Consider the following 225,981-nt stretch of genomic DNA (forward strand, 5'->3'; position numbering starts at 1 on the left):
CCTGCGGGCAACTGGCATTGGTGCAACCCGGCAACTGGCCGATCGCATTCCAGTCGGAAACGACGAAGCCATCGAAGCCCATCTTGTCCTTCAGCGCACCTGTCAACAGGGCACGCGCACCCGACATCTTTCCGTAGTTGACGCCTTCGGCCACATCATCCCAACTGCTGTAGGACGCCATCACGCTCTGCACGCCGGCTTCGAGCGCGCCGAAGTAACCCGAGCCATGCACGTTGATCATGTCGCCCAAGCTGACCTTGGCGTTGCCCTGGTCGGTTCCGTTCTGGGTCGCGCCGTCGCCGATGAAATGCTTGGCGGTCGCCATCACGTTGTGGTCGCCAAAGCTGCCCTGCAGCCCCGCGACATAGGCGCGCGCATACGCGCGTACCAGCGGACCGTCGGTGGAAAAACTTTCGTAGCTGCGGCCCCAGCGGGCATTCTGTGCCACAGCGAGGGTCGGCGCGAACGCCCATTCGACGCCGGTGGCGCGTACCGCCTTGGCAGTTGCTGCGCCAATCTCCTCGATCAAGGCCGGGTCGTGCGCCGCACCCAGGCCGATGTTGTGCGGGAACAGTGTGGCACCGAAGACGTTGTTGTCCCCATGCACGGCGTCGATGCCCCAGATGATCGGCAGCTTGATCGTCGCGTCGGTCGCCATCGACGCATCGTAGTAACGGTCGGACAGCGCGAGCCAATCCGCGATCCCGGCGTGCTTGTTGCCACCCGGCCAGGAGCCGCCGCCATTGAGTACCGAGCCAATATAGAATTTCGTCACCTCGGCCGGCGTGATCGACTTGATCTCGGCCTGGGTCATCTGACCGATCTTCTGGGCGAGGCTCATGCTCGCCACGATCTTCCGCACGCGGGCTTCCAGCGCAGGATCGGCGGCCAGTCGGCTGCGGATCGCCGGCCAGTCCGTGTAGTGGGTTGGCTCCGGCACGCGCTGACTGAGCGGTTGTGCCACCGACGCATGCGGGTCTTTTGCGGTGGCCGCGTCGGCCGCGTGTACGCTGCCTGCGCAGGCCATCGCCAAAACGAGATGCAACAACCGCCAGCTTCGGGTACGGACCATGGGGAGCCTCGTTTGTCTGGAGCATTCGCCTGACACTTTACAGGCGTCGGGTTTGCGCCGAGGCACGCGGACTGCGCAGACACTCACATTTCTGCAGCGCACTCACGTCTGCAGCGCATTGCTACTGCGGCACAAGCCCGGACGGAGCTGAAGCGCACGCCTGACGCCGTGGTACTGCGCCTCGTTGGCTACACAACCCGGCAGCAGCTCGGTGCGCCCCAGGGATCGTATTCCAGCGTGCGGATGAGCGGCACGTCATCGATGACCATGATTCACACGCGCCGGCCCAGCCAGTCGGCCAGCTGCATCAGCACCTGGCTGCGCCCCGGCTCGGCTTCGTTGAACAGCTCGTGATACAGCGTCGAGAAAAAGCGTGTGGTCAGCTGCCCGCTCGACGCGGCCTTTCTTGCGAACGCACGACTGCCGGACGGATCGACCAGCTCGTCGCTGTCGGCGACCAGCAGCAAGGTCGGCAGCGCCAGGCTGGCGGCATCGGCGATGCACGTCGCGCCATCGCGGAAGATGAAGTCGGCCAACCGCGGCGTGATCCAGCTATGCCGCAACGGATCGCTGCGATAGCCCGCCGCCACTTGCGGATCGTGCGAGAGCTTGTCGGCATCCAGCCCGTTGCGCAGCGGTAGGTTTGGCGCGACACGGCTCAGCACCCGCGCCAGTTTGACCAGCCACGGTGATTCCCAGCTGCGCAGCGCCGGCGACGACAGCAGCAGTGCCGGTGGCGTGATACGGCCGTCCAGCACCGCGCGCGCCGCCACCAGACCGCCCATGCTGTGGCCGAGCAGCAACGGTACGTGCGGCAGTCCGTTGCTATAGTCGTTGTAGACGCTGGCCAGATCCTCCAGCAAATCGTCGCCATGGCGCAGCGCGCCGCGCTGGCCCGGGGTCTGCCCGTGACCGCGCTGGTCGTAACTGCGCACCGCATAGCCGCGCTGGTTGAACCATTGCGCCAGCCGTTGGTAACGTCCGCTGTGTTCACCCAGCCCATGCACGATCAGCACCGCGCCACGCGCCTGCGGCAACGGCCAGTCACGCAGGAACAGGCGCTGGCCATCGGCCAGCGTCAGCCATGCCGCAGCACCGTCTTCCGTCACGCCATGCCGTGCTGCCGGTTGCGCCTGTACTTCCACCCGTATCTCCTCTGCCGCACTTGCCCGTTACCCAACACCATCATCGTGATCCGCGACAGCCTCAGTGCTCGTCGACGCGAACACCCTTCATGAGCAGATCGAGCTTGCTCTTCATGGCCGCCTGGGAATGCGCACCTTCGGCGTAGTGATAGACCGTGTAAAGCGTGGATGGCTGCTTCGCATCTGCCGGCGTGCCGACGACGCTGGTGATCTTCATCACGTCATTTTCGCTGCGCGCCACGCCGTCGAACGGACGCTGGCGATTGACGATCTTGTTCCAGTCGCTCTTGAAGCTGTCGTCGAGATCGTCGGAGGGAGCGGTCGTGCGCGACAGATTGACCCAGTACTGATCATGCGCACTGGCCGCCAGCCACACATCGCCCACATCCCACACCACGTTGCCATGGTCGGTGAAGTAGCTGAAGCCCAGGGTCAGCATGCTGGTCGGCTCGATCTTCTGCAGCTCCGGAGTGAATGCAAGGTGCACCCGCTTCGATGCGTAGCTGAAGCGGTGGCCGTAGTCGATGTCGATCTTGATGTCCTTGAATGCCACCGGCAGCAAGGCGGGGTTCTTCAGGAACTCCTGCCACTGCGCCAGCGTGCCGTCGTAGGTGACAAAGAAGAAATCGGTGAGTGCCTGCAGGTTGATCAGATAGTCGTGCTGCTGGCTTGCCCCGGCAATCCGCATCAGCACCACGTAACCGTCCGGCACCGGCAGCGCGAACGTCATCACCAGCGCATTCTCGGCCGGCAACGGCCATACCCGCACCTGCCAGCGGCGCTGCCAGGCATCCGTGTACAGCGTATCCTGGCTCGGCTTGCCCAGCGAGGTGATCCTGACTTTCTCGGGTCCGATCGTGCGGGTCAGGAAACCGACCTTCGCCAGCATGTCCATCATTCGGGACGGATCGCCATACAGCTGTGCCGATGTGACGTTGTCGGGTTTGCGGATATGGAACAGCAGATTGCGCCCGACCACGCCGGGGGTCACGTAGCCGTTGTTGGGCAGCGTGGTGTTGCCTCCGGCCTTTTTCGCCAGACTCCAGGTGCCATCGTTGTCACGCGTGATCAAGGCCGGAAAATCGTCCATCGACGGCATGCTGTGCAGCAGCTGGTTGGAGCCGGCACCGCGCGGAAACAGCTTGTCCGGCTCCTTCGCCAGCAAGGCCTTGAGCTGCACATCGACATAGGCGTTGAAGCGTTGCTGGAACGCGGCGCTGAAATCGGCAAAGCTCAACGGCAGCGCGAACTGCGTCTTCAGCGTGTTGCTCAGGACCGTGTCGAACACGTCGAACTGATACGGAACACGCTGGTCGATCACGGCCAGATGATCCGGCGCATTCAGGATCATGCCGATCGGCAAGGCGTAATTGAGATTCTCGTTCGCCGATTTCATCAGCACGATGCCGATCAGCTTGCCGTCCTTGTCCAGCAGCGGGCCGCCGCTGTTACCGGGCGACGCGGCAGCCGAGAAGCGCATCCACTTCCAGCGGCCGTCCTGGTCTTCCGGCGTGTCGGAGGTGTACAGGCCGTCGCGAATCACCACGCCGGTGCCCAGCGCATTGCCGACGGCGTACACCACTTCGTTCAAGGCCGGCTTGGTGTTGACCTCCAGCGCGGCCGCCGCGGCGGGTTGCTCGGCCAGCGTGAACACCACGAAATCCTGCTGCAGCGAATACTTCTCGATCTTGCCGATCGCATACACGTGACCGCCGGCATCGCGCAGCGCCGGCTCGCCCCACAGGCTGTCGATGCCGACCTGCAACACATGCGCCGCCGTGACATAGCGATTGTTGCCCAGCGCGAACGCGGTGCCGATCGAGTAGTACTTGTCGTTGCGCTCCTGGTACGGCAGCAGCTCCAGCGGCAGCGGCTTCTCGTAGGTCAGCGGATCGTTGACCGGCTTGGCCGCCACCACCTCGAACGTGGCCGCCTGGATCTTCGGCAGCACCGCTGGATCGAGGCTGGCGGCATGCGCGGTGACGCCGCACAGACCGATAAGGGCAAGCAGGGCCAACCGGCGGAAAGCCGAACGCATGGTGCCGGTCTTGCGCAGAATCACTTCCAGGTCGTGCATGAGAGTCCTTCGCATGAAGGCCGCCGCCGGATTCCCCCACGGGGCCCCTGACCTGCGTCGGCCGAGCGTGAATATTGACATGCCGCAACGGCGCTTGCACCGCCATCTGCGGCGGATTCCATGACTGATTGCAGGATCTGAGAAAAGCCCCATATATGATCCGGAGACCTCTTCCCTGCCGCCGCACGGGCAATCACCGATGCGTCTGGATTCCTGTCCGCTGGACGATTTCCACCCGGCTGTTGCCGCCTGGTTTCGCCACGCCTTCCCCGCGCCCACCGCGGCGCAGGCCGCCGCGTGGCCGTCGATCCGCGCCGGCAATCACACCCTGGTCGCCGCGCCGACCGGCTCGGGCAAGACACTGACTGCCTTTCTCGCCGCGATCGACGCGCTGGTGCGCGAAGGCGTGGCGCACGGCGGCGTGCTGGCCGATGCCACCACGGTGGTCTACGTGTCGCCGCTGAAGGCCTTGTCGAACGACATCCACATCAATCTGGAAGCGCCACTGGAAGGCATCCGCGCGGAGCTCGAGAAACTCGGCCTGCCCGACGTGGCGATCCGTACCGCGGTGCGCACCGGCGACACACCGCAAGTGGAACGCAACCTGCTACGCAGACAGCCACCGCACATCCTGGTGACCACGCCGGAGTCGCTGTACGTGCTGCTCGGCTCGGACTCCGGCCGCGCGATGCTGGCCGGTACGCGCACGGTGATCGTCGACGAAATCCACGCGATCGCCGGCAGCAAGCGCGGCTCGCACCTGGCGCTGTCGCTGGAGCGGCTGGAGTCGCTATGCCAACGGCGATTGCTGCGGATCGGGTTGTCGGCAACGCAGAAGCCCATAGAAACGATCGCCGACTTCCTGGTCGGTGCCGGCACGACCCCCTCTCCCCTTGCGGGAGAGGGCTGGGGAGAGGGGACAGGGTCGCGGCGGAGTTCAAACGAAGCGATGGCCATTGGTGATATTCCCGCTAGCACCCGCCGCTCTCCTCAATCCGCACCCGCAAGGGGAGTGGATGCGAACGCGAGAAGCGACGTCACCATCATAAATACGGGCCACACCCGCCCCCGCGACCTCGCCATTGAAGTACCCCCGGTGCCACTCGAAGCGGTGATGTCGAACGACTGCTGGGAGCTGGTCTACAACCGCCTCGCCCAGCTGGTGCAGACGCATCGCACCACCCTGGTCTTCGTCAACACACGGCGGATGGCCGAACGTGCGGCACGCCATCTGTCCGAGCGGCTCGGCAAGGAGTACGTCGCCGCGCATCACGGCAGTCTGGCCAAAGAGCAGCGGTTGGATGCCGAGCAACGGCTCAAGCGCGGCGAGCTGTCGGTGCTGGTGGCGACCGCGTCGCTGGAGCTGGGCATCGACATCGGCGAAGTCGACCTGGTCTGCCAGCTCGGCTCGCCGCGCTCGATCTCCGCGTTCCTGCAGCGCGCCGGCCGCTCCGGTCACAGCATCGACGGTACGCCAAAAGCGCGGCTGTTCCCGGCCACCCGCGACGACCTGATCGAATGCACCGCCCTGCTCGACTGCGTGCGTCGCGGCGAACTGGATGCATTGATCCTGCCGCCACAACCGCTCGACGTTCTGGCCCAGCAGATCGTCGCCGAAGTCGCCTGCGCGGAATGGAACGAAGATGCGTTGTACGCGCTGGTACGCCGCGCGCATCCGTACCGCGATCTCGCGCGCCGCGAGTTCGACGCGGTGGTGCGCATGCTGGCCGAGGGTTTCACCACCCGCCGCGGTGCGCGCGCGGCGTATATCCATCGCGACGCAGTGCACGGCCAGTTGCGCGCACGCCGTGGTGCGCGGCTCACCGCGCTGACTTCCGGCGGCACCATTCCCGACACCGCCGACTACAAGGTGGTGCTGGAGCCGCAGGCGATCATCGTCGGCACGGTGAACGAGGATTTCGCGGTCGAGAGCATGGTTGGCGACATCTTCCAGCTCGGCAACACCAGTTATCGGATCCAGCGCGTCGAGCGTGACCGTCTGCGCGTGGAGGACGCGCACGGTGCACCGCCGAGCATTCCGTTCTGGCTGGGCGAGGCGCCGGGGCGCAGCAACGAGCTGTCGTTCGGCGTGTCGCGCCTGCGCGACGAAATCTCCGGACAACTGGATGCCGGTGGCGTGCCGGCAGCAATTGCATGGCTGCGTGATCAACTCGGCCTGGACGAAGCCGCCGCGCAACAGCTGGCCGATTATCTGGCCCGCGCGAAGGCCGCGCTCGGCGTGCTGCCGAGCCAGCACACGCTGGTGCTGGAGCGCTTCTTCGACGAATCCGGCGGCACCCAGCTGGTGATCCACACGCCGTGGGGCAGCCGCATCAACCGCGCGTGGGGGCTGGCGCTGCGCAAACGCTTCTGCCGCCAGTTCAACTTCGAGCTGCAGGCGGCGGCGACCGAGGATGCGATCGTGCTGTCGCTGTCGACCAGCCACAGTTTTCCGCTGGAGGAAGTCGCGCACTACCTGCACTCCAACACCGCCGAACACGTGCTTGTGCAGGCCCTGCTCGATGCGCCGCTATTTCCCGCACGCTGGCGCTGGAATGCGGTGACCGCGCTGGCGCTGCCGCGCTTCACCGGCGGCAAGAAGACGCCGCCGCCGCTGCAGCGGATGAAGAGCGAGGACCTGCTCGCCGCGGTGTTCCCCGATCAGGTCGCGTGCCTGGAAAACATCGTGGGCGAGCGCGAGGTGCCGGATCACCCACTGGTCAACCAGACCATGCACGACTGCCTGCGCGAGGCGATGGATGTCGATGGGCTGCTGGCGATCTTGCGCAAACTCGAAAGTGGCGAGATCGCCATCGTGGCGCGCGACCTCACCGCGCCCAGTCCGCTCGCCGCCGAAGTACTGAACGCCGCACCCTATGCATTCCTCGACGATGCGCCGCTGGAGGAACGTCGCACCCAGGCCGTGCAGACGCGCCGCTGGAACGAGGCCGACAATGCCGACGACCTCGGCCGGCTCGACCCCGATGCGATCGCCGCCGTACGCGAGGAAGCCTGGCCGCAAGTGCGCGACGCCGATGAGATGCACGAGGCGCTGACGCTGCTGGGTTTCGTCACCGACGATGAGGTCATCGCCCATCCCGGTTGGAGCGAACGACTGCAGGCGCTGACCAAGGCGAAACGCGCCACTCGTCTGGTTGTCGACACGGCAGTCTGGACATCCGCCGAGAAGTTGCCGCTATGGCAGGCGCTGCATCCCGCCGCACCGATGCAACCACCGATCGCCGCGCCCGCCGAGTACGCCGCGCAAATGTGGACGCGCGAAGATGCACTGCTGGAACTGGTGCGCCATCGCCTCGGTGGCCTTGGTCCGGTCACCGTGGCGTCGTTGGCCCGGTCGATGTCGGTCGGGTCCGGCGAGATCGAAACCGCGCTGACCCGGCTGCAGTCCGAAGGCTATGTGATGCAGGGCCGCTTCACCGCCGATGCGACCGACACCGAATGGTGCGAACGGCATCTGCTGGCGCGCATCCATCGCTACACCATCGGCCGCCTGCGCCGCGAGATCGAACCGGTCAGCCGGCGCGCGCTGATGCGCTTCCTGTTCGACTGGCAGCATGTGTCGGCGGCGACCCGGCTGAGCGGGCCGGATGCGCTGGGCGCCACGTTGGCCCAGCTGGAAGGCTACGAAGCAGCGGCCGGCGCTTGGGAAACCGAATTGCTGCCGGCGCGCATCGACGATTACTCGATCAGCTGGTTGGATGAACTGTGCCGTGCCGGTCGAATCAGCTGGGCGCGCCTGCGCACTAGCAGCGGCGGTGGTAGCGGGCCGGTGCGAAGCACCCCGATCGTGCTGCTGCCGCGGCGCGACATGGCCGTCTGGACGTCTGTTTCTGCAGGCGACGATCCGCAGGAAATTCTGTTGTCATCGCGCGCGCAGGCCGTGGCCGATGCACTGCGCGAGCAAGGCGCACTGTTTTTCGACGAGCTGCTGGATGCTACCCGACTGCTGCGCACCGAACTGGAGGACGCGCTGGGCGAACTGGTCGCCGCCGGCCGGGTCAGCGCCGACAGCTTCGCCGGTCTGCGCGCGCTGCTGCTGCCGGCGGCGAAGCGCGACGGCGGCCGGCATCGGCGCCTGCGTCGGCATCAGTTGAACGGCATCGAGGACGCCGGTCGCTGGTCGCTGGCAAAGAGCACCCCTCCCCAACCCTCCCCTGCAAGCAGGGGAGGGAGTTCAAGCACCGCAGCGGCTGTTGCTCCTCCCCCTGCGCGCAGGGGGAGGTTGGGAGGGGGTGAAGCTCTTGACCCTGATGCGATCGAGCACATCGCCCGCACCCTGCTGCGCCGTTACGGCGTGGTGTTCTGGAAGCTGCTGGAACGCGAGGCGCCATGGCTGCCGTCGTGGCGCGAACTGCTGCGCGTCTATCACCGGCTGGAGGCGCGCGGCGAGATCCGCGGCGGGCGCTTCGTCGAGGGCCTGGTCGGCGAACAATTCGCTCTGCCCGAAGCGATCGCGCCGCTGCGCGCGGTGCGCCAGCGCGCCGACGACGGCGAGCTGGTCTGCCTCAGCGGCTGCGATCCGCTGAACCTGGTCGGCACCGTACTGGTCGGCGACAAGGTGCCGGCACTGGCCGGTTCACGCGTGCTGTATCGCGACGGCGCGGCGATCGCCGCGCTGATCGGCGGCAAGCTCACACCGCTGATCGAGCTGTCCACCGCCGACACCCAGCTGGCGAAGCACGCCTTGTTGCGCTATCCACCCTCGCTGCCGGATGCACTGGCCGCAGCGCGCTGAAGGATCGACGGATGGGATGCTTGCCGCTGTTGCTGTTGTTTCCGCTGGGTTTCGGCGTCGGCTATCTGCTGGCCGGAGCGACCGGCGGACTGTGGGGTGCCGGCATCGGTTTCGTGCTGGGCGTGCTCGCGATGGTGATGTTCATCAAGGCGCTGCGTGGGCGGCGCTGAGCATCAGAGCTTGAGATAGACCTGCCGGCGATCCATCGCCCACACGATCAGCCACCACACCGCCACGAACATCACCGCGAAAGCCAGCGATGGAATGTAGGGACCGAACGACGGTGTCATCCAGCCCACAAACAGATGTTGATACAGCCACTCCTGCCCCAGCCCCGGCAACAGGATCTGCATCAGCTCGGAGCCGGCATAGGCGGCGATCGCATTGACCCCGAAGCGCCGCCCCCATGCCGGCCAGCCGCGTCGATCGATCAGCAGGTGAAAAGCCAGCAGCGCCAGCATGGCCCAGCCCGCCGTCCACATGACGAACGACGGCGTCCACAGGTTCTTGTTGAACGGCAGCCACAGCGACCACAGCACACCCAGCAGCAGCGCCAGCACCGCGCCGATCAGCAGCGCTCGGAGTTTGCCCGCGCGCAACCAGCAACCAGCGCGCAGGCCGAGCAAGGCAGTCGCCAGCGACGGCAGCGTGCTGAGCAGGCCTTCCGGATCGTGGCCGCGCCCGCTCACTGGATCGATCAGGTAGACGAAACGACCGAACACGGCGGTGTCGGTACGGCTGACGATATTCGTCCATGGTTCCAGCGATCCGCCGGAGCACAGCAGCGCCCAGTAGCCGAGCAGCAATGCCGCGATCACGCCCCATTGCATGCGTGGCTTGGTATAGAGCGCGAACAGAGCGACGCCTGCGTAACACACGCCGATTCGCTGCAGCACACCGGGAAAGCGCAGGTGTGTGCCGGGCATCCACCACCACGCCAGCACGTTGATCAGCACACCGAGGCCGACGATGCGCACCGCACGTTTCAACGCAGTGCGCGTCAGTGCGGCGCGATCGGCGCCCTGCTCCAGCCGCGGCAGCATCGCCAACGCCACCGACACGCCGACCACGAACAGGAAGAACGGAAACACCAGGTCGGTCGGCGTGCAATCGTTCCACGTCGCGTGATCGAGCGGCCAGTAGACGTGATCCCAGTCACCCGGATCATTGACCAGCAGCATCGCCGCCACGGTGCAGCCGCGCAACGCGTCGAGCGAGGCGAGCCGGCGCAGTGCATTCATCGCGCAGCTTGGTCCGGGTGCAGCGACAGGCGGTCGATCGCGTACAGCGGTCCATCGATGGGCGCGGTGTAGATCAGGCACAGCGCATGCTCGCCTTGCTGTACAGGGAAGGTCGCGTCCAGCGCGAAACGGCGGGCGGCGCGCGCGGGATCGGGCAGCGGCATGCTGGCCAGCACCGCGCCGTTGCAGTCGTCCTTGTGCACGGTCAGTTCGCCGAACGGCGTGTCGTGCGGGCGCGACACCACCAGCTTCTGTTCGTGCGCCAACGCGAAATTGCGCTCCAGCCGTACCGCCCCGACATGGATCGCGTCGACGCCGTCGAGCAGGGTGGCGGGCATCACCTGGCAGCTGTTGAACACGTTGATGCTGTAGACCGGTGTCAGCGAGGTCGCGTCCGGCAGCGGCTGCACGCGCAGGCGGAAATCGCTGCCGGGGCAGTTGGGCAGCGCGTTGCCGCTGAAGCCGAGCAGCTGCGCACGGTCGAGCACACGTTCACGTGCCGCAGCCAGCACGCTGCCGTCGTCGGCGAAAGTGGCGGCGCGCACGGTCACCGGCAAGGTCACTTCGAACGGTTCCTGATAGGCCGGCGATTGCGCGTCGGGTGCGCTGCCGTCCAGGGTGTAGCGCAGCGTGCCGGCACCGACCTGGTTGGCCAGGGTCACGGTGGCGCGACCGGTGGCCAGCGCCTGGATGCGATCGAGCGTGATGTCCGCCGCGAACGCGCTGTCCGCATAGTTGATGCCCTGTGTGCGGTAGCGCGCGAACTGCGCGGGCAGGCGCGCGGTGAAGCTGGCCCAGTTGCGCGCCGCCGCCGGCGACCAGTCGACTTCGCTGAGCGCATCCAGCCGCGGGAACACCGCGTGCTCGACGTGTTTCATCGTCGGCATGTGCTCAGTCCATGCGTTCGCCTGCGCGCCCAGCACGAACTTCGCCTGGCTCGCGTCAAGCTCCTTCGGTACCGGCTCGAAAGCATAAACACTGGCCAGGTCCTGCACCGGAATGCGGCCGGCGGTCTCGTCGGAACTGTCGCTCTGCAGCTGGTCGAAATACAGCTGAGGCGCGGGCGACAGCACCACGTCGTGGCCGTCCTGCGCCGCAGTGATGGCGCCCTTGGTGCCGCGCCACGACATCACCGTGGCATCGGCCGGCGCATTGCCACCCTCGAGGATCTCGTCCCAGCCGACCAGTCGACGGCCATGCTTTTCCAGATAACTGCCGATGCGGCCGATGAACCAACCCTGCAGTGCGTCCTCGTTCTTCAACCCCAGCGCGTGCATCTTCGCCTGCACCGCGGGTGAGGCCTGCCACTGGTCCTTGACCGCCTCGTCGCCGCCGACGTGGATGTACTTCGACGGGAACAGCGCCATCACCTCGTCGAGCACGTTGGTGATGAACTGGAAGGTGGCGTCGTCGACGTTGTACAGATACGGATTGACACCCCAGTCGACCGACACGGGCGGACGCTGGCCGGTGACGCCGAACTGCGGATACGCCGCCACCACGGCCTGCGCGTGACCGGGCATGTCGATCTCCGGCACCACCATGATGTGCCGCTCGGTGGCGTAAGCGACGATGTGGCGAATCTGATCCTGCGTATAGAAACCGCCGTAACGCTGCGGCTCGCCATCGTGCCCGGCATCCGGCGGCGTGCGCCATGCGCCGATGCGCGTGAGCTCGGGATAGCGCTTGATCTGGATGCGCCAACCCTGGTCATCGGTGAGGTGCCAATGGAACACGTTGAGCTTGTGCTCGGCCATCTGGTTCAGCAGCTGCTCGATCTCGGCGACCGACTGGAAGTGCCGCGCCGAATCGAGCATCAGACCACGCCAGGTGAAACGTGGCTGGTCGCGGATCTGCACCGCCGGTACCTGCACCGCGCCATGTTGCGCATCCGGCGTGAGCAGTTGCCACAGCGTCACCGCGCCGTAGAACAGACCCGCATCATCGCGTGCGGCGATGTGGATGCCATCGGATGTGACGTCCAGCGCATAGCCTTCCGCGTGCGTCACCGGCGCGTCGGCTTCGCGCGACAACACGATAGCGCCATGCGGCGCCGCACCCACTTTCACTTTCAGATGCAGCCCGCGCGTGCGTGCCAGCAGGTCGACGAGGTACTGCGCGGTCTGCCGCGTGGCGGCATCGTGCGCAAGCACCACGATCGGCGTGCCTTCGTTGACCGGCATGCTGCCGCTGGCGACCTGGATGTGCGCCGGCATCGGCAACAACGACGGCGTGGCCGCATGGGCTGCGCCTAGCAGGGCGACGATGCTGAAGGCGAAACCGGCGATTTTCATCAAGACTCCCGGGTTGGAAAGCGTGCGTTGGAAATATAGGTGGTGATCGTGCGCGGTCACTGTCGCCCGGGCATGGCACGCTCAAAGATGGTTGCGTGCACCCTGCTTCAGCAGTTCGATGCATTCGGGCGTCAACGGACCAAGCACGCCACGGCGTTGCTCGGGGATGTGCGCGAGGGATTCCTCATCGCCGAACACGTAGTGGTTCAGCAGGTTGCGCCAGTGGACTCGTTCCGCCGGCGGCAGCGCCCGGAACGCGAGCAGGCAGTGGTACAGCGCGGCCTTGGCGTGACCGGTGTGGTAGCCATCCACATCCACCGGACTCCACCAGTAGTTCACCAGCGCGTTGAGATCTTGCAGCGATTCCACGTTGTGCCACCACAACGGCGGCATGTAGATCGCATCGCCCGGATGCAACTCGGCCACTTGCGCCACTGCGAGCGCCTGTTGCAGGCGCGGGAAACGTGGATCGTGCGGCTGATCCAGCCGGGCCATGCTGATCGCGGCGCCGGTCGGCGCGTAGTCCAGCGGGCCGATGTAGAGGTTCGGCAACTGGTCCGGCGGGAACAGCGTGAAGCGGCGCACACCGCATACCACGCAAGCGATGTTGTGCATGGAATCGAAATGGGTGGGCGTGGTGACCCGGTTGCCGATCCAGATGCGCGGCTCCACACCGGGCAGCAGCGGCAACGCATGGTCTGCCAGAAACCCCGGCAGGCATTCACGGATGCGTGCGCTCTGGATCACCATGCCGGGCGCATCGTCGCGCCGGCTGTACTTGGCCAGCCGTTGCAGACCAAGCGTCACCGGCACCTTGAAATGCTGGTAGCTGAAGCCGTCCAGCTCGGGCGCGTAGCCGATCATGCCGTCGGCTTCCGGCGCCACCATCAAGGTGCTGACGTCGGTGCCGTTGTCCAGTTCCGCCAGGCGCTGCGCGAACGCCGTGTCCGATTGCAGGGCGAGCTTCACGATCGGCCAGTCGCGCACGAGGCCACGAATCACCAGCGGTCGATCGTGTCCGACCACGTCATCCAGACTGAATGGCCGGCCGTCGACAGGACGGTACTCCTCGATCGCGGCAGGCGCGGGTGTCGCGCCGGCAGATTCACTCATGTTTCTCCCTCCGCTTCCGCCCGTGGTTCGGCTTGCTGTTCATGGTGCGCCAATACGCTTCCAGCAGACAGCGCCTGCGGGCATTCAAGCAAAAACTGCGATGCCGGCGGAGCCGACATCGCAGTGGATAGCAAGCCAGGTGGATTTTCCCCGCGCTCTTTCCGCCAGCTTCCACCGGAAAAAAGCGGACCTGGCAAAGGTGCCAGGTCCTTGGGGAGAGTGCGGCTCAGAGCTTGAAGTTCACGTTGAAGTAGTACTGGCGACCGTTCGTGTAGAACGCTTCGGGCACCTTGCCGAAGCCGAGACCGGCCTGGGAACCGACCGCGTAGTAGCGCAGCGTCGGGTTGTTGAGGTTCATCGCGTCGAACGAGAAGCTCACGTTGTCGTTGAGCTTGTAGCCGGCCGAGAACGACAGGTAGCCCGTGCCCGCCTGGTAGTACGGCAGCAGCGGCATGGTGTTGCCGAGCGAACCGGTCGTCACCGGCATCATGCCGTCGTAAAACGAGGAGCGGTACGTGTAGTTGATGCGCGCGTTCCAGTGCTTGTCCTCGAAGAAGGCGGACAGGTTGGCCGTATTCTTCGAGGTACCGAACAGCGGACGGTTGCCCGCGGATACACCGGTACCCTGCGTACCGTCGGCGTTGTAGAGGTAAGTGCCGCCCGCCGAGTGGCCGTTGCTGTAGGTGTAGTTGACCGACGTGCCGAAGTGCTCGCCGATCGGCTGCACCCAGTTAAGCTCCACGCCCTTCAGATTGCCGTTGACGTTGACCGGGATGCTGACCAGGTAATTGCTGTAGACCGGCGTGTGCGAGGGGTTGGGGTAGGTGGTGCTGCCGCCGTAGGTCAGGTAGTTGTTGAGATACGTGCCGGTGGTGGTGCCGTAGTCGTAGTAGTTGTTCAGGTCCATCGCGTACACGCTGGCCGACAACAGGCCACGCTCCGAGTAGTACCACTCCAGCGACGCGTCGAAGTTGGTGGAAAGGATCGGCTTCAGTCGCGGATTCGGGCCGCTGCCGGAACCCTCGCCGGTCGGGCTCTGTGGGTCATTCAAGGACAGGAAGCCCGCCAGCTGGCCATAGTCCTGGCGCGTGAGCGTCTGCGATGCGGCGAAGCGCGCCAGCAGGCTGCCATCGTCGTTCAGATTGAACTTGAGGTTGAAGCTCGGCAGCACCTTGCCGTAGTGATGGTTGTAGTAGTTCCAGTACCAGCCGCTCGGATAGAACGCTGATGGCGGCGTGCCTTGGGCGTAACTGGCTTCCTGGATCGTCGGGCTGGTGTAGCCGATGTTCTCGTTGGTGCCGACGTAACGCAGGCCGGCATTGCCGCTCCAGCGATCGCCGGCGAAATTGACCTGCAGATAAACGGCGCTGTTCTTCTCCGACATGGCGTAAATGTCGTTCGGATAGAAACGCGAGGTTCCGGGGTCGTTGGTTACCTTGCGGTTCGCGTACAGCGCGTTCATTTGCGCCAGCTGGGCGGGCGTCCAGTACCAGATGCCGGACGGCATCTGGCCCACACCAAGATCACCCGCGAAACTGCCGGGATAGTTGCCGCCACTGGCCGGGTAAATGGTGGAACCCGTACCGAACTGCACGTTCGAGGCCCAGTTGGGGCCTTGTGCAACGGCCGTCGGGCTGTCGTGCGTGTGCTTTGCGTAGCGTGCGCCGAACTGCAGCGAGGACAGTGGACCGGCATCGTCGAAGTCGAACTCGCCGTCGGCCTGGAACCAGCGCTCCTTGTCGACCACGTGGACGTCCTGATCGCCGAAGATCCAGTCAAGGCCGGTCGTGGATGGATCGAAGCTGCTGTTGTTACCGCCCAGCGTCCAGTTCAGCGGCTTGCCCAAACCATTCATGGCGTAGCTGGCGCCTTGGCCGAAACCCGTATCCATCTCCATGATGTTCTGGGTCGGCGTGTTGCCGGTGCCGCGGGTGAAGCCGCCCTGGAACTTGAAGTTGAGGTTTTGGGTGACCTTCCAGTCCGCGTCCAGCGTGACGTACGCGCTGGATTCGCTCTCGCCCGGACGCGAGATCATGTCGTAGATGCCTTGCGACACGCCGGACTGCCCTTGCGCCACCGCACCGGTGAGCACGTTGCCGTTGAGGGTGTAGCTGGACAGCGTGTCGCCCGGCAGCTTGTCGCGCAGGCGCAGCATGTAGTTGCGGTTGTAATCGGTGGCGTCCATCTTGGAATAGAAGCCATCGAGGTTGAAGGTCAGGTTGTCGAGCGCCTTCCACTCGAGGTCGATCGAAGCGCCCTTGCGCTTGCGCTCTTGAGTAAACAGCGCGGCGCCGGGCAGGTTGGGATAGAACACGCCGGTGCTGGCGCTGCCGGGCCGGGCCGCACCGAGGCCCAGTTGGGTGGCCAGCGCCGAGCCGGTCGGAATGTACGAATAGCCGAGCATTTCCTGGCCATTGCGCTGCAGCTCGCGGTCTTCATAGAAGCCCTGCAGCATCACGCCGAAGCTGTTGTCGCTGTTCTTCCAGTTGACCAGCCCGCTGAACTGCGGCTTGGTATCGCCCGGCAGGTCGGCGTACACGCCGCCCACACTGGCCTCGGCAGAAAACGGCTTGGCGAATTCCAGCGGCTTGCGGGTGATGATGTCGATCGAACCGGCAGCGCCGCCTTCCAGCAGGCTGGCCTCGGAACCCTTGTGCACCACCACCTGGCTGACCATTTCCGACGGGAACATGGCATAGCTGACGCTGCGGCTGCCGCCGCCGCCGGTGATGAACCAGTCGCCCGAGGCGACCGTGTGACCGTTGAGCGTGGTCAGGGTGAGCGAGGGCGCGCTGCCGCGGATGCTGGCACGATCGGCCTCGTCGAAACCGCCTTCGGCACCGGCCGCGTCGGCGATGTTCACACCTGGCAACTGCGCGATGGTATCGGCCACGTTCTTGGCGGGCAGCTTGCCGATGTCCTCGGCGGACACCACCTCGACGTGCGAGACGGACTCTTTCTTGGTGTCCAGCGACAACTGCTGGCTGGCGCGGATGCCGGTGACCATGACCGTGCCCAGCGTCTTGGCATCCTTGGCTTTTGCCTTGGCTTCATTCTGCTGGGTCTGGCTGGTGCCGTCCTGGGTGTTGTCCTGCGCATAGATCGCGCCGGAGACGCACAGACTGGTGATGATGCTCGCGGCTAGTAGTGTCTTGCGGTAATTCATGATGTCCTCCCCTCAGAGGCTGGCTCGAAATCAGGACCGGCGTGGCGCGGTCATGGACTTGTGTTGTGGCTGGCTTGGCGCCGTGTCACTGGATGGCAGTCATCTCACTCTCCCTGCCGCTCATCCAGAAACCAGCCTGCGGCGCCAATGACACCAAGCTGGCCGTGCTCGATCAGTCGTACCGGAACCTGTTGCAGATAGGCGCGCATCACGCCCTTGTTGAAGTAGCGTTCGCTGAAGCTGCTGGCCAGCAGGAACGGCTGGATCTGCGGCAGGATGCCGCCGGCCAGATAGACGCCGCCGCGGGCGCCGTACAGCAGCACCAGGTCGCCGACGAAGCTGCCGAGCAGGCCGCAGAACACTTCCAGCGATTCCACCGCTGCCGCGTCACTGCCGGCCAGTGCGGCGCCGGTGATCTCGGCCGGCGTCAGCAGTCGTGCCGGGCTGGCGCGCAATTCGCACAGCGCGCGATAGAGCTTGAGCAGGCCGGGACCGGACAGTGCATCCTCGAACGACACGTGCGGTCGATCACGGCGGAACAGGCGCAGGATCTCGATCTCGCGCTCGTTGCCCGGCGCCAGCGAAATCTGCCCGGCCTCGGTGGCCAGTACCTGCGCCCGCGGCTGTCGCGGCAGCAGTACCGCCGAGCCCAGTCCGGTACCCGGGCCCATCACCAGCACCGGACCACTCACGGCTGACTGGGTGGCCTCGATGATCGATCGCGTCTCGGCGACCTCGATGAACTGGGTGGCGTAGGCGACCGCCTCGAAATCGTTGATCATCGCCAGCTGGCTGATGCCGAGACCGTCGCGGATGTCGCGGATCGACACCGGCCACGGCAGGTTCTCGTTGATGATCGCGTCGTCCAGCACGTAACCGGCGCACGCCACCGCGCAATGACGGAGCTGGCCCTGCAACGCCGCGTGCGGCGTGCCGGCCAGTTGTGCGACAAAGTCCTGCAGCATCGCGGTGAGGCTGCTCCAGTCGGCGCAGCTGTAGCGGTGATAGTGCAGCACGCTGACCGGACGCTTGCCGACCGTGTTGCGCACGACCAGGCCGATGCGTGCATGCGTGCCGCCGACATCGGCGGCCAGAAACGCTGCGCTGGAACCCGACGCAGCGGCGAGCGCCGTCGTCGACGGTTCCGCTGCATGACGCTGGTTGGCGACTTCCCCCACTCCACTCTCCCGGTGGCCGGCTTCGCCTGTTCGGTGCGGCAATGACTCGCCGTCGATTCGGTCTTGGCCTGATTCCGGCGGAGTCTGCTGTCGAAATGACAACGTTGTCAACTGGGTTCGCGACAATTTTTCGAACATTCGATATGGCGCCGCAACATAACTGTCGTGACACTCTGAGAGATCACCTTAGCGACGGTCATTATTGGCTATATACGGCGCTATTCAGAAGATTATTGCGATTCATGAGCGGTGTGTCGCAGTGCCGCACAAGCGCCCCGATATGGCCGTATGGATGGCCCAAGCAAGGCGTCAGACAGGTGTCCTCGACCCGCGATGAATTGACAACGTTGCACTTTCCGGCGATTAAAGAGACATTCCCGTCTGTCCCGGTCATTCGACCGGTGCGGTACGGTCGGACTCCGGGGAGAAAAGACCATGGCAACCACGCTGGCGGCGGCACCGTCCGAACGCACCAACCTGGGCCCGATGCTGATCATCGGCCTGCTGTTTTTCATCTTCGGCTTCGTCACCTGGCTCAACGGGCCGCTGATCACCTTCGTCAAGCTGGCCTTCACTCTCGATGACGTGAATGCGTTTCTGGTGCCGATGGCGTTCTACCTGTCGTACTTCTTTCTGGCGCTGCCGTCGTCGGCCGTATTGCGTCGCACCGGCATGAAGAAAGGCATGGCGCTCGGCCTGTTCGTGATGGCGATCGGCGCTGTGCTGTTTGGCCAGTTCACCACCATGCGGATGTATCCGGGCGCGCTGACCGGATTGTTCGTGATCGGTGCTGGACTGTCGCTGCTGCAGACTGCCTCCAATCCGTACATCAGCATTCTCGGCCCGATCGACAGCGCGGCCCAGCGCATCGCCTTCATGGGCATCTGCAACAAACTGGCCGGTGCGATCGCACCATTCGCCTTCGGCGCGCTGGTACTCAGCGGCATCAGCACCTTCGGCCAGCAGGTCGAATCGGCACCGACGCCGGAAGCGCGCGAGGCCCTGCTCAACGCCTTTGCCGGCAAGGTGCATCTTCCGTACATGGTGATGGCCGGGTTGCTGGTGCTGCTGGCGATCTGGATCGCGCGCTCGTCGCTGCCGGAGATCAAGCCCGCCGGCGCGAACAGCGAGCGGGCGATCGGCCACAAGGACGGCAGCATCTTCAGCTTTCCGCATCTGTGGCTGGGCGTGCTGTGCCTGTTCCTGTACGTCGGTGTCGAAGTGATGGCCGGCGACGCGATCGGCACCTACGGCGCCAGCTTCCACCTGCCGCTGGAACAGACGCGCTTCTTCACCTCGTTCACGCTGGGCGCGATGCTGCTCGGCTACGTGGCCGGGCTGCTGCTGATTCCGCGTTTCATCTCGCAGCAGCGCTATCTGGCGGTCTCTGCCGTGCTCGGCGTGTTGTTTACTCTCGGCGCGTTTGCCACCAGCGGATACAGCTCGGTGCTGTTCGTGGCCGCGCTGGGTTTCGCCAACGCGATGATGTGGCCGGCGATTTTTCCGCTGGCAATCAAGGGGCTGGGCAGCCACACCGAACGCGGTTCGGCGCTGCTGATCATGGGCATCGCCGGCGGTGCGGTGGTGCCGCAGTTGTTCGTGCACCTGAAACAGCACATCGACTTCCAGCTCGCCTTCGCGCTGTTGATGGTGCCGTGCTACCTGTACATCCTGTACTACGGACTGGTCGGCCACCGCGCCGGCCAGGCGTCCGGCGCATGAATCGCGCTTCGCGCCGGGCATGGCCATAAGTTAGGATGCATGCGCATGCCGCGCACTCCTGCGCGACGTGGTCGACGCGATGGTGCGACGGCGCCTTACATCACGATGCACGAGGTTCAGCGGGTGCGTAGCGCCACCATCAAGGATGTAGCCGAACGCGCAGGCGTCTCGCTGAAGACCGTCTCGCGCGTGATCAACAACGAGCCTTCGGTGCATGCCCGCACGCGCGAGAAGGTGCAGCGCGAGATCGATGCGCTCGGCTACCACCCCGACCCTTCCGCGCGCAGCCTGCGCAGCACCCGCGCGTATGCGCTGGGGCTGGTCTACGACAACCCGAACGCGCACTACATCATCAACCTGCAGCGCGGCGTGCTGTCGGTGTGCCGCAGCAGCGGCTTCGGCCTGCAGATCCATCCCTGCGATTCGTCTTCGCCGAAACTGGCCGACGAGTTGTGCGAGCTGGTACGTCGCTCGCGCCTGGCCGGACTGGTGCTGGCACCGCCGATGTCCGAACAGCCGGCGCTGATCCATGCGCTGGGTGAGGCGAAAATCCCGTTCATCCGGATCATCTCGGCGCGCCAGGACCCGCAGGACGGTTCGCCGTGTGTGTATGTGGACGATCGCGACGCCGCCTACGCGATCACCGAACACCTGATCCAGCTCGGCCACCAGCGCATCGGCTTCCTGTGGGGCGGCAGCGAACACCGCTCCAGCGTGGAGCGTTACCAAGGCTACGAGGATGCGCTGAAGGACTACGGCATCGCGCTCGACCGCAAGCTGATCGTGCCGGGCGACTTCACCTTCGACGATGGTTTCCGCGGCGCACGCAAATTGCTGGCTTTGAAGGACCGGCCCAGCGCGATCTTCGGCTCGAACGACGAGATCGCCGCCGGCGTGCTGGCGGCAGCACACTCCGATGGCATCAACGTGCCGTACGACTTGTCGATCGCCGGCTTCGAGGACAGTCCGTTCTCCAAACAGTCGTGGCCGGCACTGACCACCGCACGCCAGGCCACCGAGGAAATCGCGCGGCACGCCGCGCAACGGTTGATCGGCGACCTGCAGCGCGAAGCCAACGGCGAGCCCCTCAGCAGCACCAACGAAGGCTTCAGCCCGGAACTGGTGGTGCGCGGTTCGACCGCGCCGCGGCATAGCGCGCCGCCCAAGCGCTGAGCGCCCGGGCGGCAAAGCCCACCTTAGTGTTTGACGTTGTCGGTCTGCCCGATGAAGCGGGCGACGTTGTCGTGCAGCTGCTTCAGCGACGCCTCGTGCGCATACACCATGTGCCCCGACGGATACCACGAGTAGCTGATGTTGCCCTCGAGACTGGCCGGAATCGGCATGTGGTGCATCTCGTAGTCGGCGGCGAAGAACGGCGTGGCCAGGTCGTAATAGCCACCATTCAAATAGACCTTGAGATTCGGATTGGTCTTCATCGCCGTGGCCAGGTCGGGCATCACGTTGGTCGATGACTGCAACGCCTCGCCCTGCACACCCGGCGCCTTGTGCGAGAAATCCCAGTGGTCGATATCGGCGAACTCGCGGTACTGCTGGCCGTCGCCGAACTTCAGGTCGCGCCGCACGTAGTCGTTGAACGCCGCGATATAGGCCGAGCTGATCGCCGACGACTGCGGGTCGTAGTCGGAACCCTTGCTCAACGGATCGATCGACGGTCCCGCAAAGCGACTGTCCAGCCGACCGGTGGTGATGTCATCGGAGGTCTGCAGTTCATGCTCGAACATGCCGCCGCTCACACGCAGGTTCGCCTTCAGCAAATAGGCCACCGACAAGCCGGTGTATTGGTGCAACTTCTCCGCCACGGCCTGCTTCTGCGCATCGCTCAGCCGCGAACCGGCCATCAGCGCCTGCGTGTAATCGCCGGTCGCGTACTGCTCCACTTCCTTGAGGAACGGCTCCAGCTCCGCCGGCTGCTGCGGCAGCTTGTGGTGATAAAACGCGGTGGCGGCGAACGTGGGCAACGCCAGTTCGTACGGCAGGTCAACACCTGGATTGAATTCCGGTCCGTCGATGCTGGTGTCGAAATTGAGGATCTGCGAAAGCAGGATCACGCCGTTCAGATCGACGCTGTTCTCGTTCTCCAGAATGTTCGCCAGCACCGCCGAGCGGGTGGTGCCGTAGCTTTCGCCGAACAGGTACTTCGGCGAATTCCAGCGTCCGTACCTAGACAGGAACTGGGTGATGAACTGGGCAAAGGCGTGACCATCGCCATCGACGCCGTAGATCGCCTTCTTGCGATCCTTCATCTGCTCGTCGCGCTTGCCCTTGTCCGCGTCATCCGCGATCAGGCGGCTGAAGCCGGCGCCGGGTGCATCGATGAATACCACGTCGGAAGCATCGAGCAGGCTGTAATCGTTGTTGACCAGACCATACGGCGCCGCCGGCGTGTGGCTGTCGTCACTGGTCACCACGCGCCTGGGTCCAAACGCGCCCATATGCAGCCACACGGTCGCCGAACCGGGGCCGCCGTTGTAGATGAAGGTGACCGGCCGCCTGGTCGCCTCGGCGCCCTTCTTGAAATAGGCGACATAGAACATGCTCACCTGCGGCTCGTTCTCCTTGTCGCCGCTGCCGTGCAGGACCAGGGTGCCGGCCACCGCCTTGTAGTCGATGCGGTGGCCCTCGACCGACACCGAACCCTCGCTGCTGGAGGTCTGCGGCTGCACCAGCATCGCGTCGGGTTTGCTGTCGGGGCTGGCCTTGTCGTCCTTCTTGTCGGCCGCGACCGCGGCGGTACTGAGCAGCAACGCGGCAAGCATCGCGGCGAGTGGGAGTTTGCGCATGGGATGATCCTTGGTGGCCACGGCGCGGCCGCGCCAGCAGTGCTGCAGCTTAGGCACCGATGCGATGCCGTTTCATCTACCGGAAGTCACTGCCACCGGGATTTAGCCGATTGTTGGAAAAGGGCTGTGCTGCCCTTCTCCAACTCGCCGAGTCCGGTTCATGCCCGGACTCGGCTCCGACGAATCAATCATTTGGATGATTGATTCGCGAGCGATCCATCCGTGGATCGCATTAGCAGGCTGTTTTCAACAACCTGCTAGGCGGTGGCGATCAGCACGATCGCCAGCAGCGCCAGCGCCACGCCAGCCAGGTTCAGCTGGCTGAGTCGCTCGCGAAACACCAGCATGCCGACCAGCGCACCCAGCGCCACCACGCCGATATTCATGCTCGCAAACACCAGCGCAGGATGTTGCGGCAACGCCTGATGGCCACGCAGGTAGAACAGGATGTTGCCGAAGTTGGCCAGCCCCAGCGCGACGCCCGCCAGCGCACTGTGCGCGGTGAAGCGGGTGCGCCCTTGCAGGCGACGCCACAGCTGCAACGCGAACGCGACCAGCAAGGCCAGCGCGAACATCGCCTGCAGCGATGCACCCAGCGGCACCCCGGCCAGCGCCACGCGCTTGAACAGGATGTCGATCACGCCGAAGCCACCGAACACCAGCAGCGGATACAGCCAGCCGGCGACGCCACGTTCCGCCGTGCCCTGGACGCTACGCCAGACCATGCATAGCAGGGCAAGCAGGCCGAGCGCGATACCGAACGCCTTAAGTTCGGTGAGCTGCTCGCCGAACAGCACGAACGCTGCCAGCAACGAGAGCAGCAGCGACAGCCGTTGCGCCGCATCGCTGCGCACGATACCGGCATGCCGCACCGACGCGGCCAGCGCCAGAAAGATCGTCGGCAGCAGCACGCCCAGCCCGATCAGCGCCAACCACGGTGCGCCGGGTTCGCGCAGCGTCGCCAGCGACGGCTGCAGCATCAGCGCAGTGAGCGCACCGGCAACCACGTAATTCCAGGCGATCGCCTGGCCCACGTCGATCTCGAAACGCCGTGCCAGCTTCAGCAGCACCGACACCAGCACGCTGCATGCGACGCTCAACAGCACGTAGATCATCCGCGCAGATTCCTGATCAGCATGTACACCGCGACGGCGATGATCGCCAGCGCAAAGATCCCGTGCAGTGCACCGCGCGTCTTCGCCAGTCGGTGCGCACCCAGCGCGCCGAGCCAGCCACCCAGGATGCCGCCGGCGATGAAGCCGACTGCCGCACGCCAATCGATCAGACCGGACACGGCGTAATTGAGCGCGGTGGTAGTGGCGAACGCGCCCACCGAAAACAGCGAGGTGCCGATCGCCTCGATGATCGCCATGCCGCTGGCGAACATCAGTCCCGGCACGATCAGAAAACCGCCGCCGATGCCGAAGAAACCGGACAGGCTGCCCGCGCCGAAGCCCACCGCGGCCAGCCGTGGAAACATCTGCGGCAACGGATAACGGTCGACGCCACCGCCACGACGGCCGCGCAACATCAGCGCAGCCACCACCAGCATCAGCAACGCGAACAGCACCAGCAGGCGCTGGCCGTCGACCAGCTTGCCGAGGGTCGAGCCGACCAGCGCACCCATCACGCCGGTCGTGGCGAACATGAAGGCCGCTTTCCAGCGCACATGGCCGGCACGCGCGTGCGGGATCAGATTCGCGAACGCGTTGATCGCGACGGCCACTGCACTGGTGCCGATCGCCAGATGCGGATCGCGCACGCCGACCACATACAGCAGCAGCGGAGTCGCCAGGATCGAGCCGCCGCCGCCGATCAACGCCAGCGAGAAACCGACCAGCGAGCCGCAGGCGATCGCCAGCAGGTCGGCCAAGGTAACCAGATCACTCATCGCCCCCGCTCACCCGCACCTGCGGACAGGCGCGAGCGCCACGCCGTAAGATCGTAGCCCGCCGCGCGCGCGGTCTCGAGAATGGCATCGACCGGACCCTCGGCCTGCAATGCCCATAACGTGGTCGAGCGCGTACCGGTACGGCAGAACGCCAGCACCGGCTCGGGCAGTTCTTTCAGTGCCGCGGCAAAGGCCTGCACCTGCGCTTCCTGCAGCTGACCGGAAATGACCGGAACATGCCTATATTCGAGACCCGCCCGCCGCGCCACCGCTTCCAACTCGGCGCCAGTCGGCTGCCCGTCGATCTCGCCATCGGGACGATTGTTGATGATGCTGCGAAAGCCCTGTGCGGCTAGTGCAGCGATGTCGTCGGTATCGATCTGCGTGGCGACACTGAGCTGATCGGTAAGCGGGTGAATCTGCACAATGTGCTCCTTCAGGGGTGACGCGACGTGGGCGTTTTCAGATCGCGTCCAGCGGAATCTTCAGGTAACGCACGCCGTTGTCCTCGGCCGGCGGCAGCTCGCCGGCGCGCATGTTGACCTGCACCGCCGGCAGGATCAGTTTCGGCACCGGCAAGGTGGCGTCGCGCGCCATGCGCAACTGCACGAACGCAGCTTCGTCGACGCCGTCGTGCACATGGATATTGCCGCTGCGCTCGGCCGCCACGCTGGTCTCATGGGCAAACTCTTCCCGGCCGGTGGCCTTGTAGTCGTGGCACACGAAGATGCGGGTGGCGCCCGGCAGCGCAAATATCCTCTGGATCGAGCGGTATAGGGCTCCCGCATCACCGCCGGGAAAGTCGCAGCGGGCAGTGCCGTAGTCGGGCATGAACAGCGTATCGCCGACGAATGCCGCGTCACCGATCAGATGCGTCATGCACGCTGGGGTGTGACCCGGTGTGTGGATGGCCGTCGCCTCGATGCTGCCGACCATGTAGCGCTCGCCGTCGCTGAACAGGTGATCGAACTGGCTGCCGTCCCGATGGAAGTCGTCGCCCGCGTTGAACAGCGTGCCGAAGGTTTGCTGCACTGTGCGGATGTGTTCGCCGATACCCAACCTGCCGCCGAGGCACGCTTTCACGTATGGCGCAGCTGACAGATGATCGGCATGCACATGGGTGTCGATCACCCATTCGACCTCCAGTCTGCCTGCACGCACAAAGGCGATCAGCGCATCGGCGGAAACATGCCGCGTACGCCCGCTGGATGCGTCGTAGTCGAGCAAGGGGTCGAGTACCGCCGCCCTCATGCTGGCCGGATCCCACACGACATAACTGAAGGTGTTGGTGGACTCGTCGAAGAACGCCTTCACCTCGGGATGTTGCATGGTGTTCCCCTTGGCTTCTGCGACCAGACGCCGGTGACTCATGCACACGGACGGGACAGCTCAGCTTATATCCAATATGGGAAAACATGAATGCACGGCGCCCGGTCACCTGTATCTCGCGGGCGAACTCTGGCAGGTCAATGGGACTCAGGCGCGGCGCCCAGAAGATGCCCGTTGACCACGGTGCCGTACAGCGAGTCCGGCGTGTCGTGGTATTTCGCCCGGGTTTCCGCGAGGTCGCCGGTATAGCGCGGATCCTGCGGCCGCTCGTGCGCGTCCATGAACATCGCCACGTCCCAGGCGTCCTGATCGCTCAACGTGCCGCCACGACTGAGCGGCATGTTCGCCTTGATGAAGGCGGCGGCGTTGCCCAGCTCGTGCATGCCGGCGCCCCAGTTGAACGATTGCGCACCCCACAGTGGCGGAAACACATTGCGCCCGGCGACCTGCTGGCCCTGCCCGTCGGCACCGTGGCACAGCGCGCAGTTCGCCGCGTAGACCTTTTCGCCACGCACATAGTCGGCCGGCAGCGGCGGCTTGAAATTCTGCTTGGGATAACCCGCGCCCGGCAGCTTGACACCAACCGGCGCACCCTTCGCCATCCACCAGGCATAGGTTTCCAGCGCGACCATCTCCGCGCTGTCCAGTGGCGGCGCCTTGCCGTTCATGCTGTAGCGGAAGCAGCCCTGCAGGCGCTCGCCGAACGTGTTCACGTGGCCGTTCTTCTTGCGGTACTGCGGATACATGCCGTAGGCGCCCCACAACGGCGCCGAGTTCGCCAGCCGACCGGCATCGAGATGGCAGTTGCTGCAGCTGAGACCGTTGCCGACATAGGCCTTCGCGTGTTCCGGCGTGTCGGTGAAGATGTCGCGCCCCTGGCGGATCACGTCGCCGAGCGGACCGCTTGGAATATCTGCCTCGGCGGGTGCCGTGAAAGCGGCTGATGCAGCGGTTGTCACCGGCGCGGTTCGACTCGCTGACGGGGCCGTCGTCGATGATGGGGCCACTGTCGATGACGATGGCGTCGCGCCGACCGCGGCGGGCGGCGATGACGGCGAGCAGCCAGCCAGTGCATACAGGCTGAAAGAGACGGCCAGCAGGGTGGAAAACCATGTCTTCATGGCGTGGCTCCCTTCGTCGCCAATGGCTGCGCGGCAAACCACGCCGCTACCGCATGGATGTCCTGCGCGCTGAGTGTCGTGGACAGATGTTGCATCAACTGCAATGGATCGTTGTGCCGTGTGCCCTGCTGCCACGCCTTGAGCTGGGCCTCGATATACGCAGCCGGTTGCCCGGCCAGCGGCGGGAAATGTGCACCCACGCCGACGCCGGCGGGACCGTGGCATTGCACGCATGCCGGCACCTGTTTGTCCCAGCGTCCGCGCGTGGCCAGCACGTTGCCGGCACTGTCGTCAGCCGGCGGCACGCTCGCCGGTTTCGCCAAGGCGGCGGGTATCGGTAGCTTGCTGTAATAGCTCGCCAGTGCCTGACGTTCGTCTTCACTGAGCGCCGTCGCAGTCGCCTGCATCACCGGGCTGTTGCGCGAGCCATTGACGAAATCGTCCAGCTGCTTTTGCAGATAGGCCGCATCGAGTCCGGCCAGCCGCGGATTGCCGGCGGCAAGCTGGCCGCCACCATCGACGCCATGGCAGGCCATGCACGGCGCCGCCCCCTTGCCGTTGCCCTGGGTGGTGATCGCTGCCGCATCGGCGGCATGCGCCGCCGTGATCGGCAACGCGATGACCATCGCCATGCCGAGGCCGAACATCTTCCATCGCGGGTCAGGACAGCGCATAGAGAGCCTTCTCAATGAGGTGGCAGGAAGCCGTACTTGCGATACACCGCCTGCGCGGCGGGGCTCTGCATGAAGGCCAGGAAATCCTTCGCCGCCTGCTCATGCGGTGCATCCTTCATGCGCGCGGCGGTATAGGTGGCGGTGACATTCTTCGCCGCCGGAATCTGCACCGTCTCGACCGGGAAATGCATGATCTGCTGCTGGAAATACGCCTCGGTCGACCATACAGGCGCCGCGTCCGACTCGCCCTGCAGCACGCGCAGCGGTGACTGCCGATGATGGATGCGGGTGAGGAAGGTGCTGCCATCCTTCACCTTGCTGTCCATGATGGTGTGGTCGAGCGCATCGCCGCCGGCCTTGCGATAGCTCGCCTCGATCTGCTTGGCGATGCCTTCCCATGCCGGGTTCGGCATGCTCACGCGCACATCGCTACGACCAAGATCAGTCAATCCGGTGATGTGCTTCGGATTGCCCTTCGCCACCAGGATCGCCAGCGGATTGCGCGCGTAGTCATACGTATCGGCGAACCAGCCGTGCTTCTGCTGGTTGTCGGCGATCGCACTCTTGCCGGCCGTATAGATGTCCGGCTTCAGCGTGATGCGCAGGTTGCCCATCACCAGCGTGCCGCTCTCGATCTGCTTGGCCAGGATGCCCGGCGGCAACGTCTCGGCGCAAATCCGCTGGTATTGCGGATGCGCCTGCTTGAACGCCTCCAGCAAGTCATGCACCACCATGAACTGGTTGCCGGCGAAGAACAGCACCAGCTGCGGATCGACGATGTCGCCGTGCAGATCCGCGATCGCATCGACCGGCGGCACGCTGAATTGCAGGCCCGCCGGTGGCGGATTCCACGGCGGCAGGAAGTCGGTCTTGTCGGCGGCGCTGGCGGTACACGCCGTGCTGAACACGACCGCGGCGACAAGCCACCGCACGATGGAATGACGCATGCTGGTTTCCTTCGGCAACATGAAGATCACAACGGCAGCAGCGCGTAACCCTTCTGCTGCAGTTCGCTGATCGTGGTCAGTGCGGACAGCGCCAGGGTCACGTGCGAGTCCACCCAGTCGTATTGGAAGTCATGCTCGGCTACGGCCTGGCCGCACACGGCGACGTCGACTCCGGCCTTGCGCAGCTCCGCGATCACCGGCAGGTTCGGATTGGCGACGCCGTACTTCTTCCGATACTGCTCATCGTTCAGCGCGATCGGCGTGGCCGGGCCGTAGGCGATCGCCACGAATTTCAGATGATCCAGCGGCACCCCGGCGCTGACGTACAGGTTCACCGTGCGCGCCACCCGATCCAGCGCCGGACTCACCTCGCCCGGTTTGTCGCTGGCCTTGGTCAGACCGAACACGACCTTGTAGGTGGCGTTGCGATCGGGCTGGTAGGCCGCCTGCGGCAGCGCGTGCATCTTGCCGGCGGCATGGATGGTCGGCGTCTGCCAGAAGCCATCGGCGGCCGAAGCGGCCGCGGGCAGGAGAACGAGTGCAAGCAGCACCGGCAACAGCGGACGGAACATGGCGACCTCGCAGGATGGCGGCAACGCGGATGGCGTCGACGCATGCTATGCCCGATCGATCCGCCGGACCAAGGCGATTCTAGTGATCGTGCGGATAAAGATCGCTTATGGCCGGGCGGTGCGTCGACAGGCTTCTCCCCGTGGTCACGGCCCTCGGCCGCCCAGCGGCGTCATCTTGCTGAAACAAACATAAACAGGCATATATTTGCCTTGACAAATATAATTCGGGCAATAGAATGCCCGGCATGAAGCAGAACGACCTTACCCCGACCTCCGTCACCAACGAACCCGATGCGCCGAGCCTGGGCATGCTGATCACCATGGTGCGCTCCGAAATCGTGCGTGCGATCGAGGCCGAACTGGCCAGCCAGGGCCTGGATCTCAGCTTCACCCAGTACCTGATACTCAAGAAGTCGCAGCAGCTCGGCGCGGTGTCGGCCACGGAACTGGCCCGCGCGGTGGAGCTGGATGGCGGTGCGATGACCCGTCAGCTGGATCAGCTGGAGCGCAAGGGCTATCTGCGTCGTTCGCCGCATGAACAGGATCGCCGCGCGCTGCGCATCGAACTCACCGAAGCGGGAAGCACGATCTGGCAGAACACCGCCTCCGTCTGCAGCCAGCGCGTGATGAATGCGGCGCAGCGCTCGCTGAATCCCGCCGAGCAAGCACAGTTGCACGACTACCTGGAGCGCATGCTGCAAGCGTTCCGCGACAAGAACTGACTTTACTTCCGGACCACAACCCATGCGCCTGCACCTCCTCGCGGCAGCTACTGCATTGACCCTCGCGCTGGCTGGCTGTGCCAGCAGCGGCGGCCTGCACCCTGACGGCACGCCGACCGATCCCGCTTCCCTGAAAGCCGAGCGCAGCCTGGCCGGCTTCAAGCTTTCGCCGGCGGCCTGGCCGTCGACGGACTGGTGGGCCGGGTTGGGCGATCCACAACTCGATGCGTTGATCTCCGAGGCGCTGCAGGACAATCCTGGCCTCGGCGTAGCCGATGCCCGTGCCCGCGCGGCGCAGGCCGAAGCGGGCATCGCCGATGCTGCGCGCGGCCCAACGGTGAATGCCGGCGCCAGCGTGTCCGGCGCGCGCATCCCCACCACGATCCTGCCGGCCAGCGCCGGCGGCGGTCACTTCATGCTGGCCAAGTACGCCGACGTCAGCTTCAATTGGGGCCTCGATCTGTGGGGCGGCAAACGGGCCGCCTGGCAGGCTGCACTTGGCGCATCGCGCGCTGCCGAAGTGGATGCCCGCGCTGCGCGCATCGAGCTGTCCGGCAACGTCGCCCGCGCCTACGCGCAACTCGGCTACGCGTTCAACGAACAGGATCTGGCTGCGGGCGAACTGCAGCGCGCGAACCAGTCGCGTGAGCTGACCCGCCAGCGCGTCGCCGCCGGCATCGACAATCAGATCCAGCTCAAGCAGAGCGACGCCGAAGTGGCCAGCGCCGAGCAGGACACCGCGCTGGCCAAACGTGCCGTCGATGCCGCGCGCTCGTCGCTGTCGGTGCTGCTCGGCAAGGGCCCGGACCGTGGGCTGGATATCGCCCGGCCACACTTGCTGCAGCCGACCGCACTGGCGGTGCCGACCAACCTGCCCGTCGACCTGCTCGGCCATCGTGCCGACCTGGTCGCTGCACGCTGGCGCGTCGAGGCAGCAAGCAAGGACATCAAGGCGGCGAAAACCGAATTCCTGCCGAACATCAGCATCGGTGCGATGGCCGGCGTGATCACCCTGGGCGGCGGCAACCCGTTTACCCTGCCATCGCGCTTCTATCAGCTCGGACCGTCGATCAGCCTGCCGATCTTCGATGGCGGCAAGCTGCGCGCGAACCTGTCCGGCAAGGATGCGCAGTACGACCTCGCCGTGGCGCAGTACAACCAGACCCTGGTCGGCGCGCTGAATCAGGTCGCCGACGAGCTGTCCGCGCTGCAGTCGGTGCAGGAACAGCTCACCGCGCAGCAACGCGCGCAGGATGCGGCGCAGCAGGCGTGGCAACTCGCGCTGCAGCGTTACCAGGCCGGCATCGGCAGCTATCTGGAAGCGCTTGTCGTGCGCCAGCAGCTGCTCGCCGCCAACCGCGGCATGGCCGCGTTGCAGGCGCAGCAGGTCGATCTGTCGGTGCAATTGATCCAGTCCCTCGGCGGCGGCTTCCAGCCGCAGGCCGAGGCGCCCACGCCTTCCCCGTCTTCCCACTCTTCGCATTCCTGAGGCAGCCCCATGTCCAGCCAGACTTCCCCCGCGGCCGAGAACACGGCCGGCGCATCACCGAACACTGCCGTACCCAAGAAGAACTCGCGCGGGTTGATGCTGCGCGTGCTCGTCATCGTGGTCGTGCTCGCCATCATCGGCTGGGCGCTGTGGTACTTCCTCGATGGTCGTTGGTACGAAGGCACCGACGATGCCTACGTCAACGGCAACGTGGTGCAGATCACCCCGCAGGTACCCGGCACCGTGGTCAGCATCGGTGCCGATGACGGCGACCTGGTGCACGCCGGCGACGTGCTGGTGCAGCTCGACCCCAGCGACGCCGATGTGGCGCTGGCCGAGGCGAAGGCGAATCTCGCCAATACCGTGCGCAAGGTGCGCGGCCTGTATTCCAGCGTCAACGGTGCGCAGGCCGACGTGGCCGCACGCCAGACCGAGGTGGACAAGGCCCGTGCCGATTACAACCGCCGCGTCGCGCTGGCCAAGTCCGGCGCGATCTCGGCCGAGGAGCTGGCGCATGCCAGCGATGCATTGACCAGCGCCGAGAGTGGCCTGATCGCGTCCCAGCAGACGTACCAGACCAGCAAGGTGCTGGTCGACGATACCGTGGTCGCTTCGCATCCCGACGTGCAGGTTGCCGCGGCGCGTCTGCGCGCGGCGTTCCTCGACGATGCACGCGCCACCCTGGTCGCGCCGGTGGACGGCTATGTGGCCAAACGCTCGGTGCAGGTCGGCCAGCGTGTGCAGCCGGGCGCCGCGTTGATGGCAGTGGTGCCGCTGCACGGCGTATGGGTGGATGCGAACTTCAAGGAAACCCAGCTCACCAAGATGCGCCTGGGCCAACCGGTGGAGATCGAGTCCGACGTCTACGGCAGCAAGGTGACCTACAAGGGCAAGGTGCAGAGCCTGGGCGTCGGCACCGGCAGCGCGTTCTCGTTGCTGCCGGCGCAGAACGCCACCGGCAACTGGATCAAGATCGTGCAGCGCATTCCGGTACGCATCGTGTTCGACGATCCGACCCAGCTGGACAAGCATCCGCTGCGCCTGGGCATGTCGCTCAACGTCGACGTCAGCCTGCATGACCAGAGCGGCCAGACGCTGGCGCAGCAGTCGCCGACCCAGCCGGCCTTCAGCACCGACGTATACAAGCAGCAGCTGGCCAAGGCCGATGCGGCGATCATCCAGATCGTCCACGCCAATATGGCTGGCGCGAAATAACGTTGTGTCCCTCCCCTGCTTGCAGGGGAGGGTTGGGGAGGGGTTGCTCTTGATCTTGACTCAAGAGCTTTACCCCCTCTCGGCCTCCCCCTGCTGCGCAGGGGGAGGAGCAAGGCAGATCCCTCATCACTGACCGACGCCGATGACCGCCCAATTCCGTCCACCCAATCTGGCACTCAGCACGATCGGTCTGTCGCTGGCGACCTTCATGCAGGTGCTCGACACCACGATCGCCAACGTGTCGTTGCCGACGATTGCCGGCAACCTCGGCGTCAGCAACAACCAGAGCACCTGGGTAATCACCTCGTTCGCGGTAAGCATGGCGATCTCGTTGCCGCTGACCGGCTTTCTCACCCGCCGCTTCGGCGAGGTGAAGCTGTTCGTCTGGTCCACCCTGCTGTTCGCACTGACTTCGTTTCTGTGCGGCATCTCGCAGAGCATGGGCATGCTGATCGTGTTCCGCGCACTGCAGGGTGCGGTGGCCGGGCCGATGTATCCGATCACGCAAAGCCTGCTCATAAGCATCTATCCACCGGCCAAACGCGGCATGGCGCTGGCGTTGCTGGCGATGGTCACCGTGGTGGCGCCGATTGCCGGCCCGATCCTCGGCGGCCTGATCACCGACAACTATTCGTGGCCCTGGATCTTCTTCATCAATGTGCCGATCGGCATCTTCGCCAGCATGGTGGTGGCGAACCAGCTGCGCGGAAAGGCCGAAAAAACCGAGCGCCCGAAGATCGACTACGTCGGCCTGATCACCCTGATCATCGGCGTTGGCGCACTGCAGATCGTGCTGGACAAGGGCAATGACGAGGACTGGTTCAACTCCACCTTCATCATCGTCACCAGCATCGTCTCGGCAATCGGCATCGCGATCTTCCTGATCTGGGAACTGACCGACAAGGACCCGATCGTCAACCTCAAGCTGTTCCGCCATCGCAACTTCACCGCCGGCACGATCGCACTGATCCTCGCTTACGCGGCGTTCTTCGCGATCGGTCTGCTGGTGCCGCTATGGCTGCAGCGCAACCTCGGCTACACCTCGACCTGGGCCGGCTACGCCACCGCACCGCTCGGCGTGATTCCGGTACTGCTGACCTTCTTCGTGGGCAAGTACGCTGCTCGCGTCGATCTGCGCTTGCTCGCCTCGGTGGCGTTCGTAGTGATGGCGCTGACCTGCTTCATGCGCTCGGACTTCTTCATCGGCATCGACTTCAATCACGTGGCGATGGTGCAGTTGATCCAGGGCTTCGGCGTGGCGCTGTTCTTCATGCCGATCCTGACCATCCTGCTATCCGATCTGCAGCAGAACGAGATCGCGGCCGGTTCCGGTCTGGCTACCTTCCTGCGCACGCTCGGCGGCAGCTTTTCCGCCTCGCTGACCACCTTGCTGTGGGAGCGCCGCGCGGTGAGTCACCATGAACAATTGGCCGAACACATCACCGCCTACAGCCCGACTTCGCAGGCGGCGATCAGCCAGATCGGCCAGGGCAATCCGCAAGTCGGCGCCAGCGTGATCAACGACATGATCACCCAGCAGGGCTACCAGATCTCGTTCAACGAGGTGTTCCACGCGCTGGGCTGGGTCTTCATCGGACTGGTGTTCGTGATCTGGCTGGCCAAACCACCGTTCGGCGCGAAAGCCGGCCCCGCTGCCGGCGGGCATTGAGGCGTTACAGATCGAAAGCCACGCCGAGCAGGGCCATGGTTTCACCACGGTTGGGGCTGTGCAGGTTGCCGTTGGAAATGTGCCGGACCTGCACGCTGAAACGCTGCCCCTGCCAGCCCAGCGTGCTGACGAATTCGTAGGGCGTGCTCAGCGCCTGCGTGCGCCCCGTCTGTACGGCCGGCTGAAAGCTGAGGAACAGCTGCCGATACCAGTCGCTGGCGTCGCCGTAATGCAAGCGCGCGCCGCCCGCCAGCACCCAGACCTGGTCCCGCGTGGTGTAACGACTGCCGTCGTAGCGGGCGATCGCGCGGCCATCGAGCCAGCCCAGCGAAACATCCGGCGACCAGCTGAAGCGGCTGTCACCGATGCGCCGTTCGTCGAACACGCCTTCGACGAATACGGTATTCACCGCATAACTGTCCATGTAACTGCGACCACCCTGGATCTCCAGACGGGCGGCGGTGGCTGGCAGGGCGATCGAGGCAAGCGAAAGCGCCACGGCGAGGCGAAGCGATCGGGCACGCAAGTGCATGGGAGACCTGTGGGGATGGTTTGTTATATGTGTACCGAATAGTGTGTTAATTGGTGTTGCCCAAACGTGAAGCCGGTCGCCACGGATCGAAACACACTGTTGCGCAGCCGCAACAATCACAAAAAAGCCCCGGCACACGGCCGGGGCTTTCGGGTTGGAACGGGTTGCGGCGGATTACTGGGACGCGGCCGGCTGCAGGCTGGGGCTGTCCAGATCGAGCGCGCTCGATTCCAGCAGCACCGCCTTGGGATGCGCCTGGCGGATCGCATCACCGAACTGCGCGGCGTCGCCGACCACCACCACCTTGCTGCCGTCGGCGTCCAGATGCTTCGCCGCATACTTCTCGATCTGCTTCGGCGTGACCGCCTGCACCTGTGCAATGTATTTGCCGATCTGCTCCAGCTTCACGCCGTAGATCGCCAGCTGACCGACCTGCTCGGCGAGGCCGGCGGTGGTTTCCAGACTGTTGCCGTAGCCACCGATCAGGGTCGCCTTGCGCGCGGCCAGTTCGTCGTCGGAAATGCGCGTGCTGCCGAGTCGCTTGAACTCGCCCATTACCAGCTCGACTACCTGCGGTGCCGACGGGTTCTTGGTCTGCGCGGCGGCCAGCCACATGCCGGCATCGCCGAGTGACTGCAACCGGCTGCTGGCGCCATAGGACAGCCCGCGCTTGATGCGGATCTCCTCGTTGAGGCGCGCCGAGTACGAACCGCCGAGCACTGCGTTGGCGACCGTGCCGACGTAGTAATCGGCGTCGTTGCGCGGCGGTGCCGCATGCGCGACGACCACGCCGGCCTGACCCGCGCCGTGCTGATCGATCAGCAGGATCGCCGGCACCTGGCTGGCAGCCATGCCCGCCGGTCGCGGCGGCAGTGGCGTGGCCGGTTTCTGCCAATCGCCGAAACTGCCCTGCGCCAGTTGCTGCGCCTGCGCCGGCGTGATGTCGCCGGTCAGGATCAGGATCGCGTTGTCCGGTCGGTACAGCGTGTCATGCAGATGCTGCACATCGTCGCGGCTGATCCGCGCGATCGACGCCGGCGTGCCGCTGCGTGAATGGCCATAAGCGCCCTCACCGAACACGCCACGACCGACTGCCAGCGAAGCGAGCGCGGTCGGCCGGCTCAGCGACAGGCGCAGATCGTCGATCGCCTGCGCCTGCGCGCGCTTCAGTTCGGCCGCGCTGAAATCCGGCTGGCGAACCACCTCCGCGAGCAGGTTCAGCGCCTGCGGCAGTTTCGGCGTGGTCACGGTGACACCCACCGCGCTCTGATCCCAGCCGGCGGCAGCACTCAGCGAACCACCCAGCGCTTCGACCGCGGCGGCGATCTGCGGCGCGGTCTTGCCAGCGGCGCCCTTGCTCAGCAGATTCGCGGTGAGGTCGGCCAGACCGGCCAGCTGCGGCGGATCCATCTCGCCGCCACGGCGCAGCACCAGCTGGGCGGTGACCAGCGGCAAGCCGGCGCGGCGCACGCTGATCACCTGCAAGCCGTTCGGCAATGTCTGTGCCGATGGCGTCGGCACCGTGAGTTTCGGTGCCGGGCCCGGTGCCGGTGGCGTGGCCGGAAAATCATCGGCCGAAGTCGTCGCGGCCAGCACGCTGCCGGCGGCGAACATCGCGGCCGTAAAGACGGCCAAACGAAATGCTTTCATGGAACGATTCATTTCGCTACTCCCTTGGCGGCAACCGGCGCAGCCTTGGCAGCCTGCGGCAGATAATCGATGGTGACGCTGTGCGCACCGGTGACGTACTTCTGCAGCACCCGATGCACATCGTCTTCGCTGACCTTCTGCAGCGCCGCCAGATCGGTGTTGACGTGTTCCGGATTGCCGTCGATCAGGCTCGCCTGACCCAGCGCGAACGCGACGCCCTGCGCGGTCTGACGCTGTTTCAATTCACTGGTCAGCAGCTGGGTCTTCACCTTGTCGAGCTCGCTGGCCGGAATCGGCTGGGTCGCCAGCCAGATGATCTCCTCGTGCAGCAGCTTCTCCGCGTCGGCCGGCGCGTGACCGCTGGCGAGGATCGCGTAGGCGCTGAACAGACCCGGACCGACCCGGCCATCGGCCTCGGCACCAACTTGCTGGGCGACCTGATGGCGATACACCAGCGACTGGTACAGCCGCGACGAATCGCCTTGCGACAGCAACGCGGCGGCAACCTGCAGCGGGATGCTGTCGGCACTGTCGGCCGCCGGCGGGATCAGCCAGGTAATCGCCACCGCCGGCAACGGCGCGGTCTCGCTGGTGACGGTGTAACGCAGATCCTTCTTGCGTACCGGTTCCTGCGCTGTGACCTGCGGCACCGCCGTGGCCGGTTTCGCAATCCAGCCGAAATACTGGTCGACCCAGGCATCGAGCTGCTTCGGATCGAAGTCGCCGGCGACAATCAGGGTGGCGTTGTCCGGCCGGTAAAACGTGTTGTGGAAATCGATCACGTTCTGCAACGAGGCCGCTTCCAGATCCTCGATGCTGCCGATGGTCGGACGCTTGTACGGATGTACCGTGTACGAAGACGGGTCGATCGCGTTGAACAGCTTGCCGTACGGATTGGCCAGCACGCTCTGGCGGTATTCCTCTTCCACCACCGCGCGCTCGGATTTGAAATTCGCCTCATCCACATTGAGGTTGGACAGCCGCTCGGCCTCAGCCCAGAGCAAGGTCTGCAGGTAGTTGCTCGGCACCACTTCGAAGTAGTTGGTGACGTCATCGCCGGTGGACGCATTGTTGTTGCCGCCGACATCCTCGGTCAGCCGGTCGAACTGCTCGGCGTGCATGTGCTTGGTGCTCTTGAACATCAGATGCTCGAACAGATGCGCGAAACCGGAACGCCCCTGCGGATCGTCCTTGGAGCCGACGTGGTACCACATCTGCACCGACACGGTCGGGCTGGCGTGGTTCTCCACGCTCAACACCTGCAAGCCGTTCGACAACGTGCGCTGGTGGTACTGGATCGGCGGGATGGTCAGTTCGGCCGCGGTTAGCGGCGACGAAGCCGTTGCAGCAACGAGCAAACCCAGTGAGGCCAGCAAACTGGCCGGGCGCAGACGCATGGTCATCCGCTTGGTTCCCTTCAGTGGAAAGCACCAACCATAGCAAGCCGGGGCACGACCGAGGGCATGACTTCCGGACCACACCGGCGATCCCATTCTTATTTTACCCGGATGTTATTGACACACATTTTGATCCGGGTAAAACTTGCCCGACACAATGCATCCGGACGGACCCACGCCCTACCCCGACGACACCACCTGCACCGCATTCGACCATCAGCATCTGCTCGCCAGCGGTGCGTTGACCGACGTGGTGCGCGCCGCAAAGCAGGCACTCGACGCGGGAACCCGCGGGCCGCTGCTGATTTTCGATGACCACGGCAGCCGCCAGATCGAGATCGACTTTCGCGGCACGGTCCATGAGGTGCTGGCACGTCTGCACCAAGGCGCGGTTGCGGAAACCGTCGGCCGCAGCCCCGGCCGGCCGAAGCTGGGTGTGGTGCCGCGCGAAGTCACTCTGTTGCCGCGGCATTGGGACTGGCTGGGTCAGCAGCCGGGTGGCGCTTCGGCGATCCTGCGGCGACTGGTCGAACAGGCCTTGCGCGACAACGGCGCGAAGGAGCGTGCACGGCAGGCGGTCGAGTCGGTCGATCGCTTCATGCGGGTGATGGCCGGCGATCTGGCCGGCTACGAAGAAGCCTCGCGGGCGTTCTATCGCGGCGAACAGAAGCGCTTCGCCACCTTGACCGCCGCGTGGCCGATCGATGTGCGTACCCATCTGCAACGTCTGGCCGCGATTGCCTGGGACGAGCGGAAAGATGCCTGCTGAGCCGATCGCGCCGCAATGTCGGCACGGCAACGTATCCTGCTGCCGATGCAGTCGTCAGACGACGCGTCGCTTTGTCGACGACCTCCGCCAGATCAGGACAGGCACCCATGGCACCTTCCGCTGATCGCCGACTTCGCTGACCGCAGGCCCGATCGCCCGCACCCTGCTGCAGTTTTCGCTACCGATCTTCGGCACGAACCGTCTGCAGCCGCTGAACGCGTCGGTCAACGAGATCTGGATCCGGCCACTTCCTTGGCGAAGCGGCACTGTCTGCGCCCACCCCAAAGCCTTAGAGCCGCCTCCTCTCCGTCCGGCGTTCCTGGCGTGAAACGAAAACCAGGATCAGTGTGGACTTTTAAAATCGGCACGCTGAGAAAGCGTATGCTGACCTTGGTTTTGCTGAAGGTTTATTGCAATACCGCGATGGCCATTGAAGCCACGAAGAGAGGGGGCTCTCTTTCACTTATTCAAAGTCGAACGGCGATGTCGCCGCTTGACTCAAGCGTGCGGCGCGGAAGATACGGCAGCCGGCCTGAATGGCGGCGCATGTGTTTCGGATCCCATCAACCGACAGGAAACGCCATGCTATTCAATCAACCAAAGTCGTACCGAGGCACGATTCCGCTTGAGTTGTACGTCGAATTGCTGAACAAATTTCCTCAGAATGACGGAGAGCCCGATCTGGCGTGGATTCAACGTATCAAGAAGGATCCCGCGCTGTACCAGAAGATGTTCGGGACGTCGCAGTTCAAGGTGGAACTGGTTCAGGCCGTGCAGCGTCGTGCGGCGATTGCAAAGATGGCCGCCGCCGGAGCAACCCGACAGGGGAAGGACTGGAAATCGTGGTCTCCAGCCGCGCGCTATCAAGAGGATCTGGCGCGCGAGGTTCAGAAGACCGGCAAGCAGCCGTCCGAATACGCGAAGGAAGCCTACCAGCAGCTGTTGGAGCAGTTCGACGCCACGACTCCGGCCAATGGGAGTGTGTTCTGGAACGGCATCAACGAACTTGCCCTCCTGAAAAAGATCGATGAATGGAACAGCGATAAGGAAATCTTCGGCCAGTTGGAGGCCACCACCGCTGCCCGCTACGTGAACAAACAATTCGTGTGGGAGCCGAACGGCGCCTTCGCGAACTACTTCACGGCGGTGTCCGGCAAGCTCGGGCACGCGGCACGTGGACATGTCACTGCAGTTTGCCGGTGCGGCCTTCGCAACGATTCCATCCTGACCACGACGGAACTCCCGGCGATGTTCAAGTTGATGACCGACCAGATCAAGGCGAACAAAGAGCCCCCCATCACCGATTTCACGATGGTCGTCATCGAGCCCAAGCTGCTGCCAAACGATGGGTACGCGATATATACCAACAACGATCTGCTGAACGTCTCGATCGTTAGCCCGAAGCCCGGCAAGCGCATCAGTGGCCGAGACGATTGCAACGTGGACAGTCAGCTTGTCGTCCCGAATTTCTTGCAGCACTACTGGGGTCGGCGGGGTCGCCGACCCGAAAGTGCCGCCGCGACAAAGATCAAGGCAGATCTCTCATCCCTGACCAGATGGCCGTGACTGGCCACAAGAATTCCACTGTGGTCGAGAAGACCTTGGGTCGACTCGCAGCGTGTCAATTCAAGGGATCGAGGTAATTAACTCACGCCGGCTCAGCTCGACCCAGCGCCTTGAGCCGCTTCTTCTCCGCCCGGCGTTCCTTGCGTGCGGCCTTGCGGATCTTGCGGTCGTAATTCCACAGATAGATCGCCGGCGTACTCAGCAAAGTCAGCAACTGCGACACCAGCAAGCCACCGACGATGGCGATGCCGAGTGGCTGGCGCATTTCCGAGCCGATGCCGAAGCCGATCGCCAGCGGCAGCGCCGCACCCATCGCGACCAGGGTAGTCATGGTGATCGGGCGGAAGCGCACCAGCGCGGCTTCACGGATCGCTTCGGGCGCGGGCAAACCGCGCTCACGCTCGGCGACGAGTGCGAAGTCGACCATCAGGATCGCGTTTTTCTTGACGATGCCTATGAGCATCAGGATCGCGATGATCGCCATCAGCGAAAGCTGCGTCTGTGTCACCAACATGGCGAGGAAGGCACCGGCGCCGGCAGCCGGCAGGGTGGAAAGAATCGTCAGCGGATGGCCGAGACTCTCATAGAGGATGCCGAGCACGATGTACATCGCGATGATCGAGCCTATCAGCAGCACCATGCCATTGGACTGGGCCTGCTGCAGGCGCTGGTTCTGGCCGGTGTAATCGACCCGGATACCTGCCGGCAGCCCGGCTGCGAAGGCCGCCTGATCGACCAGCTTGATGCCGCGATCCTGCGTCACGTCCTTGTCGAGGTTGTAGGTGATCGTCGCCACTTGCATCTGGTTGTGATGGCGGATGCGCAACGGCGTGTTGTTGGGTTCGATGTGCGCCAGCGCGGACAGCGGAATCATCTGCCCCAGGTTGTTGCGCACGCGCAGGTTGAGCAGACCTTGCGGGCTGATGCTGTCCGCCGTGCCGCTGGTGAGCACCACGAAGTACTGGTTGATGTCGGAATAGATCGTCGAGACCTGGCGCTGGCCGAACGAGTTGTACAGCGCCGTGTCCACGTCACCCATGCTGACCTGCAGGCGACTGGCCGATTCGCGGTCCACTTTCAGCAACTGTTGCTTGCCGACCTGGTCGAAATTGCTGCTGACGTCGCGGAATTCCTTGATGGTGCGCATCTGGCGCACCATCTTCAGCGCTGCCGGTTGCAGGTCGCCGCCATTGCTGTTGACCAGCTGGAATTCGTACTGGCCACCCTTGTCGCCGCTGCCACCACCGCCGAGGAACTGCGAGGCGCTGACCGACACTTTCACGTCGGGCAGCGTGTCGTATTGTTTGGACAGCCGCTCGATGACCTTCTTGATATTCTCCGGCCGCTCGCCCGGACCGCTGCCACGCGGCTTCAGGTCGACGAACATCTGCGCGCTGTTGCCTACCGCACCGCCAGCATCGTTGCCGCCGAGCATGACCAGCTGGTCGAGCACGGCAGGATCGGCCTGCATGATCTTCATGACCGCCTGCGTGCGTTCGGTCAACTGTGCCGGCGAGATATTCGCATCGGCACTGACGTCGACCTGAAGCTGCCCGGTGTCCTCGTCCGGCATGAAGGTACCGCCAGCGGTCTTTACCACCGCAAAGCCGAGTGCGAAGGTGAGGAACAGCAGAATCAACGGCTGCCAGCGCATGATCCGCCGGTGACGCATCGCCCAGTCCAGTGCGCGCTCGTAACGGCGCAGCATGCCGCGGTCGAAGCGCTCCACCGCACGTTCGATCCGGCCCGGCGGCTTCCGCTCAACCGGTTCGTGCTTGAGAAAATGGGCGCACAGCGCCGGTGTCAGCGTCAGCGAGACCAGCGCGGAGATCACCACCGCCGCGGTCAGCGTCACCGAGAACTCGCGTAGCAGCATGATCAGCACGTTGTTGCCGAACAGCAGCGGCGCGAATACGGCCACCAGCGACAGGGTGATCGAGATTACCGTGAAGCCGATCTCGCCGACGCCGGTCAGCGACGCCTGCATCGGCGACATGCCCTGTTCCATGTGGCGCACGATGTTCTCGATCACCACGATCGCATCGTCCACCACGAAGCCGATGCACAGCACCAGCGCGACCAGCGACAAGGTGTTGAGCGTGTAGCCGAGGGTCCACATCACCACGAACGCGCCGGCCAGCGACAGCGGCACGCTCAGCGTGGCAATCAACGTCGGCCGCAGCCGGCGCAGGAATACCAGCATCACCAGTACCACCATCGCGATCGAGATCAGCAGCGCCACTTTCACTTCGTGCAGCGCCGACTTGGTGGTCTGGGTGAGGTCGAACACCGGCGTGATGGTGATGTTGGAGGGTAGCGACGCGCGCAGCTGCGGCAGCCTGGCGCGAATCTCCTCGACCGTGGCCACCGCATTGGCTTCCGGCCGCTTGGTGATCTGCAGGCCGACGGTGTGCTGATTGTTGAACCATGCCGCCTGGTATTCGTCCTGCTCGCCGCTGTAGACCCTGGCCACATCGGACAGGCGCACTGGCGTGCCGTTCTTCACCGAGATCAGCACACGGGCGAATTCGGCCGGCTGTTGCAGGCCGTCACTGGCGGTCACCGTCATCTGCGTGCGGCCGTCGCTCAGGGTGCCTTGCGGCGAGGTGACGTTGGCCGCGCGCAACGCATTGGCCACATCGTTCGCGGTGAGCCCCTTTGCCGCCAGCGCGTTGTTGTCCAGCTCGATGCGTACCGCATGCGGGGTGCCGCCGAACACCTGCACCTGGGCCACGCCGTTGATCTGCGCCAGCGCCGGCTTGAGCAGGGTATCGGCGAGGTCGTACAGCTTGTCCTGCGGCAGCCCGTTCGAGGTCATCGTGAGAAACACGATCGGGATCTGAGAGGTGTCGAACTTGAAGAACTGCGGCGGCGACGGCATCCCCGACGGCAGGTCGACCGCGGCGGCATTGATCGCCGCCTGCACGTCGCGCGCCGCGCTGTCCGCGGTGCGCGAAAAGTTGAAACGCACGCTTACCGAGGCGGCGCCTTCGGTGGCATTGCCGTACATCTCGTCGATGCCGGGAATCTGCCCCAGGTGGCGCTCCAGCGGCGCCAATACGGTATTGGCCATGGTCTGCGCACTGGCGCCCGGCTGGTTGGCCACCACGTAGACACCCGGGAAATCCAGCGACGGCAACGCGGCCACACCAAGCAGCAAGTAGGCGCAGATGCCGGCCAGGGTCAGGCCCAGGGCGAGCAGCGAGGTACCCGCCGGGCGGCGGATCAGGGGTGCGAAAATATTCATGGCGATTCCGTGGCCGACAAGTATGACCGCAGACACGGCATGCGCGGCGCGCGTACGTTCGACGCGCGCGAAATCGGCAGGGACAAGGCGAGAGTTCCGTTCATGCCGGCTTTATGCCAGTCGCCGCGCTCCGGCGTATGTGCCTGAAGTCCACACCGTGTCGGAAGACAGGGGTGGCATGCCCGTCCCGCCAGCGAAGTTATTTCGGCAGCGCGGGCATCTGCTGCTGCAACGCCTGCTGGCGCCTGATCTCGGCGCGCAACTGCCGCCGGGCGGCCTTGCGCTGCTGACGATCGTATTGCCACAGATAGATCGCCGGTGTGCTCAGCAGGGTCAGCATTTGGGATACCAGCAGGCCGCCGAAGATCGCGATGCCGAGCGGCTGACGCATTTCCGACCCGACCCCGAAGCCGACCGCCAGCGGCAGCGCCGCGCCCATCGCGACCAGGGTGGTCATGGTGATCGGGCGGAAGCGCACCAGCGCGGCCTCGCGGATCGCCGTGGGTGCGGACATGCCGCGCTCGCGCTGCGCAACCAGCGCGAAGTCGACCATCAGGATCGCGTTCTTCTTGACGATGCCGATCAGCATCAGGATCGCGATGATCGACATCAGGGTGAGCTGGGTATGCGTGACCAGCATCGCCAGATACGCGCCCATGCCGGCAGCAGGCAAGGTGGAGAGGATGGTCAGCGGGTGGATCAGGCTCTCGTAGAGAATGCCCAGCACGATGTACATGACCAGGATCACCGCGATCAGCATCAGCACCGCGCCGGTCAACGCCTCCATCAGCTGCTGGTTGTTGCCCGCATATTTTTTCTGCACGCCTTGCGGCAGTTGCGCGGCGTCAATCACCTGATCGACCAGCTTGATGCCTTGCAACTGGGTCACGCCCTTGGCCAGGTTGTAGCTGACCGAGGCCGACTCGAGCTGGTCGAAATGGCTGATGCTGACTGGCGCGATGTTCGGCGCGATATGCGCCACCGCGGACAGCGGAATCATCGTGCCCAGACTGTTGCGCACGTAAGTGTTCAGCAGCGCGGCCGGACTCAGCGACTTCGCCCCGGACGAGGTCAGCACGACACGGTACTGGTTGATGTCCGAATAGATGGTGGACACCGGCTGCTGGCCGAAGGCGTCGCTCAGCGCGGTATCGACCAGTGCCATGCTGACGTGCAGGTGCGCGGCCGCCTCGCGATCCACCGTCAGCAGCTGCTGCTTGCCGATGCTGTCGAAGCTGGTGCTGACATCGCGGAACTCCTTCATGCCACGCATACGTTGCGCCAGCTTGAGGGTCGGTCCCTGCAGGCCGGCACCGGAGGTGCTGGTGAGCTGGAACTGGTACTGGCCCTGCCCGCTGCCACCACCGCCACCGCCGTTGCCGAAGAACTGCACCGGCGTCAGCGACACATCGAGATCGGCCAGCGGTTTGTATTGCTGGTCGAGCCGCTCGATCACCTGCTTGACGGTCTTGTGGCGATCGCCCGGCGCACTGCCATACGGCTTGAGGTCGACAAACATCTGCGCCTGGTTGCCGACTGCACCACCGTTGCCGCCCAGCACCGCGGTGACATCCTGCACCGCCGGGTCGGCCTGCATCACCGCGGCGACCTGCTGCACCCGTTCTGCCAACAGGGTCGGCGAGATGTTCGCGTCGGCCGTGATATTTGCCTGCAGCATGCCGATGTCCTCGTCCGGCATGATGCCGCCGCCGGCGGTCAGCGCCACCGCGACCGCCAGCAGCGCGGTCATTACCAGCAGGATCGCCGGTTGCCAGCGCATGATGCGGCGATGGTGCATGGCCCAGTCCAGCGCGCGCTCGTAAGTGCCATGCAGGCCGCGGTCGAAACGCACCAGCGCTCGCTGCAACCGGTTCGGCTTGCGCTGTTCTTCGCTGTGTTCCAGCTTGAGGTAACGCCCGCACAGTGCCGGGGTCAGGGTCAGCGACACTACCGCGGAGATCACCACCGCCGCGGTCAAGGTGATCGAGAACTCGCGCATCAACATGGTGAACATGTTGTTGCCGAACAGCATCGGCGCGAATACCGCGACCAGCGACAGCGTGATCGAGATCACTGTGAAGCCGATCTCGCTGACACCGGTCAGCGCCGCTTCCAGCGGCGGCGTGCCCTGTTCCATGTGCCGCACGATGTTCTCGATCACCACGATCGCGTCGTCGACCACGAAACCGATGCACAGCACCAGCGCGATCAGCGACAAGGTGTTGAGCGAGAAGCCGAGCGTCCACATCACCACGAAGGCGCCGGCCAGCGACAGCGGCACGCTGAGCATCGCGATCAGAGTCGGCCGCAACCGGCGCAGGAACACCAGCATCACGATCGCGACCATCACGATGCTGAGCAGCAGCGCGACCTCCACCTCGTGCAGGGCTGACTGGGTGGTCTGGGTCAGGTCGAAGATCGGGGTGATCTGCACGTCTGCCGGCAACAGGCCGTGGAACGCCGGCAGCTTCGCGCGGATCGCGTTGGCAGTGGCGACCGCGTTCGCTTCCGGCCGCTTGCTGATCTGCATGGTCACCGAGTGCTGACCATTGAACCAGGCCGCCTGGTATTGATCCTCCGGCCCGCTGCTGACCGTGGCCACATCGGACAGCCGTACCGGCGTGCCGTTCTTCATCGCGATCAGCAGCCGGCCGAACTCGGCCGGCTCGTACAGGCTGTCGCTGGCGGTCACCGTCATCTGCGTGTGGCCGTTGCTCAGTGTGCCCTGCGGCGAGGTGACGTTGGCCGCACGCAAGGCATTGCTGACGTCATTCGCGGTAATGCCCTTGGCCGCCAGCGCCACGGTATCCAGCTCGATCCGCACCGCGTGCGGTGCGCCACCGAAGATCTGCACCCGTGCCACCCCGGGGATCTGCGCCACCGCCGGACTCAGCAAGGTATCGGTGAGGTCATACAGCCGGTCCGGCGGCAGGCTGGTCGAGGTGAGCGCCACCAACAGCACCGGAATCTGCGAGGTGTCGAATTTGAAGTACTGCGGCGGATTCGGCATCCCCGGCGGCAGGTCGGGCGCTGCGGCGTTGATCGCCGCCTGCACCTCTCGCGCCGCCGCGTCGGTGTTGACGCCGAAATTGAACATCACCATGACCTGCGCATTGCCCTCGTTGGCCGTGCCCATCATCTGGCGCACGCCGGGGATACGGCCGAGGTGACGCTCCAGCGGTGCCATCACCGTGCTGGCCATGGTCTGCGCACTCGCACCAGGTACCTGTGCGGCCACGAACACGCCGGGAAATTCCAGCGTGGGCAGCGCAGCCACCCCGAGCAGCAGGTACGCCCACAGTCCGGCCAGCATCAGGCCGATGGCAAGCAGCGAGGTGCCGGCGGGGCGACGGATCAGTGGCGCGAAAATATTCAAGTGATCTCCCTGACGCGCAAGCATAGCGGGAGAGCTTCCGCGGCAGACAGCCGCAATGGCCCCGGCGTGCGGGGTCGCAGCGTGGATTTGGCAGGAACACAGCCCCAAGTCATGTCGACTTTATGCCAGCCGCCGCGACTCGAGGTATGCGTCTGGAGTCCACCTCGTATCGGAAAACCTGGGTAACTATCCCCACGCACCAGACGCCAGCTTCCCTGCCGGCGGTGCGTAGGCAAATTCAGTGCGTGGTGGGGCTGTAACGCAAGGTCAGGAACACGCTGCGGCCGGGCTGGTTGAAGTAGTACACAGTCTCGTAGTGACGGCCGAACACGTTCGCCAGCCGCGTTTCGACCTGCCAGTCCGGCGCGAAGTGGTAACTGGCGCGCAGGTCGGTGGTCGAATAGCCAGCCAGCGGGTGCCGGTTGGCCACATCGTCGTAGCTGCGACCGGCCGCGTAGACCGTGGCGCCGACGCCGAACTCGCCGAAGCGGCGATCCAGATCCACCCGCGCCGTGTGCTCGGGCCGGCGCGGCAGCACGTTGCCGTCGTTCGGGCCACCGTCCTGGTTCAGCGGCTGCAGCCAGGTCAGGTAACCCTGCAACTGCCAGCCGTCGAGATTCACACCGAGCTGGCCTTCCACGCCGCGGATGCGCGCCTTGCTGACGTTCATCGGGAAGTAGTTGCTGTCCAGCGCGATCAGCTGGTCGATGCGGGTCTGGTAGGTGTTCACCGCCCAGTTCCACGCGGTCAGCTGCTGGCTCAGGCCCAGCTCGGCGCTGCGCGATTTCTCCGGCTTCAAATTCGGGTTGCCGCTGCCGTACGGGTAATACAGGTCGTTGAAGGTCGGTGCATGGAACGCACTGCCGTAACTGGCCGAGAGCTTCAACCCGTCATCAAAGTGGTAGCCCCATGCCGCGGCGCCGGTGTTGTGGTCGCCGAACTGGCTGTTGTGGTCGCGCCGCGCCGACAGCTGCACCTCGTTGCGGCCAAACGTGGCTTGGTACTGCACGTAGGTGCCGGTGTCATTGCGGCGGCTGGCGAGGTAACCGGTGTCGCTGTCGATGTGCTCACCCTGCCAGTCGACACCCAGTGTCAGCAACTGGTTGTCAGCCACGCTGAGGTCGTTCTGCCACGACGCCTGGTTGCGCCGTGAATAGATGTAGCCGACGAAATTCTCATTCTCGTAATTGTCGTAGCGATCGAGGTTCTGACCCACGCTCAACGTGGTCTTCCACGCTTCCAGCGGGTTGAAGCTGAAACTGCTGCCGGCCACCTGTTGCACGGTGCGGCTGCGGTTCTGGTAGCTGCCGTCGAAGTGGATCTCGCCGAGACTGCGCAGCCAGCTGCCGCTCAGCTCCGCGCCGTTGTCCCAGCGGTAGCCGCCGTTCGCGCTGAGATTCTTGTTGCTGTAGGCGTCCTGGTCGGGTTCGTCGGTAAAGCAGCCGGCAAAAGCTTCGGCCGCACCGATGCGGCAGGCGTTGATGCCGCGGGTGTGCTGCGCGCCGACGCTGAGGTTGTACCAGGCGTGATCGCTGCCGCCGGACAGGCCGGCTTGTCCGCGCAACAGGTGGTCGCTGCCGGTGGTCACGCTGAAGGATGGCATCAGACCACCATCGCGTGAGCCATGCCGGGTGAAGATCTGGATCACTCCACCGATCGCGTCGGCACCGTAAAGACTCGAACGCGGGCCGCGCACGATCTCGATACGATCAATCTGCTCCACCGGCAGTTGCTCGAATGCGGGCAGGCCGTTGCCGACCGAGCCGATCCGCACGCCGTCGATCAGCACCAGCGTGTGCGACGAGTTGGTGCCGCGCAGGAACAGCGAGGTCTGCTGCCCGATGCCGCCAGAGTTGGCGAAACTCACCCCAGGCAAGCCGGTCAGCAGATCCTGCACCGACAGCGGCTGCAGCCGCTCGATATCGGCACGGGTAATTACGGTGACCGACGACAGCGCCTCATCGGCAGTGATTGCGGTGCGCGTGGCGGTGACGATCACCGGACTCAGCGTGTTGGCATCGCCCTGATCGGCGGCTTGCGCGGCCATGGTGCAACTGAGCAGCGCCGCTGCCAGCAAAGACTTCTTCATGTTCGTTCCTCGGCCGCGCACCCGCGCACGGCGCATCGTTCAATGAGCTGGCAGCAGGCAGAGGGAAGGACGGAACGACGGGCAGGCGGGATCGCCCAACACGTGGTTCGGCCTCGCCCACCGCGAGCCACCAGGAATCGTTCGGGCCGGTCTCCGGGCTCACGAGTGGCACGCGGTACTCCGCATGCCCCGAACGACGCCTTCCCGTGCTCAAGCACAGTGGCATTCGCCGTTCGTGGATCTCGCTTACCGTTGCGGGGGCAGCGCCGGCCTTGCAGTGCGATTGCGCACCACGCACCGGCTTCCCGTTTCATCCCTCGGGCGCGAAGCCGTAGGGACACCTGAACCGCTCAAGTCTAGCTTTGGACGGCCATTTCAGCAAACGCAGTCTCAGCTGGCCACGCCGCCTATCCAGCTCTGCTGCACGCGGTACTCGTCGTCCAGCACCACCAGATCGGCCAGATAGCCGGCGGCGATGCGGCCGTGGCTGGCGCCGAGGCCGAGAAAATCGGCCGGATAGGTGCTGGCCATGCGCACCGCCTCGTCCAGCGGCAGGCCGAGCAGTTGCACGGCATTGCGCACCGCGCCGGCCATGTCCAGCGCGGAGCCGGCCAGCACGCCTTGCGCGGTCTGGCAGATGCCGTCCTTCGCGGTGATGATTTCGCCGTTGAGTACGAAATCGGGATGATCCGCACCGACCGGCGGCATCGCGTCGGTGACCAGCAGCATCTTGCCGCGTGCTTTCGCGGCGATCGCCACACGCAGGCTGGCCGGATGCACGTGATGGCCGTCGACGATCAGTCCGCACCAGCTGTTCGCATCCTCCAGCGCCGCACCGACTACGCCCGGTTCGCGGCTGCCGAACGGCGTCATCGCGTTGAACAGGTGGGTGAAGCCGCGCAGACCGGCGGCCAGTGCAGCGTGCGTGGTCGCGTAGTCGGCGGCGGTGTGGCCGGCGCAGACGATCACGCCGGCGGCGGCCAGTGCACCGATGCTGGCCAGCGGCACCTGGTCGGGCGCCAGCGTGAGCAGGCGCACGCCGCGATGCGGCGCGCACAGCAGCGCCAGTTCCTCGCTGCCGGGCGCGTGGAAAAATTTCGGATCGTGCACACCCTTGCGTGCCGGTGCCAGGTATGGCCCTTCCAGATGGATGCCGAGCACGCCCGGCACGCCTTCGGCCAGCGCCTGCTCCACCGCGGCAAGTGCGGCGCGCATGACGTCCACGCTGTCGCTGACCAGGGTCGGCAGGAAGCCGGTAGTGCCGTAGCGCCGGTGCGCCGCACCGATGCGGCGGATCGTCTCCACCGTTGGCGCGTCGTTGAACAGCACGCCGCCACCGCCATTCACCTGCGTATCGATGAAGCCCGGCAGCAGCATCGCGCCGCGCAGATCGCGCTGTTTCGCATTGCGCACGCGCGGATCGGACGGTGGCAGCAAGTCGACGATGCGCTCGCCATCGAGCAGCACCGCGAGGTCGTTGCGCCAGCCGTCAGGGGTCAGTACACGGCCGTTGATAAGGGCGAGAATCATGGCGTTGCTCAGACCGTTTCGGTCACCTTGTTGAGATGCGGCGGCACGTCGGGATTGAAGCCGCGACGCAGCGCCAGCTCGCTCGCCGCGCGATAGAAGCTCTGGATGATCAGCAGCGGCGTGCACAGCGCCGGCAACCCGGCCAGCACCGGAAGCATGCCCGCGCCCTGCATGCCGGGCGCGGCCACGAAAACCTGCGCGCCGCGCTTGCGGAACTCGTCGGCAATCGCCAGCGTGCTGGCCAAAGTGTCGTCGTCCTGGGCGAAACACAGCACCGGAAAATCCGGACCGACCAGCGCCATCGGTCCGTGCTTCACTTCGGCCGCACTGAACGCTTCGGCATGCAGGCCACAGGTTTCCTTGAACTTCAGCGCCGCTTCCAGCGCGATACCAAAGCCGAAGCCGCGGCCGACCACGAACAGGTTGTGCGCATCGACCAGGCCATCGCTCAACGCCGACCAGTCCGCGTCCCAACCGGCGCGCAATGCATCCGGGAGCGCATGCAGCGAATCCACCAGCGCACGATCGCCGTGCCAGCGCGCGCACAGGTGCAGGACGGCCGCCAGCGCGGCGATATAACTCTTGGTCGCCGCCACGCTGCGTTCGGGGCCGGCATGCAGCGGGATCACCGTGTCGGCAATCGCCGCCAGCGGCGAATCCTCGACATTCACCATCGCCACCACGTGCGCGCCGGCAATCTTTGCGGCCTGCGCGTTGCGTACCAGATCCGGGCTCTTGCCGGACTGCGAGATCGCGATGAACAGCGCGCCCTCCCATTGCTGCGGGGCTGCGTAGACCGAGGTGACCGATGGCGATACCGAGGCGGTGACGATGCCCAGCTGGGTCTCGAACACGTACTTCGCATACGCGGCGGCATGATCGGAACTGCCGCGTGCGCAGGTCACGATGAAACGCGGCGGCTTTACGCGCAGCGATTGCGCCAGCGCCGTCACCACGCTGTCGTTGGCGGCGAACTGGCGCGCGACCACCTCGGCCGCTTCGTGCGCTTCGCGGTACATCAGGGTGTCGCGGGCATCCATAGATAGACGGCCTCAGTCGGTTTGCAGTTCGGCGACGAAGTCGTAGATGTCGCCGCGATACCAGGAACAGGTGAACTCGACCACGCGGCCGTCGTCCAGAAAACTGCGCCGCTCGATGCTCAGACCGGCGCTACCCACCGCCACATGCAGCAGCCGCGCCTGTTGCGCATTCAGAGACACCGCGCGCAGCCGCTGCAAGGCGCGGCGCGGGCGGCAGTTGAGCTTTTCCAATGCCTCGTACAACGAGTCGTGCACCAGCAGCGGATCGGGCAGCACGCTGGCCGGCACCACGCTGCGTTCGATCGCCAGCGGTTCATCCTGGCCGTAACGCACACGGTTCAACCGCACCACCAGCGAGCCGGGCGACAGGTTCAACGCCATCGACTCCTCCGGCGTCACTTCGCCGATGCCGCGCTCGAAGAATTCCGAACGTGGCGACAGGCCGCGTTCGCGCAGGTCCTCGGTGAAGCTGGTCAGCCGCGACATCGGCTTGACGATGCGTTCGGCGATGAAGGTGCCGGCGCCATGGCGCTGGGTCAGCAGACCTTCCTCGACCAGGCCGGCGATCGCCTTGCGCACGGTCACCCGCGACAGCTTCAGCGCCTGCGACAGGTCGCGCTCGCTCGGGAGCGCCTGACCCGGTTCGATGTCGCGATGCTCGACCACGTTGCGGATCGCCCGGCGCAGCCGCAGGTATGCCAGCGGCTGATGCGTGGCCGGGTCGTGACAGATCCGGCGGTATTCGTTGGCCAGGGCAGTTTCCATACCAGCAAAGATACCAATAGCAAACCACTAACCGCAAGCCTGCCTTCGCAAACAGGTACATCACGGAGTCATTTGTTGTTGCAGCCCGTTCTTATGAATTCGTATGCATAGCGGTAGCTGATCTGGTATTTCACTGGTACGATCATTCACACCCCGGGCAAGACGCGCCGACAGGCCTCTGCCCGCCATCCGGCATCGAGTCGAGGTGATTGCGTGACTGCTTCCTCCCAATTGGTCGAACCGTTCGACCTGGTGATCTTCGGCGGCACCGGCGATCTCGCCGTGCGCAAACTGCTGCCGGCCCTGTTCCATCGCTTCCTCGACGGCCAGATCCCGGCCAGCAGCCGGATCATCGGCATCGCCCGCGAGGCGCTGGACGATGCCGGTTACCGCGCGCTGCTGCGCGAGGCACTCGTCAGCATCTGCGACGCGGCAAAGCTCGATGTGTTCCTGCAGCAGGTGTTCTATCGCCCGCTGGACGCACGCAAGGACGACGGCTGGGACGATTTCGCCGGTTTCATCGGCGCGCAGCCGGACCACATCCGCGTGTTCTATCTGTCGACCTCGCCCGAGCTGTTCGTCGACATCTGTGCGCGACTCGGTCATTACGGACTCAACCAGGGCAAGTCGCGCGTCGTGCTGGAAAAGCCGATCGGCCGCGACCTCGACAGCGCAAACCAGATCAACGATGCGGTCGGCAAGGTCTTCAGCGAATCGCAGACCTTCCGCATCGACCACTACCTCGGCAAGGAGACGGTGCAGAACCTCTTGGTGCTGCGCTTCGGCAATGCGCTGTTCGAGCCGCTGTGGAACGCCGGGCACATCGACCACGTGCAGATCACCGTCGGCGAAACGCTCGGCGTCGGCCATCGCGGCGCCTACTACGACCGTGCCGGCGCGCTACGCGACATGGTGCAGAACCACATGCTGCAGCTGCTGTGCATGGTGGCGATGGAGCCGCCGTCGTCGCTGGCGCCGGATGCGGTGCGCGACGAGAAGCTGAAGGTGCTGCACTCGCTCAAGCCGATCGACGACAGCAACGCCAGCCAGCTCACCGTGCGCGGCCAGTACCGCGTCGGCGTGGCCGAAGGCGCCAGCGTGCCCGGCTATCCGGACGAGCTGGGCAACACCAAATCCAATACCGAAACCTTTGTCGCATTGAAAGCGGAAATCGCCAACTGGCGCTGGGCCGGCGTGCCGTTCTACCTGCGCACCGGCAAGCGGCTGCCGAGCCGGGTGTCGGAGATCGTGGTCACCTTCAAGCCGGTGCCGCACTCGATCTTCCATGCCGATGCCGGCACGCTGAAGCAGAACCGGCTGGTGCTGCGACTGCAGCCGGATGAAGGCGTGAAGCTGTGGCTGACCATCAAGCATCCCGGCCCCGGTGGCCTGCGCCTGCGTCACGTACCACTGGACATGAGCTTCGCCGAGGCCTTCGGCGTGCAGCAGCCGGATGCGTACGAGCGTCTGCTGCTGGACGTGGTGCGCGGCAATCCCACCCTGTTCATGCGCCGCGATGAAGTGGAAGCGGCATGGCGCTGGGCCGGTCCGATCCTCGCCGCGTGGACTGCCGGCGGCGAAGCGCCGCGGCCGTACGCCGCCGGCAGCTGGGGTCCGAGCGCGGCGGTGGCGCTGATCGAGCGCGATGGCCGCACCTGGAATGAAGACAGTGAATAACCCGGTGTTCACCCGCGCGTTTCACTCCGTCATGCCGACGCATTCGGCAGACTTTGCCTCCCTTCCCCACGAGACGCGCAGCGGCATCCACTGAGCACGCGGCGCGCCATCATCAGCCATGACCACCCACCTCAACGTCACCACGCACAGCTTCACCGATGGCCACGCGCAAGCCGTGGCACTGGCCGAACGGGTTGCCGCCCGCCTGCGCGCGGCGCTGATCGAACGCGGTCGTGCCGTGCTCGCGGTTTCCGGCGGCAGCACGCCGAAGGAATTTTTCGCCTGCCTCGCACGCGAGGCACTCGACTGGGCGAACGTGCAGATCACCCTGGTCGACGAACGCTGGGTGCCGGACAACGACGAGCGTTCCAATGCGAAGCTGGTGAAATCGTTATTGCTGCAACACGCCGCCAGCGCCGCGCAGTTCGTGCCGTTGTACACCGGCGCGCCGACACCGGAAGACGGACTGGCCATCGCCAACACTCGCATCGACGCGCTGCCGCTGCCATTCGACGCGGTGATTCTGGGCATGGGCGACGACGGCCACACCGCCTCGTTCTTTCCCGGCGGCGATCATCTGGCCGAGGCACTGGATCTGGATGGTCATGCCCGCGTGCTGTCGATGCGCGCGCCTGGCGCCGGCGAGCCGCGTATCACGCTCAGCTTGCCCACCCTGCTGGAAACCCGCGCGCTGTATCTGCTGGTCTCCGGCGAAAAGAAGCGTGACCTGCTCGCTGACGTGCGGCTCGGCCTCGATGTCGCGCAGAACTATCCGGTGCGTGCGGTGCTGACCCAGCAGCGCGTGCCGGTGGCGGTGTACTGGTGCCCGTGATCTCGCATCGCCCGTCGTCCATCTGATATCCACACCGCGTCACGCGACGTGGCCGCTGTCCCGGAGTTTTCCATGAACACGCTGCATCCTGTTGTCGCCGAAGTCACCGAACGCCTGCGCGAACGCAGCCGCGAGACGCGCGCAGCCTATCTCCAGCGGATCGACTCGATCGATCGTCGCGGCCCGCAACGCGAACATTTGTCCTGCGGCAACCTCGCACACGGCTTCGCCGCCTGCGGCAGCACGGACAAGGAGGCGCTGCGCAGCGGCCGCCGCGGCAACATCGCCATCATCACCGCCTACAACGACATGCTGTCGGCGCATCAGCCATATGAGCGGTACCCCGCGCTGATCCGCCAGATCGCTCGCGACGCCGGCTTCACCGCGCAGGTTGCCGGCGGCGTGCCGGCGATGTGCGACGGCGTCACCCAGGGCCAGCCCGGTATGCAGCTGTCGCTGTTCTCGCGCGACCTGATCGCGATGGCCACCGCGGTTTCGTTGTCGCACGACATGTTCGACGGCGCGCTGTACCTCGGTATCTGCGACAAGATCGTGCCGGGCCTGCTGATCGGCGCCTTGAGCTTTGGTCATCTGCCCGGTGCCTTCGTGCCCAGCGGTCCCATGCCCAGCGGCATTCCCAACGAAGAAAAATCGAAAGTGCGCCAGGCCTGGGCCGACGGCAAGGCGAGCAAGGCCGAATTGCTGGAAGTCGAGGCCGCGTCGTATCACGCCCCGGGCACCTGCACGTTCTACGGCACCGCGAACTCCAACCAGATGCTGATGGAGATCATGGGCCTGCACCTGCCTGGCGCCAGCTTCACCGCGCCGGACACACCGCTGCGCGATGCGCTCACCGCCGACGTGGTGCGCCGGGTCAACGCGCTCAGTGCGCTGGGCGAGCATTTCCTACCGATCGGCCACATCATCGACGAGCGCGCGATCATCAACGGCGTGATCGGCCTGCACGCCACCGGCGGCTCCACCAATCACCTGCTGCATCTGGTAGCGATCGCGCATGCTGCCGGCATCCAGCTGCGCTGGGACGACTTCGACGCACTGTCCGGCGTGATCCCGCTGCTGGCCCGCGTATATCCGAACGGCTACGCCGACGTGAACCAGTTCCACGAGGCCGGCGGCATGGCGTTCCTGATCGACCAGCTGCTCCGCGCCGGCCTGCTGCATGGCGATGTGAGCACGATCTTCGGCAGCGGCATGGACGGCTATGCGCAAGTCCCCTATCTCGACGACAGCGGCGCGCTGCACTGGAAGCCCGTCGACAAGCAGAGCGGCAACCGCGGCGTGCTGCGCGGCACCGACGAACCGTTCCGCGCCGACGGTGGCCTGCGCATGCTGCAGGGCAATCTCGGCCGCGCGGTGATCAAGGTCTCGTCGGTGCCGGACGACCGCTTGGTGATCGAGGCGCCGGCGATCGTGTTCCAGGACCAGGATGAGGTCCCCGCCGCGTTCAAGCGCGGCGAGCTCAATCGCGACTTCGTCGCGGTAGTGCGCTTCCAGGGTCCGCAGGCGAACGGCATGCCCGAGCTGCACAAGCTGACCCCCACGCTGGCACTGCTGCAGGATCGTGGCCACCGTATCGCCCTGCTCACCGACGGGCGCATGTCCGGCGCCTCTGGCCGTGTGCCGGCAGCGATCCACGTGACGCCGGAAGCCGTGGCCGGCGGCAATATCGCGAAGATCCGTAACGGCGACATGATCAGGCTGGATGCCGTAAATGGCCGTCTGGACGTCCTGATGGAAGCACACGAACTGGATGCGCGCCTGCCGCACACCGCCGACCTGTCCGCCCAGCACAGCGGCATGGGCCGCGAACTGTTCGGCCTGTTCCGGCAAGCCGCGGCCACCGCCGATCTCGGTGCAGGCGTGCTCTAGCCTTGCTCCCTCCCCTGCTCGCAGGGGAGGGTTGGGGAGGGGTTCGCTCTTGATCCTCCTCGCCAGCCCAAGCAACCCCCTCTCAACCTCCCCCTGAATACAGGGGGAGGGGCCAAAATACCTGGAGCCTCACGTGACCAGCAGCATCGAACTCAAACAGCAACAGATCGAAACCACGATGCGGCTGGCGCCGGTGATCCCGGTGGTGGTGATCGACGACGCGCGACACGCGGTACCGATGGCGCGCGCGCTGGTCGCCGGTGGCACGCCGGCGATCGAAGTCACCTTGCGCACCAGCGCCGCGCTGGAAGCGATCCGCGCAATTGCCGCCGAAGTGGAAGGCGCGATGATCGGCGTCGGCACCGTGCTCAGTGCACGCGATCTGCACGCCGCACAACAGGCCGGCGCGCGCTTCGCGGTATCACCCGGCGTTTCGCCATACCTGCTCGACGCCGCCGACGACAGCGAGCTGCCGTTGCTGCCCGGCGCCGTCACCGCCAGCGAAGTAATGGCCATGCTGGAGCGCGGCTATCGGCATCTGAAATTCTTCCCGGCAGTGCCAGCCGGCGGCTACAAGCTGCTCGGCGCCTGGGCCAGCCCGCTGCCGCAGGTGCGCTTCTGCCCCACCGGCGGCATCAGCCTCGCCAGCGCACCGGATTTCCTCGCCCTGCCCAACGTGATCTGCGTGGGTGGCTCATGGCTGACTCCGAAAAACCTACTCGCCAGCGGCGACTGGTCCGCCATCGAGCTGCTGGCACGCGAAGCCGCCGGCTTGCATCGACCAGCCTGAGTTCGGACTTCCGCGACGCGGGCTTACGGCGATTCGGCTTCCAGCCGTGCCATCACCGCTTCGGTGACGCGCGCGCAACGCCGCCCCATGAACGGGAACGCCTCGCTCATGGTGGTGGCCAGCGTGTCCTGCAACGACGCGCGCAGCAGCCGGCGTGCGCGATGCAGCCGCGTCTTCACTGTCTCCGGCTTGATCGCCAGCAGACTGGCGGTTTCCTCGACCGAGCACTCCTCGACTTCGCGCATCATGTAGACGGTGCGGAACGCCTCGGGCAATTCGTCGATGGCGTGTTCGAGCAAGTGGCGAATCTGTGCGCGGGCAGCGGACACGGCCGGATCCTCGTTGCCGAATTTCGAAGGAAACTGGATGACCTGATGCGTGTCGTCCGACGCTGCGTCGATCTGTTCCAGCCCGACCATGGTGTGGCGCTTGCGCAACCGGCCGCGCGCCTCGTTCAGCACGATACTGGTGAGCCAGGTCAGCAGGGTCGAGTCGCCACGGAACGTATCCAGCTTGTTGTAGGCACGCATATACGATTCCTGCAGTACATCCTCCGCCTCCGAATCTTCGCCAACCACGCTGCGCGCGATGCGGAACAGCCGCTGGTTGCAGCGCTGCATGATGTGCCGGAACGCCTCGCGCCGGCCGCCGCGGACCAGCGCCACCAGCGCGTTGTCGTCCAGCGCGGCGTAGTCGACGGATGCAATCTTGACGGGTGATGTCATGGCTCTCTCCTTTTACACCTGATCGGATGCAGCAGCCTCGCTTGAGGTTCCCGGCTTAGCCCGCCAGCAAGGCCAGGATTTCCCGCCGCTGCGGCTCCTGTGCGAACTGACCAAGCAGACGCCGGGTCAGCATCGAGACCCCGTGCAGGCGCACACCGCGCGAGGACAGGCATTCGTGGCTGGCCTGCACGATTACCGCCACGCCGTGCGGCTGCAGCACATGCGCCAAGGTATCGGCGATCTCGGCGGTGAGCCGCTCCTGGATCTGCAGGCGCCGACCCAGCGCCTCGACCAGTCGCGCCAACTTCGAGATGCCCACCACACGGCGATTGGGCAGATAGGCGATATGCACGGCGCCGCGGATCGCCGCCATGTGATGTTCGCAGGTCGACTGCAGCGGGATATCGCGCAGAATCACCAGGTCGTCGTAGCCACCTACTTCCTCGAAGGTGCGGCTGAGCAGGCTGGCCGGGTCCTGCCGATAACCGGAGAACCATTCCTCGTAGGCACGCACCACCCGCGCCGGCGTGGCCAACAAACCTTCGCGTGACGGCTCGTCGCCGGCCCAGCAGATCAGCGTGCGCACCGCCGCTTCCGCCTCGGCACGCGACGGGCGCACAGCTTCGACGGTGACGGAAGCTGCCGTGGCAACAACGGAAGACATGACCTGGTCGGATTCGAGCATGGTGGCGGATTCGGTAGTGGGCGACACCGATCCGATGCGGCGGCCAGCGGCGAGGTTCCCGGCAGCGGCACCCGGAAAGCCGGAACCTGCGCGCGGCTTGCTGCATCCCATGCACGCAGACGGGAACGCCGGTCCGTTCGACCGCGATTTCGCCGCATCCGTTCGTCCACTCCATTCCATCCACCCCAGGAGACACCCATGAACAAGCCGCTACTCGCCCTCGCTCTCGCTTTCGGCATCGCTTCCGTTGCCAACGTACAGGCCAAGACCCCGGCCGTCGCCAGCCCGGCACCGGCCATCAACGACGCGCAGATCGCGCACATCGCCTATACCGCCGGCGTGATCGACGTCACCGCGGCCAAGCAGGCGCTGCAGAAGTCGCACAACAAGGCGGTGCGCGCGTTCGCCGAGGAGATGCAGCGCGACCACACGGCGGTCAACGACCAAGCGCTGGCTCTGGTCAAGAAGCTGGGCGTGACCCCGCAGGACAATCCGACCAGCCAGTCGCTCGCCAGCGGTGCTGCCGACGAACAGAAGAAGCTCGCCGCGCTCAGCGGCAGCGCCTACGACAAGGCCTACGTCGCCAACGAAATCGCGTATCACAAGACCGTCAACGGCGCGCTCAGCGGTACGCTGATCCCGTCGGCACAGAACGCGGAACTGAAGTCGTTGCTGGAAACCGGCTTGAAGCTGTTCCAGTCACACCAGGCACACGCCGAGCATCTCGCGCTGAGCCTGAAGTAAGGAACATCGCATGCTCCGCACGACGATACTTCTCGCCGGCCTGCTAGCGCTGACCGGCGGGTTCGCGCCGGCCAGTGCTGCCAGCAAGGCGAAACCGCCGGCGACAGCGCCGGCCCATCATGTGCATGTGATCGTGATCGACCAGATGCAGTACGGCCCGATGCCGACCGACGTACGCGCCGGCGACATCATCGAATGGACCAACAAGGACATCCTCGAACACAGCGCCACCGCACGCGACGGCCACTTCGACGTCGACCTGAAACCAGGCACCAGCGGACGCATCACCGCCACCGCCGGCACACTCGTGTTTTTCTGCAAGTTCCACCCCACCATGACTGGCACGCTGGTGGTCAAGTAACCTGGCAAGGATTCCAGAGTTTGCTTCGGAGGTTGCGGCGCCGTACCCACACACGGCAGCGCAACGCTGCCGATGTGCGGTGAGTCAGTCGTCCGGCGGTGCCTTGGTGAGTTCGACGCCGTCGACCACCATCGCCCACCTGCCCTGATCCTCATGCGGCGGTGTGGACACCACGAAGGTGGTCTTGACCGGACCCACGCCCACGACAAAATTGTCGCCGTCGAACGCTTGCAACGGGCCATTGACGGACTTGCTCATGCCGCCATTCATCCGCTTGTACATCACGTTGCCGTCCTGGGTGATTAGCAAAGTCATGCTCGACGATCGCCACTTGCCCGCGTAAGTCGTCTTTTCCGGCGGCAAGGGCTTGGCGCAGCCTGCCAGCAACAGGCAGCACACCGCGAAAATCCACCGCAGCTTGTGCACGTTTCCCTCCGCGATTGACTAGGCAAGTCTTCTGCCGCAGAACCTGCCGACCGTCATGTTATCGGCGTGCCGACCTGAACGCCCAGATGCAAAGACCACTCGCGACCAGCAGGGCAATCCATGAAAACCATACCGGTACGGCAAACGGCCCCACCTGTACCGGCCACTGATTGAAGAGTCGCAATACCTGGATGACCGCCACTACGCCGAAAACAACACCCGAGACCTGCACGTATTTGCCTTGCATGATCGCACCCTCCTCTTCAGCAGCATCCGGGATTGGGATGCCAGAATGAATGGTGAAACAGTGGCGACACGGTGGACCCGCTTGGCTATCAGTCCGAACGGTGCCAGACGTGAAACAACCGATGCCGACAAAGTAGCAGCTCTACAAGGCCGCAGACTTGCTGGTCAACGTGGTATCTGTGCAATAGCGGCATGACTGGCATCACTTCACATTTACCACCGGATCCACCTGGCTGCCGATGATGAAGGTGCACTTCGCGTCCTTCACGGCGCATACCGCGGATTGCATCTTGATGCGCTCCATCTCGACGAACTGCGCGGGGTTGAGGTTCATCGCCACGCGATAGGCGTTATCCGCCTCGGCGCGGCTCTGTTCCGCCGCCTTGCGCGCCTGCTCGGCCAGATCGCGCTTGTGCTCGGTGAGCACGCGCTGCTCCTGCTGCGCGGTTTCCACTCGCTGGTTGCGCACCGCGTCCGGGGGATTGGCCTTGCCGACGGTGATCTTGACCAGGCGGATCGGCAACTTGTTCTCGTTGAGATACTCGGTCATCTCGCGACTGACCTCGCTGTCGATCTCGTCGATGGCGGTGGTCTGGATCGCCGTCTCGTTCATGCCGTGTTTCTTGACCGCGGAACGCACCCGGTTGAAGAACTCCTGCTCCACGTTGTTCTTGTACCAGTCCTGGCCGAAGTTCTTCACCAGCGCCACCGGGTCAACCACCTGCAGGCGGATGATGGCGTGGAAGTCCAGCGGCACGCCGTCGCTCGACATCAGATCGTTGAAGTTGCCGTCGTACTGCTGCGGAAACATGTTGACGTAGATCTTATGCGTGGAAAACCACGTATAGGTCAGGCCCGGGAGCACTGGCTCCGCCCGCACACCGCCATGGCCAAAGATCACCGGCTTGTCGATCAGCACCGCCTGCTGACCCGCATCCGGAGAAACCACCGTACAACCGGTACAAGCCAACAGCAGCGACGCCGCAAGCGCGACGCAACCCAACTTTTTCATAAATTCCCTCGGTTTGGTTCGATATTCCAGTCAGCGCCGTCTTGCCGGACGATTTCCGCGTCGCGATCACTCCCAGAGACTGCACGCTGGCCCTTGAGCTGTCTCAATATCTCCTCAGGCGACGCAGCGATCAAATCGGAACGAAGCCCGCTGGCCATCTGAAATAAGGGCCGAACCGTGACTTGGCGATGTACTCACCACCAGCTTTCTCGCCCTTAACTGTCAAAAGATGTTTGCCATCGCGAAACTCAAGGTGACCTGCGGCAACGGCCTTGTCTAGAAACTCGTTCGTCTTGTATCCAAGCTTCACAGCAAGCTTGGACGATGAGAGTTTCCCGCTGGCCTCGTCAGGCTCTCCGCCATGACTTTGGACTCCCTCGGATTCCGAAGCGACCCGCTCAAGCGATATCCGGACTTCTTCGCTAATGCGGATGATTCGTTGGGCCTCTTCGTAAGCTTCTTTGTAAAGGCTCGCGTCATCAGCGCGGCTCAGCAAGATGCCCATCTCGTTGTTGTTTACCTGACTGAACTCATACAGATTGAGACTGGTAATGATGCACAGCTCTTCATTCATGTAGCACTTGGCATGCAGGTTCTTGCAGAAGCTCGTCCTGACATAGGTAAGCTCCCTCAGCCAGCTTATTTCGTCAGGATGAAGCTCACTCTTCCCGTAGACAATCCGCACGTCGATCTTGAGGCGGTTCTTGTCCGACAACAGCTCCTTCATCCTGTCGTTGAGCTTGAGGTAAGGGCTGATGAGGATCAGTCGATCTTTTGCTTCCTTGATCATTTCCTCAAGGAAATAATTGGTCGCGCTGGTATTGAGGAACTTCGCCATATCTTCTTCCCTGTTCCGTCGTCATGAGTGCTTGTTGCGGCTTCACGCATGAAGCCGCAACAAACCGGTGTGGTCAAGAAAAACCACGCCCCAATCGAACTGCATGCTAAAGCGAAATCTGGCTTCAATGCGCAGAATTGTCCTTCACCGGCTTCACATACGTCTCGAACAACTCATCAATCCGCCGATATTCGTCGTGCCACGAATCGGCATGCACGAAGCCGTGCCGCTCCATCGGATACAGCGACATCCAGAAGTTCTTCTTGTGCAGTTCGATGAAGCGCTGGTACAGGCGGATCGAGTCTTCGGCGAGCACGTTATCGTCGATCAGGCCGTGTTCGATCAGCAGCGGGTCCTGCAACTGGTCGGCGTACTCGATCGGCGAGCTGGTCTTGAACGCTTCCGGGTCGAGCTGCGGATCGTTGAGGATGTTGGCGGTGTATTCGTGGTTGTACAACGTCCAGTCGCTGACCGGGCGCAAGGCGGCACCGGCGGCGAATTCGCCCGGCGCGCGCAGCAGCGCCATCTCGGTCATGAAGCCGCCGTAGCTGCCACCATAGATGCCGACACGCTTCGGATCGACGCCGTGGTTCTGCACCAGCCATGCCTTGCCGTCGAGCAGGTCTTCCAGTTCCGGGTGGCCCATCTGGCGGTAGATCGCGGTGCGCCAGGCGCGACCGTAGCCTTCCGAGGCGCGGTAGTCCATGTCGAGCACCACGTAGCCTTGCTGCACCAGCAGGTTGTGGAACATTTGCTCGCGGAAGTAGTTCGACCACGACAGGGTGACGTTCTGCAGGTAGCCGGCACCGTGCACGAAGATCACCGCCGGTTTCGATGCACCGGTCTCGTTGGCCGGGCCGTAGTACTTCGCGTAGATGCTGCCGGCGCCGTGGCTGGATTTCACCTCGACGATCTTCGGCGCAATCCAGTCGCGCGCGGTAAACGCCGGTTTCATCGTGCTGGTCAGCTCGCGCGGCGTGCCGCCGGCGGACGGCTGGACGGCCAATTGCGCGAGCACGTAGGGTGCGGAATGCAGCACGGCGAGCTGGCTGCCGTCGGGTGACAGCTTGAAGTCGTCCATGCCCTGATAGTTGGTGATGCGGCTCAACGCGCCACCGGTGGCCGGCAAACGGTAGACGTCGTAGCTGTACGGCGCCACTTGGTTGCTGCGCACGTAGAACCACTTGCCGTCGTCGCTGAGCAACGGGTGGCTGACTTCAAACTTGCCGGAGGTCAGTGCCTTCGCCTTGCCATCCAGCGTCTTGGTATAGAGCTGCGAGTAGCCGGTTTCCTCGCTCATGTACCACAGCGTGCTGTTGTCCTTGAGCCAGCCGAAATCGTTGAAGTTCCAGTTGATCCACGCGTTGTCGGTGAGCCGATGCTGATTGACCAGGGCGTGACGGCTGAAATCGACGCTGGCGATCCAGCGGTCCTTGTTGTCGATCGCGCGCAGCTGGATCGCGAGATGGCTGCCATCGTCGCTCCACACGATGCCGCCACCGCCGCCGTCATCGGAGCTGGCTATGATGCGCACCGCGCGCACGTCGGGCGCCTTGAGTGCCTTCGCCTCGTCCTGCTTGCCGGCTTTCTCCAGCGCGTCGACGGTCTGCGCGCGGATCGTCTTGAGCGGATCGTCCTTGATACCCGGCAGGGTGTCCGTCTTCAGCGGGTATTGCTGGTGATTCTGCAGGTCGAGCAGCAGCAGTGACTGCGGCGCCGGATCGTTGTGGCCGACATACACGCGTGCCTCTTCCTGCTCGGGATAGCCGGAGTCGGTGACGTAATGGGTGAGCTCGGGCGCCTTGCCCGGCGCGGCGTCCTTCGCGGTGGTGACCAGCAGCAGCCAGCGGCCGTCCGGCGACAGCTCGGTATCGACCGGGGTGAGCTTGTTGCCGAGCCAGAACGGTTGCGGCGCGCGCCCCGGATCGGCGGCTGCCAGCGTCTTGTCCTGATCGCGCTGCGCCTGCTTGTCGGCCTTGATCTGGCGCAGCGTCTTGAACAGTTCCAATTGTCGCGCGCCCAGTTCGTCGGGCTGCTTCGCCTGCGGATCGTCGGCAAACTTCAGCACCGCGGCCGGCGCGGTGACCCCGGCGGTGAGGTCGTAGCTGTACCAGTCGTTGCCGTCGCGGAATTGCAGCGCACGACCGTCGGCGGAAAACTGCGGCGCAGATTCGTCCTGCGGCGTGCGCGTGACCTGCGTGCGGCGACCGCTGGCCAGGTCGACCACGAACACGTCGCCATGCAGGATGAACGCCGCGTGCCGGTGCGTGCGATCGAATACGGCCGGGCCGTCCGCCTGCGCCATCGCGGCCGGATCGAGCTTCATGCTCTGCCCACTGATCGGATCGAGCTTGTACAGATCGCGCACCTTGCTGCCATCGCGCTTCAGCGCGTAGTACAGGCTGCGCCCGTCCACGCTCCAGTACGGTTGCTCCACCGCCTGCCCGATCCAGTCCGGATTGGCCATGACAGTCTCCAGATCGAGCGGACTCGACGCAGGCACGGTGGCCGCCGCCAGCGGCAACACGGTAAAGGCCACGAGGGCGGCAGGCAGTAGGCGACGCATGGATATTCCCCAGGCAAAAAAACCAGCATAACCGAGCACGGCGGCACGGCGCGGCCCACCCTGCCAGAAGTCAGGCACGCGCCTGCGCGTACGATCGGCTGCAGTCGCTGCGCCGGCGCGCTACCCTGCGGAATCCGATCCGTTGTGGAGCATCCCCATGCGTCTCGCCTTCGCTGTTGCTGCCACGTTGTTCGCCGCCGGCACCGCCCGTGCCGCCCACCGAACCGCAAGGGCCGCCGCGCAGGCCTTGTTCGACACGCACTGAACCAACCGCGCGCACCTCGGCCTTCTCGGCGGCAGCAACGGCGGCCCGCTGATGGGCACACAGATCGTGCAGAACCCGGCCGACTACCGTGCGGTGATGGCGAAGGTCGGCATCCACGACATGCTCGCTACGAAACCGCGTTCGCGAACGGCCCTACAGCGTCAGCGAATACGGCACCATCAGCGACCCGGCGCAGTTCAAGGCGACCCTGGCATATTCGCCGCTGCAGAACATGCAACCGCGCACCGCGTATCAGCCGTGCTGATGACCAACGGCGCAAACGGTCCGCGCGTGGCGTCGTGGCAGTCGTGCAAATTCACCGCCGCGCTGGAGAACGCCACCGCGTCGACGCAACCGATCATACTGCTGACCCGCATGAACGCCGGCCACGGCATCGGCGCACCATTCAGTCAGCGCGTCGGCGACACCGCGATCGGGCTGACGTTCTTCGCGCATGAGTTGGGGTTGAGCGTCATGCCGTAAATGCCGTGACGGCGCGCGGGCTACCCAGTGCGCCACCACTGCGGCATGATGTTCGCTCGCGCGGCGCGGGGGCACCGGCGTTCACTAGGGAGGGTGTTGCGATGAAAAACGTCATGCTTTGTGCAGGCATGCTTCTGTTGGCCGGTTCCTTGACGGCGCGGGCCGACGAGCCGCGTGAACAGACTTACAGGATCGGCGCCGACGTGGATGTCACGGGGCACGTCACCGCTACCCAGGTCGAGCAGGACGTACCCGCATCGGTCGCCGCGATGCTGACTTCCGCGGTGAAGCAATGGCAATTCACATCGGCCACACGCAATGGTCAACCGGTGCCTGCACACACGTTCATCTACGCAAAGTTGCAGGCGTTGCCGAACGCGGGCGGCCAATACGAATTGCACATCAGCTTCGCGGGCAACGGCCCCAAATTCGACCGGGCCGTCAGGCAACCACAACAATATCCCCGGGAGGCTGTGCACCGGCGCCAGACTGCGTTCGTTTTCATTAACGCTACCGTGCAACCGGACGGCCGCCTGGCCGACATGACGGTGAACAGCCAGTTTGCAGAATGGCCAGTGCCAGCGTCATTCAAGGATGCCTCACTGAAAATCGCCAGGACCTGGCATTTCATTCCGGAACAGGTCGATGGTCAGCCGGTAGCGACGCAAGTGCGCATACCGATTAACTTCACTATGAGCGGTCAGATACTCACTCCGGAACAAGTCAAAATCCTGCGCGAAGCCGCACGCAAGAAAGATGCGGTGGCGAACGCCGAGGCTGATCAACCCGGCATCCCGCTGCCATCGGAGCAGGAGGTTGCGCTGGACAGTCCGCTGCAACCGAGTGCTGTCGCCACTATCATCAGCGCCCCCTGAGTTCACCGAGTACCGCATGACCCTCCCCGCCTTCGAACACGAAACCGCCGCCAACCCGCGTTACAGCATCATCTGGCTGCACGGTCTGGGTGCTGACGGCAACGACTTCGCGCCGATAGTGCCGGCGCTGGTCGATCCGGCATGGCCGCCGCTGCGCTTCGTGTTTCCGCATGCGCCGGTGCGGCCGGTGACGATCAACAACGGGCTGTCGATGCGTGCGTGGTACGACATCGCCGCATTCGATCTCAATGCGCGGCAGGACGAGGCCGGCATGCGCGCCTCGATCGGCGAGGTGGAAACCCTGATCGCCCGCGAGCGCAGCCGTGGCGTGCCGAGCGAGCACATCGTGCTGGCCGGCTTCTCGCAAGGTGGTGCGATCGCACTGGCTGCCGGCCTGCGTCATTCGGAAAAACTGGCCGGCATCATCGCGCTGTCGACCTACCTGCCGCTGCATACGGCGCTCGCTGGCGAACGCAGCGCGGCGAACGCGACCGTGCCGATTTTTTGGGGCCACGGCACGCTCGATCCGGTGGTGATCCTGCAGCGCGGCATCGATTCACGCGACCTGCTGCAGTCGCTGGGTTACACGGTGGACTGGCATACCTATCTGATGGCCCACGCGGTCTGCCCCGAAGAGATCGGCGACCTGCGTCACTGGCTCGGCCAGCGACTGGCGTAAGCCGTGCCCGCGTGCGGCATACTTGCCCGCATGCGCGAACTGACGCCCAGCCGCGGCCCGCGTGGCCGCATCGAACACAGCCCGCTACCGGACTTCTGCCGGCTGCCGGCGCTGTTCGCGCTGCTCGTGGTCGGTGCGCTGACGATGACCGTGATGTGGCTCGCACACGACGACCCGCGCGACTGGTCTGCCTACAGCGTCGGCATGCTGTTCGTGACCTGGCTGGGAATGGTGGTGGCGGTGACGTTGTGCATGCTGCGGCCGTGGCTGCAGCGTCTGCCCGGGCACCTGTCGTATGTCGGCGTGTGGCTGCTGATTCTGCTGATTGTTTTGGTCGCCAGCATTGTGGCGCACTGGTTCGACAGCGTGCTGCAGATGCATCTGGTGCGCAGCAGCCTGTCCGTGTTCGTGCGCGACAACGTGCTGATTGCCGCCCTGCTCGGCGCCGCGATGCTTCGCTACTTCTACGTGCTGGCGCAGTGGCAGGCGCGCCTCGCCGCAGTGACGCGCGCGCAGGTCGAGGCGCTGCAGGCACGCATCCGCCCGCACTTCCTGTTCAACAGCATGAATACCGTGGCCGCGCTGATCCGGGTCGACCCGGCCTCCGCCGAGCGCACGGTGGAGGATCTGTCCGAACTGTTCCGCGCCGCACTCGGCCAGCACGACACCGACGACGGCACGCTGGGCGACGAGTTGGCGCTGATCGAGCGTTACCTCGCGATCGAACAACTACGCCTCGGTTCGCGCCTGCACGTGCAACGCGAGCTGGATGACCTGCCCGCCGACTTTCCGCTGCCACGCCTGCTGTTGCAGCCGCTGGTGGAGAACGCGGTACGCCACGGCATCCAGCCACTGCGTGAAGGCGGCGAAGTGAGCTTGCGCGGCCAACGTGACGGCAACGGCATCCGCATCGAGATCAGCAACCCGCTGCCGAACACACCGCCCGCCCCCGGCAACGGTCACGGCCTCGACAGCGTGCGTCGACGCATCGCCTATCGTTATGGACCCTTGGCAAAAGTGCAGGCCGGGCCGCAAGGCGATCGCTTCGTCGTGCTGCTGCAATTGCCGGGAGCCTCCACGTGATGCGCGTGCTGATCATCGACGACGAACCGCTGGCACGCGCGCGACTGGCCGCGCTGCTCGGTGAATGCGAAGGCACGGAAGTCATCGGCAGCGTCGGTGACGGCGAAGCTGCGCTCGGCTCACTCGGCGAACTGCAGCCGGACGTATTGCTGCTCGACATCAACATGCCCGGCCTCAGTGGCACCGCTGTCGCACAAAGGCTGGCCGGACGCACGCGGCCGCAGGTGATCTTCTGCACCGCCTACGAAGCGCATGCGCTGAAAGCATTCGAACTTGGCGCCGTCGACTACCTGCTCAAGCCGGTGCGACTCGAACGCCTGCGCGATGCCCTGCAGCGCGCGCAACGCCGCCTCGCCGACGCTCCGCGCGAGCCGACTGCCTATCTGCACGGCCGGATGCGCGGCGAACAGGTGCGCATCGCGCTCGCCGAAGTGATCTGCCTGCTCGCCGACGAAAAATACGTCGTCGTACAACACCGCCGCGGCGAACTGCTGATCGAGGAATCCCTGCGCCAGCTGGAAGAAGCCTATCCCGAGCAGCTGATCCGCCTGCACCGCAACTGCCTAGTGCCACCGGCACGCCTGCTTGGCGTGAAAACCCTCGCCGACGGCCGCGTACTGGCACGCCTCGACGGCACCGAACTCAGCCCGGAAATCAGCCGGCGCAATCTGCCGGCGGTGAGGAAGCTGTTGCGGCTGGGGTGAGCGCGTGCAATCACCACACCAGTGAACAGCTCAATACGGCAATGTTTATTAGCCCAAATTGCAGGTAATAAGACTTATCACCTCGATTCGCGTGATATGCAACTGTGCCACAGGGCCGATGTGCGATATCCCCATCATCAGCCGATGCATTGACCCGACGCAAGTTTCAATCGCTTGACGGCATACCTTCGAATCCTGAGCATCCGGTGCATATGCCCTGATGTGGGTCCTAATAAGCATTAGGCAATTGTGGAGATTTTCGCTTGACCAAAGCCAAGAAGACTACGGAAAAGGAGTCCCTCGACTGGGGAGCCGTAAAGGTTATTTCCGGCAAACACAAGGGACGAATTGGGTATCTGGATGACGAGGAAGGTGGCGGGATCGTCTACTTCGGCGACTTCTTCTATGCACCCAGATACCGCGTTATCCCCATGCGTTACCTTGCTCCGATTACTACTGACGATCTAATGAAGCGTCGTGAGGAGCTCTTCAGATTGATCGGCATGCCAGACGCTCGCAAACCGTATGGGCAACTTGAAGATGCTGAGGAACATATAGAGCATTTGACAGAGTACGCATACGTCCAAGCTCAACTCATGGATAGGATGTTTGTAGCAAGATTGACTGCTAGCGAAGGCAGGAGAGTTTTCATTTCTCACTCGTCGAAAGACAAGCAACTTGCCACATGGTTATCCGTTGACTTGGCCAATCGTGGCCATGATCCTTGGTTGGATACATGGAAGATCCGAGCTGGTGAATCTATTCCGGCAAAGATTGGGGACGGGATCAAAAATTGTGATTTTATGATTGTTGTGCTGTCCAAAGACTCGGTCGCATCGAACTGGGTTGAGCGGGAATGGCAAGCAAAGTACTGGAACGAAGTTTCTAACGGCGTAGTACAAGTCATCCCGGTTTTAATAAATGATTGCGATATCCCACTTCTTCTTCAAACAAAGAAATATGCAGACTTCAGGCGCAGCTACAATGACGGTCTTGAAGATGTTCTCGTTGCCATGGCCGGCTAGTGCGTGCTGGGCGCCTAAAAATTTGTTCAAGGCGGACGGTTTCGGCGCCGCTTAACTCCAGCGTTAGAGCGCTCGTGATCGATGATCCAGACGGAAACCGGTTGTGGATCGGTGGTGTCTTGCTTGCGGCAGCCTTGGTGCTTGAGGTGTCTTTCTGGCGGCGGGTTCTTCGCAGGCATCCTTCCTCTGCACGGCTATCCGGGCCAGGCTGAATTCCCGAGCTGCTGGCACCCAAGCCTGTCCGATTATGGCGCCATTCGACCAGTTCGACTCCACCTGAGCTAAACAGACAATCTGCTTCAATGGCCTCTGTATCTGCGATTACGGGAGCCACAATGAGCCATCCCTTCAAAGTCGGCGATCACGTGCGCTGGAATTCCGAAGCCGGTCATGTGAGCGGAACGATCATCAAGGTGCACACGCGCGACACCGATTACAAGGGCCACACGCATCGTTGCAGCGACGCCGATCCGCAGTACGAGATCAAGAGCGACAAGACCAATCACGTCGCCATGCACAAAGGCGCGGCGCTGCACAAGATCGATTGAGCGATGCCATCCGCAAACACTGCCGCCGACGTGCAGACAATCTGGACGATCGGCCACTCGACCCGCACGCTGGAGGCGCTCCTCGGCCTGCTGGCCGCGTATCGGATCGAGGCAATCGCCGACGTGCGCAGCTTTCCCGGTTCGCGCCGCTATCCCTATTTCGCTCGCGATGCGCTGGCCGAAACCTTGCCGGCACATGGCATCGCCTACCAGTGGCTGCCGAAGCTCGGCGGTCGGCGCAAGGTGCAGCCCGGCTCACTCAACAACGCGTGGCGCAATGCCTCGTTCCAGGCGTATGCCGATCATCTTTCCAGTAGCGAATTTACCGAAGGGCTGCACGAGCTGCTGACACTGGCGGCAGACAAGCGCACCGCGCTGATGTGCGCTGAAGCCGTGTGGTGGCGCTGCCATCGTTCGCTGATTGCCGACGTGCTGAAGCTGCGCGGGATCGAGGTGATCCATATCATCGACGCCACGCACAACACGCTGCATCCATACACATCACAAGCGCACATCGTGGACGGTCAACTGAGTTACGCGTTGCCGCAGGGCGACTTGCTGTAGGCGTGTCTACGCACAAGCTCTTGATCCGGTTTTTCCAAAAGTGCGCGCAGGAGCGCGCTGCTCTACCGGGGCCTCTGTGCGGCGGTGAGGTGGGGACGACAGGCCCGCAGGGGGCGGCACGATGCCAATCCCTTTTCGCCAGCACAGGGATGTGCTGTCGAAAAGCCCGGCCCCGCCTCAAGAACTTGCCGCCATGGATGGGCGGCAAGCGCCAAGCGGGGTGGTCTTTCTCTTTGGTTACTTTCTCTTTGACCACGCAAAGAGAAAGTAACTCGGGCTCCGCAGGAGCACGAAAGCTCCTCTGCTCGTCAATTGCGGAAGGTATGGATGACCAGCTTCGCAGTTGCAATGCGATTCCGGCCTTCGCCGGAATGACGACGCGGTGTGTTTCCAGGCTTTCGGAAATCACTCCCGCAAAAGCCAGAGCGCAGTGCGCGCCCTACTCCTTCTTGATCGCATGTCCCCCGAACTCGTTGCGCATCGACGACAGCAACTTGTCGGCGAACGAATCGTCGTCGCGCGAGCGGAAGCGCTCCATCAGCGACAAGGTGATCACCGGCGCGGACACGTTGAGTTCGAGCGCGGCGTCGACGGTCCAGCGGCCTTCGCCGGAGTCGACCACGTACGGCGCGATGCCGTCCATGTTCGGGTTCTTGCTGAGTGCGTCGGTGGTGAGGTCGAGCAGCCAGGAGCGCACCACGCTGCCGTAGCGCCAGATCTCGCCGATCTGGTGCAGGTCGAGGCCGAAATCCACTTTGTGCTTGAGGATCGAGAAGCCCTCGGCATAGGCCTGCATCATGCCGTACTCGATGCCGTTGTGGATCATCTTGGTGTAGTGGCCGGAACCGGCCGGACCGACACGGCCCCAACCCTGGTCCTTGCCCGGCGCCAGCGTCGCGAAGATCGGCCGCAATGCCTCGACGGCTTGCTCGTCGCCGCCGATCATCATGCTGTAACCCTCCTTCAGGCCCCACACGCCGCCGCTGGTACCGCAGTCGATGTAGTTGATGCCCTTGCCCGCACAAGCCGCCGCGTGACCCAGCGAATCCTTGTAGTTGGAGTTGCCGCCGTCGACCATGGTGTCGCCCTTGTCGAGCAACGCCAGCAATCCGCTGACGGTGTCATCGGTGATCTTGCCTGACGGCACCATCAGCCACAGCACGCGTGGCGTGGGCAGCGCCTTGACCAGCGCCTGCAGCGAATCGGCCGATGCTCCGCCCTGCGCCTCCAGCGCCTTGCGTGCGTCCGCACTCGGATCGAAGCCGGTGACCTTCTGGCCACCTTGCAGCAGACGTTCCGCCATGTTGGCGCCCATCTTGCCGAGACCGATCATGCCAAGTTCCATAACGTGTCCTTAGGTTGGGGTGACGAGATCACAACTTGTCCATCTTACGCAGGCCGCCGATAAATCGGCGTGAGCGCAAGCGCCGGCATGGGCATGCCGGTCAGCGGCGTGCCAGCCAGCGCTGCAACCTTGCGCGCAGCCGCTGAGTCACGCGGGTACGCACATAAGCCTTGGCAGCTTCGCGGATCGCCTCGGCCTGGGTGGGATAGGCGTGGATGACTTTCGCCAGTGTGCGCAGGCCGATGCCGGCGACCATGGCCAGGGTGATCTCGTTGATCATCTCGCCGGCATGGCGGGCCACGATGGTGGCGCCGAGGATGGTGTCGGTGCCGTCGCGGATATGGATCTTCACGAAGCCGATCTCCTCGCTGTCGGTCACCGCGCGATCGACCTGGTGCATCGGCACGGTAAACGTCTTGATCGGGATGCCTTGGCGGTTGGCCTCGCGCACGTACATGCCGACATGCGAGATTTCCGGGTCGGTATAGGTACACCACGGGATGACCAGCTTGCTGAGGCGCTTGCGACCGCGCATCAAGGCGTTGTGCACCACGATGCGCGCCGAAGCGGCCGCGGTGTCGGTGTACTGCTCTTCCAGACAGACATCGCCGGCGGCATAGATGCGCGGGTTGCTGGTGCACAGAAAATCGTCGACCTTGATGCCATTGACGGCATCGTAGTCGACGCCCGCCACTTCCAGATCCAGTCCCTGCACGTTCGGCACGCGACCGACACCGGTGAGGATCGCGTCGACTTCGATGGTGCTGCGGTAATCCGCACTGATCAGATCGACCAGTTTGCGGCCGTTTTCCACACGCACGGCGGTGACCTCTGTATTGAGCCGCACCTCGAGGCCGTCGCGTGCGAACGCATCGGAAAGAATCTGCGCGGCGTCGCGTTCCTCCCGCTCGAGGAACAGCGGCTTGTCCTGCACGATGGTGACGTTCGCACCGAGATGACGAAACGCCTGGGCCAGTTCGCAGCCGACCGGACCGCCGCCGATCACCAGCAGGCGCGGCGGCAGTTCGGTGAGATTGAAGACGTTGGCATTGGTCAGGAAGCCGGCTTCGCGCAGCCCCGGGATGCTCGGTACGTGCGGGCGCGTGCCGGTGGCGATCATCGCCTTGGCGAAACACAGCTTCTGCTCGTTCACCATCAGCGTGTCCGGCCCGGCAAAGCGCACGTTGCCGAAGAACATGTCGACGCCGAGCGCGGCCAGCCGGCGTACCGACGAGCGGCCGCTGAGGTGGCTGCGGATGCGTCGCACGCGCTCCATCACCGCCGCGAAGTCGACTTCGATATGGTCGGGAACCTTTGCGCCGTAGCGGGCCGCATCGCGCATCTCGGCATACAGCCGCGCGGTGCGGATCAGCGCCTTGGAAGGCACGCAACCGGTGTTGAGGCAGGTGCCGCCGATCAGGTGGCGCTCGATCATCGCCACCTTGACGCCCATCGCGATGGCCAGTTCCGCGGCAGCGATGCCAGCGGAGCCGGCGCCGACGATGATCAGCGCGTAGCGATCCGCCGGCTCCGGATTGACCCATGCCTGCGGATGCACGTCGGCGAGCCGCTTGTCTTCGTAGGTATCCTTCGGCGTGGTGACGGTGGCATCGAACGGTGACATCAGCGCGTTCCCTCCGCATGGCCTTGGCGCAACCAGCCGCCCTCGAATCCGGCGCGCTGCAGGCCGTCGCTGAGGTAGCGGCAGCCGCGCGTCAATTGCCAGATGGACTCGCTGCGATGGTTCTCGATCATCATCAACACGATGCCCTGGTCGAGCCCGTAATGACCCGCCGACACCCACGGCTGCCCGTCGCTGGCACCCACGCCGGGGTTGAAGCCGCTGCACAGCCGATCGTCGGTCAGGATCTGCGGATAGCGCATCAGCAGGTTGCGCATCGCTTCAAGCACCGGTGCCGGTGCGAAGGGCAGCGAGGCCAGCACGGCCGGTGGCGACAGCGTGCCGTCGTCCGGACCGTACGGCACGCCACGTGCCGCGTAGCCGAACAGACGCCGCTCCTCGTTGAACACGTCGAGCTGCTCGTCGTTGGGACCATCGCCGGCGGAAAGCCCCCAGCCGTTTTCGTCGTAGCCCGCGAATTCATGCGGATTGAGCTGGGTATAGCGGCGCTGGATGGCAACGGCGCTGCGGCTGTTCTCGAAATAATCGAAGCCCTTCTCGCGCATGAAGCTGTCGCGGATGCCGCGCAGGTCGATCCATGCATGCGAGAACTGATGAACGAACAGCGGGCCGGCATACAGGTAATCGTGGTCGTACAGATTTTCCCACTGATAGGTGGCAGTCCACGCGGTGTAGCAATCGCCCGTGATCGGGTGGGTCGGCGAGCCCAGCGCCAGCACGTAGAGCACGATCGCCTCGCTATAGCCTTCCCAGCCGTAATGCAGGAAGCCGCTCTCGGGCTTCCAGCCCTGCTTGATGGTGCCGCCGTCACCTTGCGCCCAGCACCAGTCGATGCGCCGATACAGGAAGTCGGCCAGCTCGCGCAGCTCGGCCTCATCGGGCGTGTCGGCGGTGAAATACAGGCTGGCGGTGAGCACGCCGGCAATCAGCAGCGCGGTGTCGATCATCGACAGCTCGGACATCCACACCCGTGCACCGGTATGGATGTCGAGGAAGTGGTAGTAGAAGCCCTTGTAGCCGGTCGCCGTGGGGCTACCGCTCTGGTCGCTGTCGCGGAAGAAACGCAGTGCCGCCAGGCTGCGCTGGACGGCCTCGGCACGCTCCATCCAGCCACGCTCCACCGCCACTGGATAAGACGACAGCGCAAAGCCGACCACCGCGATGCTGACCGGCGAATTGTCGCGCGAGGTATCGGCCACCAGGCCATTGCGCGGATTCATGTTCTGCACAAAGTAATCGAAGGCGGCGCGCTGCAGCCGATCGAGCAGGGCCTCGTCCGTGAGCGCGCTAAGCTGGGCGATCTGGGACTCCATGCCTGCTCAGTCTGCGGCAGTCAATGGCAGTTCGCCGCACAGCACGGCATGCCGATGGGCGGGATTGATGCTGGCGCACGGCTTGCTTCGCTCATTCATCGCCTCATCCTACTCTGCCGCCGGGTGAAGCCCAGGTCGAAGCCTTGACGTGACGGATGCTGTTGCAGGCGCATGCTGCCGGTTTAACGCAACCGACGGGACGCCCATGCCATCCGCCTCTTCCCGCACCATCAATGCACGCCAGCATGGCCTGCTCTCGAACGGTAGCTACAGCGTGATGCTGGGCAGCAGCGGCTCCGGCTACAGCCAATGGCACGATCTTGCGATCACGCGCTGGCGCGAGGATCCGACCGGCAACGGCTGGGGCAGTTACCTGCTGCTGCGCGACGAGGATAGCGGCGCAGTGTGGTCCGCTTCGCTGCAGCCCTATGGTGACCGCACCCCGGATGACACGGTGATGTTCAACGCCGGTCGCGCCAGCTTCGGTCGTCGGCACCACAGCCTGCACAGCGTGCTGGATGTGGCGGTGGCCAGCGACGCCGACATCGAACTGCGCCGGCTCACCCTGAGCAATCACGGCGATCGCACGCGCACGGTCACGCTGACCTCGTATGCCGAGCTGGTGCTCGGTCCGATCGGTGCCGACAACGCGCATCCGGCGTTCTCCAAGATGTTCGTGCAGACCGAATGGGATGCCGCGCATGGCATGTTGCTGGCCACCCGGCGCCGGCGCGCCAGCGGCGAGGCGCAAGTGTGGGCGGCGCACGCGCTGCAGGTTGTGGGACAACCGGCTGATGTCGTGCCCGAATACGAAACCGACCGCGCACGCTTTCTCGGTCGCGGCAACGCGCTGCGTCAGGCGCAGGCGATGCAGCCGGGTGCCGTCTTGTCGAACACCACCGGCTGCGTGCTCGACCCGGTCTTCAGCCTGCGTCGACGCATCACGCTCGGACCCAACAGCAGCGTGACCCTGCTGCTGTGGACGCAACTGGCCGATTCGCGCGAAGGCGCGCTGGCGCTGAGCGCACAGCTGGACAGCCCGGACGCGGCCGAACGGCTGTTCGCCGGTGCGGCAGACCGCGCCGAAGCCGAACAGCAACGGCTCGGCATCGATGCCGCACAGCTGGCATGTTTTGCGCACTGGATGAGCGCGCTGCTGAACAGCGATCCGACCCAGCGCGCGGCAGCGGAAGTGCTGGTGCGCGGTCGTGGTGGCCCGCCCACGCTGTGGAGCGCCGGCATTTCCGGCGATCGCCCGATCGTGCTGTTCCTTCTCGGCGACAGCACCGCGCTGCCGCGCGTGCAGGAGCTGCTGCTGGCGCAGAACTTCTGGCGCGGCCAGCGGCTGGCTGTCGACGTGGTGCTGTTGAATACCGCCGACGGTGCCGACGGCGATGCACTGCACAGCGTGCTGGTGGCGCTGGCGAGTACGCAGAAGGCGCAGCTGAAATCCGACGATCAGTTACCCAAGGCCGAGCTGTTTGCGCTGCGCGACAACGCGATCAATGACGACTTGCGCAACGGCCTGCTGACCGTCGCGCGGGTGGTGCTGGACGATGCCGAGGCTGCGCCAGTTGTCGCAGAGCCAGCGAACACCATCGTCACACCGGCGGTCATCCGGGCGAGCACGCCCGCTTCCGCGGCGGCTGCGTCGATCACCGACCAGCTGGAATTCGCCAACGGCATCGGCGGATTCACCGAGGCCGGCCGCGCCTACGAAATCACCCTCGACGACGAACACGGCACGCCGGCGCCATGGGTGAACGTGATCGCGAACCCCGCGTTCGGCTTCCTGGTCTCGGCCGAGGGCGGCGGCTACACGTGGTCGCTGAACAGCCAGCAGAATCCGCTGACACCGTGGCCGAACGACCCGGTCAGCGACAGTCCGCATGAGGTGCTGTACCTGCGCGATGAGGACACTGGTGTGCTGTGGAGCGCCACTGCGCTGCCGATCCGCGTGGCCGGTGCGGCTTATAAGACCACGCACGGCAAGGGCTGGACGCGTTTCGACAACGAGGCCAACGGCATCGCGCTGGAGTTGCTCCAGTGCGTGCCGACCACCGATTCGATCAAGCTGTCGCGGTTGCGCCTGTGCAACCGCTCGACGCGTGCGCGCCGATTGTCGATCACCAGCTACGTCGAATGGGCGCTGGGCGCGAACGGCACCACGCCGGCGCCGTACGTGATCACCACGCGCGACGAAACCACCGGCGCGCTGTTCGCGCGCAATCCGTGGCGGCCCGATTTCGGCGATCGCGTGGCGTTCGTCGATCTGGCCGGAGCGCAGCATTCGATGAGTGGCGATCGGCGCGATTTCCTCGGTCCGCTCGGCAGCGTCACGCAACCCGCCGCGTTGCGTGACAACACGCCGCTGTCGGGCCGGCTCGGCGCCGCACTGGATCCCTGTGGTGCACTGCAGACGCACATCGAGTTGCCGCCGAACACGCAGATCGACATCGTCTTCATGCTCGGCGACGCGGCGAATGAAGCCGCGGCGCAAGCCCTGATCGAAAAATATCGCGCGGCCAATATCGACCACGTGCTCGCCGACATCGCCACGCAATGGAACGACGTGCTCGACACCGTGCAGGTACGCACGCCGGATCGCGCAATGGACATCCTGCTCAACGACTGGCTGCAGTATCAGGTGCTGGGTTGTCGGCTGTGGGCGCGCACCGCGTACTACCAGGCCAGCGGCGCGTACGGTTTTCGCGATCAGCTGCAGGACGTGATGGCGCTATGCGTGAGCCGCCCTGATCTCGCCCGCGAACACTTGCTGCGCGCGGCCGGCCGACAATTCGTGGAAGGCGACGTACAGCACTGGTGGCTGCCGCCGGGCGGTCAGGGCATCCGCACCCGGATCAGCGACGACCGCAACTGGCTGGTCTACGTCGCCATGCACTATGTCGGCGCAACCGGCGACGTCGCGGTGCTGGACGAGGTGCTGCCCTTCCTTGCCGGCCAGCCGATTCCGGAAGGTGCCACCGACGCGTTCTTCCAACCGTCCGTTTCGGATCAGCGCGTCTCCGTGTACGAACACTGCGCCCGTGCGCTGGATGCCAGCCTCACCCGCGGCGCGCACGGTCTGCCGCTGATCGGCACCGGCGACTGGAACGACGGCATGAACGCGGTCGGCGAACTGGGTCGTGGCGAAAGCAGCTGGCTCGGCTGGTTCCTGTTGAGCGCGATCGCGGCGTTCGCACCCGTCGCCGAACGGCGCGGCGACACCGAACGCGCGCAGCGATGGCGCAACTACGCTGACGACCTGCGCGCAGCACTGGAACGGGCCTGGGACGGCCAGTGGTATCGCCGCGGCTACTACGACGACGGCACGCCGCTTGGTTCGCATGAAAGCGACGAATGCCGGATCGACACCATCGCACAGTCGTGGAGCGTGATGGCCGACGCGAGCGATCAGCAACACGCCGCGCAGGCGATGGCCTCGGTCGACCAGTTGCTGGTGGATCACGCCAACCAGATCGCGCGCCTGTTCACTCCGCCGTTCGACCACAGCCAGCAGAACCCCGGCTACATCAAGGGCTATCCACCCGGCGTGCGCGAGAACGGTGGCCAGTACACGCACGGCGCGACATGGTCGATCTTCGCCTGGGCCAAGCTCGGCGACGGCGACCGTGCCGCCGGACTGTTCGACATGCTCAACCCGATCAACCACAGCGACAGCGCCGACGCAGTGGCGCGCTACAAGGTCGAGCCCTATGTCGTCAGCGCGGACGTCTATTCGGTCGCGCCGCACGTCGGTCGCGGCGGCTGGACCTGGTACACCGGCTCGGCGGCGTGGCTGTATCGCGCCGGGCTGGAAGCAGTGCTCGGCTTCCAGCTGCAAGGCGACAAGCTGCGCATCGATCCGTGCATTCCGAAGGACTGGCCCGGCTTTCAGCTCACCTATCAGCATCGCGGCGAGCAGCATGTGAGTCGTTACGAAATTACCGTGGAGAATCCGGGCAAGGTTTGTCGTGGCGTGACCCGCGTTGAATTGGACGGCCAAGCGTTAGCTATCGACGATGCCATCGCACTGGTTGACGACGGCAAGACGCACCAGTTGCGCATCACGCTCGGCTGACGCCGCGCCTTGTGGGCGATGCTTTTGCTGCCGATGGAAATGGCATCGCCCACAAACGGACTCCTACAAAACGCGCTTCGACTGGACGTAGGGCTAGCTGCGTCGAGTCCGCGACGCACCCAGTTTTCGGGTAAGCGTGTTGCGTCCCACGCCCAGCGCACTGGCCGCGTTCTGCCGATGCCCTTCGCTGGCCAACATGGCTGCCTGCAGCAGCGTCTGATCGAGCGCCTCGCGGGCGCGCGCATGGATATCCGCCTCGCCGGCGGCCAGCGCTTCGACCGCCCACTCGCGCAAGGCATCGGTCCACTCGCCACCGCTTGGTGCGCTGGTGCCGCCACTCAGGTCGGCCGGCAGGATTTCGCTGCCCGGCGCGATCACCGCCAGCCGGCGGCACAGGTTTTCCAGCTCGCGCACATTGCCGGGGTAGTCGCGCTGCGCGACCAGTTTCAGCGCGGCCTTCGAGAAGCGCTTCGGCGGCAGCTTCAGTTCCTGCGCGGTGGCGGCGAGGAAGTGTTGCGCCAACAGCGGGATGTCGCTGCGTCGCGTGCGCAGCGGCGGCAGCTCGATGCGCACCACGTCGAGCCGGTGCATCAGGTCGGCGCGGAACTGTCCGGCAGCGACGCGCAGCGCGAGGTCCTGATGGGTGGCGGCGACGATGCGCACGTTGCCGCGGATCAGCTCGCGTCCGCCGACGCGGTAGAACTCGCCGCCGGCCAGCACGCGCAGCAGACGGGTCTGCAGCGCCAGCGGCATGTCGCCGATCTCGTCGAGAAACAGCGTGCCGCCTTCGGCCTGTTCGAAGCGGCCAGCGACACGCCGCGTCGCGCCGGTGAACGCGCCGGCCTCGTGACCGAACAGCTCGCTCTCCAGCAGCTCGCTGGGGATCGCCGCGGTGTTCAACGCGATGAACGACTTGCCGCGCCGCGCGCTTTCCTCATGCAGCGCGCGTGCGACCAGCTCCTTGCCGGTGCCGGTTTCGCCGGTGATCAACACGTTCAGATCGCTGGCCGCGACGCGGCCGATCAGGCGGAATACTTCGCGCATCGGCGCACTGTCGCCGAGCAGCGCATGCTCATGTGCAATCACATGGCTGCCTGTCACGGTCGGCGCCGCGACACTGGCCAGCGCACGTTGCACGCTCGCCACCGCGTGATCGAGATCGAACGGCTTGGCCAGGTAGTCCACCGCGCCGGCACGATAGGCCGCGGCGGTGGTGGCGACGTCGGTGTAGGCACTCATCACGATCACCGGGCCGATCGCCTGCGCCTGCAGTTCGGTCAGCAGACTCAAACCATCCTCACCCGGCATGCGCACGTCGGTGAGCAACAACGCTGGCCGCGTTTCGTGCAGCGCCGCGCGCACGCTCGCCACCTCGCCGAACTCGCGCACCGTCAGGCCGGCATCGCGTAGCGCTTCGGCCAGCACGAAGCGCACGCCGCGGTCGTCGTCGACGATCCAGATTTCTTCAGTCATGTGCATGTCTCGCTTGACTCCTCCCCCTGCTTGTCCCAAAGGGACTTCCTTCGGTCGCAGGGGGAGGCCGGGAGGGGGTGGCTCGGGCGGCGAGGAAGGTCAAGAGCTGACCCCTCCCCAACCCTCCCCTGCTTGCAGGGGAGGGGCAAAGAAGTGCTGGTTGCGAAAATCAGTCATGCGCTCGCTCCAGCGGCAGATACAGGGAAAACACCGTCTCGTCCGGCCGGCTCGTGCAGCGCAGCTCGCCGCCATGCTCGTGCGCGATCTCGCGCGACAAAGCCAACCCGAGACCGGTGCCGTCGGCGCGGCCGGACACCAGCGGCTGGAACAGCGTGTCGCGCAAGGCCACCGGCACACCGGCGCCGTCGTCGATCACGTCCACCCGCAGCGCCATGCGCAGCACCCGCTCGCCCAGGCGCAGGCCGTGTTCGACCCGTGTGCGCAAGGTCAGCGTATGCGCGCCGGCTTCCAGTGCATTGCGCGCGAGATTGAGCAATATCTGCTGCAGCCGATCCGCATCGCCGAGCAGATCCGGCACGCTGGGGTCGTAGTCATGTCGCAGTTGCGGCGGCGACGGCTCGGCCTGCAACAAGTCGCTGAGCCGCTCCAGCAGTTGATGGATATTCACCGGACCAAGCTGCGCTGCGCCATCGTGATGCAGCAACCGGTTCGCCAAGGCGCCGAGTCGATCCGCCTCGTCGATGATCAGGCCCGCCAGCGAGCGCAAGTCCTCAGTGTCGACTCGCCGCTGCAGCAGCTGCGCCGCCCCGCGCAGACCGGCCAGCGGGTTCTTCACCTCGTGCGCGAAGCCACGCAAAGTGGCCGACAACGGCGAGCTGGTCACCAGCGACGCAGCCAGCGCATGCACTTCCAGCAGCAGGCCATCCTCGAACGGCTGCAATACGATATCCGCCGTGATTTCGCGACCGCTGGCCGCTACCAGCGATATGCCACGCCACTGCAATGGGCGTTGCTCGGCCAGTGCACGTGAGGCTTGTGCCAGGGCCGCCTCATCCAGCCACAGCCCCAGCGATTGCCCGATCGCACTGCGCGGCCCCAGCTCCAGCCACTCGGCCAGCGCCGGATTGATCCACTGCAGGCGCAGCTCCGCATCGACCCGGGCCAGCCCGGTCGCCATCTGTTCCGCCCATGTACGCCAGTCGGCCTCGTTCATTGCACCATGATGGGCAATGATTCGAATTGGTGCAAATACGGCAGTTCCGTATAAAAAAACCCGCAGAGGGGAGTCTGCGGGTTGGGGGGATCCATCTAATTGCAGGGTGCGGAGGGGAACCACGCCGTGCGGTGGGAACGGTGTCTCACGACATGTATTTAATGTACTTGATGGTTCGTTAATGAAATGTGACTGGGCCTTTCCGCGCTCGGTGCCGGAATTCGCTCCGAAAGGTCAGGACCGCAGCAGACGGGCATAAAAAAGCCCTGCTGGTAAGGCACCAGCAGGGCTTTGAAGTTACCTCAGTGGCAACCCTGGAGACTCAGAGCGAGTAGTACATCTGGAATTCCAGCGGATGCGTGCTGGCGCGGTACCTAGTGACTTCCTTCATCTTCACTTCGATATAGGCGTCGATGAAGTCGTCGGTGAACACACCGCCGGCTTTCAGGAACTCGCGATCCTTGTCCAGCGCTTCCAGCGCGGCGTCGAGGCTGGAGCAGACCTGCGGGATGTTCTTCTCTTCTTCCGGCGGCAGGTCGTACAGATCCTTGTCGGCCGGCGCACCCGGGTCGATCTTGTTGATGATGCCATCGAGGCCGGCCATCATCAGCGCGGTGAACACCAGGTAGCCGGAGTTCATCGGATCGGGGAAGCGCACCTCGATGCGGCGGCCTTTCGGGCTGGCCACGTACGGGATGCGGCAGCTCGCCGAACGATTACGCGCCGAGTAGGCCAGCATCACCGGCGCTTCGAAGCCCGGCACCAGACGCTTGTAGCTGTTGGTGGTGGAGTTGGCGAACGCGTTGATCGCGCGGGCATGCTTGAAGATGCCGCCGATGTACCACAGCGCGGTCTGCGACAGGCCACCGTACAGATCGCCCGCAAACAGGTTCTCGCCGTTCTTGGCCAGCGACTGGTGCACGTGCATGCCACTGCCGTTGTCGCCGACCAGCGGCTTGGGCATGAAGGTGACGGTCTTGCCGTTCTGGTGCGCCACGTTCTTGATGACGTACTTCATCGTCATCAATTCGTCGGCCTTCTTCACCAGCGTGTTGAAGCGCACGCCGATCTCGCACTGGCCGGCATTCGCCACTTCGTGATGGTGCACTTCGACGGTCTGGCCGAGCGACTCCAGCACCTTGCACATGTCCGCGCGCAGGTCGCCCAGCGAATCGACCGGGCTGACCGGGAAGTAGCCGCCCTTCACGCCCGGACGATGGCCGGAGTTGTTGCCTTCGTACTTGTAGCGCGACGACCACGCCGCTTCTTCCGAACCGATCTCGTAGAACACGCGGCCCGGATCGTTCTGCCAGCGCACCGAGTCAAAAATGAAGAACTCGGGCTCGGGACCGAAGAACGCGGTGTCGGCGATGCCGGTGGATTTCAGGAATGCCTCGCCGCGCTTGGCGATCGAGCGCGGGTCGCGGCCATAGGCCTGCATGGTCGACGGCTCCAGCACGTCGCAATGCAGGATCAGCTGCACGTGCGAGCTGAACGGATCGAGATGGGCGGTGTCCGGATCGGGCAGCAGGATCATGTCCGACTCGTTGATGCCCTTCCAGCCGGTGATCGAGGAGCCATCGAACATCTTGCCGTCCTCGAACGTCGACTCGTCGATCGCATGGGCCGGGAAGCTGACATGGTGATGCACGCCGAGCATGTCGGCGAAGCGGAAGTCGACGAACTCGACCTCGTGTTCCACGATCAGATCGAGCACTTTTTGAGCAGACATGGCAGAGCCTCACAGGGAAAGGGATATCGCTTCAGAGCAATCCTCGTGCCATGACGTGAAACCGTTGTGGCACAAGCATTGGCGGAGTAACCGGGTATGGCGAACGCTTAGGCTAGCACCAACGCAACACGGAGCGACGACAGATTTTGCACCGTTATGGTGCACCTGTTGCGGTGATCCCGGTCCAGTTCCGTGCTGCCGGTTTCGACGTCTGCTCCGGTCAGCAGCATGAGGGTTCAGGGCCCGATCCCAATGAAAAGCCCCGGCTCACACCGAGGCTTTTCATCCCGTGTGACAGTGGTCGACCGCTAGAAGTCCTGCTTGAAGCGGATGCCGATCGTGCGCGGCTGGCTGAAGCCGGTGTAGACCTGCCCATTCGGATACTGCGGCACCACATCGTGGGCGCCGCATTTCGTCACGCCGCACTCGGTGAACTTGTACTGCGCCGCGCGCTTGTCGAACACGTTGTCGACGTAGACGTTCACCGACCAGCCGTTCTTCTGGACACCTGCGGAAAGGTCGACGGAGTTGTAGGCAGGAAGATTGCCGAGCAGGCTGCGCTCGACCAGCCGCAAGTCGGTCGTGCGCTCACCCACATGCACGACCGCGGCCTGGACGAAGGCGTCAGCGCTGCCCAGGTCGAAGGTATAACGCGCGATCAGGTTGCCCTTGAATCGCGGCGTGATCGGCAACTGGGTGCCGGTGGGGGCTTGGGGTCCGCTCACGGCGTGGCCCGTCTGCGGGTTGATCGTGCCGGCCGGGCAATAGGTGACCGGATTGTTGGCCGCATCCGTGAATCCGCAATAGGGCGCGGTCAGCTTGGCGTCGTAGAACGCGACGCCGGCACTGAGATTCAGGTTGTAGCTGGCTTGCCAGTTCAGCTGCGACTCGAATCCGTTGATGCGGGCCGAATTGGCGTTCTCGATGATGGTCAGGCCATTCGGGCCCAGCACGTTGAACTGGAAGTGATTCCAGGTCTCGCGGAACACTGCGCCGTTGAACGACAGCCGGTTGTCCAGCCAGGTGGTTTTCCAGCCCAGCTCGAGGTTGGTCAGGAAGTCCGCCTGATAGGGCGGTATCTGGCCCGCGCGGTTGATGCCGCCCGGGCGAAAGCCCTCGGAACGGGTGAGATAGACCATCTTGGTGGGCGTGATATTCCAGGTCAGATTGACCTTGCCGAGCGAGCCGCTTTCATTCACGCGTCGGTTGAAGTCCAGACACGGCGAACCACCGAACTGCTCAGGCGAAACGCAGCCGGCTTCGCCGTAGCTCGAATTGGGCGAAAAGCCCTTGCTGAAGCCGTAGTAGCCATACAGATGGTTGCTGGTGCGGAAATAACGCCCGCCGATCGTGCCGGTGAGTACGTCAGGAATGAAGTCATAAGACAGTTCGCCGAACACCGACTTGTCATAGTCGTAGCGCATCTGTCGGGTCAGCCAGATGGTGTTTGGCCAGCCCGGGACGGACAGCGAGTCAGCCAGGCCGTTGATCTGGTAGTCCTGCATGATGTCGTGCTTCTGTTTCTGCCAGAACGCACCGGCGACCAGACGCAGGCGATCGTCGCTGGGTGAGGCAAGGCGTAGTTCGTGGCTGCTGTTGGTGTAGTGATCGCGGTCGGTGATGTATTCGGACGGATTGATCAGGGCGCCGCTGTTGTCGTTGATATAGGCGCCGTACTGCAGCAGGGTGTCGTACCAGAACGAGTAGTCGTTGTAGTCGGTCTGCTCTTCCTGGTTGCGCTTGAGATGCGCATAGGCATAGGTCAGATCGAAGTTGCCGATCTTGCCCTGCACGGTCAGCGCGCCCTGCCACCAGCGGTCATCGACGCGCTCTGGGTAGAAGTGGGTCACCGCCAGACTGCCGACGACGGGGTCGCTGGCAAAGCTGCCATGCGAGATCGTCTGTTGCCCCATCAAGGTCGGGGTGATCGACCAGTCGTCGTTGAGATCGACCTTCAGCGCCGCACGGGCGCCATTGGTGTTGACGTCGTTGTAGTCCTTCCTGGCGTGCCCGAAGCACTGCAACGTCGCGCTCGGTGTGCAGTTGTCCGCATTGCTGACGCTGATGCCGGAAACCGGGAACGTGCGCGTGCCGGCCACGTTGTCGATGTAACCGGCATCGTGCTCGTGCCAGCCGACGAGCCGGACGGCCGCGTTGCTGCTGATCGGGATATTCAACATGCCTTCGAAGGTATCGCCGATACCACCGTGGTCGACCTGGTCGATGCCGACGGTGTAATTCGCTGCAAAACCTTTGGGATCGGGTTTGTTGGTGATGATGCGCAAGGCGCCGGCCTCGGCGCTCGCGCCATACAAGGTGCCCTGCGGCCCGGCCAGTACCTCGATGCGGGCAATGTCGTACATGTGGATATCGAGCGGGCCCTGGATCGTGGTGACCGGCTGGTCATCGAGATACACGCCCACGCTCGGCTGCGAGCCGGAATGGTTGGTGTTGCCACCGCTGGCCACGCCGCGCATGTAGATGGTGGCGAAACCGGGACCGGTGGCGATGCCGCCGCCGCCCTGCTGGAAGGTGACGCTGGGCAGGTACTTCACGTAATCGTTGAAGTTCTGCACCTGCAGCGCCTCAAGCTGATCCGCCGCCAGCACGTTGATGCTGATCGGCACCTTCTGCAGATTCTCGGTGCGCTTCTGCGCGGTCACCGTCACCTCGCTCAATGTCGTGGTTTTCGGCTTTATGGCCGGCTTTGCGGCCGTCGTCGTGGTCGACGACGCGGGCGCCACCGTGTCCTGCGCGAAGGCAGGCGCGGCCATGGCCAGACAGATCGCCGCCGCAAGCGGCAAGCGGACCAACCGCACTCGTTGTGCTCTCGTGATTTTTTTTGACTTGCTCGCGTGCATAAAGCTCCCCTCTCTAATCCACGACAATCCAGCGGAAGTAGCTACTTTGAAAAAGGGCAGGACAGCCCTTTTTAGAACAATTTGTTACTCCTCCAACTCCGGCACGCCGGGATAACTCTCCAGTACCGGCCCCAACGCCGATGCCAGCGTCCCCAACCATGCTGCGTAATGCCGCCAGTGATCCACCCCTTCCCGGTAGATCGGCTGGCGTACCTGTTCCGAACTGGCGGTACGGACCGGCCGCGCGTTCTGGAAGAAGCGCAGGCACGATTCCTCGAACGGCAGGCCGCAATACTCGAGCAGGCGGCGTACCTCTCCCTCGGTGTCCTCGACCATGCGCTCATACACGACGCGGTGGATGCGCCCGGGCAGCACGGCATCGAAATGTGCCATCAGCGCGACGTAGTCACGGTAGTAACGGCCCAGATCGCCGAGGTCGTAGCTGAAATTCTGCCCGCGCGCGAAATGCTGCTTGAAGCCGGAAAAACAGCAGCCCAGCGGATGCCGGCGCGCATCGATGATCTTCGCGTTCGGCAGCATCAAATGGATCAGGCCGATATGCATGAAGTTGTTCGGCATCTTGTCGATGAACAGCGGTGCCGAGGTCTTGCGCTGGATCCGCGTGTGCGCAAGGTAACGTTCACCGAGCGCACGCAAGGCATCGACATCGAGTGCGGCCAGCGCGCCGTGGTATGGCATTGCGCTGTCGGCATCGCCCTGCCCGCGCAGCATGCGCGTGATCGAGGTGACCTCGGGCAGCTCCATCGTGCCTTCGACCTGGCTGTGGCTGGACAGGATCTGCTCGATCAGGGTGGAGCCGGCACGCGGCAGGCCGACGATGAAGATCGGATCGCGCGCTGCGCTGCCGGCACCGGCGCGCGCGGCAAAGAAGTCGCGCGTGTAGTGCTCGCGGATGTGCTGCACCCGCGCATGGGTGTCGTCGGCGCTGTAGTGCACCTGCGCGCGGCGGATCGCGTTGCCCTGCGCGTAATGCCGGAACGAAGCTTCGTACTCGCCAACGTCCTCCAGTGCCTTGCCGACGGCGAACTCCAGATGCAGGCGGTCGTCCTCGGTGAGATCCTCGCGCGCCAGTTGCCGGCGCATGGCAGCCAGATCGTCGGCGCTGAAGCGGAAGGTCTTCAGATTGGCCAGACTCCACCAGACTTCGCCAAAGGTCGGTTCAAGCTGCAAGCTCTGGCGATAAGCGTCGATGGCGCGGTCGCCATGCCCGGCGGTTTTCAGCGCATGGCCATAACTCACCCACACCTTTGCATTGCGCGGGTAGTGTTCCAGCAAGTCGGTGTAGATGCGGATGGCGGGCTCGTAGTCACCGGTCCGGCACAGCACCGCCGCCTTGAGATTGCGGCAACCGAGATGACCGGGTTCCGCCGCCAGCAAACGCTCGATCTCGACCAGCGCCTGTTCCGGCTGGTTGTTGCGATGCAGGACCAGCGCATAGTTCTGGCGTGCGGCATGGAAGCTGGGTGCCAGCTCCATACAGCGCGCGAGCAGGTTCAGCGCGTCCTCGTTGCGACCCAGACGCGCCGCGACTTCGGCGAACATGCGGATCGCAGCCACGTCGGTCGGCGCGTGCTTTAGATGCTCGCGCAGCACGGCTTCAGCCGTTGGGATGCGATTTTCGGCGAGTGCAACGGCGGCATCCAGCAGGCGTGGATCGTGGGTGGAATAACGTACGTGGTTGGCGTACGCCGCATCGGCGGCCTCCTGTTCGCCGGCCGCCATCAGATGATCGCCCAGCACGCGCCAGGCTTGCGGCAGTTCCGGCTTCAGCACCACCGCCCGGCGCAGCGCATCGATCGCTTCCTGCCCGCGCCCGTCGCGGCCCAGCGCCAGGCCTAGGTCGAGATGGACCATCGCCCAGTTCGGCTGGGTTCGCGCCAAGGGCTCTAGGATGGCGAGCGAAGCTTGTGTATCACCCTGCAGCGAGCGCGCCACCGCCACCAACCTAAGCGCCGCGGGGTGGCCTTCGGCCACTTTCAATATCTCGGTGAGCTGCTCGACGGCCAGCGCCGGATCCGTGTCCAGCAGGCGTGCGGCGTGGGCCAGTGCCTGTTCCAGCGTGCCAGTGACAGACACCTCCGTCACGGCTCACTTCGCTGTGACGACGTGACCTGCCGATCTGGGTCGGCGCTCAGGTAGTGCTGCAGAGGCGTGGCGCGTTGCATGGACGGCAGCAGCTCCTCACAGGTGTTTCGGCAATCTACAGCTGAATGCAACGGGCAGATAGTAGGCGCCGACCAAATACGTTCGCGCGGCCTGCGGGCGATCACTTCGGGCATCAGCGGCAGCCGATCGAAGCCATCGCACGCGCTTCGGCCCGGTCATCTTTCGCGCCGGCAAAACCCGTAAGCTATGCCGCTTCCTGCCGGCGCGCCAGAACCTGTCGGCGCACTTCCACATTATCTGGAACTGTCCCGTGACCGATCTGATCCACGTCATCCTGCTCGGCATCATCGAAGGCATCACCGAATTCCTGCCGATCTCCAGCACCGGCCATCTGCTGATCGCCGAGAAATTCGGGCTGGGTGCGCGCTCGGATCTGTTCAATGTCGGCATCCAGGCGGGTGCGATTCTCGCCATCACGATGATCTACTGGTCGCGCATCTGGCAGCTGTTCACGCAATGGCGCGACCCGGCCAACCGCGCTTACCTGCTCAAGTTGTTCGTGGCGTTCATGATCACCGCGGTGCTGGGCCTGGTAGTGACCCACTACGGCTTCAAGCTGCCGGAGACGGTGACGCCGATTGCGTGGGCGCTGGTGATCGGCGGCTTCTGGATGCTCGGTGCGGAAGCGCTGGCCGCAAAGCAAGTCGATCGCACCCAGGTGACCTGGCGTGTGGCGATCCTGGTCGGCATCGCGCAGATGGTGGCCGGCATCTTTCCGGGCACCTCGCGTTCGGGCGCGACGATCTTCACCGCGATGCTGGCGGGCACCAGCAATCGTGCGGCGGCCACCGAGTTCTCGTTCCTGGTCGGCATCCCGACCATGTATGCCGCCACCGGCTACGAGCTGCTGAAGGTACTCAAGAGCGGCGGCGCCGCGCACGAGGACTGGAGCGCGCTGATCGTGGGTTTCATCGTATCGCTGATCGTGGCCTTCATCGCGGTGAAGTGGCTGCTCGGCTATATCCGCACGCACCGTTTCACCTGGTTCGCGGTTTACCGCATCGTGCTCGGCGTGGCGCTGCTGTTGCTGGTGCCGGCCGGCGCATGAATTCGTCGCGGCCGAACGCCCGGCCGCGGCTGACGAGTGTCTACGCCACTTCGACCAGCGCCTCTTCGCGCACCGGTTTCGGTATCGCTTTCTGTGCACCGACCGCGCACTGGCCCGGCTGGTTGGTGCGGTCGAACAGCTCGCGCACCCATTCGATGAACGCCTGCACGCGGGCCGACAGGTGCTTCTTCTGCGGGTAGACGATCCACACCGGCTTGCCGGTCGAGGTGGTGTCGGTCATCACCAGTTCGAGCATGCCTTTCTCCAGCATGCACGCGGCCAACATGTGCGGCACCTGGGTGATGCCGAGGCCCGCCACCACCGCCTGGATCACTGATTCGCCGTCGTTGATCAGCATGTGCGCGTCGATGTCCACGCTCACCTGCCCGCCCGGCGTGTCGAACTGCCACTGGCGCGGGCGTCCGTTCGGATAGACGTAGTTGATGCAGCGGTGGTCCTTCAGGTCCTCGATGCTGCGCGGCGCGCCGTACTTGCGCAGGTATTCCGGCGCGGCGCAGACCACGTTGCTGAGGTAGCCGATCTTGCGCGCGATCAGGCTGGAATCCTCCAGCTGGCCGACGCGGATGGCGCAATCCAGTCCTTCGCCGTTGAGGTCCATCGGCATGTCGCTCATCGACAGCTCCAGCCGGATGTCCGGGTAGCGCTGCTCGAATTCGGTCAGCCGCGGGATCACCGCGGCGCGGCCGACCGACAGCGAAATACCCACACGCAGCTTGCCGGTGGGTTTGCGGTTCGAGTAGTTGAGCGCTTCGGTGGCCTCGGCCAGATCGGCAAGTATCTCCTTGCAACGTGCGTGGAACGCGGCCCCATCGTCGGTCAATCGCAACGAACGTGTGGAACGGAACAGCAGGCGTGCGCCGAGCTGGGCTTCCAGTCGCGCCACCGCCCGGCTGACGCCGGACGGGGTCATGCCCAGCTGGGCGGCGGCGGCGGCGAAACTCTTGGCCTCGACCACGCGGACGAAGGTCGAAATTGCGGAAAAGTCTTCCATTGTTTCAATTCCTCGTCGATTCGTGACTGCGGCTCACGAGTGTAATGCGCAAGAAACGGATTTTCTATACCACGAAGTACACCTATTCTCTCGACCCTTCGCCGGACGACCTGCGCCCGGCTACCAAGGTTCTGGGAGCGCGAGATGAAAAAACAATGGATGCTGGCCCCTCTGATTGCTGCCGGTGCGCTGGGCAGCTGGGTGCTGCTGCACGGTAACAACAGCCAGGCGCAAACCCCCGCCGGTGGTGCGCCGCCCGAAGTCACCGTAGCCCAGGCGCTGACCCGCCAGGTCAGCGACAGCGCCGAATTCACCGGCCGGCTGCAGGCGGTCAACACGGTGCAGGTGCAGCCGCGGGTCGGCGGCTTCGTCGATTCGGTGCATTTCCAGGAAGGCGCCTTGGTACACAAGGGCGACGTGCTGTTCCAGCTCGATCCGCGCCCATACCAGGCCGAGGTCGACCGGCTCAGCGCGAATCAGGCGCAGGCCAGAGCCGCCTTGAGTCTGGCCGAGACGAACCAGCGTCGCGCCGCGATGCTGCTGGCCCAGCATGCCGTGGCGCAGCAGGAAGCCGACAGCCAGGACACGGCCGAGCAGAGCGCACGCGCCCAACTCGCCGCCAGCACCGCCGCACTGGCCGCCGCACGACTGAATCTGGATTTCACCCAGGTGCGCTCGCCGATCGACGGCCGCGTCAGCAATGCCCGCGTCACGCCCGGCAACCTGGTCACCAGCAGCGACGTGCTGACCAGCGTGGTCTCGGTCAATCCGGTCTACGTCTATTTCGACGTCGACGAACAGACCTGGCTCAAGCTCGATCATCTGCGCACCGGTGCGGCCAAGGCCGGCAGCAGCGCCCGCATCGAGGCGGCGATGGGACTGGCCGACGAATCCGGCCATCCGCATGAGGGCCGCCTCGACTTCGTGGACAACCAGCTGCACACCGGCTCCGGCACGATGCGCCTGCGCGCGGTGTTCGACAACGCCGATGGTCTGTACACACCGGGCCTGTATGCGCGCGTGCAATTGCAGAGCGGTCAGGCGCGTTCTCGCGTGCTGGTGGACGACCGCGCGATCGGCACCGACCTCGGCAACCAGTTCGTCTACGTGGTCGGCAAGGACCGCAAGGTGGAATACCGCAAGGTCGACACCGGCGCGCTGTTCCATGGCCTGCGCGTGATCGAAAGCGGCTTGGGCGCCAACGACGTGGTGATCGTCAACGGCCTGCAGCGCGTGCGTCCCGGTGCCGAAGTGAATCCGCAGAAGGTGGCCATGCAGTACCGGCTCGATGCCGGCGACAAGGCACTGGTCGAGCGCGGCGATGCACCGAATGCCGATTCGCGCACGGCGCAGACCAACACGACAGCCCAGAGAACCCCGCGGGGTTGAACACGCGCCCCCTCCCCTGCGTGCAGCAGGGGAGGGTTGGGGAGGGGTGAAGCCCTCCAGCGAAATGCGAAACCAAGAGCAAGAGCGTTGCCCCCTCCCAACCTCCCCCTGCTGAGCAGGGGGAGGAGCAAAGAAAGACCGAAGCCGCGAAGCGTGCTTCGTCGAGGATTCATTGCATGAAAAACATTGCCCAGTTCTTCGTCAACCGGCCGATCATGGCCGCTGTGCTGTCGCTGCTGTTCGTGATCACCGGTTCCATCGCGGTGTTCAAGCTGCCGATCAGCGAATACCCGGAAGTGGTGCCGCCCACCGTGGTGGTGCGCGCCGCCTATCCCGGCGCCAATCCCAAGGTCATCGGCGAAACTGTCGCCACGCCGCTGGAGGAACAGATCAACGGCGTCGAGGGCATGCTGTACACCTCCTCGCAGGCGACCAGCGACGGCGCGCTCACGCTCACCGTCACGTTCGCGCTGGGCACCGATCTCAACACCGCTCAGGTCGACGTGCAGAACCGCGTGGCGCAGGCCTTGCCCAAGCTGCCGGAAGAAGTGCAGCGGCTCGGCGTGACCACGCAGAAGAGTTCGCCTGACCTCACGATGGTGGTGCATCTCACCTCTCCGGATCAGCGCTACGACATGCTGTACCTGTCGAACTACGCACGCCTGCACGTGAAGGACGTGCTGGGCCGGCTCGATGGCGTCGGCGACGTGCAGATCTTCGGCGCCGGCGAATACTCGATGCGCGTGTGGCTGGACCCGCAAAAACTGGCCCAGCGCGGACTCACCACCGGCGACGTGATCAACGCGATCCGCGAGCAGAACGTGCAGGTCGCTGCCGGTGCGCTGAACGCACCGCCCGGCCCGAGCAACTCGGCGTTCCAGCTCAACATCAACACGCGTGGGCGACTGATCAGTGAGGACGACTTCCGCAACATCATCGTGCGCACCGACGCCAGCGGCGGCGTCACCCATCTGAACGACGTCGCCAAGGTCGACCTCGGCTCGAACAACTACGCGCTGCGCAGCCTGCTCGACAACAAGCCGGCGGTGGCGCTGCCGATCTTCGCGCGACCAGGCTCCAACGCGATCCAGATCTCCGACGAAGTGCGCAGCACCATGGCGCAGCTGAAGAAGGAGTTCCCGCAGGGCGTCGATTATTCGATCGTGTACGACCCGACCGTATTCGTGCGCGGCTCGATCGAGGCGGTGGCGCATACGCTGCTGGAAGCGATCCTGCTGGTGGTGCTGGTGGTGATCCTGTTCCTGCAGACCTGGCGTGCCTCGATCATTCCGCTGGTGGCGGTGCCGGTGTCGCTGATCGGCACGTTCGCGGTGATGTACCTGGCCGGCTTCTCGCTCAATGCGCTGTCGCTGTTCGGACTGGTGCTGGCGATCGGCATCGTGGTCGATGATGCGATCGTGGTGGTGGAGAACGTCGAGCGACATATCGAACTCGGCCAATCGCCGAAGGAAGCCACACGCAAGGCAATGCACGAAGTCACCGGCCCGATCGTCGCCACCGCGCTGGTGCTGTGCGCGGTGTTCATCCCGACCGCCTTCGTCAGCGGCCTCACCGGCCAGTTCTATCGCCAGTTCGCGCTGACCATCGCGATCTCCACGGTGATCTCGGCGTTCAACTCGCTGACCTTGAGCCCGGCGCTGGCCGCGGTGCTGCTGAAGAGTCACAACACGCCGAAGGATCGCCTAACTCGCGGCATCGATCGTGCGTTCGGCTGGCTGTTCCGTCCGTTCAACCGCCTGTTCCATCGCGGCTCGGAGCGTTACGTCGGCGGCGTGAAGCGCATCGTCGGCAAGGGCAAGCTGGCACTGGTGGTATACGCCGGCCTGATTGCGCTGACCTGGTTCGGCTTCTCGCACGTACCGACCGGTTTCGTGCCGGGCCAGGACAAGCAATACCTGGTGGCGTTCGCGCAGTTGCCCGATGCCGCTTCGCTCGACCGCTCCGAGGACGTGATCCAGCGCATGGGCGAAATCGCGCTGAAGCAGCCGGGCGTGGAGCACGCGGTGTCCTTTCCCGGCCTGTCGATCAATGGCTTCACCAACTCGACCAACTCGGGCATCGTGTTCGTTACCCTGAAACCGTTCGAGGAACGCCGCAGCGCGGATCTGTCGGCCGGCGCGATCGCCGGTGCGCTGAACCAGAAATTCGCGGCGATCCAGGATGCGTACATCGCCGTGTTCCCGCCACCGCCGGTGATGGGCCTGGGCACGATCGGCGGCTTCCGCCTGCAGCTGGAGGATCGCAGCGACCGTGGTTTCGACGAACTGTACAAGCAGACCCAGAACCTGATCGCCGCCAGCCGGAAGGATCCGGCACTGGCCGGACTGTTCTCCAGCTTCCAGGTCAGCGTGCCGCAGGTGGACGCGGATGTGGATCGCGAGAAAGCCAAGGCCGAAGGCGTGAACCTGGGCGACGTGTACCAGACCATGCAGGCGTACATGGGCTCGCTCTACGTCAACGACTTCAACCGTTTCGGCCGTACCTATCAGGTCAATGTCTCGGCCGACCCGGCGTTCCGCCATACGCCGCAGGACATCCTGCAGCTGAAGACGCGCAACGCGCAGGGCCAGATGGTGCCGCTGGGTTCGTTCGTCACCGTGCAGCAGGGTGCGGGTCCGGATCGCGTGCAGCATTACAACGGTTACCCGACTGCCGAGATCAACGGCGGTCCCGCGCCGGGCTTCAGCTCCGGCCAGGCGCAGGCAGCGATGGAAAAGCTGGCGAAGGACAACCTGCCCAACGGCATCAGCTTCGAGTGGACCGAACTGACCTACCAGCAGATTCTCGCCGGCAATACCGCGATCCTGGTGTTCCCGTTGTGCGTGCTGCTGGTGTTCCTGGTGCTGTCGTCGCTGTACGAGAGCTGGTCGCTGCCGCTGGCGGTGATCCTGATCGTGCCGATGGTGCTGCTGTCCGCGATCGCCGGTGTGTGGCTGAGCGGTGGCGACAACAACATCTTCACCCAGATCGGATTGATCGTGCTGGTCGGACTGGCGTGCAAGAACGCGATCCTGATCGTCGAGTTCGCCCGCGAACGCCAGCATGAAGGCATGAGCCGCCACGAAGCGGTGCTGGAAGCAGCGAAGTTGCGGTTGCGCCCGATCCTGATGACCTCGTTCGCCTTCATCATGGGTGTGGTGCCGCTGGTCACTTCGCACGGCGCTGGTGCCGAGATGCGGCATGCGATGGGCGTGGCGGTGTTCTCCGGCATGCTCGGCGTGACCATCTTCGGACTGATCTACACGCCGCTGTTCTACGTATTGATTCGCGCCCTGGTCGAGCGTCGCGAGGCGCGCGCGGCCGAACGCGCCGCGGCGCATGCGCTGCCGGCGCTGGAGAACCACTGATGAAAACCTTGCTCAAGATCGCCGCGCTCAGCGCGGCCCTGATCCTCGCCGGCTGCGCCAGCGTGGGTCCGAACTACCACCAGGTGAAACCCCTCGCGCCGCAATTGCAGGGACTGGATGCGACGCAGGAAAACAACGCGCAGTTCCAGGCCGCGTGGTGGAAGCAGTTCAACGACCCCACGCTGGACGCGTTGATCCAGCGTGCGGCGGCGAACAACCTCGACCTGCGCATCGCGGTGGCGCGTCTGCATGAATCGCGGGCGCTGCTCAGCGGCGCCAAAGCCGACCAGCTGCCCACGATCGACACCGACGTGAACTACACGCGCAGTCGCGGCCAGCAACCGGGCTTCGGCACGCAGCGGCAGACGGTGACGACGTATCAGGCCGGTTTCGATGCGTCGTGGGAGCTGGACCTGTTCGGTGGCGTGCGTCGTTCAGTGGAAGCCTCCGGTGCCGATCTCGGCGTCAGCGAGGCGGCGCTGCACAACGCGCAGGTCAGCCTGCTCGCCGAAGTCGCACGCAATTACTTCGAATTGCGCGGCAGCCAGCTGCGGCTGGATATCGCCCGGCGCGACATCGAAAGCCAGCAGCAGACCGTGCACCTCACCGACGTGCGCCAGCAGCTCGGCTCCGGTTCCGAGCAGGACGTGGCCAGCGCCAAGGCACGCCTGAGCGCAGTACAGGCGCAATTGCCGCTACTGCAGACCCAGGCCAGCACCAGTGAGTTCCGGCTCGCAGTATTGCTCGGCGAACGGCCCGGCGAACTCGACATCGATGTGTCACCGAAAAGCTTCACGCCGATCGCGGCGAACCTGCCGATCGGCGATGCCGGCGACGTGCTGTACCGCCGTCCGGACGTCCAGATGGCCGAACGCGAATACGCCGCCGCCACCGCACGCATCGGTGTGGCCAAGGCGGATTTCTTTCCACATATCACGCTGGGCGGCTTCCTCGGTTTCCTGTCCGGGCGCAGCAACGACTTCGGCAGCCCGGCAACCCGCGCGTGGTCGCTGGCGCCGAGCATCAGCTGGGCCGGCCTGAACGTGCAGCGCGTACGCGCCAACCTGCATGCCAGCGAGGCGCGCGCCGATGCGGCGCAGGCGAACTATCAGCAGTCCGTGCTGCTGGCGATCGAGGACATCGACAACGCCGTCACCGGTTTCAACCAGCAGCGCGTGCGTGTCGATCATCTGATCGAGCAGGGCGTGCAGAGCAAGCGCGCTGCCGATCTGGCCCGCGTGCGTTACCAGGAAGGCGCCACCAGCTTCCTTGAACTGCTCGACGCCGAACGCACCCAACTCGCCGCCGAAGACGATCTGGCGCAGGCCGAAGCGGCGATCAACACCCGCGCCGTGGCACTGTACAAGGCGCTCGGCGGCGGCTGGCAGGCCTGCGGCGACGAGCATTGCAGCGCCGTCGCCAAGGCTGACCCCAGCGTTGCGCCATGAACAGTCGGACGGCCAAACGCAAGCCGGTGGCGACACCGGTCTATCGCGTGGCGCTGGTCAGCGGCGCCAATCGCGGCCTCGGTTTCGAGGTGGCGCGTCAGCTGAGCGAGCGCGGCATGACCGTGCTGCTCGGCGCGCGCGATCTGGACAAGGGACTGCACGCGGCGCGCAAGCTGGCCGGTGCGCCGGGTGAGGTGATCGCGGTGCAGCTCGACGTGACTCGTCAGGACGAAGTCGACACGCTAGTGCGCTGGATCGACGTCACCTACGGCCGGCTCGACGTGCTGGTCAACAATGCGGGCGGTCACTACGACCACGACGCCGCTGCCAGCACCAGCGACGTCACCTCGGCACACGCTGCGCTGGAGACCCATCTGTTTGGCAGCTGGCGTCTGTCGAGCGCGTTGCTGCCGCTGATGCGGCGACACGGCTACGGCCGCATCGTGAACGTGTCGAGCGGATGTGCTGCCAGCGACTCGAGCAGCGCCGGCTGCGTGGCTTATCGCACGTCCAAAGCCGCGCTCAACGCCTATACCCGAACACTGGCCACGGAACTCGAGGGCAGCGGCATCGTGGTCAATGCCGTGTGTCCGGGCTGGGTTGCCACCGAACTCGGCGGCCCCGGCGGTCGGCCGGTGGAACGCGGCGCAACAGGCATCGTATGGGCAGCCAACCTGCCCGCGCCGGCACCGACCGGACGCTTCTTCCGCGATGGCCAAATGATCCCGTGGTGAACGGTTAGCTTTTGCCGGGCCCGCTGTGCTGCGAGTACAGCGCGTGCCAGCGGCCATGCACGTAGACGAAGATGTCGGACGAACGAACGTCGTTAGCCGCGCCCTTGGTCGGGTCGTAGAACGACAGGATCGCGGTGTCGCCCTGGATCACCACGGCTTTGCCCGATGGATGCGTCTTGAGCCAGTCCTCGACCTTGCGTCGTTCGATGTCCGAACCGCGATTCTTCGCCGCGTGCGCCATGAGCGCGGCCTTCGCATGCACCACGCCGTCGGCACCGACCGAGCGGTACTCGGGCAGCAACATGTCGTCGAGCCACGTCGTATCGCCGCTCAGCTCGGCCTCCAGCCAGTGCTGGTCGACCGCGATTACCGCCGCCTCGCTGCGGGCGGATTCATCGATGCCGGCCACGCTCGCGGCCGAAGTCGCCGCGAGCACCGCCTCGGCGCCAAGCACCAGTGCGGCGGCGCACGCCATGCCCCATGGAAGAAAACGTTGCCTGCGCATGTTGCTGCCCTCGTTCGCGGCGGGAGTGCCGCCGGTGCAGACTGCATCGAGGCTCCCCGGGCCGCCTCGCTTCCGTGACAAGCGCCAACAGCAAGGTGACCAGCGGCCGGATCGTGCCGTCGAGCGGCAAGCTGGGCGCCATTGGAAAAATCCGGCAGCGATTCCGTGATGCGTTAACCGTCTGCCTCTGTCGGCATGCCGCTCGTCATCGCCACCGCGCCGATCGTCACAGGAGCGGCGACACGCATGCCGGGTGATGCCAGCCTGCGGAATCGCCACGCCACAGGAAGAGACCACATGAGATTGTCGACAATATTGAGTGCCCTGCTGGCCTTCGCATCGACGGCCCACGCGGCCACGCCCGGCACGGCGATGCCGACGATCTTCGCGCCGGGCGCGATCGCCGGAACCGACGACGATGGCGCGGCGGCGTTCACTCCGGATGGCGCGACGGTGTATTTCATGCGCGGCACCGACAGCTTCACTCTTATGGAGTCGCACCGCGACGGCGATCACTGGTCGAAGCCAAAGGCTGCACCGTTCTCCGGGCACTGGCGCGATCTCGATCCGTCGATGGCGCCAAACGGCTCGTTCCTGTTGTTCGTCTCCAATCGTCCGGCCGCGTCGGGCAGCTCGCCCATCGATGCAGTCAGCGCGGGCAAGCATTACGCGGGCCGCGGCATGCACCTGTGGCGGGTGGATCGGCAGGGCGACCATTGGGGCGTGCCGGTGCGCCTGCCCGACGCCGTGAATAGTTGTTCGATGACGTTTGCCCCCAGCATTGCCGTCGACGGCAGCATCTATTTCATCGGCTGCGCCGCGCCGGCCGGCAACCTTCAACTGTTGCGCTCCGTGTACCGCGATGGGCATTACCTGGCGCCCTACGCGGTGAAGCTCGGCGATGCAGGCATGCAGATCCGCGATCCGGCGATCGCTCCCGATCGCTCGTTCATCGTCATCAGCACGAAACCCACGGGCAGCCAGCAACCCTATCGGCTGGCCATCGCGTTCCACACGCCCACCGGCTGGAGTGCGCCGCGCGATCTCGGCGATACGGTCAACGGCGGCAAGCACAGCATGGGCGCACAGCTCGGCGCCGATCACCGCACGCTCTATTTCTACAGCGATCGTCGCCTGCCGCCGTCGGACCCGGATGCCACGGCGACGTGGAACAACGGTGCCGACCACATCTGGCAGGTGTCGCTGGCACCATGGCTGGATGCGCATCGCGCTGAGCACTGAGCAACGTGTTCCTGCGATCCAGCGCCGGGTTTCCCGTGCCGGCGTATCTTCCGGCACATCCATGGAAGTGCCGCTACGGGCACACTGCGCGGATGAAAGCGATGGACATCGCCCGTGCCGATCATGTGCCTGAGCGCGCCGAACCCTCGCGCCGCCAGGTCTGGCTGCTGGCCTTCGGCTTCTGGACCCTGCTGGCGCTGTCGTACGCGCTGAGCTCGGGACTGTCCTCGCTCAGCGAAGGGCGCGACGCCAACTGGCTGCGCGGGCTGATCTGGAATCTCGCCGACTTCTGGTTGTGGATGCTGCTGGCAGCGGGCATCGGCTGGCTGGGACGGCGCAGCACCGGCCGCAGCTGGCCGCGCTTCCTGCTCATGCACGTACCCGCCAGCCTCGGCGTGGCGCTGGCGCAGACGCTGCTGCAGCTGCTGATCTTCTGGACCGTAAGCGGTCCGGGCAAGATGCCGGTGACGTCGTTCGATGGCTTCGTCCATATGGAGTTCGCCTACAAGTTCCAGCAAGGACTGGTGACCTACTGGGTGATCCTGGCGGTGCTGCGCGGCATCGAGTCACGCCGGCACCTGCGCGACGAGCGCCTGCGCCGCACGCAACTGGAAACGCAGCTGGCGCAGTCGCAACTGCAGGCGCTGCGCATGCAGCTGCAGCCGCACTTCCTGTTCAACACGCTCAACGCGATCTCGGCGCTGGCGCTGGCCGATCCGCTGCAGGCGCGGCTGATGATCGCGCGGCTCAGCGACTTCCTGCGTCTCACGCTGGAGGAGCGCCACGCGCCACAGGTGCCGCTGTCGCGTGAGCTGGAATTTCTCAGCTGCTATCTCGACATCCAGCAGGTGCGTTTCCAGGACCGGCTCAGCACCCAGCTCGACGTGGCCGACGACACCCTCGGTGCAGCCGTGCCCAACCTGATCCTGCAGCCGCTGGTGGAGAACGCACTGCGCCACGGCCTGCAGGACAAGGTCGGCGCCGGCATCCTGCGCATCTCCACGCGGCTCGACGGCGACCAGCTGCAACTGCGCGTGGACGATGACGGCCTCGGCCTGCCTCCGCTGGGCTCGCCCGAAGGCATCGGCCTGGGCAATACGCGCTCGCGCCTGCACATGCTGTTCGGCGACTCGGCGCGATTTGAGCTCAGCCCGTTGGCCGGCGGTGGCACACGTGCCGAAGTGCGTCTGCCCTTCATCAGGCATATCGCATGAACACGCCACGTCTGCGCACCGTGCTGGTCGATGACGAGGTGCTGGCGCGGCTGGCGCTGCGTCAGGCGCTGGCCTCGCACGACGAGGTGGAGATCGTCGGCGAATGCGGCAATGCCGACGAAGCGATGCAGGCCGTGCGTGCGTTGCAACCGGACCTGCTGTTCCTCGACATCCAGATGCCCGGCATGGACGGCTTCGGCCTGCTGCACGAGCTGGCACCCGACCGCCTGCCGCTGGTGGTGTTCGCCACCGCGTTCGCCGAACACGCGCTGCGCGCGTTCGACGCCAATGCGCTGGACTATGTGCTCAAGCCGATCGATCAGAGCCGCTTCGACCAGGCGATGGTGCGGGTGAACCAGCACTGGCAGGGACTGCATGCGGCGCAGGGAAACCTTGAGTTGATGACACCTGTGACGAACAGCACCGGCTACGCGCAACGCATCAGCGTGCGCAGCGGCGAGCACATCCGCGTGATCGCCGCGACAGACATCGACTGGATTCGTGCCGATGGCAACTACCTGCACATCCATGTCGGTGGCGGCCGCTACCTGCATCGCGAGACACTGCGCCACCTGCTGGCCGTACTCGATCCCGCCCGCTTCCTGCGCATCCACCGCGGTATCGTGGTGAATGTGGAGCGCGTGGCCGAGGTGCATCCGCTGTTCCAGGGCAATGCAGAAGTAGTTCTGCGCGACGGCACCCGGCTGGGCCTGAGCCGCCGTTTTCGCGTCGCCGCGCAGGCGGCCTTGGGGCTGCGCTGATTTTCGTTGCAGCGTGACGACCACTCGTCACGCCACCGCGCCCGCACGTCACAAAACGCCGGCGACAACGCTGCATCGCCGGCAGGCTGCACGGCAGGCCATCTCGCCTGCCTGCGGATACTCGCCCATGCCGTCAAGAAAATTCCTGCTGACCATCTGCTGCGCCTTGGCGCTGATCCCGGCGATCGCCAGCGCCGGCGAGCTGCTCGGTGCTGGCGTCATCTCCACCGGGCTGCAGGAGACCTCGGCCGCACTGACAGCGGACGGCCAGACTTTATATTTCATGCGCTCGGATTTCGCCGAGGCCGACGACACCATCATGGTCTCGCAGCGCCACGGCAACCGCTGGTCGACACCGCAGGTGGCAACGTTCTCCGGCGAATGGCATGACTCCGAACCCACCCTGTCGCCCGACGGCAACCGCCTGTACTTCGTCTCCAACCGTCCGCTGCATCCGGGAGACGCGCCTGTAATGGCCGAAATGAATGGACAGCAATTCCCCGGCAGCAACCTCTGGTATGTCGAGCGACAGGCGCGCGGCGGCTGGGGCACGCCGGTGCATGTCGACGGCGCACTCAACGACGGCGCGATGATCTACAACCCGTCGGTGACTGCCAGCGGCGACATCTATTTCTCGGCGCATCGCGCCGATTCCGGCAAGGCCTACCAGATCTACGTGGCACATCCGCAAAGTCGCGGCTACGCGGCGCCGGTCCGGGTCGAGCTGGGCGACCTCGAGCACAGCCGCATGGATCCGGCGGTGGATCCGCAAGGACGCTTCCTGATCTACGCCGGCAACGAAGGTGACTCGCTGGGCAGCGCCGACATCTACATCGCCTTCCGTCAGGCCGATGGCAGCTGGGGCAAGCCGCTGCATCTGGGCAACGACGTCAACAGCCGCACGCTGGAGAACGCGCCATCACTGGGACCCGGGTTCGGCGAACTGTATGTGTCCAGTGCACGCCGCGATGACGTGCACTTCCCGAAGCCGCGCGACAACGGGGCCACGCTGCAACAGCGCCTGCAGTCGCCACTCAACGGTTCGCGCAATTTGTGGCGCTTCGACATCGCCGACGTGCTGCGCGCGCACGGCATCACACGCTGAATATCCAGCGCGGCCGATTCGATGAACCGCTGTCGACCATGAACATTCCGCAGAGACCAAGATGAATCCCCACTTCCGCGCTGTCGGTCATCTCGCTTTTTTCGCTTCGATTTTTTGCCTGGGCATCTCATTGGCCCGCGCTGAGCCAGTCGAAGCATTTCTGCACCCCGATCTCAAGGTGGGGGAACGCTTGTCCGACGTGTTCTCCAAGACCGTCTCGATAAAGGGGGCGGGGTTCAAGGAAAAGGTCGATCTCATCAGCGGCACCGCCGACTACATGGTGACCGGCATGACGCCGAAGGCGATCGTCTTCGACGAAGAAGATCGTTACGACGGGCATCCGGCAAGCGGGCCGGTGCACGACAGCGAGATCCTTCGCGATGGCATCACCAACTGCTATGCGGGCAAGTGCCGCATCAACGACCAGACCAGCGGAGTGGTCTTCAATCCCTTGCTGTGGGGCAAGGCGCCGGACCAGCTTCGCGCTGGAATGACCTGGGAGGTCGCCATCCCCGAGCCCTGGGAAATCGGCCCGGCCGGAACCGAACAGGTACGCGTGCTGCGGGTCGATCCGCGCAACGGGATCGTCACGCTGTCCCGTAGCGGCAACGGCGCCGGCCTGTCGTCCGACGACCAGTCCCGCGAGAAAAGTGGAAAGCCGATGCAGATCACCACCACCGCCGGACAGACGATCGAGGTGTCGGTGGTTCCAGGCAAGGCCAGCTGGAATGGCTGCACGACAATTCGCAGGGGCGTCATTGTCAGCGACACGATCCTGGTGCGACGGCACGTGACGCTGGTATCCAAAAGCGGCGACAAATTCGAAGGCGAGCAGCGTTCCTATACCTTGCTCAACCTGTTGCCGGATGCAATCTGACGGACGTGACGCCGATCATCCTCAGCGCTGCACGATCACCGCGAACCAGTGCCAGCTGCGCACACGTTCGGCGATCAGCTTGGTGCAGGTCAGCATTGGCACCGCCAGCAGCGCGCCGGGAATGCCCCACAGCCAGCCCCAGACCAGCAGCCACAGCAGGATCGCGATCGGGCTCAGCCGCATGCTGTGGCCCTGGATCATCGGCGTGATCAGGTTGCCTTCCAGCGCGGTGATGCCGGCAAAGGTCAGCACCGGCAGGAATACATGCAGGCTCATCTCGTTCGCATAGAGCATGCACACCACCGCCAGCACGGACGTGGTGACGATCGCACCGACGTAGGGAATGAAGTTGGCGAACATCGCCACCGCACCCCACAGCAGCGGATCGGGCACCTTGTACAGCCACAGCATGCCCGCGGTGACCGCGCCCAGACCCGCATTGATCAGCAACGCGGTGAGCAGGTAGCGCGATACCTCGGTCTGGATGCCGCGCACGATCACCACCGCGTGCCGCTTGTAGCCAAAGCCCGGTGTGATCTCCACCAGCCGGCGCAACATGGTGTCGCCATAGACTAGGAAGAAAAACACTAGCAACACCACGCTGAGTACCGCGGCCAGCACCTTGGGCGTGGTGGAGACCACGTCCCAGGCACTGATCGACATCGGCGTAGAGGGCGTGGCGGCCGTGTGAATGGTGCTGGTGCTGCCGCTGACCAGGGTCTGGGTGGCACGGTTCGCCGCCTCCAGCGGCTGGGTGAGGTTCCGCAGTTTCGGCACGAAGCTCTTGATCGCTTGCGGCGCGCCATGAAACCAGCCGATCGCCGGTTGCGCCAGCTGACCGACCCCGCTGCCGATGCCGACGATCAGACCGATCATCAGCACGCTCGCGGTCAGCCAGCGTGGCAGGTGGATACGTGCGCCGAAGGCAACCAGCGGATTCAACGCCAGCCCGAGGAAAGCGGCCAGCACCAGCGGAATCAGCAGCGCCTTGGCCAGCGTGATGGTGTACATCAATGCGAGGAACAGCAGTACGTTCAACAGCCCACGGATCGAGCGCAGATGGCGACGTACGCCGCGCGCTGTCTGCAGCCCGCGCGCCAGCTGCCGCGGCGGATAACCCGGCGCGACTTCCTCGATCGGGATCAGCGACTCGCCGCTGTCGTCGCCAGCAACATCATCCTGTGGCGGGAACGGTTCGGGCTCGCTCATGAGCGCTCGCCATCTTCCACGTCATGCACGCCGGACTCGTCGCGAGCATGCCCGGCGCCCGCCAGGCCCGATGCACCCAGCTCGGCGATCATCCGCGTGCCGAACGCGACCGCATCGGCCAAACCGCCACTGAGCAGCGGACCCAGCCCCGGCACCCGCAGCGGATGCAAGTTGAGACTGCCCAGCACGAAACCGGCACCGGCCGCCACGCCCATCGTGGTCAACGGATGTGCATGCCCGCGCGCCAGCAGGGCCGCCGCCGGCGTGCTCAACTCCTGCCGCGCCGCACTCATGCGCAATTGCGCCGCCTGCACTTTGGCGAACTGATCGAAAACGCTCACGACCGACCCTCCTCCCGGTTGCCCTGCCTGCGCTCCGCCGCGACCTCGGCCTCGGCCTTGTGCAAGGTGTCGCGCATCATCGCATTCCATTCGCTGCGCGTGACCGGCAGGCTCATCCAGTGCATGCAGCGGCGGAACAGCAGGATCGAACCGAACAGGAACAGCACCTGCAGCAGCGCCAGCACCAGCAAGGCCCAGATCCACGAGCCGAACCACGCCGCCAACACCACGCCGAGCAGGCCCAGCACAGTCAGCCCGAAACCGACGCCGGCCACCGTGGCAGCCAGACCCGCCAGCAGCATCCATGACACCGCACTGCGCGCCAGCCCGAGTTCCGCTGCCAGCAGATGCAGCTGTGCGCCGAACAGGCGCTTGACCGCGCGGCCGAGCTGACCGATCTCGGCCAGCAGCCCAGACGACAACGGCGCCGGATCCGGCGCCGCCGCTTCGCGGGGTGATTCACCCTCGTCGTGCATTCCCTGCTCCGCCGTCGTGGGGCTCAACGCCGCAGGATGCGGCCGAGCAGCCAGCCGGCGCCGAGCGCGATGGCGACCGACTGCACCGGTTTCTCGCGCACGTAATCGCGCGCCTGTTCCAGCCATACATCGGCGCGGTCCATGGTTTCGTCATAGACCTCGCGGCCACGCTCGCTGACGTGGGCGGCCTTGTCGCTGGCTTTGTGAACGGCGTCGGCCGCCTTGTCGGTGGCGCGATGCAGGCCTTCCTCGACGTGGTCGGCGGCGCGCTCCACCGTTTCCTTGGTGCTGGCCACGGCATTCGAGGTGGCCTGCTTGATCCGCTCGGCACGCTCATCGATACGGCTGGCGGCGATCGATTCGGAATTCTCTACCTGCTTGTTCATTGCATACTCCGGAAAGGAATCACTATGACGTAGTCGGCTTCAGCATACGACCATCAACTGGCGCGACGGAAAAACGCGATGACCGCCAGGATCAGAAAGATGATGAACAGGATCTTCGCGATGCCCGCAGCGGCACCGGCAATGCCGCCAAAACCCAGCACGGCGGCAATGATGGCGATGACCAGAAAAACCAGGGCGTAATGCAGCATGGGGGCATCCTCTTTGTAATGAAGGGCGGTCGCGGTCGGGGATCCGCGTACCGCCATTCACCCATAGCCCGTGCCATGCGAGCGTGAAGAGAGTCGGCGCCGCCATGCACGCGAAGCCGACGTTTGCTCAGCCCGATACTGCCGGATTGAGGCTGTACGTGCCGATCAGCTCCGCCTCGTCCAGCACGTGACCGACCATCGCCGCACGCAATTCGGCCAGTGAAAAGCCCTTGAGCAACGGCAGCGACGCCACGTCGAGCGCATACAGCTTGAAGTGGTAGTGATGCAGCAGCGCGTCGTTCCACGGCGGGCACGGACCGTCATAGCCGAGATACTCGCCACCCATCTCGGCGTCGCCGGCAAACCAGCCTGTGTAATCGTTCACACCCTGCACGCTGCCCGGCGGCCCGAACGGTTCGCGCTTGCCGCGCGGCGTGATCTCGTCGCTGCAGGCACCGGCGGCCAGCTCGCCACATTCGACCGGGATGTTCGCCATCAGCCAGTGCACGAACTCCACCCGCGGCAGATCCGCCGGCACCGTGCGGCCGGCCTGGTTCACGTCGTCGCCGCGGCTCGGCACGTCAGGGTCGATGCAGGTGATGACGAACGAGCGCGTGGCCGAAGGGGCGTCCTTCCACGCCAGCTGCGGACTGCAGTTGTCCGACAGCGCGAACGGCTGCGCCTGCTTGCCGAACGCGAACTCGGCGGGGATACGCTGACCGTTTTCAAAATTGTCGCTGCGTAGTTGCATGGATAGTCCTCAGATTCAAAACGCGTTTACCCTTTCAGCTCCTCATTCCTGCGCAGGCAGGAATCGCACTTCGCAGCAAAGCAGGAATGACATGGCCGGATTCAGGGCTTGTAAGTCACCCGATACACCGCTCCCGCCAAATCATCACTCACCAGCACACTCCCATCCGGCAGCGGCTGCACGTCGACCGGGCGGCCCCAGGCGCTTTCGTTCTGTTCGAAGCCGCTGATCAACGGTTCGTACGACAGCACCTTGCTGCCGTTCAGGCGCACCGTCATCACCCGGTAGCCGGATTTCTTGCTGCGGTTCCACGAGCCGTGCTCGGCGACGATGATCGCGCCCTTGTAGCTGGCCGGAAACTGCTTGCCCTCGTAGAAGCGCATGCCGAGCGAGGCCACGTGTGCGCCCAGCTTCAACACCGGCGGCACGTAATCCTTGCAGCTCTTGCCCTTGCCGAATTCGGGATCGAGCGTGTCGCCCTGATGGCAATACGGATAGCCGAAGTGTTCGCCGACGCGGGTGATCTCGTTCAACTCGTCGCTGGGCATGTCGTCGCCCATCAGGTCGCGGCCGTTGTCGGTGAACCACAAGTGTTTCGTGCCGGGCTGCCAGTCAAAACCGACCGTGTTGCGGATGCCGCGCGCCACATCTTCCATGCCGGAGCCGTCCGCATTCATCCGGGTCAGCTTGCCGTGCGCCGGAGCCGGATCGCAGATATTGCACGGTGCGCCGATCGGCACGTACAGCTTGCCGTCCGGGCCGAACGCGATGAACTTCCAGCCGTGGTGGGTTTCGGTGGGCAGCTTGTCGGTGACCACGACGGGTTTCGGCGGATCGTCCAGATGGTTCTCGATATCGCGCAGCACATAGATCCGGCTCACGGCAGACACGTACAGATCGCCACTCTTGAACGCCACGCCCACCGGCAACTGCAGACCGCTGGCAATCACGCGCACCTTGTCGGCGACGCCGTCACCGTTCGTGTCGGTGAGTGCGTAGACCTTGCCGGCGTCATTGGAACCGACGAACACGGTGCCCTTGGTGCCCAGCGCGATCTCGCGCGCATTCGGTACCTGTTCCGAATACACCGCGATATGGAAACCCGTCGGCAGGCTCAGCTTGTCCAGCTGCGGTGCGGCCAGCACCGGCAGCGACGAAACAGCCAGCAACAACGACAACAGCAGGCGCATGGCGGCACTCCTCGAGGTGGGGAAGCCCCAGCGTATCTCCGCGCACGTGAAGCGGAAAGCATGGCCGCTCTGCTAACGTGACCTCCTTCGCAAGGGGACGATATGAGCGAGTTGGACGACCTCACCACGCTGGTGCGCGCCGCAACGCCGCTGCTGGTGATCGAGACGGTGGACGAGCAGCGCGTGATCGAATGCTTCCGCCACGTGATCGCGCAGGCGCTGCATCCGCTATGGCGCTGGACGCTGACTGACGGCCTGAGCCGGCTCGACTTCGCCCAGCTCGACGGCGAGATCGCGCCGGACGCCACCGCCACGCTCGACGCGATTCGCGCACAGGGCGAGCGCGGCATCTACCTGATGTTCGATTTCCACGGCCTGCTGCGTTACGCGATGAGCCTGCGCCAGATGCGCGAGATCGTGCAGCGGCAGCGTTCCGCCGCGCACACCATCGTGCTGGTTGGCGCCAAGGTCGAATTGCCGGAAGAACTCGAAGCGCTGGCCTTGCGCGTGCCGCTGTCGCTGCCCGACATCAAGGAACTGGCCGGCATCATGCGCGGCGAAGCGGTGGCCTGGCAGCGCGAGCAGGGCCGCAAGATCGAAGTGGACAACGACGCCGCGCGCACCATCGTGCGCAACCTGCTCGGCCTGTCCGCGCCGGATGCGCGACGCATCGTGCGCAAGCTGATCTACAACGACGGCGCGCTCGGCCCGCAGGACCTGCCCGAGCTGATGCAGTCGAAGTTCGACCTGCTCAACCGCTCCGGCCTGCTGCACTACGAATACGCCACCGCCAGCTTCGCCGATATCGCCGGGGTCGGCCGCGTGCGCGATTGGGTACAGCGCCGGCGCGCGGTCTTCCTCGATCCGTCCGCCACACCGACGCTCGATCCGCCCAAGGGCGTGCTGCTGCTCGGTGTGCAGGGTTGCGGCAAGAGTCTCGCCGCCAAGGCGATCGCTGGCGGCTTCGGCGTACCGCTGGTGCGGCTGGACTTCGGCACGCTGTACAACAAGTACCAGGGCGAGACCGAGAAGAACCTGCGTGACGCGCTGAGCAGCACCGAGCTGCTGGCGCCATGCGTGCTGTGGATCGACGAGATCGAGAAAGGCCTCGCCGGTGGCGGCGATGACGGCGGCGTGTCCCGCCGCGTGCTCGGTTACCTGCTGACCTGGATGGCCGAACGCAAGGCCAAGGTATTCGTGGTCGCCACCGCGAATGCGGTCAACGAGCTGCCCGCCGAGCTGCTGCGCAAGGGCCGCTTCGACGAAATCTTCTTCGTCGACCTGCCGCAGGCATCCGTGCGCAGCGAGATCTTCGCGATGCACCTCACCCGCCGCAAACTCGACCCCGCCAGCTTCGACCTGCCCGCACTCGCCAGCGCCAGCGACGGTTTCTCCGGCGCCGAAATCGAACAGACCATCGTCAGCTCCCTCTACGATGCCGCCGGCAACGGCACGCCACCGGATCCGGCGACCCTTCTCAATGCGTTGAAGCAGACACGGCCGCTGTCGGTGCTGATGCGCGAGCAGGTGGAGACGCTGCGGGCGTGGGCACAAGGACGCTGTGTGGCGGCGGATTGAGCAAGCTCAACCCCACGCTGCGCAACCTCACCGCGGCTCTGACCCGACGCCCAGTTTCGGCGTAGTCTTGAACGCCCATCGTCAGGAGGGTCGAACCATGTTTCGTCGCACCTGCAAGTTGCTTATTCCACTGCTCGTGACGTTGCTGCTCCCTGCCGTCACCAGCGCCGCTACTGCCACCGCACCCGACACCGCCGCGGCGTTGCAGCAGGCGGTGAACGGTCACTGGCGCTCACCCGCCAACCAGGCGCGCGATCAATATCGCCACCCGGTCGAGACCCTGCAGTTCTTCGGCATCAAACCGGACATGACGGTGATCGAACTGTCGCCCGGCGGCGGCTGGTACACCGAAATCCTTGCGCCCTTCCTCTACGCGCACGGCCACCTGATCGAAGCCGCGCCGGCGACGGCCGCGAAATTCACCGCCATGCTCAAGGCCGATCCGACGGTGTACGGACACATCGCGAACGTCATCCCGTTCGCGCCGCCGTATCAGGTGAACCTCGGCGCCGACAACTCGGCCGACATGGTGCTCACCTTCCGCAACACGCACGACTGGCTCAACCACAGCCCGGCCACCCTCGATGCCGTGTTCCAGGCCGCGTTTCACGTGCTCAAACCCGGCGGCGTATTCGGCATCACCGAACACCGCGCCAAACCGTTCGCCGATGCCGTGGACAGTGCGAAAACACTGCATCGCCTCCCCGAGGATTACCTGATCGCGCTCGCGCTCAAAACCGGCTTCCGCGTGGCCGGCGTATCGGAAATCAATGCCAACCCGACGGATCCCGAAGACATCAACGTGCACCGCCTACCACCGGATCTGGCCGGGCCTGACAGCGAGCACGCGAAGATGAAGGCGATTGGTGAGTCCGACCGGATGACATTGCGGTTTGTGAAGCCGTGAAAGGTTTGGTCCTGATACCGACTTCAATCGACGCGTATCCTGGCAGCAGGGCAAGGATGCCACTCGCTACAGTGATTCTTTCTCCATTCGTGGCACAGTCACCGGCCGAATAACACCATCTGATTCAAATATTCATGGAAGCAGAAGACCTGCCGAAGCTGGTAAGTGTGCGCATGCCGTATGGCAAGTACCAGGGCCGGTTGATCGCCGATCTGCCCGGCGCATATCTGGCGTGGTTCGCGCGCACGGGCTTTCCGAAGGGCGAGCTGGGTCGGTTGCTGGCGTTGATGCTGGAGCTGGACCATAACGGGCTATCGTCGTTGCTCGATCCGCTGCGCAAGCGCTGATGACGGTCACGCGTCGCTACACTGAAGCTCGATGAATACCCAGCCGCCCCAGTTTCAAGACATCGCAACCGCACTGGCCGACGAGGGCTGGTGTGTCGTGCCGGATTTTCTTTCGCCCGCACAGACGCAGGCACTGGCCGAAGAGTGCCGCACCCTGCGCGATGCAAAACGGCTGACGCCGGCACGAGTCGGTGCCTTGCGCACGGCCACGCCATTGCGCGGCGACAGTACGCACTGGTTCCAGGTCGACGCGTTGAGTGCGCCGCAGCAGGTGTTCACCGATCGCCTCGACGCGCTGCGGGTGACGCTCAACCGCGAGCTGATGCTGGGGCTGGTCGAATGCGAATCGCATTACGCGGCGTATCCGCCGGGTGCCGGCTACACGCGTCATCTGGATCGCCTGCGCGACAGCGACGCGCGGGTGGTGTCGGCGGTGTTTTATCTCAACCAGACGTGGCGGGTGGCCGATGGTGGCGCGTTGCGGCTTTACCTGGCCGATGGCTCATCGCGCGACATCTTTCCGCACGCTGGCACTTTGCTGCTGTTTCTCTCAGCGCAGTTCGAACACGAGGTGCTGCCGGCGACGCGCGAGCGCATGAGCATCGCGTGCTGGATGCGACAGCACGCACCTGGCACGATATTCTGACCGTACTCAGGCTGCGGGCGTAACCCTGTCCGCCACGGCATTGAAGCGTGCGGCGATGTAGTCGTCGGTGAAACTGGTCATGCCGTAGCCGCGGATGAAGCCGCAGTGGCCGCCGAAGTCCGCGATGTCGAGCTCCACGTTCGGCGGTAGCTGGAGTTTCTCGAAGGCGTCGACCGGGATCACCGGGTCGTCGCGCGCGGTGAGGATGGTGGCGGGAATCTGCATCGCCAGCAGCGCATCGCCGGCCACCGAATAGCCGTCCAGATACTGTTGCAGCGACGGGAAGTCGGTATGCCGCAGCACCATCGCCTCGGTCAGCCCGCGCAGGTTCTGGTTCAGCTCGGACATCTCGAAATACTGGTGCTGCGGAAACGCCTTCTGCTTGGCCTGCAGCGAGTGCCGCCACTTGCGCATGAAGTAGGCCTGGTAGAACCACGGCGCGGATTCTTCCAGCGAGAACAGGCCTTCGCCGGGATCGATGATCGGGCACACCGCCAGCACGTAATCCAGCGGAATGCCGACGCGCGAGGTCTGCAGCGCGGCGCGCAAGGCGAAGTTGCCGCCCAGCGAAAACCCGGCCAACGCGATCGGTCGTGCCGGCCAGCGTTGTGCGATGTCACCCAGCGCATGCACGACTTCATCGATGCGGCAGGAGTGGAACAGCGCCTCGTTGAGGTTGTAGCTGTCGCCGTGGTCGCGGAAGTTCAGCCGGAAGATGTCCCAGCCGTCGGCGAGCAGGCGGCTGCCGGTCTGCAGCACGTAGGTGGAATCGACGCTGCCTTCCCAGCCATGAAACAGCACAGCGAGCCCGCGCGACTGCGACTGGGTCTTCTGCGCGGTGTAGGCACCGGTCAGGCGCACGCCGCCGCCGCCATCGACCACCACCGGCTCGGCGCCTTCCAGCACCGATTGCGCGGCACGTGGCAGCAGCATGCGGCGCACGCCGCTGGACGACAGCATGGTCTGGATGTGGCCGCTGCGCAGCGGCCAGGGTGGACGGAAATCCTTTCCGTACGGGAGGTTCATGCCGGCCGGTCTTCCAACGCCGCGCCGATGCGCTCGCGCGACAGCTCGGCCATGCGCCGTCGCGCATCCGGACTGGCCGGTACCGGCGCGAGGAAATGTACTTCGGCATCCACCGGCGCCTCACCGAGCAGTCGCACGATGTTGTGCACGAAGCTCTCGTTCTCGCGGAAACCGGCATCGAGGACGCGGCGACCGTCACGCGCGAAGCGCAACGCCACCGGCTGCACCGCCACCTCGGCATCCAGCGCGGCCTGGAAAATGCGCGCGTGGAACGTCTTGAGCACGCCGTTGTAGCCGGTGCCGCCTTCCGGGAACACCGCCACCGAGCGGCCGCCGCGCAGCCGCTCGACCATCACCTGCATCACCGTGGACAGCGAATGGTTGCTGCCGCGGCGATGAAAGATGGTGCCACCGTTCGCCGCCAGCCAGCCGACCAGCGGCCACTGCGCGATCTCGGCCTTGGCTACGAAGCAGGCGGCACGCTGGCTGTGCAGCAGCTCGATGTCGAGCCACGAGGTGTGGTTGGCGACGAACAGCACCGGATCGGCCAGCGGCTCACCGAAACGCACCGAGCGCATGCCGAACACGCGCAGCAAGCTGGTCGACCACCAGCGGATCATCCGGTGCGCGAACGGCTCCTTGCCGTTCTGCATCACCACATGCTGGTTCCAGCTGAGAATCAGCGAACACAGCAGGATACCCAGCACGATGTGCAGCAGGACCAGCGGCACGCGCCACAGATAACGCAGCGGGCGCAGCAGGTCACGCTCGGAAACAGTGGCAGTGTCGATGCTCATCAGTCGATTAGTTTAGCGTTAGTTGATGCAGGCGCGCCGCTCAACGCTCGAGTTGGCTCAGCGGCAACGAGGGTGAGCGTTTCACCGTGCGCAGCACGAAGCTTGAATTGACATCGGCGACCCCGGCCGCGTTCAACAGATGATCGAGCAGGAAGCGCGAGAAATCCTTGAGGTCGGCCACATAGACATGCAGCAGGTAATCCATGTCGCCGGTGAGTGCATGGCAAGCGACTACTTCGTCCCAGCCATTGACGTGTTCGACGAAGCGCTCGATCGCTTCCGCTTCGTGCTTGCTCAACTGCACCCGCACGAACGCCTGCAGGCCCAGGCCGACCGCTTGCGGATCGATCTGCGCGGCGTAGCCGGTGATGATCTTGTCCGCTTCCAGCCGCTGCAGCCGGCGCAGGCACGCCGACGGCGACAGGCTGACCCGTTCGGCCAGCTCGGCGTTGGTGATGCGGCCCTCGCTCTGCAAGACGGCAAGCAGACGCAGGTCGGTGCGGTCGAGTGTCATCATACGCAATAAACCTATGTCATTTGATCTATTGACGCAATGATAGTGCATTCATGGTGAATCCCTTGGCAATAAAACAAGCTTCGTGCGGGCAAACCGCCGTAAGCTTGCGGTCTGATCAGCCACGCCCGCTTCGGAGCTCGCCATGGATACGCCGCGCAAAGTCGAACACCAGCAAACCGATCGCGGTTACGTGCCGGTGTATGCCACCGGCGTGGTCGAGCAGCCGTGGGCGAGCTACAGCAAGACCGATCACGAGGTGTGGGACACCTTGTTCAAGCGCCAGCGCGAAATGCTGCCCGGCCGCGCGTGCAAGGAGTTCATGGCCGGCGTCGAACGCTTCGGTCTCGGCGATGGCGGCATCCCGAAATTCGCCGAGCTCAACAAGGTGCTCGGCGCCGCCACCGGCTGGGAAGTGGTCGCGGTGGAAGGCCTGCTGCCGGACGAGGTGTTCTTCGATCACCTGGCCAACCGCCGCTTCCCGGTGAGCTGGTGGATCCGCAAACCCGACCAGCTCGACTACCTCAGCGAGCCGGATCTGTTCCACGACCTGTTCGGTCACGTGCCGCTGCTGCTCAATCCGGTGTTCGCCGACTACATGCAGGCGTATGGCCGCGGCGGCATGAAGGCGTTCGCGATCGGCCCCGAAGCGCTGATGAACCTCACTCGCCTGTACTGGTACACGGTGGAATTCGGCCTGATCAACACCGACGAAGGTATGCGCATTTACGGCGCCGGCATCGTCAGCTCCAAGGGCGAGTCGATCTACTCGCTGGACTCGCCGTCACCGAACCGTATCGGCTTCGACCTCGAGCGCGTGATGAGCACGCGCTACCGCATCGACACCTACCAGCAGACCTACTTCGTGATCGACAGCTTCGAGCAGCTGTTCGAGGCGACGCATCCGGACTTCACGCCGATCTACGCGAAGCTACACGAGCTGCCGGCGCATGCGGCCGGTGACGTGCTCGACGATGACCGCGTGTTCACCCGCGGCAATCGCGAGGGTTGGGCGACCAACGCGGATACCTGAGCCGCCGGATCAACGCAGCGTCGCCTCCAGCCAGGGTTTCACCGTGTCGATCCACAGCGCATAGCCTTTGCGGTTCATGTGCAGACCGTCGGCGATGAACCACTGCGGCTGCGGCTGACCGTCCTGGCCAAGCATGGGCGTAAAGACGTCCAGATAGGCAACCCCCTGCTGGGTCGCCGCGTACTCGCGCACCAGCGCATTCGCCTCGCGGATCTTTGGCAGCAACGCCTTGCGCGCTACGCTGGGCTTGATCGCGATGAAGGCGATCGGCACATGGGAATCGAACGAACGCACCTTGCGCACGAAGGCGGCGAAGTCGTCGCGCACATGCGCCGGGCTGTCGCCGTCCTGCAGGTCGTTGTCGCCCGCATACATCACGATCGCGCGAGGGCGGTACGGCGCCACGATGCGGTCGGCGAAGAAGGTGGCGTCGTCGATCTCCGAACCGCCGAAGCCACGGTTGATCGTGTACACGCCGGGGAAATCCGTCGCCAGCGTCTTCCAGAAACGGATCGACGAGCTGCCGATGAACAGCACCGCGCCCGGCACCGGCGGATGCGCACGATCCTCGGCCTGGAACGCGGCGATATCCGCATTCCACTGTGCATGGTCGTTCTCGCGGTTATCGCGCGCCGTCGCCAGCAGCGGCCACAGCAGCAGGATAAGCAGCAGGTAGCGCGTGCCTTTCGTCATTTGCCTCGCCTTGGTTTTGCCTGTCTACAGGCTAGCGCGGACGGGTCAGTTCCGACACCTCGAGTACCTGCGCAATGCGTTGACCGTCCCAGCGGTAAACCAGGTGCTGTGCCTGTACGCACGGCGCCACCACGTCGGGATGGAACGCGGCGAGACATTCGCCACCGCGATGGCGCGCACTGTCGTAGACGATGCCGTTGGAGTCGGCGGCGCGCAGTTCACGGGCCAGCGTGACGCTGGTGACGTAACTGTCCGGATCGTGCACCGTGGGCCAGCCGCCGCGGATGTCGTGCAGCTTGCTGTCGACGCTGGTTCGATAGCAGCGCATCTCGATATCGCAGGCCGGCTCGCTGGTAGCGGCGAGAAAACGCTCGCGGTGATAGACGGTTTCCTCCACTGCGGTGGCGACGCTGTGCGCGGCGTAGAACACGCCCCAGCTTCCATCGGAGAAACGGCTGCCTTCCGGGTTGAGATGAGTGAATGCAGCCATCACCGGTGTCGAACCCGGCCCGCTGAGGCGGTGTTCCTTCGATACCAGTTTCAACGCGCCCGCTTCTTCGCGCAGGCGCGGATTAGTCAACGCCTCGATCGCGAACACCGCCTCGAGATCGGCCGGATCGGCGATGCGGTCGTACACACCGACCGGCGGAAACCGGCTGGGCACGATGCGATACGCGTGAGTCCAGCGAATGCGCTTGATCGATGGTGATTCGATTGGCATCAAGGCTCCATGTTGTGCTCCCTCCCCTGCCTGCAGGGGGAGGAGCAAAGCATGTCGCGCGCCCGTCTCGCCGGCCGCGACCCTGCGCACACTTCACTCAGCCGCGTTGCGCGTCCAGATACTGGCGAACCACATACAGATCGGCGACGTTGCCCGACAGCATGCGCTCGAGCGCGGAATGGCCGCCGAACAGCGACGCCTGGTTCGGCTTGTTCAACCACACGTCGGCCTGTGCCGGATCGGGAAACAGGATCTGCAGCGACTTCCAGATGCCAAGCAGGTAGCTGATCCGCTCGATCGTGTCACGGCTTGGCGCGCCATCCTGCTGGCGCTTCCACTTGTAGAACGTCGATTCCGGCGGGTCACCGAGCAGCTTGCGCTGATCGGCAATACGCAGCTTCCAATGCTCGGCAAGACGGAAGAAGGCGCGCAACGCCGGACCACCGAGCTCGCCGGCGGGAGCGGTTTCGGGCAGTGGCTGGGCCAGCATGCGAAACTCTCCTTGTGAAGTTGAACTTCAATTTACTCCACAAGAGAAGTGTGGTCAATTATTGATCAAGCCGACTTCAAGGTGTCGCAGGCTTGGCCTTGCCATCTTTCGCGCAATCGCAACCGAAATCCGGTTCCGGGCCACCGTCGACGATGAAACGGTCGATACGCTGTTGCAGCACCGGTAACGGCACCGAGCCGGTCGACAGCACGGTGTCGTGGAAGTGGCGCAGGTCGAACTTCGCGCCCAGCGCCTTTTCTGCCTTGGCACGCAGCTCCAGGATTTTCAGGTAGCCGAGTTCGTACGACAGCGCCTGACCGGGCCAGCTGATATAGCGATCGACTTCGTTGGCGATCTCGCGCGCGGACAACGCGGTATTGACGGTGAGGTAATCGATGCCCTGCTGGCGCGTCCAGCCGAGATGGTGGATACCGGTGTCGACCACCAGCCGGCAGGCGCGCCACATCTGGTAGGTGAGGTAGCCGAAGTGCTGGTACGGCGTCTGGTAGATGCCCATCTCGTTGCCGAGGTATTCCGAGTACAGACCCCAGCCTTCGCCGTAGGCGGAGATGTAGCTGTTGCGGCGGAATTCCGGCTGGCCATGCTGCTCGTCGGCCAGCTCCAGCTGCAGCGCATGTCCCGGATAGGATTCGTGCAGGGTCAGTGCCGGCATGTTGTACAGCGGCCGCGACGGCAGGTCATAGGTGTTGACCAGATAGACGTCCGGACCGCCGCGACCGGAGGTGTAGTACGGCGCGATATCCGCCGGCACCGGCTGGATGCTGAAACGCTCGCGCGGCAGGTGGCCGAAGTATCTGGCCATCTGGCCGTCCACTTGCTTGGCCACCCAGGCACTGCGCATCAGCAGCTCGTCCGGCGTCTTCGCGTAGAACTGCGGGTCGCTGCGCAGGAACTGCAGGAACTCCGCAAAGCTGCCCTTGAAGCCGCTGTCCTTCATCACCTCGAGCATCTGTGCGTGGATCTTCGCCACCTCGTCGAGACCGATCTGGTGGATTGCATCGGGGCTCAGGTCCAGCGTGGTGTATTCGTGGATCTGCTGGCGATAGAACGCCTTGCCGTCCGGCAACGCCTCGGCGGCCAGCGTGGTGCGTGCCTGCGGCACGTAGTCGTTGCGGAAAAAGGCCAGCAGTTTCGCGTAGGCCGGGATCACCTCGTCGCGAACACGCTGCAAGGCGCGACCCTGCAGCGCCTGCGCCTGATCGGCCGGGATCGACGCCGGCAGCCGCTTGAACGGCGCGTAGAAACTGCTCAGGGTCGGATCCTTCAGCTCGGCCACCGCGGCAATCGACACGTCGCGGCCCTTGAGCACCTCGCGCGGCACGCTGAAACCGCGCTGCAGGCCGAGCTGCATGTTGGCGATCTGCTGATCGATATAGGCCGGAATCTGGCCGAGTCGATCGAGGTAACTTTTATAGTCATCGGCGGTGCGCAAACGGTCGCCGCCGAGCTCGTAGCCGATGTCCGACCAGAACGCCGAGTCGCTGTTGAACGGCATCTGCCAATTCTTGAATGTCTGGTCGGCGACGAAGTTGCCGATCTGTTCGCGATAGATCGCATAGTTGATCTGGTTCTCGGGCGACAATTTCGTCGCGTCGATGCCGTCTAGCTGCTTGAGCACGCCTTGCCAGTAGTCCAGCCGCTGCTGCTGGCTGGCCGCGCCGACCTGGTCGAGACGGCCGTTGTTCGGCTGCGATTCGCCCGATGCGCTGACCCCGGCCTGGCCGGTGCGCCAGGCCCACTCGCTGCTGTAGATCTGCTTGAAACGCGCATTGCTGTCCGGCGCGGCCCATGCCGGCGTGGTCAGGAGTGCGGCGCCCAGCAGCAGCCATGGCATGCCCGTGATGATCTTCACTGCGGAAGTTTCCCTGTTGGTTGCGGCGCGGGTACAGCCGCCAAGGCCGCATCTTCCACGCTCCAGAAGTCGAGCGCCTGTGGCGGAAGCTGGGGCAGTGCAGCCCGCAGCAACAGCCCGCGCACGGCATCCTTCAGGCGCGCCACGCGCAGCATGATGTCACGCGCGCTCAGCCACGTCGCGAAATCCGCGAGCGCCTCCAGTGCGGTGCTGTCCAGGTCGGAAGACTCCTCCAGACTCAGCACCACCACGCGGGCTCCCGCATGTTCGTCGACCCGTTGACGTGCCAGCGCCAACATCGATTCCGCGTTGGCGAAAAACAGCGGCTCCTCCGGTCGCAGAATCAGCATGCCGGCCTGCTCATGCGCACTCGGATGTTCCGCGATGTCGACGAAATCATGACTGCCGGGAAGCTGGCCGAGTACGCTGAGGCGTGGCGTGGCGAGCTGACGCAGCAACATCACCAGGCTGAACGCGATCGCCACCAGCAGGCCGTTGAGGATGCCCAGCGCAAGCACCGCGAGTACTGCGGCCAGCGCCACCAGCCGGTCACGCTTCCATTGCAGGTAGGGCTTGAATACCGCCAGCCGCCACGACTTGCTTACCGCGTGGATCACGATCGCCGCCAGCACCGGCTCGGGAATGCGCTCGATCCAGCGCAACAGCAGCAACACCATCAGCAACACGCTGCCGGCAGCGACCAGCCCGGCCAGCCGCGAACGTGCACCGGCCGCTTCGTTCGCCGAGGTACCGGAATAGCCCGCGCCGAGCGGCATGCCGTGCAACAGGCCTGACAATGCGTTCGCCACGCCGAGCACCAGCAGGTCGCGGTTCGGATTGACCGAATCGCCATGCTTCAGCGCAAATGCGCGGATCGCACCGTATGACTCCGCGTACAGCACCAGCAGCAGGGCCGCCGCCAGTTCGATGCTGGGCAGCCACTGATTGCTGGTGGGCCACACCGGCAATGACCAGTCCGGGACCAGATTGATCGCACCGGTCAGGGTCACGCCGTGCTGCGCCAGCCAGCCGGAGGCGGCCACGCCCAGCACGATCACCAGCAGGCTGCCGGGCAGGCGACGCACCCGTTCGCACAGGAACAGCAGCAACAAGGCGATGACACCGGCGCCCATCGTGGCCGGCTGGATCTGGCCGATGGATTTGAGCAGGGTCATCAGCAACAGCGGCACGAAATCGCCGTGCAGGCCCGGCAAGCCGAACAGGTTCGGCAACTGCTTCAACGCGATCACGCAGGCCAGGCCGAAGGTGAAGCCGCGCAGCACCGGCCGCGCGATCAGATGCGACAAACCGCCCAGACGCGCGAACCCGGCGATCAGGAAACAGCCACCGGTGAGCAGCACCAGGGTCGCCGCCACCAGCGCACGTGCCGCCCCCGCTGGACCGGCCAGAGCGAGTGTTCCGGCCGCCAGCACCGCCGCCGAGGACGACGTGGCCGAGACGATTGCGTAACGGCTGCGACCGAGCAGGCCGTAGCAGACCAGCCCGACCAGCAGTGCGATCACACCGGCCTGCGGCGGCAGCCCGGCAATGCCCGAGTACGCCACCGCCTCGGGCAGCAGCAGGCCGGCAATCGACAACCCGGCCAGCACATCGGCGCCAGGCGTGAAATCCGGCGTGACGGCAGCGGCCGGGCGTGCGCTCATTCGATCGTCCCGCTCCAGCCCGGCAGATATGCCGTCTCATGGCTGTGCGCCAGCAACACGGCTTCCTGCAATACCTTCGCACTGATCTTGCCATTCGGCAGTTTCAGCCGGCGGCGGTAGAAATCCGCCCACAGGAATTCCGCGTACGGCGTGGCGTCCTTGGCGCAGCCACCGGCCACACGCATGCGCGCGGCCAGCGTGCGGTAGGGGTCATCGGCCAAGTCACCGAGGCTGGCCGGGATCGCCGCGTAGTCGGTGCGGGTGCCATGCTGGTCATACGGATGCGCCCAGCGGCTGAATTCCATGGTGCGCCAGAACACCTCCGGCTCCAGCCAGGAGAAGTCGCGCTGGATCATCACCGGCACGCTCTTCACACCTTCCTCCAACAGTGCGAGGCCAAGGTGATGATGGTCGACGATATAGACGCGCTGCTTCGGTCCCAGCACGCCGGGAAACCAGTGCGACTCGAGGAGTTCCTTGCGCTTCTTGCGGCCGAGTATTTCCCACTCCGCGCGCTTGGCCGCCACCTCGGCCTTGCCCACGGTCAGCTGGGTCGGCCGCAGCTTGGCCGGAGCAATCGACAACAACGGGTGATGCAGGCCTGACGACATTGCACGACTCCTTCGGACCGACGCGGTGCTGCCGAGCGTACCCGAGCCGAAGCATCGGTGGGGCCATCTGTTGCGCGCAATTTCCTGCGGCGCCCGACTACTCCATGCCGGCGTAGTAGCCGCGCATCGCCAGCAGATAGGCGTCCAGATTGCGGCCGTCCGCTTCGTCGAATAGCTCGCCGGTCTCGGCGAATTCATCGATGCGATCAGGACGGAAGTTGCGGAAATCCAGGCGCAGCCGACACCACGTGCCGAGCGTCCACTTGCCACCCCAGAACGCCAGGCACAACGGCTCGACTTCGCGCGTGCTGACGCTGCCCGCCTCGTCGCGATAGGCCAGCTGCAATACCTGGCGCGCCTCGATCGCCGCGTGCAGCCGGTCGATCCGTGCCGCGAATGCCAGCTTGTGCTCGTCGCGCCAGATCGGTGCGTAGATGCGCGTGCGCGCCGAGCGCTCGCGCAGCTCCGGTGGCAGCACGGCCTCGATCTTCATCAGCGCGGTCTGCGCGCCCTCGGCCAGTTTGGCGCCGGCGAAGGCGCGCACGAAGCGGGTGCCGACCACCAGCGATTCGAGCTCGTCAGCGGTGAACATCAGCGGCGGGATGTCCGAACCCTTGCGCAACACATAACCGACGCCCGCCTCGCCCTCGATCGGTACGCCGGAGAGTTGCAGATCAGCGACGTCGCGATAGACCGTGCGCAGCGAGACGCCAAGCGTCTCGGCGAGCTGACGCGCGCGCAAGGCTGTGCGGCGCCCACGCAGGGCGTTGATGATGAGGAACAGGCGATCGGCACGACGCATCCGCGCATCATCGCCGAGGCGCGTGACGACGAACAGCGCCGAACGTCACGCCTCATCGCATCACACTGCCTGCGCAGCGGCCAGCGCGGCATCCGCAGCAGCAGCGCGCTGCATCGCCGGCCGCGCGAGCACGCGATCGATATAGACACGGATTACCGGCAACTCCGGCACCAGCTTGAACATCGTGGTCCAGTTCAGCGCGGTGCCCCACAGCACATCGGCGGCGCTGAAGGTATCGCCTAGCATGTAAGGCCCCTGCTCCAGTTGATCGGTGAGCGTCTTCAACATCGTGTCGAAATCGCCGTACGGACAGGTCGAGGGCGCCGCCGGCGTGCGCTGCATCGACTTGTCGACCAGGGCCGGCTCGAAGCACGAGCCGTAGTACACCATCCAGCGCAGATACGGACCACGCAACGGGTCGCCGATCGGCGGCGCCAGCTTCGCCTCGGGGTAGAGATCGGCCAGATACAGGAACACCGCCGGCTGCTCGGTGATCAGCGCATCGCCATGACGGATCGCCGGCACTTTGCCCATCGGATTGATCGCGAGGTATTCCGGCTGGCGTTGTTCGCCCTGCTTGAAGTTCAGCACATGCATGTCGAACGGCACGCCGAGTTCTTCAAGCAGCGCGCGGGTGCCGCCGGAACGACTGTTTGGGGCATGGAAGAACGTGACTTTCGGACTCATGGCGATTCCTCGCGATTGCGACCAGGGAGATGACGATCAAAGATGCCGCGTCTCGGCTGGCGGCGATTGCCAGTTGTTGGCGCGACCGTCAGCGTAGTGCAGCGGCGCATCGATCAGTTCCTGCGGCTCGATGTCATCGAGGCAGGCGAGGTTCACGCTGTAGAAGTCGCCGCCGAGCACATCCAGATGGCCGCGGCCGAACGGACGCACGCCGCAATGGCGGCAGAACAGGTGATGCATGCTGTTCGAGCCGAACTGGTAATCGGACAGCGCCTCTTCTCCCATCAGCAGGCGGAACGCCTCCGGTTTCACGATCACGCCCCATGACCGCGTCTTGGTACAGATCGAGCAATTGCAGCGGCCGGTGCCGGCCGCGAGGTCGATCCCGGCTTCGAGCTGTACGGCGCCGCAATGGCAGCTGCCGTGATAGGTCTTGTTCATGACTTGCTCCGGTGGTGAAAGATGCCGCGGTGATAAAGGCCTGTCAGTGCGGCGAGCAGCAAGCGCCGGCGGGGTTGGGTGGCGGCAGGTGCGGCAGCTGCCGCTTCCTGCCGATCATTCGAAACATCCACGGCCGGCCACCGGTACTGTCCATCCATCAGCAGACCACGCTGGTACAGCGGTCGATAGGCCATCAGGATGTGGCGCAGGAGCGGGTTCATGTCGGTGCCCTCATGCCGCCACCACGGTTTCACCGACGCACCACGGTGGCAGCTGGGCGTGCTTGAACAACCGGTACCAATGCTCGCGGTCACTGGGGCTGTACAGATCCAGCGTGTGGATCACCTCGCGGGCGAACTCCACGCTGCCGAGGTGGCTGGCGGTGATCGTGCCGCCGTCGCTGACGGCGAGCAGCTCGCTGTCGTACTGCTCGGTGCCGGCATAGCCAGGCACCTGACTGGCGATCTGGCCGGGCCAGTTGCCGGTGTGTCGGCAATCATCGAGCAGACCGGCGCGAGCCAGCGCCAGTACACCGCTGTCGATGGCGTCCACCGGTGCACCAGTGGCATGCAACTGGCGGATCGCTGCCACCGTCGGCTCGCCCTCGCCGCGCTGCCACAAGTGGCCGCCGGGCACGATCAGCAATGCCGCACGCTGCGCATCGAGTTGAAGCTGCGCCAGTGACAGTTCCGGCTGCACGGTGAGGCCGCCCATCGACACCACCGGCGCCTTCGAGAAACCCACCGTCTGCACCCGCCAGTCGCCAGGGCGACGGATCTCGCACAACGCCAGCGCGGCCTGCCAGTCGGCAAAACCGTCGAACACCAGGAAATAAACCGTATCGCGCATGTCGTATCCCTCCGCTGTGGAGGGTCAGCATGCGCATCCCCTGCTGCCAACGTAGTGTCAGCAACCGGTCGGCTCGATGACAATCCGGGCCACTGGTCGGCGCCGTGCTGGCGCTGTTCAGCCGGAGCCGGGACAATGCGCCATTCTTCTGCCACGGACCCGACATGAAGCCCATCTCGCTGATCCAGTTCCTGATCGAGGAACGCCGCGCCGGCCACATCAACGCCGAACTCTCCCTGCTGATCGAAGTGGTCGCGCGCGCGTGCAAGCGCATCGCGGTCGCCACCAACAAGGGCGCGCTCGGCGGCGTGCTGGGCATGGCCGGCAGCGACGACGCGCTGAGCATGAACATCCAGGGCGAGGCGCAGAAGAAGCTGGACGTGATCTCCAACGAGATCCTGCTGGAGGCAAATGCCTGGGGCGGTCATCTCGCCGCCTGCGCCTCGGAGGAGATGGAAGATCCGCAGCAGATTCCGGACGGCTATCCGAAAGGCAACCACCTGCTGTTGTTCGATCCGCTGGACGGCAGCTCGAACATCGACGTGAACATCTCGGTCGGCACGATCTTCTCGGTGCTGCGTTGCCCGGACGACGTCACTGAGCCGAAGGCCGAGCACTTCATGCAGCCGGGCACCACCCAGCTCGCCGCAGGTTATGTGGTGTACGGCCCAGCCACCGTGCTGGTACTCACATTCGGCCACGGTACGCATGAGTTCACGCTGGAACGCGAGGTCGGCAGCTTCATGCTGAGCCGGCGCGGCATCCGCATCCCCGAGACCGCCACCGAGTTCGCCATCAACATGTCGAACCAGCGCCACTGGCAGGCGCCGATGCAGCGTTATATCGGCGAGCTGCTGGCCGGCAAGGACGGTCCACGCGGCAAGGACTTCAACATGCGCTGGGTCGCCTCAATGGTGGCCGACGTGCACCGCATCGTGACCCGCGGCGGCGTGTTCTATTACCCGCTGGACGCGAAGATCCTCAAGCAGGGCGGCAAGCTGCGCCTGATGTACGAGGCGAACCCGATGGCCTTCATCATCGAACAGGCCGGCGGCGCCGCGACCACCGGGCGTGAGCGCATCATGGAACTGCAGCCGACCGGACTGCACCAGCGCGTGCCGGTGTTCCTCGGTTCGAAGCAGGAAGTCGAGCTGGCCACGCATTACCACGTGGAAGCCGACGGCGCACTCGGCTGATTGGCTCCCTCCCCTGCTTGCAGGGGGAGGAGCAAAGCAAAAGCACGCATGCTGCCCATCCATCGCCCTGCTAGCGCCATGAGTCGGCCATAGACTCGCACCCATCCATCACTCTTCAACGCGACCCATCAATGCCATTCCGCCGCCACCTCCTGCTGTCACTCGCCACGCTCGCGCTGAGTGCCTGCTTCGGCGGCAGCAAGCCCACTGTGCCGCCGCCGGTGATCGTGGCCCCGCCGGCACCGGTGAAGCTGAAGATCGGTCTCGCGCTCGGCGGTGGTGCGGCGAAAGGTTTCGCACATATCGGCGTGATCAAGATGCTGGAAGCCAGCGGCATCCATCCGGACGTGGTTTCCGGCACCAGCGCGGGCAGCGTGGTCGGTGCGCTGTATGCCAGCGGCATGGATGCATTCCAGTTGCAGGAAACCGCCTTCGGTCTGGACGAGACGAAGATCCGCGACGTGCGGCTGTTCTCCGGCGGTCTGGTGCAGGGTCGCGCGCTGCAGGATTACGTCAACCAGCTGCTGCACCACCAGTCGATCGAGCAGTTGAAGATTCCGTTCGCTGCCGTCGCCACGCAGCTGGAAACCGGCCAGCGCACCGTGTTCGTGCGCGGCAACACCGGTCAGGCGGTGCGCGCGTCCTCCAGCATCCCCGGCGTGTTCGAGCCGGTGGAGATCAACGGCAAGCATTACGTCGACGGCGGCGTGGTCAGTCCGATACCGGTGGATGCAGCGCGCCAGCTCGGCGCCGATTTCGTGATCGCGGTGGACATCTCGACCAAGCCCAGCGGCAGCAATCCGCAAGGCATGATGAACATCGTTGGCCAGACCATCGCGATCATGGGCCAGCAACTGGGCACCCAGGAAACCGCGCGCGCCGACGTGGTGATCCGACCCAACATCAGCGGCATCGGCCCGACCGATTTCGAGCAGAAGAACCAGGCGATCCTCGAAGGCGAGCGAGCCGCGCTGGCGGCGATTCCCGCGATCCGCGCAAAGCTCGCGGCGATGACCGCGGCACGTCAGGCCGCAGCGACGACGCCCGCGCACTAAAGCGCACACCGGCACCGCGCGACTGACGTGCATGCCGTCCTGCACTTGGCGTGTGCAAACTTCTGGATGTAGCGTGCGGATTCCTTGCGCCGGAGTCCCTCCATGTTGAAACGCTCGCACCTGCCTGCCCCGTTGCTGTTGCTGGCCATCGCGCTGGCACCCAGCGCGTTCGCCGCCTCACCCGGCGTCGACCCGCGCATCGAACAGCTGCTGACCGAGCTGGGCAAGGTGCAGGAGATCGGCGCCGTGGCGATATCGCCGGATGGCAAGCAGCTGGCCTGGGTGATCGAACGCGAGGGCAAGCCGTCGATCGAAGTGGCAGCCGCTGACGGCAGCCACGCGCGACGCATCAGTGCCGCCGCCAAGCCTGGCCTGTGCGCCGAATCTGGCATCGCATGGGCGCCCGATTCGCAGCACCTCGCCTTCATCTCCAACTGCAGTGTCGACCTGACCAGCACCAAGGCGATGCAGAACACCATCTTTGTCGCCGATACCGCAGGTCACGGAGACATGGCCGGCAACGGTTCGCCCGCGCAGGTGGTCAAGCTCGCAGGCTATGCGCGCGCCCTGCAGTGGACGGCCGATGGCAAATCGCTCGGCTTTCTCTACGTGCCTGGCGCCACCCGCCGTGCCAGCGCGGTGGTAGCCGCCAAGCCTGCCGCCGGCGAAATCGGCGTCACTGGAGTGGAAGTGCAGCGCGTGGCCAGCGTCGACGTCGCCAGCGGCACACTGCATGAGCTGACTCCAGCCGGCATGTACGCGTACGAATTCGACTGGTCGCCGGACGGCACGCGGATCGCCTACACCGCCGCGCAACCACCGGGCGACAACAACTGGTGGATCGCCAAGCTCTACGTGCAGCCGGCGCAACCCGATGCTACCGCCACGCTGCTGGTCGATCCGACCAACCGCAGCAGCGGTTCGCTGCACAGCCTGCAGATCGCGTTGCCGCGCTGGTCGCCGGATGGTTCGCGGATCGCCTTCATCGGGGGCCTGATGAGCGATCAGGGTGCCACCGGCGGTGATATCTATGCGGTGCCAGCCAGCGGCGGCACGCTGGCCAATCTCACGCCGGACATCCACGTCACGCCGTCGTGGCTGAGCTGGACCGGCCCGCAATCTATGCTGGTCAGCCAGGTCAGCAACGGCCAGAGCCAGTTGGCGGATTACGCGGTCTCGGCCACCCATGCGCAGCAGCAGAACGTGCACTTCACCGTGCCGGCCAGCTTCGATGACGGCAGCGCCTCGATGGCAGTGTCGTTGTCCGGCGACCACCAGCACATCGCGTTCGTGCAGAGTTCCTACGCCAGCGCTGCCGAAGTGCACGCCAGCGCGCTGGGCCATGCCGCGCCGGCCGCAGTGACTTCGTTCAATGCCGCGCTCAAGCCGGCCTGGGGCAAGGCCGAATCGGTGGAATGGAACAACGAAGGCTTCCACGTGCAGGGTTGGTTGCTATACCCGGCCCACTACGACCCGAAGAAGACCTACCCGATGGTCGTGGTTGTACACGGCGGTCCGTCGAGCGCGGTGATTCCGCGCTGGCCGGGGGTGGGTTATGGCGCCGCGCCGCTGTCCGCGTTGGATTATTTCGTGTTCGAGCCGAACCCGCGTGGCAGCTTCGGCCAGGGCGAGAAATACGTGCAGGCCAACCGCAAGGACTTCGGCTACGGCGACCTGCGCGACATCCTCGCCGGCGTCGACGCGGTGGAGAAGAAGGTGCCGGTGGATGACAAACGGCTCGGCCTCACTGGCTGGAGCTACGGTGGCTTCATGAGCATGTTCGCGCCGACCCAGACCCAGCGCTTCCGCGCCGTGGTCGCCGGCGCCGGCATCTCGAACTGGCAGAGCTATTACGGCCAGAACCTGATCGACCAGTGGATGCCGCCGTTCTTCGGCGCCAGCGTGTACGACGACCCGTCGGTGTATGCAAAGAGCTCGGCGATCAACTTCATCAAGCAGGTGAAGACGCCGATGCTGATCGTGGTCGGCGACCGCGATGCCGAATGCCCGGCACCACAATCGTTCGAGATGTGGCACGCGTTGCGCGCGCAAGGCGCGACCACATCACTGGTGGTGTACCCGAACGAGGGCCACCATTTCGTCGATCCCGCGCATCAGCGCGACGTGCTGCAGAGGGCGCTGGGCTGGTTCGCGAAATATCTGCCGGCGACGGAATAGACCACCACCAGCACCAACCCTTCGCATCTTAACCACCGACCTTCGCGTCGACGGTTTTTATGGCCGTCACAGGTCATGCTTGACATGCATCTATGTGTATTGCTGTACTGATACACATGGATGCATCATTGCTCAGCATACAACCCGCCGCCAGCGAGCCGATCTATCGGCAGATCGTCGAACAACTGCGCCGACTGATCGCCGGCGGGCAGCTCACGCCTGGCGAATCGCTGCCGTCGGTGCGCGACGTCGCCGGCTTCCACGCGATCAATCCGATGACGGTGTCGCGCGCCTACGGCATCGCCGAGAGCGAAGGCCTGCTGGAACGTCAGCGCGGCAAGGGTATGGTGGTGTCCACCACGCGCCAGGCCACGCAAACCGAGAGCCATCGGCTCGCCCTGCTGGAACCGCAACTGCAGGCGCTGGCACGCCACGCCAACGAACTCGAACTGCCCGCCGAACGGATACTGCGGCGGCTGACCAAACTGCTGGGGGAAGAGAGATGAACGCGATGCTTCGTGAAACGGAATCCACCACCGCACCGCTGGTCGCCAGCGGGCTTGTCCACTGCTATGAAGGCAGCAACGCGTTGAACGGCATCGATCTGGTCCTGCAACCGGGCAGCGTGCTCGGCCTGATCGGTCGCAACGGCGCCGGCAAGTCCACCTTGATCCGCGCAATGCTCGGGCTGCTGCAGCCGTTGGCCGGTTCGGCGTATGTGTTCGGCGAACCGGCGCTCAAGCTCGGCGATGCGACCAAGGCACGCATCGCTTACGTGCCGCAGCAACCGGAAGCGCTGAGCTGGCTGACCGCGCAGCAGATGCTCGATTTCGTCGGCCGCTTCTATCCGCGCTGGGACAGCAGCTTTGCGAAGCACACGCTGGAGCGCTGGCAGATTCAACCGAACCGGGCGCTGGCGAAACTGTCGCCGGGCGAACGCCAGCGCGTCGAACTGATCCGCGCGCTCGCCGCGCAACCAGAACTGCTGGTGCTGGATGAACCAGCCGCCGCGCTCGACCCGGTCGCGCGTCGCGAACTGTTGCGCGAGATCGCGCTGCGCGCGGGAGAGTCAGGTACCACGGTATTGTTCTCCACCCATATCGTGTCGGATCTGGAACGGGTCGCTTCGGACGTCGCGTTCCTGCATCAGGGCAAGCTGCTGATGCGCTGCACTGTCGACGAAACCAAGGAGCGTTACGCGCGGCTATGGCTGCCGCCGCAGGCGAGTTTCGCCGCGCCCGCGCAGGCGCTGAGCCGGCGTCGCCACGACGACGGCAGCCTCAGCTTGGTGGTGGCGCGCGACGCCCACGATCAGTGGCCCGAAGCCGCCGGCCTGCCCAGCGCGCGCCTCGACGCGCTGGGGTTGGAGGATCTGTTCGTGGAGATCGCGGAATGAATCCGCGCACGGCGGTGCTGACGCTGTGGTTCGCCACAGCGAGGCTGACCCGCTGGATGATCGGGATGTTCTACGTGCTGATGATCGGGCTGGCGATCATCGTGAGTCACGACCTGCCTGCTGCCGAGCAAGTGTTCCCGATCGCGCTGATGCTCGGCCTCGCCACTGGCTTCTGGTGGGTACTGTTCGCATCGAAAGCACTGTCGCTGGCGATTGACGCACGACAATTGCGGCTGCCCGGCATCCAGCGTGGAATCGTCGCTGGCTTGCTGCTGCTGGCATTGATGACCATCGCGCTGCCAGCCATCGTCTTGGGTCTGTGTGGCGGCGATGCCGGCATTCTGATGGTTCTGCTTGCACTGGCCGCCTCGGCAGGCTCCGCGTACATGCTGCTGCCGCGCTCGCTCGCCATCGTGGCTTGCATTTCACCAACCTTGCTTCATTCGTTCTGGCGTCAACTGCACTTGCCTGGATTGCACGACCCCCATTTCACCAGCGCGGCGTGGTTGGTCGTGTTGGTGTTGCTGGTGGTCTTGAGTCGCTGCTGGCGCGAGCAGTTGCGCCTGGAGAATCCATACCGTCGCGGTTTCAACATGCCGTTGGCACTGCATGTCCAATATGGCCGCATGAGCGCTCAGCGGAACCTCCATGCTGGCGTTGCTGATCATGCCGCGCAAGGGCGACCGTGGCCTATCCCGTGGCGCCCGGACTGGCTATGGCTGCAGCCGCAACCTGGCATGCGCCGACTCGGCCCCGATCATCCGGTCAACAGTCTGCGGATGATGCTCGGCGGCTTGTTTACACCGCTTTCCGCGATCGGCTGGCTGCAGGCGCTGTCCCGCTTGCTGATCATAAGCGCGTGCGTGGTACTCGGAGCCCTCGTGCTGCATTACGACGGCCACCGCCGTTATCCGACTCATCCGTCGCACGATGCCGCGACGATGTACGTCGATTGGTTCGGCGCAATCGGTGGCATGATGATTACGTTGGTGGCAACTACCCTGCTGCGCCAGCGATGGATGCGCATGAATGCGGAGTTGCCGCTGCTGGCCTTGCTGCCGAACCTCAACGGCAGCCGCAATTTGCGCCATAGCTTGCTGCTGGCTACCTTGCTGCCGCCGTTGTTTTGCCAGGCCGTATTGCTGCTGTTGATGCTGGTCGCGGCGCTCGCCCTGCACTACAGCGGCACCAGCATGCTGTTGATCGTGATGGCGCAGTGCCTCGTTTCCGGTGTACTCATCGCCTCTACCTTGTGCCTCCTCAGCGGCCACCCGCAGGCGGTGCGGGGTGTGCAGGTGCTGCTGGTACTGCTCGTGTTGGCCCTCAGCGTCCCTCCCCTTTTGCCGCCAGTACTGCTCGGCATGGACAAACATCCATGGGGTGCCGACGCGCTAGCGCTGCTTCCGCTCGGCCTGCTTTGGCTGTTGCTCGCCAGCATGTTGTGCTGGCTGGGTTATCGCGGTTGGCGTGGATTGTTGCAGCGACCGCATCCGTTTCTGCCAACGTGATCGTGCGGCAATGCTGCGCCCGCGAACTCATGGAAAGGTTACGCGCTTTCTCCGCGCGCTATTCGGAAAAGCCGAAGCAAGAGCTTCCCCCTCACCCTAACCCTCTCCCCGGTAAAACCGGGGAGAGGGAATAGAAGCGGCGGCAACGCCGGACTTCAGAACAGCTCGCCTTGCGGCGTCAGCTTGCGTGGCGGCACGAAACGCGAGGTATCGAGCGTGAGTTCGCGCGCGCGACCGAAGCCGTGTTTGCGGCAGGCGATTTCGAAGCGGCGACGCAGCAGCTCGGCGAAGACACCCTGCCCGCGCATGCGGGTCGCGAAGTTGCTGTCGTAGTCGCGGCCGCCGTTCATCTGCTGCACCAGGCTCATCACGTGTTCGGCGCGCTGCGGTGCGTGTAGGGCGAGCCATTCGCGGAACAGCTGCTTCAGTTCGTACGGCAGGCGCAGCGTGGTGTATCCGGCGCAGCGCGCGCCGGCGTCGGCGGCTTGCGCCATGACCGCCTCCATGTACCTGTCGTTGAGTGCCGGAATGATCGGCGCCACCAGCACGCCGACCGGCACGCCGGCCTCGGCCAGCGCGCGGATCGCCTTGATCCGCCGGTGCGGCGCGCTGGCGCGCGGTTCGAGTTTCGCGGCCAGATGGTTGTCTAGCGAGTTGACCGAGACGAACACCTGCACTAATTGCTCGCGCGCCATCGGCACCAGGATATCGAGATCGCGTTCGACCAGCGCGTTCTTGGTGACGATCGTGCATGGGTGATGGCATTCGGCGAGCAGTTCCAATGCGGCACGGGTCAGTCGCCACTGCTTCTCGATCGGCTGATACGGATCGGTATTGCTGCCGATATTGATCGGACTGATCACGTAACCTGGCTTGGCCAGCTCGGCGCGCAGCACCTCGGCGAAATTGCCCTTGGCGCGCAGCTTGGTTTCGAAATCGAGGCCGGGCGACAGGTTGAGATAGCTGTGCGATGGCCGCGCGAAACAATAGATGCAGCCGTGCTCACAGCCGCGGTATGGGTTGATCGCCTGGCTGAAGGCGATATCCGGCGAGTCGTTGCGGCTGATCACGCTGCGTGCGCGCTCCTCGGTGACCTCGGTGCGCGGACGTGGTGCATCCTCGTCCAGCAATGCACTCTGCCAGCCGTCGTCCTCGACCTGATGGCGGATGCTTTCGAAACGACCCTCGGGGTTGGAGGCGGCACCACGGCCCTTGATCATCCGGCCCGGCGCGGGCTGATCATTCGAGGGTGGCGGTGACAGCGAATCGTCCATCGGTACAGTTTGCCGCGGCGATGTCTCAGCCCTCGCGACATCCGTTCAGCGGCGTGATCCGGCTCGTGTCAGGCAGATTCCGGCGGCGTTATGATGCGTGCATCCGGCCGCCGCAGGCGGCGTGTTTCCGTGCATTCGAGGGCCGCCATGCGCTGGTTGCTGTTCGTTCTCACCGTGTTTGCCTTCGTGCTGTGCTTCACCCGCCACAGTGCCGGCGCCTGGGGTTTCTGGCTGCTGGTAGGGGTGATTGGCATCATCGCCACCACGCTGGCGTTTGCGCAGGCGCGCATCGCCGGCAATTCGCGCGGCGACAGCCTGTCTGCGTACGACCTGAAGCGGCTGCGCGAGGGCAACGACCCGCTCAATCACGACCGCTCCACATTCGAACACTGACTCTTGGCAGGAAGCGACTACGGCATTCGGGGTCGCTGCAAACCACCCGCCTACCCAGGAGTTCACAATGACTGCATCCGGCCTGATCGTCTTTCTGCTCATCGGCGCGATCGCCGGCTGGCTCGCTGGCCTGATCGTGCGCGGTTTCGGCTTCGGCCTGCTTGGCAATATCGTGGTCGGCATCGTCGGTGCGTTTCTCGCCGGCTGGTTGCTGCCGATGCTCGGCATCGGCTTCAGCCTGGGCAGCCCGATCGTCACCAGCATCGTCTACGCGATGATCGGCGCGATCGTTCTGCTGGTACTCATCGGTCTGATCAAGCGCGCCTGATCGAATCGCCAGACAGAAAAACGCAGCGGCTCGCACCGCTGCGTTTTTTGTGGCCATCGGAAAACGGTCACGCGGTGATGTCGACGTCCTTGGTCTCATGCACGAACAGCAGGCCAATCACGAACGTCATCAGCGCGATCACCACCGGATACCACAGGCCGGAATAGATGTTGCCGGTGAGCGCCACGATGCCGAATGACACCGAGGGCAGGAAGCCGCCGAACCAGCCGTTGCCGATGTGGTACGGCAGGCTCATCGAGGTGTAACGGATCTTGGTCGGGAACATCTCGACCAACCACGCCGCGATCGGGCCGTAGACCATCGTCACGTACAGCACCAGCAGGAACAGCAGGAAGATCAGCATCGGATAGTTGCTACGCGCGGGATCGGCCTTGGCTGGATAGCCGGCCTGATCCAGCGCATTGTTCAGGCTTGCGCCGAAGGTTTTGCTCTGCGCGGCGAAATCTGGCTTCGCCAAAGCCGCACCCTCAAACGCATCGACACTGGTGTTGCCCACCATCACCCTGGCCACCGAGCCGGCAGCGACCGCCTGGTTGTCATACGGCACACCACGCTTGGCCAGCGTGCTCTTGGCGATGTCGCACGAACTGGTGAAGGTCGACGTGCCAGTGAGGTTGATCTGCAGATGGCAGTTGGCCGGATCGGCCAGCACGGTGACCGGCGCGCCGCTGCGTGCCGCCTCGATGCCCGGATTGCCGTAGTGGGTGATGCCCTTGAAGATCGGGAAGTAGGTCAGCGCGGCGAGCAAGCAACCGGCCAGCACCACCGGCTTGCGGCCGATCTTGTCCGACAACCAACCGAACACCACGAAGAACGGCGTGCCGATCAACAGCGCCGCAGCGATCAGCAGCTGGGTGGTGGTGGCGTCGATCTTCAACGTACTGCCGAGGAAGTACATCGCGTAGAACTGGCCGCAGTACCACACCACGGCCTGGCCGGCGGTGGCGCCGAACAGCGCCAGCAGCACCAGCTTGAGATTGCCCCAGCGTGCGAACGATTCGGTCAGCGGTGCCTTGGAGGTCTTGCCCTCGTCCTTCATCTGCTGGAACACCGGCGACTCGGCCAACTGCAGGCGGATATACACCGACACCGCCAGCAACAGCGACGACAGCAGGAACGGCAGCCGCCAACCCCAGTCGTCGAACTTGTCGCCGAGCAGCAACTTGCAACCGAGGATCACCAGTAGCGACAGGAACAGGCCGAACGTGGCGGTGATCTGGATGAAGCTGGTGTACAGGCCGCGCTTGCCCTTGGGCGCATGCTCGGCCACGTAGGTGGCTGCGCCGCCGTATTCACCGCCCAGTGCCAGACCCTGCAGCATGCGCAACGCGATCAGGATCACCGGTGCAGCCACGCCGATCGAACCGTAGCTGGGCAGCAGGCCGACGAAGAAGGTCGACAGGCCCATGATCACGATGGTGATCAGGAAGGTGTACTTGCGTCCAACCAGATCGCCGACCCGACCGAACACCAACGCACCGAACGGACGCACCGCGAAGCCGGCGGCGAACGCCAGCAGCGCGAACACCAGCTGGCTGGCCTCGTTCAATCCCGAGAAGAACTGCTTGCCGATGATCACGGCCAGCGAGCCGTACAGGTAGAAGTCGTACCACTCGAATACGGTGCCGAGGCTGGACGCCAGGATTACGCGTTTGTGGCTCACGTCGAGCGCTGGGCGCCCGTCGATCGCGGTGGTGGCCATGTTGTTTCCCCTCCCAAGAGTGTGAGATGCCCTCTCCACGATCGCGAAGAGAAGTTGGAAGCTGCGGCCCGCCCCTCACACCGGACCGCAACTCGTCATCGGTTGCGTGATGCCGCCGCGTCAGAAGTGATACAGCGCGTTGAGGCTGATCTGGTTGCCCGTGGTGGTCTTGCGATTCACGCCGTTACTGGTGGAGTCGAGCTTGTCGTGCATCCATTCGGCGCTGAGGTCGTAGGAGCCGGCGGTGTACTGCAGGCTCAACGCGGCTTGGCGATTGCGCAGCAGCCCGGTCGCGCCATTGCCCATCCAGCGGATGACGTCATCCGCATTCGGCTTGCTGTACGCGTAGAACGCGTAGAGGCTCCAGTTCGGCGTGAAGCTGTAGCCGGCCTGCACGAAGCCGCCGGTTTCCTTGATGTCGCCGAACTGCGACATCGCGCCAAAGATTTCGCCGAGGCCGTTACCGGTATAGGCCAGTCCCTTGAACGTCCACGGACCGGGTTTCCACTGGCCGCCAACTTCGTAGCCGGTGCTCTTCACGCTGGACTGGATCGGCGTCGGCGCGGTGCCGCCCACGCCGCGCAGGTCGACCTTGCTGTAATGCGCCGCGAAGTACGCCAGCCAGTTCTTGTCCTGCACATGCAGACGCGCCTCGATCTGCGGGCGGAACCCGGCGTTGCCGGCGGTCTTGTAGTTGGTGTTGTTCACCGCGCCGTCCGGGCCGTTCCACGAGCCCTCGAACGCACCCACATCCAGCCGCCACTGGACGCCGGTGCTGCCGTGATTGAGATCCTGCATCACCACCACGCCAGGGAAGCGCCAGCCGATCATGCCGGATCCGAAGCCCAGCGGAAACGCGATGTGCGCCAGCGAGGCGGGCGTGTTGTCGATCGGGAACATGAAGTCCCACTGCTGGCCGATGCGCACGGTGGTGCCGGATTCGGCATTGGTCAGATCCATATAAGCCTGGCGCAGTCGCGGTGTCGGCTGCTGCTGGCTGTACGCGCCGACGCCATTGAAGCCGCCGAAGAAGTCCATCTCGATGCGACCGCCGCCGCTCCAGTTGCCGGCAAACTGGGCGCCCTTGAAGTCGAGCCAGAAGCGCGTGTTGCGCACATCGACACCGCTGAGCGAGCCGGTCGAGCCGGGCACCGGGAACAGCGCGTTCTGGCCGTTGCCATAGGTGAAGCTCTTGTTCTGGCTGAACGCGCTGGCGCTGATGAAGCCATGCAAGGCCACCGACACACCGGGCGCGCTGCTGAATACCGGTGTCGCCGGCGCAGGTGCGGCAGCCACGTTCTGCGTGGTTGCCGGCGGCGGTGCGGGCGCCGTCTTCTGCGCCTGGATCATCGCCTTCAGTTCGTTCAATTGCTGCTCCAGCTGCGCCACGCGTTGCTCGAGTTGCTGCTCGCGTGTGTCGCTCTGTGCATGCGCCGCCAGTGGCAGCATCAGCGCGCAGGCCATGCTGAGGGCGAGCGCCTTGTAACGGTTTGAATATCGCGTCGTCATGCGTGCGTCTCCCCAGGGTCAATGACGGGCCGAGCATGGCCATGCTGCGGCGCGCGCGACTATTCGTCTTTGGTCGAAGTTCGACCAAAGTCGATGCCGACCTGCACCGCTACCGTCGTGGCGATCGGGCTAAACTCGAAACCCGCGTACCGCCGGGCGCTGCCCGCCGCGGTTGCCCTGTCGCCACCTTCGATGCCGAGTCCAGCAGGAGCCCATCCATGTCCAAGCTCTATCCGGTCAACCCCGCCTTTGCCGCTGCAGCACGCCTGCGTCACGACGACTACACGCGCCTGTATGCCGAGTCGGTCAGCGATCCGGATGGCTTCTGGGCTCGCGTCGGCCAGCGGCTGGACTGGATCAAGCCACCGACGAAGATCAAGGACGTTTCGTTCGACCCGAAGGATCTGCACATCCGCTGGTACACGGACGGCCAGCTCAACGTGTCGGCGAACTGTCTCGACCGCCAGCTCGCCACGCGCGGCGACAAGGTGGCGATCATCTTCGAGGGCGACGACCCGAACGACTCGCGCAAGATCACCTACCGTGAGCTGCACACCGAAGTGTGCAAGTTCGCCAACACGCTGAAGAACCTCGGCGTGGTCAAGGGCGATCGCATCGCGATCTATCTGCCGATGATTCCGGAAGCGGCGGTGGCGATGCTTGCCTGCGCCCGGCTCGGTGCGATCCACTCGGTGGTGTTCGGCGGTTTCTCGCCCGACTCGCTGGCCGGACGCATCGCCGACTCCACCGCCAAGGTGGTGATCACCGCCGACGAGGGTCTGCGTGCCGGCAAGCGCATCCCGCTCAAGGTGAACGTGGACGCCGCGCTGGAACGCCCCGGCACCAACAGCGTGGAAACCGTGATCGTGGTGCGCCGCACCGGCGGCGCGGTGGCGATGCAGTCGCCGCGCGACCGCTACTACCACACGCTGATGGAAGGCCAGTCGGCCGACTGCGCGCCCACGCCGGTCGAGGCCGAGCATCCGCTGTTCATCCTGTACACCTCCGGCTCCACCGGCAAGCCGAAGGGCGTGCAGCACAGCACTGGCGGCTATCTGGTGTTCACCAGCTACACGCATGAGCTGGTGTTCGACCTGCGCGAGGACGACATCTACTGGTGCACCGCCGACGTCGGCTGGGTAACCGGGCACAGCTACGTGGTGTACGGCCCGCTGGCCAATGGTGCGACCACGGTGATGTTCGAAGGCGTGCCGAATTATCCAGACGTAAGCCGCTTCTGGCAGGTGATCGACAAGCACAAGATCACGCTGTTCTACACCGCCCCAACCGCGATCCGCGCGCTGATGCGCGATGGCGAGGCACCGGTGAAAAAGACCTCGCGCGCGTCGCTGCGCCTGCTCGGCTCGGTCGGCGAACCGATCAATCCGGAAGCGTGGGAGTGGTATCACCGCGTGGTCGGCGACGAGCGCTGCCCGATCGTCGACACCTGGTGGCAGACCGAGACCGGCGGCATCATGATCTCGCCGCTGGCCGGCGCGATCGCCACCAAGCCCGGTTCCGCCACCTTGCCGTTCTTCGGCATCAAGCCGGCGATTGTTGACGCCGAAGGCACCGTGCAGGAGGGCGTGGCTGAGGGCAACCTGCTGATCACCGATTCGTGGCCCGGTCAGGCGCGCACGATCTACGGCGACCACCAGCGTTTCATCGAAACCTATTTCAGCGCCTACCCCGGCAACTACTTCACTGGCGACGGTGCACGCCGCGACGAAGACGGCTACTACTGGATCACCGGCCGCGTCGACGACGTGATCAATGTCAGCGGCCATCGCCTGGGCACCGCCGAGGTGGAGAGCGCGCTGGTCTCGCATCCGAAAGTCGCCGAGGCCGCCGTGGTCGGCTGCCCGCACGACATCAAGGGCCAAGGCATCTATGCGTATGTCACCTTGATTGCCGGCGAGACCGGCAGTGACGAGTTGCGCAAGGAACTGATCGCCTGGGTGCGCAAGGAAATCGGTCCGATCGCCACGCCGGATTACCTGCAGTGGGCGCCCGGCCTGCCGAAGACCCGCTCCGGCAAGATCATGCGCCGCATCCTGCGCAAGATCGGCGAGAACCTGCCCGACCAGCTTGGCGACATCACCACGCTGGCCGATCCCAGTGTGGTGAAGAGTCTGGTGGACGAGCGCCTGATCAAATGAGGAAACCTGCAGGAGCGCACTCGTGCGCGATGCTCTCTGTCCGCACCCGTGTGGAAGCATCGCGCACAAGTGCGTTCCCGCGTTTCTGGTGAGCCCCATGCCCGACATCCTGATCGCCGATGACCATCCGCTGTTCCGCGACGCCCTGCAGCGCGCGGTGCTGGTCGCGGTGCCGCAGGCACGAGTGCACAACGCCGACAGCGTGCACGCACTGCTCGGCCTGATCGAGCAGTTCCCCGATGCCGAGCTGCTGTTGCTCGACCTGCACATGCCGGGTGCACGTGGCTATTCCGCGCTGGCGCATATCCGCGGCCAGTATCCAGGGCTGCCAACCATCGTGGTGTCCGGTCACGAGGAAGCGCAGGTGGCGCGCCGCGCACTGGCGCATGGCGCGTCGGCGTACATCCCGAAATCCACCGCGAGCGAGGACATCGTGGCGGCAATCCGCGCCGTGCTCGATGGCGATGTCTGGCTGCCGCATCCGCAGCTTGGCGGCGCCAGCGAACTGAGGCCCGACGAAGCCGCCGCCGCCGCGCAGATCGCCATGCTGACACCGCAGCAGTTCCGCGTAATGACGATGATCGCCGAAGGCCTGCTCAACAAGCAGATCGCGTGGGAACTCAGCGTCTCCGAGGCCACCGTGAAAGCGCACATGACCGCGATCATGCGCAAGCTCGGCGTCAACAACCGCACCCAGGTCGCCCTGATCGCCAGCCAGCTGGCGGTGGATCAGGAAAGCATGCCGACACTGCCCGACAGCGACGAGTGATACCGTGGATCGCGCGTTGCGCTAGCGACGCAACAAGGCGGTGAGCAAGGCGCGCAGCGCGGCCGGCCGCACCGGCTTGTGCAGCACTGGATAGCCCAGCGCACGCGCACGCTGCTTCAGCTCGCTGCTGCCGTCGGCAGTGATCATCGCCACCGGCGGCAACTCGTCCAGCACCCCGCGCAATTGCTGCAAGGCCTGCAAGCCATCGACGCCGTCGGCCAGATGGTAGTCGGCGAGGATCAGGTCGATCGGGCCGCGCGCCAGTTCCCGACTGGCCTGCTCCACGTCCAGCGCGATGCGGCAATCGACGCCCCAGCGGCCAAGCAGCGCACGCATGCCGTCGAGGATCGTGGCGTCGTTGTCCAGGCACAACACGGTCAACGGCAGTTGCTTGTCCGGGCCGCTGCGTTGCACTTCGTGACGACGCGCCGGCACCGCTTCATTGCGCGGCACGCTTACCGCGAAGCAGCTGCCGTGGTCGACCTTCGAATGCAGGTCGAGTCGATGACCGAGGATGCCGGCCAGGCGATCGCAGATCGACAAACCCAGCCCAAGGCCTTTCTCGCCCCACGGCGACGGCTGCTCCAGCCGCTGGAATTCGTCGAAGATGCGCGCGCGTTGTTCCGCCGCGATGCCGGGACCGGAATCCCATACCTCGATGCGCACCTCGTCACCGACCCGCCGCGCGCCCAGCAGCACGCCGCCCTTGCTGGTGTAGCGCAAGGCGTTGGAGAGGAAGTTTTGCAGGATCCGGCGCAGCAATTGCGGATCGCTGCGCACCGCCAGCGTGGTCGACGCCACGCGCAAACGCAGTCCGCGCTGCTCGGCGAGCACCGCAAACTGCGCCTGCAGCGAATCGAACAATTCGGCCAGCGCGAAGCCGCCCACATCCGGTCGGTAACTACCAGCATCCAGTCGCGAGGTGTCGAGAAGAGCATCGAGCAAGTCCTCGGCCGCGCGGAACGACGCATCGATGCGCTCGGCCAGCCCGCTGGCCTCCGCATCCAGCCCCAGATGCTGGCGCAGTGCCGAGGTGAACAGCCGCGCCGCATTCAGCGGCTGCAGCAGGTCGTGGCTGGCGGCGGCAAGGAAGCGCGTCTTGGAGATGTTCGCCGTCTCCGCCGCGCGCCGCGCGTGTGCGGTAGCGACCAGCGCCTCGGACAGCTCGGCGGTACGCTGCTCGACACGCAGCTCCAGCGTTTCGTTCACTTCGATCAAGGCCTGTTCGGCACGCTTGTAGGCGGTCACGTCGGTATAGGTGGTGACATAGCCGCCGCCGGGAAGCGCCTGCCCGCGCATCTCGATCACCGTGCCGTCGGTGCGAATGCGCTGGAACAGATGCGAGGAACCGGCCCGCATGTAGTCGATGCGTTTGGCCACATGGCCGTCCACTTCACCGGGCCCGCATTCGCCCAGTTCGGCATTGCGGCGGATCAGCTCGGCTACCGGCACGCCGACGTGCACCATGCCGTCGGGATAGTCGAACAATTCCAGGTAACGCCGGTTCCATGCCACCAGCCGCATCTGCGCGTCGACCACGCTGATCCCCTGCGACACGTTTTCCAGCGTGGTGGATAGCAGAGCGCGGTTGAAGCGCAGCTCCTGCGAGGCTTCGTCCATCAGCGCCATGGATTCGGCGACATCCAGTCCGCTGCCGGACAACGCGCCGATCAGGATGCGTCGCGCGTTGGCGGCGCCCACCGCCGAGGCGAGCAGACGCTCGGTGTACTGGATCAGCGCGCGATCGGCGGCCTCGCTGGCCAGCAATGGCCGGCCGCGACGCAGGGCGTAGTCGTCGAACGCGCGCGTGCTGCTGCGTTCGCCGACGATGCGTTCGGCGATGGTGCGCAGATCGGCCACCGCCACCCGGCCACGCCAGTCGCCGGCACCACCACGACTGGCCGGATCGGCTTCCATGAACATCGCCGCGTGCAGGCGTTCCTCCAGACTCGGCCGGAAGCGCAGCGAGATGAAAACCAGGCAACCCACGTTGACCAGCAGCGACCAGAACGTGCCATGCATCACCGGGTCCCAGCCGCTGAGATGAAACAGCGCCTGCGGACGCAGCCAGTCCCAGCCGAACGGACCTTGCTGCAGCCATGCCGACGAACGGCTTACCGCCGGCAGCAGCAAGGTGTACAGCCACACCGAAAAACCACCCACCAGACCCACCGCGACGCCGCGACGACTGGCACCACGCCAGTACAGCGCGGCGATCAGCGCCGGTGCAAATTGCGCGACCGCGGCAAACGCCAGCAGCCCGGTGGCAGCCAGATTTTCCGCGTCGGCGGCAACCCGGTAATACGCGTACGCCAACAGCGCCAGCCCCACGATCGCCACCCGCCGCACACGCAGTACCAACTGCGACAGATCGCTGCGCCGCTCCAGATTCAGCCGCGGAATGCGCAATAGCGCCGGCATCACCAGGTCGTTGCTGATCATCGTCGACAGCGCCACTGACGCCACGATTACCATGCCGGTCGCGGCCGAAAAACCGCCGATGAAGGCGAGCAAGGCCATGCCGCGATCGCCATGGGCCATCGGCAAAGTCAGCACCCACGCATCGGCGGCGCCATCGCGTACCTGCGGCAAATGCAGGCCAGCGGCCACGATCGGCAGCACCGCCACACTGATCACGACCAGGTACAGCGGCAGCATCCAGCGCGCACGCTTGAGATCACTGGCGTCCTCGCATTCGACCATGCCGATCTGGAATTGCCGCGGCAGACAGAACATCGCGCAGAACGCCAGCATGGTCTGCGCAAGGAATCCCGGCGACAGGCCGTGGCTCAATTGCGTCAACGGAAGCTCGACCGTGCTGACCAACCCCGGTCCGCGCCACAGCGCATAGCCCGCCAGCGCCACGAAGGTGAGCAGCTTGATCAGCGATTCCAACGCGATCGCCAGCATCATGCCGTGGTGATGCTCGGTCGCATCAATGCTGCGCGTGCCGAACAGGATCGCAAACACGGCCAGCAACATCGCGCACCACAAGGCGCTGTCGATGCCGCCCGTGGTCACCGCACCATGGCCAACACCGCCGAGCACGCCGTACGACATGGCCACCGCCTTGAACTGCAGCGCGATATACGGCACCACCGCGATCACCGCAATCACCGCCACCAGCGCCGCCAATCCGTGCGACTTGCCGAATCGTGCACCGATGAAATCGGCGATCGAGGTGATGTTGCGCTGTCTCACCACCAGCAGCAGCCGACGCAGCAGGCCGAAACCGAACACGAACAGCAGAATCGGACCGAGATAGATCGGCAGATACGCCAGACCGTCGCGTGCCGCAGTGCCGACCGCGCCATAGAACGTCCAAGACGAGCAATACACCGCCAGTGCCAGGCTGTAGACGATCGGCCGCAGGCGTGGCTGGCGTGGATACAGCGGCCGACGATCGCCCGCAAAAGCCACCACGAACAGCAGCCCGACATACAGCAGCGACACCAGCAGCAGCAGCCAACCCTGGATCAAGCAATCTCTCCCCGGCCGAACGGATGAACCCGGCACCGTCCATGCCGACGGCAGATCACACGAACGTGCAGCAAGCGCGCTTGTGCATGGAGACGACGATCGGCACCATGCACGGATGATTGCAACGCACGCACAGACGCTTGCCAACGTAGCAGAGCACCTGCGCGATGACGAGATTCATGTGTGGCAGCTCGACTACCGGCCGCAGCACGGGCGCGAACCGTTGCGTTCCGTGCTCGGTGTCTACCTCGGCATCGCGGCGGAGCACGTCACGCTGGTCGATGGCGAACATGGCCGACCGGCGCTCGCCGACGTGCATGACCCATCGCTCGGTTTCAACTGGTCGCACAGCGGCAACCATGCGCTGATCGCCGTCGGCCGCGGGGTTACGCCGGGGATCGATCTGGAACAACTGCGCGTACGGCCGCGGGCGCTGGAAATCGCCCGGCGTTATTTCTGCAACGACGAAACGACCGCTTTGACAGCGCTGCCGGCTGCCACGCGCGATGCCGTTTTTCTTGAACTGTGGACGGCCAAGGAAGCCGTACTGAAAGCGCTGGGACGCGGCATCGCGTTCGGCCTCGATCGTCTGAGCATTGTGAGTACGACCGACGGACTGACCCTGCAGCGACTCGAAGGCGATGATGCCACTGCTTGGCAACTACAACGGCTGGCCGTGGATACCACGCTGGTGGCGGCGCTGGCATGGCGTGGTGACGTGCGCCGGATCCGGCTGGGCAGGCTTGCCAGCGGCGACTGATCGGCGCACTGTTTCCGGCCCATCGTTGCAGTGGCCTTGCTGACCGCTGTCTACATGCCGATGGCCTTCACCGTCAGAGAATGTTTCCCGCCATGACCTTGCTCAGCGTCAACCTCAACAAGATCGCCGTGCTGCGCAATTCGCGTGGCGGCGACGAACCGGACATCAGCGTTGCGGCGCAGACCTGCATCGAATCCGGCTGCGGTGGCATCACCGTGCATCCGCGACCGGATCAGCGCCATGTGCGCCCGGACGACGTGCGCGCACTCGCCGCGATGCTGCGTGGCCGGGTGGAATACAACATCGAAGGCAATCCGTTTGCCGACGCCCGCGGCGACTATCCCGGTCTGATCGCGCTGGCGCGCGAAGTGCGCCCGACCCAGGTGACTCTGGTGCCGGATGGCGATGGTCAGATCACCTCCGATCACGGCTTCGACCTGCGCCGTGACATCGCACGACTGCGACCGCTGGTGGGCGAGTTGTGCGACCTCGGCTGCCGGGTGAGTCTGTTTGTCGATGCTGGCAGCCAGGACTTCGATCTCGCGGCGGTGATCGGGGTGCAACGCATCGAGATCTATACCGGGCCCTATGCTCAGGCGTTCGCCGATGGCCAGCCTGCGGCAGCTCTCGCCGCATGTGCCGATACCGCGCGGCGCGCGCAACAGGCCGGCTTGGCGGTGAATGCGGGACATGACCTCAGCCAGGCCAACCTGGGAACGTTCAAGGCGGCCATTCCCGGTCTGGCCGAGGTATCGATTGGTCACGCCTTGATCGGTGAGGCCCTGTATGAGGGGCTGGCCACCACCGTGCGCAACTACCTGCAGATTCTGCGTTGATCGTCACCTCGGATTGCAACCGCGCAAACAAAAACCCCCGCGCGAGGCGGGGGTTTTTGCTTGTCTTGCAGAACCGGATCAGTTGGCTTCGTTGAAGCCGATCTTGGTCAGGTTGTAGCTCTTCGCATCGGCCAGCACGATCGCCACATACTGATAGGCCACCGCGTCGGCGGCCGCGATCTGGATTTCCGGCTGGTTGCTCTGCTGGGCGATCACCGCGAGCTGCGCCTTCAGGCCCAGTTCGTCGACCGGCGTGTCGTTCCAGTAGAACGCCCCGCTCTGGTCGATCTTCAAATTGATCGGATCCAGCGGCGTGCTCGGCGGCGGATTCGGATTCGGCTGCGGAAGATCAACCTGGATCTTGTGCGCCAGCACCGGTGCCGTGATCATGAAAATGATCAGCAGCACCAGCATCACGTCGACCAGCGGCGTGACGTTGATCTCCGACATCGGTCCACTGGTTTTGGTAGTGAATGCCATCTCTCATCACCCCTTTGGCGCGTCAGTGGTCATGAAGCCGACATGCACCATGCCCGAGTCCTTGGCGTCGCCAATGATCTTCTTCACGATCTTGAACTCGGTGGTCTTGTCCGCACGAATCTGCAGCTCGGGTTGCGGTGTCTTCTGTGCATCCACCGCAAACTGTGCCCGCAATTCCGCATCGGTAACCGGATGGTCATTGAGGTACAAGCTGCCGTCCGGCTTGACTGCCAGATCCAGCGGCGGCACCACCACTTCCGCATCCTTGGTCTTGGGATTCGCGGTAGGCAGGTCAATCGTGATGGAGTGCGACATCAGCGGAGCCGTGATCATGAAGATGATCAGCAGTACCAGCATCACGTCGACCAGCGGCGTGACGTTGATTTCCGACATCGGACCGCCGGAATTGCCTCCTGTACTCATCGCCATGGGTCAATTCCTCACTTCTGGCTTTCGACGCGCGAGCCGGTGGCGAAGAAGTCGTGCAGGTCATGTGCGAATTCGTCGAAGCGGGCGTACGTCAGACGGTTTGAACGGCTGAAGAAGTTGTACGCGAACAGGGCCGGGATCGCGGCGAACAGACCGAACGCAGTCATGATCAGCGCCTCACCGACGGGACCTGCCACTGCATTCATCGACGCATTGCCGCTGGCCGCGATACGGATCAGGGCGTGGTAGATGCCCCAGACGGTACCGAGCAGACCGACGAACGGTGCGGCCGAGCCAACCGTGGCGAGCAGAGTCATGCCGCCTTCCAGACGCAGGCTCTCGCGAGCGACGGCCTGACGCAGGGCGCGATCGATGAACTCCGAGCGACCCAGCGATTCAGCCAGACGGCCGGTCGTGCCGGTGGTGGTCTGCTGATGATGGGCAACCGCCGAAGCGGCATCGAGTGCGATCTTGGAGAACGGCTCGCTCTTGGGCTGGGCTTCCAGTTCGCGAATCGCGTCCTGGGTGGAGCCGTTGCCCCAGAAACCGTCGATGACCTTGTCGGCACGGGCCTTCACGGTGGCGTTGCGGATGCCGTTGGCAATGATGAAGTACCACGACAGGAACGACATCGCGACCAGCGTCACGAAGACGACCCAGCCGAGCCAGTCGAAGTTCTGGAGGAGGTTGTCGAAGCCCATCTGCTTCATGGCTTCAGCGTTGGTATTGCCACCCATGGCCTGGGCGGCATCGGTCGTTGCAGGAGTCTGTAGGAACATAACGCTACCCTAGGGAAGTCAAGCGTGAACTGTAAATGTAATCCACTGAAGCCGGATTACAACGAATTAAGATTGAAGTTGACGGGAACGCGTGCGTACCCCTCGACTTTTTGTCCATTTCGGATGGTTGGATTGAAGCGCCAGTGCTGTGCCGCTTCTATCGCTGCACGATCAAGTTCATGAAAACCGCTGGATTGGTCGACCTTGATGTCTTTCGGCGATCCATCCACACCTACCAGGATCATCAGCACCACCGTACCCTCATGCCGTTGGCGGACAGCCTGCGGCGGATACTTCGGCTGAAGACGACTGTTGTAGCTGAGGTCCGAACTGGCCGTGATATCCGCTGGCGGCGCCGGTGGTGCTGGCGGCGCCGGCGGCGGTGCCTGGGTCGCCATGGCCGATTTCTCTTCCACCGGTGGTGGCGGAGTCGGCGGCGGCGGGGTCGGCGGCGGCTTGAGCTGCTGAATGATCTTCGGCGGCGGCTGCTTCGGCGGCTCCGGCGGCGGCGGCGGCGGCGGTGGCGGCGGCGGCGGCGGCTCGATGAAGTTCACCTGGACGATGTGTTCTTTCTCTTTGTGATTCTGATTCGGTGGGGCCATCGGCGCCACGATCAACAGAAACGCAAATGCATGCAGCCCGATGGCAACTGCTAATGCCCAGGTGCGCTTCCAGCTAAACGGCTCGCGCCCATTTTCTTCGTTACTTGAGGCCATCTGTCACTTGTCTGAAGCTGATCAATGGGAAGAGAACGTTACCGCAGGGCGTAACCCGAAACCGTCTGAATGTCTGGACGGAACTCGCCGCTGGGGAGACGCAGGGAAAGGTTTTCAACGGTACAACAGCACATGACATTTGTATAGCTCTGCGGGGGTAGATGGATGGACGTCCATCCGCCCCGCAGGGTGCCTGACGCCGAATCTCGTCAATTCGCGCCGGTCTTTTTGAGCCATGCCTTGGCCTTCTCGGCGGTCTCCGGTTGCTGCGCCGCCAGTTTCATGGCGGCGATCGCAGCGGGCTTGTTCTTCAGGCCACGCTCGGATTCGGCCAGCAACATGTAGGCAACGCCTTTTTGCTTGACGCCCTTGTCGAGGCCTTGCTGGACCATGCTCTTGGCCTGGCTGTACTTGTTCTCGCTCAACAGCAGACGGCCGGCACGCAGTGCCGGCTCACCATCGGTGGCCAGCGGTACCGCCTTGTTGTAATCGTCGATCGCCTTGCTGGTGTTGTTGGACAACTCGGCTGCCTGGCCGAGCAGCACGTAGGTATCGGCACTGGGCTTGACCACACCCTTACTCATGCCATCTTCGATTACCTGACCGGCCTTGATCGCATTGGGGGCAGGATCGGAACTGTCCTGTCCGGTGATTAGATACAGCTTGGCCAGACTCACATACTCAGCATCGCTCTTGAATGCACCGCTGGCGCGGCCCTTTTCCATCAACTGGATCGCTTCCGGGTACTTATGCGCCTGTATAAGGATCGAGGCAGCGTTGTGGAGTGCGTTCGGATCGTCCGGGTTGGAGCTGAGCTGCTGCTGCGCCAACGCGGCAGCCTTGTCGTCCTGCCCGGATTCGGAGTAGCTGGCCATCAGAATCTGGTTCCAACTGGCCTGCGGCTTGTCGGTCAGCGACTTGGCCTTGTTGATCGCGGCAATTGCTTCGGGATACTTGCCGAGCCGATAGTCGGCGTTGCCTTCGAGTGCATAGGACTCGGCGGTTTCCTTCTTACCTTCGGCACGCCACTTGGTGACCGTTTCCAACGCCGGCTGATACTCCTCATCGGCCATCTGGAACTGCGCCAGCATGAACTCGAGCTGGAAGTAGGTATCGTTCGGCATCACCCCGAGCGCCAGCGAGCGCTGTAGCAGGCTGATCGCGCCTTTGTAATCGTTGTCGTTGTATTTGAGGCTGGCCAGACCCTGCAGGGCGAGCGCCTGGGCATATTTGCTTTTGCTTCCATCGACGATGCCCTGCAGCAGGGGCTCGGCTTTCGCCTTGTCACCCGCGTTAAGCGCATCCAGACCGTCATTGAGGTTTTTCTGATCCTTTTCGCTGGTCAGGTCGAGCTTCGGTTCGACGCGGGTCGCGTTCGGATACAGCACTTCCTTCTTGGCCTTGTCAGCGGCGTGGCTGTCGCTCGCAAGTACCGGGCTGCTGGCCACGGTGAACAGCAAGGCGACGCTCGCCAGCACGATTAACCCTCGGGCATGCTTCATGGTGATCCTCTGTTCTGTCTGCGCGTGTTGAATGACGCGGGGGATTACGGAGCGTAACCCGAGCCGGCAAGGGATAACAAGTCGCACCGCCGCATAAAAGATTGTTAAAAATCAATTACTTGGCGGCTTATCTAACAAGAACGCGTAATTATTCGCATACCTGCTGGCGATTCATGCGGCATCCGGCCGTCGGTCCCATTCCCTGGATTTTGCAGCCAACGAGGAACCCTGCAAATCACAGCCAAGGCACCCCGCCGGCTCAAATGTCCAGATTGGCCACCTTCAGCGCATTTGCCTCGATGAAGTCGCGGCGTGGCTCGACCGCCTCACCCATCAGCATGGAGAACATCTGGTCGGCCGCGATCGCATCTTCGATACCCACTTGCAGCATGCGGCGGGTTTCCGGATTCACCGTGGTATCCCACAGCTGTTCCGGATTCATTTCGCCCAGGCCCTTGAAGCGCTGGATGCTGCGACCCTTCTTGGCTTCCTCCAGCAACCAGTTGCGTGCCTCGACAAAACTGAGGACACCGCGCGAGGCATTGCCCCGACGCGCCACTGCATCTGGCTGGATCATGCCGGCAATCTGCTGGCTGATCGCCAGGATCGGACGGAACTCGTTGCTGCTGAAGAACGGTTGCGGCAGGAACCAGGTGTGGCTGAGTCCGTGTTGCTCACGCACGACTTCGATCGCGGCCGGCTGTTCGCCGTGCGCCTGGCGCAGCGACATCTTGTAGTGCGGCTTGCCCAGACCGCTGGCAGCGAGCCGCAGGGTGGCTGCCTTCAGCCATGCCTGCATGGCCACCGGATCGGCCCACAGCGCCGGTTCCAACGGTGTGTGCTCGAGCAGCGAATTCAGCACCGCCGCATCGAATCGATGGGACAACTTGGCGATCTGGTCCAGCGCGTGCTGATAGCTGCGCAGCAGCTTTTCCAGCGCCTCGCCGGTGATCGGCGGTGCGTCCGGGCTGTAGGTCAACGTCGCGTTGTCGACCGCGCTGGAGATCAGGTAGTCGTTCAGCGCGGTGTCGTCCTTGATGTACAGCTCCTGCTTGCCCTGCTTCACCTTGTACAGAGGCGGCAGGCCGATGTAGATGTGGCCGCGCTCGATCAGCTCGGGCATCTGGCGGTAGAAGAACGTCAGCAGCAAGGTGCGGATATGCGAGCCGTCGACGTCCGCATCGGTCATCAGGATGATGCGGTGGTAGCGCAGCTTGTCCGGGTTGTACTCGTCCTTGCCGATGCCGGTGCCGAGCGCGGTGATCAGGGTGCCGACCTCGGCCGAGGCCAGCATGCGATCGAAACGTGCCTTCTCGACGTTGAGGATCTTGCCCTTCAGCGGCAGCACGGCCTGGGTCTTGCGGTTGCGGCCCTGCTTGGCCGAACCGCCGGCGGAGTCACCCTCGACCAGGAACAGTTCGCACAGCGCCGGATCCTTCTCCTGGCAATCGGCGAGCTTGCCGGGCAGACCGGCGATGTCCAGCGCACCTTTGCGGCGGGTCATCTCGCGGGCCTTGCGGGCAGCCTCGCGGGCACGCGCGGCATCGACCACCTTGGAGGCGATTGCCTTGGCTTCGTTCGGATGCTCCAGCAGGAACTCGCCAAGCTTCTCGTAGACGACCTGCTCGACCACCGTCTTCACCTCGGACGAGACCAGCTTGTCCTTGGTCTGCGAGGAGAACTTCGGGTCGGGCACCTTGACCGACAGCACGGCGATCATGCCTTCGCGCATGTCATCGCCGGACGGGGTGACCTTGGCGTTCTTGGCCAGCCCGGACTTCTCGATGTAGCTCTGCAGCGAACGGGTCAGCGCCGCGCGGAAACCGGTGAGGTGGGTGCCGCCGTCGCGCTGCGGGATATTGTTGGTGAAGCAGTACATCGACTCCTGGTAGGAGTCGGTCCACTGCATCGCCACTTCCACGGTGATCCCGTCCTGCTCCGCGGTCAGGCTGATCACGTTCGGGTGCAGCGCGGTCTTCAGCTGCGCCAGATGCTGCACGAACGAGCGGATGCCGCCCTCGTAGGCGAACGTGTCGTGGCGGCCCTCGCCCCGCTCGTCATACAGGTCGATGGTGACGCCGGAATTGAGGAAGGCCAGCTCGCGCAGGCGCTTGGCCAGGATGTCGTAGTGGAATTCGATGTTGCTGGTAAACGTGGCCGGGCTCGGCAGGAAGCGCACCAGGGTTCCGCGCTTGCTCGAAGGACCGACCACTTTCAGCGGATACAGCGGCTCACCGAGCGAGTATTCCTGCAGATGCTCGAAACCGTCGCGATAAATCGTCAACCACAAGTGATCGCTCAACGCGTTCACCACCGACACGCCCACGCCATGCAGGCCGCCAGAAACCTTGTACGAATTCGCGTCGAACTTGCCGCCGGCATGCAACACCGTCATCACCACTTCGGCGGTGGAACGGCCCTCTTCCGGATGCGTGTCGACCGGGATGCCGCGCCCATTGTCACTGACGCTGACCGAACCATCCTCGAGAATGGTAACCACCACAGTGTCGCAATAACCCGCCAGCGCCTCGTCGATCGCATTGTCGACAACCTCAAACACCATGTGGTGCAAGCCAGTACCGTCATCGGTATCGCCGATGTACATGCCGGGGCGCTTGCGCACCGCTTCCAGACCCTTCAGGACCTTGATGTTGCTTGAGTCGTAGTGGGATTCGTCGAGGGAGTCGTTCATGCGTTGACCGTTTCCTGGCGCCAGCGACCCGCCCGACACGGCGCCGTGAATGGCCGGGCTAAGGGTTATGCAATCTTTGAATGATGCAACCTTCCGATTATAGCAGGCGCGTCAGCTCGCCCTGTTCCACGTGGAACACGCGGGAAGGAAGCGTCTGCAAGGCCTGTGGCAGCTCGGTACCGGTCAGCAGGATCTGGGCGTTCGCGGCGGTCAGCTGCGCCACCACGGCCGCTTGATGGGCCTGATCCAGCTCGGAGGCGAGGTCGTCGAGGCAGACGATCGGCCATTCGCCATGATGCTCGGCGTACAACTCGGCTTGAGCCAGCATGCATGCCAGCGCGGTGAGTTTTTCCTGGCCGCGAGAGAGATGTTCGCGCAGAGGCGCCTGTTCAAACGCGATCGACCAGTCGGCCCGATGTGCGCCAAGCGTGGTATGTCCCCGCGCCAGATCCCTGCCCCGTTGCTCGCGCAGCTGATCGGCCAAGTCCAGTTCCTCGGACCAGCCTCGGCGATAGCGCAGTTCCAGCTGGCCCAGTTCCGGCAACAAACCGGCGATGCTGGCGAGCAGCTTCGGGCGCAGCAGGTCAAGATAGGCACGGCGCTGCCGATCGATCTGATGCGCCGACTGCGCCAGTTCGGCCTCCCATGGCGCAAACAAGGCCTCTGTCGCAGCCGACGCCGAGCGCAGCAAACTGTTGCGTTGCTTCAGTGCTCGTTGATAGCGGCGCCAACTCGTCAGGAAATCGTGTTCCACGTGAAACACACCCCAATCGAGATAACGCCGACGTTCTTCGGCCGCGCCGGCGATCAGGGCATGCGAACCCGGCTCGAAGCAAACCACGGCGCATTCGCGTACCAGTTGCCCGATCGCGGCGTTCGCGCCATCCACTTTCGCTTCCCAGCGAGCACCTTCCCGACCCAGGCCCAACCGGCATACGCGCTCATCGACATGGCGCAATTCGGCGAATATCGACAGTTGTGGTGTACCCCGTTGCAAAAGCGCCTCTTTCGCCCCGCTACGAAACGAGCGCGCATGCGACAGCAGGAAGACGGCTTCCAGCACGCTCGTCTTGCCGGCGCCATTGGCCCCCACAAAGACATTGATGCCAGTATCCAGCGCGATGCCTACATCCGTGAGGCAGCGCAGACCGCGCATACGCAGCTGCTCAAGCTTCATCCGGCGTCCGCCCACAAACAGCAACGCCGGAGTCCCTGATGGGAACCCCGGCGTTGCCAGTTGTCACAAGACATGGGCAAGGCCATGCGGTGAGCGTCAGAGCCGCAGCGGCATGATCACGTGGCGCGCATGCTCGTTGTCGTGCTCCTGCACCAGACAGCTGGACTGGGCATCGCGCAGGCTGAGTCGTGCCTTGTCGCCACGCAGTGCGGCCAACGCGTCGAGCAGGTAGCCCACGTTGAAGCCCACCGCCAGATCCGACACGTGCGTCTCGGCCTCGACTTCCTCGACCGCCTCTTCCTGTTCCGGGTTGTGCGCCACGATGCGCAACTTGCCCGGCGACAGTTCGAGCCGCACGCCGCGGTATTTCTCGTTCGACAGGATCGCGGCGCGTTGCAGCGCCCCGCGCAGCACTTCGCGGTCCAACGTGGCGGTCTTATCGGCACCGAGTGGAATGACCGCTTCGTAGTCCGGGAAACGCCCGTCGATCAGTTTGGAGGTAAACACCACATCACCGCGGCGCACGCGCAGGTGGTTGCGACCGAATTCCAGTTCGACCTGGCCATCGCCGGTTTCCAGCAAACCGACCAGTTCGTTGACACCCTTGCGCGGAATGATGATCTGCCGGCGGGTGCTCACCGAACTCTGCAGCTCGGTTTCCTTCATCGCCAGACGATGGCCGTCGGTGGCCACGCAGCGCAGCGTGTGTTCCTGCAGGTCCAGCAGCATGCCGTTCAAGTAGTAGCGCACGTCCTGGTTCGCCATTGCGAACGACGTGCGCTCCATCAGGTCGCGCAGGGCTTCTTCGGGCAGGCTGACCTTTTCCACCAGTTCGATCTCGTCGACGGTGGGAAATTCACTGGCCGGCAGTGTGGTCAGCGTAAAGCGGCTGCGTCCCGCGTTGAGTGCCACGCGGTCGCCGTTGAGCTTGAGATCAATCCGCGCGCCATCCGGCAACGCTCGCACGATGTCGAACAGTTTGCGCGCCGGAATGGTGATTTCACCGTCAGCCAGCTTTTCCGCCGCGGTCGTGGCAACCATCTCCACTTCCAGGTCGGTACCGGTCAGAGAGAGTTTGCCGTCAGCCACCTTGACCAGCAGGTTGGCCAGGACAGGCAGCGTCTGGCGACGTTCGACCACGCCAACCACCTGCTGTAACGGTTTGAGCAGAGCTTCTCGTTGGATGCTGAATTGCATGGCTTTGCTTCCCCTATACCTGCTGTTCTGTCTTTAAAAGAAGTTTAGTGGTTGTTGTAGGCGTTGTGGACAACTTTTATTTCTTGATTATTGCTTCAAAATCAAAAACTTGAAACTTTTCTTGGCTGTGCTTGCAGAGGCTGCCTGACTGTGGGCCATTTGTGGATAACTTCAGATGTCGATCCATCCACCCATTATCCACAGCTTGACCCAGTGCTTATCCATAATCTTTGCGCACGACCCACGTTCTGACCCTTCAGCCGGTCAGTGTGCGTATCAATTGTTCCCAGTCCTGGCGCATCCGCGCGTCGGTTTCGACAAATTTCCGGATCGTCTTGCAGGCGTGCATCACCGTGGTGTGGTCGCGCCCGCCAAACGCCTCGCCGATCTCCGGCAGACTGTGCTCGGTGAGCTCCTTCGACAGCGTCATCGCAATCTGACGTGGCCGGGCCAGCGAACGTACGCGTCGCTTGGACAGCAGATCCTGCAGCCGCACATTGAAATACTCGGCGGTGATTTTCTGGATGTTCGGAATGGTGATCGCTTGGGCATGCGTGGCGAGCAGATCGCGCAGGGTTTCCTCGGCGAAATCGGTGGTGATCGGCTTGCCGTAGAAGTTCGCGCGCGCCGCTAGCGTGTTCAAGGCACCCTCGAGGTCACGCACGTTGGAACGGATGCGCTTGGCCAGCAGCATCGCCACATTCTCGTCGACCGCCACGCCCTTCTCGTGCGCCTTGGCTAGCAGAATCGCTGCCCGAGTCTCGAAATCCGGCGGCTCGATCGCCACCGAGAGACCCCAGCCCAGGCGTGACTTCAGCCGCGGCTCGAGCTTGTCCACTTCCTTCGGGTAGCGGTCGCAGGTCAGGATGATCTGCTGCTTGGATTCAAACAACGCATTGAAAGTATGGAAGAATTCTTCCTGCGTCGTGTCCTTGCCGGCGAAGAACTGGATGTCGTCGATCAGCAGCGCATCGACCGAGCGGAAGCGCTGCTTGAACTGGTCCATGCTCTTGGCACGCAACGCCTCGATCATCGAGCCGACGAACTGCTCCGAGCGCAGATACATCACCTTGAAATCCGGATTGCGCTCGCGCATCAGGTTGCCGGCGGCGTGCATCAGATGGGTCTTGCCCAGTCCGGTGCCGCCGTACAACAGCAACGGGTTGTAGGCGCGGCCCGGGTTCGTCGCCACCTGCATCGCGGCGGCCTTGCCGAGCTGGTTCGACTTGCCCTCGACGAAGGTTTCGAAGGTGTAGTGCGGATCCAGATTGTGGTGAAAAGCCGCCGCGGCCGGGGCGGCGACCGTGGCTTTCGGGGCTGCTGCCGGCTTCTTGGTCACAGCTGTTGGCCGGGTCGAATTGGAGCCGACCTCCAGCCGCACCGGCCAGGCTTTTCCGTTCAACAGCAGCAATACCGCCTCGATCCGCGGCAGATAACGCTCGCGCACGGTATCCAGGGTGTAGGAATTGGGTGCGAACAGCTGCAGGCCGTCGGCATCGTCGCGCGCCTGCAACGGCATCAGCCAGGTATGCAGGTCTTCGGCGCTCAAATCGCCTTCGAGACGCTCAAGGCAGCGCCGCCACAGATCACTCATGAATAACTCAGCCACAGCTTTGGAGCGCTTGCGCGCGTCGGAATGGACTAGTCTAGCAGCAGCCTCCACGCCATCGCCGCCCACATATCCACATGTGTATCCACAGGTTGCTGTCTGGCGACATTTGACAGCAGTGGCAAATACCCGACATACTTTCCAACCTTTTTATCCACATTCCCTTCGGAGTAAGCCATGAAGCGGACCTTCCAGCCCAGCAAGCTCAAGCGCGCTCGCACGCACGGTTTCCGTGCCCGTATGGCCACCGCCGACGGTCGCAAGATCCTCAATGCCCGTCGCGCCAAGGGCCGCAAGCGCCTGATCCCGTAATCGGCACGAGCGTCATGTCTACCGCCGGGCTGCCGCGCGATGCGCGGCTACGTCGGCCAGGTGACTTTGCCGCCTTGCGGACAAGCAGCGGACGCGCAGGCGGCCGCTGTTTTCATATGCGTTATCGCGACAACGAACTGGGTCATGCCCGGCTCGGCCTGGCGATTTCCAAGCGCGTCTCGAAGCGTGCGGTCGAGCGCAACCGGATCAAGCGGTTGCTGCGCGAATCGTTCCGCCGCGTTCGTCACCAGTTGCCTGCCGTGGACCTGATGGTGATGGCGCGCGAACAGGCGGCCGGCGTGCCTGGTTCGCAATTGCTGGTCGAGATCGATGGGTTGTGGAAAAAGCTGCTGGCAAACCGGCCCGGGACGTCCGAACCATTGAAGCGGGCAGACGACACCACCACAATCGTGCGTTGACCCTTTCTTTTCTCAGTCTCCGCGGCGTTCAAAGTGTCGTGGCGTTACCTGGATTTGCTACGCGATGAATCAAACGCGCACCTTCCTCATGTTCGCCCTGATGGCCGTGGCCTACCTGCTGTTCATCGCCTGGGAGAAGGACTACGCGCCACCGCCGCCGGTTGCGGCAGCCAGCGCCTCCAGCGCAGCGACCCCGTCAGCCGATGGCAGCGTGCCGGGGGCGATCCCGACCACGGCGACGTCGACCGCAGCCTCCGGTACGGCCGCGGCGATCGCTACCGACGCCGCGCATGCCGGGCAGGCGCCATCGCAGCTGATCACCATCAACACCGACGTGCTGCAGCTGACCGTGGACACGCGCGGCGGCAGTGTGGTGCATGCGGATCTGCTGGCTTATCCCGACGCGCCGCGCACGCACAAGGCGCCGAATCCGCCGCCGACCGTATTGCTGGCCAATGACGACGCGCATTTCTTCGTGGCCCAGAGCGGCCTGGTCAGCAGCAGCGATACCGCGCCGCAGGATCAGCCGAATCATCAGGCGGTGTTCCAGAGTGCGCAGACCGCCTACACGCTGGCCGATGGCCAGAATGATCTGAATGTCGACCTGACCTGGCAGGATGCCGCCGGCCTCAAGGTCACCAAGACCTACAGCTTCAAGCGCGGCAGCTATGTGATCGGCATGAGCCAGCGCATCGACAACGGCGCGGCGCAGGCGTGGCAGGGCAATGCCTACCAGCAGCTGCTGCGGGTCGAGCCGCCGCATACCGGCAACTGGCTGACCAATATGTCCAACCCGGAGTCGCGCAGCTTCCATGGTGCTGCCTGGTACACCGGTGAGAAATTCGAGAAGCTGCCGTTCGCGGATTTCAAGAAAGAGAAGGATCAGCTCAACAGCCAGTTCAAGGGCGGCTGGGCGGCGATGCTGCGACTGTATTTCGTCACCGCGTGGATTCCGCCGGCCGGCGAGACCGATCAGTACACCACCCAGACGATCAATCCCGACAGCGCGCAGCCCCGCTACCTGATCCGTGCGTTCGGCCCCGCCTTGAGTGTGGCGCCGGGCCAGAGCCTCACCAGCCAGTCGCGCCTGTACCTCGGGCCGAACGTGCAGGGCACGCTGGACGCGGTCGCGCCCGGACTGGACCTGACCATCGACTACGGCATGTTCAAGGTCATCGCCGTGCCGATGCACTGGGTGCTGTCGCAGTTCCACGCGATCAGCAAGAACTGGGGCCTGGCGATCATCCTGCTGGTGCTGCTGATCAAGGGTCTGACCTGGAAGCTGACCGCGGTGCAATACAAGTCCAGCGCGAAAATGCGCAAGCTGGCACCGCGGATCCAGGCGCTGAAGGAGCGCTATGGCGACGACAAGGTCAAGATGCAGCAGGCCACCATGGAGCTGTACAAGAAGGAGAAGGTCAACCCGATGGGCGGCTGCCTGCCGGTGCTGATCACCATGCCGGTGTTCTACGGCCTGTTCTACGTGCTGCAGTACAGCCTGGAGCTGCGCCACGCCGCGTTCATGTGGATTCCCGATCTGAGCGCGCCCGATCCGTTCTACATCCTGCCGATCATCTATGCGGCGGTGATGCTGGGCACGCAGTGGCTCAACCCGGTTGCCGCGGGCATGGATCCGGCCCAGGCCAAGATGATGAAGGTGATGCCGTTGCTGTTCACGGTGATGTTCGCGTTCTTCCCCGCCGGCCTGTGTCTGTACTACGCGGTCAACGGTCTGGTCGGTCTGGGCCAGCAGTGGTGGGTCACCCATCACGTCGATCGCGAGGAAGTGGTCAAGACCGCCTGAGCCCGATCCACGCCGGATGCACCTCAGTCAGTCGCGATCGGACAACGGTCGCGGCTGACTTCGCACGAGTCAGCGCATTATGTCCGAGCACACCACCGACACCATCGCCGCCATCGCCAGTGCGCCCGGTGCAGCGGGCGTCGGTGTGGTGCGTGTGTCCGGGCCGGCGGTGCCGGTGATTGCGCAAATCCTGCTGGGGCGTGCCGCACAGCCGCGGCACGCGCACTTCGCCGCGTTTCGCGATGCCGCCGGCGAGCTGATCGATCGCGGCCTGTTGCTGCATTTTCCGGCGCCCGCTTCGTATACCGGCGAACACGTGCTGGAACTGCAAGGCCACGGCAGCGCGGTGTTGCTCGATCTATTGCTGCGCCGCGTATGCGAACTCGGCGCGCGACTGGCGCGGCCGGGTGAATTCACCGAACGCGCCTTCCTCAACGGCAAGCTCGACCTGGCCCAGGCCGAAGCCGTCGCCGATCTGATTGCCGCGCGCTCGCAGGCCGGTGCACGTGCCGCCCTGCAGTCGATGGAAGGCGTGTTCTCACGCAAGGTCGAGGCTTTGCTGCAATTGCTGATCACGCTGCGCGTGCACATCGAGGCGGCGATCGATTTTCCCGAGGAAGAAATCGACTTCCTGGCCGATCCCGCGATCGGCCAGCAGTTGCACGTCGTGCGCAACGAACTGACCGAGTTGCTGCGCGAAGCGCAACGCGGCCTGCGCCTCAACGACGGCCTGCGCGTGGCGATCATCGGCCGCCCCAATGCGGGCAAGTCCAGCCTGCTGAACGCGCTGGCCGGCAGCGACCGCGCCATCGTCAACGCAGCTGCCGGCACCACGCGCGATGTGTTGCGCGAAAGCCTCAGCTTCGACGGCATCGCACTGGAACTGGCCGACACCGCCGGCCTGCGCGAAACCGACGACGAAGTCGAACGCGAAGGCGTGCGCCGCGCCCATGGCGAACTGCAGCGCGCCGATGTGGCCCTGCTGGTCACTGACAGCGAGCACGCGCAAGCCGATCTCGCCCTGTTCGACAACCTGCCGAAACACGTTGAGCGATTACTGCTGATCAACAAGATCGATCTCGACGACATCGCTGCGCACAGCGAACGCCGCGATGGCAGTCACTGGCTGTGGGCGTCCGCCAAAACCGGCAACGGCCTCGACGCGTTGCGCCATGAACTCAAGCAACTGGCTGGCGCCGGTAGTGGTGAAGGCGTGTTCAGTGCGCGCCGCCGGCATGTGCTGGCGTTGCAGCAAGTCATTGTGCATCTTGATCAAGCTGCCGATGTGCTGGCCGGCAGCCGCGCCGGCGAACTCGCCGCGGAGGAACTGCGCCAGGCCCAGCACGTGCTCGGTGAAATTACCGGCAGCTATAGCAGCGACGACCTGCTGGGAGCGATCTTCGGCTCGTTCTGTATCGGCAAGTGATCAGCCGGGTTGCTGTGCCAGCAGTGCCTCGACCTCGTGCAAGGTCGGCATACCGGCTTGCGCACCGAGCTTGCCCACCGACAACGCGGCAGCCGCGCAAGCTTTGCGCACGGCAATAGACAGACCTTCGCGCAGGAATACCGCCAACGCGGCGTTGAAGGTATCGCCAGCGCCGGTGCTGTCGACTACCGCGACGTTGAAGCCATGCTGGTGAATCGGTTCGCCCTGCTCGCGATACCACGCGCCTTCGGCGCCACGAGTGAGCACGACCGGACCGGGCGAGCGCTGCATCAGCGCGTGGAAATCTTCATCCGGATCGGCGCCCAGCAGGATCGCCAGTTCGTGCTGGTTCGGCGTGACGTAGCGGGCGAGCTGCAACCACTCGATGGGCAACTTCTGCGCCGGTGCAGGGTTGAGGATCACCGGCACGCCGAGTCGATGGCCAAGGCGCAGAGTGGCCTCCACGGTTTCCAGCGGGATCTCCATCTGCACCAGCACGGCGTCGGCGCGGGTGATCAGTGCCTGCGCCTGTTCGACTTGCGCTGGCGTGACCCGCGCATTGGCGGCGGGTACCACGATGATCTGGTTCTCGCCGCCCGCGACAGTGATCGAGGCGGTGCCGCTGGCGCAATCGTCGAGCTGGATCGTGTGAGTGAGGTCGATATTTTCCGCGGCCAAACCCTGGCGCAGTTGCTGGCCGAATGCGTCATCGCCGGTGGCGCCAACCAGCGCCACCTCGGCGCCAAGCCGTGCCGCAGCCACTGCCTGATTCGCGCCCTTGCCGCCCGGCACGGTGAGAAAACGTTCGCCGAGGATGGTCTCGCCGGGGCCGACGAAACGCGGCGCCTGCGTGACCAGATCCATGTTGATGCTGCCGACGACGACGATGCGTGTCATGTATTGCTCCCGGGTGCCTTGCCGCTGGTGTCGCGGCTATCGGGGGAGCTTAACGGTTGCGGTGACGCGGCTGAAACCACGCGCCCCGCTCTACCTCTACGCGATCAGTGCGCGCGGCCGATCCCGGAGTCGTCGCCCTGCTCCAGCAGCGCCGGTGCGGCACCAGCCACGGCCAGCAACGATTGCGCGTAGCTGTCCTCGATGCTGACGGTGGACACTTCATCCCACGAGAAGAACGAGGCTTCGCGCATCCACTCCGCGTCGGGGCTGAGTTCCTGCATGTGGAAGCCGTCTTCCTCGACGCTGACCAGCCGGCCGATGTAGCAGACTTCGGCTTCGTCCTCGCTGTCCACATGCACGCCGATCACCGGTGCCTGCGCGCCGGCGGCCTGGATCACTTCGCGGATGTTGTCCAGCGGAAACCCGCGCGGTGGCCGCGGCAGGATGTGCTTCAACGCCAGCGCCTTCTCGAAAAACACATGGTGCTTGTCCGGCGACTCCAGCTCGGAAATGTCGCGATGGCGCATCACGTACATGCCGTCGTAGGTGATGCCGTCGCCGACCACCCAGAGCAGGAAGAATTCGCGCCCGACGCCGCCCACGTAACCGCAGAAGCTGCCGTGCTCGAGGTCCTCGCGCCACAGCCGCACCAGCGTCTGCTTCTGCTGCGCTTCGCGCAGCTGGGCGCGCTGGCCGGTGTTTTTCAGTTCGATGATGTTGCTCACGGCATCCATTTTAGCAGGTTGAGGTGACCGGCTTGTTAGCGCCCCGCAGGTCAGAGGATGTAGCGGCTGAGATCTTCGTTCTGAACCAGGCTTCCAAGCGTTTTATCTACATGTTCGGCGTCGATCTTGTAGTTTTCGCCGGATTTGTCCGCGGCCTCATAGGAGATTTTCTCCAGCAGTCGCTCCATCACGGTATGCAGCCGGCGGGCGCCGATGTTCTCGGTGCGTTCGTTGACTTGGAACGCCACCTCGGCCAGCCGGTCGATGCCGCTATCGACGAATTCGAGGCCGACACCTTCGGTGGCGAGCAGCGCGGTGTACTGCTTGGTCAGCGCGTTGTGCGGCTCGCGCAGGATGCGCTTGAAGTCGTCCACGCTGAGCGCGGACAACTCGACGCGGATCGGCAGACGACCCTGCAGTTCCGGGATCAGGTCGGACGGCTTGGCCAGCGAGAACGCGCCGGAGGCGATGAACAGCATGTGGTCGGTCTTGATCGGGCCGTATTTGGTCGACACGGTGGAACCTTCCACCAGCGGCAGCAGGTCGCGCTGCACGCCCTCGCGGCTGACCCCGGCGTGGCCGTGGTCACCGCGCTGGGCCACCTTGTCGATCTCGTCGATGAACACGATGCCGTTCTGTTCGGCCGCTTCCATCGCCTGCGCGCGGATCTCGTCGTCGTTGAGCAGCTTGCCGGCCTCCTCGTCGATCAACAGCGGCCGTGCCAGCTTGATCGCCAATTTCCGTTGTTGTGTCTTGGCGCCGCCGATGTTCTGGAACATCTGGCGCAACTGCGCGCCCATTTCCTCCATGCCTGGCGGCGACATGATTTCCACGCCCACGTTCATGGCGAAGTCCAGCTCGATCTCGCGCTCATCCAGCGCACCTTCGCGCAGCTGCTTGCGCAGTTTCTGGCGAGTGTCGCTGTCGATCGCCGGCGCCGCCGGTGCATCGTGGCTCCAGTCGGTCGGTGTGCTCAGCCGGCGTGGCAGCAAGGCGTCGAGGATGCGATCCTCGGCGCGATCCTCGGCCAGTGTGCGCACGCGCTTGACCGCGTGCTCGCGGGTCAGCTTGTAGGCCACGTCGGCGAGGTCGCGGATGATCGACTCGACATCCTTGCCCACGTAGCCGACCTCGGTGAACTTGGTCGCTTCCACCTTCACGAACGGCGCGTTCGCCAGCGTGGCCAGGCGCCGCGCGATCTCGGTCTTGCCGACGCCGGTGGGGCCGATCATCAGGATGTTCTTCGGCGTCACTTCCTCGCGCATGCCCGGCTCCAGCTGCATGCGCCGCCAGCGGCTGCGCAGTGCCACCGCCACGGCGCGCTTGGCGTCGTGCTGGCCGATGATGTAGCGGTCGAGTTCGTTGACGATTTCGCGAGGAGTGAGTTCGGACATGGAGTCACCGGGGATGTTCGTGCGTGGGGAAGCGCAGCGGAGTGTGCGAACCGTGTGCGATCAAGCTATGGCGCGTCGCGCCTACAGCTCTTCGATCGACACGTTGTGATTGGTGTAGATGCAGATGTCGCCGGCGATCTTCAGTGCCTTCTCGACGATCGTTCGCGCATCCAGCTCGGTGTTTTCGAGCAGTGCCATTGCGGCCGACTGCGCAAACGGGCCGCCGGAACCGATCGCGATCAGGCCGTGTTCGGGCTCCACCACGTCGCCGTTGCCGGAGATCAGCAGTGACGTCTCTTTGTCGGCCACCGCCAGCATCGCCTCGAGCCGGCCGAAGCGGCGGTCGGTGCGCCATTCCTTGGCCATCTCCACCGCGGCGCGGGTGAGGTTGTTGTTGTGCTTTTCGAGCTTCTGCTCGAAAAGCTCGAACAGGGTGAATGCATCGGCGGTGGCGCCGGCGAAACCGGCCACGACGTCACCGCTCTTGCCGAGCCGTCGCACCTTGCGCGCATTGCCCTTCATCACCGTGTTGCCGAGCGTGACCTGACCGTCGCTGCCGATCACGACGTGGCCCTCGCGGCGCACGCAGACGATGGTGGTGGCGTGGAAGGATTCCATGATGCTGTCTTGCTCCGGGAAGGAGCTGACTAGATAGGGATCGGCCGCGCCGATTGCAAGCGAGGCCGGCTGACCTCAGCGCGGCAAGGCGTGCAGGAACGGTGCTGCCGCCGCGGCCACTTCGACCGGCGTGCGGTCGGCCACGCACAAGGCTTCATCATGCGGACCACGCGGACGATAGCGGGTCAGGTTGTCCCGCGTGAACAGCCCCAGCGTGGGTACGCCAGCGGCGCAGGCCAGGTGCATCACGCCGCAGTCGGCGCTGATGTAGCCGTTGCATTGCGCAAGCAGGGCCGCCATCCGGCGCACGTTGCTGGAATAGAAGGCGGGAAAGCGCAGCTGCAGTTGCGACTGACCATGCGCGGGGAGCATCTCGATAAAGCGCAACTGCGGATGGGCCGCCTGCAGCGCATCGACTAGGGTCAGCCACCATTCGCCGCCAAGGCGCTTGTTGCCGGTGGCATTCGGGAACAGCGCGATGACCTGATGATCACCATCGGGTGCATGTCCGAGCAGGTCGGTCAGCAAAGTGCGGCCGCACGCCTGTTCTTCCGCGCGCAGGTGGATGCGCATCGGCGGCCAGGTGTTGTCCTGATCCAGGAAAGGCAGCCCCATCGCGCAACGCAGCGCGTATACGCCATCCAACGAAAAGTGGCTGGGCGCGTGGGTCAGTGCGGCTTGCCAGGCCGAGCCGCCATCGCGCAGTTCGCGCTTGCTGGAAGGCAGGCCGAGCAGATGGCGGGCACCGCTGAGGAAAAGCAGCAGGCGGCCGGAGCGCGAACCGCGGGTGCTGTCGATGGCTAGGTCGTAGCGGTTCCGTCGCAACCGCAGCAAGGTGCGCAGCAGGTGCACGGGATGATGACCGGGGCGCCGGGTCAGCTGATGGATGTGGCGAACCTGGCGAAATCCGGCGAACACGTCATCGGCCGCCTCGCAACCGGTGACCAGGTCGATCTCGGCACCGGGATAGCGTCGCTCCAGCTCGGTCAGCAGCGGGGTGAGCAGCAGCGTGTTGCCCAGCCGATGGTTGGGACGCAGCAGCAGGATGCGGAAAATGTCGCGTGGTGGCAGCTCACCAATGCCCAGCAGGTGTCGATGCGTTGGCCGCACGCCATGACTGATCACAGCGGGTGCTGTGACGGAAAGTGGTATTTCCGAAAGAGTCACGGGAACGGATGCCTGGAGGGTTGTAGTACCGCATTTTCGCGGGGGAATCTTTCCGCAGGCTTATTGCAACGTGCCCGAGGTTTCTCCGTTCAGCGGAGGATGGCAGTTTCGCACTTACTTGCGCCGCGCGCGCGGATGCGCGGCATCGTAGACCTTGGCCAGGTGCTGGAAATCCAGGTGCGTGTAGATCTGCGTGGTGGCGATGTCGGCGTGGCCGAGCAGCTCCTGCACCGCGCGCAGGTCGCCGGAGGATTCCAGCATGTGGCTGGCGAAGGTATGTCGCAGCAGATGTGGATGGATGTGTTTCGGGATTCCCTGCTGCAGCGCCAGCGCCTTCATGCGCAGTTGAATCGTGCGCGGGTTGATCGGCGCGCCGCCGCGGCCACGGAAGATCGGCGTGTCGGCCTGCATGCCCGCTTCCGCGCCGAGCGCGCGCAGCGCGGCAATCGCGTGACGTCCGACCGGCACGATGCGGGTCTTGCTGCCCTTGCCGAGTACGCGTACTTCGCCACCATCGAGATCCAGATCGAGCCAGCGCAGGCCGATCAGTTCGGACAGGCGCAGGCCGCTGGAATAGAACAGCTCCAGCATCGCGCGGTCACGCACGGCCAGCTTGCCGCCGCTGTCGGTCTCGACCAGTGCACTCGCTTCGTCGACATCGAGAACCTGCGGCAGCTTGCGACGCACCTTGGGCCCGCGCACGCCGAGCAGCGGATCGCCGGCCAGCAGGCCTTCGCGGTTGAGCTGGCGGAACAGGCTGCGGCAGGAGGACAGCAGGCGCTGGAGGCTTTTCGGCGCCAGGCCGGCACGATGCTCGGCGGCGACAAATGTGCGCATCCGGTTCGCATCCAATGCATCGAACGAGATCAGTTGCTGCGCTTCCATGAAGCGCAACAGCTTGGCCAGGTCGCGGCGATAGCCGGCCACCGTATGCGGCGAAGCGTGCCGCTCGTCGGCGAGACGGGCGAGCCAGATATCGACCTGTTGCTCAGGCGTCATTGCCGGCTCAGGAGATATCCCGCGAACGCGCCAACGCGGCGGTGATGGTGGCCGAGATCATCTTCAGGAACAGCGTACCCATGCCCGGCTGGAAACGATCCGGGTCGTGGCTGCCGATCGCCAGGATGCCGGAATCGCCGAGCCGCATCATCGCCACCGAACGGATCTGCCCGGCATCGGGACCGAACAGCCGGGTGAGCTTTTCGCTGGACAGGCGCCCGGAGACCGGTTCGTTGTGCTGCAGGAATTCGGCAAACTCCGGCAGCGCGGCAGCACCTCCCGGAATCTGTTGCAGCCATTCGGCACGCGGCAGTTGCGGCTCATCGCCAAACAGCAGCAGGCGCACCTGCTCGGTGTGGAAATCCGCGCTGAGCTTGGCGACCACGCTGCGCGCGGTCACTTCCATCGTGTTCGCGCGCAGCAGCGCCACGGTGAGCGAATGCACGCGCTCCATCAGTTTCTCGTTCTCGGCGGCGATCTCGATCAGCTCGGCCAGCCGGCGTTCAAGCTCGGCATTCTTGTCGCGCAGGCTCTGCAGCTGATACACCGCCAGCGACGACACCGCGCCCTGTTCGCGCGGCATCGTCAGCTTCGCGGCGAGATCGGGATATTCGCTGAGGAATTCCGGATGGCGCTTCAGATAGGCGGCGACCACGCGGGCCTGGGTGGCGTCGTCGAGCAGGGTTGCGGTCATGCGGAGCTGTCCTCGAACCGTTACGGGGCGTGCGGAAAGAGCGCGCCGTCTGGCTGGAGTGTGCGATGGACGCGGGCGCGCTTCAACCGCCGCGTCAGGCTTTAGGCGCCGGAACCGTCCATTCGCCCTCGAACGCGAAGGCGGCCGGGCCGGTCATCCATAGCGGGTGACCGGGGCCGGTCCAGTCGATCCGCAGCGTGCCGCCGGGCAGTTCCACCTGGACGCGGTCATCGACTTCGCCGCGTTGATGCAGTACCGCCATCGCGGCGCAGGCACCGGTGCCGCAAGCGCGCGTCCAGCCAGCGCCACGTTCGTACACACGCAGGCGCAGATGGCCGCGATCGAGTTGTTGCACGAAGCCGGTGTTGGCGCCTTGTGCAAAGCGTTCGTGCGTGGACAGCAGCGGGCCTAGCTGCATTTGTGCCGGGTCGTCCGGATCGTTCAGCACCACCACGGCATGCGGATTGCCCATCGACACCGCGCCGATCTGCAGCATGTCGTCACCCGCGCGGATCTCGTAGCGGTCCGCCGCGGCTTCGGCCACGAACGGAATCCGCGCCGGTTCGAACACTGGCTCGCCCATGTCCACCGCGACCTCATTGGTGGCGAGCAGGCACACCGTCACCGGTCCGGAGGGACTCTCGAGCAGGACTTGGTCGCCGAGTGCCAGTGCACCGGCACGATGCAGCCATGCGGCCACGCAGCGCACGCCATTGCCGCATTGGCCAGACAGTGAGCCGTCGCGGTTCCAGATGCCGTAGTAGAAAGCGCAGGACGGATCGCGAGCCGGCTCCACGCTCAGCAGCTGGTCGAAGCCCACGCCAGTACGCCGGTCGCCCAGCGCACGGATCTGCGTTGCGTCCAGCGCAAAGCCGTCGCGTCGGCAATCCAGCACGACGAAGTCATTGCCGATACCGTGCATTTTCGAGAAGCGCAGCTGCATGGCGAGATCGCGTTCAGTTCTGGCCGTTGGTCGGCGTATCGACCGTGGCCGCAGTGGCCGGCACGGCCGGTTTCGCCGGAGCCGATGTCGCAGCGGGCTTGGTCGGCGGCATCGTCAACGGACCCTTGTTGCCGCAACCGGCAAGCAGGGCGACAACGAGACAGAGCGGTAGCAGCAGGAGGGATCGGCGCATGGCGAGGGTTCCTTGGGACGACCGCAGTATAGCGATGCCCGCTGCATCGGCCGCAGCATCCGGGTATCGCCCGTTATGATGCGTGCACAAATCGCACGCCGATGCGATGAGGAATTCGTGATGGACTGGAGCACGCTGTTGCGCATGCCGATGACCGTGCTGCTGGTGCTGGCGCTGATCTTTGCGCTGATCACGCTGGTGCAGCTGGTGGTGCTGCGCCGCCACCTGCACGATCGCCGTCACCTGGCGGCCAGCTGGCGAGCGCTGCTGTGCGTGGCCTTCTTCGCACTGACCTTGCTGCTGGCCGGTACCGGCGCCGCACTGCGCGGCTATCGGCTGCTCGGCGAGGAAGCGCCGGTGGTCGACATCGACGCACGCATCCTGTCGCCGCAGCGTTGGGCGCTCACCCTCAGCTGGCCCGACGGCAGCACGCGACAAGTGCAGTTGTCCGGCGACGACTGGCGCATCGAGGCGGTGGTGCTGAAGTGGAAACTGCCTGCGTTGCTGGCCGGCGTGCCGCCGCTGTACCGGCTCGATCGTCTGTCCGGCCGCTACGATGATGCGGCCGAGGAAGCCAGCGCACCGCGCACCGTGATCAGCTTCGGCGAAGCCGGCGCCTTCGATCTGCTCGCTCTCAGCAAGCAATATCCGCGATGGCTACCCGAGGTCGACACCGTCTACGGCAGCGGCGCCTTCCTGCCGCTGGTCGACCAGGGCCATTACAGCGTCAGCCTGATGCGCACCGGTGCGTTGGTGGCGCGACCGGACGAAGCCACCGCGCGGCGGATCGGTTCACCACTCGGCGGTTAAGCAGACAAACCGCAAGTCTTGCACTGGCTGCCGCCGCGCCGCGGCGGATCGACCAGGCGCTCAAGTGCATCAACTTTGGTCCACCAGCGCGACAGCGGTCGTTCAACGATCTGACGGGCTCTGGACCGAACTCGTTTTGACAGCGTTGGTATCAGCGGCTGGCAGCGCTGCCGGAGTTCCTGCGTCGTAACCACCGCCGAGCGCCTGGATCAGTTGGACCGAAAGATCCATTTGCTGGCTGTTCAAGGCAGCCATGCGTTGCTCGGCGGCCAACAGTTGCTGGCGGGCGACCAGCGTTTCCAGCGAGCTGCCCAGGCCACCCTTGTAGAGTTTCATTGCGTCGTTCCAGGCCTGCTGCGCGTCCTGTTGCGCTCGCCGTTCGGCGGTGAGCTGGGTGCGCATCGACTTGAGCGCGGAGTATTCGTCGGCGACTTCATTGACGGCGCGGATCAGGGTCGCGTTGTATTGCGACACCGAGAGGTCATAGCCGGCGTCGGTCGCCGCCAGATTCGCCCGGCGTCGACCGCCGTCGAAGATCGGCAGGCTCAGCGCGGGGGTGATGCCGTAGGTGCGCGAGGACAGCTCGAACAGCTTGCTACTGTCGCCCACCGCTACCAGGCCGGCCATCGCGCTGATGCTGATGTTCGGCAGGAATTCGGTCTTGGCCGCCTTGATCTCCTTGCCAGCCGCCTCGACGCGCCAGCGTGCGGCGACCAGATCGGCGCGACGGCCGAGCAGCTCCACCGGCAGGTTGTCCGGCAGCGCGAGATCGGCCGGCTTCAATACGCGCGGCCGTGCAATCTGCAAGCCGCGGTCGGGACCCTGGCCGAGCAGCACGGACAGGCTGCTGCGCACGGCATCGATGGCGCGTTCGACCTGGGCCTTCTGCTGCTGCGCGCTGGCCACCGCGAAATCGGCCTGATGCAGTTGTTGTGGCGTGCCCAGTCCGGCGGCCAGGTAGCGATGCGCCAGTTCGAGCACCTTGCCGGTGCGCTGCAGTTCGGCGTCGGCGACGTCCTGCTGGGCAAACGCATAGCCGAGCTGGATATACGCGCGCGCCACGTTCACCGACAGCTGGATGCGTGCCGCATGCGCATCGATCTCGGCGGCACGGCTGCGACCCAGCGCGGCCTCCCATGCGGCGCGCTTGCCGCCCCACAGATCCAGCCCCCAGGAAAAATCGAGCGTCGCCGACTTGGCCCAGGCGAACGTGCCCAGGTCCTCCACCGGATAGCTGTAATCCTTGCTCGACAACCGGGCGCCGGGTACGGCGGCGTCCAGGTTCAGCTGCGGGCCGCGCGCCGCATTGGCGCCCTGCACTTGCGCCTGTGCCTGTTTCGCCAGTGCATCGGCGGCCGCCAGTCCGGGATTGTTCTGCAGCGCTTCGCTGATCAAGGCCGACAGTTGCGGATCACCGAGCGCGGTCCACCAGTCCTGCGCCGGCCACGCGGCCGGCGTGAGTTGCACATCGGCGAGGCTGTGCTTGGTGGCGAGAGTGTTCGCATCCATCAGCTGGCCGTCGGGATGCAGGCCGCGACTGGTCGCACAAGCGGCCAGTGCCAAGGTCAGTGCGGTTGCAAGAGACAGGGTACGGAAGGACATCGGGAAGCTCACAAGGCAGGACGGTTCGTTCACCGTTTGCGCGGTACCACGACCCCCACGCTCCCCTGAATCGCGGCGACATTATAAGCCCGGTAGCATCCATCGCGCGGCGTGCTGCAGCACGCGGGCGGCTTCAGTCCAGCGATTTCTCGTAGCGCCAGGCATGGGTGCCGTCCTGGTAGTAATGCGGGTAATGGCCGATATGCCGATAACCATGGCGTTCGTACAGGCGCACCGCGCCGGCGTTGTCATCGCGCACTTCCAGCCGCACCGCATGGCAGCGGCGCTGACGGGCGGCCGCTTCGACGGCGTCCAGCAGCGCGGCACCGACACCCTTGCCGCGCGTCTCCGGCTTGCTGGCGATCGAATACAGTCGCGCCACACGGCTGCCCTTGCGAAAGAACACCACCGCCGTGCCGAGGAAGTTGCGGTGATTGGCGCTGGCCACCAGCACCAGCGCGGAATCGCTGTCCAGATGGCGGCGGTATTGCGCGCGGCTGAGCCGGTCGGTGTCGAAGCTGCTCTCTTCCAGTGTCACCAGATCATCCAGGTCGGACAACTCGGCGCGACGCACGCGCACGCTGGCGCTGGCAGGCAGTGGGTGCATGCTTTCGGGTTCCTTCCGACGAGGGTCGTGCAGCAGATGGGCAGGGGTAATCAGCACGCGCGGACTCTAGCAGCCGGCGCCATGCGACACCCGTGTTTTCTGGCAGGGTTCGATCCGTGTCGATGCTGTTTATTCAGGCTTCAGCGCCTCACCCTTATCTAAGGCAGGCCTTGTGCAGGACAGGCCCTGTGCCAAACTGCGCGACTTGTGTGTCCGGCCGCGCTCGCCGCAGGGCATCCCGCCATAGCCGCATCGTCTGAGTGGTGTCATGACCCGTCTGGTCATCGTTGTCGAAAAAGCCTCCGACTGGAGTTCGTACTACCCGTCCGTCGACGTGATGAGCGCGATGGATTATCTGCGCGAGCCGGTCGGTGGCGACGACGAACGCACCCACGTGATCAACCTGTGCCGCAGCTACAAGTACCTGGGCACTGGTTACTACGTGTCGCTGCTGGCCGAGGCGCGCGGGCACAAGGTGATGCCGTCGGTGCGCACGGTGAACGACCTGCGTCGGCGCTCGCTGTACGGCGTGGACATCGAAGACCTCAACACCAAGCTGACGAATTTTCTTCCTGCCGGCGGCCGCGATACCACCGACTTCGGCATCCTGGTCTACTTCGGCGAGACCGCTTACCCGGCGCTGCAGGACTTGGCGCGGCAGGTGTTCGAATCGTTCCCCTGTCCGCTGCTGCGCATCGAGTTCGAGCGCGACCGCGTGTGGCAGGTCAGCTCGATCAAGCCGGTCGGCCTGCAGACGCTGGACGATGCGCAGGAAGACGCATTCGCCGAAGAGCTCGACCGCTTCTCCAAGAAGCTGTGGCGCAAGCCGCGCGCGCGCAAGCTGTATCGCTACGACATCGCGATGCTGGTCGATCCGGCCGAGCAGATGCCGCCATCGAACAAGAAGGCGCTGAAGGCGTTCATCGCGGCCGGCAAGGAGCTCGGCATCGAGGTCGATCCGATCGGCAAGAACGACTACCAACGCCTCGCCGAATACGACGGCCTGTTCATCCGCGAGACCACCGCCAGCGACAACCACACCTACCGCTTCTCGCATCGCGCGGAGAAGGAAGGCATGGTGGTGATCGACGACCCGACCTCGATCCTGCGCTGCACCAACAAGATCTTCCTCAACGACTTGATGGTGTCGCGCAAGCTGGCGGTGCCGCGTACCGAGATCCTCTATCGGGATGACAGCAAGGGCATGAAGGAAGTCGTCGCCAAGCTCGGCTTTCCGCTGGTGCTGAAGATTCCCGACGGCTCGTTCTCGCGCGGCGTGGTCAAGGTGGAAAGCGAACAGGCACTGGAACAGGCGGCCAGCGGTCTGTTCCAGCACAGCGCCCTGCTGCTGGCGCAGGAGTTCGTCCCCACGGATTTCGACTGGCGCATCGGCGTGCTCAATCGCGAGCCGCTGTACGCGTGCAAGTACTACATGTCGCGCGGCCACTGGCAGATCTACAACCACGGCGCCAAGGGCACCGCGAAATCCGGCGGCTTCGAGACGATCGCGGTGAAGGATGCGCCGGCCGAAGTGGTCAAGCTGGCGCTGAAGGCGACCCAGCCGATCGGCGACGGACTCTATGGTGTCGACCTGAAACAGGTCGGCAACAAGCCGGTGGTGATCGAGGTCAACGACAACCCGTCGATCGACGCCGGCGTCGAAGACGCCCATCTCGGCGATGCCCTGTACCTGCAGATCATGCAGGAGTTCCTGCGTCGGATGGAGCGCAAGCGGCAGGGCATTACCGGCTGACCGTTTTGCTCCCTCTCCTGCTTGCAGGGGAGGGTTGGGGTGGGGTCGCTCTTCGCCCCAAGCTCAATGCCATACCGCCGCGTGAAGGGTGTGCCGGCGCGGCCGACACAACGCCAGAAACTGACGCGGCAGTGCCGGCTCCAGCACCAGCAACACGACCAGTGGTGCGCCGAGCAGCCAGAACGCCGGCGTCCAGCCGAGCAGCTCGGTATGCAGTGGAACCAAGGTAGTCAGCAGCAACGCACCGCCACTCAGCAGCCACAGCATGGCGGCACCGAGCAGGCGTTGATGGTGTGCAGACGGCAAGGATGATGGACGCATGTGCGGTGCCCGTTGGATGGATGACGGGGACAGCCTGCGATGCGTCCATCTCACAACGTGCGACCCGTGCCTGGACCGGTGAAGGTTGCGATGCCGGCGGCTAGTAGAATGTCTGCGAGCACGCCCGTCGCGGCGCCAGTCATCCTGCAGGGAATCCGCATGCAACCCGCCCAGTTCGCCGTGTTTGGCCATCCGATCGGCCACAGCCTGTCGCCGCAGATCCACCGCGCGTTCGCGCAGCAGTTCGGCATCTCGCTCGACTACCGCACGATCGACGCGACGCCGGCCGATTTCGCCGCGGCGGTACGGCGCTTCTTCGCCGAAGATGGTCACGGTGCGAACGTCACCGTGCCGCACAAGGCCGCCGCGTTTGCGCTGGCGGATACGCGCAGCGAAGCGGCCAGCCGCGCCGGCAGCGCGAATGTGCTGACGCGATTGCCCGATGGCCGATTGGCCGCGCACAACACCGACGGCGCCGGCATGGTGCGCGACCTGACCGAGCGTCACGACATGGATCTGCGCGGCCACACCGCGCTGTTGCTCGGCGCCGGCGGTGCCGCACACGGCGTGGCGTGGAACCTGCTGGATGCCGGCGTGGAGACGCTGACCATCGTCAACCGCTCGCCGGAAGCGGCCGACGCGCTGGCCGATGCGATCGGCGAACCGGCACGCGCGCATACGCGTTACTGGGAAGACCTGGCCAGCATCGGCAGCTACGACCTGATCGTCAACGCGACTTCGGCCGGCCTGCTCGGCGTGTCGCTGCAACTGCCGTTCTCGCTGCTCGGCGCGCGCGCGCTGTGCTACGACCTGTCCTACGGCGCGGCGGCCGCCAGTTTCCTGGCCTGGGCGAAAACCGCCGGCGCACGCTATGCGTTCGACGGGCTAGGTATGCTGGTGGAGACGGCTGCCGATGCGTTCGAGCTGTGGCACGGCCAGCGACCGGACACCGAGCCGGTGTACCAGCTGCTGCGGTCGGCGACTTGAGTATGCTGGCCTGCCGCGCCGGTTGCGGCGCCTGCTGCATCGCGCCGTCGATCTCCTCGCCGATCCCCGGCATGCCGGATGGCAAGCCCGCCGGTGTGCGCTGCATCCAGCTGACCGACGACAACCGCTGCGCGATCTTCGGCCGGCCCGAGCGCCCGGCGGTATGCAGCAACCTGCGTGCCGAGCCGGTGATGTGCGGCACCGACCGCGCGCATGCACTGGCGTGGTTGACCCAGCTGGAACAGGCGACGGCATCGCGTTGATGCCGTACAGCCACAAGGCTGCAACACAAGCCGGCTAACGTGGCGGAATCCGCCGGGAGCACGTCGATGACGGACCCTCCTGCGCGCGGCCATCGTTCACGCAGCAGGTGTCATGCCCCGTTTCCATTTCAGCGTATCGCAGCGATACGCACTTGCTCTTATTGCCGTACTGGTACTGACCGCGGCCGGCGGCATCTTCTGGTACAGCCGCGCCATGGCGAATGCCTCCTACGGCCCCGCCGGGTCGCCGACTGCGGCGGCGGCTGATGCGCCAGCGGACGATGCGCAAAGCGGCACCGGCATCCTGCTCGGGCTGGCCCGCGACGCGATGCACGATGGTCGCCTAGTGGCGCCCGCGGGCAGCAACGCCTACGAGTTCTACCTCAGCGTGCTGCAGCTGGAGCCGAAGAATCCGGCTGCGCAGGAGGCGTTGCGCGAATCCTTTCCGCGCGCCGCGGTGGAGATCGAACACACCATCAATCAGTACGATCTGGAAGAGGCACGTCGTGAGATCGATCTGCTGCGCGAGTTCGACAGCAACAACTTCACGCTGGCCCTGCTCGGCGGCAAACTCTCGGCGGCGCGCAATATGGTGACAAAGCAGCACGAGGCGGAAGCGGAACGCAAGCAGGCCAGCGCCGGAAGTGCGACACGGATGTAACGCGGCATCGAGCGTCAACGCAGCAGCGGTCCGGCCTTTTTCAGCAGCAACGCCACCAGTTCCGGCTGCATGAAGTCATAGCGGTCGGGAATGTCCAGGCAGACCACCTGCTTGCCTTTGAGTCGACTGCGGTGGCGCGTCTGCAGGCGTCGCCGGTGGCTGGCCTCCATCACCACGATGAGGTCGGCCCACTCCAGCTGTTCATTCGTTAGCACCACTTCGGCATCGTCAGCCAGTCCGGCGGAGTCCACCTCCAGCTCCGGCCAAGTACCGAACAACTGCTCGGCAGTGGGGCTGCGCAGGCGGTTGCGGCTGCACAGGAACAGGACGCGGCGAGTCATCAGGCGGAGGCCAGGTACTCGTCCTTCAAGCGCACGTAGTGATCGGCGGAGTAATGCAGCTGTTCGATCTGGCGGTCGCTGAGCAGGCGCACGAATTTCGCCGGGTTGCCCAGCCACAGCTCGCGCTCGCCGACCACCTTGCCCGGTGGGATCAGCGCGCCGGCGCCGACGAAACCGTACTTCTGCACCACCGCACCGTCGAGCACGCTGGCGTGCATGCCGATCAGGCAGTAGTCGCCGATGGTGCAGGCGTGCACCACCGCGGCGTGGCCGATGGTGACACCCTCGCCGATCAGGCACGGAAAGCCCGGACCGTACGGGCCGGCGTGGGCGACGTGCACGATGCTGCCGTCCTGGATACTGGTGCGGGCGCCGACGCGGATGTAGTTCACATCGCCGCGCAGCACCGTGCCGGGCCAGATCGAGACATCGTCGCCGAGCACCACGTCGCCGATCACGCTGGCGGCCGGGTCGACGTAGACGCGTTCACCGAGGGTCGGCGTGATGCCCTTGTAGCTGCGCAGAGGATTCATCCGCGCATGGTAACTGCTTGCGCGCGCGGGCTTCGAGCAGTTCGATCGTGTGCCGGTAACCGGCATCGATGGCACGCTGCCAGTCTTTCCAGTCGAGCATGCCGATGTGCTCGAGCGGCGGCGTGATCAGCAAGTCGGCGCGTGCGCGGCGCTGTTCGCTGGCCGCTTCACCGTTGACCATGCCGGCGCGCACCAGGGTCGAGACCAGGCCCGGCCGGCGAATATCCTGCCGGCGCTGCAGCAGCAGGCGCCACAACGGCGGCGTGGCCGATTCCTCGGCGGTGGTAAGCAGCGCGATGTCGGCACGGATATCCAGCGCAGTGATGTGGGCGATACCGTCGGCGGCCATCACGTCGGTCGGCAGGTTGTCGACCAGTGCACCGTCGACATGCACTCGACCCTGGTGCAGCACCGGCGGCAAGACGCCGGGAATCGCGCTGGATGCGCGCAGCCACAGCCACAGCGGACCGCGTCGATGCACCGCCATGCCACCGCCGGACAGCTGGGTGGAGACGCAGAAATACGGCAGCGGCAAATCCTCGATCTCGAGTGCGCCGAAGGTGCGCCGCAGCATCAGCGAAGCGCGCCGGCCGCGCGTCATCGCCACCAGTGGCAGCGTCCAGTCCGATAGCGGGCGGCCCTGCACGAAGGCGCGCCGGAAGGTTTCCGTCATTGCGTCGAGTTCCCAGCCGCAGGCCATGCCGGCGCCGATGATCGCGCCGATGCTGGTACCGCCGACCGCATCGAACACATGGCCCGCTTCGTGGAGTGCCCGCAGCATGCCGAGGTGCGCCAGCCCGCGGGCGCCGCCGCCGGCCAGCACGACACCGCGGCCATGGCCGCTGACCCGTCGCGCCAGCCGCACGATGTCGCTGTCGTTGCAGATGTGATGGTGCCGCAGCTCACCGTTGAACGAGGCACGCCAGCGTTGCGCCGAACCGAGGCTGACCTGGTGGCCGGCATGCAACAGCACCAGGTGGCGCGCGCGATGGCCGGTGCGCTGCGGATCCAGCAGCGCGGCTTCCGGCCACGGCCGTGCCGGTTGTGCGGCCAGCGCCGGCAACAGCAGCACGTCGGCCTGGCGCAGGCAGCGCTGTCGCCACAACGGGTCGCCGCTCGCATCCAGATAGATCACGAAGCGCAGCTGGGCCTCGCGCTCGGCGAACCAATCGCTGCTGCGGCCGGTACCCAGCTCGCCATCGATCACGGCGCAACGGCCATAGGCTTCCAGCGCCTGCCCCAGCTGCATGGCCAGCACGCGGGCCGGCACCGCCTGATCCACCGGCAGGATGGCGAACGTGCGCGGCAAACCGGGCCGGCAGGCATCCGGGTCGCGTTGCTGCAGCCGCTCGATCGTTACCCGTGCCACGCCGAGCATTGCGTGCGGGTAGCGTCCGAGGAGGGTTTCGAAGGCGCCGCGATCGAGTCGCAGCAATTCGGAATCGCGCAATGCGCGCACGGTGCGGGTACGCCGTTCGCCGCCGAGCAGGCTGGTCGCCCCCACGCATTCGCCGGCGGCAATCAGCTGGACCAGTTCGGCCGCATCTTCCGGCAGCCCGTCGTCGAACACGCCGAGGCTGCCGCTTTTCAGCAGATACAGCGCATCGGCCGCTTCGCCGGATTTGAACAATGGCCGCCCGCCGGGCAGCGCCAGCCACACCAGCTCGCGGGCCAGCGCTTCACGCGCGGCTGCATCCAGTTGCGCAAACATGGCGCTGTGCGCAAGCAGTTCGGTGACATCCGGTGGCGACATGGCAGCAAGGTTACGGTGCGATCCATGACAGAACGGCGTGACCATGCGGAATCCGGGGTGCCGGCCGGCTCGCACGGCGTGCTTGATTTCGGCGGTTGCCGTTGCCACGCTGGCGGCCTCAAGGAGCTCTCATGACCTACGACAACCCATTGCTGGCCGACGATAAGCTGCCCGCGTTCACGCAGATCCGCCCCGAGCATATCGAGCCGGCTATCGAGGCGATCCTGGTCGACTACCGCGCCGGCATCGACGCGCTCATCGCGCCCGACGCGCCGCGCGACTTTACGACCGTGATGCTGACCCAGGAACGGCTGGAACAGCGGCTCGCGCGTGCCTGGGCGCCGGTTTCCCATCTGCATTCGGTGGCCGACAGCGAGGCATTGCGCAAGGTCTACGGACCAGCCGAGGAAAAGCTCACCGATCATGCGATCGAGCTGGGTCAGAACCGTGATCTCTATGCCGCGGTGCAGGCGCTGGCCGATGCACCGGATTTCGCCACGCTGCCGCGTGCGGAACGTGCACTGGTCGAACATGCGCTACGTGACTTCAGGCTTTCCGGCGTGGCGCTGGAAGAGCCGGCACGTTCGCGCTTCCGCGAGATCGGGGTGGAGCTGTCGAAACTCTCCACCGAATTCTCCAATGCCGTGCTCGATGCCAGCGAGGCGTGGCACGAGCACATCAGCGACGAGCGCGATCTTGCCGGCATCCCCGAATCCGGCCGCGCGGTGCTGCGCCAGTACGCCGAGGATCAGGATCTGGACGGCTATCTGGTGACCCTGAAACAGCCCAGCGTGCAGGCCGTGCTCAGCTATGCCGACAACCGCGGCCTGCGCGAGCGGGTGTACTGGGCGTACCAGACCCGCGCTTCCGACCAGGGCCCGAACGCCGGCAAGTTCGACAACAGCGCGCGCATCGAGAAGATCATGGCGCTGCGTCACGAGGCTGCGCAGCTGCTCGGCTTCGCCAACGCAGCGGAGGAATCGCTGGCGACCAAGATGGCGTCGTCGCCGACCGAGGTGATGGAATTCCTGCATGACCTGGCCACGCGCGCGAAACCGGTGGCGCAACAGGAGCTGGCCGCACTGCGTGAATTTGCCCACACCGAACTGAAGCTCGACAACCTGGAATCGTGGGACGTTGGTTACGCCTCGGAAAAGCTGCGCCAGCGGCAATACGCGCTGGACGAGGAACAGTTGAAGCCGTACTTCCCGCTGCCGGCGGTGATCGACGGCCTGTTCGGGCTCACCGAAAAGCTGTACGGCATCACGCTGGCCCCACGTGACGGCGTCGACGTATGGCATCCGGACGTGCGCTACTACGATGTGCGTGATGCGGATGGTCGCGTGTTCGCCGGCGCCTATGTCGACCTGTATGCGCGCAACGGCAAGCGCGGCGGCGCGTGGATGGACGTCTGCCGCGCCCGTTTCGACGATGGTGAAAATCTGCAATTGCCGGTGGCCTTCCTCACCTGCAACTTCGCGCCACCGACCGAAGGCAAACCTGCCTTGCTCACCCACGACGATGTGCTGACCCTGTTTCATGAGTTCGGCCACGGTCTGCATCACCTGCTCACCGAAATCGCGCTGCCCTCGATCGGCGGCATCGATGGCGTCGAATGGGACGCGGTGGAACTGCCCAGCCAGTTCATGGAGAACTTCGGCTGGAATCGCCAGGCGCTGGATTTGTTTGCCCGTCACTACGAAACCGGCGAGCGGCTGCCGGACGAGCTGTTCGAGCGCATGCTCGCCGCACGCCACTTCCATGCCGGCCTGTTCCTGGTGCGTCAGCTGGAATTCGCGCTGTTCGATTTCCTGCTGCATCTCGACTACGACCCTGCGCAGGGCGCCCATACGCTGGCTGTGCTTGAGAATGTGCGTAAACAGGTCGCGGTGCTGCATCCGCCGGCGTGGCAGCGGTTTCCGCACGGCTTCAGCCACGTCTTTGCCGGTGGTTATGCGGCCGGTTACTACAGTTACCTGTGGGCCGAGTTGCTTAGCGCCGATGCGTTCGGCGAGTTCGAGGAGCACGCCGGCGAACATGGCAGCGTGATTGATCGCGCTACCGGCGAGCGCTTCCGCCGTGAGTTCCTCGCCGTCGGTGCCAGCCGCCCGGCGCTGGAAAGCTTCATCGCGTTCCGCGGCCGGAAGCCGCAGCCGGAGGCGCTGCTGCGCAGTCACGGCCTGGCTTGAGGCGATATCGGTCGTGTCGCGCCGTTCGATCCGACGGCGCGGTATGACGAGTTTTTCAGGGTCAAGATCGCTCAATTCCCGAGGGAATTAGGCAACCTGGACTTCCTCAGCCTGCAGGCCCTTCTGGCCCTTGGTGACGACGAACGTGACGCGCTGGCCTTCCTGCAGGGACTTGAAGCCCGTGCCCTGGATCGCGCGGAAATGCACGAACAGGTCGTCACCGCTTTCCGGGGTGATGAAGCCAAAACCTTTGGCGTCGTTGAACCACTTGACTGTACCGCTCTGACGATCCGACATGTAACTATACCTTTGAAGCATGGATGGTTTGCGGCTCGGAGCGTAGTGCACTTGACCGCAATAGGAGCAGGAAATCTGAGTTGCCTCTGACTCTTGCTTCCCCAGCATACATCGGAATGCAAGGTTTCGGTGGGTTTTCCGCATAAATTCATGTATATCGGGCCGCCGCTGGCGTCAAAATCCGGTTTTTCGCCAGGGTGAGCCGCGTTGCAGCGCCGTTTCGGCTGGCATCGGAGCTGTCGGTCCGGTTGCTACGAGGCGCGATGATTCCCCGTTTTCGGTAACCCGCTCAGGCGCTTCCCTTACAATGCCGCGATGAAGATTGCCTCGTGGAACGTCAACTCGCTGAACGTGCGCCTGCCGCACCTGACCCAGTGGCTGGCCGACGCGCAGCCGGACATCGTGGCGCTGCAGGAAACCAAGCTGGAAGACGCCAAGTTTCCGGTCGACGAACTGGCCGCGGCCGGCTATCGCGCGGTGTACTCAGGCCAGAAGACCTACAACGGCGTGGCGATCCTGGCTCGCGAGCAGCCCACCGATATCGTCACCGATATCCCCGGACTGGATGACCCACAGCGGCGGATTCTGGCCGCCAGCATCGGCAAGCTGCGTGTGGTGGATCTGTATGTGGTCAACGGCAAGGCCGTCGGCGACGAGAAATACGCCTACAAACTGGACTGGCTGGCCAAGGTGCGCGAGTTTCTGGCGCACGAGCTGGAGCGTCATCCCAACCTGGTGGTGCTGGGCGATTTCAACATCTGCCCGGACGACCGCGACGTCTACGATCCGGTCGCCTGGGGCGAAGACATCCTGTGCTCGCCGCCGGAACGCGCCGGACTCAAGGCGATCACCGACCTCGGCCTGCACGACAGCTTCCGACTGTTCGAAGCGGGCGCTGAACATTACAGCTGGTGGGACTACCGGCAGGCTGCGTTCCGTCGCAACATGGGCCTGCGCATCGATCTGATCCTGATCGGCGAGGCACTGAAATCCGCCGCCACGGCGGCGGCGATCGACCGCGAACCACGGCGCTGGGAGCGTCCCTCCGACCACACGCCGGTGACGCTGGAACTGGATATATGACCGCAAAAACCGAATGGCCCAGCTCGCTGGACGACAACGAACTGGATGAACTGGATCGCTACTTGCGCGCGCATACCGGCGAAGGCGACCTGCTGCTCGACGGCGTGCATGGCCTGCTCAGCGCGCTGGCGGTCGGCCCGCTGCTGGTGCTGCCTGACGAATGGCTGCACGAGGTGCTGCACGAGCCGTTCGCCGATGAGGAGGAAGGCAATCGCGTGCTGGCGCTGCTGGCCAAGCTCAACGATTCGATCAGCGCCGAACTCGATGTCGAGGCCTACGAACCGATCCTCGGCGAAGTCGAACTGGAAACCGGCCCGATGCTGTCGGCTGCTGGCTGGTGCGAAGGTTTCAGCCGCGGCATCGACCTGCGCGCGGCGCTGTGGGAGAACCGCCTGTCCGAGGATCCACAACTGATGGAACTGCTCGGCCCGGTGATGGCCTTGGCGGTGGACGAAGGTATCCTCAGCGCCGATACCGAGTTCGAGAAGCTCAGCGAGGAGGAGTACGACGAATGCCTGGCGCAGGTGCCGGCCGTGCTCGGCGCGGTCAATCAGTACTGGCAGGCCAAGCCCGCCACCGAGGCGGAAGTGGAAACGATGGTGCTGCAGCAGCGCCCGGACAAGGATGACGATGACAACGCGCCGCCGCGCCAGCGCAGCGGCCACTGGGTGCATTGATCGTCGACCCGGCGTTGCCGGAATGAAACGATCCGTTCCTGTGCCGGTGCTTGGATAAGCGCGGCAAGGGGGCCATCTTGGCGGGCATCATCCTTTACCGGAGCAAGCCATGAGCGATCGCCACATCACCCGCCGCATCCGCGGCACCGACACCTCCGACGGCGCTGGCGTGAAATTGAAGCGCGTCATCGGCCAGCCGGCGCTGGACATGCTCGATCCGTTCCTGCTGCTGGACGAATTCCGTTCCGATGATGCTGGCGACTACATCGCCGGTTTCCCCGAGCATCCGCATCGCGGCTTCGAAACGGTCACCTACATGCTGGCCGGGCACATGCAGCACGGCGACAACCACGGCAACCGCGGCGACCTCACCCCCGGCAGCGTGCAGTGGATGACCGCCGGCCGCGGCATCCTGCATTCGGAAATGCCGCAGCAGGAAAACGGCCTGATGTGGGGCTTCCAGCTGTGGGTGAACCTGCCGGCGAAGGACAAGATGACCGCGCCGCGCTACCAGGACATCGGCCCCGAACGGATTCCGGTGGTGCATCCGGCGGAAGGCGTCGAGGTGAAGGTGATTGCCGGCGAGCTGGCCGGTGCCGTCGGCCCAGTCGAGGGCATCGTCACCGCACCGGTGTACTTGGACGTAAGCCTGCAGCCCGGCGCCACGTTGACGCTGGATCTGCCGACGGGACATCACGGCTTCGCCTATGTGTTCGAAGGCGAATCGGCGCTGGTCGGTGGCGAGTCACTGCAACGCAGCGAGCTGGGCGTGTTGTCCGAAGGCGAGCAACTGCAGCTGCGTGGTGGTGACAAGCCATCCCGTCTGCTGGTCGTTGCCGGCAAGCCGTTGAACGAAAGCGTGGCGCGCTACGGGCCGTTCGTGATGAACACGCCCGAGCAGATCCACGAAGCGATCGCCGACTTCCGTGCTGGCAAGTTCTAAATAAAAAAACCGCTTCTTGTCATCGCCCCTCTCCCCTCGGGGGAGAGGGGCGATGACCGAAGGAAATCCCCTTGCGGGAAGGTAAGGGGCAGGTGCTCGTTGGGAAGTTTTAGAGCTGCGGCTCGACCCGCAGCGTAGCCGGCAACGCGTGTATCGCGATCTCCCCATCCCGCCATGCCACCGGCAAGCCGTTGAGTAACGTATAGCTCAATGGCATGCCGGCATACGGCCACGGCAGCACCAGCCCACCGGGTGGCACGTTCAGTCCGGCCGGGATGCGCAGTTCAAGTGAGCCATCCTGTTCGCGCAACGTATAGCTGAGTTCGCCATAAGGCGTGCGCAACCGTTCGATGCCGACACCCTGCCCTTGCAGCCAAGCGGCAGGAATCCCGGCGGCCAGCACCAGCGCATGATCACGCCCGCGCTCGTAGGCGAACATGTCATAGAGCGAGCGCAGGAAATCCGAGGCGATCCACGCATGTGGCATGTCGCCGACGAAACGAGGCTTGCGCGGATCGTGGCCGACTACTTCGGCCCACTGATTCCACGCCGCCGGGCGGCGGTCGGCCATGAAGAAGTTCAGCAGCTGCGGCACGCGCTCGCGCCAGCCCAGTCGCACGAACGCGGCCACGTTGCGCCATTCGTAGGGCGTGTAGTCATCCCACGTCTTGGTGCCGCCGCCGCGCGCCACGAAGCCCTGCCAGTAACGCTCGAAGGTCTGCTGCAGCAGCGCCGGCGGCAGCCAGTCCTGCGCGTCGCCGGGCGATAGCGCGATGGTGGTGGAGGTGGGATCGAAGTCGCCCAGTTCGGCGGCGCCGGGAATGAAGTCGATGCCGTGCTGCCGCACGGTGGCGAGGATCGAGGCGTGCAGGTCGGCGCGAAACTGGTCGCGCGATTCGGCGTAGCGTGTGGCCTCATCCGTATGACCGAGCGCCGTCGCCAGCTGTACCGCATCGTCATAGCCGACCAGCGACCAGAAATCGTCCCAGTACGAATGCATCGGCTTGGCCGAATAACCCTCGTGGCTGATCGAAGCCGGCATCAAGCCATACAGCGCATTCGTCTTCTGCGTCGCCGTGCGTTCACTGGCGCGCAGCTGGTCCATATAGGCCAGCGTGCGCTCGACCTGCGGCCACAGTTGCTGCAGGCCGGCGCGGTCGTGGCTGTAACGCCACCATTCGGCGATCGCAAAGATCAGCTCACCCTGGCTGTCGTTTTCGGGCACCGGATCCGCACCGCGCGCGTCGACGCAGCACGGCACCTTGCCGCTACGGAACTGATGCGGCGCATACCAGTGCACGAACTCACCGACGACATCGGCGTGGCCGCTGCGCAGCAAGGCCTCGGTCATCATCGCGCCGTCGCGGATCCAGGTGCGCGCGTACGAGCGCGTGCCCGGTTGCAGCGCGTGGCCATCGCGCGACAGCAGCATCTGCGCCTGCGCGCTGCGTGCGGTATCGGCGAGTGCCTGCTGCGCCGCGGGTAGTTGCAGGCTCACGTGGTTGAGCTTTTCGCGCCATGCGGCGGCGACCTGCTCGCGCTGTTGTTGCAGCCACGTCGCTGCGTCGTGCGGTGGCTGGAATGCCTGGTCGTCACTGGGCACCACCAATCCCACAGTGACGCTCGCATGTGCCGGGACAGTCAGCCGATACAGCAGTGCGCTCTGTGCATGTCCGATGTCGTCGTGCAGCGAAGTGACGCGTGGTTGCTCGCCGCGGGCCAGCCGTTGTGGCAATGCGCCAGCCGCATCGGTGCCGGCGACGAAGGCGGCAGGTGGTTGTAGCGGCACGACACGCAGCCCGCCGTTGATCTGCAGCGACCGCCCATCCCATGCGAGGTCGTGGATCGGACTGATACCACCGGGTGTGTTGAGAAACTGCGTGGGCGGATTGACCTGGAACGGGCGCACCAGCAGTGCCAACGTGAGCGAACGCGTTTGCGCGCCGTCGTTGCGCAGGCGGTATTGCAGCAGCAGATCGGAGCGCGCCGGTGTGCCGCTGGCGAACACGCTGGTGTCCAGTCCGAGTTCGCCGGACTGCCAGTGCACCGTCGGCATCGGCAGATAGCCGTCGAGCAGACTTTGCGTGGTCTTCACCGTAGCCCAGTCGATCAGCTGATGGCCGTCGATCAACATCGGTTCGATCGACCAGCCGCCCTTGCGCACTTCCACCGCACCGTCCTCGGAGAGCAGGGCCGAATGTTTCGCGTCGCCATCCACACCGACCAGGGTCCAGTAGCTCTGCTCGCCGGAGAAGCCGCGCGGATAGACGCCGCGCGGCGCCTTTTGTGCCTGCTGCAGGAGCAGTGCGTTCGGTGTGACAGCAGCAACCGCCGGCTCGCCCGCGGGTGCCGGTGGCAATGGGGTCAGCCGCAGATGGCTGACGCATAACGTGCCCTTGCCGCCCTGTCCGGCGTAGACCGTGAACTCGATCGCGCTGGTTTTCCGCAGCGTGCGATCCTTGGCCGGCCCCCACGCCGACTCGATATCGCGCCGCTGCGCGGTGATCGTCTGCCAGTCGGCGCCGGGCTGGTAGTTCTCGCGCCGATACCACCACACGTTGTCGCCGCTGGCGTCGAGCAGCTTCAGCTGCAGATCGTTCGGCGGCATCGTGCCGCGCACATCGAACGACAACGCGTAATTGGCGGGAAACGTGAGCGGCAAGGTGCGGCGCAAGGTGGCGCCGCCGGAGACACCGTTGAAATTGAAATCCAGACACAGCGCTTTGCCGTTTTTCCTATCGATCGAGCGCAGCGATGCGCTGATGTCGTCAGTACCCGATGCCTGCCACGCAGTTGGATGGCTGAAGTCGTCGAGAGTTTGCGGTGTGGTGGCGTGTGCTGCTGTTCCAAGCAAAAGCAGCAGTACGAACTGAAGTGCACGACAAGAGCGCACCCCCTCCCAACCTCCCCCTGCAGGCAGGGGGAGGAGCAGGTTGCGGCACCAGTGAAAACTCATGCGCTCAGCCCTTCACGCTGCCCAGCAGCAGCCCTTCTAAGTAATAGCGCTGCATCGCCAGGAACAGCAGCAGCACCGGCAGCACGGTGACCACCGCGCCGGCCATCATCAGTTCGCTGTCTTGCGCGTGCTCGCGTGCCAGCGAGGCCAGCCCGATCGGCAAGGTGTAGTGCTCCTGCCCGGTCAGCACGATCAGCGGCCACATGAAGTCGTTCCACGCGGCGAGAAAGCTGAAGATAGCCAGCGTCACCATGATCGGCTTCAGCAGTGGCATCACGATCTGCATGAAGATGCGCCATTCGCCGGCGCCATCGATGCGCGCGGCTTCCAGCAGTTCGTCGGGAATGCCGCGTGCGTACTGGCGCACCAGGAAGATGCCGAATACGGTCGCCATGCCCGGCACGATCACGCCGGCGTAGCTGTTGACCAGACCGATGTATTTCAGCAGCAGGAACAGCGGCAGCATCGCCACCTGCGCCGGAATCACCAGCGCGCCGATCAGTGCCTGGAACAGCCGCTCACGACCGGCGAAACGCAACTTGGCGAAGGCGTAGCCAGCCATCAGGTTGAAGGCCAGCGACAACACCGTGATCGCGCTCGACACCAGCAGGCTGTTGAGCAGGTAGCGACTCATGCCGGCATGTACGAACAGTTCGCGGTAGTTGCTCATCGTGGCGTGCTTCGGCAGCAACGGCGGCGGCAGCGCGCTGGCACCACCGGGCGGCATGAACGACACCGACAGCATCCACAGCAACGGGAACAGCGCGACCATCGTGGCGCCTATCAGCAGGCCATTGATCAGTGCCTTCGCCAGCCGCGGGTTCATGCCGGTGCTCCATCGGGATGCTCACCGCGGCGCGAGAGTTTCAGCATCAGTACGGTCACCGCGAACATGATGATGAACAGCAGGAACGCCACCGCCGAGGCGGAGCCGAGGTTCCACCACTTGAAGCCCTCGTCGTACATCAGGTACAGCACGCTGGTGGTGCTCTGCAGCGGGCCGCCCTCGGTCATCACGTAGGGCTCGGCGAACAGCTGGAAATAGCCCGACACGGTAAGGATGCCCACCATCAGCAGGGTCGGCCCCAGCATCGGCCAGGTGATGTGGCGGAACTGGCGCCAGCTCGACGCGCCGTCGATGCGCGCGGCCTCGTAAAGATCGAGCGGAATCGCCTGCAGCCCGGCGAGGAAGATGATCATGTTGTAGCCGAAGTTCTTCCACACGGCGAACAGGATGATCGTCGGCATCGCCCAGTGCGGATCGCCGAGCCAGTCGACCGGATGGATGCCGAGTGCATTGAGTGCGTAGTTCATCCAGCCGTATTTGGTGTTGAACAGGTAGCGCCAGATCACCGCGGTGGCCACCACCGTGGTCACCACCGGCGCGAACAGCGCAGTGCGGAAGAACGGCTTGCATTTCGCCAGCGGCGAATTGAGCAGCAGTGCCGCACCCAGCGAAGCGCCCATCGACAGCGGCACGCCGACGGCAACGAAATACACCGTGTGACCGAGCGCCGACCAGAACAGCGGACGCTGCAGCAAGGCCCAGTAGTTCTGCAGCGCCACGAAGCGCAGGTTGTGGATATTCGCCAGCGCGTAGAGGTCGTAGTCGGTGAGGCTGAGCACCAGCGCGGCAATCACCGGCAACAGGAAGAACACGCCCAGCACCAGTAGCGCCGGTGCGAGGAACAGCCAGGCGGCGCGCTGCGGATTCATCGCGCACTCCCGCTGGCGGCTTGTGGATGATCGAGCACCCAGCGACGCTTCTCGAGGATGCGGTCGACCCGATGGTCGATTTCGACGGCGGCCTGGTCGATCGTCAGCTGGCCGGCGATCGCCTGCGCGGCGACCAGTTGCATCTCGGTGGCAATGCGTTCCCATTCCGGCACGGCCGGTGTCGGCCTGGCGTTTTCGAGTTGCTCGCGGAACGCGCGTGCCTTCGGGTCGTCGCGCAGCGCGCCGCCTGCCCACGAACTGCGTCGCGGCGGCATGTCGCCGAGCAGATCGTAGAAGCGTTGCTGCACGTCCGGTTGCGACAGGTATTCGATCAAGGTCCAGGCGGCTTCCTTGTGCCGCGAGCTGCGGAAGATCACCAGGCTGGAGCCACCCGCCGAACCGATGCCGGCAGTGGTCGGGCCGGGCAGCGGTGCGGTCGACCAGTCATCTTGCTGCGCGGCCGGCAGGCGCGAGCGGAACTCGCCGATGTTCCACGGACCGGACAGGTAAAACGCGTAGACGCCGTGGCCGAATTCCGACCACGGGTTGCCGGCTTCGACATTGGTGATCGCCGGCGCCTGGTGCAGCTTGAAGGTATCCACGTAGAACTCCAGCGCGCGCTTGAAGCCGGCGCTCTCGAAGTTGCCGTAGCGACCGCCGTCGCGCAGCAGTGGTTCATCCTGCTGCAGCGCCAGCGACATCAGCTGTTCGTATTCGTTGGTGGGCAGCAGGATGCCCCAGGTATGGCGCTGCGGATTGCTGAGCGTGGCGAGCATGCGTCGCCACTCGGCCCAGTTGCGCGGCGGTGCATCGAAGCCGGCCTGCTTCAGCAGATCCGTGCGGTAGAACAACAGCCGCGTGTCGACGTACCACGGCACGCCGTACAGCGCGCCGTCGATCACGTTGGTGGCCCAGATGCTGGCGAAGTAATCGCCCTGTTTGATTACCGCCGAGTGGTCGACGCGCGGTTGCAGCGGTTCCAGCGCATTGAGCGCCACCATTTCCGGCAGCCAGGTATTGCCGAGCTGGCTGAGGTCCGGCGTGGAGCCTCCGGCGAAAGCGGTGAGCAGTTTCTGGTGCGCCGCACTCAATGGCAGCTGCTGCACCTTGACGTGGATGTCCGGATGCGCGCGCTCGAACGCCGGCAGCAGCTTGAGGATGGCCTCGCCCTCGCGACCCACGGTCCAGAAGGTGAGCGCGTTGTCGTCGCTGCTCGATGAAGTACAGCCGCCGAGCAGGGTCAGGCAGGTCAACAGGCAGGCCATCAGCATGCCGCGCACCGGGCGCCGACGCATGTGGACGGCCGCCGCTGGATTCATGGCTTTCCGGTCGCCTTGTCGAGCCAGCCGCCAGTGAAGCCGGCACGTTCCAGGCCCTTGCGGATGTACGGGTTCTTCTTCATCACGTTCCACACGAAATCGCTGCGCCAGTTCTCGATCATCAACACGATCGGACCCTGGTCGAGGCCCAGTTGTTCGGTGTCGACCCAGCCGATCGGCGTCAGCTTGCCGCTGCGCAGCAAGGTATGGGCGCGGAAACTTGGATTGAACGCGTCGACGAAGCCGTGCTCGTTGTAGATGTATTTGCCGTAGCGGAGCGTCATCTCCTGCAGCGCGGGAATCACCAGCTCGGGCGCAAACGCGATCGAGCTGGCGGCCGCGGTCGGCACCAGGGTGCCGTCGTCGACGATATAACCGAGTCCGGCGCCACGAGCCGTATAGCCGTAGAACTGCTCATGCTGACGGTTGCCTTCCACGATGATGCCGCCGGGGCCGTTGCTGGCCGTCAGGCCCCACACGTTCTTGCCGTAGCCGGTCCAGCCGGCCGGATTGGCGATCGCGTAGTTGCGCTGGGCGATCACCGCACGGCGGCTGTTCTCGAAATAGTCCAGATCGTGCTCGCGATTCCACGCGTCGCGGATGCCGCGAAAGTCGATCCACACATGGCTGAACTGATGTCCGAACAGTGGCCCGAAGTTCAGCAGTTGCTCGCCCTGGAACTCACCCCAGCTGCGCGAATAGGTGCTCGTCCACGCGGTCCATGCGTCGGCGCCAACCGGATGGGTGGGCGAGCCAAGCGCCAGCACATAGACCAGCATGCCTTCGTTATAGCCCTCCCAGTCATGCGGGATGAACTTGCCACCCGGCGTCCAGCCCATGCTGATCAGCGGTTTGCGCACCTGTGCCCAGGTCCAGTTGACCCGGCGGTAGATGCTGTCGGCCAGCGTGCGGATCTCGCGTTCCTGCGGCGTGTCGCGATCGTAGTAGGACTGCGCGAACAGCACGCCACCGAGCAGCAAGGTGGTATCCACGGTGGACACTTCGGTCCAGCGCGCGAAGCGCTTGCCGCTCTGCATGTCGAGGAAGTGGTAGTAGAAACCCTGATAGCCGCTGTCGTCGTCTTCGCTGCCGCCCTGCGGTGCATGTTCGAAGAAGCGCAGCGTGGTCAGGGTGCGTTCGATCGCCTGCTCGCGCGTGATGTAGCCGCGCTCCACGCCCACACCGTAGGCGGTGAGACCGAAGCCGACGGCGGCGATGCTGGAAAAAGAGTCGCCGGGGTAGTGATCGGGGATCAGTCCATTGACGGGATTCGCGCTGTCCCAGAAAAAGCGGAAGGTGCGCTGTTCGAGGTCGTTGACCAGCGCCGGGACTGCGGGAGCCCGGGTTGACGTGGCTGTGGCGACCTCACCGTTTGGTCGGGCCAGGCTGGCGGGTGCGGTGAGAGCCAGCGTTGTGCCGAGCAGGACGGGAAGCCATGCGTGCCGGTTGAAAAACATCATTGATTGTCTGCCGTGCCTTGCGGGTGGTGATCCGTTGAAGCCGTGCTTGCACGCGACTTCAACGGATCGTCCGAATGTCCGCCCGCAGTGTACGGGCGGACCGGTGGAGCGGCAGTACAGCTTGCCGCAGGTGAATCAGAACGTGTAACGCGCACCGATCTGGAAGCGGCGGGTCTGGTTCGGATCGGCGCCGGTGGCTTGCCCGAACGTCGGATCCGGCGTGGCGAAATTGCCGTAGTGATAGAAGTTGGTGTTGTAGCCGTTGATCACATCGCGGTTGAGCGCATTGAAGACATCAAAGCGCAACTGCAATGCCTGGCTCTGGCCCCAGCGCCACTCCTTCGATATCGCCAGATCGAGGTTGATGTATGGACGTCCATACTTGCCGTTGATGTACTGTGCGCAGTTGTAATCGCACCCGACGAGGCCCGGTGCGGGGTTGTAGCCCATCGAGTAGCCGTAGGGCGCGCCCGAGTTGTAGGTGGCGATGGCACTGAAGCGGGTATCCCACGGTCCGTGGACCTGTCCGCTGAGGACCAGGTTGTGTTTCGGACCGACGTAATCCTTCGGGTATCCGCTCGGGTCAGCGTAGTCGAGCGAGTAGTTGTCGTTGCCGCTCTGGTGCGCGCGCTGATAGGTGTAGGCGATATCCACCCCCCATCCCGACGCCGTTGTATACGGCTTGCTGATGCCAATCAGCACGCTGCTCGACTGGGTTTTCTTGTACGCGTTGCTCAACACCACATACGACACCGCGGCACCGGGCGGATTGATCAGCGTGAAGCCATAACCCGGTACGCGGTTGCCCCAGACCCAGGTGAATTGCCGGTAGCCGAGTACACGGGACAGCGTCAGCGAACCGGTCCAGTCACCCATCACCTGCTTGATGCCCACGCTGAACTGGTCGGTGTACGGTGCCTTGGTGTTGTTGTTGATCGTATCGATTTCGGTGCTGAAGCCGGCTTGGCCGGAAGCGAGAATGCTGTTCAGCCCCGCGGGAGTGAGGTATTTCGGATCCCACGCGATCGTTCCGGGCGTGGCGCCGTTCGGGCTGAACAGGAAGGTGTAGTTCGGCACCTGCGAATGGATCGGTTCCTGGCTGAGCCAGTCGTACGGCGTGCGTGAGTAGTAGCGGCCGGCGCCACCGAACACGGTGGTGCTGGCATCGCCGTCCTTGCTGACGTCGAGCGAGAAACCCAGACGCGGCTGGATCTCGTCCTTCTGTGCCTTGCGGTTGTTCCCGGTGCTGATGTTGTCCTGCAGGCCGTTGTACTGGAGTACGTCGTATTGCGACGCCGGCGTGACGTAGTTGTTGTCGAGCGCATTGGTCTCGTAGTCCCAGCGCACACCCAGGTTCAGCTGCAGGCGCGAGGTGACATCCCAGTCATCCTGCGCATAGATACCCAGCTGGTTGTCGTGGATGTGGACCCCCGTACCTTGCGGTGAATACACCGCGCGATAGGGCGTGTTGAATCCGCCTGGCTGATCGAGGCTGTAGCTGTAGGACGGTACCGCATTGTTGTTCTGCAACAGCCGCAGGCTGTAGTCGGCATATTTGACGCCGATCTTCACGGTGTGGTCGCCATGCCACGACAGGCCCGAGAAGGTCAGGTCGTCGCGCAGGGTGATCTGATCCTGGGCCTTGTTCTGCAGGCCGGAGGCACCGCCGAGGGTGGCGGCTCCTTCGTAATTTTGCTGGACCAGATTCGGTTCGGCAGCCACCGGATTCCACGTATAGCGACCCGAGTCGATCAGCAGGTCGTTGGTCCAGATGTCGCCGCGCGCCTCCCACTTCAGCACCAGATCGCCGACATCGTTCTTGCGGCTGGTACGACCCTGGTACGCCTGCGTGCCATTGTTGAAAATGACCTCGTTATCCTTGCGATCGGAATAGCTCAGGTCGACGTTGTTGTCCTGATTTGGCTGCCAGCTCAGCTTGCCGAACCAGGCTTTTTCATTGAACGGTACCGAGAAGGTGCCGTTGTACTGCGCGAACTGCGGGTAATTCGGGCTGATCGCCACGTTCGCATTGTTGACGTCCTTGCGTTCTTCGTAGTTGATGAAGAACTGCAGCTGATCCTTGATGATCGGGCCGCCGATGTTGAAGCCGCGCTGCTGGCGCTTGTAGTCGGGCTTCTTCACGTGATTCTTCTTGTCGAAGGAATCCTGCGCGATCATCGACTGGTTCTGGAAATAGTCGTAGACGGTGCCGTGGAATTCGTTGCTGCCTGACTTGGTGACCGCGGTGATGATGGCGGTGCCGGCCTGCTCGTACTCGGCCTTGTAGTTCTGTGTAAGCACGCGATATTCGGCGATCGCTTCCTGCGAGAACGGATTGCCGCGGCTGGAATCCTGACCGACCAGACCTCCTTTCAGGATGTCATTACGCTGGCTGGCGCCGTCGATAAAAACGTTTACATTTTCGGCCGACTGACCGCCTGACGAGAACGATTTATTGGTTGGGTCATGCGAGATGGTGACGCCCGGCACCAGCTGCGCAAAGTCGAGGAAGTTGCGCTCGTTTTGCGGCAGGTTGGCGATCTGCGCCTGCGAGACGTTTTGTGCCACTTCCGAAGTGCGTGTCTCGAACAGCGACGCTGCGCTTACGGTGACGCCGGTCAGGTTGGTAGCGTTGGCGGTGCTGGGTGCTGCCGCTGCCGCCGCGGTGTTCAGATTCAAGGTGAGCGACTGACCCACATGTACGGCGACGGTCTGGTTCGCACTGCTGCCGTTGCCGCTGGCCACGATGTTGTAGCTGCCTGGCGCCAGACCGACCAGGGTGTAGTTGCCGTCGGCGGTGACCTTCGATTTGTTGACGAAGCCGGTGGTGGTATTGGTGGCGACGACGTCGGTTGGCACCTGCCCTTGCGGTGCCGTGATATGGCCGCGCAGGGTGGCCGTGCTGTTCTGGGCGTAAACGACGCCCGGCAGTGAAAGTGTGCTGGCGAGCAAGCCGGCGAAAGCCAGCGAGATCTGTCTGGATAGCATGCGTTGATTGACCATGACCTGACCCTCTCCCGTAATCGGTGCAAGTAGTTCGGACTGTCTGCTGTCGCGTTGCTTTGTGTTGCCCGTGAGCGGAACGCCCCCACGATCCGTTCAAGCAGAACCGCCTCATGTCGATGCGGTTCCAGCCGGCGCCGCCCTGCGCCAGTCTTGATGTCTGTCCGCTATACGAGCGGTGCGCCGCTGGACACCCGCACCACCAGTTCGGCGTTGACGCGGCGATGCGTGCCGGCCATCACGGTGTCCGGGTTGTCGATCTGTTCGCCCAGCAGCTCCATGGCCTGGCTGCCGAGTTCGGCGATGTGCACCTGGATCGTGGTCAGCGGCGGCGTTACGTAGCGCGCCATCGGCACGTCGTCGAAACCGCTGATGGCGATTTCCTCGGGTACGCAGATACCGGCGTCGCGCAAGGCCGCCATGCATCCGATCGCCATCATGTCGTTGGCAGCAAATACGGCATCCGGGCGTGGCCGCAGTGCCAGCACCTGCTGCCCGGCGCGGTAACCGGATTCCTCGCTGAAGTCACCGTGCAGCACGATCGCCGGACTGTCCGGTGAGTGGCTGGCGAGCGCTTCGCGGTAGCCGAGTTCGCGTTCGGCGGCATCGCGGTTGCCGGATGGCCCCTGGATGAACACGATCCGTCGGTGGCCGAGTGCCAGCAGGTGTTCGACCATAAGACGTGCCCCACCATCGTTGTCCACTGACAGCGCGCAGTAGTCGGCGCCGGCCAGCCGGGTGTTCATCAGCACGGTGGGCAGGTCATGCGGCAGGTTCTGCTGCAGGAAGGCGGCGTCGGCATGCGGCGACATCAGCAGCAAGCCATCGACGCGGCCCTGCATCGCGCGCAAGGCCGCGGCGGCGGCATCGGCGTCGTCATGGGAGCTGGAGACCAGCAGGTGCAGGCCCCGCGCCCGCGCGGCCAGGTCGATGCCGCGGATCAGCTCGGAAAAGAACTCGCCATACAGATCCGGCAACAGCGCGCCGATGGTGTTCGTGCGGCGGGTGATCAGCGTGCGTGCCGCGGCGTGCGGCACATAGCGCAGGCGACTCGCGGCATCACGAATACGCTGGCTGGTCTCGGCAGTCACTCCGCGGCCGTCATTCAGGGCGCGAGAGACGGATGCCACGGAGACCTTGGCTTCACGCGCTACGTCTTTGATGGTTGCCGCTGCCATAAGGAGTTGCCCGGAAGCTCCGAAACCCAGTCATGGCGGCAACGTAAACGTTTTCATGGCGAGTTGTAAAGTGCCTGTAAAGACAAGATTTTTGCTGCGTTGCGGAATGTTTTTTCCAGCTTTGGCCACCTTCCGGTGCCCGGATCGTTAGCGTGGCGATTGATGGTGGCAGTCCGCTATCGGAGAAATCCCGCTGTGGCAGTGCAACAACCGGTCGATAAAGGTTTGAGCGATCGGCGATTTACCAAATCTGTGGATGGCGTCCTACTTTTGCCGGATTCCGACTATTGTTAAAAAATCCATTCCGTCGTTAAATCAAGGTTAATCTTCGCGGACTCAACCGACTGTATCCTCAACTTCCCGCGACATTGAACAAACCACGGCCAAGTTGCTGTTTTTTCATACCATGATGACTCTGTTGACCCTCCTGCTCCTGCTGCCTGTCGTGCTGATTGCCAGCGCGGTCAAGGTTGTGCCGGTCGGCCAGGTCTACAGTCTGTATCGGCGCGGCAAGCCGGTGCGTCTGCTGCAGGCGGGCATGCATCTGGTGCTGCCGTTGCTGGACCGGGTCGCGCACAAGATCAATCTGGCTGGTCAGACGCTGCGTTTCGAGCAGCCGCTGGCCGATGCGCATGATGTGCGTGGCACGGTGTACTGGCAGGTGCTGGAGCCGGAGCGCGCCGACGCGGTGTTCGAACAGGTCGATCAGCTGATTCGCCGCGGCGCGCAGGAAGCCTTGCGTGACGAGCCGGCGACCGACCATGCCGATCGCCGCGACTTGAGTGCACGCGTGAAGCAGTCCTTGAACAGCGCGCTGCGCGAGCGCGGCATGATGGTGACCCGGGTCGAGCTCGACGTGGCCTGAGTCGTGAATCGCGTCAGGGCGACCGAGAGCGCCCACGCCACAGGGGATTTGTGAATCTTGCAACCCGCTTCGGCGGGTTTTTCTTTTGTCGGTTTGCATCCGTGCTGGCATCGTTGCCGTCCGGCCGGGATACTGCCGGCCCCGGATCACAGGAAAGCATCATGGCTGCGCGCGACGCCTTGCAGGCACGACTCGAACAAGGCATTGCCGAACTGGGACTGAGCCTGCCGGTCGACGCCGTGCCGCGCCTGCTCGACTATCAAGCCCTGCTGGAACGCTGGAACGCGGCCTACAACCTCACCGCCGTGCGCGATCCGGCGGAGATGGTCACCCGCCACCTGCTCGATTCGCTGGCGATCCTGCCGTACGTGCAAGGCCAGACCTTGGCCGACCTCGGCACCGGACCGGGTCTGCCGGGCATTCCGCTGGCGATCGCCGCGCCGGGACGCGAGATCCTGCTGGTCGATTCCAATGGCAAGAAGGTGCGCTTTCTGCGCGAAGCGATTCGCGCGCTGAAGCTCGATGGCGTGCGCGCGGTGCAGTCGCGGGTCGAAGACGTCGAAGGCCAGTACGACTGCGTTACCGCGCGCGCGTTTGCCAGCATGGCTGACATGCTCGGCTGGGGCGGCCATCTGCTGGCCCCGGACGGGATCTGGCTGGCGATGAAGGGCAAGCGGCCGGACGACGAGTTGCCGGGGATTCCGTCAGGATTCGAAGTGCGCAGCACGCATGAACTGGCGGTGCCGGGGCTGCCGGCCGAGCGCCATCTGCTGGTGCTCGGCCGCACCTGATCCGGATTATTCGTCCAGCACGCCGCCGTTGCTCTCGATCACCTGCGCGTACAGTTTTGCGGTGGCTTTCGGGGTGCGCTGCTGGGTGGCGAAGTCGACGTGGTACAGCCCGAAGCGCTTGGAGAAACCCAGCGACCACTCCAGGTTGTCCATCAGCGACCACGCGTAATAGCCCTTCAGGTTCACCCCGGCGTCGATTGCCCTGTGCAGCGCCTTGAGGTGTTTGCGCAGATAGTTGGTGCGTAGCGGATCGTCGAGCACGCCGTTCTCGGCCACCGGCGGATCGTAGAACGCCGAACCGTTTTCAGTGATGTACAGCGGGATGTCGCCGTAGCGATCCTTGAACCAGGTCAGCGTGTCGGTCAGGCCTTGCTCGAACACTTCCCAGCCCGTTTCGGTATAGGTCTTGTTCGGCTGACGCACCGGCACCGCCTTCAACGGATACGCGTTCGAATCGTGCTTGACCACCGCGCGGGTGTAGTAGTTGATGCCGACGAAGTCGACCTTCTGGTTCGTCAGTTTGAGATCGTCCTCGGGGAAATCCGGCCACGCGTCGCCGAAGATCTCCTTCAGCTCGGGCGGGTAGCTGCCGAGCAGCGCCGGATCGGCGAACTGCTGGTTCATGTAGGCATGCGCGCGACGCGTGGCGGCCACATCTTCGGCGCTGTCCGAATGCGGGTATTTCGGCTCGATGTTGAACACCACGCCGATCTCGTGCTTCCCATGTGCGCGATACGCCTGGATGCCGGCGCCACTGGCGCGCATCAGGTTGTGCGCGGCGATCGGTGCCTCGTATTTGTTGCGGTGGCCCGGCGCCAGCGCACCGTGCAGATAGCCGCCGTCGGTGACCACCCACGGTTCGTTGAGCGTGGCCCAGCGCGGCACGCGGTCGTCCAGCGCCTTGAACATCACTTCGGCGTACTCGGCGAACCAGTGTGCGATGTCGCGATTGAGCCAGCCGCCGCGGTCGTCCAGCGCGGCCGGCAGGTCCCAGTGGAACAGCGTGGCGTTCGGCGCGATGCCGTTTTCCAGCAATTGATCCACCAGTCGCGAATAGAAATCCAGTCCCTTCGGGTTGATCCGGCCGGTGCCCTCGGGCAGTACGCGCGCCCAGTTGATGCTGAAGCGGTAGCCGTGCAGGCCCAGCGCTTTCATCAACTGCACGTCGTCCTTGTAGCGACGGTAGTGATCGCAGGCGATATCGCCGGTATCGCCGTTGCTCATCATCCCCGGCGTATGCGCGAAGCGCTGCCAGATGCTGGGGCCGGCGCCATCGGCCAGTGGCGAGCCTTCGATCTGGTAGGCCGAGGTGGCGGCACCCCAATGGAAGCCGTCAGGGAAGCGGAAGCTGGGGCGGGTCATGGGGATACCTGCGACTAAAATGCTTGATGTAAACGATTACATGGGCAGAATAGCCCAATGCTCCGCCGATGTGCAGACAAGCGCATGCTTCGGCGGGACGGCCATCGTGGCCTTACGCACCGGAGATGCCGATGGCCGCCGTACGACTGGACCAGCTGCGCAAGACTTACCCCAATGGCAACGTGGGCGTGGCCGGGGCCAGTTTCGAGATCGCCGATGGCGAGTTGCTGGTGCTGGTGGGGCCGTCCGGCTGCGGCAAAACCACCTTGTTGCGGATGATCGCCGGGCTGGAAACGATCAGTGGCGGCACCCTCAGCATCGACGGCAGCGTGGTCAACGAGGTGGCGCCGAAGGATCGCGATATCGCGATGGTGTTCCAGAACTACGCGCTGTACCCGCACATGACCGTGGCCGAGAACCTCGGTTTCGGCCTGAAGCTGCGCGGCCACAAGCAGGCCGACATCGACCAGCGCGTGGCCGCGGCGGCGAAGACGCTGGAGCTGGAAGCGCGGCTGACATCACGCCCGGCGGCGCTGTCCGGCGGCCAGCGCCAGCGCGTGGCACTGGGCCGCGCATTGGTGCGCGATCCCAAGGTCTTCCTGCTGGACGAGCCGCTGTCGAATCTGGACGCCAAACTGCGGTTGTCGATGCGGGTGGAGATCGCGCGGCTGCATCGCCAGCTCAAGGCCACCATGATCTACGTCACCCACGACCAGATCGAGGCGATGACGCTGGGTCAGCGCATCGTGGTGCTAGACGGCGGGGTGATCCAGCAGATCGACACGCCGATGAACCTGTACGAAAAACCCGCCAACCTATTCGTGGCCGGTTTCGTCGGTAGCCCGGCAATGAACCTGCTGCACGGCACGCTGCGCCACGATCGCGGCTGGGTGCTGGCCACCGCGCACGGCGATATCGCGCTGGGCCAGCCGCCGCAGTCGGCGGCTTGGGAATCGTGGCGCGATCGTGAGGTGGTGCTGGGGATTCGCCCGGAGGACCTGCAGCTGCAGGACGCTGGCGATGCCGCACTTATCGCCCAGCTGGAAGTGCTGGAACCGGTCGGCAACGAGATTTTCCTCAACCTGCGCCATGGCGCGCAGGCGCTGGTTTCACGGGTGTCGCCGCGGGCCTTGCCCGAGCCGGGCAGCACGGTATCGCTGGGTTTGGTGGCGCAGCGCCTGCACCTGTTCGATGCCGCCAGCGGCGCGCGGATCGGCGCCTGAGGGCGGGCGGCACTCGGCGGAGTGAGGCATTACACTAAACCCTCTCCTGCGTACGGTAGCTATCCATCCATGGCTCGCATCATCGCTGTCCACCACTGCCGTCAATCTCGCCGCTGCGCTGGCTGCCGCGAAGCGCAAGGTATTGCTGGTCGACTTCGATCCGCAGGGCAACGCGACGATGGCCTCGGGCATCAACAAGCGCGAGATCAAGGCCAGTGGCTGCGAGGTGCTGCTGGAGGAAGTGGAGATCAGCGCGGCGATCGTGCCGACCGATGCGCATTACGACCTGCTGCCGGGCAACGGCGACCTCACCGCCGCCGAGCTGAAGCTGATGGACGCGCTGGCGCGCGAGCATCGGCTGAAGGAGCTGTTGGCGAAGGTCTCGGCGAACTATCACACCATCCTGATCGACTGCCCGCCGTCGCTGAACCTGCTCACCCTGAATGCGCTGACCGCCGCCGATGGCGTGCTGATTCCGGTGCAATGCGAATACTTCGCGCTGGAAGGCCTGTCCAGCCTGCTCGACACGGTCAAGGCGGTACGTCACCGGCTGAATCCGACACTGGAGATCGAGGGCCTGCTGCGCACCATGTACGACGTGCGCAACAACCTCGGCAACGAGGTTTCCGCCCAGCTCACCCAGCATTTCGGCGACAAGGTGCTGCGCTCGATCATCCCGCGCAACGTGCGTCTGGCCGAAGCGCCCAGCCACGGCCAGCCGATCCATCTGTACGACCGCAGTTCGCGCGGCGCGATCGCCTATATCGGCCTGGCCGGCGAAATCATCCGGCGCGAACGCGCGCTGACGCGCACCGACCACGTCGATCCGGTCGACAACATTGAACCGCCGGCGGCCGCATCCGCGCACGGCGACAGCGGCCCGACGCTCAAGGCGCCGGCCGCCAACCATCAGGAATAAAGCATGGCTGCTGCGAAGAAACGTGGATTGGGACGCGGGCTCGATGCCCTGCTTGGCGGCGACGGCGAGGCTGCGCCGTCCGTGCTGGCGCAGGAAGGCGAGTTGCGCATGCTGCCGATCCAGCAGATCCAGCCCGGCAAATACCAGCCGCGCCGGCACTGGAACGATGAGGCGCTGGACGAACTGGCCGCGTCGATCAAGGCGCAAGGTGTGATCCAGCCGGTGGTGGTGCGCGAACTCGGCAAGAACAGCTACGAGCTGATCGCCGGTGAACGTCGCTGGCGCGCCGCGCAGCGTGCCCAGTTGGGCGAGATTCCGGCGCTGATCAAGAAAGTATCCGAAGAAGCCGTGCCGGCGATGGCACTGATCGAGAACATTCAGCGCCAGGACCTCACTCCGCTGGAAGAAGCCGATGCGCTGAAGCGTTTGATCGACGACTTCGACCTCACCCACCAGCAGGCCGCCGACGCGGTCGGCCGCTCGCGTGCATCCGTGTCGAACATGCTGCGGCTGACCGAGATGCCGGAATCGATCAAGCGGCTGCTCGACGACGGCAAGCTGGAAATGGGTCACGCGCGCTGCCTGCTGACCCTGCCCGAGCACGATGCCGAAAGGCTGGCGCTGGAAGCGGCACGCCACGGCTGGAGCGTGCGCGAGCTGGAAGATGCCGCCCGGCGCGCACAGCAGGAGCCGAAGGGCAAGGCGAAGAGCGCGTCACCGCGCGACGCCAACGTCGCCGATCTGGAACGCCAGCTCAGCGAACGCTTCGCCACCCGGGTCGAACTGGCGCAGGGCCGTGGTGGCCGCGGCAAGCTGGTGATCCATTACCACAGCAACGACGAGCTGGACGGGATTCTCGGCAAGATCCGCTGATGCTTATTCTCCCTCCCCTGCAAGGCAGGGGAGGGTTGGGGAGGGGTGCTCTTGATCTGCGCCTTTCAAGTCAAAAGCCTTACCCCCTCCCAACCTCCCCCTGCGTGCAGGGGGAGGAGCAGCATGCGCTTTGGCATTAAACTGCGCACCTGCTGCGTCGAGTGCAGCCGTTGCCCCTGCTGAAAGGCTTCCCCCATGCCGCAACTTTCCGTCGTCGTCCCCGTCTTCAACGAGCGCGACAATATCCCGCCGCTGCTCGCCGAAATCGCCACCGCGCTGCGTGGCAAGGTCGATTACGAAGTCATCTACATCGATGACGATTCCAGCGACGACAGCCGTGCCGTGCTGGCCGCGCAGAAATCCAGTCATCCGGAACTGCGCGTGCTGCATCACGTCACCCGCAGCGGACAGAGCACCGCGGTGTGGAACGGCGTACGCGAAGCGACGTCGCCGTGGATTGCCACGCTCGATGGCGACGGCCAGAACGATCCTGCAGATATTCCGAAGCTGTTGGCTGCGCGCGATGCGGCGGTCGCCGAGACGCGGCTGTTCGCCGGCTGGCGCACCACCCGTCGCGACAGCTTCAACAAGCGGATCTCCTCGAAGATCGCCAACGCGGTGCGTTCGCGCATGCTGCGGGACGCCACGCCGGATACCGGTTGCGGCCTGAAGCTGTTCGATCGCGAAGTGTTCCTGCGCCTGCCCTACTTCGACCACATGCACCGCTACCTGCCGGCACTGGTCAAGCGCGCCGGCTTCCAGAGCCAGAGCGTGCCGGTCGGCCATCGCCCGCGCACCGCCGGCGTGTCCAAGTACGGCATGCTGGACCGGCTGTGGGTCGGTCTGGCCGATCTGCGCGGCGTGGCGTGGCTGATGCGCCGTGGCAAGGTGACCAAGGTCGACGAGCTCTGAATCGAGAGAACGCTGATCTACGTCATGTCGTACTGATCCGGTAGTCGTATGCTGGCGATCTTCCCGTTCGGGAGACCGCTCATGAGCATCGCCGTCAAACGTGTCTACGAGCCGGCCGCGAAAGCCGATGGTTATCGCGTGCTGATCGATCGGCTATGGCCGCGTGGACTGAGGAAGGACGCGGTGTCACTGGATCAGTGGGCGAAGGAACTGGCGCCGTCGACCGCATTGCGTCAGTGGTTTGCGCACGAGCCGGCGCGCTGGGACGGGTTCCGTCATCGTTATGCCACCGAGCTGGATGCCGCCGCGGAGCACTGGCGTCCGCTGGCCGAGCGGGCGGCGCGACATGTGGTCACCCTGCTGTATGGCGCGCGCGACGAAGAGCACAACAACGCGGTAGCGTTGAAGGCGTACCTGGAGAACTGGTTGCATATGCACGGCCCGCGTTGAGGCCGTATCGACTCAGGACGGGCGCAGCGGCGTGGCGGATTTCGACCAGCCGGCCAGCGCTTCGCGAGCCTGTTCACGGCCGTGTTCGATCAGTTCACGGGCGCGATAGAACTCATAGGCGGTCGACATGTTGCGCGGCAACTGAATCAGCAGATCCGGCTCGTACGCCGCCAATCGCAGTCGCGAGAGATTGGCCTGCATCAGATCCATCGACTGGTAGAGCAGGTCCAGCGCGCCGGGCTCGCGCGGTTTGCCTTCGCTGTGTGGCAGGATCCGGCCGAAGAATTCGCCGACGCGGTGACGAAAGCTGCCCTCGTCGGCCGGGTCAATCTCCTCGATCGCGACGGGTGCCATCTGCGCCGGGCCGTCCATGCTGACGGCAAACAGATAATCGGCCGGATCGCGGATCAGCGGCGTCACCGGCACCGGATTCAGCAGCGCGCCGTCGACCAGCCGACGCCCGTCAAGATGATGTGGCCGGAACACGGTGGGGATCGCGATCGAGGCACGGATCGCGTCGAACAACGAGCCGCGGGTCAGCCACACCTCGCGTTCGCGGTCGAGGTCGGTGGCGACCGCGGTGAAAGCGAGCGGCAACTCCTCGATGCAAACGTCGCCGATCAACTCGCGCATGGTGCCGATGATCTTCTCGCCCTTGATCAGGCCGCCGCCGGAAAACGTCCAGTCGAGCAGCTTGAACACGTCGAGCTTGGCCAGCGTGCAGACCCAGTCGCGATACACGTCGAGCTTGCCCATCGCGTACACGCCACCGATCAGCGCGCCCATCGAGGTACCGGCGATGGCGGTGATCTCGAAGCCTTGCGCCACGATCTCCTCGATCGCACCGATATGCGCCAGCCCTTTCGCGCCACCGGCACCGAGCGCCAGCGCCACGGTCGGTTTGCGCGCTCCGGCGGATGGCTCCGGCACGATTGGCGCGGCGGAAGTATCGTGGACTTTCATGGCTGACCTTCAATCACGGATGGCATGCTTTGTCGTGATCATGCGGTCTCCTGCGTCGAGGCGCTGTAGTGCAGAAAGCATGAATCACGTTGAATATCGAGCCAAGTCTGCGCCGGCTGGTTAGGATGAAGCCAAGCCGCAGTGGCAACAAGTCCTGGAATCACGCATGCCATCCGTTGACCGAACCCCGTTCCGATCGCCGTTTCGTCGTGGAGCTGGCGCATGAGCTGGCAGGCGTGGGCCACGGTGGCCGTGATCGTGCTGGCGATGGGCCTGTTCGCCAGCGAGAAGTTGCGCATCGATCTGGTGGCGTTGCTGGTGTTGGCGGCGCTGGTGATCCTGGGCATCGTCAGCCCGGTCGAGGCGCTGAGCGGATTCAGCAATGAAGCCACGGTGACGGTGGCGGCGATGTTTGCGCTGAGCCTGGGCATCGAACGCTCCGGGGCGCTGGAGCCACTGACCCGGCTGCTGATGCGGATCAAGCGGCCGTGGCTGCTGACCCTGGCCCTGATGCTGGCGATCGCGCCGCTGGGCGCCTTCATCAAGAACATCGCGCTGGTCGCCACCTTTCTGCCGCTGGCGTTGCGTGTATGCCAGCGCACGCACACCTCGCCGGCGCGCGTGCTGATGCCGATGGCCTACGCCGCGCAGATGGGTGGCGTGTGCACGCTGATCGGCACGTCCTCGAACCTGCTGGCGGACAGTCTGGCGCAAGAGCACGGCATGGCTGCCTTCGGCGTGTTCGAATTCACCCGCATGGGTGTGGTGCTGGCGGTGGTCGGCATCGTCTACCTGATGCTGGTCGGCCGCTGGCTGCTGCCGCGCCAGGTGAACGCCGAGATGCCCGAGCAGGAGGAGATCGGCAAATACGTGACCGAACTCGAAGTGACCGGGCAGTCGTCGCTGCTGGGCAGCAGCATCACCGATGCCCGGCTTGGCGAGCAGTTCGGTGTCTATCCGCTGGAGCTTCTGCGCGGCGAGAAGCGCATGTGGTCGCCGCGCAGTCAGGAGATCGCCGTCGGCGATGTGTTGCTGGTACGTGGCGACTGGGAAAAGATCGAGGATTTCCGGCGCCGCGCCGGACTGCGCAGTGCGCCGGACAGCCGCTATGTGCAGGACACCAATCACCTGCGCGTGATGGTCGAGCTGATGGTCGCGCCCGCCAGTCCGATTGAAGGTCGCCGGCTGGATGAAACCGGCCTGCGTTGGCGCTACGACGCGGTGGCGCTGGCGATTCACCGCCGCGGCCAGCTACTGCGCGACAAGCTCAGCGACGTCAGCCTCGCGGTAGGCGACGTGTTGCTGGTGCTGGTGGACGAGGAGGCGATGTCCAACCTGCGCAACGACGAGGCATTCATCGTGCTGAGCGAGCGCGAGGAAGCCCATCGCACGCCGCGCAAGGCGTGGTACGCCGTCGCGATCATGGCCGCGGTGGTGATCGGTTCCGGCCTGCACTGGCTGCCGATCCCGATCGCGGCGATCTGTGGCGCCACCGCGATGGCGCTGACCGGATGCTTTGGCCGTAAAGACGTCTACGAAGGCATCGACTGGAAGATCATCATCCTGCTCGGTGCGATTCTGCCGCTGGGTATCGCGATAGAGAAGAGTGGTTTATCGCAGACGCTGGTGCAGATGGGGCTGGGCGTGGTCGGCAACCATGGCCCGCTGGCGGCGTTGCTGATGGTGTATCTGCTGACCGCGCTGCTCACCGAACTGATGGGACACAATCCGTCGGTGGTGCTGATGGTCGGCATCGCCGCCTCGGTCGCGCATGCGATGAACGTGGATCCGCGACCGTTCGTGGTGGCCGTTGCGTTCGCCGCCGCCACCTCGTTCGCCACGCCGGTGGGCTATCCCACCAACACCATGGTCTATTACGCCGGTGGTTACCGTTTCACCGATTTCATGAAGGTGGGCATTCCGCTGATCCTGATCTTCTGCGCGCTGTCGATGTGGCTGATCCCGCTGTTCTGGCCGTTCCACCCGCTTCAATAAAGCAAAGCGCCTTTTGCGTTTGCTCTCTCTCCCCTTGCGGGAGAGGGTTGGGGAGAGGGGGACACGCCGCGCTGGCGGCCGGCTAGGAAGCGCGTTTGCTTGAAAGGACTTCTGCGCGTCTTCGATCACTTATGTCGCGAGCACCGGGCCCTCTCCTTCCCGCAAGGGGATTTCCTTCGGTCACAATCCTCTCCCGCAAGGGGAGAGGAGGCGATCGTGCCGTGCGGGTTCGCATCTTCGTGCATTTGAATACACGAGGATTGCCCGGTATTCCCGCCCATCGGTTTTATTGTCGGGCGTAGCCCGACAGCGCCAGTTGCAGCAGGATCTTCATCTCCTCGCGCAATGGCAGCGGTGCCACCACTTCCGCATCCGGGCCGTACTTGAGCACGTCCATCAGCAGCTCCTTCGAATTGGAGTAGGGCACTTTCAGTTCGTAGCGGCCGTCGGGCAGCCATTCGCCCTTCTGCTGCGAGTGCCAGTGTTCGTCGGCGACCCAGCGTGCGGCGTGCGGCGAGAAGCGGATGGTCGCCCATGCCTTCGGCTTGCCGGCGAAGATGCCGTAGCTGGAGGCGAGCAGGTCGTTGAGATCGGCCTCGCCCACATCGGTGGCGGCCGCATCCAGTGACTGCGCCTCGACGATGCGATCGACCGCAAAGCTGCGCAACGCCTCGCGGTCGTGATCCCAGACGTCGAGGTACCAGTTGTCGCGGTAATGTGTCAGTCGCTGCGGCGACACCGTGCGGCGGCTGTCCGCGTTGGTGGTGCGCGCGCGATAGCGGAAGCGCAACTGTTTCCGCTCCAGCACGGCGCCGGCGACGATGCGGAACACCTGCTGGTCCAGCTTGCGCTCGCCCCAGGGGATCACCCGGATCCGTTCGATCGGCAACGCCTTGCCGCTGCCCTGGTCGGACAACAGGCCTTCGATGCGCGCCTTGAATGGAGCCAGCGCGCCGGCCAGCACGCCGGGGCCGGAACGGCTGATCAGTTCGTTCAGGGCCAGCAGCGCGGCCAGTTCGTCCGAGGTCAACCACAGCCCCGGCAGCTCGAACTTCTCGCCCTCGCCGACCTCGTAGCGGAAGGCGGCCTGATCGACGCCGGCACTCTCGATCGGTGCGCCCAGCGCATCGCGCAGAAAGGCCACGTCGCGATACAGCGTGGCGCGCGAGCACTCCAGTTCACCGAGCAGGCGCGACAACGGAATCGGGTAGTGCGCCGACTTCAGCAATCGGTGCAGGGTCAATATGCGTTCGTAGCGATCCATGGCACTTCATCAGGGCATGCGTGGGTGCAGCGTTGTAGCATGGGTGCGTGCTGCAGTACTCGCAAGCCCGCCCGCCATCCGGATGGCTGTGACGCGATCGCCTGTGCTGAATTCTCTGCCTTCAACCGGTTCATCCATGCAGCCTGTCCGTGATTTGCCGAATACTGCCAAGCCCGCCAATGATGCGGACAAGCCGCCGGCATATTGGCGCGCAGAGTCGGTGGCGCCGTTGTGGCGGATATTGGCGGCCAGTGGCTACGGCTTGTGGACCTGGCTGGGGCTGGCGCTGGTGCTTGGGTTGTACCCGGCTGGCCGCAGCGGCACCTTGCTGCCGCTGTGCGTCGGCACCGTGCTGGTGAGTATCGGCCTGCTGGTGGCTTGCCTGCCATGGCGCGGAGCATCGGGCTGGTATGGCTGGCATCCGCGGCGGGACAGCCGCCCGACCGGGGCGGCGCTGCTGGCGCTGGCGACGTTTCTGCCGATGTTGGCCGTGGCCGGGCTGGCACGCGGCGACAACATCTTTTGGGCAACCCGGTTGGCCGGTGCGGTGTTGGCGTTGTGCAGCCTGGCCAGCTTGGCCTACACCGGGTATCGCTTTCGACGGCAGCTGTCGCCGGCCTCGCAGCGCGCCTCGGCATCGTTACCACTCAGCCGGCTGGTCTTCGCCGGCTACGCCGGAGGACTGTGGCTCTGGCTGTGCACGCTGGCCGAAGGTGAGCTGGTGGCTCCACGCGGCCTGTCCCCGTGGATCCTGCTGCTGCTGACGCTGGCCTTGCTGCTGGGTCTGCTGGAGGGTCAGGCCTGGCAGGCGCTGGCCAAGCTGGGTGCACACGGCAACGCAAGCCTCGAACATGCGTTGCAGCCGGCGCGCTTTGTCGCGGCACTGTTTACCTTTGTATTTCCATGCATCGCCCTGTTGCTGGCAAGGCAGGATGGGGTCGATCTGGCTGCGGCGGCAGTGGCTGTACCCAGTTGCCTGTTGGGCAAGTGGCTGGAGCGTTACTTGTATGAATCGCTGCTGCTGCGTGGCCCGGCGGGTTGACGGTCTCTGTTCATTGCGAGTTCAAGCCGTGCCGTTAAGGTAGCGCATCACTATTACTTAACAAACGGACTGTCCCGATGAAAAAGACCTTGATCGCCGGCCTGCTGCTGGCCGCTTTCGCGAGCTTCGCCGCGCAGGCCCAGGATGCCTCGACCGACCCCAGCGCGGCTGCCAACAATGGTGGCTGGACCGGTTCGGGCGAGTTCGGCTTTGCCTCGGCCACCGGCAACACGCGTTCGCAGAACATCAATGCCAAGCTCGGCCTGAACCAGGAAAACGAGCAGTGGAAGAACAACTTCTACGTCGACATGCTGCGCGCCAAGAGTCAGCAGAAGGTGGTCGATTCGGCCGGCAACACCATCGACGAGTTCAACACCACCGCGAACCGCTATGACGGTGGTGCCTCGGTTGGCTACAAGCTCGATCCGCGCAGTTACATCGTCGGTGCCGCCCGTTACGAGCACGACGACTTCGGCGCCAACCTGTGGCAGGGCGTCGTTTCGCTCGGTTACGGTTACATCGCCCTGAAGGACGATCGCAACGAGCTGTCGTTCGAAATCGGTCCGGGTTACAAGCGCTACCGCCCGGCCGACGTGGATGTGCTGGTCGGCACCGTGATGGTGCCGCAGCGGCAGATGACGCAGGGCGAAGTCGTGGCTCGTGGCTTGGTCGACTACAAGTTCAAGATCAGCGCCAACACCGCGTTCGAGAACACGTTCCTGATGGAAGCGGGCTCGAAGAACACCTATCTGCAGAACGACGCCGGTCTGGCAGTCAGCATGACCAAGAAGCTAGCGCTGAAAGTCGGCTTCCAGGTGCGTCACAACAGCGACGTGCTGGTGGGCGTCAAGAAGACGGATACGCTGACCACGACCAACCTGGTCTACAGCTTCTAAGCAGCGGTTTGCGCAACGTGGCAATGGCGGCCCTTCCGCGCGAGCGGGAGGGCCGCGTTGCGTTAGAGGCCGAGCAGCTCGCTGGCACCCTGTGCGAGCAGGTCCGCTGCGACCTGGTGACCCAGTGCCACCGCCTGATCGCTCGGTCCGCTGGCTTCCGCGTGCAACAGCCGACCGCTGGCCGAATCGCCGACCATGCCGCACAGATGCAGGCCATGTTCGCCCAGCATGCACCAGGCGCCGACCGGCACCGTGCAGCTGCCGCCGAGTGCCTGGTTCATCGCGCGCTCGGCGCTGATGGTGAGCCGCGTATCGGCATCATCGAGTGCGGCCAGCAGGCTCAGCACGCTGGCATGGTCGTCGCGTGCCTCGATCGCGATCGCCGCCTGGCCCGGTGCCGGCAGCCAGTCCGGCGCGGCCAGCCGCGAGCGGATGCGTGAAGCCAGACCGAGCCGTTCCAGTCCGGCACAGGCCAGCACGATCGCTTCGTAATCGCCGGCATCGAGTTTGCCCAGCCGGGTGCCGACATTGCCGCGCAGGTCGAGCAAGACCAGGTCCGGCCGCAACGCGCGCAACTGCGCCTGCCGGCGCAGCGACGAGGTGCCGACCTGTGCGCCGTGCGGCAACGCGGCGAGATCCGCGTAGTCATTGCTGACGAAGGCATCGGCCGCATCGGCGCGCGGCAGGATCGCCGGCAACACGAAACCCGGCTCCAGCTGCGACGGCACATCCTTCAGCGAATGCACGGCCAGATCGGCGCGACCTTCCAGCATCGCCACCTCGAGCTCCTTCAAAAACAGACCCTTGCCGCCGATCGTCGCCAGCGGCTGGTCGAGAATCTCGTCGCCGCGCGTGCTCATCGGTACCAGCTCCACCGTCAGCCCCGGATGCGTCGCGCGCAGCAGCGCGGCGACGTGCTCGGCCTGCCACAGCGCGAGCGCGCTCTTGCGGGTGGCGATACGCAGGGTGGAAGGATTCATCGGAACTCCGCGGCATTCGGCAAGCGCGCATTGTCGCGTAGTTTCCGCGCCGCGGTGCAGTGGCGTATCCGCGCAGGGTTGTGCGTCCAACAAGCAGATGGAGCGGTATGGCGCGTGGTGTATCCGGCAAGGCGGATTTCGCGCGGTCTGGTCGGCGGAAGGCATGCATTCTTGCGACATGAATAGCGAAGTTCCTGCGGCCGCATTCACCTTGCTGTAATGGATTTCCTTGCATGCTGCATTCCTCTCAAGCAGCGAGGTGGCCGTTATGGGAATTCTGGATACTCTGGGTGAAGTGGCAGGTGCGATTGCTGCCGTTGAAGGTGCCGAAAAGCTCGATCCGAATGCGGGCCTGTTGACGAAAGGCCTCGCCGCTGTTGCCGGTTTCAAGGGTACCGGTGCGCTCGAGTCGCTCGTCGAGAAAAAAGAAGGTGAAGGCGAGCCGAGCGACGCTGACGCTACTCCGCAAGCCTGATACCCCAGTTCGAATCGCCGGGCCAGCCTCCGTCAGGGGGCTGGCCCGTTCGTTTTCAGTTCCTGCGCAGAGCTGCTCGCAAGCAAGGCGGCTGCAGACCCCGGCATCCGGCAGCGCCACGCGATTGGAATTCAAAGAAAAAGGCGCGGTTGACCGCGCCTTTTCCCGGGATGCCTGAGTGCTATCGACGCCTGGGCGAGGCTGTCACTTTCAGGCCTGCAAGGTCGGCTCCTCTGCCGCCAGCCGCTGATCGTCCGACGGCTGACCTCCGTGATGATCGGCAGCCAGCAGCAGGTAGAACGCCGGCACCACGAACAGGGTGAACACGGTGCCGATGGCCAAGCCGGTGGAGATCACCAGGCCCATGTTGAAGCGGCCAGCCGCGCCCGCACCGGAAGCGATCACCAGCGGCAGCACGCCCAGCACCATCGCCGCGGTAGTCATCAGGATCGGCCGCAGGCGTACCGCCGCGGCGTGTTCGATCGCCTCGCGTTTGGACATGCCGTCCAGTTGCGACTGATTGGCGAACTGCACGATCAGGATGCCGTGCTTGCTGATCAGGCCCATCAAGGTCACCAGGCCCACCTCGGTGTAGATGTTGAGGCTGGTGAACAGGTTGACGAAGATCAGCGCGCCGAACAGCGCCAGCGGCACCGAGACCAGGATCACGATGGGATCGCGCAGGCTGTTGAACTGCGCGGCCAGGGCCAGGAACACGATGATCACGGCAAACAACAAGGTCGCGCCGAAACCGCCGGACTCCTGGGTGAACTGGCGTGACTGGCCGGCGTAGTCCACGTTGTAACCGGTCGGCGCGACCTCCTTCACCAGATCACGCAGGTAGGTCAGTGCATCGCCTTGCGACAGCCCGCTGACGCCGGAGATCGTGGCCGAGTTCAACTGCTGGAAACGGTTCAGCGACTGCGGCACCACCTGCTTGGTGATCTTCGCCACGGTCGATGCCGGGATCACCGAGCCGTCCGGCACACGGATGTAGTAGTCCAGCACCTGGTTCGGATTGAGCCGGTCGACCTGCAAGACCTGCGGGATCACCTTGTACGAGCGGCCGGAGATCGAGAAGTAATTGACGTAGCCACCGCCCAAGGCCGAGCCGAGTGCGGCACCGACATCCTGCTGGGTCAGCCCCAGCGTGGTGATCATGTCGCGGTCGAGGCTGACCGTACTCTGCGGCTTGTCGACCTTGAGGTCGGAGTCGACGAAGTAGAACTTGCCGCTGGCCTGCGCCTTCTGCAGTACCTGGGTAGCGACATCGTTGAGGTTCTCGAACGGCTCGGTGGTGGTGATCACCACCTGGATCGGCAGGCCCGACGCGCCCGGCAACGGCGGGAACTGGAACGCCGCCACGCGGCCGCCGGCGATGCCGTTCCACTTGTCCTGCAAGACTTGCTGCAGTTCGTGCGCGCTGCGGTGACGCTGGTCCCATGGCTTGAACAGCACGCCGCCGATGCCCTGGTTGATGGTGGGCACGCCGGTCAGCTGGAACATCTGCTCGTATTCCGGCACCTGCTTGGACAGATCGAACATCTGCGTCGCATAGACATTCATCTGCTGCGCCGTCGTGTTCGGCGACCCCACGACCTGACCGACCACGATGCCCTGGTCTTCTTCCGGCGCCAGTTCCGATTTCGAGGTCATGCCCAGCGCGATGGTGGCCAGCAACAGCAACGCACTCATCACCACGATCACCGACCAGGTCGACAAGGTGTTGTGCAGCACGCGCTGATAACCCTGGTGCACGCGTTCGAACTGGCGGTCGATGAACTGCACGAAGCGGCCATTCTCCTGCTCGTTGCGGAAGAACCGGGAGCACATCATCGGCGACAGGGTCAGCGCCACCACCGCCGACACTGTCACCGCACCGGCGAGGGTGAAGGCGAATTCGCTGAACAGCGCACCGGTCAGTCCCTTCTGGAAACCGATCGGCACATACACCGCGATCAGCACCACGGTCATCGCCAGAATCGGTCCACCCAGCTCGCGCGCGGCGAGCAACGCAGCCTGCAATGGCGTCTTGCCCTCCTCCTTCATGTGCCGGTCGACGTTCTCGACCACGATGATCGCGTCGTCCACCACCAGGCCGATCGCCAGCACCAGCGCCAGCAGGGTCAGCAGGTTGATCGAGTAGCCCAGCGCCAGCATCACGAAGAAGGTGCCGATAAGCGACAGCGGCATCGCGATCACCGGGATGATCACCGCACGCAGGCTGCCGAGGAACAGGAAGATCACCAGGGTGACGATCAGCAGCGCCTCGGCCAGCGTCTTGACCACCTCGTTGATCGAGCTGTTCACGAACTTGGTGCCGTCGTAGACGATCTCCCCGGTCAGTCCGCTGGGCAACTGGCTCTGGATGTCCGGGAACGCCTCGCGCACGCGCTTGGCCACGTCCAGCACGTTGGCGTCGGGCGCGACCTTGATGCCGATGAACACCGAGCGCTTGCCGCTGAAGGCCACGTTGAAGTCGTAGCTTTCCGAGCCCAACGAGACCGTGGCCACGTCCTGCAGACGCACGATTGCGCCGTTGACCTGCTTGATCGCCAGCTGCTTGAACTCATCGACCGAGTGCAGCGCGCTGTCGGCGGTCAGATCGACCGTCACCGCCTGGCCCTTGCTGGAGCCGACCGCGGCCAGATAGTTGTTGGAGCCCAGTGCCGTGTTCACATCGCTGGCGGTGATGCCATGTGCCGCCATCTTGGCCGGGTCGAGCCAGGCACGCAGCGCGAACTGGCGTGCGCCGAGCAGCTCGGCGGTCTGCACGCCATCGATCGAATCGAGCTTGGGCTTGACCACGCGCGCGAGGTAGTCGGTGATGTTGTTGGTCGGCAGCACATCGCTGTAGAAGCCCATGTACATCGCGTCGACCGTCTCGCCGGTCTGCACGTTCAGCACCGGCTGCTGCGCCTGCGGCGGCAGCTGGTTCTTCACCGAATTGACCTGGGTGGTGATCTCGGTCAGCGCGCGGTTGGCGTCGTAGTTCAGACGCAAGGTCGCGGTGATGGACGACACACCCTGCACACTGCTGGAGGACAGGTAATCGATGCCCTGCGCCTGCGAGATCGCCTGCTCCAGCGGCTGGGTAACGAAGCCGGCCATGGTTTGCGCATCGGCACCGTAGTACGCGGTGCTGACGGTGACCGTGGCGTTCTCGGTCTTCGGGTACTGGCGCACGGTCAGGCTGCTGACAGCCTTCACGCCCAGCACCAGGATCAGCAGGCTGACGACGATCGCCAGCACCGGCTTGTTGACGAACAGGTCGGTGAATTTCATGGCGTTTGCTCAGTTTTCCTGCGGCGCGGGATGAGCGCTGTCAGCCGGCTGCACGCTGTTGTCGATCGCGATCGGCGCGTCGTTCTTCAGCTTGATCTGGCCACTGGTCACGACCACGGTACCGGCTTCGATACCCTTGACGATCGCCACCTGGTCGCCGCGGGTGTCGCCTACCGTGACAAAGGTCTGTTTCACCGTGGACGGCAGCGGCTGGCCCTTGTCGTCCTTGCCCTTGGACGGCTGCACCACGTACACGGTGTCGCCGTACGGGTTGTAGACGATCGCCGCCTGCGGCAGGGTCAGCTGGCGTTGCTGGCTGCCGGCATCGACGCTGACCTTGGCGAACATGCCGGGGGTGAGCGCCTTGTCGTGGTTGGGCACGGTCGCCTCGACCTGCACGTTGCGCGTGCCGGGATCGACCTTGGGGTTGATCGCGTTGAGCTTGCCGCTGAAACTGCGGCCGGCGTAGGCATCCAGCTTCATGTTCACGACCTGGCCCACCTGCAGGCGACCCAGTTCGCTTTGCGGCACGTAGAAATCGACGAACAGCGGATCGAGCTGCTGCACCGTCACGATCGTGGTGCCGGCGCTGAGGTAGGCGCCGGGGCTGACGGTGATGATGCCGGCGCGGCCGGCAAACGGCGCGCGCAGCTGCTTCTTGGCGACCACCACTTGCTGCTGCGCCACGGCGGCCTGCTTCGCCTTGAGATCGGCGGCGGCGGTGTCGTAATCGGCCTTGCTGATCGCCTGCACCGCGAGCTGCTTGCGCGCTCGCTCGAAGGTGAGCTGGGACAGCTGCGCTGCGGCCTCCAGCTGTTGCAGCTGGGCCACGTCGTCGCCGTCGCGCAGCTGCACCAGCACCTGGCCCTGCTTCACGTCCTGCCCGGAGGTCAGGTTGACTCCGGTGACCAGGCCGGCCACATCCATCGCCAGATCCGCGCCCCTGGCCGCGCGCAGTGTGCCGACGGCACTCAGCGACGGCTGCCACGGTTGTTCGCTGGCGGTGGTGGTGCTCACCGTGAACGGCGCCGGCTTCGGCATGCCGTGGATCATCCGCACTATCAGCAGCGCCTTGATGCCGACGATAAGCGCGATCAGCAGCACCACCCCGAGAATCATCCAGAGCATGCGCTTGGTGGTGCTGGGTTTCTTCTCGACGCGCGTGGTCATGCGCGAACTCCTTGGGTTATTGCGATCATCCACGATCGCGAAAGTCTAAAAGCGGACATCCTGTCCGCGAGGCTGTTTTTGCGATCGTCCATGATCGCGAAGATCAAAAAGCGGGCATCCTGCCCGCATTCCTGATAGGAGCTACGGATTCTGCTTGGCGACGTTCATGTCGGCGTCACTGCGCCAGCCGCCACCGAGTGCGGCGTACAGGGCGGCGGTATCGCCAAGTCGTGCGGCGCGTGCCTGGATCAGAGCGATAAGCGCCTGCTGGTAACTGCGCTGGGCATCGAGCAGGTTGATATAGCCGGTCGCACCCATCTGATATTGCTGGCGGGTCAACTCCAGTTGCTGCGCTGCCGCGCTTTCGGCGATGGCTTGCGCGGCCAGCCCTTGAGCGTCGTATTCGAGCGCCTGCAACGAGTCGGCGACATTCTGGAAGGCCACCAGCACGGTCTGTTGCCAGTCCGCCACGGCCTTGTCCAGGCCGGCCTGGGCGGCACGCTTCTTGTGCAGCAGCTCGCCACCATGGAACAGCGGCTGGGTCAGGCCCAGGCCCAGCGACCAGGCGTCGGTGCCGGCGGAAAACAGATCGCCGGCGCGCAGCGCCTGCGAGCCGGCACTGCCGGACAGGGTGATCTGCGGCAGCATCGCCGCGGTGGCCACGCCCACTCCGGCCGAGGCCGCATGCAGTTGCGCCGAGGCCGCGCGGATATCCGGGCGCTGTTCGACCAGGCCTGAAGGCAGGCTCACCGGAATGTCCTGCGGCAGGCTGATCGCATCCAGCGTCAGCGGCGACAACTCCAGTTGCGCCGGGGTGGTGCCCAGGTAGGTCGCCAGTTGGTTGCGGGTCGCGGCGAGCTGCGCGCGCAGCGGTGGCAAGGTGGCTTCGGTAGCGGCCAACTGCGTGCGCACGGCCAGCGTATCGGACAGCGATTTCGAGCCGATTTGCTGCTGTTGCTGGGCGATCTTCAGACTCTTGCGCTGGGTGTCGAGAATCTGTTCGGTCGCGTGCAACTGCTCGCGCAGCGAGGCCTCCTGCAGTGAGGCGGTGACCACGTTGGCGGCGAGAGTCAGATAAGTCGTGTCGAGCTGGGCGCGCTGATAGTCGGCCTGCGCCAGCTGTGCCTCGATGCCGCGGCGTACACCGCCGAACAGATCCAGCGTATAGCCCACGCTGACTGACGCGTTGTAGACGGTAAACGGGCCGAGCCCGCCGGGAATCCCCGACTGCGCCGCTGATTGCTTCTCGCGGGTGCCGCCGGCTGAGGCGTCCAGCGACGGAAACAGGCCACCACGGGTCGCGTTGGCGCTTTCCTGCGCCTGCCGAAGTGCGGCCTGGGCCGAGGCAATCGACGGGCTGTGGCTGAGTGCCATGTTCACCCGGCGGGTCAGTTCGGCATTGCCGAACGTGGTCCACCAGCGTGTGGGCACGTCACGACCTTGCATGAAGCGCTGTGCATCGCCATCGGCGCCCTTGCTCGACACCGTGGCGGAAGGCAATGGCTGTGCGGTGTAACGATCCACCGGCGGAGCGTCCGGGCGGTGGTAGTCGGGGCCGACGGCACAGCCGGCGAGGGACAGCCCGATGAGCAGGGCAAGCGCGCGGGCGCTGCCGGTCAGCACGATGGGCTTCAGGTCAGACAGGTGACTGGACAAGGGAATGGCCTGGCAGGGTGGAGCCGGTCGGCACAATAGCATACTGATTAGTTCAGATATATGTCATGGACATATATGCTGCCAAAACGCTTTCTGTCGGGAGCAGGCCCTGTCGGCGGCCAGTCCAGTCGCTACGGAGCTCTGCTCAGCCCCCCAGCAAAGCGCTGGCCCGCCGCACCACATTGTCGACACTGAAGCCGTATTCGCGCAGCAACACCTCGGCTGGCGCGGAAGCACCGAAACGGTCGACGCAGAGCATGTCGCCTTTTGCGCCCACGTAGCGCTCCCAGCCTTGTGAGACACCGAGTTCCACCGCGAGGCGCGCCGATACGTTGGGTGGCAGCACCTGGTCGCGATAAGCCTGCGGTTGCGCGTCGAACAGTTCCCAGCTCGGCATCGACACGCAGCGCACCGCGACGCCATCGGCCTGCAACTGGTCGGCGGCGGCGAGGATCAAGGCGACTTCGGAACCGCTGGCGATCAGGATCAGTGACGGCTTGCCGTGCTTTGCATCGCTCAGCACATACGCGCCCTGGCGCACACCGTCGGCGCTGGCATAACGCGTGCGGTCGAGCGTGGGCAGATCCTGCCGGGTCAGCGCCAGCAGCACCGGATGTTTCTCCGATGCCGCCGCGACCTTCCACGCCACCGCCGTCTCGTTCGCATCGGCGGGGCGGATCACGGTGAGGTTGGGGATCGCGCGCAGGCTGGCCAGTTGTTCCACCGGTTGGTGGGTGGGACCGTCTTCGCCCAGCGCGATGCTGTCGTGGGTGAACACGTGCACCACATGCACGCCCATCAGCGCGGCGAGGCGGATCGCCGGGCGCATGTAGTCGGAGAAGATCAGAAAGGTCGAGCCGTACGGCAGGAAGCCGCCGTGCACGGCCAGTCCGTTGCAGATCGCGCCCATGGCGTGCTCGCGCACACCGAAGTGCAGGTTGCGACCGGCGTAGCTCCAGCCGGCGCTGTCGGAACCTTGCGTGTCCTGTCCCGGCGTGGCGGCCGGGTTGAAGTCGCCGAGTCCCTTCAGATTGGTATGCGTCGAGGAATCGAGATCCGCCGAGCCGCCAAACAGCGCGGGCAGTTTCGGCGCGAGCGCATTCATCACCTTGCCGCTGGCGACGCGGGTGGCCATGCCTTTGGCATCGGCAGGGAACACCGGAATGTCCGCGTCCCAGCCGGCCGGCAGTTCGCCGCGAAGGCGACCCTGCAGTTCTTTCGCAAGATCGGGGTACGCCTTGGCATAGGCGTCCAGACGTCCATTCCACTCGGCCTCTGCCTTGGCGCCCTGTTCGAGTGCCTCGCGGAAATGTGCCAGCGCCGGCTCCGGTTCCAGGAAGTCGGGTTCGAGTGGCCAGCCGAGCTTCTGCTTGGTCTTCTTCGTATCCTCGACACCGAGCGGCGAGCCGTGTGCCTTGAAACTGTCCTGCTCGGGCGAACCGAAACCGATATGCGTGCGCACCAGGATCAGCGACGGTCGCGTGGTGTCGGCGCGGGCGGCGTCGAGCGCGGCGCTGATCGCGTCGACGTCGTTGCCATCGGCCACGTGGATGATCTGCCAGCCATAGGCCTCGAAGCGCTTGGCGCGATCCTCGGAGAAGGTGATATCGGTGCCGGCGGCCAAGGTGACGTAGTTGTCGTCGTACAGGCAGACCAGCTTGCCGAGTTTGAGATGTCCTGCGAGCGAAGCCGCTTCGCTGGCGACGCCTTCCATCAGATCGCCGTCGCTGACGATCGCCCAGGTGCGGTGGTCGATCACCTGGTGACCGTCGCGGTTGTAGCGCGCGGCCAGGTGCGCCTCGCCGATCGCCATGCCGACCGCATTCGCCAGACCCTGGCCGAGCGGCCCGGTGGTCACTTCGACGCCGGGCGTGTGGCCGTATTCGGGATGTCCCGGTGCCTTGCTGCCCCACTGGCGGAACTGCTTGAGATCATCCAGCGACAGCGCGTAGCCGGTGACATGCAGCAGGCTGTACAGCAGCGCCGAGCCGTGGCCTGCGGACAGCACGAAGCGGTCACGGTCGGGCCAGTGCGGATTCGCCGGGTGATGCTTCAGCTGTTTCGTCCACAACGTGTACGCCATCGGCGCGGCGCCGAGCGGCAGGCCGGGATGGCCGCTATTGGCCTTCTGCACCATGTCCACCGACAGGAAGCGAAGCGTGTTGATGCATTGCTGGTCGAGATCGGTGGACATGATGATGCCTTTGATGACGTGGAGTGGATGAATGCGCGACTCAGGCGAGTGCGGCGTCGACGATGCTCTGGGCTTCCTTCAATAGACTCTGCAGGTGGTCTTCGCTCTTGAAGCTTTCCGCGTAAACCTTGTAGATCGCCTCGGTGCCGGACGGCCGTGCGGCGAACCAGCCACTGGCCGCGACGACCTTGATGCCGCCGATCGCCGCGCCGTTGCCCGGCGCCTTGTCCAGCACTTGCGTGATCTTCTCGCCGGCGAGCTGGTCGCTCTTCAACTGGTCGGGCGACAGTTTCGCGAGCTTGGCTTTCTGCGCGGGCGTGGCAGCGGCTTCGACGCGATCGGCGAACGGCTTGCCGAGCTCATCGGTCAGCTGCGCGAACAACTCGCCCGGGTCCTTGCCCTGCCGCGCGGTGATCTCGGCCGACAGCAGCGCCGGCACCAGACCGTCCTTGTCGGTGGCCCATACCGAGCCGTCGTGGCGCAGCAACGAAGCGCCGGCACTCTCTTCGCAGCCGAAGCCAAGCGAGCCGTCGAACAGGCCTTCGGAAAACCACTTGAAGCCGACCGGCACTTCGTACAGCTTGCGCCCGAGCCGCTTCACCACGCGGTCGATCAGCGCGGTGGTGACCACGGTCTTGCCGACGGCAGCATTCGCGCTCCACTGCGGCCGGTGCTGGTACAGGTAATCGATCAGCACCGACAGGTAATGGTTCGGCTCCATCAACCCGTTGCTGCGGGTGACAATGCCGTGGCGGTCGTGGTCGGTGTCGCAGGCGAACGCGACGTCGTAGGTGTCCTTCAGCCCGATCAGCCGCTGCATCGCGTACTTCGACGACGGGTCCATGCGGATCTTGCCGTCCCAGTCCACGCTCATGAACGCGAACTGCGGATCGACCACCGCACTGACCACGGTGAGGTCGAGCTTGTAACGCTCCGCGATCGGCGCCCAGTAATGCACGCCGGCGCCACCCAGCGGATCGACGCCCATATGCACGCCGGCACTGCGGATCGCCTCGAAGTCGATGATGTTGGCGAGGTCGACGACATACGTGTTGAGGTAGTCGTGCTCGTGCGTCGTGGCGGCCTGGCGCGCCTGCGCGAACGGCATCCGCTTCACATCTTTCAGGCCACCTTCGAGCAGCGCATTCGCGCGGTTCTGCACCCAGCCGGTGATATCGGTGTCGGCCGGGCCGCCGTTCGACGTGTTGTATTTGAAGCCGCCGTTGTCGGGCGGGTTGTGCGATGGCGTGATCACGATGCCGTCGGCGAGACCGCTGGTGCGCCCTTTGTTGTAGACCAGGATCGCGTGCGAGATCGCCGGTGTGGGAGTGAACTCGCCGCCCGTGGAGATCATCGTCTGCACGCCGTTCGCGGCCAGCACTTCCAGCGCATTCTCGAACGCGGGCTGCGACAGCGCATGCGTATCCGCACCGATGAACAGCGGGCCGTCGATGCCCTTCGACTTGCGGTACTCGCAGATTGCCTGGCTGATCGCCAGGATGTGCCACTCGTTGAAGCTGCGCTCGAACGAGCTGCCGCGATGGCCGGAGGTGCCGAACGCCACGCGCTGCGCGGCCACCGACGGATCGGGCTTGAGGTCGGCATACGCCGCGAGCAGCTTCGGGATGTCGACCAGGATCGATGCCGGTGCCGGCTTGCCGGCGAGTGGACTGATGATCTGACTCATGCTTTTCCTGAAATGGTGCCATCGCGCAGCTGTCGGTAGCGGCGGATCAAGGCATTGGTCGAACTGTCGTGGGCGAGTTTCGGTTCGTCCTTCGCGGTCAGTTCGGCGATGGTGGTCTTGGCCAGCTGCTTGCCCAGCTCCACGCCCCACTGGTCGAACGAGTCGATGTCCCAGATCACGCCCTGTACGAACACGCTGTGTTCGTACAGGGCGATCAGCGTGCCGAGGATGTGCGGAGTCAGCTTCGCCGCGAGGATGGTGTTGCTGGGCCGATTGCCCTCGAACGTACGATGCGGCACCAGCGCCTCGGGCGTGCCTTCGGCGCGCACCTCATCCGCCGTCTTGCCGAATGCCAGCGCCTCGCCCTGCGCGATCAGGTTCGCCATCAACAGGTCGTGCTGATCGCCGCCGCCCTGCGCCGGCAGCGGATTCAGCGTCTGACCGAAACCGATGAAATCGCACGGCACGATGCGCGTGCCTTGGTGGATCAGTTGATAGAACGAATGCTGGCCGTTGGTGCCCGGCTCGCCCCAGTAAATCGGGCCGGTGTTGTAGTTCACCACCTTGCCGTCGAGCGTCACGTGCTTGCCGTTGCTCTCCATTGTCAGCTGCTGCAGATAGGCGGGGAAGCGTTTCAGGTATTGCTCGTAAGGCAGCACGGCGACGGTGGCGGCATCGAGGAAGTTGTTGTTCCAGATCGCCAGCAGGCCCATCAAGACGGGCAGGTTTTTTTCCAGCGGCGTGCGACGGAAATGCTCGTCCATCGCATGGAAGCCGGCCAGCATCTCGCGGAAACCGTCCGCGCCGATCGCCAGCATGGTCGACAGGCCGATCGACGAATCCATCGAGTAACGCCCGCCGACCCAGTCCCAGAAACCGAACATATTGGCGGTGTCGATGCCGAACTTCGCCACGCCTTCGGCGTTGGTGGAAACGGCGACAAAGTGTTTGGCGACGGACTTCTCGTCGCCCAGCGCCGCCACGCTCCACGCGCGCGCGGCGTGCGCGTTGGTCAGCGTTTCCAGCGTGGTGAAGGTTTTCGAGCAGATGATAAACAAGGTCTCGGCGGCGTCGAGGTCGCGCACGGCCTCGGCGAAATCGGTGCCGTCCACGTTCGAGACGAAGCGGAACGTCATGTCGCGGCGGCTGTAGTCACGCAGTGCCTCATACGCCATCACCGGGCCGAGGTCGGAGCCGCCGATGCCGATGCTGATCACGTTGCGGATGCGCTTGCCGGTATGGCCCAGCCACGCGCCGCTGCGCACGCGTTCGGAAAACGCGGCCATCCGATCCAGCACTTCATGTACATCCGGCTCTACGTCGTGGCCATCGACCAGGATTTCCTCGGTGGCCGGCGCGCGCAATGCCACATGCAGCACGGCGCGGTTCTCGGTCGTGTTGATCTTGTCGCCGCGGAACATCGCCTCGATCCGCCGCGGCAGCTCGCAGGCCACGGCCAGTTCGCGCAGCAGGCGCAGCGTGTCGGCGTCGACGCGCTGCTTGGAATAATCCAGGTACAGGCCGACATCCTCGACGGTAAGCTGCTTGCCGCGTTGAGCATCGGCGGCGAACAGCTCGCGCAGATGCTTCGAACCGATCATGGCGAAGTGCTGCTTGAGTGCCTGCCACTGCGGTGTGGTCGTGAGTCGCGATTGGCTCATGGCAGAGCGGGTCCCTTCGACTTGTCTTCCAGTGCGCTCGCCTTGTCGGCGATCCGCTGCAGCAGCTGCTTCCAGGATTTGACGAAGGCCGCGGCACCGTCGATCTGCAGCTTGAGTGCCAGCGCATCGGTGTCGACGCCAGCCTTGCCGATCTGCGCCAGCACGCTATCGGCATCACCGCCGTCGCTGGCCATCACGCCATGCAGCTGACCGTGGTCGGCGAATGCGAGCAGGGTTTTCTCCGGCATCGTGTCGATCGTGTCGGGCGCGGCGAATGCGCTGATGTACATCGTGTCGGGCGCCGACGGATCCTTGACGCCGGTGCTGGCCCACAGCAGGCGCTGCGGATGCGCGCCGGCGGCTTCGAGTTTCTTCCAGCGCTCCGACGCGAGCAGTTCGCGATAGGCGCGATAGGTTTGCTGGCCCACCGCGATGCCGAGCTTGTTGTGCAATTCGACCGGTAGCTGCGGGTTGCTGGCCACGTCCCAGCGGCTGATGAACAGCGAGGCGACCGAACCCACGCGCGAACCGAGCCCGGCGGCGATGCGACGCTCGATGCCGCGCATATACGCCTCGGCGACGGCCACGTACTGCGCGCAGGAAAACAGCAGGGTCACGTTGATCGGAATGCCGAGGAAGATCGCTTCCTCGATCGCCGGGAGGCCTTCCGGCGTGCCGGGAATCTTCACGAACAGGTTGTCGCGCTGCGCCTGGCTGTGGATCTGTTTTGCCGCCTCGATCGAGCCGGCGGTGTCGGCGGCCAGCAAGGGCGAGACTTCCATCGAGACCCAGCCATCGACGCGGTCGGTGGCGTCGAAAATCGGCCGGAACAGGTCGGCCGCGCGACGCAGGTCTTCCAGCGCCAGCTCGGTGAACAGCGTTTCGCCGGACAGACCGGCCAGCGTCTTGGCGTGCACGCCGGCGTCGTAGGCATCGCCGTCGCCGATCGCGGCATCGAAGATGCTCGGGTTCGAGGTCAGCCCGGTGACCGAGTCCTCGGCGATGTAGCGCGCCAGCGTGCCGTCGTCGAGCAGGGTGCGGGTGATGTTGTCCAGCCACAGGCTCTGGCCGAGTTCGTGCAATTGCTGGGTCGCTTTCATGCTTGCTCCATGACTTCAGTTCATTCGAGACGGGTTGTTTCAGTCTGCCGGAAGGTTGATGACGGGCGCGTCGGGCAGGAAATCAGCAAGCTTACGCTCGCGCAGATCGCCGACGCGAGCGATGCGGATATCCGCTGCCGCGCGCACGTCTTCCGGCGCCTGTGCGGCGTAGTGGCCCTGCTCCACGAACACCGTGGTCAGTCGCTGGCCGAGCCGCTGTTTCATGTCGGCCAGGATCTGCGGCTTGTCGTCGACCATCACGTAGTGCGCGGCCGGGTAGCGCTGCTGCATCGCCACCAGCATCTGCTGTTTGTGCACATAGATCAGCACCTCGCCGCGCAGCGCGTCCCACAGCCCGGCGTGCTGGATCTTGCGCGGCTGGAACACCACGTCGCCGTCGGACAGGATCGCCGTCGGGCCCAGCGTGCGCAGGTGGGCGACGGTGTCCAGCGCGTGCGGGTACAGCCGGCTGGCGAACGGATACTCCAGCAGGTATTTCGACATCTGCAGCAGCGCCGGCTCGTTGTCCAGGCCGACGCGGAAGCGCTGCAGCGCGCCGAGGTAATCGGCGTAGCCCAGCTCGTCGCGCAGCTGCGCATAGATCGCCCAGTAGCGCTCGCGCTCGGTCGCGCCGAACGCCTGTTCCAGCGTGTCGCCGAGGTCGGCGGCGAAGCGGTCGTTGTCGAGCAAGGTGTTGTCGACATCGAGCAGGAAGACCACCGACGCGGTGGCGGGAGTGTGGTCGCTCAACATGGCTCGCTCGCCTCGGCTTGCGGATCGTGCCAGCCCTCGGCGCTGCTGACGATCTTGGCGGCCTCGGCCGGTCCCCAGCTGCCCGGTTCGTAGAAGCTCACGCTGCCTGGATGCTGCAGCACGCGGTCGACCACCGCCCATGCGGCTTCGACGCATTCGTCGCTGGTGAACAGCGCGTTGTCGCCGCGGATCGCGTCGGCGAGCAGCCGTTCGTACGGCGGTTTCTCCGGCTCCGCATGATGCCTTGCCACCAGTTCCACCGGATCGCCCTGCATCGTCTCGCCGGGCCGCTTGACCCGCATGCCCTCGGCAATGATCACCTCCGGGCTGAGCCGGAAGCGGAAGTAGTTCGATTGCGGCGGCGTGATCTCGTCGAACACCGACAGCGGCGGTGTCTTCATGTCCACCATCACCTCGGTGGTGGTGATCGGCAGGCTCTTGCCGGCGCGGATGTAGAACGGCACGCCGGCCCAGCGCCAGGTGTCGATATGCAGGCACAGCGCCACGAAGGTCTCCACGTTGGAATCCGGCGCCACGCCCTCGACCTTGCGATAGCCGTCGAACTGGCCGCGCACCACTTCGGCCGGATCGAGCGGGCGCATCGCGCGGAACAGTCGCAGCTTCTCTGCATTCAGCGAGACCGGGTCGTTGCCGATCGGCGCATCCATCGCCAGCAACGAAGTCACTTGCAGCAGATGGTTCTGCAGCACGTCGCGGATCGCGCCGACACCCTCGTAGAAACTGCCGCGGCCGTCCACGCCGAACTGCTCGGCCATGGTGATCTGCACGCTGTCGACGTAGCGGTTGTTCCACACCGGTTCCAGCACGGTGTTGGCAAAGCGGAAGTACAGCAGGTTTTGCACCGGCTCCTTGCCCAGATAATGGTCGATGCGGAAGATCGCCGGTTCCGGGAACACTTCGTGCAAGGTGCGGTTGAGCGCCTGCGCCGAGGCCAGGTCGCGGCCGAACGGTTTTTCCACCACCACCCGCGCGTTGTCGGCGCAACCGGCCTGCTGCAGGTTCTTCACCACCACGCCGAACAGACTCGGCGGTATCGCCAGGTAATGCAGCGGCGCCTTGGCGCTGCCCAGCACCTGCTTCAACTGGGTGAACGTGGCCGGGTCGTTGTAGTCGCCGTCGACGTACTGCAGGCGTGCCGCGAACTTCGCAAACGCGGCCTCATCGACGTCGCCGCCGTGATTTTTCGCCGCCTGCGCCAGGCTGTCGTGTGCGCGTTGGCGCAGCTGCTCCACGCTCCAGCCGGAATGCGCCACGCCGATGATCGGCAGGTCCAGCCCGTCGCGCAGCATCATCGCCTGCAGCGCGGGGAAGATCTGCTTGTAGGCCAAGTCGCCAGTGGCGCCAAAAAAGACCAGGGCATCCGAGGGGAGTGATGTCATGGTGAGTGCTTTCTCCATGGGGCTGGCCGGCGCCGTCATTGGCGCAGCGTATGGTGCAGCCGATGCGGCGGCATGCATGAACCTGCAACATGCCGGAGATCGGGTCTACTTTCCAGCCTGCACGCAGCGAAGTTAAACCGATGCATAAGTCGGTACGTCTACAGGTTGACCCGCCGACCGCAGGAAGCTGCGACGATGGAACGCTCAGCCAGCCAGCTGCTTGAACATGACCAGGGCATCGACAAATCCGAGGCGCTGATGCCGGAACGCCCGCGGCAGCGTGCCGACCACGGTGAAGCCGAGCCGCTTCCACAGGCGCACGGCGCGTTCATTGGTCGATACCACCAGGTTGAACTGCATCGCCAGAAAGCCCATCGACAGCGCCTGCGCTTGCGAGTGCTCGCACATGGCCGCGGCAATGCCCTGGCCTTGCGCGTCAGCGGCGACGACGTAGCCAGCGTTGCAGACGTGCCCGCCCAGGCCCGGCTGGTTCGGTTTGAGGATGTAGCTGCCCACGACACGTCCGTCCGGCGAACAGGCCACGAAGGTCGCGGCTGGCAGCTCGACCCAGGCCTGGTGTGCTTCGGCCTCGGTACTGTGCGGGGAGTTGGCGTAGGTATCGCCGGACTGGAAGGTCGCGTGCAGGATCGACCAGACGGTGGGCCAGTCGGTTTCCTGGAAGGGGCGTATGAGGGTCATGAGTGTGATGGGTGAATCCGCTCGATGGAGAAGTGTGCGCTTGGCCTTCAGTCGACAATGAACAATGTTGCCCCGACTTCGGTGAACGACCGGTGCGGTTCCGCATTGTCGGCGACTTGATAACTCATGCCAGCGGTCAGCGTGAACTTGCGGCCGTCTTCCAGTTCGGTGTGAAGTTCTCCCTCGATACACAAAAGTACGTGCCCCTTAGCGCACCAGTGATCCGCGACGTAGCCAGGCGTGTACTCGACCATCCGAACGCGGACGTCTCCAAGCTGCAGTGTTCGCCAGTAGGCGCTACCGCTTGCGCCCTTGTGTTCCGTCCGTTCGACCTTCGACCAGTCTGTCGTGCCGAACGGGATGCCTGACATCTGCATGTTTAATCCTGAGGTGTTTGGCAACCAATGCTGCTCTAACCGCGCAAGATCGGCTCCCCGGTACGCGGGTTTGTGAGGGTCACATTCTCGAGCGCTCGAATGCGCCAGATCTCGTTCTGTCTCGTCAGTACTGCGAGGATCAGCGTGTCCACCGCATGGGGTCCGGCCGGGTGAGCGGCACCGGCCGACAGACGACTCCAGAAATGTATGACCACCGCTCCATCAGCAATGTGAGCGACATCGATCAGCTCGTTTTCCAGCGTGGAGTCGCGATAGATTGTTTCGTGAATCGGAGCGTGCAGCGCCACGATCTCATCGATGCCTTGGACATAGTGCCCGAAGCGATTTACGAACGTCGCGCCTTCATCGAACAAGTCCGCGAGAGCAGCCATGTCATGTGCATTCCAGGCGGCCTGAAATGCACTGGGCGCATCTTCCGGTCTTTGCATTTTGGCCATGAGGGTTGTGGTCAGATGTCTCTTGGATGACTACGGTGCCTGACGTTCCGGTTTAGCGGCATCCGCTGCAATCGGTGGCTGGGCCGCCCTCACTGACGCACATAGCGCAAGTGCGTGGCGTGTGGACCATCAAGCACCTTGTCGATGCGAAACTGCGGCCCGGGCTCGCGCAGGTTCTCGAAGAGACGCCGCCCGCCGCCGAAAAACACGGGTGCCAAGGCGATTTCCAGCTCATCAACGACACCCAGGTTCAGGTACTGCTGGATCACATCCGCTCCACCCGCGATACGAATATCACGACGGCCTGCTGATTCCCGAACCAGCTCCAGGGCACGCTCCGGCCCGTCATTGATGAAGTAAAAGGTCGTCCCGCCGGGGCGCACCCAGGGTTCGCGTTTCTCATTGGTGAGAACGTATACCGGCGTGTGAAACGGAGCCTCCTCTGGCCACGCGCTCTCGCCCTGGTCGAACATCCGCTTGCCCATGATGTTGGCGCCGATGCGCTCCGTGGTGCTGCGAACCAGGTCATTGACCGGGCCGGTCTCTCCTCCTGATCCGAACATGTGGTTCTCGCGGAAGTACTGTTGATTGATGAGCCAGCCCATCAACGCACCCCACTTGGCGCCCCAGTTCTTGTACCCGGGATTCTCCATGGTCATTCCTTCCGGAGCCATGTAGCCATCGAGGCTAAGTCCAATGTTGACGAATACTTTGCTCATGATTCTTTGCTCGCATGTTCGGATGTCGGTCCAGCGCTTGAGTTAAGCGGCGCCGGCAGATGCTCAACTCGGGGCAACAGATCTAACCATGACGATATCTCGTTGAGGATCGCCGCCAAGAGGAAAGGTATGATCACCCACCTCCACGAACCCCAGTTTCTTGTAGAACGAGATGGCCCTTGGGTTGCGCTCCCAGACACCAAGCCACAATGCATCTGACTCATGTTGCTTGATTTCGTCGATGCAAACCTTCATGAGCTCCTGCGCGATGCCCTTGCCATGCCAGTCTTCGACAACGTAGAGGCGTTGAATCTCCCCCGGACTTTTTGCCGAAACACAGTCAGGTGCCTCCCCCCAGCGCAATTGGGCATAACCAATCAATCTGCCTTCGTCTTCGCTCACCAAGGTAACCATTCCAGGATCAGTGATCTCGACCGCTTGAATCTGCTCGCTGTAGCTATTTCGGCAGTGAAGTTCCATATGTTCGGCCGTATTCATGGCACCAAACGTTGCCCTAAATGTGGCCTCGGCCATCTCAGAGAGTGCCTTGGCGTCATTTAAGTGAGCTTTTCGTATGGTTGGCACCAAGACCTCCAAAGAGCATCTAACGCTTGAGTTAAGCGGCGGCGTAGCCGCCTTGAATGATTGAATGGACTCCTCCCGCGTCGCCACACGGCTTCGATGAGCCAGACAGGAGCG

At 64.6% G+C, this 225,981-nt stretch carries 192 protein-coding genes, 1 pseudogene and 1 riboswitch (1 of these 194 only partly in view); of the genes and pseudogenes, 76 read left to right on the forward strand and 117 right to left on the reverse strand.

Annotated features, from left to right (window positions below; genetic code table 11):
* From IE071_RS12490 to IE071_RS12500, 3 genes are all read right to left on the reverse strand, one after another.
* On the reverse strand, nucleotides 1-1,072 hold the 5' portion of the coding sequence (locus tag IE071_RS12490) for a glycoside hydrolase family 3 protein (RefSeq protein WP_229792887.1). Its footprint begins 1,544 nt before the window's first position; only the first 1,072 of its 2,616 coding nucleotides appear in the window; it begins with the start codon at nucleotides 1,070-1,072; its stop codon lies off the left edge, out of view.
* A gap of 272 nt (nucleotides 1,073-1,344) precedes the next feature.
* Complete coding sequence (locus IE071_RS12495) at nucleotides 1,345-2,217, reverse strand: alpha/beta hydrolase (protein WP_229792888.1); 873 nt, start codon at nucleotides 2,215-2,217, stop codon at nucleotides 1,345-1,347.
* 61 nt (nucleotides 2,218-2,278) lie between these two features.
* Complete coding sequence (locus IE071_RS12500) at nucleotides 2,279-4,294, reverse strand: S1 family peptidase (RefSeq protein WP_229792889.1); 2,016 nt, start codon at nucleotides 4,292-4,294, stop codon at nucleotides 2,279-2,281.
* A 199-nt stretch (nucleotides 4,295-4,493) separates the two neighbouring features.
* Between IE071_RS12500 and IE071_RS12505 the strand changes: the two genes are divergently transcribed.
* Both IE071_RS12505 and IE071_RS12510 read left to right on the forward strand, forming a co-directional pair.
* Nucleotides 4,494-9,050, forward strand: a complete 4,557-nt coding sequence (locus IE071_RS12505) for a DEAD/DEAH box helicase (protein ID WP_189441507.1) — start codon at nucleotides 4,494-4,496, stop codon at nucleotides 9,048-9,050.
* Nucleotides 9,051-9,061: 11 nt separating this feature from the next.
* The gene (locus tag IE071_RS12510; protein ID WP_189441508.1) at nucleotides 9,062-9,220 is read left to right on the forward strand and encodes a hypothetical protein; all 159 of its coding nucleotides are present in this window, start codon (nucleotides 9,062-9,064) and stop codon (nucleotides 9,218-9,220) included.
* 3 nt (nucleotides 9,221-9,223) lie between these two features.
* Here the strand turns inward: IE071_RS12510 and IE071_RS12515 are convergent, their stop codons facing one another.
* The 5 genes from IE071_RS12515 to glk all read right to left on the reverse strand — a co-directional run bounded on the left by IE071_RS12515 (nucleotide 9,224) and on the right by glk (nucleotide 18,042).
* Nucleotides 9,224-10,291, reverse strand: a complete 1,068-nt coding sequence (locus IE071_RS12515) for an acyltransferase family protein (protein ID WP_229792890.1) — start codon at nucleotides 10,289-10,291, stop codon at nucleotides 9,224-9,226.
* Entirely contained in the window at nucleotides 10,288-12,585 is a 2,298-nt protein-coding gene (locus IE071_RS12520; RefSeq protein ID WP_189441509.1) for a beta-N-acetylhexosaminidase, read from the reverse strand. Before IE071_RS12520 ends, IE071_RS12515 begins: the two co-directional genes overlap by 4 nt.
* Before the next feature lie 81 nt (nucleotides 12,586-12,666).
* Entirely contained in the window at nucleotides 12,667-13,698 is a 1,032-nt protein-coding gene (locus tag IE071_RS12525) for a cupin-like domain-containing protein (RefSeq protein WP_189441510.1), read from the reverse strand.
* Nucleotides 13,699-13,924: 226 nt separating this feature from the next.
* On the reverse strand, nucleotides 13,925-16,864 hold the full coding sequence (locus IE071_RS12530) for a TonB-dependent receptor (protein ID WP_189441511.1): 2,940 nt from the start codon (nucleotides 16,862-16,864) through the stop codon (nucleotides 13,925-13,927).
* A gap of 104 nt (nucleotides 16,865-16,968) precedes the next feature.
* Complete coding sequence (glk, locus tag IE071_RS12535) at nucleotides 16,969-18,042, reverse strand: glucokinase (protein WP_189441512.1); 1,074 nt, start codon at nucleotides 18,040-18,042, stop codon at nucleotides 16,969-16,971.
* 435 nt (nucleotides 18,043-18,477) lie between these two features.
* Here glk and IE071_RS12540 point away from each other — a divergent pair, with 435 nt between their 5' ends.
* Both IE071_RS12540 and IE071_RS12545 read left to right on the forward strand, forming a co-directional pair.
* Nucleotides 18,478-19,764, forward strand: a complete 1,287-nt coding sequence (locus IE071_RS12540) for a sugar MFS transporter (protein ID WP_189441513.1) — start codon at nucleotides 18,478-18,480, stop codon at nucleotides 19,762-19,764.
* 123 nt (nucleotides 19,765-19,887) lie between these two features.
* Nucleotides 19,888-20,937: a LacI family DNA-binding transcriptional regulator gene (locus IE071_RS12545; RefSeq protein ID WP_189441841.1), complete on the forward strand. Its 1,050-nt coding sequence runs from the start codon at nucleotides 19,888-19,890 to the stop codon at nucleotides 20,935-20,937.
* A 23-nt stretch (nucleotides 20,938-20,960) separates the two neighbouring features.
* Here the strand turns inward: IE071_RS12545 and IE071_RS12550 are convergent, their stop codons facing one another.
* From IE071_RS12550 to IE071_RS12590, 9 genes are all read right to left on the reverse strand, one after another.
* On the reverse strand, nucleotides 20,961-22,565 hold the full coding sequence (locus IE071_RS12550) for a S10 family peptidase (protein WP_189441514.1): 1,605 nt from the start codon (nucleotides 22,563-22,565) through the stop codon (nucleotides 20,961-20,963).
* A gap of 257 nt (nucleotides 22,566-22,822) precedes the next feature.
* Nucleotides 22,823-23,680: an EamA family transporter gene (locus IE071_RS12555; RefSeq protein WP_189441515.1), complete on the reverse strand. Its 858-nt coding sequence runs from the start codon at nucleotides 23,678-23,680 to the stop codon at nucleotides 22,823-22,825.
* The gene (locus IE071_RS12560; protein ID WP_189441516.1) at nucleotides 23,677-24,456 is read right to left on the reverse strand and encodes a sulfite exporter TauE/SafE family protein; all 780 of its coding nucleotides are present in this window, start codon (nucleotides 24,454-24,456) and stop codon (nucleotides 23,677-23,679) included. Before IE071_RS12560 ends, IE071_RS12555 begins: the two co-directional genes overlap by 4 nt.
* Nucleotides 24,453-24,881 carry a protein tyrosine phosphatase family protein gene (locus IE071_RS12565; protein WP_189441517.1) on the reverse strand — a complete coding sequence of 143 codons (429 nt, stop codon included), beginning with the start codon at nucleotides 24,879-24,881 and terminating at the stop codon, nucleotides 24,453-24,455. Before IE071_RS12565 ends, IE071_RS12560 begins: the two co-directional genes overlap by 4 nt.
* A gap of 37 nt (nucleotides 24,882-24,918) precedes the next feature.
* Entirely contained in the window at nucleotides 24,919-25,785 is an 867-nt protein-coding gene (locus tag IE071_RS12570; protein ID WP_189441518.1) for an MBL fold metallo-hydrolase, read from the reverse strand.
* A 137-nt stretch (nucleotides 25,786-25,922) separates the two neighbouring features.
* A complete protein-coding gene (locus tag IE071_RS12575; protein WP_189441519.1) occupies nucleotides 25,923-26,906 on the reverse strand; it encodes a c-type cytochrome in 984 nt (327 codons plus the stop codon).
* Nucleotides 26,903-27,580, reverse strand: coding sequence for a c-type cytochrome (locus IE071_RS12580; protein WP_229792891.1), 678 nt, complete (start codon nucleotides 27,578-27,580; stop codon nucleotides 26,903-26,905). The genes IE071_RS12575 and IE071_RS12580 overlap by 4 nt, the downstream gene beginning before the upstream one ends.
* A gap of 11 nt (nucleotides 27,581-27,591) precedes the next feature.
* The gene (locus tag IE071_RS12585) at nucleotides 27,592-28,527 is read right to left on the reverse strand and encodes a molybdate ABC transporter substrate-binding protein (RefSeq protein ID WP_189441520.1); all 936 of its coding nucleotides are present in this window, start codon (nucleotides 28,525-28,527) and stop codon (nucleotides 27,592-27,594) included.
* 26 nt (nucleotides 28,528-28,553) lie between these two features.
* Nucleotides 28,554-29,099: a DsrE family protein gene (locus tag IE071_RS12590; protein WP_189441521.1), complete on the reverse strand. Its 546-nt coding sequence runs from the start codon at nucleotides 29,097-29,099 to the stop codon at nucleotides 28,554-28,556.
* 245 nt (nucleotides 29,100-29,344) lie between these two features.
* Here IE071_RS12590 and IE071_RS12595 point away from each other — a divergent pair, with 245 nt between their 5' ends.
* The 4 genes from IE071_RS12595 to IE071_RS12610 all read left to right on the forward strand — a co-directional run bounded on the left by IE071_RS12595 (nucleotide 29,345) and on the right by IE071_RS12610 (nucleotide 34,194).
* Nucleotides 29,345-29,821: a MarR family winged helix-turn-helix transcriptional regulator gene (locus IE071_RS12595; protein WP_308427784.1), complete on the forward strand. Its 477-nt coding sequence runs from the start codon at nucleotides 29,345-29,347 to the stop codon at nucleotides 29,819-29,821.
* Nucleotides 29,822-29,843: 22 nt separating this feature from the next.
* Nucleotides 29,844-31,310, forward strand: coding sequence for an efflux transporter outer membrane subunit (locus IE071_RS12600; protein ID WP_189441522.1), 1,467 nt, complete (start codon nucleotides 29,844-29,846; stop codon nucleotides 31,308-31,310).
* A 9-nt stretch (nucleotides 31,311-31,319) separates the two neighbouring features.
* Nucleotides 31,320-32,525, forward strand: coding sequence for an HlyD/EmrA/EmrK family protein (locus IE071_RS12605; protein ID WP_189441523.1), 1,206 nt, complete (start codon nucleotides 31,320-31,322; stop codon nucleotides 32,523-32,525).
* A gap of 142 nt (nucleotides 32,526-32,667) precedes the next feature.
* Nucleotides 32,668-34,194, forward strand: a complete 1,527-nt coding sequence (locus IE071_RS12610; protein WP_189441524.1) for a DHA2 family efflux MFS transporter permease subunit — start codon at nucleotides 32,668-32,670, stop codon at nucleotides 34,192-34,194.
* Nucleotides 34,195-34,198: 4 nt separating this feature from the next.
* On the opposite strand, the gene IE071_RS12615 is transcribed toward IE071_RS12610, so the two are convergent.
* From IE071_RS12615 to IE071_RS12625, 3 genes are all read right to left on the reverse strand, one after another.
* A complete protein-coding gene (locus tag IE071_RS12615; RefSeq protein WP_189441525.1) occupies nucleotides 34,199-34,726 on the reverse strand; it encodes an acyloxyacyl hydrolase in 528 nt (175 codons plus the stop codon).
* A 174-nt stretch (nucleotides 34,727-34,900) separates the two neighbouring features.
* Complete coding sequence (locus IE071_RS12620) at nucleotides 34,901-36,376, reverse strand: M16 family metallopeptidase (protein ID WP_229792892.1); 1,476 nt, start codon at nucleotides 36,374-36,376, stop codon at nucleotides 34,901-34,903.
* 8 nt (nucleotides 36,377-36,384) lie between these two features.
* On the reverse strand, nucleotides 36,385-37,779 hold the full coding sequence (locus IE071_RS12625) for a M16 family metallopeptidase (protein WP_229792893.1): 1,395 nt from the start codon (nucleotides 37,777-37,779) through the stop codon (nucleotides 36,385-36,387).
* A 139-nt stretch (nucleotides 37,780-37,918) separates the two neighbouring features.
* Here IE071_RS12625 and IE071_RS12630 point away from each other — a divergent pair, with 139 nt between their 5' ends.
* Nucleotides 37,919-38,542, forward strand: coding sequence for a DUF2239 family protein (locus tag IE071_RS12630; protein WP_229792894.1), 624 nt, complete (start codon nucleotides 37,919-37,921; stop codon nucleotides 38,540-38,542).
* Between the two features lie 324 nt (nucleotides 38,543-38,866).
* A complete protein-coding gene (locus IE071_RS12635; RefSeq protein ID WP_189441527.1) occupies nucleotides 38,867-40,108 on the forward strand; it encodes a hypothetical protein in 1,242 nt (413 codons plus the stop codon).
* Between the two features lie 82 nt (nucleotides 40,109-40,190).
* Here the strand turns inward: IE071_RS12635 and IE071_RS12640 are convergent, their stop codons facing one another.
* The 6 genes from IE071_RS12640 to IE071_RS12665 form a co-directional block, all read right to left on the reverse strand.
* Nucleotides 40,191-43,355 (reverse strand): efflux RND transporter permease subunit, encoded by a 3,165-nt coding sequence (locus tag IE071_RS12640; protein ID WP_189441528.1) that lies wholly within the window; start codon nucleotides 43,353-43,355, stop codon nucleotides 40,191-40,193.
* A 199-nt stretch (nucleotides 43,356-43,554) separates the two neighbouring features.
* A complete protein-coding gene (locus IE071_RS12645) occupies nucleotides 43,555-46,731 on the reverse strand; it encodes an efflux RND transporter permease subunit (protein WP_189441529.1) in 3,177 nt (1,058 codons plus the stop codon).
* A gap of 238 nt (nucleotides 46,732-46,969) precedes the next feature.
* Nucleotides 46,970-48,820, reverse strand: a complete 1,851-nt coding sequence (btuB, locus tag IE071_RS12650) for a TonB-dependent vitamin B12 receptor (RefSeq protein ID WP_189441530.1) — start codon at nucleotides 48,818-48,820, stop codon at nucleotides 46,970-46,972.
* Between the two features lie 127 nt (nucleotides 48,821-48,947).
* A riboswitch (cobalamin riboswitch) is annotated at nucleotides 48,948-49,180 on the reverse strand.
* A 30-nt stretch (nucleotides 49,181-49,210) separates the two neighbouring features.
* On the reverse strand, nucleotides 49,211-50,350 hold the full coding sequence (gene nagA / locus IE071_RS12655) for an N-acetylglucosamine-6-phosphate deacetylase (protein WP_189441531.1): 1,140 nt from the start codon (nucleotides 50,348-50,350) through the stop codon (nucleotides 49,211-49,213).
* 8 nt (nucleotides 50,351-50,358) lie between these two features.
* On the reverse strand, nucleotides 50,359-51,390 hold the full coding sequence (locus tag IE071_RS12660; RefSeq protein WP_189441532.1) for an SIS domain-containing protein: 1,032 nt from the start codon (nucleotides 51,388-51,390) through the stop codon (nucleotides 50,359-50,361).
* 12 nt (nucleotides 51,391-51,402) lie between these two features.
* Nucleotides 51,403-52,155: a GntR family transcriptional regulator gene (locus tag IE071_RS12665; protein ID WP_189441533.1), complete on the reverse strand. Its 753-nt coding sequence runs from the start codon at nucleotides 52,153-52,155 to the stop codon at nucleotides 51,403-51,405.
* 213 nt (nucleotides 52,156-52,368) lie between these two features.
* Between IE071_RS12665 and zwf (IE071_RS12670) the strand changes: the two genes are divergently transcribed.
* The 4 genes from zwf (IE071_RS12670) to IE071_RS12685 all read left to right on the forward strand — a co-directional run bounded on the left by zwf (IE071_RS12670) (nucleotide 52,369) and on the right by IE071_RS12685 (nucleotide 57,344).
* The gene (zwf, locus tag IE071_RS12670; protein ID WP_189441534.1) at nucleotides 52,369-53,832 is read left to right on the forward strand and encodes a glucose-6-phosphate dehydrogenase; all 1,464 of its coding nucleotides are present in this window, start codon (nucleotides 52,369-52,371) and stop codon (nucleotides 53,830-53,832) included.
* A gap of 118 nt (nucleotides 53,833-53,950) precedes the next feature.
* Nucleotides 53,951-54,664, forward strand: a complete 714-nt coding sequence (gene pgl / locus IE071_RS12675) for a 6-phosphogluconolactonase (RefSeq protein ID WP_189441535.1) — start codon at nucleotides 53,951-53,953, stop codon at nucleotides 54,662-54,664.
* 72 nt (nucleotides 54,665-54,736) lie between these two features.
* On the forward strand, nucleotides 54,737-56,554 hold the full coding sequence (gene edd / locus IE071_RS12680) for a phosphogluconate dehydratase (protein ID WP_189441536.1): 1,818 nt from the start codon (nucleotides 54,737-54,739) through the stop codon (nucleotides 56,552-56,554).
* A 133-nt stretch (nucleotides 56,555-56,687) separates the two neighbouring features.
* Nucleotides 56,688-57,344, forward strand: coding sequence for a bifunctional 4-hydroxy-2-oxoglutarate aldolase/2-dehydro-3-deoxy-phosphogluconate aldolase (locus IE071_RS12685; protein ID WP_189441537.1), 657 nt, complete (start codon nucleotides 56,688-56,690; stop codon nucleotides 57,342-57,344).
* Nucleotides 57,345-57,367: 23 nt separating this feature from the next.
* Here IE071_RS12685 and IE071_RS12690 read toward each other — a convergent pair whose 3' ends face one another.
* Both IE071_RS12690 and folE read right to left on the reverse strand, forming a co-directional pair.
* Nucleotides 57,368-58,069: an RNA polymerase sigma factor gene (locus tag IE071_RS12690; protein ID WP_189441538.1), complete on the reverse strand. Its 702-nt coding sequence runs from the start codon at nucleotides 58,067-58,069 to the stop codon at nucleotides 57,368-57,370.
* 55 nt (nucleotides 58,070-58,124) lie between these two features.
* On the reverse strand, nucleotides 58,125-58,754 hold the full coding sequence (gene folE / locus IE071_RS12695; RefSeq protein ID WP_189441539.1) for a GTP cyclohydrolase I: 630 nt from the start codon (nucleotides 58,752-58,754) through the stop codon (nucleotides 58,125-58,127).
* A 198-nt stretch (nucleotides 58,755-58,952) separates the two neighbouring features.
* Here folE and IE071_RS12700 point away from each other — a divergent pair, with 198 nt between their 5' ends.
* Nucleotides 58,953-59,498, forward strand: coding sequence for a DUF4142 domain-containing protein (locus tag IE071_RS12700; RefSeq protein ID WP_189441540.1), 546 nt, complete (start codon nucleotides 58,953-58,955; stop codon nucleotides 59,496-59,498).
* A 10-nt stretch (nucleotides 59,499-59,508) separates the two neighbouring features.
* Entirely contained in the window at nucleotides 59,509-59,859 is a 351-nt protein-coding gene (locus IE071_RS12705) for a cupredoxin domain-containing protein (RefSeq protein ID WP_189441541.1), read from the forward strand.
* A gap of 84 nt (nucleotides 59,860-59,943) precedes the next feature.
* Here the strand turns inward: IE071_RS12705 and IE071_RS12710 are convergent, their stop codons facing one another.
* The 4 genes from IE071_RS12710 to IE071_RS12725 form a co-directional block, all read right to left on the reverse strand.
* A complete protein-coding gene (locus tag IE071_RS12710) occupies nucleotides 59,944-60,285 on the reverse strand; it encodes a hypothetical protein (protein WP_189441542.1) in 342 nt (113 codons plus the stop codon).
* A gap of 448 nt (nucleotides 60,286-60,733) precedes the next feature.
* Nucleotides 60,734-61,543 (reverse strand): SPFH domain-containing protein, encoded by an 810-nt coding sequence (locus IE071_RS12715; protein ID WP_189441543.1) that lies wholly within the window; start codon nucleotides 61,541-61,543, stop codon nucleotides 60,734-60,736.
* 130 nt (nucleotides 61,544-61,673) lie between these two features.
* Nucleotides 61,674-62,381: a phospholipase D family protein gene (locus IE071_RS12720; protein WP_189441544.1), complete on the reverse strand. Its 708-nt coding sequence runs from the start codon at nucleotides 62,379-62,381 to the stop codon at nucleotides 61,674-61,676.
* A 124-nt stretch (nucleotides 62,382-62,505) separates the two neighbouring features.
* Nucleotides 62,506-64,947 (reverse strand): S9 family peptidase, encoded by a 2,442-nt coding sequence (locus IE071_RS12725; protein ID WP_189441545.1) that lies wholly within the window; start codon nucleotides 64,945-64,947, stop codon nucleotides 62,506-62,508.
* A 280-nt stretch (nucleotides 64,948-65,227) separates the two neighbouring features.
* Between IE071_RS12725 and IE071_RS12730 the strand changes: the two are divergent.
* The 8 genes and pseudogenes from IE071_RS12730 to IE071_RS12765 all read left to right on the forward strand — a co-directional run.
* Nucleotides 65,228-65,695 (forward strand): annotated as a pseudogene (locus IE071_RS12730) (prolyl oligopeptidase family serine peptidase); the annotation flags it as partial.
* A gap of 101 nt (nucleotides 65,696-65,796) precedes the next feature.
* A complete protein-coding gene (locus IE071_RS12735) occupies nucleotides 65,797-66,570 on the forward strand; it encodes an energy transducer TonB (protein WP_189441547.1) in 774 nt (257 codons plus the stop codon).
* A 16-nt stretch (nucleotides 66,571-66,586) separates the two neighbouring features.
* Nucleotides 66,587-67,249, forward strand: coding sequence for an alpha/beta hydrolase (locus tag IE071_RS12740; RefSeq protein ID WP_189441548.1), 663 nt, complete (start codon nucleotides 66,587-66,589; stop codon nucleotides 67,247-67,249).
* A gap of 30 nt (nucleotides 67,250-67,279) precedes the next feature.
* Complete coding sequence (locus tag IE071_RS12745; protein ID WP_189441549.1) at nucleotides 67,280-68,332, forward strand: sensor histidine kinase; 1,053 nt, start codon at nucleotides 67,280-67,282, stop codon at nucleotides 68,330-68,332.
* Nucleotides 68,332-69,036 carry a LytR/AlgR family response regulator transcription factor gene (locus tag IE071_RS12750; RefSeq protein WP_189441550.1) on the forward strand — a complete coding sequence of 235 codons (705 nt, stop codon included), beginning with the start codon at nucleotides 68,332-68,334 and terminating at the stop codon, nucleotides 69,034-69,036. The genes IE071_RS12745 and IE071_RS12750 overlap by 1 nt, the downstream gene beginning before the upstream one ends.
* Before the next feature lie 263 nt (nucleotides 69,037-69,299).
* Complete coding sequence (locus tag IE071_RS12755; protein ID WP_189441551.1) at nucleotides 69,300-70,061, forward strand: toll/interleukin-1 receptor domain-containing protein; 762 nt, start codon at nucleotides 69,300-69,302, stop codon at nucleotides 70,059-70,061.
* Nucleotides 70,062-70,396: 335 nt separating this feature from the next.
* Nucleotides 70,397-70,609: a hypervirulence associated TUDOR domain-containing protein gene (locus tag IE071_RS12760; protein WP_189441552.1), complete on the forward strand. Its 213-nt coding sequence runs from the start codon at nucleotides 70,397-70,399 to the stop codon at nucleotides 70,607-70,609.
* A 3-nt stretch (nucleotides 70,610-70,612) separates the two neighbouring features.
* Complete coding sequence (locus IE071_RS12765) at nucleotides 70,613-71,173, forward strand: DUF488 domain-containing protein (protein WP_189441553.1); 561 nt, start codon at nucleotides 70,613-70,615, stop codon at nucleotides 71,171-71,173.
* Nucleotides 71,174-71,612: 439 nt separating this feature from the next.
* On the opposite strand, the gene gnd is transcribed toward IE071_RS12765, so the two are convergent.
* The 3 genes from gnd to IE071_RS12780 form a co-directional block, all read right to left on the reverse strand.
* Entirely contained in the window at nucleotides 71,613-72,518 is a 906-nt protein-coding gene (gene gnd, locus IE071_RS12770) for a phosphogluconate dehydrogenase (NAD(+)-dependent, decarboxylating) (RefSeq protein WP_189441554.1), read from the reverse strand.
* Nucleotides 72,519-72,618: 100 nt separating this feature from the next.
* Nucleotides 72,619-74,142, reverse strand: coding sequence for a mercuric reductase (locus IE071_RS12775; protein ID WP_189441555.1), 1,524 nt, complete (start codon nucleotides 74,140-74,142; stop codon nucleotides 72,619-72,621).
* The gene (locus IE071_RS12780; RefSeq protein WP_189441556.1) at nucleotides 74,142-75,473 is read right to left on the reverse strand and encodes a glucoamylase family protein; all 1,332 of its coding nucleotides are present in this window, start codon (nucleotides 75,471-75,473) and stop codon (nucleotides 74,142-74,144) included. Before IE071_RS12780 ends, IE071_RS12775 begins: the two co-directional genes overlap by 1 nt.
* Before the next feature lie 205 nt (nucleotides 75,474-75,678).
* On the opposite strand from IE071_RS12780, the gene IE071_RS12785 reads away from it, so the two are divergent.
* Nucleotides 75,679-79,554: a GH36-type glycosyl hydrolase domain-containing protein gene (locus IE071_RS12785; protein ID WP_189441557.1), complete on the forward strand. Its 3,876-nt coding sequence runs from the start codon at nucleotides 75,679-75,681 to the stop codon at nucleotides 79,552-79,554.
* Nucleotides 79,555-79,647: 93 nt separating this feature from the next.
* On the opposite strand, the gene ntrC is transcribed toward IE071_RS12785, so the two are convergent.
* The 5 genes from ntrC to IE071_RS12810 all read right to left on the reverse strand — a co-directional run bounded on the left by ntrC (nucleotide 79,648) and on the right by IE071_RS12810 (nucleotide 88,669).
* Entirely contained in the window at nucleotides 79,648-81,027 is a 1,380-nt protein-coding gene (ntrC, locus tag IE071_RS12790) for a nitrogen regulation protein NR(I) (RefSeq protein WP_308427785.1), read from the reverse strand.
* Between the two features lie 169 nt (nucleotides 81,028-81,196).
* Complete coding sequence (locus IE071_RS12795; RefSeq protein WP_189441559.1) at nucleotides 81,197-82,201, reverse strand: two-component system sensor histidine kinase NtrB; 1,005 nt, start codon at nucleotides 82,199-82,201, stop codon at nucleotides 81,197-81,199.
* A 322-nt stretch (nucleotides 82,202-82,523) separates the two neighbouring features.
* Nucleotides 82,524-83,933 (reverse strand): type I glutamate--ammonia ligase, encoded by a 1,410-nt coding sequence (glnA, locus tag IE071_RS12800; RefSeq protein WP_189441560.1) that lies wholly within the window; start codon nucleotides 83,931-83,933, stop codon nucleotides 82,524-82,526.
* A gap of 308 nt (nucleotides 83,934-84,241) precedes the next feature.
* Complete coding sequence (locus IE071_RS12805) at nucleotides 84,242-86,794, reverse strand: TonB-dependent receptor (RefSeq protein ID WP_189441561.1); 2,553 nt, start codon at nucleotides 86,792-86,794, stop codon at nucleotides 84,242-84,244.
* Nucleotides 86,795-86,878: 84 nt separating this feature from the next.
* Nucleotides 86,879-88,669, reverse strand: coding sequence for a tetratricopeptide repeat-containing sulfotransferase family protein (locus tag IE071_RS12810; protein ID WP_425503459.1), 1,791 nt, complete (start codon nucleotides 88,667-88,669; stop codon nucleotides 86,879-86,881).
* Between the two features lie 562 nt (nucleotides 88,670-89,231).
* Between IE071_RS12810 and IE071_RS12815 the strand changes: the two genes are divergently transcribed.
* The gene (locus IE071_RS12815) at nucleotides 89,232-90,029 is read left to right on the forward strand and encodes an undecaprenyl-diphosphate phosphatase (RefSeq protein ID WP_189441563.1); all 798 of its coding nucleotides are present in this window, start codon (nucleotides 89,232-89,234) and stop codon (nucleotides 90,027-90,029) included.
* Between the two features lie 40 nt (nucleotides 90,030-90,069).
* Here the strand turns inward: IE071_RS12815 and IE071_RS12820 are convergent, their stop codons facing one another.
* A complete protein-coding gene (locus IE071_RS12820; RefSeq protein ID WP_189441564.1) occupies nucleotides 90,070-91,041 on the reverse strand; it encodes a LysR family transcriptional regulator in 972 nt (323 codons plus the stop codon).
* Between the two features lie 144 nt (nucleotides 91,042-91,185).
* On the opposite strand from IE071_RS12820, the gene IE071_RS12825 reads away from it, so the two are divergent.
* The 4 genes from IE071_RS12825 to IE071_RS12840 all read left to right on the forward strand — a co-directional run bounded on the left by IE071_RS12825 (nucleotide 91,186) and on the right by IE071_RS12840 (nucleotide 97,980).
* Nucleotides 91,186-92,430, forward strand: a complete 1,245-nt coding sequence (locus tag IE071_RS12825; RefSeq protein WP_189441565.1) for an efflux RND transporter periplasmic adaptor subunit — start codon at nucleotides 91,186-91,188, stop codon at nucleotides 92,428-92,430.
* A 176-nt stretch (nucleotides 92,431-92,606) separates the two neighbouring features.
* Entirely contained in the window at nucleotides 92,607-95,798 is a 3,192-nt protein-coding gene (locus tag IE071_RS12830) for an efflux RND transporter permease subunit (protein WP_189441566.1), read from the forward strand.
* Nucleotides 95,798-97,246, forward strand: coding sequence for an efflux transporter outer membrane subunit (locus IE071_RS12835; protein WP_189441567.1), 1,449 nt, complete (start codon nucleotides 95,798-95,800; stop codon nucleotides 97,244-97,246). The genes IE071_RS12830 and IE071_RS12835 overlap by 1 nt, the downstream gene beginning before the upstream one ends.
* Nucleotides 97,243-97,980: an SDR family NAD(P)-dependent oxidoreductase gene (locus tag IE071_RS12840; protein ID WP_189441568.1), complete on the forward strand. Its 738-nt coding sequence runs from the start codon at nucleotides 97,243-97,245 to the stop codon at nucleotides 97,978-97,980. Before IE071_RS12835 ends, IE071_RS12840 begins: the two co-directional genes overlap by 4 nt.
* Nucleotides 97,981-97,984: 4 nt before the next feature.
* Here IE071_RS12840 and IE071_RS12845 read toward each other — a convergent pair whose 3' ends face one another.
* Entirely contained in the window at nucleotides 97,985-98,485 is a 501-nt protein-coding gene (locus tag IE071_RS12845) for a DUF4440 domain-containing protein (protein ID WP_229792895.1), read from the reverse strand.
* 297 nt (nucleotides 98,486-98,782) lie between these two features.
* Here IE071_RS12845 and IE071_RS12850 point away from each other — a divergent pair, with 297 nt between their 5' ends.
* From IE071_RS12850 to IE071_RS12870, 5 genes are all read left to right on the forward strand, one after another.
* Nucleotides 98,783-99,727: a TolB-like translocation protein gene (locus IE071_RS12850; protein ID WP_189441569.1), complete on the forward strand. Its 945-nt coding sequence runs from the start codon at nucleotides 98,783-98,785 to the stop codon at nucleotides 99,725-99,727.
* A 101-nt stretch (nucleotides 99,728-99,828) separates the two neighbouring features.
* Nucleotides 99,829-100,941 carry a sensor histidine kinase gene (locus IE071_RS12855; protein WP_189441570.1) on the forward strand — a complete coding sequence of 371 codons (1,113 nt, stop codon included), beginning with the start codon at nucleotides 99,829-99,831 and terminating at the stop codon, nucleotides 100,939-100,941.
* Nucleotides 100,938-101,702, forward strand: coding sequence for a LytR/AlgR family response regulator transcription factor (locus IE071_RS12860; RefSeq protein WP_189441571.1), 765 nt, complete (start codon nucleotides 100,938-100,940; stop codon nucleotides 101,700-101,702). Before IE071_RS12855 ends, IE071_RS12860 begins: the two co-directional genes overlap by 4 nt.
* 127 nt (nucleotides 101,703-101,829) lie before the next feature.
* Nucleotides 101,830-102,807 carry a TolB family protein gene (locus IE071_RS12865; protein WP_189441572.1) on the forward strand — a complete coding sequence of 326 codons (978 nt, stop codon included), beginning with the start codon at nucleotides 101,830-101,832 and terminating at the stop codon, nucleotides 102,805-102,807.
* 61 nt (nucleotides 102,808-102,868) lie between these two features.
* Nucleotides 102,869-103,684, forward strand: a complete 816-nt coding sequence (locus IE071_RS12870) for a hypothetical protein (protein ID WP_189441573.1) — start codon at nucleotides 102,869-102,871, stop codon at nucleotides 103,682-103,684.
* A gap of 21 nt (nucleotides 103,685-103,705) precedes the next feature.
* On the opposite strand, the gene IE071_RS12875 is transcribed toward IE071_RS12870, so the two are convergent.
* The 7 genes from IE071_RS12875 to IE071_RS12905 form a co-directional block, all read right to left on the reverse strand.
* A complete protein-coding gene (locus tag IE071_RS12875; RefSeq protein ID WP_189441574.1) occupies nucleotides 103,706-104,893 on the reverse strand; it encodes an AI-2E family transporter in 1,188 nt (395 codons plus the stop codon).
* On the reverse strand, nucleotides 104,890-105,234 hold the full coding sequence (locus IE071_RS12880; protein WP_229792896.1) for a glycine zipper domain-containing protein: 345 nt from the start codon (nucleotides 105,232-105,234) through the stop codon (nucleotides 104,890-104,892). The genes IE071_RS12875 and IE071_RS12880 overlap by 4 nt, the downstream gene beginning before the upstream one ends.
* A complete protein-coding gene (locus tag IE071_RS12885) occupies nucleotides 105,231-105,710 on the reverse strand; it encodes an ABC transporter ATP-binding protein (RefSeq protein ID WP_189441575.1) in 480 nt (159 codons plus the stop codon). Before IE071_RS12885 ends, IE071_RS12880 begins: the two co-directional genes overlap by 4 nt.
* A gap of 23 nt (nucleotides 105,711-105,733) precedes the next feature.
* A complete protein-coding gene (locus tag IE071_RS12890; protein WP_189441576.1) occupies nucleotides 105,734-106,096 on the reverse strand; it encodes an ElaB/YgaM/YqjD family protein in 363 nt (120 codons plus the stop codon).
* Nucleotides 106,097-106,149: 53 nt separating this feature from the next.
* Nucleotides 106,150-106,305, reverse strand: a complete 156-nt coding sequence (locus IE071_RS12895; RefSeq protein WP_077440832.1) for a DUF1328 domain-containing protein — start codon at nucleotides 106,303-106,305, stop codon at nucleotides 106,150-106,152.
* Nucleotides 106,306-106,432: 127 nt separating this feature from the next.
* Nucleotides 106,433-107,056: a YbhB/YbcL family Raf kinase inhibitor-like protein gene (locus tag IE071_RS12900; protein ID WP_189441577.1), complete on the reverse strand. Its 624-nt coding sequence runs from the start codon at nucleotides 107,054-107,056 to the stop codon at nucleotides 106,433-106,435.
* Nucleotides 107,057-107,157: 101 nt separating this feature from the next.
* Nucleotides 107,158-108,246: a PQQ-dependent sugar dehydrogenase gene (locus IE071_RS12905; protein ID WP_189441578.1), complete on the reverse strand. Its 1,089-nt coding sequence runs from the start codon at nucleotides 108,244-108,246 to the stop codon at nucleotides 107,158-107,160.
* A 102-nt stretch (nucleotides 108,247-108,348) separates the two neighbouring features.
* Between IE071_RS12905 and IE071_RS12910 the strand changes: the two genes are divergently transcribed.
* The 4 genes from IE071_RS12910 (at nucleotide 108,349) to IE071_RS12925 (ending at nucleotide 111,724) form a co-directional block, all read left to right on the forward strand.
* The gene (locus IE071_RS12910) at nucleotides 108,349-109,824 is read left to right on the forward strand and encodes an AAA family ATPase (protein ID WP_189441579.1); all 1,476 of its coding nucleotides are present in this window, start codon (nucleotides 108,349-108,351) and stop codon (nucleotides 109,822-109,824) included.
* Nucleotides 109,825-109,921: 97 nt separating this feature from the next.
* The gene (locus IE071_RS12915; RefSeq protein ID WP_189441580.1) at nucleotides 109,922-110,731 is read left to right on the forward strand and encodes a class I SAM-dependent methyltransferase; all 810 of its coding nucleotides are present in this window, start codon (nucleotides 109,922-109,924) and stop codon (nucleotides 110,729-110,731) included.
* A 134-nt stretch (nucleotides 110,732-110,865) separates the two neighbouring features.
* Nucleotides 110,866-111,078 (forward strand): DUF3820 family protein, encoded by a 213-nt coding sequence (locus tag IE071_RS12920; RefSeq protein ID WP_189441581.1) that lies wholly within the window; start codon nucleotides 110,866-110,868, stop codon nucleotides 111,076-111,078.
* Nucleotides 111,079-111,109: 31 nt separating this feature from the next.
* The gene (locus IE071_RS12925; RefSeq protein ID WP_189441582.1) at nucleotides 111,110-111,724 is read left to right on the forward strand and encodes a 2OG-Fe(II) oxygenase; all 615 of its coding nucleotides are present in this window, start codon (nucleotides 111,110-111,112) and stop codon (nucleotides 111,722-111,724) included.
* Between the two features lie 6 nt (nucleotides 111,725-111,730).
* Here the strand turns inward: IE071_RS12925 and IE071_RS12930 are convergent, their stop codons facing one another.
* Genes IE071_RS12930 through IE071_RS12940 form a run of 3 tightly spaced genes read right to left on the reverse strand, consistent with a single transcriptional unit; the run spans nucleotide 111,731 to nucleotide 114,064 of the window.
* Nucleotides 111,731-112,750 (reverse strand): YheT family hydrolase, encoded by a 1,020-nt coding sequence (locus tag IE071_RS12930; RefSeq protein ID WP_189441583.1) that lies wholly within the window; start codon nucleotides 112,748-112,750, stop codon nucleotides 111,731-111,733.
* Complete coding sequence (locus IE071_RS12935) at nucleotides 112,747-113,547, reverse strand: lysophospholipid acyltransferase family protein (RefSeq protein WP_189441584.1); 801 nt, start codon at nucleotides 113,545-113,547, stop codon at nucleotides 112,747-112,749. The genes IE071_RS12930 and IE071_RS12935 overlap by 4 nt, the downstream gene beginning before the upstream one ends.
* A 40-nt stretch (nucleotides 113,548-113,587) precedes the next feature.
* Nucleotides 113,588-114,064: an Lrp/AsnC family transcriptional regulator gene (locus IE071_RS12940; protein ID WP_189441585.1), complete on the reverse strand. Its 477-nt coding sequence runs from the start codon at nucleotides 114,062-114,064 to the stop codon at nucleotides 113,588-113,590.
* A gap of 142 nt (nucleotides 114,065-114,206) precedes the next feature.
* On the opposite strand from IE071_RS12940, the gene phhA reads away from it, so the two are divergent.
* Nucleotides 114,207-115,094 carry a phenylalanine 4-monooxygenase gene (gene phhA, locus IE071_RS12945; RefSeq protein WP_189441586.1) on the forward strand — a complete coding sequence of 296 codons (888 nt, stop codon included), beginning with the start codon at nucleotides 114,207-114,209 and terminating at the stop codon, nucleotides 115,092-115,094.
* A 9-nt stretch (nucleotides 115,095-115,103) separates the two neighbouring features.
* On the opposite strand, the gene IE071_RS12950 is transcribed toward phhA, so the two are convergent.
* From IE071_RS12950 to IE071_RS13000, 11 genes are all read right to left on the reverse strand, one after another.
* Entirely contained in the window at nucleotides 115,104-115,787 is a 684-nt protein-coding gene (locus tag IE071_RS12950; RefSeq protein WP_189441587.1) for an SGNH/GDSL hydrolase family protein, read from the reverse strand.
* 31 nt (nucleotides 115,788-115,818) lie between these two features.
* A complete protein-coding gene (locus IE071_RS12955; RefSeq protein ID WP_189441588.1) occupies nucleotides 115,819-116,508 on the reverse strand; it encodes an RES family NAD+ phosphorylase in 690 nt (229 codons plus the stop codon).
* A 97-nt stretch (nucleotides 116,509-116,605) separates the two neighbouring features.
* Nucleotides 116,606-116,998 (reverse strand): MbcA/ParS/Xre antitoxin family protein, encoded by a 393-nt coding sequence (locus tag IE071_RS12960; protein ID WP_189441589.1) that lies wholly within the window; start codon nucleotides 116,996-116,998, stop codon nucleotides 116,606-116,608.
* Nucleotides 116,999-117,074: 76 nt separating this feature from the next.
* On the reverse strand, nucleotides 117,075-118,853 hold the full coding sequence (locus tag IE071_RS12965; protein WP_189441852.1) for a DUF885 domain-containing protein: 1,779 nt from the start codon (nucleotides 118,851-118,853) through the stop codon (nucleotides 117,075-117,077).
* A gap of 14 nt (nucleotides 118,854-118,867) precedes the next feature.
* Nucleotides 118,868-120,535 carry a SulP family inorganic anion transporter gene (locus tag IE071_RS12970; protein ID WP_189441590.1) on the reverse strand — a complete coding sequence of 556 codons (1,668 nt, stop codon included), beginning with the start codon at nucleotides 120,533-120,535 and terminating at the stop codon, nucleotides 118,868-118,870.
* Entirely contained in the window at nucleotides 120,532-121,146 is a 615-nt protein-coding gene (locus tag IE071_RS12975; protein WP_189441592.1) for a ParB-like protein, read from the reverse strand. Before IE071_RS12975 ends, IE071_RS12970 begins: the two co-directional genes overlap by 4 nt.
* 97 nt (nucleotides 121,147-121,243) lie before the next feature.
* Nucleotides 121,244-121,948: a helix-turn-helix transcriptional regulator gene (locus IE071_RS12980; RefSeq protein ID WP_189441593.1), complete on the reverse strand. Its 705-nt coding sequence runs from the start codon at nucleotides 121,946-121,948 to the stop codon at nucleotides 121,244-121,246.
* Nucleotides 121,949-122,008: 60 nt separating this feature from the next.
* Nucleotides 122,009-122,635 (reverse strand): glutathione S-transferase family protein, encoded by a 627-nt coding sequence (locus IE071_RS12985; protein ID WP_189441595.1) that lies wholly within the window; start codon nucleotides 122,633-122,635, stop codon nucleotides 122,009-122,011.
* A gap of 36 nt (nucleotides 122,636-122,671) precedes the next feature.
* The gene (locus IE071_RS12990) at nucleotides 122,672-123,076 is read right to left on the reverse strand and encodes a GFA family protein (protein WP_189441597.1); all 405 of its coding nucleotides are present in this window, start codon (nucleotides 123,074-123,076) and stop codon (nucleotides 122,672-122,674) included.
* A complete protein-coding gene (locus IE071_RS12995; protein ID WP_189441598.1) occupies nucleotides 123,073-123,297 on the reverse strand; it encodes a hypothetical protein in 225 nt (74 codons plus the stop codon). Before IE071_RS12995 ends, IE071_RS12990 begins: the two co-directional genes overlap by 4 nt.
* Before the next feature lie 10 nt (nucleotides 123,298-123,307).
* Entirely contained in the window at nucleotides 123,308-123,925 is a 618-nt protein-coding gene (locus tag IE071_RS13000; RefSeq protein WP_189441601.1) for a DJ-1/PfpI family protein, read from the reverse strand.
* Between the two features lie 164 nt (nucleotides 123,926-124,089).
* Between IE071_RS13000 and IE071_RS13005 the strand changes: the two genes are divergently transcribed.
* From IE071_RS13005 to IE071_RS13030, 6 genes are all read left to right on the forward strand, one after another.
* A complete protein-coding gene (locus IE071_RS13005) occupies nucleotides 124,090-125,121 on the forward strand; it encodes a class 1 fructose-bisphosphatase (protein WP_189441603.1) in 1,032 nt (343 codons plus the stop codon).
* Between the two features lie 131 nt (nucleotides 125,122-125,252).
* Nucleotides 125,253-126,176: a patatin-like phospholipase family protein gene (locus IE071_RS13010; protein ID WP_189441605.1), complete on the forward strand. Its 924-nt coding sequence runs from the start codon at nucleotides 125,253-125,255 to the stop codon at nucleotides 126,174-126,176.
* A gap of 102 nt (nucleotides 126,177-126,278) precedes the next feature.
* Nucleotides 126,279-128,354 carry a S9 family peptidase gene (locus tag IE071_RS13015; RefSeq protein ID WP_189441606.1) on the forward strand — a complete coding sequence of 692 codons (2,076 nt, stop codon included), beginning with the start codon at nucleotides 126,279-126,281 and terminating at the stop codon, nucleotides 128,352-128,354.
* Between the two features lie 116 nt (nucleotides 128,355-128,470).
* On the forward strand, nucleotides 128,471-128,860 hold the full coding sequence (locus IE071_RS13020; protein WP_189441608.1) for a GntR family transcriptional regulator: 390 nt from the start codon (nucleotides 128,471-128,473) through the stop codon (nucleotides 128,858-128,860).
* The gene (locus IE071_RS13025) at nucleotides 128,857-129,750 is read left to right on the forward strand and encodes an ABC transporter ATP-binding protein (protein ID WP_189441610.1); all 894 of its coding nucleotides are present in this window, start codon (nucleotides 128,857-128,859) and stop codon (nucleotides 129,748-129,750) included. Before IE071_RS13020 ends, IE071_RS13025 begins: the two co-directional genes overlap by 4 nt.
* Nucleotides 129,747-131,258 carry a hypothetical protein gene (locus IE071_RS13030; RefSeq protein WP_189441612.1) on the forward strand — a complete coding sequence of 504 codons (1,512 nt, stop codon included), beginning with the start codon at nucleotides 129,747-129,749 and terminating at the stop codon, nucleotides 131,256-131,258. Before IE071_RS13025 ends, IE071_RS13030 begins: the two co-directional genes overlap by 4 nt.
* A 155-nt stretch (nucleotides 131,259-131,413) precedes the next feature.
* Here IE071_RS13030 and IE071_RS13035 read toward each other — a convergent pair whose 3' ends face one another.
* Nucleotides 131,414-132,532, reverse strand: a complete 1,119-nt coding sequence (locus IE071_RS13035; RefSeq protein ID WP_229792897.1) for a PA0069 family radical SAM protein — start codon at nucleotides 132,530-132,532, stop codon at nucleotides 131,414-131,416.
* A 147-nt stretch (nucleotides 132,533-132,679) separates the two neighbouring features.
* Between IE071_RS13035 and IE071_RS13040 the strand changes: the two genes are divergently transcribed.
* Both IE071_RS13040 and IE071_RS13045 read left to right on the forward strand, forming a co-directional pair.
* A complete protein-coding gene (locus IE071_RS13040) occupies nucleotides 132,680-132,925 on the forward strand; it encodes a hypothetical protein (protein WP_189441614.1) in 246 nt (81 codons plus the stop codon).
* 67 nt (nucleotides 132,926-132,992) lie between these two features.
* On the forward strand, nucleotides 132,993-133,253 hold the full coding sequence (locus IE071_RS13045) for a GlsB/YeaQ/YmgE family stress response membrane protein (protein WP_189441616.1): 261 nt from the start codon (nucleotides 132,993-132,995) through the stop codon (nucleotides 133,251-133,253).
* 67 nt (nucleotides 133,254-133,320) lie between these two features.
* Here IE071_RS13045 and IE071_RS13050 read toward each other — a convergent pair whose 3' ends face one another.
* Both IE071_RS13050 and IE071_RS13055 read right to left on the reverse strand, forming a co-directional pair.
* Nucleotides 133,321-134,976, reverse strand: coding sequence for an MFS transporter (locus IE071_RS13050; protein ID WP_189441618.1), 1,656 nt, complete (start codon nucleotides 134,974-134,976; stop codon nucleotides 133,321-133,323).
* A 120-nt stretch (nucleotides 134,977-135,096) separates the two neighbouring features.
* Nucleotides 135,097-136,485 (reverse strand): porin family protein, encoded by a 1,389-nt coding sequence (locus IE071_RS13055; protein WP_189441620.1) that lies wholly within the window; start codon nucleotides 136,483-136,485, stop codon nucleotides 135,097-135,099.
* Between the two features lie 218 nt (nucleotides 136,486-136,703).
* Here IE071_RS13055 and acs point away from each other — a divergent pair, with 218 nt between their 5' ends.
* On the forward strand, nucleotides 136,704-138,644 hold the full coding sequence (gene acs, locus IE071_RS13060; protein ID WP_189441622.1) for an acetate--CoA ligase: 1,941 nt from the start codon (nucleotides 136,704-136,706) through the stop codon (nucleotides 138,642-138,644).
* A gap of 97 nt (nucleotides 138,645-138,741) precedes the next feature.
* Nucleotides 138,742-139,413 carry a response regulator transcription factor gene (locus tag IE071_RS13065; RefSeq protein WP_189441624.1) on the forward strand — a complete coding sequence of 224 codons (672 nt, stop codon included), beginning with the start codon at nucleotides 138,742-138,744 and terminating at the stop codon, nucleotides 139,411-139,413.
* Nucleotides 139,414-139,434: 21 nt separating this feature from the next.
* Here the strand turns inward: IE071_RS13065 and IE071_RS13070 are convergent, their stop codons facing one another.
* The gene (locus IE071_RS13070; RefSeq protein ID WP_189441626.1) at nucleotides 139,435-142,893 is read right to left on the reverse strand and encodes a PAS domain-containing hybrid sensor histidine kinase/response regulator; all 3,459 of its coding nucleotides are present in this window, start codon (nucleotides 142,891-142,893) and stop codon (nucleotides 139,435-139,437) included.
* A gap of 115 nt (nucleotides 142,894-143,008) precedes the next feature.
* Here IE071_RS13070 and IE071_RS13075 point away from each other — a divergent pair, with 115 nt between their 5' ends.
* Together IE071_RS13075 and IE071_RS13080 are read left to right on the forward strand one after the other, a co-directional pair.
* On the forward strand, nucleotides 143,009-143,653 hold the full coding sequence (locus IE071_RS13075) for a 4'-phosphopantetheinyl transferase family protein (protein ID WP_189441628.1): 645 nt from the start codon (nucleotides 143,009-143,011) through the stop codon (nucleotides 143,651-143,653).
* A 92-nt stretch (nucleotides 143,654-143,745) separates the two neighbouring features.
* The gene (locus tag IE071_RS13080) at nucleotides 143,746-144,489 is read left to right on the forward strand and encodes a pyridoxine 5'-phosphate synthase (protein ID WP_189441629.1); all 744 of its coding nucleotides are present in this window, start codon (nucleotides 143,746-143,748) and stop codon (nucleotides 144,487-144,489) included.
* 78 nt (nucleotides 144,490-144,567) lie between these two features.
* On the opposite strand, the gene IE071_RS13085 is transcribed toward IE071_RS13080, so the two are convergent.
* The 9 genes from IE071_RS13085 to dnaA all read right to left on the reverse strand — a co-directional run bounded on the left by IE071_RS13085 (nucleotide 144,568) and on the right by dnaA (nucleotide 155,055).
* On the reverse strand, nucleotides 144,568-144,969 hold the full coding sequence (locus IE071_RS13085) for an ExbD/TolR family protein (RefSeq protein WP_189441630.1): 402 nt from the start codon (nucleotides 144,967-144,969) through the stop codon (nucleotides 144,568-144,570).
* 6 nt (nucleotides 144,970-144,975) lie between these two features.
* Nucleotides 144,976-145,398, reverse strand: a complete 423-nt coding sequence (locus tag IE071_RS13090) for an ExbD/TolR family protein (protein WP_189441632.1) — start codon at nucleotides 145,396-145,398, stop codon at nucleotides 144,976-144,978.
* 11 nt (nucleotides 145,399-145,409) lie between these two features.
* Nucleotides 145,410-146,135 (reverse strand): MotA/TolQ/ExbB proton channel family protein, encoded by a 726-nt coding sequence (locus IE071_RS13095; RefSeq protein ID WP_308427790.1) that lies wholly within the window; start codon nucleotides 146,133-146,135, stop codon nucleotides 145,410-145,412.
* A gap of 98 nt (nucleotides 146,136-146,233) precedes the next feature.
* On the reverse strand, nucleotides 146,234-146,893 hold the full coding sequence (locus tag IE071_RS13100) for an energy transducer TonB (RefSeq protein WP_189441636.1): 660 nt from the start codon (nucleotides 146,891-146,893) through the stop codon (nucleotides 146,234-146,236).
* A gap of 209 nt (nucleotides 146,894-147,102) precedes the next feature.
* Complete coding sequence (locus IE071_RS13105; protein WP_189441638.1) at nucleotides 147,103-148,395, reverse strand: tetratricopeptide repeat protein; 1,293 nt, start codon at nucleotides 148,393-148,395, stop codon at nucleotides 147,103-147,105.
* Nucleotides 148,396-148,654: 259 nt separating this feature from the next.
* Nucleotides 148,655-151,087, reverse strand: coding sequence for a DNA topoisomerase (ATP-hydrolyzing) subunit B (gyrB, locus tag IE071_RS13110; protein WP_189441640.1), 2,433 nt, complete (start codon nucleotides 151,085-151,087; stop codon nucleotides 148,655-148,657).
* Nucleotides 151,088-151,184: 97 nt separating this feature from the next.
* Nucleotides 151,185-152,264 carry a DNA replication/repair protein RecF gene (gene recF / locus IE071_RS13115; protein ID WP_189441642.1) on the reverse strand — a complete coding sequence of 360 codons (1,080 nt, stop codon included), beginning with the start codon at nucleotides 152,262-152,264 and terminating at the stop codon, nucleotides 151,185-151,187.
* Nucleotides 152,265-152,360: 96 nt separating this feature from the next.
* Nucleotides 152,361-153,461: a DNA polymerase III subunit beta gene (gene dnaN, locus IE071_RS13120; RefSeq protein ID WP_189441644.1), complete on the reverse strand. Its 1,101-nt coding sequence runs from the start codon at nucleotides 153,459-153,461 to the stop codon at nucleotides 152,361-152,363.
* A 256-nt stretch (nucleotides 153,462-153,717) separates the two neighbouring features.
* Nucleotides 153,718-155,055, reverse strand: a complete 1,338-nt coding sequence (gene dnaA, locus IE071_RS13125) for a chromosomal replication initiator protein DnaA (protein WP_189441646.1) — start codon at nucleotides 155,053-155,055, stop codon at nucleotides 153,718-153,720.
* A gap of 192 nt (nucleotides 155,056-155,247) precedes the next feature.
* Between dnaA and rpmH the strand changes: the two genes are divergently transcribed.
* The 4 genes from rpmH to mnmE all read left to right on the forward strand — a co-directional run bounded on the left by rpmH (nucleotide 155,248) and on the right by mnmE (nucleotide 159,031).
* On the forward strand, nucleotides 155,248-155,382 hold the full coding sequence (gene rpmH / locus IE071_RS13130; RefSeq protein ID WP_008211413.1) for a 50S ribosomal protein L34: 135 nt from the start codon (nucleotides 155,248-155,250) through the stop codon (nucleotides 155,380-155,382).
* A 14-nt stretch (nucleotides 155,383-155,396) separates the two neighbouring features.
* The gene (gene rnpA / locus IE071_RS13135) at nucleotides 155,397-155,801 is read left to right on the forward strand and encodes a ribonuclease P protein component (RefSeq protein WP_189441648.1); all 405 of its coding nucleotides are present in this window, start codon (nucleotides 155,397-155,399) and stop codon (nucleotides 155,799-155,801) included.
* Between the two features lie 64 nt (nucleotides 155,802-155,865).
* Nucleotides 155,866-157,605 carry a membrane protein insertase YidC gene (gene yidC, locus IE071_RS13140; RefSeq protein WP_189441650.1) on the forward strand — a complete coding sequence of 580 codons (1,740 nt, stop codon included), beginning with the start codon at nucleotides 155,866-155,868 and terminating at the stop codon, nucleotides 157,603-157,605.
* A gap of 79 nt (nucleotides 157,606-157,684) precedes the next feature.
* Nucleotides 157,685-159,031: a tRNA uridine-5-carboxymethylaminomethyl(34) synthesis GTPase MnmE gene (gene mnmE / locus IE071_RS13145; RefSeq protein ID WP_189441652.1), complete on the forward strand. Its 1,347-nt coding sequence runs from the start codon at nucleotides 157,685-157,687 to the stop codon at nucleotides 159,029-159,031.
* On the opposite strand, the gene rbsK is transcribed toward mnmE, so the two are convergent.
* The 9 genes from rbsK to lptM all read right to left on the reverse strand — a co-directional run bounded on the left by rbsK (nucleotide 159,032) and on the right by lptM (nucleotide 166,661).
* Entirely contained in the window at nucleotides 159,032-159,928 is an 897-nt protein-coding gene (gene rbsK / locus IE071_RS13150) for a ribokinase (RefSeq protein WP_189441655.1), read from the reverse strand.
* A 104-nt stretch (nucleotides 159,929-160,032) separates the two neighbouring features.
* Nucleotides 160,033-160,662 carry a hypothetical protein gene (locus tag IE071_RS13155; RefSeq protein WP_189441657.1) on the reverse strand — a complete coding sequence of 210 codons (630 nt, stop codon included), beginning with the start codon at nucleotides 160,660-160,662 and terminating at the stop codon, nucleotides 160,033-160,035.
* 41 nt (nucleotides 160,663-160,703) lie between these two features.
* The gene (hslU, locus tag IE071_RS13160; RefSeq protein ID WP_189441659.1) at nucleotides 160,704-162,047 is read right to left on the reverse strand and encodes an ATP-dependent protease ATPase subunit HslU; all 1,344 of its coding nucleotides are present in this window, start codon (nucleotides 162,045-162,047) and stop codon (nucleotides 160,704-160,706) included.
* 81 nt (nucleotides 162,048-162,128) lie between these two features.
* A complete protein-coding gene (gene hslV, locus IE071_RS13165) occupies nucleotides 162,129-162,665 on the reverse strand; it encodes an ATP-dependent protease subunit HslV (protein ID WP_189441660.1) in 537 nt (178 codons plus the stop codon).
* 75 nt (nucleotides 162,666-162,740) lie between these two features.
* Complete coding sequence (locus IE071_RS13170) at nucleotides 162,741-163,775, reverse strand: glycosyltransferase family 9 protein (protein ID WP_229792898.1); 1,035 nt, start codon at nucleotides 163,773-163,775, stop codon at nucleotides 162,741-162,743.
* Nucleotides 163,776-163,946: 171 nt separating this feature from the next.
* Nucleotides 163,947-164,831, reverse strand: coding sequence for a tyrosine recombinase XerC (gene xerC, locus IE071_RS13175; protein ID WP_189441662.1), 885 nt, complete (start codon nucleotides 164,829-164,831; stop codon nucleotides 163,947-163,949).
* A gap of 7 nt (nucleotides 164,832-164,838) precedes the next feature.
* Nucleotides 164,839-165,525, reverse strand: a complete 687-nt coding sequence (locus IE071_RS13180) for a DUF484 family protein (RefSeq protein WP_189441663.1) — start codon at nucleotides 165,523-165,525, stop codon at nucleotides 164,839-164,841.
* A gap of 94 nt (nucleotides 165,526-165,619) precedes the next feature.
* Nucleotides 165,620-166,468, reverse strand: coding sequence for a diaminopimelate epimerase (dapF, locus tag IE071_RS13185; protein WP_189441664.1), 849 nt, complete (start codon nucleotides 166,466-166,468; stop codon nucleotides 165,620-165,622).
* Between the two features lie 13 nt (nucleotides 166,469-166,481).
* Nucleotides 166,482-166,661: an LPS translocon maturation chaperone LptM gene (gene lptM, locus IE071_RS13190; protein ID WP_189441666.1), complete on the reverse strand. Its 180-nt coding sequence runs from the start codon at nucleotides 166,659-166,661 to the stop codon at nucleotides 166,482-166,484.
* A 120-nt stretch (nucleotides 166,662-166,781) separates the two neighbouring features.
* Here lptM and IE071_RS13195 point away from each other — a divergent pair, with 120 nt between their 5' ends.
* Complete coding sequence (locus IE071_RS13195; RefSeq protein WP_189441668.1) at nucleotides 166,782-167,471, forward strand: hypothetical protein; 690 nt, start codon at nucleotides 166,782-166,784, stop codon at nucleotides 167,469-167,471.
* A gap of 102 nt (nucleotides 167,472-167,573) precedes the next feature.
* Here the strand turns inward: IE071_RS13195 and IE071_RS13200 are convergent, their stop codons facing one another.
* Both IE071_RS13200 and IE071_RS13205 read right to left on the reverse strand, forming a co-directional pair.
* Complete coding sequence (locus tag IE071_RS13200; RefSeq protein ID WP_189441670.1) at nucleotides 167,574-169,073, reverse strand: efflux transporter outer membrane subunit; 1,500 nt, start codon at nucleotides 169,071-169,073, stop codon at nucleotides 167,574-167,576.
* A gap of 133 nt (nucleotides 169,074-169,206) precedes the next feature.
* Nucleotides 169,207-169,680, reverse strand: a complete 474-nt coding sequence (locus tag IE071_RS13205; protein WP_189441672.1) for a GNAT family N-acetyltransferase — start codon at nucleotides 169,678-169,680, stop codon at nucleotides 169,207-169,209.
* Nucleotides 169,681-169,948: 268 nt separating this feature from the next.
* Here IE071_RS13205 and IE071_RS13210 point away from each other — a divergent pair, with 268 nt between their 5' ends.
* Nucleotides 169,949-171,433, forward strand: coding sequence for a RimK family protein (locus IE071_RS13210; protein ID WP_189441675.1), 1,485 nt, complete (start codon nucleotides 169,949-169,951; stop codon nucleotides 171,431-171,433).
* Between the two features lie 63 nt (nucleotides 171,434-171,496).
* On the opposite strand, the gene IE071_RS13215 is transcribed toward IE071_RS13210, so the two are convergent.
* The gene (locus IE071_RS13215) at nucleotides 171,497-171,754 is read right to left on the reverse strand and encodes a hypothetical protein (protein WP_189441677.1); all 258 of its coding nucleotides are present in this window, start codon (nucleotides 171,752-171,754) and stop codon (nucleotides 171,497-171,499) included.
* A gap of 159 nt (nucleotides 171,755-171,913) precedes the next feature.
* Here IE071_RS13215 and aroE point away from each other — a divergent pair, with 159 nt between their 5' ends.
* The 3 genes from aroE (at nucleotide 171,914) to IE071_RS13230 (ending at nucleotide 173,665) form a co-directional block, all read left to right on the forward strand.
* Nucleotides 171,914-172,741, forward strand: a complete 828-nt coding sequence (gene aroE, locus IE071_RS13220) for a shikimate dehydrogenase (RefSeq protein ID WP_189441679.1) — start codon at nucleotides 171,914-171,916, stop codon at nucleotides 172,739-172,741.
* 2 nt (nucleotides 172,742-172,743) lie between these two features.
* Nucleotides 172,744-173,004 (forward strand): YkgJ family cysteine cluster protein, encoded by a 261-nt coding sequence (locus IE071_RS13225; protein ID WP_189441681.1) that lies wholly within the window; start codon nucleotides 172,744-172,746, stop codon nucleotides 173,002-173,004.
* 112 nt (nucleotides 173,005-173,116) lie between these two features.
* Nucleotides 173,117-173,665, forward strand: a complete 549-nt coding sequence (locus IE071_RS13230; protein WP_189441683.1) for an energy transducer TonB — start codon at nucleotides 173,117-173,119, stop codon at nucleotides 173,663-173,665.
* 14 nt (nucleotides 173,666-173,679) lie between these two features.
* On the opposite strand, the gene IE071_RS13235 is transcribed toward IE071_RS13230, so the two are convergent.
* Genes IE071_RS13235 through IE071_RS13245 form a run of 3 tightly spaced genes read right to left on the reverse strand, consistent with a single transcriptional unit; the run spans nucleotide 173,680 to nucleotide 176,292 of the window.
* Entirely contained in the window at nucleotides 173,680-174,006 is a 327-nt protein-coding gene (locus IE071_RS13235) for a low molecular weight protein tyrosine phosphatase family protein (RefSeq protein WP_189441685.1), read from the reverse strand.
* The gene (locus IE071_RS13240; RefSeq protein ID WP_189441687.1) at nucleotides 174,006-174,539 is read right to left on the reverse strand and encodes a gamma carbonic anhydrase family protein; all 534 of its coding nucleotides are present in this window, start codon (nucleotides 174,537-174,539) and stop codon (nucleotides 174,006-174,008) included. The genes IE071_RS13235 and IE071_RS13240 overlap by 1 nt, the downstream gene beginning before the upstream one ends.
* Nucleotides 174,493-176,292: a patatin-like phospholipase family protein gene (locus IE071_RS13245; RefSeq protein ID WP_189441689.1), complete on the reverse strand. Its 1,800-nt coding sequence runs from the start codon at nucleotides 176,290-176,292 to the stop codon at nucleotides 174,493-174,495. The genes IE071_RS13240 and IE071_RS13245 overlap by 47 nt, the downstream gene beginning before the upstream one ends.
* A 131-nt stretch (nucleotides 176,293-176,423) precedes the next feature.
* On the opposite strand from IE071_RS13245, the gene IE071_RS13250 reads away from it, so the two are divergent.
* Nucleotides 176,424-178,481: a M3 family metallopeptidase gene (locus IE071_RS13250; RefSeq protein ID WP_189441691.1), complete on the forward strand. Its 2,058-nt coding sequence runs from the start codon at nucleotides 176,424-176,426 to the stop codon at nucleotides 178,479-178,481.
* Nucleotides 178,482-178,568: 87 nt separating this feature from the next.
* Here IE071_RS13250 and IE071_RS13255 read toward each other — a convergent pair whose 3' ends face one another.
* Nucleotides 178,569-178,778 (reverse strand): cold-shock protein, encoded by a 210-nt coding sequence (locus tag IE071_RS13255; protein ID WP_007809889.1) that lies wholly within the window; start codon nucleotides 178,776-178,778, stop codon nucleotides 178,569-178,571.
* Between the two features lie 315 nt (nucleotides 178,779-179,093).
* On the opposite strand from IE071_RS13255, the gene xth reads away from it, so the two are divergent.
* The 3 genes from xth to IE071_RS13270 all read left to right on the forward strand — a co-directional run bounded on the left by xth (nucleotide 179,094) and on the right by IE071_RS13270 (nucleotide 181,481).
* A complete protein-coding gene (gene xth / locus IE071_RS13260; protein WP_189441693.1) occupies nucleotides 179,094-179,861 on the forward strand; it encodes an exodeoxyribonuclease III in 768 nt (255 codons plus the stop codon).
* Nucleotides 179,858-180,538 carry a YecA/YgfB family protein gene (locus IE071_RS13265; RefSeq protein ID WP_189441695.1) on the forward strand — a complete coding sequence of 227 codons (681 nt, stop codon included), beginning with the start codon at nucleotides 179,858-179,860 and terminating at the stop codon, nucleotides 180,536-180,538. Before xth ends, IE071_RS13265 begins: the two co-directional genes overlap by 4 nt.
* 109 nt (nucleotides 180,539-180,647) lie before the next feature.
* Nucleotides 180,648-181,481 carry a pirin family protein gene (locus tag IE071_RS13270; protein WP_189441696.1) on the forward strand — a complete coding sequence of 278 codons (834 nt, stop codon included), beginning with the start codon at nucleotides 180,648-180,650 and terminating at the stop codon, nucleotides 181,479-181,481.
* Nucleotides 181,482-181,590: 109 nt separating this feature from the next.
* Here the strand turns inward: IE071_RS13270 and IE071_RS13275 are convergent, their stop codons facing one another.
* From IE071_RS13275 to IE071_RS13305, 7 genes are all read right to left on the reverse strand, one after another.
* The gene (locus IE071_RS13275) at nucleotides 181,591-184,374 is read right to left on the reverse strand and encodes a discoidin domain-containing protein (RefSeq protein WP_229792900.1); all 2,784 of its coding nucleotides are present in this window, start codon (nucleotides 184,372-184,374) and stop codon (nucleotides 181,591-181,593) included.
* A 67-nt stretch (nucleotides 184,375-184,441) separates the two neighbouring features.
* Nucleotides 184,442-185,263: a carbohydrate ABC transporter permease gene (locus IE071_RS13280; protein ID WP_189441698.1), complete on the reverse strand. Its 822-nt coding sequence runs from the start codon at nucleotides 185,261-185,263 to the stop codon at nucleotides 184,442-184,444.
* Nucleotides 185,260-186,153: a carbohydrate ABC transporter permease gene (locus tag IE071_RS13285; RefSeq protein ID WP_189441700.1), complete on the reverse strand. Its 894-nt coding sequence runs from the start codon at nucleotides 186,151-186,153 to the stop codon at nucleotides 185,260-185,262. The genes IE071_RS13280 and IE071_RS13285 overlap by 4 nt, the downstream gene beginning before the upstream one ends.
* Entirely contained in the window at nucleotides 186,150-187,472 is a 1,323-nt protein-coding gene (locus tag IE071_RS13290) for a sugar ABC transporter substrate-binding protein (protein ID WP_484593330.1), read from the reverse strand. Before IE071_RS13290 ends, IE071_RS13285 begins: the two co-directional genes overlap by 4 nt.
* Nucleotides 187,469-188,932 carry a glucoamylase family protein gene (locus IE071_RS13295; protein WP_189441702.1) on the reverse strand — a complete coding sequence of 488 codons (1,464 nt, stop codon included), beginning with the start codon at nucleotides 188,930-188,932 and terminating at the stop codon, nucleotides 187,469-187,471. Before IE071_RS13295 ends, IE071_RS13290 begins: the two co-directional genes overlap by 4 nt.
* A 135-nt stretch (nucleotides 188,933-189,067) precedes the next feature.
* Complete coding sequence (locus IE071_RS13300) at nucleotides 189,068-191,935, reverse strand: TonB-dependent receptor (protein WP_189441703.1); 2,868 nt, start codon at nucleotides 191,933-191,935, stop codon at nucleotides 189,068-189,070.
* A gap of 167 nt (nucleotides 191,936-192,102) precedes the next feature.
* Nucleotides 192,103-193,113: a LacI family DNA-binding transcriptional regulator gene (locus IE071_RS13305; RefSeq protein ID WP_189441705.1), complete on the reverse strand. Its 1,011-nt coding sequence runs from the start codon at nucleotides 193,111-193,113 to the stop codon at nucleotides 192,103-192,105.
* A 406-nt stretch (nucleotides 193,114-193,519) separates the two neighbouring features.
* Here IE071_RS13305 and IE071_RS13310 point away from each other — a divergent pair, with 406 nt between their 5' ends.
* Entirely contained in the window at nucleotides 193,520-193,978 is a 459-nt protein-coding gene (locus IE071_RS13310; RefSeq protein WP_189441706.1) for an SPFH domain-containing protein, read from the forward strand.
* Nucleotides 193,979-194,139: 161 nt separating this feature from the next.
* A complete protein-coding gene (gene rsmG, locus IE071_RS13315; protein ID WP_189441708.1) occupies nucleotides 194,140-194,769 on the forward strand; it encodes a 16S rRNA (guanine(527)-N(7))-methyltransferase RsmG in 630 nt (209 codons plus the stop codon).
* Between the two features lie 6 nt (nucleotides 194,770-194,775).
* Here the strand turns inward: rsmG and IE071_RS13320 are convergent, their stop codons facing one another.
* Nucleotides 194,776-196,131 (reverse strand): GH1 family beta-glucosidase, encoded by a 1,356-nt coding sequence (locus tag IE071_RS13320; protein ID WP_189441710.1) that lies wholly within the window; start codon nucleotides 196,129-196,131, stop codon nucleotides 194,776-194,778.
* Between the two features lie 131 nt (nucleotides 196,132-196,262).
* Between IE071_RS13320 and IE071_RS13325 the strand changes: the two genes are divergently transcribed.
* From IE071_RS13325 to IE071_RS13345, 5 genes are all read left to right on the forward strand, one after another.
* Complete coding sequence (locus IE071_RS13325; protein WP_189441712.1) at nucleotides 196,263-197,354, forward strand: ABC transporter ATP-binding protein; 1,092 nt, start codon at nucleotides 196,263-196,265, stop codon at nucleotides 197,352-197,354.
* Nucleotides 197,355-197,400: 46 nt separating this feature from the next.
* Complete coding sequence (locus IE071_RS13330; RefSeq protein ID WP_189441860.1) at nucleotides 197,401-198,273, forward strand: ParA family protein; 873 nt, start codon at nucleotides 197,401-197,403, stop codon at nucleotides 198,271-198,273.
* Between the two features lie 3 nt (nucleotides 198,274-198,276).
* The gene (locus IE071_RS13335) at nucleotides 198,277-199,146 is read left to right on the forward strand and encodes a ParB/RepB/Spo0J family partition protein (RefSeq protein WP_189441714.1); all 870 of its coding nucleotides are present in this window, start codon (nucleotides 198,277-198,279) and stop codon (nucleotides 199,144-199,146) included.
* Nucleotides 199,147-199,341: 195 nt separating this feature from the next.
* Nucleotides 199,342-200,058 carry a glycosyltransferase gene (locus IE071_RS13340; RefSeq protein WP_189441716.1) on the forward strand — a complete coding sequence of 239 codons (717 nt, stop codon included), beginning with the start codon at nucleotides 199,342-199,344 and terminating at the stop codon, nucleotides 200,056-200,058.
* 81 nt (nucleotides 200,059-200,139) lie between these two features.
* Nucleotides 200,140-200,508: a DUF488 domain-containing protein gene (locus tag IE071_RS13345; RefSeq protein WP_189441718.1), complete on the forward strand. Its 369-nt coding sequence runs from the start codon at nucleotides 200,140-200,142 to the stop codon at nucleotides 200,506-200,508.
* 12 nt (nucleotides 200,509-200,520) lie between these two features.
* Here the strand turns inward: IE071_RS13345 and IE071_RS13350 are convergent, their stop codons facing one another.
* A complete protein-coding gene (locus tag IE071_RS13350; RefSeq protein ID WP_189441720.1) occupies nucleotides 200,521-201,471 on the reverse strand; it encodes a patatin-like phospholipase family protein in 951 nt (316 codons plus the stop codon).
* Nucleotides 201,472-201,693: 222 nt separating this feature from the next.
* Between IE071_RS13350 and IE071_RS13355 the strand changes: the two genes are divergently transcribed.
* Nucleotides 201,694-203,466, forward strand: a complete 1,773-nt coding sequence (locus tag IE071_RS13355) for an SLC13 family permease (RefSeq protein WP_189441722.1) — start codon at nucleotides 201,694-201,696, stop codon at nucleotides 203,464-203,466.
* 286 nt (nucleotides 203,467-203,752) lie between these two features.
* On the opposite strand, the gene IE071_RS13360 is transcribed toward IE071_RS13355, so the two are convergent.
* Nucleotides 203,753-204,730 carry a helix-turn-helix transcriptional regulator gene (locus IE071_RS13360; protein ID WP_189441724.1) on the reverse strand — a complete coding sequence of 326 codons (978 nt, stop codon included), beginning with the start codon at nucleotides 204,728-204,730 and terminating at the stop codon, nucleotides 203,753-203,755.
* Between the two features lie 136 nt (nucleotides 204,731-204,866).
* Between IE071_RS13360 and IE071_RS13365 the strand changes: the two genes are divergently transcribed.
* Both IE071_RS13365 and IE071_RS13370 read left to right on the forward strand, forming a co-directional pair.
* Complete coding sequence (locus IE071_RS13365; protein ID WP_189441726.1) at nucleotides 204,867-205,772, forward strand: hypothetical protein; 906 nt, start codon at nucleotides 204,867-204,869, stop codon at nucleotides 205,770-205,772.
* A 77-nt stretch (nucleotides 205,773-205,849) separates the two neighbouring features.
* A complete protein-coding gene (locus IE071_RS13370) occupies nucleotides 205,850-206,668 on the forward strand; it encodes a DUF481 domain-containing protein (protein WP_189441728.1) in 819 nt (272 codons plus the stop codon).
* A gap of 62 nt (nucleotides 206,669-206,730) precedes the next feature.
* Here the strand turns inward: IE071_RS13370 and hemC are convergent, their stop codons facing one another.
* A complete protein-coding gene (gene hemC / locus IE071_RS13375) occupies nucleotides 206,731-207,648 on the reverse strand; it encodes a hydroxymethylbilane synthase (protein WP_189441730.1) in 918 nt (305 codons plus the stop codon).
* 268 nt (nucleotides 207,649-207,916) lie between these two features.
* Here hemC and IE071_RS13380 point away from each other — a divergent pair, with 268 nt between their 5' ends.
* Entirely contained in the window at nucleotides 207,917-208,123 is a 207-nt protein-coding gene (locus tag IE071_RS13380) for a hypothetical protein (RefSeq protein ID WP_189441862.1), read from the forward strand.
* A gap of 210 nt (nucleotides 208,124-208,333) precedes the next feature.
* Here the strand turns inward: IE071_RS13380 and IE071_RS13385 are convergent, their stop codons facing one another.
* The 14 genes from IE071_RS13385 to IE071_RS13450 form a co-directional block, all read right to left on the reverse strand.
* On the reverse strand, nucleotides 208,334-211,408 hold the full coding sequence (locus IE071_RS13385) for an efflux RND transporter permease subunit (protein ID WP_189441732.1): 3,075 nt from the start codon (nucleotides 211,406-211,408) through the stop codon (nucleotides 208,334-208,336).
* A 9-nt stretch (nucleotides 211,409-211,417) separates the two neighbouring features.
* Nucleotides 211,418-212,578, reverse strand: a complete 1,161-nt coding sequence (locus IE071_RS13390) for an efflux RND transporter periplasmic adaptor subunit (protein ID WP_189441733.1) — start codon at nucleotides 212,576-212,578, stop codon at nucleotides 211,418-211,420.
* A 141-nt stretch (nucleotides 212,579-212,719) separates the two neighbouring features.
* Nucleotides 212,720-214,234: an efflux transporter outer membrane subunit gene (locus IE071_RS13395; RefSeq protein ID WP_229792901.1), complete on the reverse strand. Its 1,515-nt coding sequence runs from the start codon at nucleotides 214,232-214,234 to the stop codon at nucleotides 212,720-212,722.
* Nucleotides 214,235-214,379: 145 nt separating this feature from the next.
* Complete coding sequence (gene tkt / locus IE071_RS13400) at nucleotides 214,380-216,428, reverse strand: transketolase (RefSeq protein WP_189441737.1); 2,049 nt, start codon at nucleotides 216,426-216,428, stop codon at nucleotides 214,380-214,382.
* 40 nt (nucleotides 216,429-216,468) lie between these two features.
* Nucleotides 216,469-218,115 (reverse strand): phosphoglucomutase (alpha-D-glucose-1,6-bisphosphate-dependent), encoded by a 1,647-nt coding sequence (pgm, locus tag IE071_RS13405; protein WP_189441739.1) that lies wholly within the window; start codon nucleotides 218,113-218,115, stop codon nucleotides 216,469-216,471.
* Nucleotides 218,112-219,776: a glucose-6-phosphate isomerase gene (gene pgi, locus IE071_RS13410; protein ID WP_189441741.1), complete on the reverse strand. Its 1,665-nt coding sequence runs from the start codon at nucleotides 219,774-219,776 to the stop codon at nucleotides 218,112-218,114. The genes pgm and pgi overlap by 4 nt, the downstream gene beginning before the upstream one ends.
* Nucleotides 219,773-220,876 carry a transaldolase gene (gene tal / locus IE071_RS13415; protein WP_189441743.1) on the reverse strand — a complete coding sequence of 368 codons (1,104 nt, stop codon included), beginning with the start codon at nucleotides 220,874-220,876 and terminating at the stop codon, nucleotides 219,773-219,775. The genes pgi and tal overlap by 4 nt, the downstream gene beginning before the upstream one ends.
* 39 nt (nucleotides 220,877-220,915) lie before the next feature.
* Nucleotides 220,916-221,629 (reverse strand): HAD family hydrolase, encoded by a 714-nt coding sequence (locus tag IE071_RS13420; RefSeq protein WP_189441745.1) that lies wholly within the window; start codon nucleotides 221,627-221,629, stop codon nucleotides 220,916-220,918.
* A complete protein-coding gene (zwf, locus tag IE071_RS13425) occupies nucleotides 221,623-223,029 on the reverse strand; it encodes a glucose-6-phosphate dehydrogenase (protein ID WP_189441747.1) in 1,407 nt (468 codons plus the stop codon). The genes IE071_RS13420 and zwf (IE071_RS13425) overlap by 7 nt, the downstream gene beginning before the upstream one ends.
* Nucleotides 223,030-223,233: 204 nt before the next feature.
* Nucleotides 223,234-223,728, reverse strand: a complete 495-nt coding sequence (locus tag IE071_RS13430) for a GNAT family N-acetyltransferase (RefSeq protein WP_189441749.1) — start codon at nucleotides 223,726-223,728, stop codon at nucleotides 223,234-223,236.
* Nucleotides 223,729-223,775: 47 nt separating this feature from the next.
* Entirely contained in the window at nucleotides 223,776-224,105 is a 330-nt protein-coding gene (locus IE071_RS13435; RefSeq protein WP_189441751.1) for a DHCW motif cupin fold protein, read from the reverse strand.
* Between the two features lie 35 nt (nucleotides 224,106-224,140).
* A complete protein-coding gene (locus tag IE071_RS13440) occupies nucleotides 224,141-224,563 on the reverse strand; it encodes an SgcJ/EcaC family oxidoreductase (RefSeq protein ID WP_189441753.1) in 423 nt (140 codons plus the stop codon).
* 89 nt (nucleotides 224,564-224,652) lie between these two features.
* The gene (locus IE071_RS13445) at nucleotides 224,653-225,282 is read right to left on the reverse strand and encodes a dihydrofolate reductase family protein (protein WP_189441755.1); all 630 of its coding nucleotides are present in this window, start codon (nucleotides 225,280-225,282) and stop codon (nucleotides 224,653-224,655) included.
* 63 nt (nucleotides 225,283-225,345) lie between these two features.
* Nucleotides 225,346-225,981, reverse strand: a 636-nt coding sequence (locus tag IE071_RS13450; RefSeq protein WP_229792902.1) for a GNAT family N-acetyltransferase, incomplete at its 5' end; no start/stop codon positions are given.

The sequence above is a fragment of the Rhodanobacter panaciterrae genome (assembly GCF_014651895.1).
Lineage (GTDB): Bacteria > Pseudomonadota > Gammaproteobacteria > Xanthomonadales > Rhodanobacteraceae > Rhodanobacter > Rhodanobacter panaciterrae.

Bases quoted from the DNA above. Each gene is read 5' to 3' on its own strand.
- IE071_RS12500 (WP_229792889.1), bottom strand. From the start codon at position 4,294: ATGCACGACCTGGAAGTGATTCTGCGCAAGACCGGCACCATGCGTTCG.
- IE071_RS12505 (WP_189441507.1), top strand. From the start codon at position 4,494: ATGCGTCTGGATTCCTGTCCGCTGGACGATTTCCACCCGGCTGTTGCC.
- IE071_RS12510 (WP_189441508.1), top strand. From the start codon at position 9,062: ATGGGATGCTTGCCGCTGTTGCTGTTGTTTCCGCTGGGTTTCGGCGTC.
- IE071_RS12515 (WP_229792890.1), bottom strand. From the start codon at position 10,291: ATGAATGCACTGCGCCGGCTCGCCTCGCTCGACGCGTTGCGCGGCTGC.
- IE071_RS12520 (WP_189441509.1), bottom strand. From the start codon at position 12,585: ATGAAAATCGCCGGTTTCGCCTTCAGCATCGTCGCCCTGCTAGGCGCA.
- IE071_RS12525 (WP_189441510.1), bottom strand. From the start codon at position 13,698: ATGAGTGAATCTGCCGGCGCGACACCCGCGCCTGCCGCGATCGAGGAG.
- IE071_RS12530 (WP_189441511.1), bottom strand. From the start codon at position 16,864: ATGAATTACCGCAAGACACTACTAGCCGCGAGCATCATCACCAGTCTG.
- IE071_RS12540 (WP_189441513.1), top strand. From the start codon at position 18,478: ATGGCAACCACGCTGGCGGCGGCACCGTCCGAACGCACCAACCTGGGC.
- IE071_RS12550 (WP_189441514.1), bottom strand. From the start codon at position 22,565: ATGCGCAAACTCCCACTCGCCGCGATGCTTGCCGCGTTGCTGCTCAGT.
- IE071_RS12555 (WP_189441515.1), bottom strand. From the start codon at position 23,680: ATGATCTACGTGCTGTTGAGCGTCGCATGCAGCGTGCTGGTGTCGGTG.
- IE071_RS12560 (WP_189441516.1), bottom strand. From the start codon at position 24,456: ATGAGTGATCTGGTTACCTTGGCCGACCTGCTGGCGATCGCCTGCGGC.
- IE071_RS12570 (WP_189441518.1), bottom strand. From the start codon at position 25,785: ATGCAACATCCCGAGGTGAAGGCGTTCTTCGACGAGTCCACCAACACC.
- IE071_RS12575 (WP_189441519.1), bottom strand. From the start codon at position 26,906: ATGAAGACATGGTTTTCCACCCTGCTGGCCGTCTCTTTCAGCCTGTAT.
- IE071_RS12580 (WP_229792891.1), bottom strand. From the start codon at position 27,580: ATGCGCTGTCCTGACCCGCGATGGAAGATGTTCGGCCTCGGCATGGCG.
- IE071_RS12585 (WP_189441520.1), bottom strand. From the start codon at position 28,527: ATGCGTCATTCCATCGTGCGGTGGCTTGTCGCCGCGGTCGTGTTCAGC.
- IE071_RS12590 (WP_189441521.1), bottom strand. From the start codon at position 29,099: ATGTTCCGTCCGCTGTTGCCGGTGCTGCTTGCACTCGTTCTCCTGCCC.
- IE071_RS12595 (WP_308427784.1), top strand. From the start codon at position 29,345: ATGAAGCAGAACGACCTTACCCCGACCTCCGTCACCAACGAACCCGAT.
- IE071_RS12600 (WP_189441522.1), top strand. From the start codon at position 29,844: ATGCGCCTGCACCTCCTCGCGGCAGCTACTGCATTGACCCTCGCGCTG.
- IE071_RS12605 (WP_189441523.1), top strand. From the start codon at position 31,320: ATGTCCAGCCAGACTTCCCCCGCGGCCGAGAACACGGCCGGCGCATCA.
- IE071_RS12610 (WP_189441524.1), top strand. From the start codon at position 32,668: ATGACCGCCCAATTCCGTCCACCCAATCTGGCACTCAGCACGATCGGT.
- IE071_RS12615 (WP_189441525.1), bottom strand. From the start codon at position 34,726: ATGCACTTGCGTGCCCGATCGCTTCGCCTCGCCGTGGCGCTTTCGCTT.
- IE071_RS12620 (WP_229792892.1), bottom strand. From the start codon at position 36,376: ATGAAAGCATTTCGTTTGGCCGTCTTTACGGCCGCGATGTTCGCCGCC.
- IE071_RS12625 (WP_229792893.1), bottom strand. From the start codon at position 37,779: ATGACCATGCGTCTGCGCCCGGCCAGTTTGCTGGCCTCACTGGGTTTG.
- IE071_RS12640 (WP_189441528.1), bottom strand. From the start codon at position 43,355: ATGAATATTTTCGCACCCCTGATCCGCCGCCCGGCGGGTACCTCGCTG.
- btuB (WP_189441530.1), bottom strand. From the start codon at position 48,820: ATGAAGAAGTCTTTGCTGGCAGCGGCGCTGCTCAGTTGCACCATGGCC.
- nagA (WP_189441531.1), bottom strand. From the start codon at position 50,350: ATGATTCTCGCCCTTATCAACGGCCGTGTACTGACCCCTGACGGCTGG.
- IE071_RS12660 (WP_189441532.1), bottom strand. From the start codon at position 51,390: ATGGATGCCCGCGACACCCTGATGTACCGCGAAGCGCACGAAGCGGCC.
- IE071_RS12665 (WP_189441533.1), bottom strand. From the start codon at position 52,155: ATGGAAACTGCCCTGGCCAACGAATACCGCCGGATCTGTCACGACCCG.
- pgl (WP_189441535.1), top strand. From the start codon at position 53,951: ATGACCACCCACCTCAACGTCACCACGCACAGCTTCACCGATGGCCAC.
- edd (WP_189441536.1), top strand. From the start codon at position 54,737: ATGAACACGCTGCATCCTGTTGTCGCCGAAGTCACCGAACGCCTGCGC.
- IE071_RS12690 (WP_189441538.1), bottom strand. From the start codon at position 58,069: ATGACATCACCCGTCAAGATTGCATCCGTCGACTACGCCGCGCTGGAC.
- folE (WP_189441539.1), bottom strand. From the start codon at position 58,754: ATGCTCGAATCCGACCAGGTCATGTCTTCCGTTGTTGCCACGGCAGCT.
- IE071_RS12700 (WP_189441540.1), top strand. From the start codon at position 58,953: ATGAACAAGCCGCTACTCGCCCTCGCTCTCGCTTTCGGCATCGCTTCC.
- IE071_RS12705 (WP_189441541.1), top strand. From the start codon at position 59,509: ATGCTCCGCACGACGATACTTCTCGCCGGCCTGCTAGCGCTGACCGGC.
- IE071_RS12715 (WP_189441543.1), bottom strand. From the start codon at position 61,543: ATGAAAAAGTTGGGTTGCGTCGCGCTTGCGGCGTCGCTGCTGTTGGCT.
- IE071_RS12720 (WP_189441544.1), bottom strand. From the start codon at position 62,381: ATGGCGAAGTTCCTCAATACCAGCGCGACCAATTATTTCCTTGAGGAA.
- IE071_RS12725 (WP_189441545.1), bottom strand. From the start codon at position 64,947: ATGCGTCGCCTACTGCCTGCCGCCCTCGTGGCCTTTACCGTGTTGCCG.
- IE071_RS12735 (WP_189441547.1), top strand. From the start codon at position 65,797: ATGAAAAACGTCATGCTTTGTGCAGGCATGCTTCTGTTGGCCGGTTCC.
- IE071_RS12740 (WP_189441548.1), top strand. From the start codon at position 66,587: ATGACCCTCCCCGCCTTCGAACACGAAACCGCCGCCAACCCGCGTTAC.
- IE071_RS12745 (WP_189441549.1), top strand. From the start codon at position 67,280: ATGCGCGAACTGACGCCCAGCCGCGGCCCGCGTGGCCGCATCGAACAC.
- IE071_RS12750 (WP_189441550.1), top strand. From the start codon at position 68,332: ATGCGCGTGCTGATCATCGACGACGAACCGCTGGCACGCGCGCGACTG.
- IE071_RS12760 (WP_189441552.1), top strand. From the start codon at position 70,397: ATGAGCCATCCCTTCAAAGTCGGCGATCACGTGCGCTGGAATTCCGAA.
- IE071_RS12765 (WP_189441553.1), top strand. From the start codon at position 70,613: ATGCCATCCGCAAACACTGCCGCCGACGTGCAGACAATCTGGACGATC.
- gnd (WP_189441554.1), bottom strand. From the start codon at position 72,518: ATGGAACTTGGCATGATCGGTCTCGGCAAGATGGGCGCCAACATGGCG.
- IE071_RS12775 (WP_189441555.1), bottom strand. From the start codon at position 74,142: ATGTCACCGTTCGATGCCACCGTCACCACGCCGAAGGATACCTACGAA.
- IE071_RS12780 (WP_189441556.1), bottom strand. From the start codon at position 75,473: ATGGAGTCCCAGATCGCCCAGCTTAGCGCGCTCACGGACGAGGCCCTG.
- IE071_RS12785 (WP_189441557.1), top strand. From the start codon at position 75,679: ATGCCATCCGCCTCTTCCCGCACCATCAATGCACGCCAGCATGGCCTG.
- ntrC (WP_308427785.1), bottom strand. From the start codon at position 81,027: ATGACTGAAGAAATCTGGATCGTCGACGACGACCGCGGCGTGCGCTTC.
- IE071_RS12795 (WP_189441559.1), bottom strand. From the start codon at position 82,201: ATGAACGAGGCCGACTGGCGTACATGGGCGGAACAGATGGCGACCGGG.
- glnA (WP_189441560.1), bottom strand. From the start codon at position 83,933: ATGTCTGCTCAAAAAGTGCTCGATCTGATCGTGGAACACGAGGTCGAG.
- IE071_RS12805 (WP_189441561.1), bottom strand. From the start codon at position 86,794: ATGCACGCGAGCAAGTCAAAAAAAATCACGAGAGCACAACGAGTGCGG.
- IE071_RS12810 (WP_425503459.1), bottom strand. From the start codon at position 88,669: ATGGTCCATCTCGACCTAGGCCTGGCGCTGGGCCGCGACGGGCGCGGG.
- IE071_RS12820 (WP_189441564.1), bottom strand. From the start codon at position 91,041: ATGGAAGACTTTTCCGCAATTTCGACCTTCGTCCGCGTGGTCGAGGCC.
- IE071_RS12825 (WP_189441565.1), top strand. From the start codon at position 91,186: ATGAAAAAACAATGGATGCTGGCCCCTCTGATTGCTGCCGGTGCGCTG.
- IE071_RS12830 (WP_189441566.1), top strand. From the start codon at position 92,607: ATGAAAAACATTGCCCAGTTCTTCGTCAACCGGCCGATCATGGCCGCT.
- IE071_RS12835 (WP_189441567.1), top strand. From the start codon at position 95,798: ATGAAAACCTTGCTCAAGATCGCCGCGCTCAGCGCGGCCCTGATCCTC.
- IE071_RS12840 (WP_189441568.1), top strand. From the start codon at position 97,243: ATGAACAGTCGGACGGCCAAACGCAAGCCGGTGGCGACACCGGTCTAT.
- IE071_RS12845 (WP_229792895.1), bottom strand. From the start codon at position 98,485: ATGCGCAGGCAACGTTTTCTTCCATGGGGCATGGCGTGCGCCGCCGCA.
- IE071_RS12850 (WP_189441569.1), top strand. From the start codon at position 98,783: ATGAGATTGTCGACAATATTGAGTGCCCTGCTGGCCTTCGCATCGACG.
- IE071_RS12855 (WP_189441570.1), top strand. From the start codon at position 99,829: ATGGACATCGCCCGTGCCGATCATGTGCCTGAGCGCGCCGAACCCTCG.
- IE071_RS12860 (WP_189441571.1), top strand. From the start codon at position 100,938: ATGAACACGCCACGTCTGCGCACCGTGCTGGTCGATGACGAGGTGCTG.
- IE071_RS12865 (WP_189441572.1), top strand. From the start codon at position 101,830: ATGCCGTCAAGAAAATTCCTGCTGACCATCTGCTGCGCCTTGGCGCTG.
- IE071_RS12870 (WP_189441573.1), top strand. From the start codon at position 102,869: ATGAATCCCCACTTCCGCGCTGTCGGTCATCTCGCTTTTTTCGCTTCG.
- IE071_RS12875 (WP_189441574.1), bottom strand. From the start codon at position 104,893: ATGAGCGAGCCCGAACCGTTCCCGCCACAGGATGATGTTGCTGGCGAC.
- IE071_RS12885 (WP_189441575.1), bottom strand. From the start codon at position 105,710: ATGCACGACGAGGGTGAATCACCCCGCGAAGCGGCGGCGCCGGATCCG.
- IE071_RS12890 (WP_189441576.1), bottom strand. From the start codon at position 106,096: ATGAACAAGCAGGTAGAGAATTCCGAATCGATCGCCGCCAGCCGTATC.
- IE071_RS12895 (WP_077440832.1), bottom strand. From the start codon at position 106,305: ATGCTGCATTACGCCCTGGTTTTTCTGGTCATCGCCATCATTGCCGCC.
- IE071_RS12900 (WP_189441577.1), bottom strand. From the start codon at position 107,056: ATGCAACTACGCAGCGACAATTTTGAAAACGGTCAGCGTATCCCCGCC.
- IE071_RS12905 (WP_189441578.1), bottom strand. From the start codon at position 108,246: ATGCGCCTGCTGTTGTCGTTGTTGCTGGCTGTTTCGTCGCTGCCGGTG.
- IE071_RS12910 (WP_189441579.1), top strand. From the start codon at position 108,349: ATGAGCGAGTTGGACGACCTCACCACGCTGGTGCGCGCCGCAACGCCG.
- IE071_RS12915 (WP_189441580.1), top strand. From the start codon at position 109,922: ATGTTTCGTCGCACCTGCAAGTTGCTTATTCCACTGCTCGTGACGTTG.
- IE071_RS12920 (WP_189441581.1), top strand. From the start codon at position 110,866: ATGGAAGCAGAAGACCTGCCGAAGCTGGTAAGTGTGCGCATGCCGTAT.
- IE071_RS12925 (WP_189441582.1), top strand. From the start codon at position 111,110: ATGAATACCCAGCCGCCCCAGTTTCAAGACATCGCAACCGCACTGGCC.
- IE071_RS12930 (WP_189441583.1), bottom strand. From the start codon at position 112,750: ATGAACCTCCCGTACGGAAAGGATTTCCGTCCACCCTGGCCGCTGCGC.
- IE071_RS12935 (WP_189441584.1), bottom strand. From the start codon at position 113,547: ATGAGCATCGACACTGCCACTGTTTCCGAGCGTGACCTGCTGCGCCCG.
- IE071_RS12940 (WP_189441585.1), bottom strand. From the start codon at position 114,064: ATGATGACACTCGACCGCACCGACCTGCGTCTGCTTGCCGTCTTGCAG.
- phhA (WP_189441586.1), top strand. From the start codon at position 114,207: ATGGATACGCCGCGCAAAGTCGAACACCAGCAAACCGATCGCGGTTAC.
- IE071_RS12950 (WP_189441587.1), bottom strand. From the start codon at position 115,787: ATGACGAAAGGCACGCGCTACCTGCTGCTTATCCTGCTGCTGTGGCCG.
- IE071_RS12955 (WP_189441588.1), bottom strand. From the start codon at position 116,508: ATGCCAATCGAATCACCATCGATCAAGCGCATTCGCTGGACTCACGCG.
- IE071_RS12960 (WP_189441589.1), bottom strand. From the start codon at position 116,998: ATGCTGGCCCAGCCACTGCCCGAAACCGCTCCCGCCGGCGAGCTCGGT.
- IE071_RS12965 (WP_189441852.1), bottom strand. From the start codon at position 118,853: ATGCCATGGCTGCTGCTGGGCGCCGCACTCCTGACCACGCCGGCATGG.
- IE071_RS12970 (WP_189441590.1), bottom strand. From the start codon at position 120,535: ATGAGCGCACGCCCGGCCGCTGCCGTCACGCCGGATTTCACGCCTGGC.
- IE071_RS12975 (WP_189441592.1), bottom strand. From the start codon at position 121,146: ATGTCGTCAGGCCTGCATCACCCGTTGTTGTCGATTGCTCCGGCCAAG.
- IE071_RS12980 (WP_189441593.1), bottom strand. From the start codon at position 121,948: ATGCGTCGTGCCGATCGCCTGTTCCTCATCATCAACGCCCTGCGTGGG.
- IE071_RS12985 (WP_189441595.1), bottom strand. From the start codon at position 122,635: ATGAGTCCGAAAGTCACGTTCTTCCATGCCCCAAACAGTCGTTCCGGC.
- IE071_RS12990 (WP_189441597.1), bottom strand. From the start codon at position 123,076: ATGAACAAGACCTATCACGGCAGCTGCCATTGCGGCGCCGTACAGCTC.
- IE071_RS12995 (WP_189441598.1), bottom strand. From the start codon at position 123,297: ATGAACCCGCTCCTGCGCCACATCCTGATGGCCTATCGACCGCTGTAC.
- IE071_RS13000 (WP_189441601.1), bottom strand. From the start codon at position 123,925: ATGCGCGATACGGTTTATTTCCTGGTGTTCGACGGTTTTGCCGACTGG.
- IE071_RS13005 (WP_189441603.1), top strand. From the start codon at position 124,090: ATGAAGCCCATCTCGCTGATCCAGTTCCTGATCGAGGAACGCCGCGCC.
- IE071_RS13010 (WP_189441605.1), top strand. From the start codon at position 125,253: ATGCCATTCCGCCGCCACCTCCTGCTGTCACTCGCCACGCTCGCGCTG.
- IE071_RS13015 (WP_189441606.1), top strand. From the start codon at position 126,279: ATGTTGAAACGCTCGCACCTGCCTGCCCCGTTGCTGTTGCTGGCCATC.
- IE071_RS13020 (WP_189441608.1), top strand. From the start codon at position 128,471: ATGGATGCATCATTGCTCAGCATACAACCCGCCGCCAGCGAGCCGATC.
- IE071_RS13025 (WP_189441610.1), top strand. From the start codon at position 128,857: ATGAACGCGATGCTTCGTGAAACGGAATCCACCACCGCACCGCTGGTC.
- IE071_RS13030 (WP_189441612.1), top strand. From the start codon at position 129,747: ATGAATCCGCGCACGGCGGTGCTGACGCTGTGGTTCGCCACAGCGAGG.
- IE071_RS13035 (WP_229792897.1), bottom strand. From the start codon at position 132,532: ATGGACGATTCGCTGTCACCGCCACCCTCGAATGATCAGCCCGCGCCG.
- IE071_RS13040 (WP_189441614.1), top strand. From the start codon at position 132,680: ATGCGCTGGTTGCTGTTCGTTCTCACCGTGTTTGCCTTCGTGCTGTGC.
- IE071_RS13045 (WP_189441616.1), top strand. From the start codon at position 132,993: ATGACTGCATCCGGCCTGATCGTCTTTCTGCTCATCGGCGCGATCGCC.
- IE071_RS13050 (WP_189441618.1), bottom strand. From the start codon at position 134,976: ATGGCCACCACCGCGATCGACGGGCGCCCAGCGCTCGACGTGAGCCAC.
- IE071_RS13055 (WP_189441620.1), bottom strand. From the start codon at position 136,485: ATGACGACGCGATATTCAAACCGTTACAAGGCGCTCGCCCTCAGCATG.
- acs (WP_189441622.1), top strand. From the start codon at position 136,704: ATGTCCAAGCTCTATCCGGTCAACCCCGCCTTTGCCGCTGCAGCACGC.
- IE071_RS13065 (WP_189441624.1), top strand. From the start codon at position 138,742: ATGCCCGACATCCTGATCGCCGATGACCATCCGCTGTTCCGCGACGCC.
- IE071_RS13075 (WP_189441628.1), top strand. From the start codon at position 143,009: ATGATTGCAACGCACGCACAGACGCTTGCCAACGTAGCAGAGCACCTG.
- IE071_RS13080 (WP_189441629.1), top strand. From the start codon at position 143,746: ATGACCTTGCTCAGCGTCAACCTCAACAAGATCGCCGTGCTGCGCAAT.
- IE071_RS13085 (WP_189441630.1), bottom strand. From the start codon at position 144,969: ATGGCATTCACTACCAAAACCAGTGGACCGATGTCGGAGATCAACGTC.
- IE071_RS13090 (WP_189441632.1), bottom strand. From the start codon at position 145,398: ATGGCGATGAGTACAGGAGGCAATTCCGGCGGTCCGATGTCGGAAATC.
- IE071_RS13095 (WP_308427790.1), bottom strand. From the start codon at position 146,135: ATGGGTGGCAATACCAACGCTGAAGCCATGAAGCAGATGGGCTTCGAC.
- IE071_RS13100 (WP_189441636.1), bottom strand. From the start codon at position 146,893: ATGGCCTCAAGTAACGAAGAAAATGGGCGCGAGCCGTTTAGCTGGAAG.
- IE071_RS13105 (WP_189441638.1), bottom strand. From the start codon at position 148,395: ATGAAGCATGCCCGAGGGTTAATCGTGCTGGCGAGCGTCGCCTTGCTG.
- gyrB (WP_189441640.1), bottom strand. From the start codon at position 151,087: ATGAACGACTCCCTCGACGAATCCCACTACGACTCAAGCAACATCAAG.
- recF (WP_189441642.1), bottom strand. From the start codon at position 152,264: ATGAAGCTTGAGCAGCTGCGTATGCGCGGTCTGCGCTGCCTCACGGAT.
- dnaN (WP_189441644.1), bottom strand. From the start codon at position 153,461: ATGCAATTCAGCATCCAACGAGAAGCTCTGCTCAAACCGTTACAGCAG.
- dnaA (WP_189441646.1), bottom strand. From the start codon at position 155,055: ATGAGTGATCTGTGGCGGCGCTGCCTTGAGCGTCTCGAAGGCGATTTG.
- rpmH (WP_008211413.1), top strand. From the start codon at position 155,248: ATGAAGCGGACCTTCCAGCCCAGCAAGCTCAAGCGCGCTCGCACGCAC.
- rnpA (WP_189441648.1), top strand. From the start codon at position 155,397: ATGTCTACCGCCGGGCTGCCGCGCGATGCGCGGCTACGTCGGCCAGGT.
- yidC (WP_189441650.1), top strand. From the start codon at position 155,866: ATGAATCAAACGCGCACCTTCCTCATGTTCGCCCTGATGGCCGTGGCC.
- mnmE (WP_189441652.1), top strand. From the start codon at position 157,685: ATGTCCGAGCACACCACCGACACCATCGCCGCCATCGCCAGTGCGCCC.
- rbsK (WP_189441655.1), bottom strand. From the start codon at position 159,928: ATGACACGCATCGTCGTCGTCGGCAGCATCAACATGGATCTGGTCACG.
- IE071_RS13155 (WP_189441657.1), bottom strand. From the start codon at position 160,662: ATGGATGCCGTGAGCAACATCATCGAACTGAAAAACACCGGCCAGCGC.
- hslU (WP_189441659.1), bottom strand. From the start codon at position 162,047: ATGTCCGAACTCACTCCTCGCGAAATCGTCAACGAACTCGACCGCTAC.
- hslV (WP_189441660.1), bottom strand. From the start codon at position 162,665: ATGGAATCCTTCCACGCCACCACCATCGTCTGCGTGCGCCGCGAGGGC.
- xerC (WP_189441662.1), bottom strand. From the start codon at position 164,831: ATGACGCCTGAGCAACAGGTCGATATCTGGCTCGCCCGTCTCGCCGAC.
- IE071_RS13180 (WP_189441663.1), bottom strand. From the start codon at position 165,525: ATGACCGCAACCCTGCTCGACGACGCCACCCAGGCCCGCGTGGTCGCC.
- dapF (WP_189441664.1), bottom strand. From the start codon at position 166,468: ATGCAGCTGCGCTTCTCGAAAATGCACGGTATCGGCAATGACTTCGTC.
- lptM (WP_189441666.1), bottom strand. From the start codon at position 166,661: ATGCGCCGATCCCTCCTGCTGCTACCGCTCTGTCTCGTTGTCGCCCTG.
- IE071_RS13195 (WP_189441668.1), top strand. From the start codon at position 166,782: ATGGACTGGAGCACGCTGTTGCGCATGCCGATGACCGTGCTGCTGGTG.
- IE071_RS13200 (WP_189441670.1), bottom strand. From the start codon at position 169,073: ATGTCCTTCCGTACCCTGTCTCTTGCAACCGCACTGACCTTGGCACTG.
- IE071_RS13205 (WP_189441672.1), bottom strand. From the start codon at position 169,680: ATGCACCCACTGCCTGCCAGCGCCAGCGTGCGCGTGCGTCGCGCCGAG.
- IE071_RS13210 (WP_189441675.1), top strand. From the start codon at position 169,949: ATGACCCGTCTGGTCATCGTTGTCGAAAAAGCCTCCGACTGGAGTTCG.
- IE071_RS13215 (WP_189441677.1), bottom strand. From the start codon at position 171,754: ATGCGTCCATCATCCTTGCCGTCTGCACACCATCAACGCCTGCTCGGT.
- aroE (WP_189441679.1), top strand. From the start codon at position 171,914: ATGCAACCCGCCCAGTTCGCCGTGTTTGGCCATCCGATCGGCCACAGC.
- IE071_RS13225 (WP_189441681.1), top strand. From the start codon at position 172,744: ATGCTGGCCTGCCGCGCCGGTTGCGGCGCCTGCTGCATCGCGCCGTCG.
- IE071_RS13230 (WP_189441683.1), top strand. From the start codon at position 173,117: ATGCCCCGTTTCCATTTCAGCGTATCGCAGCGATACGCACTTGCTCTT.
- IE071_RS13235 (WP_189441685.1), bottom strand. From the start codon at position 174,006: ATGACTCGCCGCGTCCTGTTCCTGTGCAGCCGCAACCGCCTGCGCAGC.
- IE071_RS13240 (WP_189441687.1), bottom strand. From the start codon at position 174,539: ATGAATCCTCTGCGCAGCTACAAGGGCATCACGCCGACCCTCGGTGAA.
- IE071_RS13245 (WP_189441689.1), bottom strand. From the start codon at position 176,292: ATGTCGCCACCGGATGTCACCGAACTGCTTGCGCACAGCGCCATGTTT.
- IE071_RS13250 (WP_189441691.1), top strand. From the start codon at position 176,424: ATGACCTACGACAACCCATTGCTGGCCGACGATAAGCTGCCCGCGTTC.
- IE071_RS13255 (WP_007809889.1), bottom strand. From the start codon at position 178,778: ATGTCGGATCGTCAGAGCGGTACAGTCAAGTGGTTCAACGACGCCAAA.
- xth (WP_189441693.1), top strand. From the start codon at position 179,094: ATGAAGATTGCCTCGTGGAACGTCAACTCGCTGAACGTGCGCCTGCCG.
- IE071_RS13265 (WP_189441695.1), top strand. From the start codon at position 179,858: ATGACCGCAAAAACCGAATGGCCCAGCTCGCTGGACGACAACGAACTG.
- IE071_RS13270 (WP_189441696.1), top strand. From the start codon at position 180,648: ATGAGCGATCGCCACATCACCCGCCGCATCCGCGGCACCGACACCTCC.
- IE071_RS13280 (WP_189441698.1), bottom strand. From the start codon at position 185,263: ATGAACCCGCGGCTGGCGAAGGCACTGATCAATGGCCTGCTGATAGGC.
- IE071_RS13285 (WP_189441700.1), bottom strand. From the start codon at position 186,153: ATGAATCCGCAGCGCGCCGCCTGGCTGTTCCTCGCACCGGCGCTACTG.
- IE071_RS13290 (WP_484593330.1), bottom strand. From the start codon at position 187,472: ATGAATCCAGCGGCGGCCGTCCACATGCGTCGGCGCCCGGTGCGCGGC.
- IE071_RS13295 (WP_189441702.1), bottom strand. From the start codon at position 188,932: ATGATGTTTTTCAACCGGCACGCATGGCTTCCCGTCCTGCTCGGCACA.
- IE071_RS13300 (WP_189441703.1), bottom strand. From the start codon at position 191,935: ATGGTCAATCAACGCATGCTATCCAGACAGATCTCGCTGGCTTTCGCC.
- IE071_RS13305 (WP_189441705.1), bottom strand. From the start codon at position 193,113: ATGGCAGCGGCAACCATCAAAGACGTAGCGCGTGAAGCCAAGGTCTCC.
- IE071_RS13310 (WP_189441706.1), top strand. From the start codon at position 193,520: ATGATGACTCTGTTGACCCTCCTGCTCCTGCTGCCTGTCGTGCTGATT.
- rsmG (WP_189441708.1), top strand. From the start codon at position 194,140: ATGGCTGCGCGCGACGCCTTGCAGGCACGACTCGAACAAGGCATTGCC.
- IE071_RS13320 (WP_189441710.1), bottom strand. From the start codon at position 196,131: ATGACCCGCCCCAGCTTCCGCTTCCCTGACGGCTTCCATTGGGGTGCC.
- IE071_RS13325 (WP_189441712.1), top strand. From the start codon at position 196,263: ATGGCCGCCGTACGACTGGACCAGCTGCGCAAGACTTACCCCAATGGC.
- IE071_RS13335 (WP_189441714.1), top strand. From the start codon at position 198,277: ATGGCTGCTGCGAAGAAACGTGGATTGGGACGCGGGCTCGATGCCCTG.
- IE071_RS13340 (WP_189441716.1), top strand. From the start codon at position 199,342: ATGCCGCAACTTTCCGTCGTCGTCCCCGTCTTCAACGAGCGCGACAAT.
- IE071_RS13345 (WP_189441718.1), top strand. From the start codon at position 200,140: ATGAGCATCGCCGTCAAACGTGTCTACGAGCCGGCCGCGAAAGCCGAT.
- IE071_RS13350 (WP_189441720.1), bottom strand. From the start codon at position 201,471: ATGAAAGTCCACGATACTTCCGCCGCGCCAATCGTGCCGGAGCCATCC.
- IE071_RS13355 (WP_189441722.1), top strand. From the start codon at position 201,694: ATGAGCTGGCAGGCGTGGGCCACGGTGGCCGTGATCGTGCTGGCGATG.
- IE071_RS13360 (WP_189441724.1), bottom strand. From the start codon at position 204,730: ATGGATCGCTACGAACGCATATTGACCCTGCACCGATTGCTGAAGTCG.
- IE071_RS13365 (WP_189441726.1), top strand. From the start codon at position 204,867: ATGCAGCCTGTCCGTGATTTGCCGAATACTGCCAAGCCCGCCAATGAT.
- IE071_RS13370 (WP_189441728.1), top strand. From the start codon at position 205,850: ATGAAAAAGACCTTGATCGCCGGCCTGCTGCTGGCCGCTTTCGCGAGC.
- hemC (WP_189441730.1), bottom strand. From the start codon at position 207,648: ATGAATCCTTCCACCCTGCGTATCGCCACCCGCAAGAGCGCGCTCGCG.
- IE071_RS13380 (WP_189441862.1), top strand. From the start codon at position 207,917: ATGGGAATTCTGGATACTCTGGGTGAAGTGGCAGGTGCGATTGCTGCC.
- IE071_RS13385 (WP_189441732.1), bottom strand. From the start codon at position 211,408: ATGAAATTCACCGACCTGTTCGTCAACAAGCCGGTGCTGGCGATCGTC.
- IE071_RS13390 (WP_189441733.1), bottom strand. From the start codon at position 212,578: ATGACCACGCGCGTCGAGAAGAAACCCAGCACCACCAAGCGCATGCTC.
- tkt (WP_189441737.1), bottom strand. From the start codon at position 216,428: ATGTCCACCGATCTCGACCAGCAATGCATCAACACGCTTCGCTTCCTG.
- pgm (WP_189441739.1), bottom strand. From the start codon at position 218,115: ATGAGTCAGATCATCAGTCCACTCGCCGGCAAGCCGGCACCGGCATCG.
- pgi (WP_189441741.1), bottom strand. From the start codon at position 219,776: ATGAGCCAATCGCGACTCACGACCACACCGCAGTGGCAGGCACTCAAG.
- tal (WP_189441743.1), bottom strand. From the start codon at position 220,876: ATGAAAGCGACCCAGCAATTGCACGAACTCGGCCAGAGCCTGTGGCTG.
- IE071_RS13420 (WP_189441745.1), bottom strand. From the start codon at position 221,629: ATGTTGAGCGACCACACTCCCGCCACCGCGTCGGTGGTCTTCCTGCTC.
- zwf (WP_189441747.1), bottom strand. From the start codon at position 223,029: ATGACATCACTCCCCTCGGATGCCCTGGTCTTTTTTGGCGCCACTGGC.
- IE071_RS13430 (WP_189441749.1), bottom strand. From the start codon at position 223,728: ATGACCCTCATACGCCCCTTCCAGGAAACCGACTGGCCCACCGTCTGG.
- IE071_RS13435 (WP_189441751.1), bottom strand. From the start codon at position 224,105: ATGCAGATGTCAGGCATCCCGTTCGGCACGACAGACTGGTCGAAGGTC.
- IE071_RS13440 (WP_189441753.1), bottom strand. From the start codon at position 224,563: ATGGCCAAAATGCAAAGACCGGAAGATGCGCCCAGTGCATTTCAGGCC.
- IE071_RS13445 (WP_189441755.1), bottom strand. From the start codon at position 225,282: ATGAGCAAAGTATTCGTCAACATTGGACTTAGCCTCGATGGCTACATG.